Below are 221,370 nucleotides of genomic sequence, written 5' to 3'. Positions count from 1 at the left end.
CTGGAGGAGAAGGGCCTGATCGTCAAGCGCGGCACCTTGGTCGATGCCACGTTCCTGCAGGCTCGTGGCCGTCCGCCCAAGCAGCCGAAAAAGGGCCACCAAGGTCCGGTCAAGCCGTCGGCCGACAAGGATGCGCGTTGGGGCAAGAAGGGCAAGAAGAGCACCTTCGGCTACAAGATGCACATCGGCGTCGACCAGGAGCACACCTTGATCCGGCGTGTCGAGGCGAGCGACGCCTCGGTCACCGACACCGAGCCGGCCGACCAGTTGATCTGCGGCGACGAGAAGGCGGCCTATGGCGATCAAGCCTATTACACCCACGCCCGCCATGCCCGGCTCGCCGCCGCCAACATTAAGGACCGGCTGATGCGGCGGCCCAACAAGCATCACCCCGAGTTGCCGCCGCGCCACAAGCTGCGCAACCGGCTGATCGCCAAGGTGCGGGCGGCAGTGGAGCGGCCTTTCGCCGTGTTCAAGGAGCGTTACGGCATGCGACGCCTGCGCTTCTTCAACCTCGCCACCAACCGCACGCAGTGCATACTGGCCGCCTGCGCTTACAATCTGCGCACCATGATTGGCGTCCTCTATCCACCCGATGAGAGGCGGACATGAGGGAGGAGTGCGTCCACAATCCGGCAGGATGGCTGCCTAAACCGACAAAGGCCCCGCAAGGGCCGCGGAAAACCGCTCTGCCGGCCTTCAAAAAGGCCCTCACTGACCACCGAAATCCACTTCGCTCCCCGTGCAAAGCCCTCACAAGGGGAGAAGGGATCACTTGCTTTCCAGCCTCGCCGCCTTCTCCAGCGCCGCCAGCTGCGCCTCATCCAGCGTCAGGAACCCCATAATGTGCTGCACCACTTCGGCGCGCGCGTTGCTCAGCGCGCTGTGCAGTTCGAAGCCATTCGGTGTCCTGGTCCGGGCCATCCATTCGCCATAGGACGGGCGGCGGTAATAGCCCGTCGTCGCCGCGAGATCGGCCAGCACCATCTCGCCGTCTTGCCCGGAGAAAACCCTGAGATAGGCCTTGGTCAGCGCATCACGCGCTTTCGCCGGACCGCCGGCCTGCCCGGAATGGGCGAAGCGTTTGCGGCTCATGCGCCGGCACCCGGCGCAGCCGGGCCGCCCGACGTGTCAGGCTGACCACCCTGCAGCATGCCTTGCAAGCCATCGAGCAGGCCGCTGTCGCGCGCCTGAATCGCCGCCGGCACCCCATCCTTGGCCACTTTGCCGGCAGTGGTGATCGCCGCCATACCAGCCTGGGCTTGTTGAGCCTTGGCTCTGGCGTCGCGGATACCGGCGACCTCGTCCTGGCGGCGAAAGATGCGTTGCGGGCTGCGGCCGGCGCCCTGCACGATCTTCAGCGCCTCGTCGCCGTCGATATTGTCCATGACGCCGGGATCGAACTGCGCCATCTGCATGGCCGTGGTGACGACCTGAATGGTGTCGCGGGCTTCTGCCGAGCGGCGCAGCACGTCGAGCGGGCCGGTGAAGGTCGGCCGCACCGCCTTGCCGGCCAGGCTCGCCGGCGGCAGGAAGCGGCTGTCTTCCTCATACAGTCCTTTGTCTTCCAGGATGCCCAACTCGCGGTCGAGATTGCTGGCGAATCCAGCCTGGATGATCGAGCCGGACGGTCCGAGCAGCGCGCCCTTTTCTTCCTGCCTGATCAAGGCTTCGGTGGCCGTCATCTGCGGGTTCTGCACCAGCGTCTGGAACAGGTTGACGAACATCATGTCGCGGATCTCCTCGGCCCGGCTTTCCGCGTAATTGAACGCATAGGTCGGGTTCTGGCCGGTGGCGATCGGCGCGATCAGCGGCCGTCCCTGGTCGTCGATCAGGCCGGGATAATTCTCGCCGGGATTGAGCACCGGCACATAGTCGAGCCGCGCCTTGGAAGCGGTCGCCGGATCGGTGATCTGCTGCAGCGCCCTGAGGCCCGAGCGGCGCACGGCGTTTTCCTCGCGCACCGTGGTCAGCGCCTCGATGGTCGGAGAGATGCCATAGGGGTCGCCCTCGTAGCGGCGCCAGTTGAAGCAGGACACCGGGAAGGAGCGGAAACCGCTTTCCCTGACGATGACCTCCTCGTCCTCGATGACGTGATAGGAAGCGAAGGCCGTGTCGAGATACTGGTAGGAGCCGCCGAGCCGGTACATCTTGCGCTCGTCGCGCGGCTGGATGCACTGGATCAGCGAAATCTTCGTTTCGCATTTGGCCGGGTCGTCGACCAGCATCTTGATCCGCGCCGGCAGCTTCTCATAGCCGAGCAGCTGCGCCGCCTGCCGCGCGGTGCGCTCGTAGCGACGGTGGAATGTGTCGACCTGGCCCCAGCGGTTGCGCGAGAGAAAGCCCTCGACCACCGGGATCGAGGCATAGCGGATCAGCGTGCCGCCAAAACCCTCCTCGGCATAGAGATAGGCCGGGCCGTAGCGCACGACATTGCGCAGGCAGGCCTGCGTCGCCGGCACGAAATTCGAATTGGCGGAATAGCGCAGAGAGAACAGGAAATCGCGAAGCGCTTCCGCCCATTCCTTTTCCTCGTCGCTCTCCTCGTCATTCATGGCGGCGGTCGACAGCCCGTGCCATTTTTCCGACTGCGGAATGATCAGGCTTTCCAGCCCGGCGGCCAGCCGGTTGGCGGCCGAGTTGATCGTGTTGGCGTAGACACGGGCACCGCGCCGCTCCTGCCGTTCGGCCTGTGGGCCCGCGCCGGACCGCCGGCGGCCGCTCCAGATGTCGGGGGCATCGGGATCGCAGAATTCCGACACCGCCTCCCAGACAGCCTCATACTGGCTGCGCTCGCTCTCCAGTTCGGCCTGTCGCGACAGGATATCGTGGGCACGGGAATCGCTCGTCATGGCAATCTTTCTTCGGTGATCTCAGCTTATTTTAGCGCGGTCGAATTTTGTCCGCTTTTGCGATGTTCAAGGGAGGCGCGGCGGGCCTTTAAGGAGGTCGATGTGACAATGACGGAGAGCCTACCCGGTGCCCTGACGAGGCGAAGCAAGCAGGTTGCAAAGCGGCTGATCGGCTACGATTCCCGCAACTGGCTGCGCATCAGGCAGATCGAGGCGTTCACCGCGTTTCTTGAGGCGGACGGCCGCAAATCATCTGACGTGATCGAGGTCTCGCCCGGCTGGAACCGCTACTGGAAGACGATGTGCTCCAATTATACGTCGGTCGATTTCCCCGACTTCGACATCTGCAAGGACCGCACCGACCGGCAATATTCCGTCGTCATTGCCGACCAGGTGCTGGAGCATGTGCAACGCCCGCTCGCCGCGGCACAGAATATCCATGCCATGACCAGACCGGGCGGCTGGGCGATGGTAGCGACACCGTTCCTGTTCAGAGTGCATGCCAGGCCGCACGACTACAACCGCTGGACCCCCGCCGGCCTGAAGCAGGTGATGGTCGAAGGCGGTTTCGCCGAAGCCGACATAGAAGTGTTCGGCTGGGGCAACAAAGCTTGCGCCAAAGCCCATATCGGCGGCCCAGTGCGCGCCTACGGCCTATGGCGCGATTTGAGCAACGACGAGGAATACCCGCTGATGGTCTGGGCGTTCGCGAAAAAGGCGTAATCTCCCCCCTTGAGGGGGAGATGGCCGGCAGGCCAGAGGGGGTCGGCACGACCAGACGCGGCTTCCTCTCTTGCGGCAGTGGAGGTTGGCGCTTTACGCGCGACGACCCCCTCTGTCGCCTTCGGCGACATCTCCCCCTCAAGGGGGGAGATTATCCTCGCCGCTTCACCAGCCGCGCCAGACGCCGCCAATACCACCAGGGCCAGTCGCCCCGGCTCCTGAACACCCGTTTCATCGCGCCCATTTCACACCCCCAGAAGCACGCGGCGCTGGCCGGTGAGATCACCGGGCGACAGATCGGTCTTGACAGTGCTCAGCGTTCCCTGGCGCTGCTCGAGCTCAGCCCGGAGCGCTGCCTCGCGCGCCTGCACGTCCTTGTCGGCAATGGTCGGTGTTGGTGGCAGCGGCTTCAGCGCCGGCGGCTTTTGAAAAAGGCACATCGTTCCAGCTTTCTCTTGTCCAGTCATAGAGGATGAAGGTTTCGCCGTTGCGGCCGTAGCCCGGCAGACGACAACGTTCAGTGGCGCCCAGCCCGGCAAGCCAGCGCAGCGCCAATTCATTGGCAGCCAGTGCCCGCGCCTCGACCCGCCAGGCGCCGCGCGCAGCGACCTGCGGCCCGAGCACGGCGTGAAAGAACTCAGTAATCCCAGGCACGCAGCGCCTCATGCGGCGCGTGCCCCAGCTCCAGGCGATCCATAAGCCGCCGCGCTGCTCGGCAGCGCCAAAGCCGGCTTCCGGATTGCCACCGAGCTCGGCGACATAAGCAAAACCCTGCAGTGCGGTGAGCGCCAGCAGCGCCGGCGACCAATGGTCGAGCTGGCAGTCGATCTCGGCCCGGTCCTCGGGGCGCAGATTGGCGGCGATGTAGGAGAGATCGCGCAAGGTTGCGGGGATGATACGGAGCGTCATGCGTATCCTTCGTCATCCCGGTGCGAGGGCGAAATTTCCGAAGCTCGTGCACTGTGCCGTGCCAATGCTGTCCAAGCTTTGGGCCGTCAAGCTTATATATCCAGACAAGATTACTCTCATCCGAAACCTTGGGATTTGCATAATTCAGATATCACCGACCACAGACGGCGCACCGCCTTTACTTAAAGGCGTTGAAAATCAGAATGGGCTGTCATGCATCAGAATGGCAACTACGAATAAAAAATAAATAGTAAAAAATCCGGGAACGCTAAGTGCTGCAGCTCCAAAAAGGACAAAAGCGCGCTGAAGCGGCGTCAATGATTTGGACCTGACGCCTTTTACTGCCAAGTATATCGCCAACACAAGGCTCACAAATCCCCAAAAAAAAATTGCCATCTACTGTCTCCTGCGGAATCGGGAACACACAGCTTAACCCCACCAAAAAAACCAAATCTCTTTATAGAAAGCAAAATCCCAAATAACTATATATCCTGGAACGCTGATAATTGCCGCAACAAAAATAACAGAAACACGCCGATTGGAATCGATACTTTCTGATATAACACCAAACACTGCCAATATTATTGCCAATACAAATGAGACAGACCCGAAAATATAAAATTCCATCGGTTATCCCCTAAAAAATTATCACAATATATGACGATGGGTGCTGAGCTTATCCAGATCGTTACCAATTGCCAAATGACATCCTACTTCCAAATTGCGCCTGTCCAACGGCTGATTGTGCGTCATCGTAAGCCCTTTGCGCATCATCGCGAGCCGAAATCTCTATGGCGCTCGGTATATGGAGCGCCATCTCTCCAGCAATTTTACCTTGGAAAAGTTTCATTGCGCGCGAAGCATATGTTGACGCCTCGTTGCGCTCTTCGTCGGTCTTTAAGGCCGGATCTTTCATGTAATCCTCATTGTCGAGGTATGTTTTCAAAGACGCTACAAGTTTCCTATCGGCCGCGATTACATCGCCCGGCGTTTTCGCGTCGCGATAGTCCCCGTCATGTTGCTTATAGAATCCGTCCTGAATATCAAAAGGTGGTAGGTCAAAACCACCACCCCGAGTACCGCCAGTCCAGCCAGGCCCGCCGTAAATGCCATAGGTAGGAATCTTCCTGTTGAACCAATCGGACCAGCTTAGGGCCTGGTCGCCATCCTGATCATGGCTTATCGGGTGGTCGGATTCCCAATGCTGTTCCGAGTGGCCATCTCCCAAGGGAGTATTGGCGAGGTCGAGCAGACCCATGGGATCAACCACTGCCGCCCGAAGCGACCTATCGGCCGTATTGTCGGCAACCTTGGATACGCTGGTTCGAAGCAAATGATCGAGCACTGCCCGGCGTTGCTCACGAGGCGTCGCGATGAGCACATTGCGCAAAACCGCGTCCTGGTCCTGTGGAGGTCGATTCTGATCTCGGAGCGTGTCGACAACCCGTTCCGCCACGGAATTCGGCAGCGGTTGTATGGTCTTAAAGCCCATCTGCTGCTGGGCTGCGATGGAGCCGACGATTGCCACTTGATAGTCTTCCAGCTTCGACAGATTGTTCCAGGCAGCATCGAGCTTCGCGAAAGCCCTGCGAACATATCCGCCCGGATCGCCTTGCCTTGCTTTGAACGTCAGATCGGCGGCCGCGGCGATGGCGTCGTGTCGCGCTTTGCCCTCCTCCGGCGTTGCGCTGGCCGCCTTAGTGTTGGCGTCGTTGACCATAGCGTCTATTGCGTTGTTGGGCACATCACGCATGTCGTGGAATTGACGGCTGACATTGACCGCCCGGTTGAATAGCTGAAAGCGCCTGTCGCCTTCCGTCGCGCCATGAACATTGACGAACTGCTCGGGAGTGGGAAGCAGACCGTCATAGGCTCCGGTATCCTTGATGGCTTCAGGTGCATTCTGTTCGGCAAGACTGATATTGGCGCGTGTATCTACCTGTCGTGCCGCATCGACGGCGAGGGCCAGCCGGACCAAGGCCGGCCGGTCTTCGGGCGCAATGTCGTCTTGAAACGCCTGCGCTGTTCGCTCTTCCGGGGTTAGCTGTCCGACGCCGTCGCCCTTCGAGCCCGATGGGCTTGCAGTGTCTTGCCTCGGCTCGCCACCAACCGCGGCGGTATCGTCCTTGGTCCTATCGCCGGCTTGTGTCGCACCGAGCATTTCGGCGGCGCGTTTCGGGTCCAGGCCGATCGTCGCCAGCATCAACGCCTTGGCCGTGTTGCTCCGCCAGGCAACTTCCGCCGCTTGCCTGGCAAGCGGGTTGCCGATCTTGGCGATCAGGTCGAGGCCGTGCTGTCGGATCGCCTCGAAGTTCGCGGTATCGTTAGGGTCGCTCCGTGCGATGGAGTTGGTGGAGATATTCTCGACCTTGGTCCACTGGTCCTGCTCGTACTCGTCGCGGCGCGCCTGCTGCCGCGCCGCCATGCGCTCGGAACCCATCGCGCGGATTGTCTCCTTTTGCCTGGCGAAATTGGCACGTTGGCTTTCGGGTATTTTCGGCAGGGCATCGTCGAACAGCGTGTCGAACAGGCCGGGCTTCACCACTTGGCTGCTGCGCGGATCGACTTGGCCGTACATGGCGTCATGCAGGCCGGCACCATCGGGCGCTGCATTGCCCGCCACATCGGCCTCGGCTTGGGCGATCTGGTCCATCATCTTGCGGCGGGCAATTTCGGCGTCGAACGCCTCCTGCTGCTCTTTGCGCTGTTGAAAGCGCTCGGAGACGGCCGAAAGCTCGCCGCCCAGGTCTTGCATGGCGCCGCCGATTGGCGATCCCTGCGGATATCGCACCACGTTGCCGGTATCGAGCCGGCGCTGCGCCAGTTGGAGAGGTATGGTCGCCATCTAATTGTTTCCTGCCCAACTGGCTCTGAACAAAAGGGGGTCGCTCTGCGGGAGATCACGGCATGGCTGATCGCATTGCATGCCGGCCGCCGCATTCGCGGGCTTTGTCGGATCGACGATTATTGGAGAGACGGCGGAGTTGCCGGCGTTGCGGATCCCCGCCGCCAGAAGCCCCGTGAATTCCGTCGAAACAATGCAGCGTCGTCCGCCCCGCCTCACAGGTTTCGGAGTTTTGCGGCATCATGGATATCGGTGCGGCCAGCACCGGGGAGACAGGCGGAACCCCATGCCGTCGGCGACCAGGAGCCCAGCGCGATATGGCGGACGAACCATCAGCCGTCGACGCTCCAGACAAACGCACCCCCGGTCGAAGTCGGGTGGGTCTAGAGTGGGGCTGCACGCCAATCTAGATGAAAGTTATTTCAAACTTTACACATTAATTAAACCGCTAGTTAATCAGCACATTCACGATCACGTATGCTAACGGCCCCCCTGCTTTGGGGGACTTGTTGACGTGTTAGAAGAGGATGTGTTGGAGAAGATCACCGATAATCTTCCAGCGGGTCGGAAATCTTACCGCTTTTCCGCAACGTCCTGAACTCCGCCGGGTCGACCACCGCTTCCCTCAGCATCATCACGCCGTAGCGGGTCGCCGCCATCAAATCGTCGCGTAGCTTCACCACTTGCCCGTCCTTGCGGTGATAGAGCCGAAACTCCTCGAACCAGGGCAAAAGCGTCGAGAACACCTTGAAGCGGCCGGATTGCATGCGGTCGAGCATTTCCATCAGCCCGGCTTCGACCGAGACGGAGCCGTCGGCGAACTGCGCATGGCTGGAAAGCATGTTCAGCCCGTGCGCGGCATATTGTTTGGCCAGCGCAACGCCCGCCCCTTCCAGCGTCTCGCGGCGGCCGTCGCGCGGCCAGGCCCAAGGCAGCCATTCGCCCCAGGGTTTGAGCGTCAGCGCCTGCATGGCGGGCGTCTGCTGCGACGCGCGGCAGGCTTTCGAGACATAGACGACATCGGCCTCCGTATCCCAGGCGAGCTCGACAGCGGCCGAGGGATGGTCCCAGCCGAAATCCAGCGCGCCGAGCCGCGGCCAATAACGCGGCAGCCGGAACGGCTCGCAGACGATCAGTTCTTCCGCCACCGGAAAGATACGGCCGGAGCCCAGCACCGGAATGCCCTTGGCCCGCGCCTCGCGCTCATGAGCTGGATAGGCTGATATGATCTCGGCGCGTTGCTGCGGCGTGTAATGCTCGGCATCGTCGATGGTCATGAAGGTGACGTGGCGGGTCATTTGTGCGGCTTTCCGGCTTGAATCGTTTTGGCAGTCGTCGGACGTATGGTGTTGTTTGGGCGAGATCTTTTTCGCGCTGGCGGGACAGCGCCCCCCTCTGTCCTGCCGGACATCTCCCCCACTTGGGGGGAGATCGGATGTCACCCTGGTTTTCGCCAATCTCCAACGGTTGCAGGCAAGCGGGACGCGGAAACTGCCAATCTCCCCCCTCGTGGGGGAGATGTCCGGCAGGACAGAGGGGGGCGCGAAGGAACGCAACGGATGAGAGGAAGCGAATGCTTCCTTCCTGAACTCGCCTCACCCTCTCCCCATCCCCTCCACTTCCTCCGCCGACAAGAACAACAGCACCACATCCGACATGCCGAGCAGCGGCGTGAAGGTGACGATGGTGATGCCGCCCGTCGCGTTGGTGCGGGTCAGCCCTTCGGAATAGATGTCGAGCGGCGGCTCCTCGTCGAACCAAACGCCGTGCAGCGTTTCGCCCTGCCACTTCTCGCGGCCCTTCTCAAAACTCTTGAACGACAGCACCGATTCATCGGCCTGGACATCGCCGCCGCCACCATGGCGGACCACGACGCTGTCGAGCCCATGCGGCACGCCGCGCCCCATAATGGTGCTGACAATGGCATCGGCCGGGATCATGCCGGTGCCCCACGCGGCCGGCTGCTGCGGCGGGCCGATCAGGATGCGTTGCGGGTTGTCGCGCGTGCCCTCGGCGGTGACGCCGGCCGCCCACAGCCGCACCGGCGTGTCGAAAACCTTGCCTTGCCACCACTCGGGATAACGGCCGGTGAGGTGCATCGCCCATTCGGCGCCGCCGGCCCTTGTCTTGCCGAGCTGGTTGCCGGCCATGAACAGCCGCTCGCGGCTGGTCGCGCCCGCTGCATGGAACTCGGCCTGTTTTGGATAGGGCCGGTACGCGGCAAGATGATTAGCGCGGCGTCTGCGGTCCAATTCCCTGAGCAGGCTCAGATACTCGGTCTTTGCCGTCGAGGCCCGGCTTTGCGAGACCAGGCTTGGCGAGGACAGGCTTTGCAAGGCCCGGTTTTGCAAGGCCCGGTTTTGCGAGAAATGGCCGGAGGACAGCTTCGAGGCCGCGGATGCGCTGCCTGATTTCGTCATCGCTCAATGCTTCCAGACTGTTGATGTTGAGATGCAGATCCTTGGGCAGAACCGAGAGCACGATCTTCAGATACTGGTCGGGCTTTTCGGTGCGAACCTCGGCGATGACGCCGGCGCCATGCGCCCGGAAATCGGCGCGGATGGCTTCCAGAAAACCATCGGCCAGCGTCTTTTTCGTCCGCTTCGGCCGGCCGGAGGACCTGGGTTCCGTCACGCCAGGCGGTTCGTCGTCGAAAGTATCCTCGGCCATGCCCTACCCCGCAGCCCCGGCGAGCGCCACGATCTCGGGCTTCGCCGTTTTCTTGACTGCCGGCGTGGGTCGCTTGCGGGATTTCGCCCGCTTGCCGGCGCGCTTTGCCTTTGGTTTCCGCGGCCGGCTTGCCGCTTCGGGCTTTGCCACAGCCGTGCTGCCGGACTTTGCCTTGCCGGTCGCTGACACGGCTTTGAGCGCCGCCCTGACGACACTCACGGCATTGTCGCCGACGCCCGCCAAGGGAAAGCCAAAGCCACCAGCCGCATCGACGGGACCGCCCCGGACCATGCCGATCCGCACGCCGGCCGGAACGTGCTCGACCCGGCCGTGGCGCACAGGTGCGGCGCCCTCGAACTGGCCAATGGCGCTAACGACCTCGCGGCCGTCATCGTCGGCGATGATGGTGGCGTAACGGTTGGACATGGGGTGTGAACCTGACAGACGTGGTGTGCGTTGCGGGAGGATCGAGACACTTTGACAAAGGCCAGTAAGCGACACCGACGATCACACGCGTTGCGTTCCTTCGCGCCCCCCTCTGTCCTGCCGGACATCTCCCCCACTTGGGGGGAGATTGGCGGTTCGAGCGCGGTCCCTGTTCCCGCGATGCTGGAGATTGGCGAAAGCCGAGCTGACATCCAATCTCCCTCCTTGTGGGGGAGATGTCCGGCAGGACAGAGGGGGGGTGCTGTCCCGCCGACATTTGATATCGGCAACAGGCAGCGAACGTTCGAAAGGGACTTAAAACAAAAAACCCGCCTCGGCGGGCGGGTCGTTGGCGCAAATCAGCACCATGCCCAAATCAATAGCATAACTGCCGTCACGAAGTCAATGGTGGAGCGCTCGATTCGAGGAAAAAATTCCTCGATCGAGCGACTCTCGCGCACGAATGCCTGCGAAGCGCCCGATCCCGGTACCGCCATGCCGGATCGGAACCGGCATTCGTGCGTTTGGACTCTAGCCAATGGGAGCAACAGCCATGAATGTCGCCAATCTGCAACTCGAAGGCCTGCTGATGGCCGTCGCATCGATCAATCAGGTCCTTGTCCGCAAGGGCGTGCTCTCGGTCGAGGAGATAGACATCGCCTTGCGCAGGGCCGAAGCCAGCGAGACCAGCGAGGAGCGGTCTGAAGGCATGTCGGCATCGAGCCGCGATGCCGTCAACTTCCCGATCCGGCTGCTGGAATTGGCCAATCAGTGTCAGCCGGAGACGGACATGCCGTCGTTCTCGAAACTGGCGCGCATGGTCGGCCAGATGAAGGAACCCTACAACGACCAGATGTGACGCCCTCCCCACATCAAAGATGGCAGGTCGACCGAAGGTTCGCGATCAGCTCGCAGACCTAAGCTTCAGTGCCAGCACGCGGCCCGGCCCATGGACGGCAGCAAACAGCAGCCCGGCCAGGAAGGTGAAATGGTCGACGAAGAAGCCGAACTCGGCTTGGTTGCCGGCCCAGTGCGATGGCCCGTGGAAGGCAAAGCCGAGGAACAGCACGTAGGCGCCCGCGACAAGTGCGGCCCAGGAGAAGAAGGCTCCGGTCAGGAAGCACAGAACGAGGACGACTTCGAGCAGGGCCGCGCACCAGGCCAGAAACAGCGGGAACGGAAATCCGGCAGCGGCGATGTAGCCCGCGGTGCCGCCCATGTCGGTGAATTTGAAAATCACCGCCATGAGGAAGACGGCCGCGAAGATCAGCCGGCCAACGAGGATTGCCGCGGTTTGCCACGGTGATTGAACGGGTGATTGGGCGGCCTCCAACGACATGATGTCCTCCGGGGTTGCGACGGGTTTCGCCCCAAGGACGGACGGAGTGCGACGATCCCGACATCAGGATTCAAATAGCTTTGCAGGGGAGAGAGGCAAGCGGGTCGCATTGCAGGACTGGGTTCTATGCCATGCCGTGACTTTGGGCATCGCCGCGTTCCTTCGCGCCACGAGTGGGGAGATTGGCAGCTTCAGCGCCGTGCTCGCCCCCCGAGGTTGGCGATTGGTGAATGCCGTGGTGACAGCCAATCTCCCCCAAGTTGGGGGAGATGCCCGGCAGGGCAGAGGGGGGCGCTGTCCAGCCGACATCAAAAGGTTTCTGCACCTGCCCCTACTCGGCCGCGTGGTGGCTGATCGAGTCCCGCACAGTCCCATACTGGCTGCCCCAGCGGTCGGTCATGTCGCAGCGTATGTCCCACAGCTCCGGGAAGAAGCGGTGGCGGGCGCCGGCCTCAAGCAGTTCGACCGGCCGGCCCTTCAGCGATTTCGCGCCCATCCCGATCGAGCGGTGGATGAGGTAGAGATGGTTGGCGCGGAATTTCTGGAACAGCTCATCGAATTCGATCAGCGCCTCGGCGACGACATAGCTGTCGCCGTGATCGTATCTCGCATCGTAGACATCCTCGACCGACAGCCCGCGACCATCGAGATAGGACGCCTTGAAGGCTCGCCACAAGTCCGGCGGCATGCGCAGCAGGAGCTTGAAGCCCGGTGATTCCTGGCCGCTGCCATTGCCGAGCTGCAGCCGAATCTCTTGGTATTCCTTGGGCGACATGGTTTCGAGCAGGTCGAGCTGCGCCGTCATCATGCGCATCAGCCGATGCACGCGCCCCATCAGCGTGACGATGCGATGCGTGTTCTGCTGCTCGAGGAAGTCGACGACGTCGACCAGCGTGTAGGTGATGAGCTTCATCCACAGCTCCTCGACCTGGTGCACGATCTGGAACTGCAGCTCGTCGGCATTGACCATCTCGGCCAGCGGCTTCTGGCAGGCGAGAAGCTTGTCGCACCTGAGGTAGACGCCGTAATCGCGCATTTCAGGCGCTTCGATGCGGGCATAATAGTCCGGCTTGTGCATGGCAGTTGCTCCTTTGCCCGGCCCATAGGGTCTCAGGGCATCTGTTCGGTCCGAGCTTGAAGGATAAGCGCTTTTGGCTTGAACATTGTTCCTTTTTGTTATCCAAATGCAGGAAATGAAGGACGAACGTCCGTTAATGAAGAGATTTTGGAGAACGATATATGCTGGATGCCCTCGATCGGAAGATCGTCGCGGCGCTGGAACGCGACGCGCGAATCTCCTTCGCGGCGCTCGCAGACGAGGTCGGCTTAAGCAAGACGCCGTGCTGGAAGCGGGTCAAGGCGCTGGAGGACGCCGGCATCATCCGCGGTTACTCGACGCGGATCGATCCGGCCAAGCTCGGCTTCGGCATCGAAGCCTTCATCCAGGTGTCGATCGATTTCGAGCTTTCCGAAGCCTTCGAGGCCGCAGTCCAGGCACATCCGCTGATCCGGCGCTGCCACGCTACGACAGGCGAAGCCGACTATCTCCTGCAGATCGTGACGGTCGACATGATGGCGCTGGACAGGATGCTGCGCGTCGAGCTCAGCCGCCTGCCCGGCGTGCGGCGGACGATCACCTCGATGGCCATGCGCGAAATCAAGGGTGGCATTTCTTTCGCCAATGCCGTTGGGCATACGCAGAAGCGATAGACGCTCGACAGCGCGGAGGCCGCCTGCCCTAATGAAATCCTTCCAGCACTCCTTTTTCGGAGCTCTGTCGGATGGCAGCGCTTCGGTCACGGCCTCGTCATCAGCTCCCGCCCCAGCCGTTTCGGTTGCTCGGCGCGCAGCACCACATTTGTCGTCACCGCGCCATAGCGGCCGATAGCATCGACGATGCTTTCAAGGTCGGGCGGCGACGGGACGACGACTTTCAGGAGAAAGCAATCCTCGCCGGTCACCCGCAGCACTTCGATCACCTCAGGCAATTGCGCGAATTTCTTCAGGCAGGCCTGGATGTGCTCATGCGTGGTGCGCAGGCGGATGACGGCCATGGTGCCGAGCCCCAGCGCCGCCGGATCGATCACCGCTTTGTAGCCGGCGACGATGCCGCGCTCCTCCAGCCGCTTGACCCGTTCCGAGGTGGCAGGCTGGGACAGGCCGACGCGCCGGCCGAGCTCCGAAATGCCGATCCGGCCGTCCTCCTGCAGGGCTTCGATGATCGCCACATCGGTGGGATCAAGTTTTGGACGATAAATGCCGTTCTGCATGGAAACCTTCAATCCATCGGAATTCGCCGCTGTTTTCCGATGATCTCTCATTCCACCGGCCAGGGAAAGACCTAGAATCCGGGCGAGCATCCAGGAGAAACAAGGATTCCCATGACTGACTTCATCATCGTGCCGGGCATTGGCGGATCGGGCGAGGCCCATTGGCAGACCCGCTGGCAGCGGGTGAACCCGGCCATGCGGCGGTTCACGCCGGCGAGCTGGGACCTGCCCGATTTCGACGACTGGGTCGCTGCCTTGGAAACTGCGGTGTCCGAGGCCAAGACACCGCCCGTGCTCGTGGCTCACAGCCTCGGCTGCCTGCTGGTCGCGCACTGGCAGCACATCTCGGGCCGCGACGTCAGCGGTGCATTCCTGGTCGCGGTTCCAGATCCGGCGGCGTCAGCCTTTCCCTCTGTCGCGCACCGCTTTGCCGGCAGCCCGCAGCAGCGGCTTCGCTTTCCCTCGCTGGTCGTTGCCAGCACCAACGATCCCTATGGCTCGCTGGACTCTGTCAGGGCCAAAGCCGGCCAATGGGGCAGCGAGCTGCATGTCGCCGGACCGTTCGGCCACATCAATGGCGACAGTGGCCTCGGCGAATGGCCAACAGGAATGGAACTGCTACGGGCCTTCGTGGAACAGACGGAACGAGGCGGCCAAGGCTTGCTTCGCTAAGGCGAGCGATCCGGCGGACTACCTCTTAAGACCGCAGCCGGCCTAGAGCGGTTCATCGTTTCACGGAAACGCCGAACCGCTCTATCTCTTTGTTTTTGCGCAATTCCGGACGGAAAACCGCTTCACACTTTTCCTGGAATTGCTCTAGGTGCGCAAGGCCCGGGCTGGCAGACGCGTATGAACGATGATTCGCGCAAGGCGACGATGCTGAAGCGCTCTGTCCGCTGAGTGCGGCGGGGCGCCCCGCTCTCCGCTGTTCGGCGTCAGCTTTCCGCTTCGGGCAGTCCTCGTAGCCATGATCGCGCCCGCCGCAATAGGCGCAGCATTTTGCGGGGATATCGGGGCGAAACATCGTCGTCATGCATTGAAATGCACGTGGCGCCCGTCTGGTTGCGTCGCACCGTTACTTTTCGCTTACATTAGGGATTTGGGCGCCGAATCCGAGGCTTTAAGGCGTGTAGCCCAGCGCGGCCAGGACCGACAGCCCTGCGACCAGGCCAATTGCAATAACAATGCCGAAATGCCGTTCCAGGAATCTGGGCGGCCCCTGCCAGTCGTATCGCATATCTGAAACTCCGCCGGGTAATCTGGGGCAGAGTGTTCAGGCGTCAAGGCCGGCGGTCCTGACAGGCGATAGACTTGACACCCGGTAGACTTGATAGGCGGTAGACAGGCAGCTGCCATTGTTCATATCGTTGTTCATATCGGAACGCGGGACGGCACTCATGCCCGAGCATCCTTCATCAGCGGGAGAAAGCCATTCCCAGCCCGCTGCGGCACCTGACCCTCGTCTGGCCTTTGTTTATGCGGAGGCGGTGCGTGGGCTCCAACACCAGCAGAACGTGGTGGAGAGCCTCAATACGCGCGCTGGCAATCTGATCTTTGCAACCGCGTTCGTGAGTTCTCTCCTCGGCGGCAGAGCTCTCTTGGATGGGCTCGGGCCGTGGGACTGGCTGGCGCTGGCGCTGCTTTTTCTGATCGGGCTGCTGGTCGTCATCATGTTGTGGCCCTACTACGCCTATACGTTCCGCTTCGATCCAGAGCAGTTGCTCCAGGACTTTGTCGATCAAAACCCTTCCGGATCTATGGATGTGATGCACCGCGCGCTTGCGCTCCGCATTAAAACCGACATGGCCAACAATTGGCGGATCATTCAACGCCTGCGCATGTCGCTACAGCTTGCTCTGTTTCTATTGTTGCTGGAACTTTTGGCATGGCTGTTCGCGATAACCCGCGTCTAGGCTCAGGGCCATTAATCCAGCAAGGTTAAGACTGCCTTGAGACTATACACGCGATAAACTCTCGCGCTAAAGCTGAGCTTCGATGGCCGCCTTGTCTATGACTGACCATACTTGTACGATCTTTTCGTCGCGAAGTTCATAGATCACGTTCTCGGCGAAGGAAACTCTCCTCCCACCTACAGGGAGACCAAGGAACGTTCCTTTCGGCGTGCAGTCGAAACCTAGTCGGCTCGCTATATAAGGCGGATCGGAAATCAGCATCTGGACATTGAAATAAAGGTCCGGAATTTCATCAAAGTCTCTCTCCAGCATTTCGCGATAACCTGACAAGCCGAGCCGCCGGCCGTTGTGGATCACCTCATCATCGACGAACTGTCCCAGCTTCGGCCAGTCCTGCTTATTCAGGCAGGCAATGTAGTCTCGGTAGACGTCGCGGAGGTCGGTTTTAATCACGGCGATTGCTCCTATCTCTACAAGGCCCTGCTGAAAAGGCAGTGTCTCACATGCTCAAGCAGATGACTGCATGAAGCGGCTTCATGCGCGGATGAGAAAGTGCTAGACAGCGTCCACTTCCTCTATTCCCGCTTCGTCTAATGGTAGGACAGCGCCCTTTGAAGGCGTGAATCGTGGTTCGAGCCCATGAGCGGGAACCAGCATCGGACCGCCCGTGCCGGGCAGCCGATCAGTCTTGATCCGATCAGATCGCTGCAACGCGCCAACAATGCCAGGACGAGGCCGGCGTGCCGTCCTTTTCCCAACGGACAAGGATGGTCGGTCGGACCAAGGAGCCCTATAAAGACCACATGTGACGGAGGACGACATGGCCGACGACAAATCCAAGACCAAGCAGGATCGCAAGCTGGCTTCCAGCGAGCAGCCTTACGAAGTCGCCGCCTTTGCCAAGAAATACGGCATACCGCCGAGCGAGGCCGCGACGATCATCAAACGGTACGGGCCTTCGAGGAAGAAGCTCGATGCGCATATGGCGAGCCGCAATGCCTGATCTGCACCCGGCGGCGTCGGCCTGGATCATCACCGCGGCTTGACCATGCCGCCTGTTTCCGGCCTGCCGGCGCTATCGACCGGATTCAACGCCAGGTTTCAATAACTCGTTTACTTTGACGCGATACCACCCAACGGTGAATCGTTGGGAGGTCGGATGTCGGACCGTGCATTGCGCTTTGAATGTGTCATGGAGCCAAACGGCCGATGGATGGTGTGGGACGCCAGGCGCGATCTTCCGGCCCAGTTTTCGGCGCTTGCGCTGATCGGCCTGCGTCACGATGAGGCCGCTTCGCTTTGCCGCCTCTTGAACGAGACAGCCTCCGAGACAGACGCCATCTATGCCCGGCAGAGCCGCGCGTCCTGATGGTTGCACCGCACAGCGCTGAGACGGCTGGCGCTCCGAACTGAATCCATCGATCTGTAGAAGCAGGTGGCCCTTGCCGAAGTCATCGGCTCGGCTTCGCGGGCCTCGGAAATCTTGAACAGGAAGCGCTTGCTGACGATGGATATGGTGCACCAAATCCACAAGAATTGGCACATTCCAGCGGAAGTGCTTATCCAGCCTTACCACCTTTCAGATGATGAGAAGGCCGAACAGCGCCGGGCCCGAGCGGCTGCAGGATAAACCTCCCTCCCCGTGGAACGCTGCCTTTGGCTACGGATGGCGTATTGGCACGGCAGGCGGATCTCGCCCACTTGCCCGCTCGCCATTTGCCCGGGATTTTGCCTTGACAAACAAAGGTGCTATATTAGCTGACTAATCGATTCACAGTCGGCGAACCGGCATGGCCAAGAAGAAGTCAAAACTGGAACCGTCCAGCATTTCCGCGGTCTCTTCGGCGGAAGCCTATGAGGCGACCTATTTTGCCAGGAGATGCGGCCTGACGCGGGATGAAGCGCTGAAGATCATGCGCGAGGCTCAAGGCTGGGTGAGCACGACGATGCCATCCACCGCCAAGCGGAAGAATTAGTCCCACGAGGCGGTGCAGTAGGCGGCAAGGCATCGGCCAGGAAGGCAGCCGCTCCTCAAGCGCCACGATGAACACGCCCAGCATTGACGAGAACGAATTGGCTGCGTCCTTGAACGCTGCCGGACAGCTAAACCTGTTCCGGCAACCTGAACGGCCTATCAGCCTAGCTAGGCTTGCCGTCCCACCGGCAAAGCCGCTTGCGCGCTCGCCCGTGCCACGATCGCTTGCAGCGGCTCCGGCCGGTGCAGCAGAAATCCCTGGCCGAAGGCAACGCCCATATCCCTGAGGATGTCGAGCGCGTCCTGCTCTTCGATCTTCTCCGCCACCACGGAGCAGCCGAGGCTTTTGGCGATGCCCGATATGGCCGAGACGATTTCGCGGTCGAAGCGGCTCTCCGCAATATGCTCGATGAAGGACCCGTCGATCTTGATCGCATCGACGGGAAAGCGCCGGAGATATTCGAACGAGCTCATGCCCGCCCCGAAATCGTCGAGGCTGACGCGGCAGCGCCGCTCGCGCGCCTTGCGGACGAACTGTTCGGCAGCAGTGAAATTGGTGACCGCGGCGGTCTCCGTGATCTCGAAGCCGATGCCGGAATGCGGCGCCCCGGTCTCATCGATGACGGCGTCGACGAAATCCCAAAGCTGCGGGTCGCTCAGCGTCTGCGCTGACAGGTTGAAGCCGAGCGTCAGCGCCCCTGACTTCAGCGCCGGACCATGAAGCGAGAGCGCCGTCCTGATGATCCAGCGGTCGAGCCGCGAGGCGATGCCGAACCGCTCCGCCGCCGGGATGAACTCGTCCGGTGGAATCAGCCGCCCGTTGCGCCCGGCGAGCCGCGCAAGGACCTCGACATGGCGGTTCTCATCCCAGGGTTTTCCGAGCCGATGGATTTCCTGGCCGAACAGTTTCAGCCTTCCGTCCTCCATGGCATCGACGGTGTCGGCCGCCAGCCGTGCCGCATTGAGGCCGCCGGAACCGGATGTTGTCTCAGGGGAGAACACCGCGAAGCGATTGCGCCCGGCAGCTTTGGCCGCATAGCAGGCGTCGTCGGCGCAGGCGAGCGCGTCGGCCACCGCGGTATTCGCATCGGCGACAAAGGCGATGCCGATGCTGGCCGCGAGCTTGCGCGACGTCGCCGTCGAGCCGAGATCGGCGTCGCGAATCGCCGCGAGAACGGCGCCGGCGATACGCTCGGCTTGGGCTGCGTCGCAATCAGGCACCAGCAGCGCGAACTCGTCGCCGCCGAGGCGCGCGGCATGCACCGACGGCGGCAGGCAGCCCAGAATGCCCTCGGCGACGCTCTTCAGCGCGAGGTCGCCGGCGGCGTGGCCGGCGAAGTCGTTCAAGGCCTTGAAGTAGTCGAGATCGACGTAGAAGACCGCGAGCGGGCGCGCCGTTGCGATATGCTGGGCCAGCAGCCGGTCGAATGCGGCGCGGTTCAAAAGGCCGGTCAGCGCGTCGTGATCGGCCGCGTGGGCAAGCTCCTGCTCGCGTTGCTTGGCCTCGGTGATGTCGCGCACCGTGCCCAGGATCTGACCCGACGATTGAGCGTCGGCGATGAACCGTATCAGCGATTCGATATGTCGGACCTCGCCGTCCCGCTTGATGATGCGGTATTGCACGGCAACGACCTTCTGGGTTTGCAGCGGCACCTTATGCGCCCGCTCGGCGTAGTCCCTGTCGTCCGGATGCAGATAGCTGTGCCAGAGGTCGCTCGACACCTCGTCGGTGTCGGCGACAAGCCCGAAAATTTCCCTAGTGCGCTCGTCCCAGTAGCTTTTGCGTGCGGCGAGGTCGTGATGCCAGATGCCGGTGCCGCTGGCGGCCAATGCCAGGCGAAAGCGCACATTCACCTGCTCGAGCTCTGCTTCCGCTTGCTTCTGCTTGGTGATGTCGGTCTGGACGCCCATCAGCCGGACCGGCCGGCCCCCGGCATCGCGCTCGACCACCCCGCCACGATCGAGAACCCATACCCAGTGACCGGATTTGTGCTTCAGCCTGAGCTCGGTCTCGATGGAATCGGTCAGGCCGGCAATGTGGCGCTCGCCGCTGGCCACCGCCCGCTCGCGATCGTCGGGATGCGTCAGCTGCAGCCATAGATCGCTTGTCTTGGCAAGCTCACCCTCGCCATAGCCGAGCATCTGCGACCACATTGCCGAATAGAAACAGTCGCCGCTCGCGAGATCCCAGTCCCAGACGCCAAGATGCGCGCGTTCGAGCGCCAGCTCCCAGAACTCTCCGTTGCGTTTCTTCTTGTCGGCCATGCCCTGGACTTTGCCCGCTCCGTCGCGGCCATTCTGCGGCGAAATCAGAGAAGAAACCGTTACTGTGCAAAGAGCGGGCGAAGGGGCCCATCGGAGACATCACGGCTGGCAGTTTCTTTGGCCCCGCCGGTCGATGCAACGAGGGATGCGGAGGCCATCCGGCCCATCGCCTACATGATACCCGCGAACTGCCGCGTTTCGACCTGCGGCAGACCTGATCCCGCCTGGATCAGGCCTTGTTGGATCACGCCTTGGCCTTGAAGCGCGCCGCCTCTTCCGAGCCGCTTGTGGCGTCGCCCGCGCTATAGGAATGCGCGCCGGCACCGGCCAGCTTGCCGCCATCGACGATCAGGTAGTCCTCGCGGATCGGCCGGCCTTCGAACCAGCACTCCAGGATTTCGCGCGTGCCCGCGGCATAGCGCGCCTGGGCCGAGAGCGACGATCCCGAAATATGCGGCGTCATGCCGTGATGCGGCATCGATCGCCACGGATGGTCCTTGGGGGCCGGCTGCGGGAACCAGACATCGCCGGCATAGCCCGCGAGCTGGCCGCTCTCCAGCGCACGGGCGACGGCGTCGCGATTGCAGATCTTGCCGCGCGCGGTATTCACCAGATAGGCGCCGCGTTTCATCCTGGCGATCATCGCCTCATCAAACAGGTTCTCCGTCTCCGGATGCAGGGGGGCATTGATCGTCACCACGTCGCAGATGCCGACCATGGCTGCGGCGTCCGGGTGGAAGGTGACGCCAAGGTCCTTCTCGACCGCCTCGGGCAGGCGGTGGCGGTCGGTGTAGTGCAGCTTGACGTCGAACGGCCGCAGCCGACGCAGCACCGCGCTGCCGATCCGGCCGGCGCCGACGGTTCCGATCTGCATCCCCTCGACATCGTAGGAGCGCGCCACACAGTCGGCGATATTCCAGCCGCCCTTGATGACCCACTGGTAGGACGGGATATAGTTTCGCACCAGCGCCAGGATCATCATCACCACATGCTCGGACACGCTGATCGAGTTGCAGTAGGTCACCTCGGCGACGGTGATGCCGCGGTCCATCGCGGCCTGCAGATCGACATGGTCGGATCCGATGCCGGCGGTGATCGCAAGCTTGAGTTGGTTTGCCTTGGCTATTCGTTCCTTGGTCAGATAGGCCGGCCAGAACGGCTGCGAGATGACGATTTCGGCATCACCGAGCTCGCGTTCGAACACGCTGTCGGAACCGTCCTTGTCCGAGGTCACGACCAGGCTGTGCCCGGCGCTTTCGAGAAATGGCCTCAGGCCGAGCTCGCCCGACACGCTGCCGAGCAGGACGCCCGGTTCGAAGTCGATGGCCTTCGGCGTGGGAAGCGTCTGGCCGCCGGGATAGCGGTCGAGCTTCGGCAGCCCATCCCGCGCATAGTTTGACGGATAACCGTCGACGGGATCGTCATAGAGGACGCAAACGACCTTTGCCATTTTGATCTCCCTTCGTCCGACAACGAGGAAGACGCTCGATTGTTAAGGCTGCCCGCCAAAAACCAGCGGGCGGCCACTCTGGTTTGTCGGAGGCCAGCAACTCCTGGCGCTTCCTCGGAAAGTTGCGCGCTATTGCGAACTAGATGGAGGAGCCTGACGTGGTTTCAAGGCCAGCGGCAGGCAACAGTGCCGCGTTCATCGTCGGACTTGAGCGTACACCCGATGACGATCCGCAGCGACGGCCACGACGCCGGCCACAAACCCTCATTTCTTCCCTTGTGGGTAGATCGTTTCGCCGCGCTTCAGCATCTCGACAAACGCCGCGATCTTCTTCTTGCGCCCGGCTTCGGTCTTCATGTTGTGGATGCGGAAAGCAAGCGCGAAACGGTTCTGCGCGCTGAGCGTCGCCAGCATCGCCTTGGCCTTGGGCTCGGCGTCGATTGCCGCGTGCAGATCGTCGGGAATCTGCATGTCTTTGCCGCTTCCATAGGCGCGCGCCCAGCGGCCGTCGGCCTTCGCCGCCTCGACCTGTTTCAGCCCATGCTCGGTCATCCGCCCCTCCTCGACCAGTCGGGCGACGTTGTCGACGTTGATCTGGCTCCAGGTGCTCTTCCTGCCGCGCGGCGTGTAGCGCTGCAAATAGCTCTTGTCGTCGAGCCCCTTGCGCACGGCGTCGATCCAGCCCCAGCACAGCACGACATCGATGGCCTGCTTGGGCGTGATCGAAGGCAGACCCGAACCGACCTTGTGAATCTTGATCCAGACTTCGGTTTCCGTGTCGTGGTGCTTGCCGAGCCATGTGTAAAAGCTTTCGGCATCGCTGAATTCGCGCACCTTGGCGGGATCGACCTTGACCGGCGCCATCAGAGGGCTTGCCTTTTTGCATGAGTAACGCCGAACGCTCGCCGATCGGATGTCCATGCCCCATTCATTCTCAAACCTCCGGTGCCATCATCTCGTTTGGATGAAGCAGCAGCGGGGAAGCGTCAACAGAAGGCTGAGGCTGCTTTTGTGCAAGTCGCGTTCCCTCCCACCCCCTCTGTCCTGCCGGACATCTCCCCCGCAAGGGGGTGTTTGGACCGGGGACATCGCGAACAGGTGTGCGAGGACATCGCGAACAGTTTGGCGCGCTTTGCGCTGGGGGGTTCGAGATGCCATTCGAGGACACGAGCGTGCTGAAACGGAAGCTGGAGTTTGTGCGGCTGGCTGCGGCGGAAGGAGCGAATATGAGCGCGTTGTGCCGACGCTTCGGGATCGGCCGGACATGCGCTTACAAGTTGCTCGCGCGTTGGCGGGCTATTGGCGAGGCCGGGCTTTTGGAGCGTTCGCGCCGGCCGCAGTCGAGCCCGACGCGCAGCGCACACGAGATCGAGGCGGCAGCGCTTTCGGTGCGCACGACGCATCCGGCCTGGGGCGGGCGCAAGATCGCCCGGGTGCTGGCGCGCCAGGGGCTGGGCAATCCGGCCGCCTCGACGGTGACTGGCATCCTGCGCCGCAACGGCGTCGAGTTGGGTGCGCTGGGTGGCGGCGCCAAAGCGTTCATCCGCTTCGAGCACGCCGCTCCCAACGACCTGTGGCAGATGGACTTCAAGGGCCATGTGCCGTTGCGCGCCGGGCGGCTGCACCCGTTGACCGTGCTCGACGATCATTCGCGCTTCTCGCTGGTGCTGGAAGCTTGCCCCGACCAAACCACCGAAACTGTCAAAACCCGCCTGATCGCCGCCTTCCGGCGCTACGGCCTGCCGTGGCGCATCGCCACCGACAACGGCCCGCCCTGGGGCGACGGCGGCCGCAACAACTTCACCATGCTCGGCGTCTGGCTGATCGAGAACGGCATAACGATCGGCCATTCCAGACCCTGCCACCCACAGACGCTGGGCAAGGAGGAGCGCTTCCACCGCACGCTCAAGGCCGAGGCGCTGCAGGGGCCGCCCTTCGACAGCCTGCAGGCGGCACAGCGCGCCTTCGATGCCTGGCGTCACATCTACAACGCCGAGCGGCCGCACCAGGCCATTGCGGACGCTGTGCCGCTCGACCGCTATCGGGCTTCGGCGCGCGACTTCGCCGATGCCGTCCAGCCATTCGAATACGCGCCCGGCGACCAGGTCCGCAGAATCCAGCAGAAGGGCACAACTTCGCTGTTCGGACACGCCGTCAAGATCTGCAAGGCGTTTGCCGGCAAGGCCGTCGCCTTCCGCCCTACCGAAACCGACGGCGTCTTCGACGCCTACTTCCGTCATCAGAAAATCCAAACCATCGACCTCAACGCAAGCCAACGATAAGATGGGAAACTGTTCGCGATGTCCTCGCACACTTGTTCGCGATGTCCCCGGTCCAAACAGGGGGGAGATCGGCAGCTTTGATCCTACCACACACCCTGCAACGTCGGAGATTGGCGAAAGCTGTAACGACATCCAATCTCCCCCTTGCGGGGGAGATGTCCGGCAGGACAGAGGGGGGCTGTCCCTCGGCCGTCGACACTATCCAACAACACCTCCTTTGCGCTTGGCGGGTCAGGCCGCCCCTAATCCCCGGGAATCGTGAACACCTCGTCGGCGCGGCCGTAGCCGCCATCGGCGACCTCCTCGATCAGCACCATCGTGTAGGGGCGCACGCCTTCGCCGAACATCTCGACGAAAAGGGCTGTGGTCTTGTGGACGAGGTCCTCCTTCTGCCCGGCGGACAGAGCGCGCTCCGGCACCTTGAAGTTTGCAAACGGCATGATGTCAATTCCCTGTGGTTGTTGCGGAAAAAATCAGACTGTGCCGCCATTGGCGCGCAGCACCTGGCCGTTGACCCAGCCGCCGTCCGGACCGGCGAGGAACGACACGACGCCGGCGATGTCGGCGGGCTGGCCGAGCCGACCGAGCGGGATCATCTTGGTGATCGTCTCGACCAGCGCCTCGGACTTGCCGTCGAGGAACAGCTCGGTCGCCACCGGCCCCGGCGCCACGACATTGACGGTGATGCCGCGCGTCCCAAGCTCCTTAGCCAGCACATGCGTCATCGCCTCGACGCCGGCCTTGGTCGCGGCATAGACGCCGTAGCTCGGCTGGTAGAGCCCGACGACGCTGGACGAGAAGCTGATGATGCGGCCGCCGTCGCGAAGCCGCCTGGCGCCTTCGCGCATGCCGCGAAACACGCCGCCGAGGTTCACCGCGATCTGCCGGTCGAAATCCGCGTCGTCCATCCCAGCGAGCGGCGTAAGTTTCATGATCCCGGCATTGTTGACCAGCACGTCGAGCCCGCCGAAGGCCTGCTCGCCAGCGTCGAACAAACGCGCCACGCCCTTGGGATCGCCGACATCGGCCTGGACGGCGATTGCCACGCCGCCCGCCGCCTCGATCTCGCGCACCACGCTGTCGGCGGCTTCAGCGCCTCTGGCGTAATTGACGACGACCGAAAAGCCGTCGAGCGCCAGCCGCCTGGCGATTTCGGCACCGATTCCCTTCGAGGCGCCGGTCACCAGCGCCGCTCTTCCATTTTGTGTAGCCATGTCAGATCTCCAATTCTTGTGGACTGAAGGTAGGTGATAAATTTGCCGGGATAATTGCTCGGGTCTTGCCAACACCATTCGGATGTGGCGAACAATAGCGATGGACAGTCTCGACCGGATGCGCCTTCTATCTCGTGTGATCGAGCGCGGCAGCTTCACCGCGGCGGCGGCCGATCTCTCGATGTCGCGATCGACCGCCACCGAGGCGATCAAGGAGCTGGAGGCGCGGCTAGGCGTCAGGCTTCTCGAGCGCACCACACGCCACGTCGCCCCTACCCTCGACGGCCAGGCCTATTACCAGCGCTGCCTCGCCATCCTGGCCGATATTGAGGATGCCGAGGCCGGCTTCCAGGCGGCGCAGCCGCAAGGGTTGCTCAGGATCGACGTGCACGGCTTCATGGCCCGTCATTTCATCCTGCCGCGGCTCGCCGAATTCCTCGATCGTTATCCCCGGATCGACCTGCATATCGGCGACGGCGACCGGCTGGTCGACCTGGTGCGCGAAGGCGTCGATTGCGTGCTGCGCTCCGGCGAACAGGCCGACAGCGGCATGATCGTGCGGAGAGTGGCGACGCTGCGCGAAGTCACCTGCGCCAGTCCGGTCTACCTGGAGAGGCACGGCGTGCCGGCCACACCCGACGATCTCGGAGGCCATGCGATGGTCGGCTTCCGCTCGTCGCGGACCGGCGAGGTGATGCCGCTCGAATTCACCGTCGCGGGCGAGCTGCGCACCGTCACGCTTCCGAGCCGGGTGACGGTCAACGGCTCCGACACGATGGCGGAACTCGCCCGCCTCGGCTTCGGCCTCGTGCAAGCGCCGCACTACCGCTTCGCGCAGGATTTCGCGCGCGGCACGCTGGTCGAGGTGCTGCCGGACTATCCGCCGTCGCCGACGCCGCTGTCGGCGCTCTACCCGCAAAACCGCCAGCTCGCGCCGCGCGTGCGGGTGTTCATCGACTGGGTGATCGGGATTTTTGGCGAGGATGGGAAATCGGGCCAGGCGTGATCGTGCCGGGGCCGCCGGCTACTTTTGCGCAGGGGCCGCGTTCCTTCGCGCCCCTCCTCTGTCCTGCCGGACATCTCCCCCACTTGGAGATTGGCAGCCTCACCGTCCCGCCCGCCTTCCAGCGCTGGTGATTGGCGAAAGCCGAAGTGACAGCCAATCTCCCTCCTTGTGGGGGAGATGTCCGGCAGGACAGAGGGGGCGCTGTCCCGCCGACGTCGCTGACGCCCGTCTCCCCACGCATCACGCGTCCCTCGGCGCCCATGGCGGTTCTTCCCATCGTGATGTAGTAATCTTGTGTCCAGAACCGGCCATGGCCCGGCTCTGGAAACGGCGGGCTTCAATTGGGGGATATGTTGCCATGCGAGCGATGCTGTTCGGCCTGATGCTGTTGCTGCCGACCATGGCCCTGGCGGAACCGATCGAAACCCAGAAGATCATCACCGCGCTGACCGGCGACTGGAACGGCGACGGCGCCGTCGATCTGGTGATGATCGTCGAGACCAAGCCCGGCGACCCGATGGACATGTATTTCTTCCTTAGGGACCGCGAGGCCAATTTTCTCAAACCTGCCGGCATCGTGCGTGAGCAGATCTACGGAGAGTGGAACGGTTACGACCGGCCGGGCTACGGGGCTTCCGACACCGAGCCGGAGCTGTCCACGCTGCCCAACGGCTCGATCAACCTATACCTGCCGGCAATGCCGGTCGGCAGCAAACGGACCAACACGACGCTGACGCTCGCTTACCGCAATGACGCCTTCATCGTCGCCGGCTTTGCCTATGACTATCACGATTATCTTGAGGACAATGTCGCAAGCGACTGCGACTACAACGTTTTGACCGGCAAGGGCAAAAGCAGCAAGATGCAGCCCGATGGCACCACAAAGCAGAAGACCGTGGCGGTGGAAGGCAAGGTCATTGCCTTTTCGGAGTGGAGCCCCGGAATAGGCTTCAGCGCCTGCGGCGAGTGAGGCACGCCGCACCATCGGATTTTCCGATAGCACTATCGTTTTCTTCCGTTTCCGCTTCGAGCCCAGACCTGCGACTTCCCTGACCAAGTGATCGTCTGTGGAAGCGAAGGATGGCGGATATGGCAAACAGGAAAGTTCTGGTCGTCGGCGGCAGTTCGGGGATGGGTCTGGCGCTGGCAAGGCAGAGTCTCGAGGCTGGCGCCGAGGTTGTCATTGCCGGGCGCAACGAGGACAGGCTGAAGCGCGCCCGCGAGCAACTGGGCAACCCCGCCGCGCTGGACACGGTCGCGGTCGACATCACCCGGGAGGATCAGGTCGCCGCTTTGTTCAGGCGGATCGGCCGGCTCGACCATATCGTCAGCACAGCAGCCGATATCGAAGGCGCCTATGAGCTGTTGCCTGCGCTCGAGCTGAAGGCGGCGCAGAGGGTGGTGGAAAGCAAATTCTATGGGCCGCTGCTGCTGGCCAAACATGGCGCGCCGATGCTTTCGGCCACGGGCTCGATCACCTTCACATCAGGCATCGCGGCCTATCGGCCGGCGGCGCGGGGCTCGGTCGTCGCCGCGGTCAATGCGGCGCTGGAGGGGCTCGTGCGGGCGCTCGCCATCGAGCTGGCGCCCATCCGCGTCAACGCGGTCTCGCCGGGCTGGGTCGACACGCCGATCTGGACCTTCGTTGCCGGTGACAAGAAGGACGACACGCTGAACGCGATGGCAGAAAGGCTGCCGGTTGGACGGGTCGGACAACCCGACGACATCGCCGACGCTATTTGCTTCTTGATGGGCAACGCTTTCACGACAGGGACGACACTGCATGTCGAGGGCGGGCATCGGCTGGTATAGCCGGCGCGAAATTGTCGCCCGCGGCCGCCAGCAGCAGTTTCAAGGCTGGCGGCTGCACCCGCCTGCGGCGCCAGATCATGGCAATCGACGCCGTGCGGACCGGGCCCGGCCAGGGCATTTCGATGACCTCGCCACGATCGAGCGCCGCGACCACGGCCAGGCGCGGCACCAGACCAAGGCCGGCCCCAGCCGCCACCAGGCGCGCGATCGTGCCGATGCTGCCGACTTCGGCGGCAAGCCTCGGCGATGCAAGGCCTGCCTCGGCAAAAGCCTTGTCGAACAGGTGCCGATAGATGCATCCAGCTTCGGTGACGACGAAGCTCATTTTGCCGAGCGCCGTCAGATCGCCTCTCATCGCTGCCCCCTCAGGAGGAACGACAAGGATCAATGGTTCCGCCGATAGCGTCCGTCTGGCGAGGCGTTCGTCGACCTTCTCGAAACCGTCCCTGTCGAAGCAGAAGGCGACGTCGATCTCGCCATCTTCCAGCTTGCGCACGAGATCACCGCTGCCCGCGACCTTCAGCCGAAGATCGACGTCGGGATGGGCGGCCTGGAAATCCGGGAGCCATTGCGCCAGCTTCGCCGAGGCGATCGTCTCCAGCGCGCCGATCGTCACCGATCCGGCGGCGTGTCCGGCGGTCACGTCCACGGCCGCCCGTGCCTGTTCGATCAGCATCAGAATGTCCACGGCATAGGATTTCAGCGTGACGCCCGCCGGCGTCAGTTGCAGGCCCTGCTTCGACCGCGTGAACAGGGCCGTGCCAAGCTCGGCTTCAAGCGTCTGGATCTGATCGCTCACGCTCGATTGCGCGAGGCGGATCTCCTCCGCGGCGCGCGTGATGTTTCGGCACCGCGCAACCGCGAGGAACGTCTTGAGCAGTCTTGGATGCATCAGTGACCCGTATTGACTGCTTCACTGCAGCTGCGGTTTTTTGAGAAAGCTGTTGCGGTCGGCCGACTTGACGCGCAGCCAGGTTTCGCGGCCGTCGCGCACCACCCGCAACGGGATCTCGGCGCCTGCCGGATTCTGCCATAGCTTGCGGTAGAAATCGGCGAGCCCATCGACTTCGCCGTCGCGCACATCCGAGATGATGTCGCCCTGGCGCAGGCCGGCTTCGGCGGCCGGGCTGCCTTCGGCGACGCTCATCACCACGACCTCGCCATTGCTTTCGGCGGAGAAGGCGCCAAGCCAGGGGCGCGGTGGCTTGGCAACTTGGCCGCGTGTCAGGAGATCGTCGAGGATGGGCGGCAGAAGGTCGATCGGCACCACCATGTTGATATCGGCGATCTCGCCGGCGCGGCTCATTTGCAGCCGCAGCGAACCGATGCCGAGCAGTCTGCCGTCCTGCCCGATGAGTGCCGCACCTCCCCATGACGGATGGGCGGGCGCGGTGAAGATCGCCTCGTCCAGGAGGTACTCCCAATAGCCGGCGAATTCCTGCTTGGTGACGATGTGCGCGCTGACCGACTGGCCGATGCCGTCGGCCAGCACGACGGGATCGCCGGCCATCGCCTTGGCCGCATCGCCGAAAGCCACCGCGGGCAGGCCGAGCGGGGCCAGCGCCTGCACCAAGCCGAAGCCCGATTCCTGGTCGTAGGCGAGCGCGTGCGCGGGAACCACGCGCCCGTTATGATCGGTCAGCCAGACTTCTTCCGCCTCGGTGATGAGATAGCCGATGGTGAGCACCAGACCGTCGTCGCGAATGACCACGCCGCTGCCCTCCCGGCTCGTGCCCAGCGCATTCGCGGTGAAGGCGTCGTCGGGGATCGAGGCGCGCACCGCCACGATGGACCGCAAAATCGTATCGATGGTCATGCTCTCAATCCCGGCAATATTCATGGCGGCCGCCAAAGGCCCGATATCCTCTATAGGTATGGCGCACGTGACGAGGCGCAAGGGCATCCGTGATCCCTTCTCCCGCAGCTGCGGGAGAAGGAGGACGTGCGGCATCGACGATAGTTCAACACAAGTTGAACTATCCGCAGCCCGCACTATCTGTACCCTGCGTTGAGCTGAACCCTGTCCTATCCAACCTCCCGCTTCTACCGCGCTAGTGATCTTCCCAAGCCCTCCCAACAAAGGCCTCCCGAGATGAACCAATACACACCGCCGAAAGTATGGACCTGGAACAAGGAAAATGGCGGCGCCTTCGCCAGCATCAACCGGCCGATCGCCGGCCCGACGCATGACAAGGAGCTGCCGGTCGGCAAGCATCCGCTGCAGCTCTATTCGCTGGCGACACCGAATGGCGTCAAGGTGACGATCATGCTGGAGGAGCTCCTGGCGCTCGGCCACAAAAGCGCCGAATATGACGCCTGGCTGATCAGGATTAACGACGGCGACCAGTTCGGCAGCGGCTTCGTCGAGGTCAATCCCAACTCAAAAATCCCGGCGCTGATGGACCGCAGCGGGCCAAAGCCGATCCGCGTCTTCGAATCCGGCTCGATCCTGGTGCATCTGGCCGAAAAATTCGGCGAATTCCTGCCGACCGAGCAGCCGGCGCGCGCCGAAACCCTGTCATGGCTGTTCTGGCAGATGGGCTCGGCGCCCTATCTCGGCGGCGGCTTCGGCCATTTCTACGCCTATGCGCCGGAAAAGATCGAATATGCCATCGACCGCTTCGCCATGGAGACCAAGCGCCAGATGGACGTGCTCGACCGGCGCCTCGCTGAAAGCGAATATCTCGGCGGCGATGACTACACGATTGCCGATATAGCCGTGTGGCCCTGGTATGGCGGGCTGGCCAAGGGCCGCATGTACAATGACGCCGGCGAGTTCCTGTCGGTCGCGGAATACAGACACGTGCAGCGCTGGGCCAACGCGATCGACGCGCGGCCGGCTGTGCAGCGCGGCCGCATGGTCAACCGCGCCTTCGGCGAGCCGGCGATGCAGCTGCACGAGCGCCACGACGCCAGCGATTTCGACACCAACACGCAGGACAAGCTGGCGGCGGAGTGAGCAGAGCGACGGAGCTGAGCGGATGACGCGCCGATCTCCCCGGGGGAGATCGGCAGCTTCAACCCGCCACGTCTCGACGGCGGATCAGGATTGCACAAGCCGCAGGCAGGCTTCCGCGCTGCCCAATCCCAGGCATATGTATTCGGAAATATATACTGATTGACTAAAGTAACGGAACGTCCAATGCACATTCCCAGAACCGAACAAGTCCGCTTTCAAAAGGCTTAGACCATAATGTCTATTTCGGGAACATCATGATCTAAGCATATAGATATTCAGCCGGATTGGCGTCGAATCTCGACACGTCGTAAAACCGGATACCGTCTCGATGGTCCAGCACTCACGGGTCGCGGATCACCTGTGTGTCTTTCGCCCGGTTCTATAGATCAGCCGGACGACGAACACAAAATATCCAACCTGCAAAACGATCAGGGTCAGGACTGTCCAGCCCAGCGCCTTCCAGATTGAACCGGTTGCCAAAAAAGTCGAGAGCGCCACGACGAGTGACGCAGTGGTCATCCCCACCAGGAACTGTGGAAAATTCATTGCTTTTCAAGGCCGTCCCGGGCTTGCAACAGCCGCGACGACCCCCCTTGCCCATTTACCCCAGACCAACGTTTTCACCCTTTCAATGGTTGCGCAAGTGGCAAATGGAACAGAAGTGTGCACATATTTAACGCAATCTTTGGTTGAGGCTCTACCTTGGCTATCGCTGGTCCATTCAAAAAGAGACGACCTGTAACGGGAGGACATGATGGAAATTTGTTGCGCGCCGGACACTCCGGGCGCAACGTAGGCCCTACGGACTGACATAAAATAAGAATATCAGTCCATGGGAGGGATGGGGAACATGGCGCTCAAGGTAATCGGCGCGGGATTCGGACGCACGGGCACATGGTCGACCTTTGCCGCGCTGAACAGGCTCGGCTTTCCCTGCTATCACATGCAGGAAGTGATCCTCAACAAGGCCAACAAGGGCCACCTCGCCTTCTGGCGCAAGGTGGCGAACAGCAAGCCCGGCACGCCGCACGACTGGGACCGAGCGTTTGCCAACTACACGGCGACGGTCGACAATCCCGGCTGCTGCGTGTGGCGGGAATTGTTGGCCGCCTATCCCGATGCCAAGGTGCTGCTGACGCTTCACCCGCGCGGCGCCGAAGGCTGGTACGACAGTACGATCGATACGATCTACTTCACCGAAAATCTCTGGCAGTTCAAGATTTTGGAGTGGCTGACGCCGTTCGGCCGGAAATTCGGCGACATGTCGCGCAAGCTGATCTGGGGTCGCGTGCTGGCCGGCGTGATGAACGACCGCGAGCGGGCAATCGCGCGCTACAACGCCTACACCGAGGAGGTGAAGGCCGCAGTGCCGCCGGAAAAACTTCTGGTGTTCACGGTGACCGAAGGCTGGGGGCCGCTGTGCCGCTTTCTCGGCGTGGCGGAACCGCAGGAGCCGTTCCCGAACCTCAATGACCGCGAAAGCGTCAAGAAGGTGATCCGCGACGTCATCAAGGGATCGTATATGATGCTCGGTCTGTCGATCGCGGGGATGGTGGCGGTGCTGGCTGGGCTTTGGTGGTGGCTGGGATAGACAGGCAGCAACCGTGCTGTCCGATCACCGGCCAATCGGCCCTATTCGGGCGAAGGCACCGGCGGCTTGTTCGTCATGGTGGCGCCGAAGGCAGCGGCTATGACGGCGGCTACCCCCAGGCATTGCAGTCCGGTCAGGATCTCGTGCAGGAACAGGAACCCCGCCAGCGCGCCCAGCGCCGGCTCCAGGCAGGTCAGCGTGCCGTAGAGCCTGGCGGGCATCCTGGTCAGCGCCACCATCTCCAGCCAGAACGGCAGGGCGCTGGAAAACAGCCCGACCAGCAGGGCGCCGGCCAGGATCGACGGCGCGACCAGCGCCGGCCCCGCCTCGGCCACGCCGAACGGCAGCGCAAGCACCGCGGCGATTGCCAGGCCGTAAGCCGTGGTCTGGCCGCCAAGTTCCGCGCCCGCCTTCTGCGCGAACACGATGTAGAGTGCCCAGAAGCCGCCGGCCGCCAGCGCCAGCATCACGCCGGTCGGATCGAGCGCCTGGCGCGAATGGACGAGGGGCGACAGCAGCACGATGCCGGCGACGGCAAGCGCCACCCAGGCGAAGTCGCTGCCGCGCCGCGACGATAGCGTCGCGACCAGAAGCGGGCCGGTAAATTCGAGCGCCACCGCGATGCCGAGCGGGATCGTCTTGAGCGCCGCATAGAACAAAAGATTGAGCGCGGCGAGCGTCACCCCATAGGCGATCAGCCACGGCCAGACGGCTTTGGACGGCCGCACCCGCCAGGGCCGCAGCACCGCTGCCAACATCAGCGCGCCGACGACCAGCCGCAGCGCCGTCGTGCCCTGCGCGCCGACCAGCGGAAACAGGCCCTTGGCGAATGCCGCGCCGATCTGAATCGACACCATGGCGCCGAGCAGCGCGGCGATGGGCAGGGGTGCAGAAACAGGTTTGATAACCGGCATCGACGTCACGGTGGTTGGTCCTCCCCTGCCGCCGGGCTATGCGCGACGGCATGCGGCGGAGATAGGACCAATGGGCTTGCCTGTCGTGAGGCAGCGAGGGGTGGTTGGGTGGGGCAAGCAAAGACTCTGATAGACGCTGCCGGGACAGCGCCCCCCTCTGTCCTACCGGACATCTCCCCCTCAAGGGGGGAGATTGCGCGCTCAGCCGCTTTCGCCAATCTCAAGCGTTGCAGAGGTGAGCGGAGCGCTGAGGCTGCTGATCTCCCCCTTGAGGGGGAGATGTCCGGCAGGACAGAGGGGGGTACTGTCCCGCCGGCGTCAAAAATTACTACAGGCGCAACACTGCCGCTCAGGCCGACATCGCCAATGGCCTTGCGCTCTTGTTGGGAATCTGGATGTCGATATCCAGCGTCGACATCGTCTCGCCGCGCTCCATCGAGACCTGCAGATAATCCTGGTCGATCTGCACATGCCTGGCGATGACGGCCATGATCTCCTCGCGCAAGATGGAGACGAGATCGGGCTGGCTGCGGCTGCGGCGCTCATAGGCGAGCAGCACCTGCAGCCGCTCGCGCGCCACCGGCGCGCTGCCGCGCCGCTTGAAAAGGTCCAACAGGTTCATGCTGCCCTCCTTCCAAAAAGTCGGTCGAGAAAGCCCTTGCGCTCGAACGGCACGACGACCGGCAGCTCCTCGCCTTCGAGCCGTTTGGCCGCCTCGATATAGGCGCGGGCGGCGGAATTGGTGGGATCGCTGAGCGTCACCGGCGAACCGAGGTTGGAGGCCCTGAGCACGTCCTGGCTCTCGGGAATGATGCCCAGCAGCGGCGTCGACAGGATCTCCAGAACGTCGTCGATCGAGAGCATTTCGCCGCGCGCCGCGCGGGCGGCATCATACCGCGTCACCAGCACATGCTTGGCGATCTGCTCGCCCCGCTCGGCCTTGACGGTTCTGGCATCGAGCAGGCCGATGATGCGATCGGAATCGCGCACCGAGCTGACTTCCGGGTTGGTGACGATGACCGCCTCGTCGGCAAAGCGCATGGCAAGCTGCGCGCCGCGCTCGATGCCGGCCGGGCTGTCGCAGAAGACATAGTCGAACACCGAGCGCAGCTTGTCGATCACCTCGCCCACGCCCTCCTCGGTCAGCGCATCCTTGTCGCGCGTCTGCGAGGCCGGCAGCAGGAACAGCGTCTCGACCCGCTTGTCGCGGATCAGCGCCTGCGAGAGCTTGGCCGTTCCCTGGATGACGTTGACCAGGTCGAACACCACCCGCCGCTCGGCGCCCATGATCAGGTCGAGATTCCTCAAGCCGACGTCGAAGTCGACCAGGGCCACCTTCTTGCCGGTTCTCGCGACCGCGGCACCAAGGGCGGCCGTCGAGGTCGTCTTGCCGACGCCCCCTTTGCCTGAGGTGACCACCACTACCTTGCCCATATATGCCTCCATTATTGTTGTTGGGATCGTCAGTTGAACGGCGCGATGCGCAGCGTGTCTTTTTCGAGAAAGGCCTGGACCGCTTTGCCGCGCAAGGACGGCTCCATCTCCTCGGCGGTGCAATACCAGCCGTCGACCGACAGCAGCTCGGCCTCGTTTTTGCGGCAGAAGATGCGCGCCGCCGAATGGCCGAGCACACCGGCCGACGCGCGCCCGCGCAGCGTGCCGTAGACATGGATGGAACCGGCGGCGACGATCTCCGAACCGGAGGCGACGGAGCCCAGCACGATGACATCGCCATGCGCATGAAAGACCGACTGGCCCGAGCGGATCGGCGTCTTGACCATAAGCGTGGCCGGCGCTTCCGGCTGCCTGTCTTCTGGCTGCTTGCCCTGTTCCGGCCTGCCTTCTTCCGCCCTGCCAATCTCTTCCGGCCTGCCCTTGCTGTCGGCCTGCATGAGCAGCCCGGCGGTGGCCTCCTTGGCGCCGATCAGCACTGGCGGCAGATTGGACTCGAGTGCGGTGTTGCCGTCGAGCTCGATGGCATAGATGCGGATGCCGCGCAGGCCAAGCTCAGCAACCAGCGCTTCGATCTGTCTGACCTCGGGCTTCAACGTGTTGAGATTAAGCACCACCGGCCGGCCGACAAAATAGCCCGGCGAGTTGCCGATCCAGCGATCAAGGCTCTCCAGCCACTCCGAAAGCGGCGCCTCCGGCGTCAGCGTGAAGGCGACGAACGAGCGGGCGCGAAAGCGAATGGATTTGGTCTCGACGGGGGCGGCGAAGGTCACGGACAGCGATTCCTTACTGATAGGTAAACGCTAGCCAGCCATGGTTAACGAAAGGTTAACGGAGGGGGTGTTTGCGGCATCTGGAAAGCTGTTACTGACAGACTTGGCGGTGTCAGCAGCCTTGCGGACAGCGCTGGAAATTGCCTGCCCTTCCTCGACACCTTGCTGGCTAAGTGTCCTTAGCTGCCTCCTCGATCAGTTCCGCTAGCAAGCTAGAGAACCGCTCGTCAGTCCTATCCCCTATGTTTCCCACTTCTCTCGCCACGATCCCGGGCGAAGAGACTGACACTTCCCCACTCAGATGAACGTCTACCGTGAACGTCCTTCTGACTACCTCCTCCCCCTCAATTCCCCGCTTCCTGTAGACTTGGAACCGAATAGACGGTGTTGACGCTTTGGCTTGGCGGCCTGGCGCGGTGTCAATGTCGACGGTCACCTCGCCCGTCACGTCGGCTTGGGCCGCCTGCAACGACGCAACCACGACGTCGTTTAGCCAGGCCCTGGCTTGTGCGCCGAAGTCCACCCCCTCGGCCTTCTCATTGCCGACCTTCCCCTCTTGCTCACGGCGGGCTTCCTTCCCGCGATCAAGGGCTTCTTTGAACTTTGACATCATGGTTTGCCTCCGATTGTGAGCGCATGAGACCGGCCGTCACATCCGCCATGCTCCTCTAATGGGTAAACGCGCGGAATCGGCGTGCGTTGCGTGAGCGGAGCCCGTGGTTCGCCGCTGCGCACGGTAGTCTTCTTCCGGCGCGGTCGATCGCCGGTGTGGCGGCGGTGATCGCGGCGCTGTCGTGGTGGCTGGGATAGCGTGTCAGCAGCCGAGCGACAGCGCTGGAAATTGCCTGCCCTTTCCCACAAGATGCCTGGACATCCCTGAGGGTTCGACATGTGCAACCTCTACAACATCACCACCAGCCAGGAGGCGATCCGCCAGTGGACCCGCGCCCTGCGCGACATTCTTGGCAATCTCGAACCCTCCATCGACATCTACCCCAACCAGCCCGGCCCGGTGGTGCGCAACGCGCCGGACGGGACGCGCGAGCTGGCCAACCTGCTGTGGGGCATGCCGACGCCGATTGAGCGGGTGAAGGGCAAGGCCGACTACGGCACCACCAACATCCGCAACCCGCAATACGGCCACTGGCAGCAATATCTCGGCGTCGAGAACCGCTGCGTGGTGCCGCTCACCAGCTTCGCCGAACCGAGCCCGACGCCGGGCGACAAGGACCCGGATACCGGTATCCAGAGGAACTACTGGTTCGCGCTGAGCGAGGAGCGGCCGCTGTTTTTCTTCGCCGGCCTGTGGACGCACTGGCAAGGCGTGCGCAAGGTCAAGGACGGCCCCGGCGACTTCGAGCTCTACGGTTTTCTGACCACCAAGCCAAACGCCCTGATCGCGCCGATCCACGAGAAGGCGATGCCCGTCATCCTGACAACGCAGGAGGAAACCGAGACCTGGCTGACCGCGCCGTGGTCGGAGGCCAGGCACCTGCAGCGCACGGCACCCGACGACGCGCTGGTGATCGTCGAGAAGCCGGCGACGCAGATCAAGTTTGCGCCGCAGGCGCCGCCGCCACCGGCGCAGGGCTCGCTGTTCTAAAGTTTGAACTTCTGCAGCACCCAGATGTAGCCCTTCGGCGGATGGTCCTGGTCGATGAACTGGGTCTTCACCGTCGTGTCCGTTCGGCTGCATCGTTTGCACTTGAACCGGATGGCTTCCAGTGGCTTGTTCCAACCCACTACCTGCGCGACATCATTCGCCCGGAAGCGCCCGACATGGTAGCAGTGGCCGCATTCCACGATGAGCAGCATGTTGGCCTTCGCGGCACGCCCAACGCTGTCCATCGGCCCGGCCATGGCTCATTTCCGGGTCAAATAATCCTCGGGAAGCGGGAGCAGGCCAAGATTCGGCATCCGGAAATCGGGCTCCTTCTCCGCTACGCTGGCCATCACCTCATGCAATTTTTCGACAAGCCCGCAAAGCTGCCAATACAGCTCGCCATGCGCCTTCAGATTCAATTGCGACGAAAGCACCGTCTTGCGCAGGCTCAGCGCGTCCCTGATGATCGCCTCCGCATCCCTCGCCGACAGCCTGTCAAACCGGCTTTTTCGTCTGCCCATCGCGGCTCTCCCAATTTGTGAGCAACCGCCCCACCTACTGACAAATAGGAAGGCATTCCTCGCAGAGTCAATTCGCTCTTGACATTTTTGTTCCCGTTTTGTTCAATTTGAACAGAAACTAGTGGAGGCATCGCCATGGACCACATCGTGACGCTGGACAGCCGCCAGGAAGCTGCCCTTCAAACCATAGCCGACAAGTTCATTGCCCAGCACAAGGGCGATGCGGTGAAGGCGCTCAAGGAATGATTGTGCTTAATGGGCACTTGCAGGAGCGGCTGGACGCGGTGGAGGGAGCGCGCCGGGCGACGCGTTAAGCGCTCAGAGATGACGGTAGCAGGGCGCGTGTTCAATCGTGCCGTTCGAAGGTCGGCTTAGCGCCATGTTCAGACATTCGCGGTGCTTCTCCAGAGCGGACGTTAGCTCATCGGTAGGAGTCGACCTGCGGACCATGCCTGATGGTAGGTGCAAGGGAACGGCGTGACCCCCATGCGATGAAGCGGCGGTAGGCCGCCGCTCCGAATTTGAGCGGCCCGTCCGGCAACGCTATAATTGACCGGCAGGGGACGTTATCGATGACGCAAATCAGAGCCATGACTGAGCAGGACGTGCCGTCGGTATCGCGGCTCATTGGAGAGTCTTGGCGCAGGACGTACTCGCCAAATCATGGGTGCCGAGACCGCGGCCCGGATTTCGGATGAAGATCACACGCTGCAGCGGATTGCGGCGGAACTGACAGACACCAACAAAATGTCGTTCGTGGCAGAACGGCCAGACGGCTCGATTGCCGGCTACGCGATGGCTAAGATGAATGAAGCCGGCGACGTCATGCCGCCCATTCCGGCATCCCCAGCATCGCACTCGAAGTGCTCGAGGGAAACGACCGGGCAATGGCCTTTTACCGCAAACATGGTTCGAAGTGGTCGATCGCAGGACCGCGTCGCACGGTACAGAAGGCCATGCATCGTTGATTATGCGCAAACTGCTATCGCGCGCCTAGTCGGAACTCGCGCATCGAACAGTACATCACGTCTTCCGTCCCCAGCGCACCGGCGGCCTCCCCGTTCGCAATCCAAATAGACGTCATTCAGCTGTTTGACTGGCATGTCAGCGTGAGCGAACGCGAGGTCCTGAGCGTCAGAAGCCGACAATGAAGCCGGACTGATTGCGATCAGCACGGTGCCGAGCGTCCTTGGGGTCGCAGGTGTAGTGCCGTTCGAAGGTCCCGTCCGCGCGCCGCTGCTTGTCGAAGCCGCGATGTAAGGCTCGATCGCGCGTGGACCAGCCAAAGGGGATCTCGGCCGAGGCGTAGCCACTGCCGGCGGCCAACCGTTTCGGGATCGAGGCCGAAGCGATCCTAGTGCGCTCGATCGTCGTGCCGGCCGCGCCTGCCTCCGCATGCGCGGCTTCGCAAAGCGCATATGATTTCGTCACGTGAGATGCGGATGTCGCCAAGAACGTCATCGGGTAAACGGCTCAACTGGTCCGTTGCCGACAAGAGAGCTTTTCGCTCGGCGCGGAGGCGTAACCACCTGCGAAATGGACCAATGGCGGCAGCATGAATTATAACCATGATCAGATCGTCCCTTCATTGATCTGAATTGACCGGTACGGAACGGCGCGAACGGCACTCCGGGCGAGAGCGTCAGCCGTCCGCGAGGCAAGTTAGGCGTAGTGGTCGATGGATTGGTTTTGCCGCGGCGTGCCCATACGGCGCGCGGTGGCTGGCCCCGGGCCACGCATGTAATAAAGCTCCGGGCGGTAGCGCGGCGCGACGAATTTGCGAAACCCCGCAGCAAATTTTGTGACGGGAGCCAAGAATTTCATGACTGTTCCCTTTCCCTTCGCCGGCTTGCACACGAGCCGGCGGGCCTGACGTTGCAACAAGGATATGACAGTCGAACCAGGCTCGGCTGTGGGAATTCCCACACCGGGAAAACATTGGCGAAATCCGCTCCCAGTTTGCATCCCGGAAAGCGGGGCCTGCGGCCATCAAATTTCCTTGGATAGGGAGTAAGGTGAAGTACACTTGATTGAACAAGAGACCGTTGTGACAGGCTCTCTGGCCTTCATCTCAAGACTTTGCGATGCCGACCTCGCCGCGCTGACCAAACGGTGGCACGAGCGCAGCTATCGACACAACGAGCTAATCATTTCCCACGGCGACACTGGTCGCGATGTCTTCTTCCTGCTCGAAGGACGGGCTCGCGTGACACTGGTTTCAGCGGACGGCAGGGAGATAGCGTATCGCGATGTCGAACCGGGTGACATTTTCGGGGAGCTCGGAGGCATTGACGGGATTGCACGCTCTGCCAGCGTAGTCGCACTGGAGGCAACCCGCGCTGCACGGCTGTCCGGCACAGCATTCCGGGATATCGTGATGACCCACCCGACTTTTGCCTGGGTGCTGCTTGAGCATCTGTCTGCCCAGCTCCGGCGCATGACCGAGCGGGTATTCGAATACAGCACTCTGGTCGTGCGAAAACGGCTGATCGTCGAGCTCCTGCATCGGGCGGAGAAAGCCGCACTCGTGGACGGCGAGGTGTCCATAAGCCCGGCACCGACGCATTCCGAGCTGGCGGCGACGATGAGCACGCACAGGGAAGCGGTCTCGCGCGAAATGAGCGACCTCGCCAAGAGAGGCCTGATCGAAAAGCGCGGCAGCAGGTTATTGCTGCATGACGTCTCGGCACTACGGGCGCTGGTCGACAAGAAGGAATAGCGAAGGCTGTCGCTGCGGCGGGGGGGCACCGCACGTTTCATACTCCTCGGCCGCAAGTGATTACGGCATGCGGAAGGCTGCAACGCGGAATCGTGCCTGGGTCCTGCGTTCAAGAGTCCGCTTCGCCAAGGAGCCTAAAGGTCCGTTTCTGACAATCCGAGCCTCGAAGCTGCCGAGCTTGACCGCCATGCCTAATGTCACTTGTCCTGCCAGAAATCGAGCGGCATTTCGTACATAAGCTCGCGCATGAGGCGCGATACTTCCCGCTCCGTCCGGCGGTCCGACACGGTCTGGTCCTCCATTGCCATGTGCCTGCCTGCCACGCCGACGATCGCCCTCGCCTTTTTTCGAGCCTGCGCGATGACGACGTTCTCGATGTCATCGGGTGGCTCGAAGGCATAGACGAAGCGGCAGCCCATGGCTTCGGCGGTGGCCTGCATGGACTTCAGCGTGATGCCGCCATTGAGCTCGGCCCGTTCCGCCTGCGCGATGCGGGCGCGCGTCACCCCCATCCGCCGCGCAAGCTGCGCGCCAGACATGCCGAGCGCCTTGCGCACCGTACGGATCCAACCTTCCGGGGGTATATGAATATTGCCGCCCTGGGCGAGATTCACCGTCGCCTGGTACTGCTCCCGAACAGCCTGTTTAACGCTCATTGCAAACTCGTATATTGACGCAATAATCAAATCGTCAAGGTATATATATACAGAGAGGCCTGATCTGTCAATACTTATATTGACACTGCTCAGAGCCGAGGAACCCAGGCTTTCAAGAATCCCGAACAATCTCCGTATATGCCCGACCATCAAACCCCGAAAGCGCCAGCTCTCCCCCTCCTGCATCTCGACATGGGACGGACCGGAGCGGCACCTTCCCTCCGCCTTCCGGAAGGTCCAGCACGTGTTTGAAGACGCGCGAGGCGCCGCTCAGCTCACACTCGCACTGCCTGCGCGGGCCGCCGGAATAGGCTGGTAGGAATTGTCTTCCGGCCGATAGGAGCGGTAGCGGCTGAAGCAATATTGCACGTGGTCGGGCGGAAGCCGGCGGCGCCGGCTTCCTGCGACGGAACGTAGCCATCCATTGGCAACGTGTCGCTCGCCTCGACATAGCTGGCGCCATCGTCGGGAGGCTGTGCGGCGCGGTCGGCGCAGCGCCCGCATCGAGATAGGGCGAGATGCAGGGGCGCTGCTCTCCGCTGCAGGATGTATAGTGGTCGTCCCTTGCCTGTGGGAGCGGTAATGGCTTCGCGACGGCTTGTTGCGGGCTGGATTCAGGTTCCGCCAGGCATGCCGCGCAACTGCTTGGCGGGCACCGGCCACCAACGCCGCCTCAATGCCTCTTGAAATACTGCACCTCGCGTTCGTGCTTCTCGGCGGCCTCGCGGGTATCGAAGGTGCCGAGATTGCGGCGCTTGCCGGTCTTTTCGTCCTTCTTGCGCGAATAGAGGCGGTATTTTCCGTCTTTGAGTTTTCTGATCATCCTGTCACTCCCCGAGCTGCTGCTTCCCCTTGAGGTTGCGCGCGGCTTGCTCGATCGCCGCCCGGTCGTTGCCCAGGCTGTCGATCAGCTCCTGCGCCTGTTCGCCCGATATGCCGGTGCGTATCGCGAGGGCCTCCACCGTCAACACGTCGGAGCTCGCGACCTCGCGGGTTTCCGGCAGGGCATCGCCTGCCGTCAGCGGCAGGGCTGCCTCCCTGTCGATCTCGGCCTCGGCCCGGTGCCAGTGCCGCTCGGGATCGCCATGGATCCGGCCTTCACGTTCCCAGATCTGGTATGCGCGCTCACGAATCTTGTCTTCCCGGTCGTCGCCCATGTTGATTCCTCCTTTGGGTATCGGATGAACGCCGCGCCAACCCGAACGATCCAAGAAATCTGCGTGATCGTTGGGTGGAGTCGCAGAATGCGCCATGCACTGCGGCCGCCAGCCCGCCCTGCCTACTCGCACTGCCTGCGCGGGCCGCCGGAATAGGGCTGATAGCTGTTGTCTTCCGGCCGATAGGAGCGGTAGCGGCTGAAGCAATATTGCACGTGGTCGGGCGGAAGCCAGGCGGCGCCGGCTTCCTGCGACGGAACGTAGCCGTCCATTGGCAACGTGTCGCTCGCCTCGACATAGCTGGCGCCATCGTCGGGAGGCTGTGCGGTGCGGTCGGCAGCGCCCGCATCGAGATAGGGCGAGATGCAGGGGCGCTGCTCTCCGCTGTAGGACGTGTAGTGGTCGTCGCTTGGCCTGTAGGAGCGGTAGCGGCTTGCGCACCATTCTGCATGGCCGGCAGGCACCGCCTGCTGCTCGTCCGCTGGCGGCTGGAGAGAGCCGGTGACGGTGGAGTCGAGCGCCGAAGCTGCGGTGTCGGCGGGTTTCGAGGTGCGATCAACCGGGATCTCGCGGGCGGGCCGGGCGGGAAGGCGCTCAAGGCGCTGCGAGGCAGGGGCTACCTTCCGCGGCTCCCTCGGCCACAGTTCGGCGACACTCGAGGTCGGGGCGACCTGGCGCACCGGCTCGGCGATAAGAAGCCAGACAGCGAAGGCCAATCCGCTGGCGAAAACCGCCAGCGTCAGCATGAAGCCGCCAAGTACCGCCGATAGAGCTTTCACCCTGCGCTCCTCCCGTCATCTCTAAAATGCGAGGCATTGGATCCGGTTCCAACGAGGCGCGCCGGCAGGAGCTTTCGCGCTCAAGGGAAGGCCCCTCTCCGTCTCGGTTTCGCCGAGCCACCTCTCCCCGCTTTACGGGGCGAGGAACCCAAGCTTTCAAAGATCGCCGACAATCTCCATGTACGCCCTCACCTCCCCATCCTGCCCGCGAATCCGCCAGCTCTCACCGTCCTGCGCCTCGACATAGGACGGGCCAAGCGGCACCTTGCCTCCGCCATCCGGCAGGTCCAGCACATAGACGGGGTTGCAGATGCCCGACAGGCGCGCGCGCAAGGCGCTGGCCAGCGCCTGGCCCTCGGCGATCGTCGTGCGCCGATGCGCCATGCCGCGCGCGAGATCGCCGTGGTGCAGGTAATAGGGCTTGACGCCGAGGCGGTACATCAGCTCCCGGCACAGCTCCTCCAGCACCTCGACCGTGTCATTGACGCCTTTCAGCAGAACGCTCTGGTTGAGCAGCACGAAGCCAGCCTGCCGCAACGTGCGGCAGGCCTGCTCGGCGGCATCAGTGATTTCACGCGCGTGGTTGAAATGGGTGACGACCGTGACCATCAGCCGGCCCTGCAGAGAGCGAACCAGCCCTGGTGTGACACGCGAGGGCAGAGCGACGGGCACGCGCGTGTGGATGCGTAAGAGCCGCACATGCGGAACCGCCTCGATGCGGGCGTGAATTTCGGCCAGCGCCTTGTCCGGCAGCGACAGCGGGTCGCCGCCGGTCAGGATCACCTCGCGGATTTCGGGATGGGCCTCGATATAGGCGAAGGCCGGCTCCATCGCCTCGCGCGAAAAACCCCGGCCGATCGAGGTCAGCGACTCCTTACGAAAACAGAACCGGCAATAGACCGCGCATTGATAGGTCGGAAACAAGAGAACCCGGTCGGCATGGCGATGCGTCAATCGCGGCACCGGACTGAAGGCATGATCGGCGATCGGATCGTCGAGCTCGCCTTCCTGCTCTGCCAATTCGTTGGCCGAAGGAATGACCTGCGCCCGGATGGGATCGGCGGGATCGTTCCAGTCGATCAGATCGAGATAGGTTTTTGGGATGCGAACCTTGTGGCGCGTGGCCGCGGCTTGGGCCGCCGCGCGCTCGGCTGGCGACAGTGGCAGCGAATCCAGATCGCGCACATGCCGCACGCCCGCGCGAACATCGTCCTGCCACGCGGCGTCGTCATCGGCCGGCATGCCGGCTGCATCGACAACCATGCTGGCGTCGGCGAGATGTGAGGTCATCGAGGGGCTCCTTGAATTCGGGGCTGGATACAGCATTGGAGCCGAGGCTTGAAGGGAATAAGCGGCGTTGCGATGGCACGGACGAAAAGGCCGCTCTCAGCTTCGGCGCCGCGACCCTGCTGCACCCTGCCCCATCAGCGCCCGCGTGATGTCCCAACGCGCCCGTCCGGCTTCATGATGATCTCGCGATGCGGATAGGGGATGTCTATGCCGTTTTCCCTAAAGGTGTCCCACAGCGCCAGCAGCACCCTGCCGCGCACGTTGGTGAGGCCTTGCTGCGGATCGTGGATCCAGAAGCGCAGGACGAAATTGAGCGAGGAGTCGCCGAAGTCCGTGAGCCAGCAGACCGGCCGCCGGCCCGCTTCGACCCGGCCGACGCTCGTGGCGGCCGCTATCGCCAGTTCACTGACCTTATGCGGGTCGGCATCGTAAGAGACCCCGAAATTGACGTCGAGCCGCACAAGGTTATCGCTGAACGACCAGTTGATGACCCTTTGGGTGATGAAGTCTTCGTTCGGGATCAGGTATTCGCGGCCGTCGCGCGTCACCACCGAGACAAATCGCGCCCGCAATTCGCGTACCCAGCCGAAGGTGCCTTCGAGCGAAATGGTGTCGCCCGGTTTGATCGACTTGTCGAGAAGGATGATCATGCCGGAGACGAAATTTGAAACGACCTTTTGCAGCCCGAAAGCCAGGCCGACGCCGACGGCGCCGGAGAATATCGTCAGAGCCGTCAGGTCGAGACCGACGGAAGACAGGGCGATGGCACCCGCGACCAGCACAAGGCCGACCTTTGCGACCTTGCCGACGAGGACGCGGATCGAGGGTGTCAGCTCTTCGGAGATCCGGACGCGCTCATCGATATATTTGCCGACGACCACCGAAAGCCAAACCGTGGCGATCAGCAGCAGCGCCGCTTTCAGCACCATGAGCGCCGAAAGGCGAACCGCGCCCAAAGGTATTGCGAGGCTGTCCAGGAAAGCCGCGGTGTCGTCATCGATGCCCAGGATGACGAGGGCCGCATAGATCCAGGTGAGCCAGGCGAGAGCCCGCGCGACAAAGCGGTTGCGGATGATGCGCGACAGCACCGACGCGAACAGCCACGCGAGGGATAGCGAGAGCGCGATAGTGATGAAATGGCTCCGGCTTGGCCAGGTGACGGCGCGCATGAGAAAGAGCGCGGCAAGCAGGAAGACCGTGAACAGGATCCAGTCGGTGCGCCGCAACAGGGCAACCACGACCCTCAACAGTCCGGGATGGCCCTTTATCTGGCGTGCCCGGTTCTCCACGAGCGGTTCGATGCGCTGCGCCGCAAGCTTCGCGACGAGGAAGAGCACGACGATGATTGCGGCCTGATAGAAAAACCACGGCGTGACGGCGTAGTCGAACCATCGGCTGGCCCAGGCCAGCGATTCATCGATGGCGTTGCGAAAATCCATTCCCACACGACCGTTATGGACTGGCGAACAGCAACTCGCCATCCACAATGTCGCCGGCCTCCTGAATGGTCAAGCCGACCACCAAGACGCCTTCCAGGCCTCCGCTCTGCGCATCAGCCCTGCAAGTCCGGCGGCTCCTGCCAAAGCGTTCGGGACAGTCAGGTATAGCCGCTGCCATAGGTGTGGATGTCTCGGGCGTCAGTTCGGCACCCGGTTCGAGCGCACGGCCGATCAGAAACAACCGCTGGAAATCGCTAACTCATAACATTAGCTTGCGCTCACATTAGCTTGAGCGTATGTATCTAAATTGGCCGGTGATCTACCCCCCAACCGGTTAGGCTCGGCGCCAGTCCCCCCCTCAGGCCAACGACGCCGGGCCGCTCCGGGCTTGGTCCGGGAAGCCCTGCTTTAAGTGCCCCCCACTGTTCCTGTCGCGGCAGTTGAGAAAGTCGACCGATCGTCGGCCTTTTCGATATCGATCAAGGGGCCTCGCCCACCGGCGGTGAACACATCGACGATGTCCCCTCAGGTGTCGGCCTTCCCGTCGCCAGCCATGGTCGCTAATCTCGGCTCAGGGAAAGGCTGGAGAAGAGGAATGGCGAACGACTTGTCGCCAAGGCTTTTGGCGATCGTCGATGCGCTGCCTTTGCGGCAGGGCATGCGGGTGCTCGAGATCGGCTGCGGACCGGGTGCTGCGGCGCGCGAGATCGCACGCCGGATTGGCGACGGCCACGTGCTGGCGATCGACCGCTCGGCCAAGGCCATCGCGCAGGCCAGGGCCGCCTCGCGCGCCGAGATTGCAGCGGGCCGGCTGAGCCTTCGTCAGGTCGCTATCGAGGACTTCAACCTAGAGGCGGACGAGAAGCCCTTCGACATTGCCGTTGCGGTGCGCGTCGGCGCACTGGACGGGCGTCATCCCAAGGCAGGAAAAATCGCCCTGCAACGGCTTGAGGCCGCGTTGACGGCGCAAGGCCGGCTGTTCATCGACGGCGGCGATCCGCTGCGCGAAATTGTGATACGCGGCTGAGCAGCCGGTGGCTTTCTCTCCGGAATCGAGGGTTTGAGTGACGGTGAGCGGCAGCGTCGGGCCTGCGCCTCAGCTCCTCAGCCCCGGCGCTTCCTGCCCGGTGCGCTCGACATATTCCGTATAGCCGCCGCCATAGGTTTGAATGCCCTCGGGCGTCAGTTCCAGCACCCGGTTCGACAGCGCTGCCAGGAAATGCCGGTCGTGCGAGACGAACAGCATGGTGCCCTCATACTGCGAGAGCGCCGTGATCAGCATTTCTTTGGTGGCGATGTCGAGGTGGTTGGTCGGCTCGTCCAGCACCAGAAGGTTGGGCGGGTCGAACAGCATCAAGGCCATCACCAGCCGCGCCTTCTCGCCACCCGACAGCACCCGGCATTTCTTCTCGATCTCGTCACCGGAAAAGCCGAAGCAGCCGGCAAGCGCCCTGAGCGGCGCCTGGCCGGCCTGCGGAAACGCGTCCTCCAGCGTCTGGAACACGGTGCGTTCGCCCTCCAGCACTTCCATGGCGTGCTGGGCGAAATAGCCCATCTTGACGCTGGGCCCGCGCGCCACCGTGCCATTGTCCGGCTCGGAAGCACCGGCCACCAGCTTCAAGAGCGTCGACTTGCCGGCGCCGTTGATGCCCATCACGCACCAGCGCTCGCGGCGGCGCACCTGGAAATCCAGCCCCTCATAGATCGAGCGACTGCCATAGCTTTTGTGGATGTTCTTCAACGTCACCACGTCCTCGCCGCAGCGCGGCGCCGGCTGGAAATCGAACGACACCTTCTGGCGGCGCTTGGGCAGCTCGACGCGGTCGATCTTCTCCAGCTTCTTCACCCGGCTCTGCACCTGGGCGGCATGCGAAGCGCGCGCCTTGAAACGCTCGATGAAGGCGATCTCCTTGGCCAGCATCGCCTGCTGGCGCTCGAACTGCGCCTGCTGCTGCCGGTCGGCGATCGCCCGCTGCTGCTGGTAGAATTCATAGTTGCCGGAGTAAGCGGTCAGCGAGCCGCCATCGATCTCCACCACCTTGTTGACGATGCGGTTCATGAACTCGCGGTCGTGCGAAGTCATCAGCAGCGCGCCGTCGTAACCTTTCAGGAACTGCTCCAGCCAGATCAGGCTTTCCAGGTCGAGATGATTGCTCGGCTCGTCGAGCAGCATGGCGTCGGGCCGCATCAGCAGAATCCTGGCCAGCGCCACGCGCATTTTCCAGCCGCCGGAAAGCTTTCCGACGTCGCCGTCCATCATCTCCTGGCTGAAGCCGAGGCCGTCGAGCACCTCGCGGGCGCGGCCATCCAGCGCATAGCCGTCGAGCTCCTCGAACCGCGCCTGCAGGTCGCCATAGCGGGCGATGATGGCGTCCATTTCACCTGATCGCTCCGGGTCGCCCATGGCGGCTTCGAGCTCGCGCATCTCGGCTGCCACTTCGCTCACCGGCCCGGCGCCGTCCATCACTTCGGCGACAGCGCTACGGCCTTCCATGTCGCCGACATCCTGGCTGAAATAGCCAATAGTGACACCGCGATCGACCGAGACTTGGCCCTCGTCGGGCTGCTCCTCACCGTTGATCATGCGAAACAGCGTCGTCTTGCCGGCGCCGTTGGGGCCGACCAGCCCGACCTTCTCGCCCTTCTGCAGGGAGGCAGAGGCTTCAATGAAGACGATCTGCCGGCCGTTCTGCTTGCTGATGCTTTCCAGTCGAATCATACTTTTCACGCGTGCCCAAGGGATTTTCCCTGGCCCAATACGCGATAGGCCGCGCCTGCGGAAGCCCGCAAATCAATGGGAATACGTCGCCAGATAGATGCCGGCCAGATAGATGCCGGAACGATCCGCTGAGCGTTCAGATCGAGTTCGAACTGAATTAGCGGAACCTTGGATATCGCCGGCAGTTTAGAAAGATAGGCTCAAACACCGAAAGGAGGATGAGATGAAGACGCTAACCGCTATTTTGCTCGCCACCTCTATGATCGGCCTGACCGCCGGCACGGCAAGCGCCACTTGCCATGAGACGACCGCATCGATCGAAGCTCAATCAGGCATCGCAAAAGACGCAACGCGTGCGCCCCTCGAAACCGACGCGAATACCGGCAACAGGGTCGAGGGCGGCCCGGCCAGCAAGGACGCCAACACCATGCCGCTTGCCAACCAGGAAGGCGGTGGGGATAAAAACCTTGCCACTTCGCAGCAGGATGTCGAAGCGCAGCAGGAGGGCGAAAAGACGGCAGCGGCCAAAGCCGACCCCTGCAAGCCGGATTGACGCGGATTGAAAGACTGGCCGCAGACGCTGCGCTGGATGCCGTGGCACCAGCCGAAGCGCGATGTTACCCAATCCCTCCCGTCTCCGCATAGGCGCCGGCGACGCGTCCGTCCTCAAGACGCACGACGGCGGTGACGATTGAGCCGTACGAGCCGCGCCAGACGCTGTGGATCGCCTGGTGCGTGGCAGCCGGTACGACCGCACGCCCGGTGAAGCGCGCGCCGGTCCGCTGCATGGCCACAGGCTCGCCGTTGACATGAATTTTCACGCTGGTCTCGGCTCCGGCCTCGCCATGCACATCAAGCGTGATTGTTATCTCGTCCTGGCCACCCGCATGCCGCGCCTCGGCGGCAAGCGTGACGGTCACCGGCACATCCTTGGTCGTGATGTCGCCATGCCGGGCGGCAAAGACATCGTCGGCCAATTCCGGCGTGCGCGGCGGCCGGGTGCGGCGCTGGCCAGCGTGCTCGAAGTCGCCAGCCAGCCGAAGCAGTTTCGTATCCTCATAAGCCTTGCCGGCGAAGGTGAGGCCGACCGGCATGCCGATATCGGCCATCGTGCCCATCGGCACGGTGACGGTCGGAATACCCAGGTGGCGCGGCACAAGATTGCCGTTGGCGACCCAGGTGCCGTTGCGCCACGCAAGTGCCGCGGACGCCTCGTTGACATCCGCGTCGGCCGGCCCGACATCGGCGACGGCGGGAAACACCACCGCATCGAGCCCTTGCGCGTCGAGCCAGTCCTCGAAATCGATCCGCCGCGTCGCCTCCAGGCCCTTCAAGCCGGCCTCCAGCTCGGGAATGGCCTCGAACGGTGTGACGCCGCGCATGGCTCGCTCGGCATATTCCGCCAGATCGAAACTGTCGTCATAGCGGTCCGGCAGCGTGCCCGGCGGCTGAGGAAAGATTTTTGCGCCGTCGACCGAGGCGAGATCGGGGATGGCAGGGTCCGCATTGGCGCGCAGGAAATCGTCCCAAGCCGAAATGCATAGGTCCCATATCTCGCGCTCGGCGAATTCTTCCTGAACCAGCCCACGATCGACCATGTTTTTTGTGCCCGGCCGGTCGCGCTCGTAGTTGGAGACGACGGGAAAATCGACCTCGACCACATCCGCGCCGAGCCGTCGCAAATCCGCTGCCGCCTGCTCCCACAGCTTGAGCACCGACGCGCGGGTCTGGATCGGAACGTCAACCTCCGTGTCGCGGCCGATATACATGCGAGGAACGCCGAGCCGCATGCCTTGCAGCGCCCCCTCCGGCTCGAGTCCGGCGTAGCGCGGCGGCCGCACGGCCGAGCTCCTCGGCAATGCCACCCAGGGCTGCGCACGCCAGAAATCGCCCCTGGTGTTCGGGTCGTCGGCGACGATCACGTCGAGCAGTTCGAGCATATCGGCAACGCTGCGCGTATGCGGCACCACCACGTCCATCGTCGGCACCAGCGGCCAGTTGCCACGCACGGAAATGACGCCACGCGACGGCGTGTAGGCGACCAGCGCGTTGTTCGACGCCGGCGCCCGGCCGGAGGACCATGTCTCCTCGCCCAGCCCGAAGGCGGCGAAGCTGGCGGCGGTCGCGGTGCCGGAGCCGTTCGACGATCCAGAGGCGAAGGCGGCGGTCAGCCAGTCGGCATTGTAGGGGCTTTCCGCCCGGCCATAGACGCCGCGCTGCATGCCGCCATTGGCCATCGGCGGCATGTTGGTCAGCCCGATCAGCACCGCGCCGCCGGCCCTCAGTCTTCCGATGGTAAAGGCGTCCTCGTTGGCGGTGAGGTGCTCGAAAGCGGGCGAGCCGGCGGCCACCGACAAGCCCGCCACCTTATAGCTGTCCTTGGCGGTGTAGGGGATGCCGTCCAGCGGCCCGAGCGTCGCGCCGTCCCGGCGGCGCCGGTCGGACGCGTCCGCCTCTTCGAACATCTTTGGATTGAGCACGGGAACGGCGTTGAGGGTGATGCCATGCCGGTCGTAGTGCGCAATTCTGCGCAGGCAGGCGCCGACCAGCTCGACGCTGGTGACGGTGCCGGCCTCCAGCGCCCGCCGCAACTGTTCGATCGACGCCTCGACGAAGTGGAGATTCGTCATGTTCGGTCCCTACACCCTGGGCGACGATGGGGCCTTGGGCCGATTTTGTACAGGTCGCGTTTGCCCTCGAAACTAATCTGCGCGGAGGAGCTTACGGCGATCACTCCGGCGCGCCCGGAAACAGCGCTACCGCGTCACCGCCGCCTGCCGGCCAGTCCCGGATGGTGCGGTCGTAGCCGCCGGTCAGCACCGTGCCGTCGGCGGCGAATGCCACCGCGTAGACTGGGCCGGACCGGCTGTCGAACAGGGCGGTCTCGTTGCCGGTTTCCACGTCCCACAGCCGTGCCGTGCCGTCGAGCGAACCGGAGAGCAGCCGCTTGCCGTCGGTCGACAGCGCCAGCGCATAGACCGTACCCGAATGACCATCGAGGCGGCGGACTTCGCGACCGACGTCGAGATCCCAAAGCTTCATCGTATAGTCGCCGCTGCCGGTGATCAGATGGCGCCCGTCGGCCATGAACACCACGCCATAGGGGCCGCGCTCATGCCCGTGCCAGCTGCGCAGCTGCTTGCCGGTGCCGATGTCCCATAGCTTCAGCGTGCCCTCGATGCTGCCGCTGATCGCGCGTGTGCCGTCCGGCGAGACGGCGATCCCGCTGATCGACCAGTCGTGCCCCGGCATCACATACAGCACCGAGCCTTTCTCGATATCCCAGACGATGACCCTGCCGATGTCGTGCCCGCTGACCGCACGTTTGCCGTCGGGACTGATCGCGAGCTTGTTAACGCCACCGTTCTGGCCTGACGAGAATACGTGCAGCACAGCGCCATCGGAGAGCTGGCGCAGCACGATCTCGCCATCGTCGCCGGCCGTCAGCGCCCGCGCCCCATCGGGCAGGAAAAGCGCTGTCCGCGCCATGTCCTTGTGGACGCCGAGGGTGCGGATCAGGCGCTTGCCCTCGATATCCCAGAGCTTGATCGTGCGGTCGGTGCTGGCGCTCAGGATCGAGTGCCCGTCAGGCGCAACTGCCAGCCAGACGACGGGCTCGCGGTGGCCATCCGCCTGCGTCGGCTGCGGCGGCGGAGCCTGGGGCAGCGGCGCAACAGTCTGCGGTGGCGGGGCTGGAGCAGCCTCCGGCGGTGAGGCGGGTGGGGCAAGCGCGATCTCGGATGGCGAGGCAGGAGCCGGCGGCTGTACCGGTTCCGCGCTGGCGACGTCTTCGCCCTTCGGCGTGCTCGGCGCGGGTTGCTCGGCGGTCAGGCTTTTGCCGGCGTCCTGTGGCTGTCGCAACCAGGGGCCGAGTTGGTCGGCCACCAAAGCGAGTACGGCAAGGAACGGAATGACGACGAAGATCTTCCGCAGGCGTGATCGTCCGGCGGGTTGCGTTTCGGCACCCCTGCCGAACAGCGGCACCTTCGGATCTTGCGTCGATCGGCCCGGCAACAGGCCGGCCCAGAACAGCAGGGCTGCAAGGGCTGAGCAAACGCCCGCCGCCCCGACCAAAGCCAGGCGCACGGACGCGAAGCCTTCGCCGGCGCCCTCGCCGCCCAGCGCGAAATACACACGTGTGAAACAGAGCAAGCCGATCGCCAGCAGCAGCACCGCAAGCAGCCTGTCGACAAACCTGTTCATCGGGCTCCCCTCGGGCCGCTATCCGCTTCGCCCGCAATGATGCCGGTCAGCGCCGGGCTTGTCGATGTCCTTCTGATAGTAGCCAATCTCCCCCACAGGGAGATTGGCTCTCCCCCCTCACCGCAACTCCACCCACACCGGCGCGTGGTCGCTGGCGCCGGTCTCGCCGCGCACGTCGCGGTCGATCTCTGCCCCGGTCAGCCGACGCGCCAGCTTCTTCGACAGCAGGATGTGGTCGAGGCGCATGCCGGCATTGCGCGGCCAGCGGTTGCGGCGGTAATCCCAGAATGTGTAGAGCGTGTCGCTGGGGTGCTTCTTGCGCAACGCATCTAACCAGCCCTGGTCGAGCAGCGCCGCGAACGCGGCGCGGCTTTCCGGCTGCACCAGCGCGTTGTCGTCATAGGAGCGGGTCGGGTAGATGTCGCGCGGCTCGGGCACGACATTGTAGTCGCCGGCCAGCACCACCGGCAGCCCGGTGTCGAACAATTCCGCGGCATGCGCGTTCAGGCGCTCGTGCCAGGCGAGCTTGTACTGGAATTTCGGACCGGGCTGCGGGTTGCCGTTTGGCGCATAGAGGCAGGCGATGACGATGCCGTTGACCGCCGCCTCGATGTAGCGGGCCTGGTGGTCCGCCTCGTCGCCGGGCAGCGCCTCGCGGGTCAGCACCGGCTCTGAACCCCGCGCGAGTATGGCGACGCCGTTCCAGGTCGGCTGCCCCACCCACACCGCGCCATAGCCGGCATCCGCGAGCGCGGTGCGCGGAAACTGCGTCTGCCTCGCCTTGAGCTCCTGCAGGCAGACGATGTCCGGTTCGGCGACAGCCAGCCAGGCCAGCAGGTTTTGCAGCCGGCTGTTGATGTTGTTGATGTTGAACGTGGCGATCTTCATCAGCCTGCTTCAGCGCACGATGCGCTCGGTCCACGCCTTCACCGCATCGGCCACGGTCCTCAGATGATCGGCAGTGGAGAAGCCGGAGATGCTCTTGCGCGGCTTGAGATCGTGGTCGCCGTCTTCCAGCCACAGCATCTCGATGCGGTCGGAAAGATCGTAGGTCGCGACCTCGTCCGGCGTTCCGAACTCGTCGCGTGTGCCTTGGCAGATTAGTGTTGGCGTCTTCAGCCCTGCGAGATGTTTTGTCCGCAACTGCGTCGGCTTGGCCGGCGGATGGAAAGGGTAGCCCAGGCAGAGCAGCCCGGCGATCTTGCCTTCGGCGAACGTTTCGTCGGCGATCATCGAGGCGACGCGTCCGCCCATCGACTTGCCGCCGATGATGAGCGGCCCCTTCACGCCCTTCGCCCTGAGGTCGGCGATCGCCTTGATGTATTCGGGATTCACCGTCTCGGCGCGCGGCGGCGGCTTGCGGTGGCCGTAGCGGCGGGCGGCCATGTAGTGGAATTCAAAGCGCGCGACGCGGAAGCCGGCTGCGGCAAGTGCTTTGGCTGTCGCAGCCATCGAAGCCGAATCCATCGGCGCCCCGGCACCGTGCGCGAGCAGGATGGTGAGGGGGGCGGTTTCGGGGCCGTCGAAGAGGAAGGTGGTCATTGGAACTCCAACGTTGACGACCCCTTCTCCCCTTGTGGGAGAAGGTGGCCGAGCGAAGCTCGGTCGGATGAGGGGTGTTGGACGGAATACCAACGTCTCATTTCTACCAGCACCCCTCATCCGTCTCGGCGCCAATGCGCCGATCCACCTTCTCCCACAACAAGAGGAGAAGGGAGCGCCATCGCCTCACCCCGCCGACTTCTGCGCCAGCTGCAAATCGACGAACTGTATCCCCTTGGCCGCCATGCGTGCCCATTCGGAGCTGGCGTCGAGCTCGAGATAGCGCGACCAGTTCCGCCGTGCCTCGGCAAGGTTGCCGGCGTCGAACTCCAGCCGGGCAAGATTAAACACCGCATCGGCATAATTGGCATCGAGCGCGATCGCCTTTTGCAGATGCCGGCGCGCGGAGGCCTCGCGGCTTTGGTCGCTCATCAGCCCGGCCAAATTGAACCATGCCTCGACAAAACCGGGATCACATTTGATGGCGCGGGCATAGTCATGCGCCGCCTCGGCTGCGCGTCCAACGGCGCGCAGGCAGTTGGCGCGGTTGAAGGCGGCAATCGCATCGCTCGGGTCGATGGCTAGGCAGCGCTGGTAGAGTGCCGCCGCCTGCTCGTGGTGTTCAGCCTCTTCCGCGGCTTCGGCGTCGGCGAACAATTCTTCCAGCGTGTCGTCATCCGGCGACCCCAGATCGAACAGCAGCTGGCCGTCCAGTTCACTCTGGCCGCCCTCGAGATAGATCGCGTCTGCGCGCCCATGCTGCGAGCCGACATTGAGTGACTTGGCGGTGAGCGAGGCGACCGGGCCGGAGCGGTGCACGGAGCGCGCGATCGCCCCCCACGAAGCGCCGCCAGCAACCAGCCCGGCATATTTGCGTGCGAGGATCAGGTCGCGAAACGAATAGGGTTCGCCATCATGCTCGAAGGCGTCGAAAAGGGACAACAGGTCAAGGTCGGATGCGGCCAGCCGTGACTGGTCGAGAAGCGACTGCCGCGACAGGGCCGAGGCCTCCGGCGCCTTCATCAGCCCGAGCAGGCGCAAAAAGCCGTTCTCGCTGATCAGCTTACGGCCGGTCGCGCGCTCGGCCGCGACGCGGCGCTCGATCTCGGCATCCCCGGCCTTGGCGAGATAAATGCGTCCGAACACCACATGGCTGGTGCGCCTGTTGACGCCGCGTCGCAACTGGCCCTGCTGGCGCGCGACCTCACGCGCGGCCAGCCGAAGCGGAAACGCCGCCAGCGCGCCGACGACGCCGAAGATGCCGCCGGCGGGGACCGTCACGCCTTGCTCTTGCCGACGGCCTTCAGCAGATTGGCCTTCAGCGGATTTTCCTTGGCAGCACCGCCTGCTGCCGCCTTCTTGGCCGCGGGCTTCGCCGCCTCATCGGCCTTGCTCTTCGACTTGGCGGGCGGCTTGGCCGATTGCGACAGGCTCGCCTTCAGCGCATCCATCAGATTGATGACATTGCCCCGTTCGGGCGCAGCCGCGATGATCGGCTTGTGGCCCTTGAGCTTCTCGCGGATCATCGCCATCAGCGCGATCTCGTAGCGGTCCTCGTAATTCTTCGGATCGAAGGTGGTTTCCTTCTGCTTGATCAGCGCTTCGGCCAACTGCAGCATTTCCGGGTCTGGCTTGCCGGCCGGGATGTTGCCGAAATATTCAGCCGTGCCGCGCACTTCGTTGGGATTCCTGAGCGTGCAGACGAACATGCCGTTCTCGCGCGCGCCGATCGTCACCACGCGTTCACGGCTCGATAGCACCAGCCGCGCGATCGCCAGCTTGCCGGATTGGCGCATCGCTTCGCGAAGCACGGCGAAGGTTTCCTCGGCCATCGCGCCATCGGGTGCCAGATAATAGGGCGCGTCCTGATAGATCACGTCGACTTCGCCCTCGTCGACAAAGGCCTCGATGTTCATCGTATGATTGGATTCGATGCGCACCGCGTCGAGGTCGGTATCATCGATGATGATGTACTGCTTGTCCTCGTACTCGTAGCCCTTGACGAGGTCCGAGCGCTCGACCAGCCCGAGCTCGGGATCGACCGGCTTCATGTTGATGCGGTTGTGGGTCTTCTTGTGCAACTGGTTGAAGCTGATGCGCTCGCTCGCGCTCGTCGCCGGATAGAGCCGGACCGGACAGCTGACGAGGCTGAGCTTGAGGTAACCTTTCCAACTTGCCCTGGGCGCCATGAGTTTCTCCTACGCGGCCGTGCACTGTCGAACTTTTGCAGCGCTTCGTCCAAAGGACGAACGGCGCTGCGCAAAACCTACATCCCACCTACAATACCGGCAAATCCCTAGCGAAATCTTCCATGTCGGCCCAGGGATCGCCGGAGCTGGCCAGAAGGCCCGGCAGCGAAGAATAATTCAAATCTTCCGGAGCGTCGATGGATTCCAGATCGGACCAGCTCACCGGCGTCGAGGCCGGCAGGTTTGTGCGGGCGCGCAGCGAGTAAGGTGCCGCCGAGGTGTGGCCGCGCGCATTGCGGTGGTAGTCTATGAAGATGCGCCGCTTGCGGTTGTCCTTGCCCATGGTGGTGGTGAACGTGTCGGGCGCGGAGGCGGCCACCGCCGAAGAAATGGCGCTGGTCGCCTGGTGTAGCTTCTTCCAGTTCTGTTTCTGCGTCACCGGCACTGATATGTGGATGCCCTTGCCGCCCGAGGTTTTGGCGAACGGCACCAGCCCCATCGCCTCCAGCTCGCCCTTGATATGCACTGCCGCCTCGACCACCTCGCGCCAGGCGATGCCCTCGCCGGGGTCGAGGTCGAAAACGATCAGGTCGGGCTTGTCGAGCCGCGTGCGGTGGGTGCCCCAGGTATGGAACTCGACGACGCCGAACTGCGCCAGCGCCAGATAGCCCTTGGCGCCCTCGACCGACAGATAGGACTTGGTCTCGCCCTCGGAATTGGTCGCCTCGAATGTGACGACCGAAGGCGGCATGCCGGTGAAGGCATGGCGCTGGAAGAAACAGTCCTGCGGCTTGCCGGTCGGGCAGCGCACCAGCGACACCGGGCGGCCGAGAATATGCGGCAGCATGAAGTCGCCGACCAGCGCGTAGTAGACGGCAATATCGAGCTTGGTCGGTCCGGTCTTGCCGAACAGCCGCCGCGTCGGGTTGGTCACCCAGATCGTGGCGAGGTCGGCCTCAGCGATCAGCCGCTTGCGCTTGGCCGAAACCGGCGTCGACAGGCCGACATCCCTGAGCCCGCGGAACACGCCGTGGCGCAGCGCATTGTCTGCTGTGCGGTTGGCATAGTGGATGCGGGCCGAGAGCAGCGGCCGCACCCAGTTCATCTCGCGCATGATCTCGCGCGGAACCCCTTCGGGCGCCGACGCGCCGGCGCGCAGCGGCTCCAGCCGGGCCAGCAATTCGCCTGCTGTCGCGGCATCGAAGCCGGTGCCGACCTTGCCGCGATAATGCAATTCGCCGTCCTCGAATTCGGCCATGCCTAGCGCCGCCAGCCCCTCGGCCGCGTCGGAGGTGGTGTAGCCGGCGATGACGAAGTCGTCGGACTTGAGCGCCTTGGTCTTGGTCCAGGTCTTGGTGCGGCCGCTCTGGTAGGTTGCCGTGGCGCGTTTCGAGACGACGCCTTCCAGCCCCAGTTCGGAGGCCTGGTCATAGAGCCCCTGCCCGTCGCCTTCGACATGATCGCTGAACTGGATGGCGGAGTTGGCACCGAGGCCGGACAGCAACTGCGACAGCAACGCCTTGCGCCGGCCGAGCGGCGCTTTTCTCAGGTCCCAGCCGTCGAGATACAACAGGTCGAAGGCATAGAAGTGCAGCTTGTTGCCGGCGCCTTCGGCCAGCGCGTCCTGCAAAAGGGCAAAGCGGCTGATGCCCTTGGCGTCGAGCACGACGATCTCACCGTCGATAACAGCCTCGCGACAGGGCAGCCTGGCGAAGGCATGCGGCAGGTCGCCATAGCGCTTGGTCCAATCGATGCCGGCGCGGGTGATCAGCCGCACCTCACCCTTGGCCAGATGCGCCATGGTGCGGTAGCCGTCGAACTTGATCTCGTGCAGCCAGACTTCGCGCGTTTTTTCCGCGGGGTGTTCACTGCCCGGAGGCTTCGGAACCTGCGTCGCCAGCTGTGGCTCGATGCGGGCGGGCGCCGGCGCCTTGACGGCGCCCGGCAAAGCGCCGGGCTTCAGCACGACCGGTTTCACAGGCCTTGCGGCAGGCTTCGGCGTTGCCACCAGCTCCTCGATGCGCCGTCCCGATTTGACGCTTTCCGGCCGGGCTTCCAGTATGTCGAGCTTGGCGTCGGCGGCGAGATCGCGCTCCTTGAACAGCAGCCAGTTCTTTTTGCCCTCATCCTCGCCGGGCTTCGGTTTCAGCCGCGCCAGCATCCAACCGCCATTCAGTTTCTCGCCGGCCAGTCGGAACTTGAAGGAACCGGTGCGCAAACTCTTTTCGACGTCGTCCATCGGCGCCCAGGTGCCGGTGTCCCAGACGATCATCGGCCCGCCGCCATATTCGCCCTCGGGAATGACGCCTTCGAAGTCGATATATTCGAGCGGATGGTCCTCGGTCTCGACCGCGAGCCTTTTGTCGGCTGGGTTGAGCGACGGGCCGCGAGGCACCGCCCAGCTCTTCAGCACATCGCCGACCTGCAGGCGCAGGTCGTAGTGGTCGGCGGTGGCGTGATGCTTGTGGACGACGAAGCGATTGCCTTCTCCGGCAACCAGCCCGCCGACGGGTTCCGGCGTCTTGCTGAATTCGCGCTTGGCGCGATAGGCCTTGAGTTTTGGGGTCATGTCCGCATGCCAGGCGGGATGCGTCGGCTGCGCAAAAACAAGGACTTGACGCACATCGCTTGAATCATTTTGTCAGCATGCGGCGGGCCGATGTCGTGCCTCACCCAGCTCAATCGTCGGCGGCCGGCGTCAATTCGAGCTCGGCCGGCGACAGACCCTGCTGGAGCTGGCTCAGCCGGAATTCGTCGACCCAGTAGGCCTCGCCGTCGACGAGGACACGCGCTTTGTAGGCGCCGGCGGAGAAGCTCTGTGCGGTGATATAGACCTTGTGACGGTCGAGCGCCTTGCGCACCGCGGCGCGCTTGGATTTCTGGCTGGTGACGGAACTGGCCATAACTCGCTCACACACACTGCCGCAGGAAAAACACGGCTGGTATAAGGATGGCCGAGACCGGCTGTCGTGTCAATTTGGGATGATCAGGCCACCTTTTTCACTCAGCCAGCCCGGGAGAGTCAGCTTTCGAAGCCGCCGCCGCCGCATGACATTGGGCAAGCTGCGCCGGGGCGATGAGCGCTCCCGGAACTACTCACATCCACTATCCGATACCGCCCACCAATTCCTCCGCCCTGGCGATGGCGGCCGCCTGGTGCGGCTGCAGGAGCTGGCCCGCATAGGCTTCGAAGACCGGCAGGAACGGGTCGTCTATTTCAGTCCTGATGCCCGATAATTGCTCCATCACCGCCAGCCCGCAATAGGGCACGTAGGCGGCCGAATAACCGCCTTCATGTGACATCATCAGCCGCCCGCCGCAGAGATCGTCCGCCGCCTGCATCAGCAGCCGCGTCATCTCGCGGTAGCTGCCGCTATGCAGCATCATGCGCCCCAGCGGATCGGCCGCCGATGCATCGAAGCCCGATGGCACGACGATCAAGTCAGGCTTGTAACGAGTGAGCGCCGGCAGCACGATGCGTTCGAATACCGACATGTAGGCGCCGTGACCACATCCGGCCGGCAGCGGCACGTTGATATTGTAACCTTCGCCCCTGCCGCCGCCGCGTTCATTGTGGAACCCGCTGTCGGGCGGATAGAGCCCGTCCTGGTGGATCGAGATCGTCAGCACCGACGGGTCCGCATAGAACGCCGACTGGGTGCCGTTGCCGTGATGGACGTCCCAGTCGACGGTGGCGACCCGCTCGAAGCCATGTTTGGCCCGGTTCTTCAGGATCGCGACCGGGATATTGCCGAACAAGCAAAAGCCCAGGCCTTGCGCGCGTTCGGCATGATGACCGGGCGGCCGCACCAGCGCGTAGCCATTGTCGACAACGCCGCTCAGCACCGCATCCATCACTGCCGCCGTGCCGCCGGCCGCCAGGCAGGCGATCTCATAGCTGCCGTGGCCAAAAGGGGTAAGATAGCTCGCATCGCCGCCGCGTTCGTCGCTGAGCGTCTTGATGCGGCGGATGTAGTCGCGATCGTGAAACAGGGCGAGATCGTCCTCGCTTACCGCGACCGAGGCGATCTTCGACAGTTTTTCGGTGAGGCCCGAAACCTCCATCAGGTTGCGGAACCGGCGTTTGGTCGCGGCATTCTCGGCATGCTCGCCCGGCTCGATGGTCAGGCTCGGCTGAAAGAACAGCGCGGCATTGCCGGTCTCGTGCCAGAGATAGAGTTCATGGAAGTTCCAACCCGTCGCCATGTTGTTTCTTATCCTCCTAGGATCATCGATGCGGCGCGTTCGGCGATCATGATCGTCGGCGCGTTGGTGTTGCCGGAAACCATCTTTGGAAAGACTGAAGCGTCGGCGATGCAAAGCCCGTCCAGCCCATGCACCTTCATCGACGCGGGATCGACGACGGCCATGGCGTCGGTGCCCATCCGGCAGGTGCTGGTCGGGTGGTAGAGCGTCGTGCAGTGACCGCGAATGTACTCTGCGATCTCGGCATCGCTTTCGCATTCGGCGCTTGGCGTGATTTCCCCGACCAGCATTTCTTTGAGTGGCGACTGCGCCGCGATCCGGCGGCTGATGCGAATGCCCTCTACCAGCGTGGCGATATCCGAGCCGTCCTCGTCGCTGGCGAAGTAACGCGGGTCGATCGCCGGATATTCGATGGGATTGGCCGAGCGCAGGCGGATCTCGCCGCGGCTGTCAGGCCGCTGCAGCGTGGTGTGCAGCGTGATGCCGGGCTTCGACGACAGGAACCGCACATAGTCGCGATGCGGGCTGATGGCGCCATAAAGCTGCAGGTCCGGTTCGACATCCGGTCGGCTCCTGACGAAGCCGCCGGCCGCCACCCAGGGTGAGGAGCGCGGGCCGCTGCGCGATGTCTGCCACTCCGCAAAATCGCGCTGCAGCGTCTCGTCGGTCCAGGCGCCGACGCCGATCTTGTCCTTGGTGTAGAAGGTGATCGGAATGTTGATATGGTCCTGCAGATCCTTGCCGACGCCCGGCAGATCGTGGACGGGATCGACGCCGACGCTCCTGAGTTCGTCGGCCGGGCCGATGCCGGAAAGCAGCATCAGCTGGCAGCTGCCGATCGAGCCCGACGACAGCACCACCTCGCTGTCGGCAAAAGCAGTCTCCGGCACGCCGTTGACCAGATAGCGGATGCCTTTGGCCCGGCCCTTCTCGACGATCAGGCCCGTCGCCAGCACCCCGGTTTTCACCGTGAGGTTGGGACGTTGCCGCGCCGGGCGCAGATAGGCTTTGCCTGTGCCCCAGCGTTCGCCGTCCTTGATGGTGAACTGGAAGAGGCCGACGCCTTCCTGCTCGACGCCGTTGAAATCGCGATTGTGCTGGTAGCCGGCGGCCTTGCAGGCCTCGATCCAGGCGAGCTCGTTGGGATCGACATGCCCGACATTGCCGATATGCAGCGGCCCGTTGGCGCCATGCAGCGGATCATTGCCAAGCTCGGCATTGCTTTCGCTGGCCTTGAACACCGGCAGCACGTCTTCCCAGGCCCAGCCGGGGCAGCCCATGGCGGCCCAGCCATCATAGTCGGACGGCAGGCCGCGAATATAGATCATCGCGTTCAGCGCGCCGGAACCGCCGATCATCTTGCCGCGCGGCCAGAACACCCGCCTGCCGCGGCAGCCGACCTGCGGCTCGGTGTAATAGCCCCAATCGACGGCGGTGTTGAACATGGTCGGCCAGTCCGACGGCACGTCCGAGGCGAGCGGCGCTTCGCGTCCCGCCTCCAGCAACAGCACCTTGCGGCCAGGATCGGCGCTGAGCCGGTTTGCCAGCACGCAGCCGGCCGAGCCGGCACCCACTATGATCGTGTCGAACATCGTCGGTCTCTCATTTTCCGGCCGCAGCCGGGCTTTGCACAATGTTGCTCACTACTGGCTTGCTGTTCGTTGGGCCGCTGCGCTTGCGCGCCAGCCAGCGGACAAGATCGCCAAAGCGGCCGACCAGCCCCTTCGGCATCAGCACCACCGACAGGGCGATGATCAGGCCGAGGCCGAGCGTGCGGAACTCGCCGCTCTCGCGCATCAGCTCGTCGGCCAGGACCAGCACCACGGTGCCGACAAGCGGTCCCCAGAACGTGCCGACACCGCCGACCACGACGATGGCGATGATGAACATCAGCTGCGACATCGACAGCACACCGGGGCCGATCGCCTGGAAATGCGCGGCATAGAAGCCGCCGGCCAGCCCGGTGAAGAAAGCGGAAATCCCAAAGACCAGAAGCTGCGCCTGGAAGCGGTTGACGCCGCGCGCCACCGCATAGCCGGGATTGTCCTTCAGCGCCCGGAAGGCGAGGCCGATCGGGCTTTTGACGATTGCGTAGGTGAAGACCATGGTGATGCCGAACAGCACCGCAATGATCGCGTAGTTACCGACCAGCCACTGCGCTCTTAGCAATGCCCTGGTGCCAAGATCGCCGAACCGGGCAAAGCCGACGGCGCCGCCGGTGAACTGGCGGCAGACCGAGCCAACCATGACGAAGCACTCGGTGTCGGTGACGATCAGCAGATACATCGTCTGGGCAATCGCTAGGGTCAGCAGCGCCACATAGACGCCAGTCAGCCGCAGGCAGGCCAGGCCAACGACGAGCGAGAACAGCACGGCGCCGAGCGCGCCGGGCACAAGCGCTGCCCACACATTCCAGCCGAAATAGAAGCAGAACATCGCCGTCGCGTAGCCGCCGAAGGCGAAGATCGCCATTTGGGCCAGCGAGAAGATGCCGGAGAAGCCGAACAAAAGGTTCCACTGCGATGCGATCGTTGCATAAAACAGCGCCAGCACGATCTGGCCGAGAATGTAGCGGCTGTCGATCATGAAGGGCAGCGCAACCGCCGCAGCGATCAGCACCAGGCTGATGGCAAGATCGGTCCTGGCTGAGCGGGACATGCGCGACATGGATCTGGTGTCTGTCATGGTGCCCTCACATGCGCCGGATTTCGGCGCGGCCGAAGAGGCCGGACGGTCGCCAGATCAGCACGGCAATGACCACGAACAGCAGCGACGGAAAGCCCCAGCGGGCGCCAAGCGCGTACTGGACGAAGGATTCGAGCAGCGCCAGGCCAAGCGCGGCGGCGACGGCGCCCGGCAGATTGCCGAGGCCGGCGACGACGCACATGATGAAGGCTTTCAGCATCGGATCGTTGCCGAGCGGCGGTGACAATTGCGTCATCGACGAGACCATCACGCCGCAGATGCCGGCGAGCGCGCCGGACAGCATCAGCACCTGCAGATAGACGCGGTTGACGGCGACGCCCATGAGCTGGGCCGCATCGCGGTTCTGCGCCGTCGCCCGGATTGCACGACCCATCCGCGTCCGGCCGAGCGCCAGCGAGACCACCACCATCATGACGACGACGACCGCGATGATCAAAAGGTTCTGCCAGGGCAGCGTCAGCGGCCCGAGGCGAAAGGCGCCGGAGATCGAGACCGGCTGCTTCAGCGGCTGTCCGCCGTAGGTCAGCAGGATCGCATTCTCCAGCGCAATGCCGATGCCGACCGTGGCGATCATGACGTTGGCTTCGAACGTCGACTTGTCGTTCTTCAACAGATTGCGCACGATCGCAAAATAAAGGATCGCACCGGCCGCGGCGCCCACGAGAATGGCGCCGGCAAAGCCAATCGCGATCGGCAGGCCGAGCGAGGTGATCACCGTAAAGGCGACATAGCCGCCAAGCGTGAGCATCGCCGCATGGGCCATGTTGAGCATGCCCATCGAGCCCCAAACCAGCGACAGTCCGACCGTCGCCAGCGCATAGAGCGCGCCGGAGGTGAAGCCGGCGACGAGAATGGCCATGAGAACGTCGGTCATGGCGTCAGCCTCCAAGATAGGTTGCGAGGAGTTCGTCGCGCGCCATCAGTTCGGCCGGCTTGCCCGACCAGACGATAGCGCCGTCGTCGAGCAGGTGCAGGCGGTCGGCGAGGTCCTCGACCCGCGCCGGGTTCTCCTCGACGAGGAGGATCGTCCGGCCGGCTTTGCTCAGTTCGGCAATGACGCCGTAAACCTGGTCGATGATCAGCGGCGCCAGCCCGAGCGACGGCTCGTCGATCAGCAGGATGCGCCCGCCCATCATCAGGCCGCGGCCGATGCCGGCCATGCGCCGTTCGCCGCCGGACAGGCTCGAGGCGACCTGGTCGCGGCGGTCGGCGAGCTTCGGCAAAAGCGTGTAGACCTCGTCCAGCCGGCGCTTGATCTCGGCCTTGTCGGGCGCCAGATAGGCGCCCATCAGCAGGTTTTCGAGCACGCTCATCTGCGCAAACAGCATGTCGCCCTGCGGCACGTGGGCGACGCCCAGCATCGCCGTTTCGTGTGGCTTTCCGGACAGGCGCTGGCCGTCGATGCTGATCTGCCCGCCGCGTAGCGGCACGAGGCCGGAGATCGTCTTGAGAAGCGTCGATTTGCCATGGCCGTTCGGGCCGACGACGGTGACGAATTCTCCGGCACGGACGGTCAGCGAAATGCCCTTGAGCACCTCAAGGCCGTCATAGCCGGAGACGATGGCGTCGAGCTGCAGGACGGGCGGTTTGGCGGCTGCGCTCGTCATTGCGCCCCCTCGACCGGGCTCGTTGCGGCCTGGTCGTCGAAGAATTTCTTCAGCCGCTTCTGCGTGCCTTGTCCCAGATAGGTTTCGACGACGGTCTGGTCCTCGGCCACCTTGTCCGGCCTGCCCTCGAAGATCACCTTGCCGTGGTGCATGATGATGACGCGGCTGGACAGCGCCAGGAGAAAGCGCATGACATGCTCGATCAGCACGATAGTCAGTCCCTGATCGCGCAATTTCAGCACCATCGCCATGATCTGGTCGATCTCGGCGACGTTGAGCCCGCCGACCGGCTCGTCGAGGAACAGCATCTTCGGCTTGGTGGCGATGGCACCGGCGATCATCAGGAGCTTGCGGTCGAGCACCGGCAGCCGCGCCACGGTCTCTTCAGCCTTGCCCGCAAGTCCGACGAAATCCAGCGCCTCCATTGTTGCCTGCCGGACATCCTCGCCGAGGCGGAAGCCGGCCAGCCTGCGCCGCTGGCGGCCGAAATAGGCGGCGATCTCGATGTTTTCGCGAACCGTCAAGCTATCGAAGGCGGCATTGAGCTGGAAGGTCCGGGCCATGCCGAGCTGGCAGATGCGGTCGGCTCCCAAAGTTGAAATGTCGGCGTCGCCGAAATGCACGCGGCCGGCGCTGGCCGGCGTGATCCCGGTCACGACATCAAAAAAAGTCGTCTTGCCGGCGCCGTTCGGCCCGCCAATGCCGACGATCTCGCCCGGATTGACCACCATCGACACGCCGTCGACGGCGGCCAGCGAGCCAAACCGTTTGACGACGCCGTCACAAACCAGCATCGGGCCCGCGGCCTCAGTCATCTCGTTTGCCTGGCACTGTTGTTTACCTGATGGCAACCGGTCGGGCGCCATGGCCCGCCGGTTTCGTTCGTTTCATTTCTACGTTCCGGTTCATTTGATCCATGGCGGCAGGATGAAGCTGTCCGTTGCATAGAGCACCGGCGCGATCAGTTTCGGATCGGTCTTGTAATCCTGATGCTGCAGGAACTGGTGCGGCATGCCGAGCGACGGATCCGCCACCTGCGTCGGGTAGCAGAACGCCGACTGACCCGCCGGATCGGCCCGGTAGGTGCCGTTGACCCCGCGATAGACCAAGCGTTTCATGGCATTGGCCACCTTGGTGGTCTGCTCCTTGTTGAACGGCTCGCCCGGACCGCCGGCGATTGCCGCCGCAAGCGCCCACATCCATAGGCCGTCATAGGTCTGCGATCCGGTGATGTAAGCCGAGTTCGGACCAAATTTCGCCCGGTAACTCTCGCGGAACGATTTGGAGAAATCGTCCGGCAGGCAGCCGATCACCGTCGAATAGACGACGCCGTTGACCGCTTCGCCGCCGATCTCGCGGAACGCGGGCAGCGACGGCCCGTACTGCATATAGATCAGACTGTTGATCGGCTCGGCGAGGAACTGGACCATGAACTGCGCCAGGTCCTGCGGCAGGAAATGCGTGACCAGGATCGCCGCCGGCGGATCCTGCCGGAGCTTCGCCAGTGTCGGACCCCACTGGTTGGTCGGGAACGGAACCGTCTCGAACAGGCTAACCTCGAATCCATATTCGGCGGCCTTGTCGCGGATCGCATTGGCGATGACGATCGAATATTCATTGGCCGACGGGATGATGGCGATCTTCTTGTTCGGCGCCTTCCATTTGCCGTCCGCGGCTAGCGTCTTGAGAAAATTCAGGCAGCCGGGACCATACCAGAATTCCGGCGGATCGCCCTGGAAGGAACTGTAGTAGCGGGCCGGGTCGGTCTTGAACTTCTCATTGTGCGAAATCAGCGTGTTGTAGTGCATCATGATGACGTCATTGTCGGCGGCGACGTCCATCTCGATCATGTTGGTGCCGAGATTGTAGCCGTTGATGATGACCGGGGCCGTGAAACGATCGATCAGGCGCTGCATCGACTGGCTGACCAGGTCGGCGCCCATTTCCTTGGTGTCTTCGATGTGGATTTCGACAGGCCGGCCGAGAATGCCGCCCGCCGCATTGATCTCCTCGGCGGCGAGGTCGAGGCCGTTCTTGAACTCGATGCCGTCGGCGGCGGCGATGCCGGACATCGGCAGGGCCGAGCCGACCGGAATGGGCGTGGCGTCCTGGGCGATCGCCGCATTGTTCATGTCGGCAAGAAGAGCAGCGCCAGCTCCCGCGCCGACTACCCCTTGCAGCATTGCACGTCTGTTGATCATGGCAAAATTCCCCTTTTTTGTCGTCGGTTACGGTCTGTTCTTTATGCGAAATAGGTCAGGCGAAATCCTTCAGGCGAAACGCTTGCGTCAGCGGCCGAAAGGCGGCTTCCAGGTCGGCCGCTGCCGAAAGCACGCGGGCATCGTCGCCGCGCGCGCTGATGATCTGGAAGCCGACCGGCAGGCCCGCCGCCGTCATGCCGCAAGGGATGACGCAGGCCGGTTGCTGGCTGAGATTGATTGGATAGCTGAACGCCGCCCATTCCGTCCAGCGCGACAGGCCGCTGCCTGAGGGAACTTCAAGCCCGACATCGAAGGCCGGAACCGATGTCCCCGGCGAGACGATGAAGTCATAGGTGTCGAGCAGCCGATCCATGGCGGCGCCGAATTCGCCGCGCTGTAACTGTGCGGCGACCAGTGCCTTGGCGTCGAACGCCGCCCCGGCCCGGGCAATCTCGAGGAAGCCCGGATCGATCCCTGCCCGTTCGTTCTCAGGGATCAGCGCCAGACGCGCAGCGGCACCGGTGAACCAATGGGACTGGAATAGATCGAGCAGATCGCCGCCGGGGAGATCAATGGGTTCGACCGTCGCGCCAAACGCGCTGAAATACGTCAGCGCGTGGGACACGGCGGCGGCGATCTCTTCATCCAGCACGCCGGATGGCGGCTTCGACCAGTAGCCGACCCGGGCCCCTTGCAGTGTCGCCTCGATGCGGCCAAGCGGTGCCAGCGTTCCCCCGCCTTGCTGCCAGTCGCTGAGATCGCGACCGGACATCGCCAGCGCCATGACCGAAAGATCCTGCGCGGTCCGCGCCATCGGCCCGATATGGGCGACGGTTCCGAACGCGCTCGACGGATAGGCCGGCACGCGGCCGAAGGTCGGCTTCAGTCCGGCGATGCCGGTGAAGGAGGCCGGGATACGGATCGATCCGCCGCCATCGGTGCCGAGGTGGAAGACGCCGGCTCCGGTGGCGGCCGCCACCGCCGCGCCGCCGGAAGAACCGCCGGGCGTCTTTTCGGCATTCCAGGGATTGCGCGTGATGCCGCAAAGCCCGCTGTCGGTGATCGCCTTCCAGCCGAATTCGGGCGTCGTCGTCTGTCCAATGAAGACAGCGCCCGCTCGGCGCAGCAGGGCAACGGCGGGCGCATCCCTGTCGCAAGGCGCAGCCGGCGTGGTCCTGCTGCCATAGCGCACGCTCCAGCCCTCGACCCAGACGATGTCCTTGAGCGTCGTCGGTATGCCGTCGGCCGCCGACAGCGGCTCGCCTGCCCGCCAGCGTTTTTCGGAGGCGCTGGCGGCCTCGATCGCAGCCTTGTGATCGATCATGGTGAAGGCGTTGAAAAGCGGATTGATCGCTTCGGCGCGGGCAAGCGCCGCCATCGTCACCTCGACGGGCGATAGCGATCCGGCGCGATAGGCAACGTTAAGCTCCGCGGCGCTCAGGCGGCACAGATCATCGGCGTCGGCAATGGGAGATATCCCATTCGGCATGCAGTTCGAACCCCTCGTTCCATGGCCACTCTTTCGGCAGCCTTGTCAGCAGAGGCAGTCTGGCGGGTTTCTTCATTTCCACAAAATGTATTATTGCGAGTAACATGCGCTATTAAATGCAACAATTGGATTTTCTATGAACCTGACAATCCGGCAATTGCGCTATGTCTGCGAGGTCGCCCGTCTCGGCAGCGTGCTGGCGGCCTCCAAGTCGCTCTACATCTCGCAATCCTCCATCCTGGCGGCGATCACCTTGGCCGAGGCCGAGATGGGGGCGCGTATTTTCGACAGGCGGCCGGCGCGCGGCGTCTCCATCACGCCGGCCGGCCAACGCTTCGTCGCAGCAGCCCGCGTCATGCTGGCGGCGGAAACGGAGTTCAACCGCTCGATCGGCGATCTCAGCGGCCGCGTGCCGAAAGTCCTGCGCATCGGCTGTTTCGAGCCGTTCGGCGCGCTATTCATGCCGGAAATGCTGCGCGGCTATCTCGATAGCGTCGGCGATGTCGAGATCGACCTGGTCGAGGCCGACCAGGTCCAGCTTCAGGAACGGCTTGTCGCCGGCCAGATCGACCTGGCCATTCTCTACGACATCGGGCCGATCGGCATCGACAGCGTCACCCGCATCTGCAAGGTACCGGCGCACGCCGTGCTCAATGCCGATGATCCCCTCGCCGCGCGCGACGGCATCTGGCTGGCGGAACTGGCGGAGCGGCCGCTGGTCTTGCTCGATCTGCCGCACACCGCAACCTATCTCCTGACCTTGTTCGACGTGCTGGCCAAACGACCGGAGGTGCGCTTTCGCACGCGCTCCTATGAAACGGTCCGCTCGGCGGTCGCCTCGGGCTTCGGCATGGCCATCCTCAACATGCGGCCGATCGGCCGGGCCACCGCCGATGGCGACGAGATCGTTCGAAAACCGATCTTCGACGAATTGCCGCCACCGACGCTGATCGTCGCCGACATGTACGGTTCGGCAAAGCCGCTCTTCGTGCGGGTCTTCATCGAGATATTCCACCGCTTCTTCGACACGGTCGGCCCGTCCGGCTTTTCGGTGACGACGCCGGAGCGCGAGCCTTTGCTGCTGGTTGCCAGGAAAGGCTGACGGCGATCCTCTTCGGCTCACGCGATCGTGCGATTTAGCCCTCAGCCGGGCGACTGTGGAAACTAAGCGAACGCTCTATATCGTCCTGACGCACACGAACCCTGACGCTTTTCCGGAGATCTCTTCCATGACCTTGAGCACACGCAAGCTGGGCAGCCAGGGGCTGCAGGTATCGGTGATCGGCCTCGGCTGCATGGGCATGAGCCAGTCCTACGGCCCGGCCGACGAGGCGGAATCGATCGCCACACTGCATCGCGCCATCGAGCTCGGCTGCACCTTCCTCGATACGGCGGAAGTCTATGGCCCGCACACCAATGAGGCATTGCTCGGCCGCGCCCTGAAGGGCCGGCGCGACGAGGTGACGATCGCCACCAAATTCGGCTTCCGTATCGAAAACGGCAAGCAAATCGGCACCGACCGCAACAGCCGGCCCGAGCATATCCGAGAGGCGGTGGAAGGCTCGCTCAGCCGGCTCGCCACCGACCATATCGACCTGCTCTACCAGCACCGCGTCGACCCGGCGGTGCCAATCGAGGATGTGGCGGGTGCTGTTGGCAAACTGATCGCTGAAGGCAAGGTGCGTTACTTCGGCCTGTCGGAAGCGGGTGCGGCCAACATCCGCCGCGCACATGCCGTGCATCCGGTGTCGGCGGTGCAGAGCGAATATTCGCTGTGGGAACGCAATCTGGAGCCGGAGATCATCCCGCTGCTCAGTGAACTCGGCATCGGCCTGGTGCCGTTCGCGCCGCTTGGCCGCGGCTTTCTCACCAGCGACGTCAAGCGCGCCGAGGATTACCCGGAAGGCGATTACCGCCGCGGCGACCCGCGCTACCAGGGCGCCAACTACGACGCCAACGTTCAGGCAGCCGGGATTGTCCGCGATATCGCGGCGGCCAAGGGCGTCAAGCCGGGCCAGATCGCGCTGGCCTGGCTGCTGCACAAGGGAACTGACCTCGGGCTGGACATCGTGCCGATCCCCGGCACCAAGCGCCGAAAGTACCTCGAGGAGAACGTCGCCGCCGCACCGATCAAGCTCGACGCCGCCGCAATGCAGGCGCTCGACGACGCGCTGGCGCCGGGCAAGGTCTCGGGCGAGCGCTACAACGAACGCGTCATGGTGACGATCGACCGGTAGGGGTCTACGGCAGCTTCGCCAGTCCGGCAGCGTGGCGGATGGCAAGCAACGCGTCCCGGTTGGTCACGGGATAGCCTGCGATGAAGCGTTCGACCGAAAAGCCTGGAAATTCGGCTCTCAAGCGAGCTGCGGCGCGCGCTGTCTCGCCGGCCTCACCCATGGTCGCATACGAAAGCGCCAGGAACATCAGCACGTCCGGCGACTCCGGCGAACTCCTGCGGAGCGCCGCGATGGCTTCGTCGTGCCTGCCGGCGACGAACAGGATGCGACCTTGCATGCCGAAATACCAGGGCGGGGCCAGTGGATTGAGGCGCATCGCACGCTCGATGAGCGGGATCGCCTCGGCCGGATCGCCGACGACAAGCGCCTTGCTGCCGGCCAGCAGCGGCAGTATGCCGGCATGGTTGGAGCCGTATTCGAGAGCGCGCCGGTGCGCGCGCTCCGCTCCTTCGAGATCGCCAAGGCATGCCCTGACATTGCCAAGGCATGCGTGAGCGCAGCTGTCCGTCGGGTCGAGGCGCAAGGCGTTTTCGGCCGCCGTCCGCCAGTTTTCGATCGACGTCAGCACGTCGTCGCCAAAGCCGTTGCAGGCCTCGACCGAGTAGGCATAGGCGAGTTCGGCCCAGCAGTTGGCGAAAGTAGGGTCAAGCTCCAGCGCGCGTGAAAACAGGCGGATCGCCTCGGCATTGCCGGCGCGGCTGAACGTGGTGTGCTGTTCGAGAGCAAGCAGATAACAGTCATAGGCCCGCAAGCTGGCCGGCGGCTTGCGGCGAACCGCATTGCGGCCGACGGTGGCAAGCGTTCCGTAACTGCCGGCGAACACATTGATGATGCTTTCGGTCAGGCTGTCCTGCAGCGCGAAAATGCCCTCGACAGGGCGGTCGTAGCGCTCCCTCCACAGGCTGACGCCGCTACGGGCATCGGCAAGCTCTATCGTCAAGCGAATCCTCTGGTCGTCCGCACGCAACTGGCCCGATACGATATAGGTGACGCCGAGCGCCTTGCCGTCCGCCGCGAAATCGGCCGGCTTGCTGCCCAGCGATTTCATCGTGTGGAAGGCGATGACAGGCAAGCCCGCGTACCGTGCCAGGTCGACGGTGATGTCCGACGACAGACCGTCGGCAAAGCGGCGCCAACGCTCTTCCGAACTCAGGCATTCGATTGGAAATATGGCGAGCATCGGCGGAGCGTCCGACGGGGGCGAAAGCCCGTCCGGCCGAGCGCCGGAAGCGCCGGCAAAATGCGCCGCGAGCCCGATCTTGGTACGCACGCCAAGTTTTTCGTAGATGGCCGCAAGGTGGGTGCGAACAGTGGTCGGGGCAATGAAAAGTGCATTGCCGATTTCGCGATAGGTCATGCCGGTTGCGAATTTCTCCGCGACCGCGCGCTCGCGGCCCGACAAAGCGTCGAGCGTCTGCGCTTTCGAAGCGTCATTGACCGTCATGATGGAAACCGCCCCAGGACAGAATACTACAAATGCAGGAGGTCGAATACTGCATCTGAATGAAAGGGCAGGTTCCGAGATCGGCGATCTGATCGCTGAACGGCGTGGATGCGGCGCATTGTTCCGTTTCGAAATGGATGTCCTGGGGCAGGATCGCTGATCAATAAGGGTCAAAGTTGCATAAATGCGGCCCGGAACTTGGGTCGCGAGGTGGTCTAAGTAATCCCAGATCGATACGAGCCGAGCCTCCATCGGTCGCGGTGATTTCTGGTTGGAGCCCGCCATGGCCGCAAGTTGACCCGGAACCGGACCTTATGCGGCAAATGTCATTCTCGATGAGTCACTTCCACGGCAGTCCTGCGGCGCTGAGGCGTGACAACAGTTTATTCCTGAACTCCGGACCGCGCGCCTGCTGCAATTGATCGACATGCTTGCCGGTCAACGTGGGCGTCTCGCGCGAGACGAACGACACGTCTTTCCGCGCAGACTTGAGATCGCCTATCCCGACGTATGATGCAGCCCGCAGGAGCCGTGCCCAGTGGTATTCAGGCAGGACCATCAGAAATCGATCAAACGAGGCAGTTGCGGCGTCATAGTTCCCCGCGGCGTATTCGGCATCGCCCCTGAACAGAAAGATCGGATGATAATCCGGACTGAGAAGGTTGGCCCGCGCGAAAGCTGCCTGTGCACCTTCGAGATCTCCGGCGTAAGTCAGCCCGATTCCCAGCCAGGTACGGCACTCTGCATCGTTCGGATTGAGTGCGATGGCCCGCCGCAGGCAGCCAAGGCCTGTCTGCAAGTTTCCGAGATAAGTCTCGGCCAATCCGAGAGCACTGTGCAGACATGCTTCCCGGTCATCGTAACGAAGTCCGGCCCGCGCCTCATCACCAGCCCGGCGAAAGGCCTGGATGGGTTCACTGGACCATCCGTTGAAGCAGGAGTGGAAATCGACCCAGGCAAGGGTCTCTCTTATCAAGGCATGGTCTGGCTCGCCAGCGAGGAGCCTTTCACAGAGGCGCCGCGCTACGCCCATGCCTTTCGCCGTCGGCCGTTCGACGTGGTAAAATGCCTTCAGATAGAGCTTGTGGCGCTGAACTGCTTCCTCGAGGGCGGACGGGCCTGCCGCGTGCTTCATTAACACCTGGAACAGGTTTCCGCTGATCACGCCTGTCAATTCGTCATGCGATGACGGCTGGGCGAGATCGTATCTTGCGCTCCAGACCTCGACTTCCTCCTGGGCGTCCACGAGATGCGCGAAGGCGTGCGTGGCCTTGTCCTGGCGATGGACCGCGACTTCCAGGACATAGTTGGCTCCCGTGGTCCTGCCGATTTCCTTGACAGTGAGATGCCGCTTCGCGAGCGCGAACATTGTGGCCGCTGCGACGATTCCGATCTGGGAGAAGCGGCCGAGCTCTGCGGTCAACGCGCGCGTCAATGCATCCGCGCCGGTCTTTGTTTTGCCGAACTGACCCTTAACCGGCATCACCGCCAGCCGCGGTTTTCCGCTTTGATGGCCGATCTCGACGTGCTGGTCCGAGCCGTTGCTAGCGCCGGAAGCGCCGGCAAAATGCGCCGCGAGCCCGATCTTGGTGCGCACCCCAAGTTTTTCGTAGATGGCCGCAAGGTGGGTGCGAACAGTGGTTGGGGCAATGAAAAGTGCATTGCCGATTTCGCGATAGGTCATGCCGGCTGCGAATTTTTCCGCGACCGCGCGCTCGCGGCCCGACAAAGCATCGAGCGTCTGCGCTTTCGAAGCGTCATTGACCGTCATGATGGAAACCGCCCCAGGACAGAATACTACAAATGCAGGAGGTCGAATACTGCATCTGCCCGATCCCGCTGCAGGCGCACAAATTGCACGATCGCTTCCAGCAACAAGCTGCAATCAGGGGAGGTTTCCATGCGTCCTGTTTCCATAGTGCTGGCATGCACGATCTTGAGTCTTTCCGCCGCCCAGTCGCCGTCGTTCGCAAGAGGATGCAGGCAGGCGCTGGAATCGGATGTGAAAATCGCGAGCATGCGCCTCTATGCCGACATCCTGGCCAATGCCGCCCGCAACGGCTGGGACTACACGCCTGAATCGATCGTCAGCGGCTCAAAGCGGCATTTCGAGGAAATGAAGCTCCAGTTGAACGACGCCGGCTATGAGATCGTCCCCGTCGGCGTCCGCCTGTATTGCAAACGGTTGGACAAGCTGGCCGCCCGCTAGCAACCAGCGATCCGCCCTTTGCGGCGCAAGCTTCGGCAATGTTGAGCAGAAGACCGTGCCGGATCATCACGATCCGCTCAGCGCCGTGGGCTGTCAACGAGCGTCCATGAACCTTCCCGATGCTGCCGCCGGACAGCCCAGGCGACACCTCAGGCAAAACGCGTCGGGCGGGCAGCAAACCATCCCACCACCCACTGGACGTCGTAACTCATGAGGGGGATTTGATGAGGCTCGAAGACGACCATGCGCCACTCCGCCTGGACCATGCGCTGTACCATTTGGACGGCACGCCAGCCTGCCGGCGCAACGCCTCGGCGCTGGCCGATGTCCTGTCCTTCGAACCGTCGATACTCGACGAAAAACCGTTACCGAAGCTGCGGCCGAAAAGCGCTATCCTCGATTGGTATCGGACGGTGCGGGCTCTGCCGCGGCTTACCGCGGCAATCCGCTCACGCATGGCCGGTCCCGGCGGATATTACAATCTCGGCAATGCGCTCGGGCTGGTGACGGGTGTCACGGTCCAGATCGTCGCCGTGCCGCGGGGTTCCGGCCTGAGTGGCTCTGCCGCGCTCCTCGATTATTTCGCCGGCAGCATCGCCGCCATGGCACTGACACTGGCCACGCTGGTCTTCTTCTACAGCGGCGAAATCTACTGCCGCGCCTGGGCTGGAAAGCCGAGCCCCGACGCGTCCCTGAACCGCCTTGGCGACGTGCTGTCGGGGGTCGGGGCGATCGGGCTTGGCATCGCCCTGTTCCTGTTCGGTGAGCCTGTGCTTGCGGCGACCTCGGGCCTGCTGCATGCACTCGGCAAGTTTGGCAGCGCTTTCGCTGCCGGCAGGCCGTTGCCCGGCTGGCAAGCCACCTGGCCCGACCCGTTCCGCAGCGCCGTTCTGGCCAGCCGCCTGCCGGCGATGGTAGCGGCAGCGGCGGGGATCGGCGGTGCCTTGCCGCCGGTGTGGTCGGGCGCTTCCTCGACGCTCGTTGCTGCGCCGCTGACATTGCTCGTCTGCTACCTGCTATGGGCAAAGGCCGACCTGCTGCTGCTCCAGGACGGGCGAGCCGAGCGCGCGCTGGCTTCGCACGCCGGGAACCGCCGAGACGCAGTGTGACGCTCGCATCGGCTTTCCATCAACCGACCTGCGATCCGCCCTTTGCGGCGCAAGCTTTGTCGAGACATTGATATGTCGAGGGCGCAGGCCAACTGTCTGCTTCTGCTTGCTGCTGCCTTTTGGGGCTTCGGCAATGTTGCGCAGAAGACTGTGCTGGATCATCTCGATCCGCTCAGCGCCGTGGGCATGCGCTGCCTGATCGCGGGGCTCATGGTCGCGCCGCTGACGATGCTCGAATGGGGAAGGAAATTCGGGCCTGGCTATTGGATGAGCCTCACCAAAGTCAGCGTTCTGTTTTCGATTTCCATCATCGTCCAGCAGATCTCCTATCTCGACACCTCGGTTACCAATGCCAGCTTCCTGGTGAGCACGGCAACGGTGATGACACCGCTCGCGGCCTGGTTCCTGATTGGCGAGCGTCCGAATGCTGTCGGCGGGCTTGCGGCTGCCATGACATTGGTCGGTGTCCTGCTGCTGTCCGGAGGCTTGACCGCCAGCTTCAGCCAGGGCGATCTCGCTGCGATACTTTCGGCCGCGTGCTACGCGCTTTGGATGGTGGAGCTTGGCCGCCACATGCAGACCCACGGCGCGCCGGTCGCGACGGCTGCCGCGCAATTCCTGGGCGCCGCCGTGATCACTCTGCCGTTCGGCGCTCTTCAGGGTAATTTGTCGCTGGCCGCCGTCAGCGATGCAGGTCCGGAACTCGCCGTGCTCGGCATCTTCTCGACCGGTGCCGCCTTCGGCATCCAGACGATCGCTCAACGCTTCACGTCGGCCAGCCATGCCGCCGTGATCGTCAGCGCGGAGAGCGTATTTGGAGCGATTGGTGCGGCAATATTTCTGGGCGAGCGGCTGTCGCCGGTCGGAGCAGTCGGCGCTGCGGTCGTATTTGCATCAATCACCTTGCTGTCGCTGACGACCGACAAATCCGAAATCAGTAGGCCGGCGGTCGCAGATTGAGAGATTATCGGGGCAATACGGAGTCGCGGACTCCTCGGCAAGGCCTCAACCTAGCCTTGCCAGCTTTGCGGCGTCGCGTATGGCTTGCACGGCATGCGGGTTTGTCACGGGATAGGCTGCGATGAAGCGTTCGACCGAAAAGTCCGGGAATTCAGCTTTCAAGCGGGCTGCAATCCTGGCCGCCTCGCCGGTCTCGCTCACGGCTGCATGCGCCAGCGCCAAAAACATCAGCACGTTCGGAGAGTCCGGCGAACCTCTGCGGAGCGCCGCGACAGCTTCCCGATGCCTGCCGGCGGCAAACAGGATGCGGCCTTGCATGCCGAAATACCAGCGCGGGGCCAGCGGATTGAGGTGCATGGCGCGCTCGATGAGCGGGATCGCCTCGGCCGGATCGCCGGCGACAAGGGCCTTGCTGCCGGCCAGCAGCGCCAGCGTGTCGGCATGGTTGGAGCCGTATTCGAAGCCACGCTGATACGCGCGCTCTGCCCCCTCGAGGTCGCCAAGGCATCCCCTGAGATCGCCAAGGCAGGTGTGGGCGGTGCTGTCCGTCGGGTCGAGCCGCAAGGCGTTTTCGACCGCCGTCCGCCAGTTCTCGATCGAGCCCGGCACATCGTCGCCAAAGCCGTTGCAGGCCTCGATGGAATAGGCATAAGCAAGCTCGGTCCAGGCCCTCACCAGAGTGGGGTCAAGTTCCAGCGCCCGTGAAAACAGGCGGATTGCCTCGGCATTGCCGGCGCGGCTGAACGTGTTGTGCTGTTCGACGCCAAGCAGATAAAGGTCATAGGCGCGCAGGCTGGCGGGCGGCTTGCGGCGGACCGCATTGCGGCCCACCGTGGCGATCGCCCCAAAACAGCCAGCAAGGACATTGATGACGCCTTCCGTCAGGCTGTCCTGCAGCTTGAAAACGTCCTCGACCGGACGGTCGTAGCGCTCGCTCCAAAGGCTGACGCCGTTCTCCGCATCGGCAAGCTCTATCGTCAACCGAACCCGCCGCTCTTCGGCGCGCAACTGGCCCGACACGATATAGGTGGCGCCCAGCGCCTTGCCGTCCGCCGCGAAGTCGGCCGGCTTGCTGCCCAGCGATTTCATCGTGTGGAAAGCGATGACGGGCAAATCCGCGTATCGCGCCAGGTCGATGGTGATGTCCGACGACAGACCGTCGGCAAAGCGCTTCCAGCGCTCTTCGGAATTCAGACATTCGATCGGGAATATGGCGAGCACCGGCGAGGCGTCGGACAAGGACGGAGCCGGCTGCGCGCTGGTGGCGCCGGCAAAATACGATGCGAGAGCGACTTTGTTGCGGACGCCAAGTTTTTCATAGATCGAGGCGAGATGGGTGCGGACGGTCGAGGGGGCGATGAACAGCGCCTCGCCGATCTCGCGATAGGTCAGGCCGGCGGCAAACTTCTCCGCGACCGCGCGCTCGCGGTCGGATAGAGCCGGCGAAGACGTCGCGATGCGGTTCATGGCAAATTTCCTGCCACCGGACGGAGAGACGGGTTCAACTGCTGCCGACGCAGGATACTACAAATGGAGAACCCTAAACACCGCATCTGGCCGATTGTGATGTCGCGCTTCGAAGCCGAAAGCTTCTCGCACGCCGCTCCGACCAGCCGCTGCGCTCCATTCGATTTCAGCACAATATCAGCATCCGTTCAGGACGCGGAGGCCATGTCGCGGCGATGCTCTCTCGGGAGACAAACCCGATGAGCGGCCATGACAATCGCCCTGACAGAAGACCTCCTCGCCAGGATCGATCGCAAGATCGAAGACGCCGGCTCGGCGCCCGGACTGCGCAATCTGGAGGATCGTGACTATGCCGACATTCGCACGCAGCTGCTTGCGGGACGCCCGCGTGACGTTTGGGTGTTCGCCTATGGCTCGCTGCTGTGGAACCCATGCTTCGAATTCGTCGAGGAGCGACCGGCGACCGTGCATGGCTGGCATCGGCGATTTTCGCTGTGGCTGACCCGCTGGCGCGGCACGCGCGAGCGGCCCGGGCTGATGCTTGCGCTCGACCGTGGCGGCAGCTGCCGCGGTGTCGTCTACCGTCTCCCCGACCTTGATATCGACGCGGCAATCGACCGGCTGCTGCGCCGTGAGATGAGCGCCAACCCGCCGACCAACATTCCGCGCTGGATCTCGGTTCGAGGCGCGGCTGGGAATTTTCGGGCCATCGCCTTCGTCGCCGACCGGAATGGCCCCGCCTATGCCGCAGGCCTTAACGAGCAGACCACGGTGGAAATCCTGTCGCTCGCCGCCGGCCACATCGGAAGCTGCGCCGACTATCTGCGCCGCACCGTCGTTCAGCTCGAAGCCCGCAACATCCGCGACGCCACGCTATGGCGGCTGCAGGGCAAGGTCGCCGCCTACCTCGGATCACTGCAATCCGGCACGCCCTTGCCGGCACCAACCCTGGAGATCGAACATGCATGCGAAGGTTGAGGAACCATTCCTCCCGTCGGCTCTGGCACGGGAAGCGGTGCACCGGATCCTGTCGACGGGCAACGTTGAATTCTGTGGCGGCGAAACGGCTCAGATGCTGCACTATCTCGACCTGCTGACGCCGAGTGAGACAGCCATGATCCCTGCCAAAACGATTCCTGCAGAAACGAGGCCGCGCCTGTGGCAGCGCCTTTCCGGCATCTTTCGGGCTTGACCTTTACAGGCTTATGCGGCTCCGATGATCGCTGCGCAATCAGGCGCAGCGGTGGTGCAGGAGCTTGGCACACCAGGTCGGCAGCTCGGTTCTCGATCTCGACCGCGGCACATTGCGGCGTGACGGCGAGATCGTGCCGGTGCGGCCAAAGACCTTCGACCTGCTGGCCTTCCTGGTGCGCAATCCCGGCCGAGTGCTGAGCAAGGACGAACTGTTACAGGCGGTCTGGCCCAGCACCATCGTGACAGAAGATTCGCTCACGCAATGCATTCGCGATGTGCGCAAATGCATAGGCGACGAGACGCAGTCGCTGGTTCGCACCGTGCCCCGGCGCGGCTACATGTTCCAGGCTGCCGACGACGGTCTGTCCGCTTCGCTGCCGCCGGCCACGGCTGCGGTTCAGATTGAACGCGCGCCCGAGCCGATGGTCGCCATCCTGCCGTTTCGCGTCAACCTGGACGATGCGACGGCAAAGCCGCTCTTCGACGGCGCGGTCGAGGAGATCATCAACGCGCTTTCCTACTTCAAGACCATCGCGGTGCTGGCACGCCATTCGGCCTTCGCGCTTGCCGAACATTCCGACCAGGACATCTGGGCGACCGCCGAGCGCCTCGGCGCCGACTATGTTGCGGAAGGCAGCGTCGAGAGCGCCGACGGCGGCTACAGCACGCACGTCGTCCTGTCCGAGACAGCGTCCGGCCGGCGCATATGGGCGCAGACGTTTTCGTTCAGGACCAGCGATATCTTCGTCTTTCAAAGGATGGTGGCGCAACGGATTGCGACCGCGCTGGTCGCTAATATCGAGAGCGCTGCCATGCGGCGCACATCCCCGGCGCCCGCCGCCAACGTCGAAGCCTATGTCCACATCCTGCGCGGCATGGCGCTTCTGCGCAGCTATGGCGAGGGCGTCAACCAGCAGGCCCGCGAACATTTGCTGAAGGCGCTCGAACGCGATCCGGATTCGGGGCTCGCTCACGCCTATCTCGCCTTAGCGGACATGATCATAGGCGGCTATGGCGGCGCGCCTCGCGCCTTGCTTGATCAGGCGCGGGACCGTGCCCTGCACGCCACGGCACTCAGCCCGGACGAGGCACGTTGCCACCGCATCCTGGCCTTGATCCTTATCTACCTGGCCGAATTCGACGCCGCCGCACGCCATTTCGCGCGCGCATTGGATCTTAATCCCTACGACGCCGACACGTTGGCCCAGACGGGCTTTTTCGAGGTCATACGCGGTCATGGCGAGACCGGCCTGATGCTGCTGGACCAGGCGATCCAACTCAATCCGATGCATCCCGCCTGGTATCATTACGACCGGGGTGAGGCCCTGCTTGTCCTTGGTCGCTACCCGGAAGCGGCGGCGTCTTTTTCCTGCCTTCCGCGAAAGAGTGCCTGGCAATGGGCGCGGCTGGCTGCCTGTCACGCGCTTGACGGCAATATCGACAAGGCAAGGGCCTGCACCAGGGAAGGCCGCCGCCTAAATCCCGGCCTGACCGAACAGGCAATCATGGCGGACCTTCACATGATGCGCTCGGAAGATCGGGAGCGGATACGGTCCGGTCTCGAGTTGGCTGGATGGGATGACGCGCAAATGCCGACAACATCATGAGCAGCACCGGCGGCGCTGGGCACATGACGCGGCCCCGAGTCGAATCCGCCCGTTCTTGCGCAAACCTCCGGCCTTGGCTAGCATCCGCCCGCAGGCACCGAGCGGAGGAGAACGTCGCGGTGGACCGGCTGGAGCGCCGTTGCGTCCCCTTGGGCGCTCAAAGACACTCCATTTCTAGATCGACGCATGAACCTGCCGGAGACCCATTCCGGTTTTCGGGGTCGTGCGCTCATGGTGGAGGAGACTAAATTGATGAACAGACGTGAATTCCTACTGTCGTCCGTGGCGATGAGCACATTGGCGCTGGCCGCTCCGCAACCGGCATTCGCCCAGGACAAACTGACCATTCTTGGTTCGGTGCCGAGCCTCGGCTTTCCGTTCTTCGTTCACATGCTGAACCAGATCAAGGCGGAGGCGCAGGCGCAAGGCGTCAACCTGACCGAGAGCGACGGCCAGAATTCGGCACCCAAGCAGACCGCCGATATCGAGGCGGCGCTTGTGCAGAAGGTCGACGCTATCGTCATCTCGCCGCTCGACGTCAACGCGCTGGCGCCGGCCATCGAGCAAGCCGTCCAGGCCGGCATTCCCGTCGTCACCATCGACCGCCGCGTCGACGGCGTCGAAGGCATCCTCGCCCATGTCGGCGCCGACAACGTCAAGGGCGGCGAGGCTGAGGCGCAGGCCATGGTGGCGGCGTTCCCGAACGGCGCCAAAATCTTCCATCTGCAGGGCCAGCCAGGTGCTGGGCCCGCGATCGACCGCAACAAGGGCGTGCACAATGTTCTCGATCCGCTGAAGGACAAATACCAGATCATCTTCGAGCAGACCGCGAACTTCGCCCGCGCCGAGGCGCTGTCCGTCACCGAAGCCGGCCTTGCCGCCAACGGCAAGCCCGACGCGATCATCTGCGCCAACGACGACATGGCGCTTGGCGCGGTTGAAGCCTGTGCGGCGCGCAACTTCACCGACGTCAAGATCTACGGCTTCGATGCGCTCCCCGAAGCGCTGGTCGCCGTGCGCGACGGCAAGCTGGCCGGCACGGTCGAACAGTTCCCCGGCGAGCAGTCGCGCACCGCGGTGCAGATCGCCGTCGCCTATGCCAAGGACAAGACCGAGCCCAAGGAAAAGCTCGTGCTGCTGACGCCGATCGTCATCGGCAAGGACAATCTCGATAAGGCTGAAAGGCTTGGCGAGACGAAGTAGGAGCACAAAAGGGGCGCACAGCAGCAAAAGTAGCGTTCTGTCGCGCCCCCCTCTGCCCTGCCGGGCATCTCCCCCACTTGGGGGAGATCGGCAGCTTCGCCGATAGCGCCTTTTTTGCAACGCAGGAGATTGGCGAAAGCCAAGGCGACATCCAATCTCCCCCCTCGTGGGGGAGATGTCCGGCAGGACAGAGGGGGGCGCTGTCCCGCCAGCCTGCGTGGGAATCGGAATTCAAGGAGGATCGCTTGTCTCCAGCAGAAGCCGCAGCGCCGTCGCTATCCCCGGCCCTCCTCGCCGTCGAGGGCGTGACCAAGCGCTTTGCCGGCGTGACCGCGCTCAGCGATGTCTCGCTCGAAGTTCGGCCCGGCGAAATCCTCGGCCTGCTCGGCGAGAACGGCGCCGGCAAGTCGACGCTGCTCAAGATCCTGTCCGGCGTGATGCCGCCCACCAGCGGCCGCATCGTCTTCGACGGCGTCGAATTCGCTCCGCACAATCCGCAGGACGCCAAGCGCCTCGGCATCGTCACCATCTACCAGGAACTGAGCCTGATCCCGACGCTGACGGTGGCGGAGAACATCTTCATCGGGCGCGCGCCGCTCGGGCCGCTCGGCCTGGTGAGCTGGCGGAAGATGGAGGAAGCCTCCCGCGGCATCATCGCCCGCGTCGGTCTGGATCTCGACCCGGCGACGCCGGTGTCGGCACTGTCGGTGGCCGAGCAGCAGCTGGTCGAGATCGCCCGGGCGCTGTCGCTGAAGAGCCGCCTCATCATCATGGACGAGCCGACCTCGGCGCTGACCGAAACCGAAGTGCAGAAACTGATGTCGATCATGGGCCGGCTGCGCAAGGACGGCGTCGCCATCATGTTCGTCACCCACCGGCTGGAAGAGGCCTCTGCCATCTGCGATCGCATGACAGTGCTGCGCGACGGCAGGTTGGCCGGCCATCTCGATCGCGAGGGCGGGCCAATCAAGCTGCCGAAAATCATCGAGAAGATGGTCGGCCGCGCCGCATCCGAGCTTTATGCCAGGCCGACACTGCGCGACGTCGCCGGCGACGTCAGGCTCTCGGTGCGCGGACTGCGCACCGTGCGCGATCCGCAGGCGCCGCACGCGATCGTGCTCGAAGGCGTCGACCTCGATCTCAAGGCGGGCGAGATCCTCGGTGTCGCCGGCCTCGTCGGCTCCGGCCGCACCGAGCTTGCCCGCGCCATCTTCGGCGCCGACCGCATTGCCGCCGGCACCATCACGCTCGACGGCAAGCCGATCGCGCCAGCATCGCCCGCCGACGCCATCGCGCTCGGCATCGGCCTGGTGCCGGAAGACCGCAAGCATCAGGCGATCTTTGCCGCGCTTGGCATCCTGACCAATTTTTCGATCGCGGCACTCGGCCGCTACTCCAACGCCGCCGGCTTCATGACCGAGCGCCGCGAGCGCGAAGCGCTGGCAAGCTACAGGAAGACCCTGTCGATCCGCATGGCCTCGCCCGAGCAGCCCATCGAGGGGCTGTCCGGCGGCAATCAGCAGAAGGTCATCCTTGCCCGCTGGCTGGCGCGCGACCCCAAGGTGCTGATTGTGGACGAACCAACGCGCGGCGTCGATGTCGGCGCCAAGGCCGAGGTACATCAAATCCTGGTGCAGCTCGCCGCGCGCGGAATCGCCATCATGATGATCTCCTCCGAATTGCCCGAAGTGTTGGCGGTATCGGACAGGATCGTTACCATGCGGCGCGGACGCATCACCGGCGAGATGCCCGGCATCGAGGCGACAGAGGAAAAACTGATGGAACTGATGGCGCTCGATCAAAAGCAGGAAGCGACGCAATGACCAGCACGACCGAACAGAGCCAGCGCGGCGGCATCAATGTCGCGCGCCTGCTGATGAGCTTCGGCCCGCTGATGTTCCTGGCGCTGCTGATCGTCGTCTTCACCGTGCTGAAGCCGAGCTTCATCGACCCCATCAACATCTTCAACATCATGCGGCAGATCTCGATCACCGGGCTGATCGCGCTCGGCATGACCTTCGTCATCCTCACCGCCGGCATCGACCTGTCGGTCGGCTCGCTGCTGGCCTTCTGCGGCATGGTCGCGGCGGTGGTGGCCAAGGGCGGCACCGCCAACACGCTGTCGCTGTCGACGTCTGGCACCCAAGGTTTTGGCTGGTTCGCCGCACTTCTGGCCGCCGTCGTCGTCGGTGCGCTGGCCGGCGGCGTCCAAGGCTTTGCCATCACCAGGCTGAAGGTGCCGCCTTTCGTCGTCACGCTCGGCGGCCTCACCGTGTTTCGCGGCCTGACGCTGACGATCTCCAATGGCGGCCCGATCTCCGGCTTCGATGCTTCGATGCGCTGGTTCGGCACCGGCCTGATCGGCCCGGTCCCGGTGCCCGCGATCATCTTCGCGGTGGCGGCGATCCTCTGCCACATCGTGCTGCGCTACACGCGCTACGGCCGCGCCGTCTACGCCGTCGGCGGCAATGCTGAGGCAGCAAGGCTGTCAGGCTTGCGCGTCGACCGCATCCTGATCTCCGTCTACGTCATCGTCGGCTTCTTCGCCGGCCTTGCCGCCTTCGTGCTGTCGGCGAGGCTCAATTCCTCGGAAGCCGTCGCCGGCATCGGCTACGAGCTGACAGTGATCTCAGCGGTCGTCATCGGCGGCACCTCGCTGTTCGGCGGCATCGGCTCGGTCGGCGGCACGGTGGTGGGCGCGGCGCTGATCGGCGTGCTGCAGAACGGGCTGCAGTTCAACAACGTCTCGTCCTACACCCAAAGCATCGTCATCGGCCTTATCCTCATCCTCGCGGTAGCCTTCGACCGCTGGCTGAAATCGCGAGTGAGGCGGTGATCCGAGGAGCGAAGGCTGCGATGCAATAAACTGCCGGGGAGGTAGCGATGACCCAGATCAGAACCATGACCGAAGAGGACGTGCCGTCGGTATCGCAGCTCCTTGGCGAGTCCTGGCGCCGCACCTATTCGCCGATCATCGGCGCCGAGACCACGGCACGCATCTCGGACGGCCGTCACGCGCCGCAAAAGATCGCGGCGGAACTGGCCGACGACAACAAGATGTCGTTCGTCGCGGAACGGCCGGACGGCTCGATTGCCGGCTACGCGATGGCCGAAATGGACGAAACCGGCGACGTCATGCTCGACCGGCTCCACATCGACAAGAGCGAGTTCGGCACGGGGCTGGCCGCCGATATGCTGCATGCCGTCCTTGCCGCCCATTCGGGCATCCCCAGCATCGCCCTCGAAGTGATCGAAGGGAATGACCGGGCGATCGCATTCTACCGCAAGCACGGGTTCGAAGTGGTCGAGCGCAGGCCTGCGTCGCACGGCGTGGAAGGCCATGCGTCATTCATCATGCGCAGGCTGCTGCCACGGGCTTAGCACAGGTTTCCCCGCGCTCGCGATTTTTCGTCCGTCAAGCGGGTGCGTTCACACGCGGCGAACGCGTCGCCCAATCGGCAATCGTCCCACCCGCGACCGGTGAACTCGTCTGCGGCGCGAGGAGATTGTTGCGGCGGGCAACCGCCACGAATGTCGCCCGCGCCGTCTCGGCGTCGATCTCGCCGTCCATCGCGGCCCGGCAAGCCTTGGCGGCGATGTCATGCGCGGCCGTCCGGCTCGCCGCCGGCCAGTCGGCAAGCAGCGCATAGGCTTCAGCGCCGCTTTCTATCTTCGACGGCGTGCCTAGGCCGGTAAGGATGGTGACCGGCTTTTCAAAAGAAGAACGATCCATGACACTCTCCTTTCGGAGTTCAACTGTTTCCATTCCGGGTTCAAGAATCTGGCCGGGTTCAAGAATCTGGCCGGTTCCGCGCGAATTTCGGACGCAGCTGACATCAGGATAGAAGACGTGGCGCCGGCGAGCCGGCGAGCCGGCACGGCCGGCGTGCTCGGCCGTGGTAGCGACCGATGCGCCTTGACCAGCGCCTCCAGCCAGGCCACCACGCCGAGAGGCGGATGCTCGCGCCCGCAGAGCCAGTTCCTTGCTCTGGAGACCGCATAGCCCGCCTCTTCGGCGAAATCGGTTTCCGACCATCTCAGCAGGCGCAGGCACTCACGCATCCGCGCCGCAATCATCTCCTCTGCCCCCTTTGCCGGCTCCCAATCGCTGAGCCGACAGGAACATCAGCGTAAAGGCCGCCTTGCGGCGATCCCAACCGGCCGACTCGACTGCGTCAAGCAATCCGTCGACAAGCGGCGCCAGCGCCGTCTTGCACTCCGTTTCATAGTTGAAATCGGTCCTGGGAAGGGTCGGCGCGGCGATCTTTCCAAAACTGTTCATCATGTCCATGGCAACACCTGCATATGGTCCGGGCACGACCGTGCGCGCCTTCGCATCGGCGGGCACGGTCGTTTGTCCTCAGAGGCCTGGCGTCAGTAATCCATGCCGGCACCGGCAGGCATCGCCGGCGTGGCCCCTTCCTTCTTCGGCTTCTCGGCCACCATCGCCTCGGTGGTGACGAGTAGGCCGGCGACAGAGGCGGCGCCCTGCAGCGCAGTGCGCACGACCTTGGCCGGATCGATGACGCCCTGTGCGTAGAGGTCGCCGAACTCGTTGGTCTGCGCGTTCCAGCCATAGCCGAAGTCGGTCGTCTCGCGCAGCTTGCCGACGATGATCGAACCTTCCGCACCGGCGTTCTCGGCGATCTGGCGCACCGGCGCTTCGATGGCGCGACGCACGATGTCGACACCGGTCTTCTGGTCGGGATTGTCGACGGCGACGTTGTCGAGCGCCTTCGCCGCCCTGAGCAGCGCCACGCCGCCGCCGGGCAGGATGCCTTCCTCGACCGCCGCGCGTGTGGCGTGCATGGCATCGTCGACGCGATCCTTGCGCTCCCTGACCTCGATCTCTGTCGAGCCGCCGACGCGGATGACGGCGACACCGCCGGCGAGCTTGGCCAGCCGCTCCTGCAGCTTCTCGCGGTCGTAGTCGGAGGTGGTTTCCTCGATCTGCGCCTTGATCTGGCTGATGCGCGCCTGGATTTCATCCTTGCGGCCGGCACCGTCGACGATGGTGGTGTTCTCCTTCTCGATCAGCACCTTCTTGGCGCGGCCAAGCATCTCCAGCGTGACGTTCTCAAGCTTGATGCCGAGGTCTTCCGAGATCGCCGTGCCGCCGGTCAGGATGGCGATGTCTTCCAGCATGGCCTTGCGGCGGTCACCGAAGCCCGGCGCCTTGACGGCTGCAACCTTCAGGCCGCCGCGCAACTTGTTGACGACCAGCGTCGCCAGCGCCTCGCCCTCGACGTCCTCGGCGATGATCAGCAGCGGCTTGCCGGATTGCACGGCGGCCTCGAGCACGGGAAGCATGGCCTGCAGGTTGGAGAGCTTCTTCTCGTGGATCAGCACATAGGGTTCTTCAAGTTCGACCCGCATCTTGTCCTGGTTGGTGATGAAATAGGGCGAGAGGTAGCCACGGTCGAACTGCATGCCTTCGACCACTTCCAACTCGGTCTCAGCGGTCTTGGCCTCCTCGACAGTGATGACGCCCTCATTGCCGACCCTTTCCATCGCCTCTGCGAGGAAACGGCCGATCTCGGCATCGCCATTGGCAGAGATGGCGCCGACCTGGGCGATTTCGTCGTTCCTGGTCACCTTGCGGGCATTGGATTTCAGGTCGGCGACGACGGCGTCGACCGCCTTGTCGATGCCGCGCTTCAGGTCCATCGGGTTCATGCCGGCAGCGACCGCCTTGGCCCCTTCCCTGACAATGGCCTGAGCAAGAATCGTCGCGGTCGTGGTGCCATCGCCGGCGGTGTCGCTGGTCTTCGAGGCGACCTCGCGCACCATCTGCGCGCCCATGTTCTCGAACTTGTCCTCAAGCTCGATCTCTTTCGCCACCGTCACGCCGTCCTTGGTGATGCGCGGGGCGCCGAACGACTTGTCGAAGACAACGTTGCGGCCCTTGGGACCGAGCGTCACCTTCACCGCATTGGCGAGAATATCGACGCCGCGCAACATCTTCTCGCGGGCTTCGGTATGGAATTTCACATCCTTGGCAGCCATTGGATAACTCCTTCAAATAGGCAGCTTTTCGTTGACTGATTGCTTGTTGCGGCCCCGCTCAGGCGGCCTTCTTCACTTCGCCGGTCAATTCGATCACCCCCAACACGTCGCTCTCCTTCATGATGAGCAGGTCTTCGCCATTGAGCTTGATCTCGGTGCCGGACCACTTGCCGAACAGGATGCGATCGCCGACCTTGACGTCCAGCGGCTGCAACTGGCCGCTATCGTCACGCGCCCCGGGACCGGCGGCAATCACTTCGCCTTCCTGCGGCTTTTCCTTGGCGGTGTCGGGAATGATGATGCCGCCCGCGGTCTTCTCGTCGACCGCGATGCGGCGGACCAGGATACGGTCATGCAATGGACGGAACGCCATGTCGTTCTCCTCATAGGACAAACAGATTTTCTTGGACCTCCCTTCGCAGCCGGCCGGTACAACGGCCGATGCGACGGTGCGCGACCCTTGCTCAGGCATCGCGCATATCGAATTAGTCTGCCGATCCAGGCTTTCAAGAGGACGCCGAAAAAATTTTAGCACTCGCCATGGTCGAGTGCCAACACACTGTAATTGTGGCGCTATTCCAGAATTTGAACTGACGGATGCGGCTTGAAATCGCGGCGCAGCCTTTCCGACATCCTCGTCGGTCCCGGCACGCCTGCCGGCGGCCGCAACCGATGAGTAAGCGGAGGCGTTTTTCCATGCGGAGGACGGTAACGAGTTCTGGCTCCAGATGCAGGGTTTTGGCCCGATAACGGCAGAGATCCATTATCGTCTTCCCGACTATCAGGACCTGCTGCAGCTCTTAATCTGGCAGGAATACGACATCACGCCGGATTTCCCGACGCTGAAGCATTTCCTCGACTATTGGGAACGTGAGATCGAAGGCCCGCTGCATTCCGTGCGCGTCGCCCATCACCGTCTGATCCAGCCCTCCGAGTGGCGAGCGGTGGGCGGCGTCATCACCCTGCAATGACACAGCAAGAGGCGGCGCCTTCATGAAAGTCGCCGCTTTTGCAACACAGCGCGTCGACGCTGCCGGTGGCCTCGCACATCGTCCCACGTCGCGACCGACGCCTACGGGCCTGTAGAGCGGCCGGCGACAAGGTCAACCTGAGCCGTCCCTTGGCCAACTACTCGGACACCAAGATCATGAGCCGCTAGGGAGATCAGAACTTGTAGGCCGCTCCGATGCGGAAATCGTGTGTGTGGATATCGACGGAAAGGTCCTCGTCTACCGGTTGGGAAACGAAATCCTTCTTGTCGAATTCCGTGTAGCGGTACTCGCCACGCAGGAGCCAGTTGTCGGTCAGCGCATATTCGCCGCCCGCGCCCAAGGTCCACCCGACAAGGTTGTCGTCGGCAGAGCCGTAGGGAGCGCCCGCGGCGAATTCCTCGAAACCGAAGCGACCAAAGGCGACGCCGCCCGTCACATAGGGCAGGAAGCGGTCAATGGCATAACCCAGGCGCATCCGAACCGAGCCGGTCCAGTCGATCTCGGTCGTGCTCGAGAAAATGTCGTCGCCCGGCGCTACATCCGAACCTCCGACATCGCCCCAGGCGATGTCGGCTTCGGCACCCAACACGATACCGTTGGTGAATTGATAATTGTAGCCGACGTAGACCCCGCCGATGAACCCGTCGAGGTCATGGCGGTAGTTGTAGGCGGGGTTGATATAGATATAGTCGGCGCGGCCTTCGAAGACATAGCCGACCTGGCCGCCGACATAGAGCCCTGACCAGCTGTAGGCCGACTCGGCGACACGGACCTCCTCGACGACCGCGTCGGCAGCGAAAGCGGTCGACGCGAGGAACGATAGCGATAGACCGAGAAACAGCTTCTTCATTGGTGGCTTCCCCCTCATTGATGTGTGCTGTCGTTAACACAACCTGACGGCCGGCACTGTGGCATAAGCGCAACGGATAGTAGTATACGCCCAACAGAGGGGCGCGCATGAGTTCGATCGCAGGATACTTGGCACATGGAGCCGAAGAAAGGCTCTGAAGTGGCCGTGGAACGGCCGGAGATCAGCAACTGCGAGGGTGAAGAGAACGCACCCATCGCGACCATCCGTCGAGCCATCAATGAGTGAACCACCCATGGCGTGGGATCGAGCGATCTCGATCCTCGGCATCAACAGAACCCGCGACAACGATCTAGGCCCATGGTGAAAGCCCTGGGCCTTCTTCCTTGGAGCAACCCCCAAAAGGACTGTGACCCGGCGCAGCCGCCCGGACGTCCTCCTGCGCTGGAAGGAATGTTGCGCCGAATGCAAGCGAAGGAGAGACCTGAAATGACGTTCCCGAGCTACATAAACCGGCCGGGCAGAAGATCGTCGGAGCCCTGACGTTCAGGTAGTTGACTTCAGGTAGTTGACGTTCAGGTAGTTGACGTTCAGGTGGATTTACGTCCCGTGACAAGCAGTCCGGCCGTGCGAGCCGCCTTGACGAAGGCCGTGCGAGCCTCGCGGGCGGTGCGCCAACCGTCGAGCGCGTCGCGGCAGGCGCGATAGGCTGCGCGCCAGCTCCGGCCCCGCGCCCGGTCCGGCCACTGCTGCATGCATTCGATGGCTTCCCAACTGCTGGCGACCTTGCGCTCTCCGACGGATTGGAGCTTGAGTGTGATCGGCTCGGAAAACGGGACGTCCTTCATCACTTTCTCCTTCTTTCTGTTTTTAGAGCAAGTAGCATCCTCGAATAAGCAGGAAGGCGGCCCGATCGGCGCCGGTGAACGAGATGGTTCGTCTGCCTGCGCGCTTCAAGACCTCCCTGCCCAAACCCCTATCCCCTGCCCGACGCAACGGCCGGTTATAAGTCGTCGTCCGGCGGCTCGAGAAGCCCGATCAGCGTCGCCACCCTTGCCGACGGCAGAGGGCGGCCCTCGTTCACCAGCGCCTCATCGGCGCCGACCCAGGCAAAGGCCTCGCGCAACTCCTCGATCGTCGCGCCGGTCGAGGCGATGTCGGCGATGACGGCGTCGTCCACCGGGCCCAGCACCGATATGATGTCGTCGCGTTTCATGGTCATGATATCCTCCATGCGGCGTGCCGGCGCGACCCACAAATGAAGGTTGAAACCGGCATTGCCAGCCACAATCTGGCAACAAAAAATCTGGCAGCGGGACAGAATCTGGGTCTTGATTTCGGGCTGACAATAACCAAATCAAAATTGCCGGTTGCTGAATGGGGCCGGCAGAACCCAGGGAGCGCCAGCTCTTTGGCGTTTCCTCGTACTATATTGCTCTATGGAGGATGTAGCTATGAGAACCGCATCCGATTTTTCCCCGCTCTATCGGTCGAGCATCGGTTTCGACCGCATCTTCGACCTTCTGGAAAACGCGCCTCAGACTGACAGCTGGCCGCCTTATGACATCGAGCGAAGCGACGAAAACAGCTATCGCGTGACGATCGCGGTCGCCGGCTTTTCCGAAGACGATCTCGACATCAGCCACGAGCCCAACCTTCTGATCGTCTCTGGCGAGCGCAAGGAACAGGACAAGGTTGAATATCTGCATCGCGGCCTGCCGGTGCGACCGTTCACACGGCGCTTCGAGCTTGCCGATCACATGACGGTCACCGGCGCCTCGCTCAACAACGGCCTGCTGACGATCGACCTCGTGCGCGAAGTGCCCGAGGAGATGAAGCCGCGTCGCATCACGATCACTAGGGAAGACGGCGCGCCGAAGGCCGGGCAGGTTGAGAAGCCGAAGCAGGCCGCCTGAGCGAGGGTGAACTCTGGCGCCGCCTGGCACAACCAGTCGAGAAAGGAGAACACCAATGGCTATTCGTGATCTCATTCCCTGGGGCCGGGAGAATAGTCCGGTTCCCAGCTTCTATCGTGACGATGACCGGGATCCGTTCATGGCGTTGCATCGCGAGATGAACCGCATGATCGACGACGCATTCCGCGGTTTCGAAACGCGCATGCCCTCGTTCAGCGGATTTTCGTCGGCGCGCGCCAACTGGCCGAGCGTTGAGATCTCCGACGGCGAGAAGGAGGTCCGCGTGACCGCCGAAATCCCCGGCATGGACGAGAAGGACATCGAGGTGCTGCTCGACGACGGCGTGCTGACGCTGCGCGGCGAGAAGCGCTCCGAGACCGAGGACAAGGACAGGCACTTCTCCGAGCGGTTCTACGGCCGCTTCGAGCGCCGCATCCCGCTCGGCTACGAGGTCGAGGAGGACAAGGTGAATGCTGCCTTCCATAACGGCGTGCTCAGCGTGACGCTGCCCAAGACCCAGCGCGCGCAGACGAAGGCCAGGCGCATCGCCATCAGCGGCAGTGCCGTCAGTCCCGGCAAGAGCAAGCACTGACAACATCGGCAGCCGGACGCGCACGCGCCCGGCTGCGCTCAGTCGGTGCATACGCCACTCGACTCCCGCGCTTGCAATCCAGCCGTCCGCCGATGGGCGGATACATTGGAAGAACAAGCCCTACCGCATCAACTTCCTGCAGCAGGCTTTGCCTTGGCATTCTTCAGCGCGGTCAACAGGTAGTCCTGCATCGTTGCCTGAAGATTTGTCGTGGCGGTGCGCACTGCCGCCATCGCGTCCTTCACCGCCGCTTCGTCGAAGGGCGAAGCCTGCTGCGCCGTCGCCAGATTGGCCCGCGCCATGCGCAGCTCATGTAGTGCCGCCGAGGTGCGCGGACGGTTTGCGCGGCGGATGCTGCGGAACTCCTTCCTCACCTCGGGCGAGTAGGCGCCAGCGATCTCCGTGATCAGCCCACCCGCCACCGCTCCTTGCCGCATGCCATGGGCCGCATAGCCGAGCAGGAAGAAGTTGCCGGCAAGCGAAAGGCCGAGCAGCACCAGCGTCGCCGTCCATACCAGGGAACGCCTCGTCAAAGCGAATCCTCCCCTGCTGCCGGATCGGCGGCTATGCCAGACTCGCCATCGCCAGACAGGCCATTGTCAGACAGCCGCGCGCCGGAAGCCAGCGCCAGAAGCTCCGAATCCTGCAAGTCATCCTGCAGCCGCGCCAGCTGGTAGCCCGCCAGCGTCGCGGCCACCAGAAAGGCGGCGGCGCAAGCCACTAGCCCCGCCGGTGCAAGGAGGAACCCCGGCAGGAACGATAACCGCGCCTGGCCGGCATCGATACGCGCCAACACCTTGCGCGCCAGCGCCTGTTCGTCGCTGTCCATCAGCGCCGCTTCGAGCACGAGGCGATCGAGCTCCGGATCGTCTTGCGGCGATCGGTCCGTGTCACCCGCGACAAAGGCCAGTGCTTCCTGCCGGAAGGGAGCCGGCCAGACGTCGAAATCGTCGCCGAAGCGATGCTTGTTTCGTTCGAACTCGTCCCGTGTCATGAGGACTTCCTTTCGCGGCCGTCGGCCGCCATTGCCAAGTGGCCCCGCAGATGATCCCTCAAATGGTCCCTTAGCGCCCGCCGCCCGCGGACAAGCAATTGCTCGGCCGAGCCGGCGCTGCCGCCCATCACCTCTGCGATGGCCGCAATGTCGAGATCGCCGACAGCGCGCAGCAGCACGGCCATGCGCTGCCGCTCCGGCAGGCGCGACAGGCCGTCGCGGACGATCGCAAGCTCCTGCCGCGCGGCGGTCGTTGCTTCGGCATCCGGCTCTGGTGAGGCCACCTCGTCCCTGACATCGTCGAGCCCGATGAAAGTCCGCAGCGCCCGGCGCCGGCGCTGGTCGATGCAGCGATTGGCGGTGATCCTGTACAGCCAGGTCGAGGCACGCCCCCTGGCGGGATCGAACCGGGCGGCCTGTTTCCAGACGGTCACGAACACCTCCTGCACCACATCCTCGGCTTCGCCGGCATTGCCGAGATAGCGCGCCGCAAACACCTGCAAGCCGCGGCCATGGCGGGCGATGAGCTCAGACAGCGCGCCCTGGTTGCCCGCCGCCACCCGTGCCAACAGCTTGTCGTCCTCACGGGGCTCCTCATGCTGCACGGCGGCGGGCACCAACTGGCGAGGCTCCTGAACGTCAACGGCGCCAGCGCCGGAACCCGAACACCGTGTTGCCGTCCGGACCGGTGAAGCTGCCGGCCGAGCGGCCACGGAACGGCCCACGCGCCGACACCCGCTTGCCGGAGAAGGACTGCCCGTCCGGCCCGGTGCCAGAGTAGCTTCTGGCGCAGCGGTCAACAACGCCCGCCACGCATTTGGAGCTCGACGCGTAGGTGCCGCCATTGGGGCCGGTGCGCGTCGTCGAGCCGGTGTAGACGCCGCCCTCCCTGCTGACGCTGCGGCTGACCTCGCCGCCATGCGCCGTCGGCCGTTGCCATTCCTCGGCGGCGGCCGGCACGGCAGCTGCCGCGACAACCATCGCGGTAAGGCACAACAGGTGAATCTTCGCTGAAGAAAGCATTTCTTACTCCTTGATTCTCTTGGAAAAAGACTGTGGCTTAATTGAACAAGGAACGTGTCGGGATTGTTCAGCCGGCGCGATCGGCGAAGAGCTTGCGAACGGCAGCGATCTCGTCCGCCGACAGCGTGCCGTCGCCATTGCGGTCGGCGAGGTCGAACAGCGGCATGCGGTTGCGGAACTCGACCTCCGAGACCTTGCCGTCGCCATTCGTGTCCATGCGCCGCCAGCGGTTGCCGAGCCTAGCTTGCGCAGCGTCGGCGCGGTCGATGATGGCGTCGCGGGCGCCTTCGATCTCCTTCTCGCCGATGACGCCGTCGCCGTTGCGATCGAGCTTCGTGAACATGCGCTCGCGCGCCGCAAGCATCTCATCCCTGGAAATCGCGCCGTCGCCATTGGTGTCGAGCCGTTGCAGGATGCGCTTTCCCGGCGTGTCGTTTCCCTGGCCGTGCGCTGCGGAAAGCGGCACGAGCCCCATAAGCAGGGCCGCAATGAGTGCTGAACGTTGCATTGTGATGGTCCTTTCGCTGTCATTGGTCGCGCCGTCGTGGGTTTTGGCGGCGACTGCTGACCGATACGCAGGAAGGACCCTGCCCCTACGCTCGCCGGCGAAAAATTCTCGCCAAGCAGCCGGCCCGCGCCGACAGACGATCAAGCAATATCATGCGGGCAGTGATGGCGATCTAGTCAAGCAAACTCACTATTTGCAGGACCAGGACCAACAGCACAAAGCCAAGGACGGATGCAAAGATAGCGATCCAAAAAACGGAGCGTTGCTTTCTGCTCACGGCTTTCCCCCAACGCACATCCCCTGCCCACCATACGAACGTTTGTCTCATAAAGTTTGCTTGAGGCCGGCGGAGGGAGCAAACGTGACTGCTTCAGGCAAAAAGAATCTCCTGCCAGGGTGCTCGTTCGCGAGGGCGGTTACATCATTCATCCGGCCGATGCGGAACATTAGCAATTTCTAATAGTTGTATTTGAGCAGTGGAGCCTTCGGGCTCCCACTGCAGATCGGGCTGCAACCTGATCGGCCCGCGCTCTCCGCCAGAGGCGCGGGCTTTCATTTGTTCGGCCGATGCGCCAGACCACACGCTGGCCGCACATTGGAAGTCTGCGGGAGCATTAGTAGCAGAGGTCGCTACCGTGGCGTTCCTGGCGCCCAGGCAACGGAGCCCGTCGTCCGACAGGGCGGCGGGCTTTCGTTTCAATTGTCGAACTTTATCGGCTTGTCGGAGCTGAGCGAACAGCCTCGCCATCCGCTCGCATCCGATACGATGCAGAAACGCTAGCCCACATGAGCAATCCTGGCATGACGCTGCTGGAGCAAGTCTACAGAACAGGAGCCAATTCCAGCATCACGAAAGCGGTGACACCCAGCACGACAAGGGCATAGGCCGCATAAAGAACAAGCAGCAACACTTCAAAATCGCGGAACAAGGCTGTGGTAGCCTTGATCTGTTGCGGCTCTCTTTTCTCGATGAGGTCGGCTTCGGGGTGCCCCGCTCTGACGACGACATAGCCAATCCTGTCGTTCTCGGCTGCCTGCAATATCCGTTCCGCGATATCGAGAGCGATCACCGGATCATCGGCCAGCTGATTGCCCGCTATCCGGTATTCAGTAACAGTCTGGATTTCATGCTCTCTCATGCACGCTTAACCGCGTCATTTAAATTAGGTTCCACTAAAATACCGATGTCTGCGACCGAGCCGGTCGTCACAGAACCGGGCGTCAACAATCCTAGGCCGCGAACCCCTGCCCCGCGTCCTCCAATTAAATGGCTCCCCATGGGCTGTTACGCATCTGCCGCGTGCCCGACAAGGCACCGCAAAAGAGTTCCCCGGCGATGTCGAAGTCACCGGGGCCAGGCGGGAGGCGCGCGCCCCCTTCTCAGCGCCCTTGCTTCAGATCGCCTCGCGCTCCCGTTCCGGCGTAGCGACCAGCAAGGCCGCGGCGGCATTGGCGGCGGCGATGGCGGCCTCGACCTGATGCCCGCGGGCAAGGCCTGCCGCGAACGCGCCAACGAACTCGTCGCCGGCTCCATGGGTGCTGACGACCTCCACCGGGATGGCGGGCAGCGCGAACGCCTGACCGTCACGGTCGCAATAGGCAACGCCCTCCCCGCCGGCCGTGACGATCGCGGCCGGGCAGAAATCGATCAGCATGCGTGCCGCCTCGGCAGCACCCTCGAGCGCATCGACGACCGGAACGCCGGCCAGAAATTCCGCCTCGATGGCGTTGACGATCACGACATCAACCAACGCGACCAATTCGTCCGACAGTTTCCGGGCGGGTGCGGCATTGAGCACGACGCGGCCGCCATGCGCCTTCACCGCCCGCGCTGCGGCGATGTTGGCGGGTTCCGGGACCTCGTTCTGCAGCAGCAGCACCGCAGTTTGCGCAACCATTTCGGTCGCGGCCGCGATGTCCTTCTCCCCCAAGGTGAGATTACTGCCTGAGACGATCACCGCGCCATAGTCGCCGCCGTCGTCGAAGATCGCCACGCTCATGCCCGAGCCGGCGCCAGGCGCGACCCGCACGAAGCGGCTGTCGACGCGGCAGCGGCCGAGATTGTCGAGAAGCGCGCGGCCGAAATCGTCATCGCCAACTGCGCCAATCATCGCTGCGCGCGCGCCGGCCCGCACCACTGAGACTGCCTGGTTGCCGCCCTTGCCGCCGCATTTCGGCCGCCAGGCATGGCCGGTCACGGTTTCGCCCTTGCGCGGGCGGTCAGGGGCTTCGACCATGATGTCGTAATGCAGGCTGCCGAACACGGTCACCAGCGGTCTCGGCGGCGTCATGTTCCCCTGTCCCGCCGCTTCGACGTCACCGCCGACATGGTACGCCCGAGATTGCGCTCCGCCGCCTGGTAATCGCGCTGGGCCACCGCCACGAACAGCGCGTCGAGAATGTTGAGCTGTGCGATGCGCGCCGCCGCGTTCTCGCCCATTAGCGGCGAGCCTTGCGCGGTCGAGCACAGCACGATGTCGGCGACATCAGCCAGCGGCGAGTTGTCGTAGTTGGTGATCGCCAGCGTCCGCGCGCCGCTCTTGCGGGCGAGCTGGATGGCATCGATGACAGCGCTGGTGTTGCCGGAATGCGAGAAGCCGACGGCGATGTCGTCGGCGCCGAGCAGCGAGGCCGACATCAGCATCATGTGCGAATCGTCGTAGACGGACGCGCGGATGCCGATGCGCAGGAATTTATGCGAGACGTCGCGCGCGATCTGCGCCGAGCCGCCGACGCCGTAGAAATCCCGGTTCTTGGCGCGATAGAGAAGATCGGCGGCGCGGTCGAAATCGTCCATGTCGAGGATGGCCAGCGTCTCCTCCAGTGCCTGGATGGAGGTGCGGAACACTTTTTGGACGATCTCGGCCGAGCTGTCGTCGACCGACAGCTCCTGGTGCATTTCGGCGGTCGGCAGACGACTGTATTCGTAGACGGCGGTGCGGAAGTCGCGATAGCCGGAAAAGCCCAGCTTCTTGGCGATCTTGACGACCATCGCCTCCGACACGCCGGCTTCTTCGGCGATCTGCTTGAGCGGAATGGTCTCGTCGAAGCCGCGCCTCCCGAAGACGGTTTCCACCACCTTGGCCTCGAGCGGCGTCAGATGCGGCATCATCATGCGGATCCGCGGTCCTACTGCTTTCAGATCCAGGCTGGTCAAGGTCATCCACGTCCCCTCGTCACGCGATCGATAAGCATCGCGGCGAGGATTATAAGGCCAGTTGCCAGCAGCTGATAGAAGGACTGGACATTCATCAATGTCAGGCCGTTGCGCATGGTGCCGAGGATGACGGCGCCCAGGATGGTGCCGACCACGCTGCCCTTGCCGCCCATCAGCGAGGCGCCGCCGATGGCCGCCGCGGCAATCGCATCGAGCTCCCAGAGGTTGCCAAGAATGGGCTCGGCAGCACCCAGCCGGCCGATCAGGATCTGCGCAGCAAGGGCGGCAAGCAGGCCCGAGATCATATACGCGGCGATCTTGGTGCGGGCGATCGGCACGCCGGCTATGTAGGCGGCCTCCTCATTGCCGCCGACGGCGAGCAGATATTCGCCGAACGGCGTCTTCTTGAGGATGATCCAGGCGATCAGCGCGACCACGGCCACGATGATGACCGCCAATGGCAGCCCGAACAGCGAGCCGTTGAAGATGGCGCGGAAGCCGGCAGGCAGGCCGAGCACCGGATTGCCGCCGGTATAGATCAGCGCCAGCGCCCGGTAGGTGCTCAGCGTTCCCAGCGTGACGATGAAAGGCTGCAGCCCGACATAAGCGACCAGCACGCCGTTGAGCAGGCCGCAGACGAGGCCGATGGCGAAACCGGCGGCGATGGCCAGCGGAAACGGCACGCCGGCGACCAGCATCGAGGCAGAGATGACGGCCGAAAGGGCTGCCGTCGGCCCGACGGACAGATCGATGCCGCCCGAGATGATCACCAGCGTCATGCCCAGCGCCAGGCAGGCGTTGATGCTCGATTGCTGCAGGATGTTGATCAGGTTGCGCTCGGCAAAGAAGCCCGGGACCAGCGCACCGAAGACGGCGACGATCACCACCAGGCCGATCAGCGTGCCGGCGTCGCGCACGGAAAACCGGTGCAGGAAATCCGCCCGTGGGCGCGCTGCTGTGTGTTCGGTTATATCAGTCATCCGCTGGTCCTGTCCGTTATGCACCGGCCCAATGGCCTTGCGCCGTGCCGGCCTGAATCTCCGATTGGGGTATGGCGTGCGCCGCGATCGCCTGTTCGCTAAGGCTTGCGCGGTCCAGTTCGGCAGCGACCGTGCCCTCGCGCATGACCAGCACGCGGTCGGCGAGCCGGATCACCTCGGGAAGCTCGGACGACACGACGATTACCGAATGGCCTTCGGCGGCGAGCTCCTCGATCAAGTGGTAGATCTCCGCCTTGGCACCGACATCGATGCCGCGCGTCGGCTCGTCGAACAAAAGGATGCGCGTTCCCGCCGCCAGCCAGCGGCCGATGATCGCCTTCTGCTGGTTACCGCCACTGAACAGCCGGATCGGCCGGTCGAGCAGGAACGGCCTGAGATTGACCCGCTTCATCTTCTCGGCCGCGACCCGTTTCAGCCTGGTGTGATCGATGACGCCGCGCGGCGCGAACACGCCCATCGATGCCAGCGCCATATTGCTGGAGATCGAGCGCAGCGGCACGATGCCTTCGCGTTTGCGCTCCTCCGGCACCAGGCCGATACCGGCGGCGATGGCATCGCGCGGACTGGAAAGTTTTACGGCCTTGCCGTCGATCTCGACCGCGCCTGATGAGGCGCGGTCGGCGCCGGCCAGCAGCCGCAGCAGTTCGGTGCGGCCCGAGCCGACCAGGCCGGCAATGCCCAGCACCTCGCCGCGATGCAGGTCGAACGAGACGTCATGGACCTTGGTCGGCGAGGCGAGGCCACGAACGCGCAGCCTGACCTCGCTGGAGGTGTGCGACCGGTGCTGTTCCTGGGCAAGCTCGCGGCCGACCATCATTGAAACGACGGCCTTTTCCGACACCTGCGCAAGATCGACGGACCCGACCACGACGCCGTCGCGCATGATGGTGGCGCGCTGGCAGATGCCGAACACCTCGTCCAATTTGTGCGAGACATAGACGACCGCGACACCGTCGCGGGCCAGGCCGGCAATGACTTCGGCCAGGCGCTCGAATTCTTTCGGCGTCAGGCTCGATGTCGGCTCGTCCATCGCCACGATGCGCGCACGATCGAGCAGCGCCCGGGCGATCTCGACGATCTGCCGCTGCGCGACCTTCAGGCTGCCGAGCGGCGCTGCCGGATCGATCGTTGGGTCGATGGCCGCAAGGGCTTCCGCAGCGCGGCGTTCCTGCTCGCGCCGTGCGACGAAGATGCCGCCGCGCGTCAGCGGATGGCCGAGGAACATGTTCTGGGCGACGCTGAGGTGCGGCACCTGCTGCAATTCCTGATGGATCATGGCGACGCCCGCGGCGCGTGCGGCGACCGGATTGTTCAGCGTCACCGGCTTGCCGTCGATCAGCACGCTTCCCGCCGTCGGCCTGTAGACACCCGACAAGATGCGCAGCAGCGTCGACTTGCCGGCGCCGTTTTCACCGAGCAGGCCATGGATTTCGCCGCCGCCGACCGAAAAGGACACACCGCTCAGCGCCCGCACGGCCGGAAACGTCTTGGAAATGCCCTCGAATTGCAGCCGGGGTGACATGGGTTCTATTCTCCGGGCAAGGGTGCCAGCCGTGAGCGAGATGCTCTTGCCGGCACCTGCCCTTGTGCCCTTAGTTGCCCGCTGCCGCGTCCTCGAGCAGCGCCTTGCGCACGGCGTCGCCGGCGCCGGAGTAACGGTCGGCATTGTCCTTGGTGATCAGCGCTTGCGGCGTGGCGACGACGCGCGGCAGCTTTTGCCCGGCCACCAGTCGCAGCGCCGATTCCAGCGCCACCTCGCCAGTCAGAACCGGGAAGCTGTCGACGGTGCCGGTCAGCTCGCCGGCGCGGATCGAGGCGTAGGCGTCGGAGATGCCGTCGGTGCCGAAGACGGCGACCTTGTCTTGCAGGCTGGCGGCCTTGACCGCCTCGACGATGCCCAGTGCCATACCGTCATTGTTGGCATAGAAGCCGATCAGGTCGGGATGCTGCTGCAGGATGTTGGTGGCCGCGTCGTAGGAGGTCTGGCGATCCCAGTTGCCGGGGACGCTGGCAACGACCTGGAACTTGCCGGCCTCGGTGATCGTGGTTTTGAAGCCGTCGGTGCGCTGGACGGCCGCATAGACGCCGGCCTGGCCTTCCACGATGGCGACCTTGCCGCCGTCCGGCCGGTTCTTGATGAACCATTTGGCGACGCGCACGCCATTGTCGCGCTGGACATTGCCGACATAGTGCTCGGCCTGCGGGATGACCGCGTCATTGACGTTGACCACTGGCACGTTGGCGGCCTTGGCCTGTTCCATGATCGGCTGCAGATTGGAGTCGGTCTGCGGCGAGACGAGCAGCACGTTGTAGCCCTGTGTGACCAGGCCTTCGGCGATGGTGAGCTGGCCGAGCTGGTCGCCCTCGCTCTGCGCCGCCTGGTAGACGACCGGAACAGCGACGCGGTCGCCGAACGACTTGTAGCCCTCACCCAGCGAGCGCCAGTATTCGTTGGTCAGCGTCTTGGAGACGGCGCCGGCCTTGGTGCCGTCGGGCAGCTTGGGGAACGCACCGAACTTGGCCTCGAGCTGCGACCAGTCGATGCGATCCTTCTCGGTGTCGGAATTGAGCGGCGCGAGGTCCGCGGAAAAAGCCGAGCCGATGGACAGCGCCACCAGTGCAGCGGTGGCGGTGGCAAGCAGAAATTTCATGGTCTTTCCTCCCTTGTTGAAAAACGGTCTATGCCGCCGGAGCCTCAGCTGTCCGGTCCGAGCATGGCTTCCTGGATGATGGCCTGCGACGCGACCGCGTCCTGACGGTCGACGGCGGTGGACAGGCGGTTGTCCTTTTCCAGCCGATCGACGACGCGCAGCATGCGCTTGACGGTGGTGATGTTGACTTCGCATTCGTGGACCGGATCGAGCCCGGTCATGTCGGGGAACGTGTCGAAGTAGATGGCGCCGGCATAGCCGTCGCGGCGGATCTGCCTGAGCAGCTCGATCGTCTGCAGCGTGTGCACCGCGCCGACCATCAGGCCGTCGTCGCGCTTGGCGTAGCCATCGTTGAGATGCACCCCGAGCAGCTTGCTATGGCGCGCCACGAGTGCTGCGGCAAAGGCCGGCTGCTCGTCAGCATAGAGCACATGAGCGAAATCGAGCGTCACGCCGAGATTGGGCAGGCCGATCTCGCGGATCGCCAGCAATGTCGTCGCCGCGTCGGGCATCAGGCTGTAGGAGCGCGGCTCGTTGGGCTTGTATTCGAGGCTGATCTGGCAATCGGGATCATGCGCCGCAACTTCACGGATTCCATCGATTTCGTGTTGCCACAGCGTCGTGTAATCGGCCTGGAAAGCATAATCGAAGCCATCCTGCCCTAGCCACAGCGTCATCAGACTGGCGCCCGCTTCGCGCGCTGCGTCAATGCCGGCCTTGGTCAGGTCGATGGCTTCGCGGCGAACCGCGGGATCAGGATTGGTGAAGGCACCGAGCTTGAAGGCCGGGTTGGAATAATAACGCATGGCGAAACCATTGATCGAAAGCCCGAGATCGCCGAGCTTTCGCGCCACTTCTGCAGGTTTTTCGCCGACATGGTCGGGAAAATTCAAGTCGAGGTCGGTCAGCCCCGCAACCTTCGCCGCACGCGCCGCCATCTGCAGCATGGACGGCTTGCCGACAAGATCCGGCCATTCGGCCTGTGGCCGCGAGGCAAAGGAATTCAGGCGCGTGGCGAAACGATTGGTTATCATGGATGACCCTTCGATTGACATAACTTCACATATTTTAGGATATTTGTAAAGTTATATTCGAGAAATGAGCCATCCGCTGCGACCAAGCGGCGGACGCTGTTTCGATCCGGCATGATAGCGGCCGCAGACGAGCTCGGCCTCGAAGTGGTTGCCGCGCCGGAACCTTAGGGCTTAGCTCTCAAATGATCTGTCCGGCGCTACCAATCGTAACCATGTACAACCGCTCGCAGCCCTTGCGTCTTGGGCGCCAATTGATCATCGTCGTTGGCACTATGTTGTGGCCGGGGGGTTCCGCACATGCCGACGCTCTATGCGCTGAAACCGGCCTTCCAGGCCAAGCTGCGGCCGATCGCCGACCGGCTGGCCGTGGCCGGCGTCACCGCCAACCAGATCACGCTGCTGGCCGCCGCCCTGTCGGTCGCCACCGGCATTCTGGTCGCGGCCCTTGCCGGCCATCGCGCGGTCTTCCTGCTGATGCCGGTTGTGCTGTTCGCGCGCATGGCGTTGAACGCCATCGACGGCATGCTGGCGCGTGAGCATGGTCAGGCCTCGAAGCTTGGCATGTACCTCAACGAGCTCTGCGACGTCGTTTCGGACCTCGCGCTGATCCTGGCCTTTGCCGTCATCTTCCCAGCCTGGGGCGTCGTCGCTTTCGCCATCGCGGCGATCGTCGTGGAGTTCACCGGCGTGCTCGGCATAGCGGCGGGAACGGGGCGCAACTATGCCGGGCCGTTCGGCAAGAGCGACCGAGCGCTGGCGCTCGGCATCATCGCCTTCCTCATCGCCTGTGGCCTGTGGATCGCGGCGATCGCGCCGTTTGTGTTTCCGGCAATGGCTACACTCTCGCTGGTGACCGCCATCAACCGGATACGCAGCGGCCTTAACGGGAGCGACGATTGAAATTCCGGTCGCGTCCGCCAGGGGGAAAACATGCTTCACGAACAGACGATTGCCGCCGCCGCGGCTTTGGCAAGCCTCAAGCGGGTCGCGCAGGAGCGCGTCTTCGGGAGCCATGACGGCACCGAGATCTTCTACCGCTACTGGCCGGCTGTCGGGCAACCCGCCAAGGGCGCGGTTCTGCTGTTTCACCGCGGCCACGAGCATGGCGGCCGCATGGCGCATCTGGTCGACGAACTCGACATGCCCGACCATGCCTTCTACGCCTGGGACGCGCGCGGCAATGGCCGCTCGGCCGGCGAGCGCGGCTACGCGCCGTCCTTTGCCGCGTTGGTGCGCGACATCGATTGTTTCGTGCGTGAGATCGGCAGCGACGGTTTTGGCCAGCGTGACATCGCGCTGATCGCGCAATCCTTCGGCGCCGTGCTCGCCGCCGCCTGGGTGCATGATTATGCGCCGCAGATTCGCGCTTTGGTGCTGGCCTCGCCGGCCTTTTCGGTCAAGCTCTACGTGCCTTTCGCCAAGCAAGGCATCGCGCTGTGGCAAAAGATCAAGGGGCGCTTCTTCGTCAATTCCTACGTCAAGGCCAAGTTCCTGACGCATGATGCCGAGCGCATTGCCTCCTTCGAGGCCGATCAGCTGATCACGCGGCCGATCGCTTCCAACATCCTGGTCGAGCTCTACGACCATGCTGCGCGCGTCGTCTCGGATGCCCGCGCCATCACTGTGCCGACGCAATTGCTGATCTCGGGCAGCGACTGGGTGGTGCGGCACGCGCCGCAGCACGAATTCTTCGTCAATCTTGCCAGCCCGGCGAAGGAACGGCATGTGCTGCCCGGCTTCTTCCACGACACGCTGGGCGAACGCGACCGCAGCCAAGCGCTCGACCTGATCAAGCCGTTCCTCGAAAGACAGTTCGCGACGCCAGCGAAGTCGGTCGACCTGGCCACGGCCGACCGCGCCGGCTACACGCGCGACGAAGCCGACCGGCTCGCCTCGCCGCTGCCGCTGCTGTCGCCCAAGGGCCTCTATTGGGCAATGAGCCGTGCCTCGATCCGCATGGGCGCCTGGCTGTCATCAGGCCTGCAGACAGGCATTGCCACCGGCTTCGATTCCGGTTCGACGCTCGACTATGTCTACGAGAACGAGGCGCGGGGCAGCAGCCCGCTCGGCCGCATGATCGACCGCACCTTTCTCGACGCCATCGGCTGGCGCGGCATCCGGCAGCGCAAGCTCAATCTGGAAGAGCTGATCGGCAGCGCCACCGAGACGCTGCAGGCCGCGGGCCGCCCGGTCCATATCGTCGATATCGCCGCCGGCCACGGCCGCTACGTGCTCGACGCCGTCGCCAAATGCGCTGTGCCGCCGGCCAGCGTGCGGCTACAGGATTTCTCCGACCTCAACGTTTCGCGCGGCTGCAAGCTGATCGCCGAGCGGCACCTGCCGACCAGCGTCTCGTTTCATCAGGCCGACGCCTTCGACCCCAAAATGCTTGCCGGGCTGAAGCCAGCACCGGACCTCGCCATCGTCTCCGGACTCTACGAGTTGTTTTCCGACAACGCCATGATCGCCCGCTCGCTGGACGGGCTGGCCAAGGCGATGCAGCCCGGCAGCCTGCTTGTCTACACCAATCAGCCCTGGCATCCGCAGCTCGAAATGATCGCGCGCAGCCTCACTTCGCATCGCGGCGGCCGGGCCTGGGTGATGCGGCGGCGCACGCAAGGCGAGATGGACCAGTTGGTGACGGCCGCCGGCTTCGAAAAACTCGACCAGCGCATCGACCAGTGGGGCATCTTTACCGTTTCCGTCGCGCGGCGCGTCTGAGCATGGTCATGCCTATCCTTGGCGCTGACCCTGCCCTTTCTGCTCCTGCGCGCGAGCCGTACGCCGGGATCGTGCTGCGGGCGGCATTGTGGCTGGCGTTTCTGGCGCCGTTCTTCTACGCCACCTACGGTTTCGCCAACTGGCTGGCGTCGCAGCGCAACGATGTCGGCAGCATCGTCTTCGCCTGGGAGCGCGCCGTCCCGTTCATCGCCTGGACGATCGTGCCCTACTGGTCGATCAACCTGTTCTACGGCCTGTCGCTGCTGTTGAACGATACCAAGAGCGGCGTCGACCGTCTCGCCGGCCGCTATCTCACCGCCCAGATCTTCGCCGTCGCCTGCTTCATCGTCTTCCCGCTGACCGCGACCTTCATGCGGCCGCAAACATCCGGCCTGCCGGGCTTCATGTTCGCGGTGCTCGGCGGCTTCGACAAGCCGTTCAACCAGGCGCCGTCGCTGCACATCGCGCTGCTGGTCATCATCTGGGATCACTGGCATTATCGGCTCAAAGGCACGACCAGCATCGTCTGGCATGCCTGGTGTCTGCTGATCGGCGCCTCGGTGCTGACGACATGGCAGCACCATGTCATCGATATCCCGACAGGCGCGCTGCTTGGCTTTTTCGCCCTGTGGCTGTTCCCGCGCGAGGGCGAATTGCCGTTCGCCGGCTTCCACCTGGCCGCCGATGCCAAGGCCAGGCGGTTGGCTCGGTTCTATGCGCTTGGCGCAGCGCTTGCGCTGGCCGGCGCCGTTGCCGGCGCCTTCGTCTCGGCGCTGTGGCTCATCCTTTTGTGGCCCGCGCTGGCGCTGGCCATCGTCGCCTTCGCCTATGTCGGGGCCGGCGCCAAGGTGTTTCAGAAAGCGGCCAATGGCCGCGTCTCGCTGGCCAGCCGTATTTTGCTGCTGCCCTACCGGCTTGGCGCCAGGATCAATGTATTGATATGGACGCGCAAGCTGCCGGCGCAGATAGCGGTCGCCGACGGCGTCTACCTCGGCCGCTTTCCGACAGCTGCCGAGGCCGATACTTTCGGCGCGGTGATCGACCTTGCCGGCGAGCTGGAAAGGCCGCGCGGCGTCACCTGCCGTTGGACAGGTATCGCCATGCTCGATCTTTTGCCGCCGTCGCCGGAGGCGCGAGCGCAAGCGGTGGCGGCGATCGAAGCGGCTCGCAGCCACGGCACCGTGTTGGTCTGCTGCGCGCTCGGCTTCCAGCGCAGCGCCGGCGTCGTCGCCGAATGGCTGGTTGCCACCGGCCGCTCGCCAACGGCGGCGCAGGCGCACAAGCGGCTCGCGGCATCGGGCCGGCCGGTGCATCTTCGGCTCGCGGCGGACGAGCCGGCATGAAAAGCGACGCCTATCAGGACAGGGCCGAGGCGTTCGCAGCCGGGCTGATGGTGCAGGCGGCGTGGCCGCTTCTGCTGCTGGCGGCCGCCTTGATGGCCGCGCCGATCATTGGCGCGGTGGCCGGGCCGCAGGCAACGCCCATATCGGCCGCGGCCTGGCTGATCGCGGCAGCGAGCGCGGCGGCCACCCTCGCCTACTCTGCTTTGCTTGTCTTCGACGCGCTGCTGTTCCGGCTGATGGCCAGCCACGCCAGCGAGGCCGCGGCCGGAGCCGCGGTCGACGAGGTGCTGGCGCGCATGCGGCTGAAACCTCCCTCTGCCGGCGGCCGCTCGCTCGACCGGCGCATGGCGGGCACGCACCGCCTGCTGGCCAGGCAGCGCATCGCGATCGGCCTGTTCGGGGCGACGTCCCTCGTCGCGGCCTTTGTCTGAGCCAGCCGATGAGCAAGCTCGGCACTCGCACCTTCACCCTGCTGCAGACCGTGACCTCGGTCGGCCTGTCGGCGCTGGCCTGGGCGGTGACCGGCGTGCGGCCGATCTGGAACGGCAGCCAGCCGTCTGACCGGCAGCGCATCTACTTCGCCAACCATGCCAGCCACGGCGACTTCATCCTGCTGTCGGCCTGCCTCAGCGAGAAGGAGCGCGCCCGCACCCATGCGGTCGCTGCCGCCGACTATTGGGGAAAATCGCGGCTGCGCCGGTTCATCGCGCAGGACATGCTGTCCTCCGTGCTCATTCACCGGCAGTGGACCGATGAGGCGCAGAATCCGATTTCGATCATGCTGTCGGTGCTCGACGAGGGCCATTCCCTGATTGTCTTTCCCGAAGGCACGCGCAACATGACCGACCAGCCGCTGCTGCCGTTCCGTTCCGGCCTCTATAATCTGTCGATGGCGCGGCCCGACGTCGAGCTCATCCCGTGCTGGATCGAGAACATGTCGCGGGTGCTGCCCAAGGGTCAGTTCGTGCCCGTGCCGCTGCTTTGCCGCGTCGTCTTCGGCGCGCCGATCGCGATTGCGCCTGGCGAGGAACGCCGCGCCTTCCTCGACCGCGCCCGCGAGACGCTGCTTGCGCTGAACCCCCGCCCGCCAGCGCATGATGCGGAAAAGTGGAATCCGGTTTTCCGAAAAACATCATGCGACCTCTAAGAGACGACCAGACAACATGCCAATGCGCGAAATCCTCATTCTGATTGTCGGACTCACTGCGGTGCTGATAACGGCGAACCTGGTCGCCGGCATTCTGTCGTGGCGCGCGCCGAAGCCGCTGCCCTCGACCCTGATCAACCTCAACCAGCGCATCAATGCTTGGTGGGTGATGGTCCTGGCGATCACCGTCGCCTTCTTCTTCGGTCGCCACGGCATGACCATCCTGTTCGCGCTGATCTCGTTTGCGGCGCTGCGCGAATTCGTGACTTTGACGCACACCCGCCGCAGCGACCACTGGGTGCTGCTCGGCATGTTCGGCATCATCATCCCGTTCCAGTATTGGCTGGTGTGGACCGCCTGGTACGGCCTCTTCACCATATTCATCCCGGTCTACTGCTTTCTGCTTATGCCGGCGATCACCGCGCTCCACGGCGATACCGAGCGATTTCTCGAGCGCGTCTCGGCGCAGCAATGGGCCGTCATGATCTCGGTCTACTGCGTCAGCCACGTGCCGGCGCTGCTGACGCTCGAGGTGCCCGGCTTCGAAGGTCGCAATTTGCTGCTGATCGCTTTTCTGATCATCACCGTGCAAGGCAGCGACGTGCTGCAATACATCTTCGGCAAGCTGTTCGGCAGGCACCTGATGTCGCCGAAAGTGTCGCCGTCCAAGACCTGGGAGGGCCTGGTCGGTGGGCTGGTGGCATCGAGCCTGCTCGGCGCGCTGCTGTCGTTCCTGACGCCGTTCTCGCCGCTCCAGGCAGCGGGTGTCGCCTTCATCGCCTGCCTGATGGGATTTCTCGGCGGACTGGTCGCCTCCGCCATCAAGCGCGATCAGGGGGTGAAGGACTGGGGCCATCTGATCGAGGGCCATGGGGGCATGATGGACCGCGCCGACAGCCTGGTCTTCGCCGCCCCGGTTTTCTTCCACACCGTGCGCTATTTCTGGACGTGACAGCGAACTACAGCCTTATTTTGCAGCCGCAAGCGGCGCTTTCTTAGCGGCCGGCGGCCGACGGCGAATGCGGCGCCTGGCAGCGGCCTTCAGCGCGACGGGCGGATCGCTCGACAACGCGCCCAGTACGGCATCGACCATGCCATGGGCCACAAAATCAGCATTGATGTCATTGGCCAATTTGGCGGCTGTCTCCTTGTTGTCGCCGTCGGTCGCCGACCAGAACACGATGCCTACCCGTAGCGCCCTTTTGACACGTTTCAGCCGACGAACCAGGAAACGGGCGTGCTTGACCGAATCGCGGTTCAGAAAGCCGACCACCACGGTATCGACAGCGTCGAGCTCGAGCCGGCGAATGCTCGCCGGATCCATATCGGCAAAGCTAACTTTCGATATCGTTGCGCCCTGGACTTCGAGCACCTGCGCGAGCATGGCGGCGGCGGCATCGTCGAGTTCGCCGCGACCGCCGGCACACAACACCGCCATGTCCGTGCCATCAGGCAACTCGATGTCGCCCTCACCTTCCCCCAGAGCCTCCTTGTCCTTGCGCGAGCCGGTTTCCTCAGCGGCGGCTGGGTCTTCCTCCTCTGCTTCTTCCTGTGCGCTGTCGTCGAGGTTCGCCACCAGCGTCTGCGCACTGGCCGCCACCTGCCGTCTTTGCTCATCGCCCATGACGCCCCGCACGCGATCCTGTTCGCCGAGCAGAAGTGCGGGAATGGCGACCTTGTCATAGAATTCGAACAGATATTTTTCCTCCAGGATCTCCTCGGCGTGATCTGTGGCTTCCTCTGGATCACCGGCCAACAGCCGTTGGTAGAGCCGAGCATGCGGTTCGAGTACGGGCTCGTTGCCGAACAGGACGTCGAGGAATTCGAACTGCGGCACGTGCCTGCCGAGCACGACGAGACAGACAGTGAGCGGCGTCGACAGAACCAGGCCCAGCGGCCCCCAGAGCCAGGTCCAGAAGATAGCCGCAACGATGATGGCCAATGGTGAAAGCCCGGTTCGTGAACCGTAGAGCCACGGTTCGACCACGTTGCCGGTTATCATTTCCATGGCCACGAACAGCCCGGCGGTCCACAGCACGAGCGACCAGCCGGGAGCCACGGCAAGCGCCAGGAACAAAGGCAGCAGCGCACCGATGATCGGGCCGATATACGGAACAAAGCGCAGCGCCAGCGCCAGCAATCCCCACAGCAGTGCATTGGGTATGCCCAAAACCCAAAGCCCTACTGTAATCGGTATGGCATAAAGGATATTCACGACCAATTGCATGAGAAGATACCGGCCGACCCGCTTGCCGGCATCCTGGAGCGCCTCGGTGGTTCGATGAAGGTCGCCATAGCCGACGAGGCGTATGAAACGGTCGCGCAGGTCCTCGCGCTCGAGCAGCATGAAAATGACGACGACGATGATCAGACCGGCCGATGCCAGCGGGCTGATCAGCGGGCCGATCAGGTTCTGGAGAACCTGGAGCGGTCTTTCACGCGCGATGATCTCGACAGGCACCGGCTCGCGCCGTGGCTGATCCGCGGCGGGCTGTGAGGTTTCTTGCCTGTCGAGTTCTTCGCCGACGCGTTCGATCACCCTGCTCAGCCTGGCGACGATACCGCCGCTGACGCCGGTCTCCTTCAGGGAGCGGATCTTGGTCACGATATTTGACTGGTAGAGCGGAATGTTCTGCGCCAGTTCACCGACCTGCGTGGCGACAATGAACGAGAACAGCGCAAGGACCGTGAAAGCGCCCATCACACTGGCGATGACCGCAGGAAGACGCGGAATGCCAACTCGTTTGAGTGCGGAAACCATGGGTGCAAGCGCAAAGGTAAGCAGCAGAGCGATTGCGATCGGCAGGAAAATCTCGCGCCCGAAATACAGGGCCGCGACCGCCGCCACGACAGTCGCGACGGTGGGCAACGACATGCGCGGAAGGACCCTGGAAGTGGAAACAATGCCCACCAGCCCGGGGTCCGACGGGTGCATGCCGTTTCGACGATTGGCCGCCACTTGATGCCTCCACCCTGCCAATCACCATGATCAGGCATATTGAGCCGGCGCGCAACTTCGCTTCCTTCGCACCGGGGCCACGGCGCGAGCAGCAAGGGGCGCGCTTCGCCAACCGCTGCTCACTCCACAAGGGCAGAGGCAGGCCGGCACCTCAACTGATTCATTTGGCGACATCGGCCCGGCAACAGTGTACTGGCCCTCAAGAGGGGGCAAAAACCCCAGATCGGCCGCAAGCCTTGTTTCATCCCATCGCCAATATCGAAGATGTGCAGACGCTGGCGCAGGCCATCGTCAACACGATCGCCGAGCCCTTCCTCGTCCTTGACGAGAAGTTTCGCGTGCTGTCGGCGAGCCGCTCCTTCTACCAGACCTTCAAGGTCGACCCCGAGCAGACGCGCGGCTCGCTGCTCTATGCGCTCGGCGACGGCCAGTGGGACATTCCGGCACTGCGCCTGCTCCTGGAGACGATCATCCCCGAGAAGACCGCCATGGACGGCTTTGAGGTCGAGCATGATTTCCCGAATATCGGCCCGCGAACAATGCTGCTCAACGCCCGAAAGGTCCTCTACGACCACAGTTCAGCCGTGACCATCCTGCTCGCCTTCAACGACATCACGGCCCGCCGTGCCATCGAGAGGGAAAAGGAAGAGCTTCTCGGCCGCACCGAAGACCTGCTGCGGCAAAAGGACGTGCTGCTGCGCGAAATGGAGCACCGGGTCGCCAACAGCCTGCAGATCATCGCCAGCATCCTTTTGTTGAAGGCCCGCTCCGTCACATCAGAGGAAACTCGTCAGCATTTGAAGGATGCCCATCAGCGGGTTCTGTCGGTCGCCGAAGTGCAGCGCCATCTTCACACCACGACCGGCGTCGAAGAGATCGACGTCGTGTCCTATCTGTCGAAGCTGTGCGAGAGCCTGGCCGTCTCGATGGTTGGTGAAGACCAGCCGATCGCCGTCAACGTCACGGCACAAGGCGGCAGGATAGACTCGCAGAAGGCGGTGAGCCTCGGCCTGATCGTCACCGAGCTCGTTCTCAACGCGATCAAATATGCCTTCCCGATGGAGAAGGCCAAGGCGCTGATCCAGGTGACCTACGAGACCGAGGGCAGCGACTGGAAGCTGACTGTCTCGGACAACGGCACCGGCAAACTCACCAGCGAGGCGCCGAGCGCGGGTCTCGGAACAGCCATCGTCGAGGCGCTGGTCAAGCAGTTGGAGGCCAAGGTGGAGGTCATCAGCGACACCAAGGGCACCAGCGTGTCTGTGACCAGGGCGACGTTCACCTCGCGCATACCACGGGCAGCGTAGCCTGATCCATCCTAGGGAACCGCAGCGCTTCCAGGGGGATCATGGTTTCGATGCACGCTGTGGCGAATTAGGTGATTCCAAGTGGAACCAATCCTTCGCTGCTGTGTTGACAGACACATCGAACGCCCCGAGCGTTCGGTCGTTAAAGAGCCCGCCTCCCGACCCCCTCCGGAACGCGGGTTTTTTTGCGCCTTCCACCGGTAACGGATACGTCATTTGACATAGAGCCTGGGCGCTACCCGACCATAAGACCTACCGGAACGCCTGCCGTCCGGAAATTGTCTCGATCTTGATCTGATAGAACAGATGGCTGCCCGCAGTGGCCAGCGTGGCGCCCAGATTGAGCGAGCCGGGCTCCCACCAGTTGGCGTGCTTCTGCAGCAGCGACCAGGCAAATTCGCGCTCATGGTCCAACACGGGAGCCAACTGGTCGATGGCCGGAGCGGTACGGTCCAGGGCGGGCACCTTCGGCAGGTCCTCGAAGACGCCGTCGACGACGACGCTCTTCCAGCCGTGGACGCTGCCGACATCGTCGACCTGCAGGCAGACGTGAGGGTTGCCCCGCATCCACTCGACCTTCTTGCCGGGCAGCGAGAAGCTGAAAATGAAATCGTCGCCGAAGGCAAAATGGATCGGCACCACATAAGGCCGGTTGTCCCTGACGCAGGCCAGGCGGCCAAGCCTGGCCGATCTCAACAGGGCAATGCATTCTAGCCGCGTCATCTCCCTGATATTCATTGCGATTCTTTCCGTAGGTGTTCGCGTCTGCTGCCGGTCAGGCAAGCTGGTCGATACGCCGGATGGCCTGGACCGCCTCTGCTTCGGCGACGCCGATCAGCGCATCGATGGCTTGGATCGCCTCGATGTGACCACGGGCTGCCACCGTCCTGCGCAGGGCGTGCAGATCGTTTCGAATGTCGCAGAGCGTGGTTCGGACCGTGAGGGGCATGGGCTGCCTTCCTCGACACAACCGCTGAACATGGCGATAGGTTCCGCCTTTCGGTTGTGGCATCGCGCCTGCACTGGTGCGGCCTCCGCCAGCTTCATCTGGGCGACCTGACAACCAGGAAGAAATGATCATGAACGCCAAGTTGCTTTGCGTGGGTGCAATGGGCGCGAAGATGGCCCGTCACGGTCATGACGACACCGGCGGCGCGTTGCTATGGTCAGGCCTGGCCCGAATGGTTCAACCAATGACGGTCGAACACGTCGAGGATGGCGCGGAATTCGGCCGGCGGGATCTGGCTGGCGCTACCGTCGCTGTCTCCGGCGAGGAATTGCGCCAGCTGCCGGTCGACCGCTTCCGGCTGCTCGACGGTCACGCCTAGCGATGCCAAATCCCTAGCGATCGACCCGTCGGGCGGCAGATATCCGCCCCATGCCTCGGGCGCCGGGTCGCGCAAGCGGACGATCAGGATTCTGGTCAAGGATGGCTGCGGCTCCGGGCTGATGATTGTGGTGCCGACCATATAGCCGCCAAGCACGCTTCCCGGCCGCGACTGTGGGAACAGGCAGAGGAAGAAATGGGCATCGCCGCCGGTTTCCTTCAGAAACGCATAAAGGCCGCGTTTTGCCGGGCTCACCGGACCGCCGACCAGCAGTTGTCCGGTCGGCAACACCTCTCGATAGGCGGCAGTCAGGCCGCGCGCGCCCGGCCCAGTCTCAATCGACAGGCTGCCCCTGATCAACTGGCCGCGATAATAGGGCGACAAAGCATGCGAATAGCACGCATAGGTTCCGGCAAGGGCCAATCCGAGGCTTCGCTCCTCATGCCCAGACGATGCCTCGAACTGCGCGCCGACGCGGCGTTCCAGTTCGGCCCTCTCGATGCCGTGGCGGGCGCAGATCGCCGCGGTGAAGCCTGGCAGGTCGCTCTCGGCGATCCAGGCGCCTGGCTGCTCCAGCTTGAGAACCTTCGACCAATCGTCGTAGACGCTGAGCTGGCGTGGCTGGGCGCGGCCCTGCAGCCATTTGTCGGCGCGGCCGAGATCGAACGCCGTGTTCGGGTTGACGTTCCGGAACGCCGCCGCAAGGTCCTTGCGGCTGATGGTTCCCAGCAGGGCCACAGTCAGCCGTAACTTCTGCGCGATATGCTGTGCCATCCCACCTGCCCCTTTATGCCACCGCAAGGCTTAACATGTGCCAGCACTTGCTCCCACCGCATTCATCGCGGGCCGGGCCTCTCCTAAAGTCGATATTCCAGGAAATCCGCAGAAATCCATGCCGTTCCACGCACCTGCCCTTTTCGCCCCGGCAGGCGGCGCTAAGGTCGCGGAGGGCAAGGGCAAAACCGTATAGAACTCACGCTAATGTAGGCTTGAATACCAACACCCTTCCTCAGTCATTTGAACGACGGCGAAGCCGAGTTCTCGCAACCAGCGCAAGATGCCGCCTCAACAAGGAAGGAATAATTCGATGTCCTGGACTGCATCTCCCAAAATCTCCTTCACCGCGATTGCGGCTGGATCCACAGCACTGCTGCTGCTGACCTTCGGGCCGGACAGACCGTCGCGAGCCGCTGCCGGCTCGCGCGCGGCAGCGACTTATGGCAAGCAGGCTAAGCCGGCCATCGAGCCGACGCGCATCGAAGTCGACGGCGGCGCGCACGTGATACGCTTTTACATCGACGGCAAGCAGGTCGCCCTGCTCGACTCGACCGGCTTCAAGGATTGATCTCACACCGGCGCTTGGCCGCGACATCGGCGGCCAAGCGCGACTGGATGTCCGCGTTCGGCCGCGCCGCTCCGGGCTTCGGCGCCTGATGCGGCTGCGAGCCTAACACGCGCCGGCACCTGCTCCGTTTTCCGCGGCCCGCACTTTTCCACACGCCTATATTCCAGGAATTCCGCAGAATTCCACGCCCTTCCACACAGCGGCGGTGTTCGAGCCGGCGGCTGGGGTTAACCTTACGTTAATCATAGAGGGACCCATCATGAAACTTGCCCTATCTGCACTGCTCGCCGTGCTCGCATTGTCGCAAACCGTGGAGGCTAAGACGAAAGTCGTTGTCACCGATGCGAAAGCAGCCACAGCCGAGAAAAGCCGGCCGGTGCTCGACAATAAGGCCACCGGTGGGATTACCGCGTCGTCCGGTGCGATGGCGGCGCCGGCCGGCAAGGATGTGTCCAGTCCGTATCCGCCGGCGATCTATTTCAATTTCTAGAGTCTCATGCATCCCTAATGGATGGGACTCTATCTTTTTATTCGACCGTGCCACTTGCGGCGCCCGACAGGCCCCGGGGATCAACAGACCCCGGGATCGACAGGCTTGGCGGCGGCGTGTCGGGCCATGACAGGATTGCCAGGCACGCCTCCTGCCTCAGCCGATCCTGACGACGAAATGCTTCGTGACCGGCTCGATGATCTTCCACGTTCCCTTGAAATCGGCCTCGACCACGAAGGCATCGCCGGGACCGACTTCGACGGGCGCGCCGCCATCGGGGGTGATGACGATGCGGCCTGATATCATGTGCACGAATTCATAGTCGCTGTAGGTCGCGTGGTAGGTGCCGGGGGTAGCCTGCCATGTTCCCGACATGACCTTGCCGTCCTCGGTAGTGTGCTGGACGGCAGTCTTCATGGTCGGGTTGCCGTCGACAACGATCCAGCCCGCGAGATCGCCCGCCTCCGCATTTTCGACCGCGCCGAATTTGAGGATGGTCTTCTCTGTCATGGTCGGGCTCCGTTTGACCTGTGCCGGCATTGGCTGTCGGTCAATAGCCGAAGCACCTGATATGGGCAACGTGGGTGCCCGGCATGCTTGACCTGGCCGCCATCCGCCGGATAGTCCGTGGACCGGCCCCATGAAAGAACCGACATGACAGACGCGATCGTAAAAGACAGCAACGGCGCCCAGCTGAACGAGGGCGATTCCGTGACCCTGATCAAGGATTTGAAGGTCAAGGGCACGTCGGAAACGATCAAGCGCGGCACGCTGGTGAAGAACATTCGCCTCACCGGCAATCCGGGCGAGATCGAGTGCAATACCAAGCAGGTGAAGGGCCTGGTGCTGAAAACCGAGTTCCTGAAGAAGGCGTGATCGGCTGAGAACGCCGCCTGCCCCATGATCTGCGCGGGCTCCTCGACCTTGCAAGCGGAAGCCTCTGGAAATCGGCGCTTCTGAACCGCGCAGGCAGATGGCGGACACGGCATCGCTGCGGTGCGAAATGACGACGCCATGGCCGCGCAGGGCCGCTCCTTGAAGGCCGTCGAAAGCGCAATATATCAATGACTAAGCGTGCGTTGCACGCGACGTGGTGCTTTGGTCAAACTTCATCTGTGGAGGTTGTCATGGCAAACAATGTGATGGAAGGAAAGAAGGCCCAGGACTGGATCAACCTGATCCTTGCGGTCTGCCTGTTCGTCTCACCCTGGGTACTCGGCTTCGCTGCTGAAACCAATCCTGCGTGGAACGCCTGGATCGCCGGCGTTGTGCTCGGTGCTTTGGCTATCACGGCGCTTTCGGTATTCGCCGAGTGGGAAGAGTGGGTAAATCTTGTTGTCGGGCTCTGGCTGATCGTTTCGCCCTGGCTGCTCGGCTTCATGGCGAACGCCAACGCGATGGCGACCCATATTGTCCTCGGCGTGCTGGTGGTTGCGGCATCGGCCTGGGCGGTCTGGGACTCGCGTCATCATCCGCCGGCGCATGCGTGATCGGTGACGACCAAGGGGAGGAGCCCGCCGCTCGCGCGCCGGGCTCCTCTAAAGCCTGAGATCGGTACGCAGGCCCGCTAGCCGGGCTAGTTATTCTACTTGTGCTCAAAAATCGGCCGCCGCGGCGGATGCAGACGGCGGCGCTGATGCGCGCGCCGACGAGCACGCCGCGAACCTCCACTTATGTTGCACTGCGTTAGATTTGTTGCATTGCAATATCCGCGCATCGCGTCGAGTCTTCGCAACGGGTGGGCTTTTCAACGACCTACGCGAGGTATCGCCGTGTCAGCATCGTTTCGGCCTGATATCGAAGGGCTGCGTGCGCTGGCGGTGTCAGGCGTCGTCGCGTTCCATTTCGGTCTGTCGGACCTGCCGGGCGGCTTCACCGGCGTCGACATCTTCTTCGTCATCTCCGGCTATCTGATCACCGGCCAATTGCTGCGGGAAATCGCCGAGGACGGCCGGCTGAACCTGTGGCGCTTCTACGCAAGGCGCGCCCGGCGCCTGCTGCCGGCCTCGCTGTTCGTCATCCTCGTCACGCTGGTCGCAGGTTACTTCATCCTGTCGCCGGACGAACAGGCACTCTATTCGAAAGGCGCCATGTTCGCCTCGGCCTATGCGATCAATTTCTGGCTGATCCGCTGGGCGTTCGACTATTTCGCCCCCGATGCGGCGAACAACCCCTTCATCCACTTCTGGTCGCTCTCGGTCGAGGAGCAGTTCTATCTCGTATGGCCGGGGCTGCTTCTGCTGGCCGCATGGCTGCGCCCGGGCAAGCGCGCGGCGATCCTGGTGATCGGCGTCGCCGGCGTGGTGTCGTTCGCCGTCTGCGCCTGGCTCACCACCGTGGCGCAGCCCTGGGCCTTCTATTTCTCGCCGCTCAGGGCCTGGGAATTTGCCGCCGGCGGCCTGGCGACGATGGCGCCGGCAAAATTCTGGCGGGAGCGCCCACAACTGGGCGCAGCATTGGCATGGTTTGGCCTGGCCCTGATCGCCGGTGCCTATCTGACCTTCAGCGAGCAGGACACCCCCTTCCCCGGCGTCGCGGCGGTGGTGCCAGTGGCCGGCGCCGTGCTCCTGCTGCTCAGCGGTTCCGGCAATGTCCAAAGCGGACCCAGCGCCGTGCTGGCGCTGCCGCCGTTGCAATGGGTGGGGAAACTTTCCTACTCGCTCTATCTCTGGCACTGGCCGGTCATCGTCTATGCGACGATGATGGTTCCCGATCTTTCCTGGCCCGGGCGGCTTGCCTGCGCAGCATTGACGCTGGCGCTCTCGATCTTCACCTATAATTTCATCGAGAACCCGATCCGCCGCAACGGCTGGCTGATGGCGAATGCGGCGCGCGCGCTTGTCCCCGCCGCAATGCTGACCGGTGCCAGCGTGGTGGCGACCTATGCCAATGCGCGCCTTGCCGTGCACGATCTCGACCCCTCACAACGCATCATTGCCGAAACTGCCGCACAGCCTTCCACTGCGCGCGCCAAGGTGGGCTGCATTCTCGACTACGAGACCGTCACGCCGAAGGCCTGCGAGTTCGGTGCCAAGAATGCCGAGCACTCGATCGCGCTGTTCGGCGATTCGCACGCCGACCACTGGTCGACGCCGCTGATCGAGGCGGCGAAGAAGAACAACTACAAAGTCGTCACCTGGCTCAAATCCGCCTGCCGGGCCTCGCGGCTGACGGTCTGGAGCTCGAAGCTGAAGCGCGACTACACCGAGTGCGATCAATGGCGCGAGCAATCGATCAAGGAGATCATCGCCCTGCGCCCGAGCCTGGTGGTGATCTCGGAGATATCGCTGACCAGCTCGCGCAAACTGTCGCCCGACGCGAAGGTGCCCGACACCCAGGATCAGGACTGGCAGGCCGGTCTGCGCTCAACGCTGGAGGCCTTCAGCCAAGCCGGGCTGAAGGTCGCCTTCATCCGCGATGTGCCGTTCAACGGCATGTTCGTCGACACCTGCGTGGCCCGCGCGCTGTGGCGCGGACAGGCGCCGTCGGTATGTGACGCACCGCGAAGCGACGCCGCCAACGATGCCGTGGCCGCGGTGGAGCGCGATATCGTGCGCGCCATTCCCAACGCGACCTATATCGATATGACCGACCGGTTCTGCGACGCCAAGACCTGCCATGTCTTCATCGACGGCAAGCTGGCCTACCGCGACCGCCACCACATGGCGACGCCCTTCGCGCAAACGCTGGAGCCACCGGTCGAGCGCGCGCTGTTCTCGAAGGTGGCGGCGGAGAAATAAGGGCGGCGCAAGACGCGCCTTTCACCCCTCGTCTCAGTGCAGGCCAAACTCACGCAGCAGTTCTTCGCGATAGCGCACGAACCGGCTTTCGCTGCGATCGCGGGGGCGCGGCAGCTCAACCTCGACCAGCCGTGCCGTGCCGCCTTTCTCCCTGGGCAGGATCAGCACCCTGTCCGCAAGATAGATCGCTTCCTCCAGATCATGAGTGACCATGACCATGGTGACGTTCTCCTCGCTCCAGATGCGCGCCAGCTCCTCTTGCATGCCGATCTTGGTCATGGCGTCGAGCGCGCCTAGCGGCTCGTCGAGCAGCAGGATTTCAGGCTGCACGGTCAAGGCCCGGGCGATGCCGACGCGCTGCGCCATGCCGCCCGAAAGCTGCCGGGGATAGGCATCGCTGAATTCGGCCAGGCCGACGAGCGCGGTATAGAAGCGGGCCTTGTCCTCGGCCTCCGCCTTGGGCACGCCCCGCACTTCGAGGCCAAAGGCGACGTTGCCGAGCACTGTCAGCCAGGGCAGCAGGCGCGGTTCCTGGAAGATGACCGCGCGCTCGGCGCCGACGCCATGGACCGGCTTGCCGTCGATCGCGACCCCGCCGCTGTCTGCTGCCTCCAGCCCGGCAAGAATGCGCAGCAGCGTGGTCTTGCCCGATCCGCTGGCGCCGACGATGACGAGACATTCACCGGAGCGGATATCGAGGTTGAGCGCCCTCAGCACGGCAAGAGGGCGCCCACTGAGGGTGAAGGATTTGGAAAGGTCGCGTATGGTGACCTCGCCGCCGCTTTTGCTGGCCATGGCGCCCGTCTCCCGGTCAGTTGGTTTTCGTTTCGCCGCGCCGGTAGAGGATGTCAGAGGCTTTCAGCTTGCCCTTGGGCAGGCGGCCGTCGCGCTCGAGAACGCTGACCCAGAAGTCGATGTCGCGGTCGTCAGCCTTCGCTCCTTCGCGCAGGCCGAAGCCGGTCCAGTAGCGCGCCAGCGCGCCATTTTCGCCGCGTTTGTCCAGGATGTCCGCAAGCACCTTGCGCGCCTCGTCCGGGTTCTGGCGCGACCAGTCGGCGGCGCGCGCCGACTGCTCGACGAAATTGCGCGCCCCCTCCGGATGCGCCGTGATGAAGTCGCGCCGCAGGACGATGAAGCCGCCGGCCAGTTCGCCCAGCACATCGGTGTCGTTGAACACGCCGCGCACGCCGCCATTGTCGACAAGGGCGCCGGCAAACGTCGCCTGCCAATAGCCGAGTGCCGCGATATCGACTTGGCGCGACCGCAACGTCTGTTCAAGCTGCGGCCCGGGCACCACGACGAGGTTGGCGGCATCCGGCTGCAGGCCGACGCCGTGCAGCGCCTCGCGCACCGTGTAGTCGAGATGGGCGCCGAGCGTGTTGACCGCAATGGTCTTGCCGGCGATGTCGGCAATCGATTTGATCGGACTGTCTTCCAGCACGTAGAAGACGCTGCGCACTTGGCTGTTGATGCCGTTGCTTGGATAGGCGGCGACGAAGTCGTTGCCGCCGGAGATCGAATTGATCACCGCAGCGGTCGCGGCCGAGCCGAGATCGACGCTGCCGGAGGCGAGCGCGAACAGCGATTCCGGGCCGCCGCCGGAGTAGCCGACATTCTCCAGCTTGACGCCGAAATCGTTGAAATAGCCGAGCTCGTCCGCCAGCTCATGCGGCGAGATGCTGCCGCGGCTGGCGAGATAGCGCAACGTGACCGGCGCGGCTTGTGCAGCGGCAAAGCGAGGCAGGCCGGCGGCGATGATGCCGGCGGCAAAGGGAGCGCCGGCAAGCAGGGAACGGCGAGTGATTGGCATGGTCCGGTCTTTCTTGTTGGAGAGGTTGGCCTGTTGGAGAGGATGGCCTGTTGGAGAGATGGTGAGAGCTGGTCAGTCGATGGGATCGCTCCAGCGGCAGAGCCGCCGCTGCAGGCTGACCAGGGCCTGGTTGGCGATCAGGCCGAGGCCGGCGAGGATGACGATCGCCGCAAACATCAGCGGGATCTGGAAGTTGTACTGCGCGTTCATCACCTGGAAGCCGATGCCCTTGTTGGCGCCGATCATTTCGGAGGCGATCAGCAACAAGAGCGCCGTGGTCGCACTCAGCCTTAAGCCCACGAAGATCGACGGGACGGCCCCTGGAAGCACGACACGGCGAAACACGGTGAGCCGCGCGGCGCCGTAGACCCGGGCCATCTCGAGCAGTTTCGGATCGACTTGCTTGACGCCGCTGATGGTGTTGAGCAGCAGCGGAAACAGCGTCGCCCAGAAGATGACGAAGACCTTTGATGCCTCCCCCAGCCCAAGCAGCAGGATGAACACCGGGTAGAGCGCCAGCGCCGAGGTCTGCCGGAAAACCTGCAGGATCGGATCAAGCGCGGTTTCGACGGTGCGCACCTGGCCCATGAACAGACCGAGCGGGATAGCGACCGCCACGGCCGCCGCGAAGGCGAGGCCGGCGCGCTGCAGGCTGATGGCGATGTCGCCAAGCAAGGTGCCGCCGGCCAGACCGTTCCACAATGCGGTGACGATCGTGTCGATCGGCGGCAGCACAGCGGCGTTGACCCATCCCGCGCGGCTCGAGACCTGCCAGATCGCAAGGAAGGCGATCAGGATGCCGTAGCGGGACAGGAAGCGGACGACAGTCCGATTGGCCAGGCGAGGGAAATCGGCGCCAAGGCTGGTTCTGTCGGCATGTGCAGGGATCGTGACCCGCTGCTCGATGTGTTGCAAACTCATCGTCTTGCCCTTCGCTTTAAGAGAATCTATTCGGCGGCCAGCACCTTCGAGCGGGCTGCGGTCCAAGGGTTTTCCGGTCGCCTGAGGCCGAGATTCTCGCGCAGCGTCCTGCCTTCATAGGCGGTGCGGAACAGGCCGCGGCGCTGCAGCTCGGGGATCACCAGGTCGACAAAGTCGTCGAGCGCGCCAGGCAACCAGGGCGGCAGGATGTTGAAGCCGTCGGCGGCCTCGTTGCCGAACCATTCCTCCAGCTGATCGGCGACCTGCACCGCGCTGCCGATGACGGTGTAGTGGCCGCGGGCCGTTGCCACCCATTGGTAGAGCTGGCGGATGGTGAAGTTGTGCTCGTCGGCGATCTGGCGGATCAGCGCCTGGCGACTCTTCATGCCTTCGGTTTCCTTGCTCGGCGGCAGCGGTCCGTCGAGCGGATAACCGGTGATGTCGAGCGTCTGGCCGGCCAGCCCGTTGAGCAGGGCGACGCCATCCTCGGGCAGGATCAGCTCGTTCAGCTGCTGGTACTTGGCGCGGGCTTCCGCTTCGGTGCGGCCGACGAAGGGCGCCACGCCCGGCATGATCAGCACCTGTCCGGGATCGCGGCCGGCAGCCTTCACACGAGCCTTGATGTCACGATAGAATTCTTGCGCCGAGGCCAGGTTCTGATGGGCGGTGAAGATGACCTCAGCCGATTGGGCGGCGAGCTTGCGGCCGTCCTCCGACTGCCCGGCCTGCACCACCACCGGGTGCCCTTGCACCGGGCGCGGCACATTGAGCGGGCCTTTGACGCTGAAATGCTGGCCCTTGTGGTCGATGTCGTGAAGCTTGTCCTTGTCGTAGAAGCGGCCCGACTTCTTGTCGCGGATGAAGGCGTCGTCTTCCCAGCTGTCCCACAGCGCCTTGACCGTCTCGACATGCTCATGCGCGCGGGCATAGCGTTCGGCGTGGTTCGGCTGGACGTCGCGGTTGAAATTGCGCGCGGTGTCGTCACCCGCCGAGGTCACGACGTTCCAGCCGGCCCGGCCATTCGACAGAAGATCGAGCGAGGCGAATTTGCGGGCGAGCGTATACGGCTCCTCATAGGTGGTGGAGGCGGTGGCGATGAAGCCCAGATGGGTGGTGAGCGGCGCCAATGCGGCAAACAGCGTCACCGGCTCGAACCCGGCGATCTTGGCATTGCCGCCTTCGCGGGCGCCGAGGCCAACGGTCAGATTGTCGGCGAGGAAATAGGCGTCGAACAGGCCGCGTTCGGCGGTCAGCGCGAGCTGCCTGTGGAACTCGAAATTCGTCGCGCCGTCGGCCGGCGCCTCAGGATGGCGCCAGGCTGCGATATGCTGTCCGCCACCGGGCAGGAAGGCACCAAGCTTGATCTGTCTGGACTTGCTGGGTCTGGTCATTGCGGGTTCCTTCTGTGCTGTGCGGAAAGGGAATCGGCTGACCGGTGTTCAGGCGGCAAGACCGACGCTGCGTGGCGTTCCGGCCACCCGGCATGCTTCGGCGACCGCTTGCCTGACGCGAGAATGGATGGCTTCGGAGACCAGCACGCCGTCGGCGAAGTCCTTGTCGGAGGCGTAGATCGCGGTCGGCAGGGTCAGTGCCTCGAAGAAACCGAACAGCGGCCGCAGCTGATGCTCGACAACCAGCGAATGACGATCGCCGCCGCCAGTTGCAGCGAGGATGACCGGTTTTCCCCTCAGGGACGACGGGTCGAGCAGGTCGAAGAAATGCTTGAAAAGCCCGGTGTAGCTGCCTTTGAAAGTCGGCGAGCCAACCACCAGGACATCGGCACCCAGCAATCGCTCGACGATGCTCCTGGCCAGCGGATCCAGATCGCCGATGCGCCTTGCCAGCGGGAAGGATTGGCCGAGATCCTCGATGTCGAAAACGGTCGAGGCTGCACCGGTGCTGCTCGACACCTCCGCGACGATGTGGCTGATGAATGCCTTGGTCTTCGACGGACGGGTCAGGTTGCCCGACAGCCCCACCACCAGTTTCTTCGACATTTCGGTCTCCTCGCAAAACGGCTTGTGTGTAGTAACTCTACTGAGTTTATCGAATTAAATGAGCGAGAAGATTTCAAAACGAGCCCGCCAAGCGGATTGAGTTTGCGGCACATCGCCGTTGATTGGTTCATTCGACGCGCAATGCGGACGCCGAGGTTTAGGGCAAGGGCGCCTTGACCGCATTCCGGCCACGCGTTGATGATCAAGCGCACCAAAGGCATCGCCCCGGGGGATTCGCATGAAAACAGCTGTTCTGAGGTCTCTGCTCCTGGCCTGTTTGTTGGCATCGCCGGCGCAGGCGGGATGGAAGCCGATTGAGATGGTCGAGACCTACGCCGTTTCAGGGCAGACCGGTCCCCAGCTCCATGCCTCGATGGGCGAGCGGGGGCCGATGATCGGCAAAGGCAACGTCCGTGCCATGGCCTACACCAATTTCAAGCTGACCTGGGTCAGGGATTATCAGCGACAAGGCAATGCCTGCGTGCTGGTATCGGCGCGGCCGAAGCTCATCATAACCTACACCTTGCCCAAAACGTCCGGGCCGGTGCCGGCTGCCGTGCAGAAGAGTTGGGACGTTTTTGCCGCTGGCCTCGCCGCCCACGAAAAGGTGCATGGCGACATCATCGTCGACATGGTCCGCAAGATCGAGACGGCCACCATCGGCCTGTCCGTCCCCGACGATCCCGGTTGCAAAAAGATCAGGACCGAAATGACCAGGCGGCTTGCCGAACTCTCCCAGGCGCAGCGGCAGGCAAGCCGCGATTTCGACCGAGTAGAATTCGCCCCGCGCGGCAATCTACAGCAGCTCATCGTGAATTTGCTGATGGGGCGGTAGGGGAGGATGGAGCGAAGCACCCCCTCTGCCCTGCCGGGCATCTCCCCCTCAAGGGGGGAGATCGGCTGACCGCAACGCCGCACCTCGTCCTTCAACATCCGCGATTGAGGCCGGAGCGATGCGAAGGCGTAATCTCCCCCTTGAGGGGGAGATGCCCGGCAGGGCAGAGGGGGGTCGGCGGCGATGAGCCACTATCCTGTGCCGCCAATCAACCGCCGCAATGCGCGCAAGATGCGTAAAGTCATGACGGATGCCGAACTGAAACTCTGGAACGAGATCAGAGCGCATCGCCTCATGGGACTGGCGTTTCGGCGCCAAATGCCCATCGCTGGCTACATCGTCGATTTTGCTTGCCCGGACAGAAAGCTGATCGTCGAACTAGATGGTTCCCAGCATGCCCAGGCCGAGGCCTCGGCGTCGGATGCCGCGAGAACGGCAAAGCTTGAAGCGCTGGGCTGGACCATCCTGCGCTTCTGGAACGACGACGTCATTCGTGACCTCGATAATGTCTGCCAGCACATAGTCATCGAGGCCGGCGCGGACAGGCGCTGACTCTCACTCCACCACCGGCGTCCACATCACATCCTCGACCCGCAGCGCCCCAGTTGCCAGCATCACCAGCCGGTCGAAGCCGAGCGCGGAGCCACTTGCCTGCGGCATGATATCAAGTGCCGCGAGGAAATCCTCGTCGATCGGATAGCGTTCGCCATAGACACGCTGCTTCTCGTCCATCTCTAGGATGAAGCGCCGGCGCTGCTCGGCGGCGTCGGTAAGCTCGCCGAACGCGTTGGCCAGCTCGACGCCGCAGCAATAGAGCTCGAAGCGCTCGGCGGTCCTCGCATCATCCGCGCTCGGCCGGGCGAGTGCCGCCTCCGAAATCGGATAGCCGTAAAGGATGGTGGCGCGCCCCTGCCCCAGCGTCGGCTCGATCTTTTCCACCATCACCCGGCTGAACAGATCGGCCCAATTGTCGTCGGACGCGGTGCGCAAGCCCGCCTGGACCAGAGCCGCGTGCAGCGCTTCGCGATCGGTGCTGCCGTCGGCGGCGACCGTGGCTAGCAGGTCGATGCCGGCATGGCGCGAAAAAGCCTCGGCGACGCTTAACCGTTCCGGCTCGGCGAACGGATCGGCCTCGCGGCCGCGAAAGGAGAAGCGTTTTGCGCCGGCGCGCTCGGCGGCCAGCGCGACAAGCCCGGCACAATCCTCCATCAGGCTCTCATAGGTCTCATCAACCCGGTACCATTCGAGCATGGTGAAGGACGGATGGTGTAGCGGGCCGCGCTCGCGGTTGCGATAGACGGCACTCAGGCTGAAGATGCGCTTCTCGCCGGCGGCGAGCAGCTTCTTGCAGGCGAATTCCGGCGATGTGTGCAAATAGAGCGGCTGGCGCTGCCCGTTCGGGCCGATCGCCTCGGTGGCGAAGGCCGACAGATGCGCCTCGTTGCCTGGCGAGACCTGCAGCGCCGCTGTCTCGACCTCGATGAAATCGCGACGGGCAAACCAGTCGCGCAGGGCAGCAGTGATGGCATTGCGCAGGAGCAGCCGCGGCCGGCGGTCGGTGTGGACATCGGGCGTCCACCAGGGCGAGGCGGCAGTCATGACAGGCGGATTTGCATCGAGGACTGGCGATTGCAGCCAAGATGCGCTAGTCCGCACCGGACGGCTCCCGCAGCCGATTTGCGCCGGTCGGCGCTTCCAGGCCAGTCAACGCTCTTAGGAATAAAGCCCGTGAAGGTCATCGCCAGTTCCCTACGCAAAGGCAATGTCGTCGAAAAGGACGGCAAGCTCTATGTGATCCTCTTTGCTGAAAACATCCATCCCGGCAAGGGCACGCCGGTGACCCAGCTCGACATGCGCCGCATCTCCGATGGGGTGAAAGTCTCGGAGCGCTACCGCACCACCGAGCAGGTCGAGCGCGCCTATGTCGAGGAGCGCGAGCACACCTTCCTCTATCGCGACGGGGAAGGCTTCCACTTCATGAACCCGGAAAGCTACGACCAGGTCGCGGTGTCGGAAAGCGTGGTTGGCGAGATGGCCCCCTATCTCACGGAAGGCATGGCGGTGCAGGTCTCGCAGTATAATGGCATCGCCATCTCGCTGGTGCTGCCGCAGCGCGCCACCTTCGAGGTGGTCGAGACCGAGCCGGTGACCAAGGGCCAGACGGCGTCCTCGTCCTACAAGCCGGCAACGCTCTCCAACGGCGTGCGCACGCTGGTGCCGCCGCACATCAGCGCCGGCACCCGCGTGGTGGTGATGACGGCGGATGGCGCGTATGTGGAGCGCGCCAAGGATTAGGGGCGGCGGGTCGCCGATGTTGGAGACCGAAACACCACGCGCTTCGTCATCCCAGGGCGGAGCAGGAGCGAAGCGACGTCGCGCAGACCCTGGGATCCATTCCGTGACGTTTGAGCGCAGCGGCGGTGCGGAAAGCGGGATAGCTTCCGCCAACCCAAGGGGTCGCCACCCCCCGGCGATCAGTGCATCGCCCCGGCAAACGCCTCTCGGTGGTGAGCCAAAAATGCCGGGTGTGGCCACAGCTTTCGATCCGACGGCAGATGCAAACCTTGATGCTCCGGGCGGAAGAGATTCCTTAGCTCACTAGGCACCCGGTTATGGGCGACCAGAAGTCGATGGTTTTCATCTATCGAGATGAGGTGCCGGTCGAAGAGCCAGTGCACGGTGGCGGACAGCGCGATGCCGTTCTGCACAACGTCGGGACCGCCGGCCGCAACCGGTTTGATGTGGGCCGCCTGAACTTCGGCCCTGCCGCCGCCATTGATGATGCGGAGGCCGGTGACGGCGCATTTGTCCTCATAGGCTCGGCAGACTTCTAGCCGGAAGGTCGCGTCGCGGATTTTTCGGTTCAGCAATATCTGCTCGACCTGACGATCAACCGTCTGGGCAAAGCCAGGCTGTGTCGGCAACGACAGTTGGAAAGGCAGCATGTCGAGATCGAGTTTTCTGGCGTTGGCGGGGTCTAGGGTTTCGCTGAGGCCAGCCAGCACAATATCGTTGAAGTCCTCCGTCAGAATCGGGCGCATGGACTTGCCCTGGACCGCCCGGCCGACGAGGCTGGGATTTAGCACCTCGCGCAATAGCGCCTCCGCATAACGGCCGTCCCTGATGAAAGGCACGGGTGTCGGAAATTCGAGATAATCCGTCACATTGGCATAGTAATGACCAGCCCGATCGGAGTCCGGCTCGACACCGGTTACGCGCGCCGCAGCGGTATAGGCGCGTCGGCCGCCATTGCGTTGTGGCTCACGAAAGAGCACCCAGTCACCTGCCGCGTTTCGTGCTGCGTCCAGGTAGTTGCTGCGGGAGGGAAAATGATAGCGGCGGGTGATGTCATCCTTGTAGCCAGACGCCGGCTTGACATCAAAAACGGCTTTCACAATTCCATCCCATCGTCACGACATCGTCGTCTACAGTGCAAGCGCACCTTGTAAATTCTCGTCAACCCGAAGAACCCCAAGCAACTGCCAAGTCTGCGGCCGCTTTGCTAAGTTCCCGACGGCGAACAACATTCCGCGTTTCGGGTAGTCGTCATTGAACCTGTGATCCATCCAGTCGAGCGTTTCCTGCACGGTTCGTCCGCGCTTTCGCTCGTTGTAATACATAGCGTGAGCCTCCCAATCTCCATTTGTGTATTCGTGGGGCGCATGTGCGTCCTTGAACCTGAATTTAAATTCATAGGGTGTGGGCTCTAACGCAGCGAGGTCGTCGTCCAGAAGCGACCCTTGCGAGGCCGCCAGTTTGTAAGAATCGCGCTCTTCCTTCAAATCAGAGGAGGATTTCAGCTTGTAAGAAAAACGCGGTTCGATAGGTCGGATCAACGCGAGCGAATCCCCACGCTCCTCAGCAGCCTTCACGGATGGCAAGACCAGTGGATTCAGGAATGCAGCCCGCTTGCTTGGAGCCAATCGCTTGCCGATGACGATAGAGTCTTCGAAGACCCGACAACTTTCCCTACGATTGTCCCGCGGCGGTCTGATGTACTTGAAGTCGATGAAATCCCAGCGTTTGAAGCTATTCTCTTCCTTGAGGTGCCTGAAACGCACCGGGTAGAGGCGTTTCCACTGGCCCTCGGGCGTGATGCCCGCACAACAAACGGTTTCTCCGTGCTTCGCGCTACGTTGCGGCAGCGCTTTCACGAGGATGATAACTTGGCAGCTTTGAGGCGTTGCGGACATAGCGCTCCGGATCGTCGCCGTAGAGATCGAACACCTCGAACTCCATCGACTCAATCATCTCCTCCGCAACGATAGACCTGTGACAGGTCTCCGGATCGCGCTCGAAGCACAGTAGGCATGTCGGCTTTTCCCCCGCCGCAGCTACCAGCTCCTTGAGGGACAACTGAGCGTTGTCGGAATCAAGGTGAGCAGAATAGATAGCACGGAATTGCTCGAAAAGTCCCGCTCGTGCCGCATCTCTTCCAGGTTTTGGGTCGCCAAGGTCTATGAAATGCAAGTATTCGATACCTTCAGACTCTAAGCGAGCCGCCAATGATTTTTTGGAGAATCCTTTCTTGCGGGAAAGTGCGACGGCACGGACGTCGGCTACCCGCTTAACGCCGACGGTTTTCAGCGTTGCGACGAAACGGTCTATGTCTGTTCCCTCATATCCGATCGTGTAGACAACACTCATGTTATTCTCCGGCATTTCGCCTGTGGATACTCGCATGCGGAGCTTACGTCGACCTGAGACGATGCCGCACCGAATCAATGTTTGTTTCAAGTCCAGTAAACGAAGGATTACCACCCCACCCGCCTCCCAGCATCATCCCGTAATGCACCGCCAGCAGATCCAGCCCGACCTTCAGCAGTTTCACCAAACATCCCGCGCCTCGCCCGTCTGCTCAGCTAGGCTCTTCACCGTTTCGCCATGGCAGCACACCTTGTGCACCACGCTCGCCACCTCCCAATGTGCCAGCGCCCTGGTGGCGGCGTGAGCGCGGCCGGCTGAGAGGATGCGGTCGCCGGCGTCTCCACCCTTGCGGCCGCCGTCGACGCCCTCCGGACAGCGCCATCGACCTGGCGCCGTCCTTCTGCGAGACGCGGAAATCCTCGCGTTAGCGGTTCCCGATCCGTCGCGCGGCCATAGCGCACTTGCGAAATGCCCTCTCTTGAGCGATGCTCCTCCCCTTAGCAGGGGCTTGAGGAATGACATTTAAGGCAGTCGCGCGGATCGATACGGTGGTGTCGATTGCCGGCTCACCGAATCCAGGCGGTAAACCGGGATGGCTCTCAAGAAACTGCGGATTTGGCTGGGACTGAAAGATGATCCCGCAGCGATCCCGCGCCACGCTAAAATCGGACGCGAAACCTATGGTGTCCACGGCAGGACATTCCTCAATTGCACGGCGGAATCGCCAGTCGAGATAGGCGCATTTTGCTCTATCGGGCCAGGGACACTCTTTCTGTGCCAGACCGATCACCGAACGGATACGGCTTCAACTTTTCCTTTTCAGTCGCGGATTTTCCGGCAGAAAGAAAACCTGGAGTACCTAGTTTCGAAAGGCCCGATCCTCGTCGGCAATGATGTCTGGATCGGAGCCCGCGCGATCATCCTTTCAGGCGTGACCATCGGCGACGGAGCCGTTATTGCCGCCGGCAGCGTCGTGACCAGGGACGTTGCGCCATATACGCTTGTCGGCGGCAATCCAGCCAAGGTGATCAAGCGCCGGTTCTCCGACGAGACGATTGCTGCACTGCTTGAAATCCAGTGGTGGAACTGGCCCATGGCGCAGCTAAAAAAGGAGCGCGCCGCCTTCGACCTGTCCGCCGAGGTTTTCGCCAAGCACTATGCGGCCCACCAAAATTCAAGGCGGGTGTAAACTTGACTGCGAAGGCTCGACGCTCGGCCGAAGCCAGAGGTTGTGCGGGTGCTGCGTATGGTTTGGAGCGCTAGGTAGATTTCGCAACAGCTGGGCTGATCTGCCTTCAAATGCCTTCGTAGAGGGGACGAACCTGTTTGGGTGCGGCAAGCCTCTTCACGGCGCTGCGGCCGCCTACCGAACCAGGCAATGCGCATCCGATATGACGAGGTCGCGGCAGGCTAGGTGCCTGGCGGAATAGCCGGAATTCACAGCTACCAAATACCGGCATTCAGCCAAGGATGAGACCCGCCACCAGAACCGTAAGGATAAGCGACACCGGAACAGCAAGCAGGCAGCACGCCTCTAAAGTGTTGATTTGCCAAGAGTTCATCGGGCGCTTTCCCATGTTGGTTTCCTATCTAAACGGGCAGACCGGCACGGCAGTTCCATGGAAAATGTCAGGGCGTCATTCGCGCCGCTATCGTGCTGATTGGCGCGAAGCCGCATTCCGAGTTATCCAGCGGGCACGCGCCAGATGCGTAGCCCAAGCCCGGAATGCCCTCTCTGGCTCCTGGTTTGGATCAATATGCAGAACGGTGTGGGCGACCTCACGCCAATCGGCTCCGTCCGCCGAAGCATCGAGCAACCGGATATAGGTAAGCATATGGTCCTCGTCATAGCCGGTCAGCACCGAAGACGTCGGCGCGACGTCTGCGAAATGAGGGTCTAGCAGCGGCTTTAACATTGCGATCTACCAGCAATGGCGCACCGTAACAGGCCATGGGGAAGCCTGCGCCCTTCAATTGGAGGACGCGGGCCGATCGAGGTTCGCTGCGTCGCCGCCCTCCGCACTCCGCGCCCTCTCGGGCGGCGAAGTTCAGGCCGCTCCCCGGTGATCAACGGCGCCTTGGTCGACCGACGCGGGCATCACGCCAGTTGCCTACTACCCACGCGGCCTCCGCATCAGCATCATCCCGTAATGCACCGCCAGCAAATCCAGCCCGACCTTGAGCAGCTTCGCCACAACATCCCGCGGCTCGGCGTTCTGTTGGGCCAGGCTCTTCACCGTTTCGCCATGGCAGCAGACTTTTTGCACCACGCCCGAAACCTCCCAATGCGAAAGCGCCCTGGTGGCGTCGGCATAGGCGCGGCCGGCGGACAGGATGCGGTCGGCAACGCCGCCGCCGATGCGCCCGCCATCGACGCGCTCGGTCAGCGCCGTCGGCTTGACGCCGTCCTGTGCCGAGACGCGAAAATCCTCGCGGTAGCGCATGCCCGCCTCGCGCTGCTGGCGCGACAGCGAGGTGATGCCGGTCAGCGGATCGACATTGCGCACGCGCACAATGCCGCCGGGCGGGCCGTCGTTGGAAACCTCATAGACACGCCTCGCCTCCAGCGTGCCGACTGCGAGCCGTTTGCGGCCGAAGGCGTCGTCCTTCAGCGCGAAATCATGGCCGACCTCCTTGCGAATGCGCACCTGCTCGGCCTCGCCCTTGGCTAGTTTGGGCGGCTTGGGTTTGGCCTTCTGGGCGGTCTTCCTGCTCATCGGTGGCTCCTCGTTTCATTTGCTGTCTTCGCAGAACCTGGGTTCCTCTCCTCACCTCGTAGGGCGAGGAAACCCAAAGCCGCCGTCCGTTCGGCGATCAGTTCACGCCGCATCCGCCAGAACCGTGCGGCGGTGGTCGCAGAAGCGCGCCGCGTGATAGGCGCAGTAGCTTTTCAGCGGCCGCGTGCGCAGGCCGCAGCACAGCATGTCCAGTCCCGGCCGGCTGCCGGGCGCGTCGTTCTCGGGGTCTTCCTCCAGCGTCAGATCGATCGGCGCGCGGCAGCGGTTGAACAGGCAGTCGATGAAGCGCATGGCCGCGACCTGCGGCTGGCGCCCTACGGCAGTGGGGTGCGGCGCCGGCACCTTGACGGCCTCGCTATCGGGCCCGTGGATCTCGTGCACGAACTGGCGCTGCGGCAGCCAGACCGGCGGCGCCAGCCTGGCCGGCGTCACATGCCTCGCAGGCCCGCTCTGCTTTACCAACTGCGCTTGCACGGGCAGCTCTGCTTGCCCAGGCAGCTTTGCTTGCCCAGGCGATCTGGCCGGCTCTGCGGATTTGTCCGGCCTGACAAGCTTTGCCGGGTTTTTTCTAGGCCGGCCGCCGGACCTGCCCTGGGGATTGGCAAAGCCGATGGCGCGCAAGTCGGCGTTGCGGTGGACGACGCCGATGATCGCGTTGCGCGACGCCGGGCCGCCGCGCAGCGCGCTCAGCCGGTCGGCGATCCTGGCGGCGGACAATCCGTCCTTCAGCCAGCGGGCGATGCTTTGCAATTCTGTGTCGGTATAGGCGGGCATGGTGTTGATCCATCGAAAGGTTGCGTAGATGCCGAAGCTGCGTCCCTCTCCCGTTCACGGGGAGAAGAAAGGTCACCTCCGGCGGCCGAGCTTCGCCTCGGCCGCCTCGCGGGTGGCAGCGGAAACCGCCCTGCCCGTCTGCCGGTCGAAGACGATGACCGTGCCGTCCTCGGTGCGGATGCACGAAACGCCGGCATGGCTCGCGCCGAAATTCGTGGCCGGAGCCGTGAGGGAAACGGCTCCGGCCGTTCCGGTCGCCGCCGGTGACGGCAGGGCGACCGGATCCGAGGCGCGAGCCTCGGGCTTCGTCCCGGCCGGGGAGGAGGACAGCCGGGGCGGATGGGAAAGCGAGATGAGGCATGGCTTGCGCATGGGTCGTATATAAGCATAACTCAAAAAATTATGCAAGCCATTCTTTCATGGACGAAATCGATTCTTATGTTTCAGATGGCGCCATGGCGAAAACCTCATTGTCGATCAAAGTCGGGGCGGCGATCCGCAAGGCGCGCAAGCAGCGTGGCCTGGTGATGCGCCACATTGCCGAGCACAACGACACCGACGTCGCCGCCGTCGGCAATTGGGAAACCGGCCGCAACCTGCCCAAGACCGAGAACCTCTTGAAGACCGCCGCCTTCCTGCGCGTCGACCCAGTGGCGCTCGGCAAGGGCGAGGTCGTCTTCCTCGACGACGCCGACAATGTCTCCGACGCAGAGATCGTCACCGACGCCGCTCCCCTGCCCGCCGGCCCGATGGACATCGAGCTTCTGGGCGCTGCGGTCGGCGGCGACGACGGCGACTTCACCTTCAACGGCGAGGTCGCCGGCTATGTCCAGCGCCCGCCCGGCATCGCCCATTTGCGCAAAGTGTTCGCGCTGCATGTGCTCTCCGACTCGATGGTGCCGCGCTACGAGCCCGGCGAGATGCTCTATTGCGGCGGCCGCGACGCCGTGCCCGGCGACCATGTGGTGATCGAGATGTTCCCCGAGGAGAACGAGCGCAACGGCAAGGCCTTCATCAAGAAGCTGGTCAAGCGCACCGCCGCCGAGCTGGTCGTCGAGCAGTACAATCCGCCGAAGACGCTGACCTTCAACCGCTACGCGATCAAGGCCGTCTTTCGCGTCATCCCGCTCAAGGAGCTGCTGGGGTATTAGGGCGGCGGGGCGCGCTCCCTTCTCCCCCTGTGGGAGAAGGTGGATCGGCGCGCCACTCAAGCCCGCCTGGATCTCTCCAGCGGAACCTCGCGATCGCTGAGCATCCGCGCCTCGGCGCGGCGCTGCTGCTGCTCGTCGATGAATGCCGCCTGGATCGAGACCGCCGCACCCGGCAGGCCATCGGCGCGGCAGGCCGAGCAAATGAGGCGCCCCGAAAGGGACGCCAGCGGCGTCTGCCCGGTTATCCCGAAGCGCTTCAGCTCAGCCGGCTTCCACCATCTGCTGCGGCCGCAATCGATACACTCGACCGCAATCGAGACGACCTCGGCGATCGTCGCTTCCTTGCCCGGCAATGCCATCGCCCCTAGTGCCTCCGTTCCTGTTTTGTTCACAACAGTATGGGTTTTTCCCGAAGAGTCGAGTCGGTTCCGCTCGAACCCACGCAAAAGTTTAACTTGTGCCAGTTTTTGAGTTATGCTTATATCGCTCGTGCCGACGGATAATAGCGCCGCGGACGACACGGATGGGCAGCAGGTCCGGGCATCCGTCGCGGCCGCCGCCAGCTGAGGAAACCAGGATGGACGCCCTCTCCGCTCAATTCGCCCGCGATTGCGGCTATACCGGCGACAGCCCGGCCATGCTGGCGGCCTTGGCGGCCATCCGCCTCGACGGCATAGGCAAGGCCCGCCTAGGCCATGACCAGCGCAAGGCGACGGTCGACCGGCTGAAGCACGGCGAGGCACTGTTCCTGGCGGCGATCCGGCCGGCGCAGTCGGCCGAGGAGGCGCTCGAGGATGCCGCCCGTTTCATTGCTTGTTATCGCAACATGCCGCGCTGGCGCCAGGAAAGACGCGGCGCCGATCTCGCCCGCGCCAGGCAGCAGCGGCTCCTGGCACGCTTCTTCCGCCGTTTTGGCCACCGCCTCTGGGCACAGCAGGCGGCGTAAGCCGGATGTCGCCGAGGCCGTCCGCCACCAATGGCTGGACCGCTCTTGCCGTCGTCAAGCCCGCGCCGTATGTCACCCCCCGATGAGCGAGATTGAGTTCCGTCGCGCGCAAGCGCCCGACCTGCCGGCGATTGTCGCATTGCTTGCCGACGATGCGCTCGGCGCGGGCCGGGAAGACCCATCGACGCCGCTCGCGCCGTCCTATGCAGATGCCTTCAGGGCAATCGATGCCGATCCCAACCAGCTGCTGGCGGTGGTTGTCGAAGCCGGGCAAGTCGTCGGAACGCTGCAGCTCAGCTTCATTCCGGGCATTTCGAGGAAAGGCCCCTGGCGTGGCCAGATCGAAGGCGTTCGCGTCGCCCGGCACCGGCGGTCCGGCGGCATCGGCAAGCTGATGATCGAATGGGCGGTCGAAATGTGCCGTTCGCGCAATTGCAGCTTCGTCCAGCTCACGACGGACAAGAGCCGACGGAAGGCGCACGCTTTCTACGAGCGCCTCGGCTTCACCGCCAGCCATCTCGGCTACAAGATGGCGCTGTAGGGCGCTGCACCCGTTATCGGGGCAATCGCTTCAGCAAAAGCTAGCGCTCGGCCCGCCAATTGTCGAAGTTTGCCCTGCCCTGCCTGCTGGGCACCTCAAAGATTCCGGAGTAGGCGCCGTCGGCGAAGCTGCCGATCTCCCCCCTTGCGGGGGAGATTGGATGTCGCTTCGGCTTTCGCCAACCACCAACGCTGGAACGCAGGCAGACAAGCGGCAGCGCAAACCTGAAGCGATTGCCCTCCGCGCTCCTTGACAACCCGCCCCATTTGTTCTCTTTATGTTCCACACGAAACGACCTCAAGACAATGCGGCGTTCGAACCGCTGCGGGCGAACGGGCCGGATGGAAGCCAACGTCCTCCACGCGGATCTCGACGCCTTCTATGCCTCGGTCGAGCAGTTGCTCGATCCGGCCCTGCGCGGCAAGCCGATCGCCGTCGGCGGCGGCGTCGTGCTGGCCGCCTCCTACGAGGCCAAGGCTTTCGGCGTGCGTGGCGGCATGCCGGGGCGGCGCGCGCGTGAGCTCTGCCCCGGGCTGATTTTCGTCGGCGGCCATTTCAAGGACTACCAGCGGCTGGGCGATGCGGCTATTCAAGTGCTCGGCGATTTCACGCCTGTGGTCGAGCGCATTTCCATCGACGAGGCCTTTGCCGATGTCACCGGCTGCACCCATCTGTTCGGCCCGCCGGCCGAGATCGCCGGCACGATCCGCCGCCGCGTGCGCGCCGAGCTCGGCCTGCCGATCTCGGTCGGCGTGGCGCGCACCAAGCATCTGGCCAAGATCGCCTCGCAAGTGGCCAAGCCCGACGGGCTGGTGGTGGTCGATCCTCACCACGAGCTGGAGTTCCTGCACGATCTGCCGGTCGAGCTGATGTGGGGCGTCGGGCCGGTGACCAGGGAGCGGCTGGCCGGCATCGGCGTCAACACCATCGGCGAGCTGGCGAAGACGCCCGGCTGGTCGCTGGAGCGCCTGCTCGGCCCGGCAGCGGGCGAAAAGCTCAACGCGCTGGCTTGGAACCGCGATCCGCGCAAGCTCGAGACGCAGCGCCGGGCGCGATCGGCCGGCGCGCAATCGGCGCTCGGCAGGAAACCGGCCGAGGCAAAAATCTTCGTGCCCACGCTGCTGCATCTGGCCGACAGGGTCGCCACCAGGCTGCGGGCGAAATCGCGGCCCGGCCGCACGGTGACGGTCCGTGTCCGCTTTGCCGATCTGCGCTCGGTGACGCGCTCGATCACGCTCGACCAGCCGATTTTGGCAACCGCCATGCTGGCCGAGATCGCCGAGGCGCTGGTGCGCAAGGTGCTTGTCGATCATCCGCACGAAAAGACCATCTCGCTGCTGGCGATCGCCGTCTCGCATCTTGAGAAGCAATCGGCCCTGCAGCTGGAACTGCCACTCGGCCTCGACGACGACCGCCGCCGCCCCGGCACCAGAAGGGGTGCCGCGCGCTGGACCGCCGACCGCGCCATCGACAAAATCCGCGACCGCTTCGGCTGGGAAGCGGTCGGCTATGCCTCGGTCGCGCTCGGCCCGCAGCGGTCGGTTCCCGACGCGTTTCGCGAGCTGGCCGAAAAGGAATTGTGAGCCGGCTTGGCCGGGCGGTGCGATGCGCATTGCATCAGAAGCGATCGGGTTTCCTGCAAATGCGACATCCGAGGCGCTGGTCGTCAGACCAAAAGCGTTGCGCTGCCCCAGGCGATCAGGGCGATGCCGGCCACCCGGCCGACCCACTGGCCGGCAGGAAACACCTTTTCGACCAGCACCAGAATGGCGAGTGCGGCAACCCACACCAGGTTCATTACGCCACCCACGAACAACAACGCCATCAGCATCCAGCAGCATCCGACACAGAACGCCCCGTGCAGGGCGCCCAAACGCAGCGCGCCAAGTGCGTGGGGACGCCAGTGTCGGGAAAGGAACGCCGTCGGCGTCCGGCAATGCGACAGGCAGGCGTTCTTGAGCGGCGAGAGCTGATACAGGCCCGCGGCGATCAGGACGATGCCCGAAAGCCAGCGGCTCTGCGAACTCATCATCGCTGCTGAAACGAATGCCTCACGTTCGAGCAGCCAATGCAACGCGGCTGCCGCGACGGAGAACCCCAGCCAGACCAGGAGGTAGCCTGCCATGAATACGCCGGTGGGCGCGAGCTTGTCCTGGATCTGACCCTGTGCGAGCGCATGGCGATGCACGCGCGCATAGAGCAGGATAGTCGGCGCCGCACTCGGGGACATCATGGCGACCATCATGACCCACCACATCGCAATCATCAGCGTCCAGATCGCGGCCCCCCAGACCCGCGGTTCCGTCGCCATGGCCATCCCACTCATGTCCATGCCGGACATGTCCATGCCAGACATGTCCGAGGGCATATCGGAGATCACTTCGGCGGTTTGCTGGTGGGGGAAAAGTGCGAGCCTCGTCATCTCCCACGCATTCATGCCGAGCCCTGCACCGGCGACGATATAAAGCCAGGCCAGCAGGCACAGCGCCACCACTCCCGCAATCGTGATGACGCGGTCGCGCCTAAGCAGGCGTTCCAGTGGCGACGCGCCGTCCATGCGGGCGCGTCAGGCTCGCACCACCCCGTGATTGTTGAGATGCAGCCGCGCGAACTGGCCGTAACTGTCCTTCGTGCTCACCTGAACCGGTCCGCTGGTTGTGCTCGAGGCACTGCCGATCTCGGCGACCGCATATTCGAAGCCGTTCGGCAACACGATCTGAGCCCGCGAGTCCGCGCCCGTCACCTTGTTGCGGATCGGTTCGCCGACCGTATCGATATAGTCCTTGACGAAGATGCGGCCCCTGCGGCCGTCGATATCGAGTTCAAGATCGATCTTCGTGAAAACCGGCTCATTCATTTTTGTCACGGTTGAGGCGTAGACGGCGAACATCGTCGCGAACGGGTCGGTGTCCTGGCCGGTCATGATGCGCAGCAGCGCGTTACGCTGCCGGTCGGTTGCGCTCTCGTCGACGAAAGCGATGGCTTCGCCATTGCCTTCGTGGATGGCGCCAGGCCATTTGAAGATCGCAGCGATCCGGAGGCCGTCGAGAGCGGTCTCGCCATGATGGCCTTCATCGATCTGGATGCCCGCCACCGCATGGCAATGGCCCTTATCGGGCAGCGCATTGAATTGACAGTTGCAGCCATATTCGCAGGTGCAATTGACGAGTTCACGTCCCTTGATTTCCCAAGACGTCATGCTGTCCTCCCTCATCTCGAAATATTAGACCATCATCATACACCTGCGCCGGCCGCGCCGCCATCCTGTCGCGCCAAGAGTGATCGCGACAAGAGACGGCAGCCCAACGCGGTTTCTCGCCGAAACTGGGTGAACATCCGTCCTGGAGATGGCGCGGCCGGTATCGGAACGGCAGAAATCGGGTCGGAACGGCCTTTCCGACCGCACCCGCGAAGGTCCGGAAATGACCCGGAAGCGGGCGTTCGGTTGCGATCCGAGCAGCAACGATTTTGGCAGGAAATCGGTCTCGAATGCTGCAATCATCATCATGTCCCGTCCAGGTTGTGGACACGTCCTTCTCAAAGGCGCACCCTTAGCGTGCGAAACGCGAGCTAGTGTTTCGTCCAATGCTTCACATGCTTGACTTGCGTCGGTGATTGTCTGACCTGTCCGGATACTTCCGGGTGGGCAGACCTCACATTGTGTCGCCTATCCGTGATCAGGCTACGGCCTAAGGCACGTTGCAGCCCGTTCCGGATCAACTGGGAGGTAAACAACATGCCTGATTTTCAGCGCAGAGAACTTCTCGTTCAAGGAAGCGCGGCTCTTGCCGCAATTGCCGCTCTCTATACCTCGCGTCGGGCTTACGCTTTTCCAAAACGGCCGAGCGAGGAAGTTATTCCGTGGCTGGATCAGCCGACCGAAAATCCCGATCCGGTAGGTATCCAGAAGCAGCTTGTCTGGGAGGATTTGGATAGCTGGATAACTCCAAACGACAAGTTCTTCAGCATCTCGCATTTCAATCGACCAACGATCGACGAGAAGACATGGTCCATGGAGATCGGAGGCCTGGTCAAGAAGCCCTTGAAATTAACGCTCGCCGACATCAGGGCACGACCGCGGCAGGAGGTCGTTTTCACAGTGGAATGCTCGGGCAACCACGGGTTTCCCTTTTTCACCGGAGGCATCGGCAATGCCCGCTGGGCTGGGACGCCGCTCGCCCCGATCCTCGAGGAAGCCGGCGTTCTGGAGAAGGGCATCGAGGTCGTCTTTTTCGGTACTGACACAGGCGAGGTCGCGATACGCGACGTCAAGATGCAGCAGAACTTCGCTCGCAGCATGTCGCTCGCCGACGCGATGAACCCCGACAATCTCCTCTGCTATGAAATGAACGGAGCCGCCTTGCCGGCGCCCAACGGCTTCCCGGTGCGGCTCATTGCTCCAGGCTGGTACGGGATCGCCAACGTCAAGTGGCTGAAGCGCATCGAGGTCCGCGATACGCGGTTCATGAGCCTTCTGATGGCCCGTGACTATGTCACCATCCGGGAGGAAGACCACAACGGCGAGACCGTATGGGTCGAGACTTCGGTCGGGCGAGCGCTGATAAAGTCCGCGCCTGCGAAGGTCACCCGGAAAGACTCGGATTACTCCATCATTGGAGCAGCCTGGGGGGCGCCGATCGACCGGGTCGAAGTGCAAATCGATCAAGGGCCTTGGGCACCAGCGACCATTGACCATAGTGAGGAGGCCGAGCACGCCTGGAAGATCTGGTCCCTGGCTTGGGCAAATCCCGCCCCTGGAGAACACACGGTGACCTCGCGCGCGGTCAGCACCACGGGACAAATTCAACCGGCAATGGACGATCCCTTGATTGCCAAGAAACACACATATTGGGAAAGCAATGGCCAGGTGACGCGCCGCGTGCGTGTCGACTAATACCTTGCCGCCATGTGGCAATTGCGTTTGGATCTGCCTGATCCGAAAGCTTGCGGAGAGGGCTGGCGCGCCCCTTCGCAAGCTCGATCAAAAGGGCTGTGGTATGGCGGGCCCACCGCCGGTCGACTTTGACCACGGCTTCGATTCCCTTCTTCTTCGACACCAATTACGACGCGTTTCTGCTGCCGAGCTGCAGCGGCGAAAACCGGCGGCCAAATATCCGCCGCCGGCGAATACGTTGCCGGACGCCTGCCCGAAATCTGCGCGCACACCACCACGCCCTGGGACTGCGCGGGGCGCGGTGGCTGGCGAGGGAGTATTGAAGCCGATGCTCCACGTCGCCCCCTTGCCGGCCCACTTGATCGGATATCGCCATCGCGTTCGCCAGTCTCCAAGGCTGGATTAAAAAACGCTGCCGGTGGAGCTGCCAATCTCCCTCCTTGTGGGGGAGATGTCCGGCAGGACAAAAATTTCCGATTTTCGAACTGACCGAAAAGGAACCGGAACCGTGAGCCGGCTTGGCCGGGCGGTGCAATGCCGAAGCCCACTTTGCGCCAGAAGCGGACCTTGCCAGCGACGCCGGGAAGGTCAAGTCACGGCCCCAAAAGAGGCGCTGGCGAAGGAGCCATCCCTGCATTGGTCGACAAGGTGAGCGCTGTAGAAGGCGACGATCCGGGTGCGGGCGCGAAGCCGGCTACCCGGGCTTGTGACAAAGTCGATCGAGCACGTCGCGAAGCGCAGTCGCGGCTTCCTCTCGCTCCCCAGCAGACATCAACTCGGGTTCAGCTTCTAGTCTGAGATGCGGCAGCTCGGTTCGAACGGCGCTGCCGGCGGCGACCAGATTGGCCTTCAGATCGAGGACGCGATAGGTGGCGACGGGATAGGCGATGCCCCTGACCTGGACGTGTCCTAGTTCCACGCAGTCGATCGTGTCCTTCACCTGCGCAAACGTCTCATAGGAAATGAGCACGGCACCCGGTGGCGCCTCCTGCTCGAGGCGTGAGGCGAGATTCACGGCGCCGCCGATGATCGTGTAGTCCATCCGGTCTTCGCTGCCGAAGTTGCCGACGGTGCAGTAGTCGGTATGGATGCCGATGCGGCAGCGCAGCGGCGTTTCGATGCCGATGTCACGCCAGATTTCGGCAAGGTCGGTCATCCGCTTCTGCATGGCGAGGGCCATCTCGACGCAGGCGAGCGCGTCCTCCTTGACACCGCGAGTCTCCGGATCGCCGAAAAACATCAAGATCGCGTCACCGACATACTTATCGATCGTCGCGCCGTGATCCGAAGCAATTTTCGACATTTCCGTCAGATAGTGGTTGAGGAGCTGGGTGAGGTCCTCCGACTCCATCTTGTCGGTGGTCTCGGTAAAGCCGGCGATATCCGAGAAGCATATTGTCAGCTTCTTCCGCTGGCTGGCGATCCTGACATCCTGACGGCCGGTGAATATCGAGTTGTACACTTGCGGCGCCAGATACTTGGCCAGCTTGGCTGAGAGCGCCTCGAGCGCTGCGGATTTCTCGGCGAGGTTCTCCTCGCGTTTTTTCAGCTCCGTGATGTCCGAGTAGACGGCGACCGTGCCGCCGCCCGTGATGCGCCGCTCGCCTATCATGATCCATCGTCCATCGGCGCGCCGCTGCACCCAGGGCTCGCCAGGGTTGCGGTGCCGGGAGAGCCGCTCGGCGACCCATTCCTCGAACCGCCCCTCGGCATCCTTGATGTAGCCGCGCTCGGCGGATCGGCGGATGATCTGCTCGAACGTCGTGCCGGGCGCCAGTTCGATCGCAAGGTCGCTGTAGAGCAGCTCGCGATAGCGGCTGTTGCTGAGGACAAGCCGGTCCTCCCCGTCGTAGAGAGCGAACCCTTCGGAGATGCTCTCGATGGCATCGACGAGCCGCTGGCGCGCCTCGGCGACCTCGCGCAGGTTCTTTTCCTCGATCTCGACCGCGGTGTCCCGGAACAGCCTGAGCGCGTCGGCCATACGCCCGATTTCGTCGCGGCCGGCGGCAGGCAGCGGCGCACGAAGATTGCCGCCGGCGATCGCGAGCATGCCCTGGCTCACGCTTCCCAGACGGGCAAGGAGGCTGCGGTCGACATAGAGCCAGACAATCAGAACCGAGCTCAGGAGGCTGAGAAAGGCGGAGCCGAGGACAACTCCGGTGCCGTAGCGCTGGACGAGCGCGGCCTCGAGACCGGACGCTGTGATCTCGCTGTCTGCCGCTGAGACAAGGCGATCGACGGCAGCGGTGAGACTGCGCGACAGCTTGCTATTCTCGGCCAGAAGCTTTTCGCCATCGGCCAGGACAGCAAACTCGTCCTCCCGCGCCTTCGGGATGCTGTTCTCACCATCGACAAGCGCCTTCAACTCGTCCACCCGCTGCCGGAAGCGGACCCGCAGCCTCTCGTCGATCTCGGTAGAAATCGTGTCGAGAACGGCGAGCGACCGGCGCAGCGGGAACAGGATCAACGTCAGATCGCCCGGTGTCGGCGCGTCTGCCGTCTTGACCAGCGCGTCATTGACAGCCGAGATCTCCTGATGCGCCTTCTGCTGCGGGAGGTAGGCCGCAATCGCCTGGACCACGTCGGCCGCCGTCGCCGCGCCTGGATCCGCGGCGCGCGACGTGTCGGCCGTGACCGCCTGCCATTGCGGGAGCTTGGAGTTCAGAACAAGGATGCCGGGCGCCACAAGACGCTGACCTGCATTTGTGGTGGCGGACAAGCGGCGCAACAGGTCCTCCTTGCGCGCGACCACGCTGAGGCGGGCGGCGACAAGATCGTCGAGAGCGTCGAGATTGCGCCTGAGACCAAGCACTGCCGCCTCGATCTCGGCCACGGCCGCGACGTCGAGCGCCGCACCTTTGAGCGCAGCAAGCAGCTCCTCGAGGCGCGTCATCTCTGCCCCGATCGCAGCCGAGACCTCGTTGTGCCGAGCCTCGCTGGTCGAGGTAAGTATGGCGGGCGCAGTGGCGGCGACCCGCTCGGCCTGGCGCGACAGCTGGAGGGACGCCAGCGCCGACGGCACCCGATCCCTGGTGATGCTGTCGACGACCTCTCCCACCTGGAGGAAGGCGTAAAGAGCGGCCGCCGTGGCGAACACCGCGAAGGTGCTGATACCGAAAAAGGCCAGCAACAGGCGGCCACGTATGCCGAGGCGTTCAACCATCACAGCGACGCATTGATCTGAACGATCGCGCTAACTTGCCCTGCATCAGATGCCTCGACCAGCGCGCCGGCGATTGGCGGATTCTTATTCTGCCGGCACGTACGCTCCACTCCGCCAGACGTACCAAACCCAGCTCTGGGTCGTAAGATCGCCCTTGTCGTCAAAGTCGATACGGCCCAACACAGTCTCGAATTGATTGTTCCGCAGCGACGCAACCACGGCCTGGGGCTCCAGCGAGCCTGCCTTCTCGACCGCCCGCGCCCATACCTGGACGGCGCCATAGCTCAGCAGGGTATAGCCTTCGGGCTCGAAGTTCTCGGAGCGGAACTGCTCGACGACTAGCGCCGCTTCTGGATTTCGACGCGGGTCGGGGACAAAGGTGAAGAGCGTGCCCTCGGCCGCGGGGCCGGCGATGAGGCCGAACTCCTCGGTCGACATGGCATCGCCCGAGACGAGTTGAAGTGCGTATCCGCGATCATGTGCCGCGCGGAGCATGAGGGCGGCTGCGTCATAACGGCCGCCGAGGTACAACACCGCAATATCTGTTGCCTCGAGAGCAGCGATTTCAGACGAATAGTCGGTCTTCCCGGGGTCGTAGGCTTCATAGATCGCTTCGGTCACGCCCCGCTGGTTCAACTGCTTTCTTGTCTCATCGGCAAGACCCTTCCCATAGGTCGTACGGTCGTGAAGTATTGCGATCTTCTTGTCGGCCCAATGATCGGCCAGGTAGTTGCCGGCCACGGTGCCCTGCGCGTCGTCGCGGCCAATGACTCGAAACACATTGGCACGGCCCTGCTCGGTCAGCATCGGGTTGGTGGACGACGGCGAAATCTGCAAGATTCCCGCAGCCTCATAGACCTTCGATGCCGGGATCGACGACTCGGAGCACATGTGCCCGACGACGAACACGACGCCGTCAGCCACCAGCTTTTGGGCGGCCGCCATAGCTTGCTCGGGATCGCAGAAGTCGTCGACTGTGATGAGCCGCACCTGCTGCCCGAGTACGCCGCCCGCTTCATTGACTTCGGCCACGGCCATTTCGGCACCGCGCTCCATCTGCCCGCCGACCCAGGCGAGCTGCCCCGTGACCGGGCCCGCCGCCCCGATCAGGACCTCGGCCCCCGCGGGGAGGCTGAACGCGGCTGCAAGCGCGACGATAGCTACGGTGATGATGCGGTGGGTGGATGCACCCCCAAACCGCCGCTTACGCCAATCCGGTCGGCGCGACAGCCCTTTCCGCAGGCGCAGCGTCCTTGGGGGCCGCGATCCCGCCAGCGGCAGACGCAAGAGGCAGCCGCGCATACGGAGGCGCTCAAACATCGCGCCGATGCTTGATCCGAACGATCGTGCTAACCCGGTCTGCATCATTTGTTTCAGCGTGCGCCGGACCCTTACTCGACCGGCACGTACTCTCCACTCCGCCAGACGTACCATACCCAGCTTTGGGTCGTGAGATCGCCCTTGTCGTCAAAGTCGATACGGCCCAACACCGTGTCGAATTGATTGTTGTGCAGCGACGCAATCACGGCCTTCGGCTCCAGCGAGCCTGCCTTCTCGACCGCCTGCGCCCAGGTCTGGGCGGCGCCGTAGCTGTGCAGCGTCCAGGAATCGGGTTCGAAGTTCTCGGCGCGGAACCGCTCAACGACATCAGCCGCTTCCGGATTTCGACGCGGGTCGGGGACAAAGGTGAAGAGCGTGCCCTCGGCGGCAGGGCCGGCAATGAGCGCAAACGCCTCGGTCGCCGTATCGTCACCCGAGATCACCTGAACCGGGTAGCCCCGGTCGCGCGCCGCGCGGACCATGAGCGCGGCCTCGGTATGGTACCCGCCCACATAGAGCACCGCGATATCCGCCGCCTGCAGCGCGACGATCTCAGCGGAGTAGTCGTCTTTCCCGGGAACGTAGGCCTGGTAGATCGCTTCGGTCACGCCCCGCCTGTTCAATTGCTTCCGGGTCTCGTCGGCGAGGCCTTTCCCGTAGGTCGTGTTGTCGTGGAGGATCGCGATCTTCCTGTCGCCCCATTGATCAGCCAGGAAGTCGCCGGCCTCGAGGCCCTGCGCATCGTCGCGACTACAGACGCGGAAGACGGTGGCGCGGCCGTGCTCGGTCAGCATCGGGTTGGTCGAGGATGGCGATATCTGCACAACGCGCGCCGCCTCGTAGACCTTCGAGGCCGGGATCGAGGCTCCGGAGCAGTAGTGCCCGACCACAAATACCACGCCGTCGGCGACCAGCTTCTGGGCTGCCGCTACCGCCTGCTCGGGATCGCAGAAGTCGTCGACCGTGATGAGCCGCAACTGCTGGCCGAGCACCCCACCCGTCGCATTGATGTCGGCCACGGCCGCCTCGGCGCCGCGTTTCAATTGTGTACCGGTCCACTCGAGCTTTCCCGTCATCGGGCCGGCGACACCGATCAACACCTCCGCCCCCGCAGGGCAGATGAACAACGCCGCGAGCGCGGCGACAGCAATGGTGACCGCGTGGTGCATGACTGCACCCCCAAACTTTAGCTTACGCTAATCCAGCCGGCGCCGACAGTCCTTTCCGCAAGCGCGGATACCTCGGCTGGTTCTGCGGCGCATCCGGCTCTTTTCTGAACGAGCGACCAGGGACCAGGATCGCCATGTGGCCTTGTGCGGTACCTGATGACTGGCTGAAGCGCTGGATTGCTGAGCTCTCAACAAAATCGGTGACTGAGCGGTAGTTCCGGCCTCTCGCGACGAACCGAATTGCCCCGTTTGCAGACCTTCCGGTCTGACCTATGGAGGTCGCCAACGGGTCACAAGCAGAACAGCAGCCCCCTACGGCTCGTCCCTCTCATCGCGCAAATTAGACACAACGCGGCGGTTCTGCGACCTGCAGGCGGTGTCGGGGCAGTCGCGGACGAGCCTGTCCTTACCGTAGCCCTTGGCCCACATACGGTTGCGGTCTATGCCGCCGGCGGCGAGGTAGTCCATCACCGCATCGGCGCGCTGCTGCGACAGCGCCGTTTCACTTGCGCCGGGATCGTCGGCGAAACCCTGCAGCTTGAGCAGCCAGCGCGGATGCTTTGCTAACCAGGCGATCTGGGTGTCGAGGGTGGCCTTGGCGACAGAATCGAGCGCGGCCGAACCTTGCGTGAAATAGGTGCGGCGGCCGACATTGAGGATAAAATCCTCCTCGCTGCCCGGCTGCACGTTCTGGAAGCCGGCAACCTCGGTGTTGGTGATGTCGGGCGTGGAAGGGGCCAGCGTGTTGCTGGTCGAGCAGGATGCGGCCAGCACCAGCAGGCCGGCGGCGAGCAGCCGGCGCGTGTTTTCAATCATGCGGTTCATGAGGCGCCAATCATTCGACAGTGGTGGAAGCGGGCGCCTGGTCGGCGATGTGCGGCAGGACCTGCACCGCGGTGCCGATCGGGCAGCGCTGGTAAAGGTCGATGATGTCTTCCGGGAACATGCGGATGCAGCCGCTGGAAGCGTCGGTGCCGATGCTCCATGGCTCCAGCGTGCCATGCAGGCGGTAGCCGGTGTCGGCGCCGTTGCGGTGCAGATAGAGCGCGCGCGGCCCGAGCGGATTGTTGGACGCGCCGCCTGCGACCATGTGCGGTAGGTCCGGCTTGCGCTTACGCATTTCGGGGGGTGGGACCCATTGCGGCCACAGCGCGCGGCGGTCGATCGTCGCGCGGCCGTACCATTTGAAGCCGTCCTTGCCGACGCCGACGCCGTAGCGGATGGCGGTCTTGTTTTCCATGATGACGTAGAGGAAATGGTGGCGGGTATCGACCACGACGGTGCCGACCGGCTCGCTGCTGAAATACTTGACGATCTGGCGATGCCATCTCTTGTCGATCTTGGCGAAGTTGGTCTTGCGATAGACAAAATTGTTGTCGCTGGCGGTACCGGCGAAAAAGGATTTTGCCGCCGCGGCTTGAGCAATATTGCTGGTTGCACCCACCGCGACCAGCGCCAGGCCGCCGAGCACGACACCCCTGCGTGATAAAACCACCGGCAATATCCCCCCATGCCAAAAGCCTGGCGGACCATAGTTGAGAATTACTTCGCCTCAAAGTGGAAAATGCTGCGTTGCTTCAGTCTGCCGTGCCGGAAGCGGAACGTCCGCTTTCGGGATGATGGGGCTGGAAAGCCGACCTTTTCATCCAGGGTAGTGCCGACCGCATTGCGCCAGAAGCAGCGGGATGGGTCGGACGCGCGTCAGTGGCCCTGCGGCAGGAGAGCTGGGGCGTCGCGCGAGCCATAGTCTCAAGAGGCGTGATCTGTGGTATCATAGGCCGGTAAGACCGGAGGCGCCGGTCCTGCCTGCCTCTGGCCTGCGGCTTGCGAGTCGTGAATCTTTACTGAGGCTCAACATGGAGCGGAAGCTCGCTGCCATCCTTGCCATCGATGTTGTCGGGTACTCGGCGCTCATGGAGGCGGATGAAGCGGGCACCTTCGACCGGCTGAAACGTGGCCGCAAAGAGCTGTTCGAGCCGGAAATCGCGACGCGACACGGGCGAATCTTCAAGCTGATGGGAGACGGCCTGCTGGCGGAGTTCGGCAGCGTGGTGGATGCGGTCGAATGCGCGGTCACGCTTCAGCGCGGCATGGCGGAGCGTAACGCGAGCGTCGCCGAAGACCAGCGCTTCGAAGTCCGGATCGGAATCAACCTTGGAGAAGTGATCGTCGAAGGGGACGATCGCTATGGCGAGGGCGTGAACGTGGCGTCGCGTCTCCAACAACTCGCCGAGCCCGGTGGCATCTGCGTTTCGGAGAAGGTGTCCAAGGAGGTCAGGCAGAAGCTGGCGTTTGCGTTCGAGCCCATGGGCGAGCAGCGGGTGAAGAATATAGCCGAGCCGATATACTGCTATCGCGTGAACCTGCACGTTCCTAGAGCCGCTCCGGTCGGCCGACTGGCATCGCTCGAATTGCCCGACAAGCCCTCGATCGCGGTCTTGCCTTTCACCAACATGAGCAACGATCCGGAGCAGGAAACCTTTGTCGACGGCTTGACCGAAGACCTGATCACCGACCTGTCTCGCTCAGCCGGCCTCTTCGTCATCGCGCGCAACTCAACCTTTGCTTACAAGGGGCGGTCGGTCGATGTGCGTTTGACCGCGCGTGATCTTGGGGTGCGCTATGTGGTTGAAGGCAGCGCCCGGCGCGCCGCGGCGCGCGTGCGCATCAATGCGCAGCTGATCGACGCGATCGGCGGCGATCATATCTGGGCCGAGCGCTACGACAGCAGCCTCGAGGACATCTTTGCAGTGCAGGACGAGGTCACGGCCAAGATCGTCGAAGCCCTTGTCGGCCGATTGGCCGGACAGCCGGCGCGTAAACGGCCGACGAGTCTCGAAGCCTATGATCTTTGCGTGCGAGCCCGCGGCGTCAGTTTTCAGACCGGGTTAGGCGCGCGGGAAGCGCGCATGCTCCTGGAAAAGGCGATCGGACTCGATCCCGACTATGCCGAGGCACATAGCTTGCTGGCCCTCAATCTTTGGCTCGGCTGGCTGTTCTGGAACGAGCCGAAGCAAACCAACCAGCCTCGCGCGCTGGCGGAAGCGCAGCGGGCTGTGGCGCTCGACCCTAACGATGCGGGAAACCGCTGGGGGCTGGGCATCATACTTGGTCACGAACGGCGCTTCCCGGAATCGGATGCCGAGTTCGAGGCGACCTTCAAGCTCGATCCCAATCATGCCGATGCCTGGGCGATGCGCTCGGATCTCATCACCCTAAGGGGCGACGCGGTCAAGGGCATCGAATTCGTGACGCGGGCGTTGCGGCTCAATCCGCACCCTCCAGGGTGGTACTATTGGATGGCGGGCCAAGCCTATTATGCGCTCGGCGACTATCAATCTGCGGTCGATGCCTTACGCAAGCCGGAAACCTACCGCACCACGTCGCGGCGCATCCTAGCGGCAGCCCTCGCGCAGCTCGGGCGCTTTGACGAAGCCCGTCAAGAGGCGGAATTCTTCCTGCTGAGCGATCCCTATTTCAGCATCAGGCACTGGGCAACATCGCAGCCATTCGACGACGAAGAAGTGCTCCAGCGCTTCGTCGAAGGTTACCGCAAGGCTGGCCTTCCCGACTAAGGAGCGCATCGCTTTGGATCGCCGACTTGCTCTCGTCAGGACATACGCTCGCCTTTTGGCTGTGAGGGCAATGCCCGTGGGTTCCATCGATCAATGTCCGTTGATGGCGCGCGAGTACGACGTTGGTGATGGATCCTGCAATGTCCGCTTTCGAAAAGCCGGAAAAGCAGTTTTTGTGACCGACTTGGGGCGCAGAGCTGCCGTTCAGAATCTGAAATGTGAACATCGCCTTCGAGTCATGGCCTGCCGTTGGGCGGCCGCGAAGGAAAGAGTAGTGAAAGGTTCAGACGTTGTGATGAGGCGACCCGTCACAGGGTCGCCGTTGAGTTCCGCCCTGCACTCTTATGCGACTTTTCGAGCACAGACCGAGAACATCTGGCCGTTTTTCGGGTCCACCCGACCCTGAAGTCGCGCTGCCGAGCGTCCCGCATACGCGGACCTTGCCGCCAACCTCGGCCTGTCGGGGTGGCATCACCGTTGCCTTCGCGTGGACAACGTCGACGATGCGTTGCCGAGTTGAAACGCCGTATCGTGACATTTGTGCATGTGTTCCGGCGATCAGCAGCCGCATCGCGTTCTTCTCCGATCCTTGGGGCCATCTTCGAACGGATGCAGCCAACAATTGGTCAATCTCAAAAGGGTCCTTTCCGCCTATCGCACGGAGGGTAGACGCCCACACAGTTCGGAGGCACGAACAAATTTCGGCGTATGGACCTGTCTTCCGGAACCAAGAAAAACTATCGTTTAAATCAATTGAAGCTGACATTGTTTTTCGATCGGTCGATTCCTTATTCTTGATCCTCGGATGGCTGTCGATCATGGCGCAGCCTTCCCCGGGAGGTCAGGATGAGGCATGATTTCGAGACGCACCGCCGTCAGGCGATGAGCATTTTCCGCGCCTGGGGCATGCCTGCGGAGAAGGCGGAGAAATCGGCGGACGTGCTGGCCTGGGCCGATCTCCATGGCCTCGAAAGCCACGGCATCGCGCTGTTGGTCGAATACAACGAACGACGGCAGACGCGGCCGATCAACTTTCAGTCGAAGCCCGCAATCGTGCAGGAGACGGCGGTCAGCGCCCTGCTCGACGGGGACGGCGGCCTCGGCCACGATCCCGCCATACGAGCGATGGAAACCGCGATCGCCAAGGCAAGGGCAGCCGGCGTCGGCGTGGTGTCGGTCCGCAATTCCGGTCATTTCGGCGCGCTGGGCTACTTCACCACCAAGGCCACCGATCACGATCTGATTGGCATCGCCGCCACCAGCGTATTCGGCATTCGGGTTCCGCCGACCGGCGGCGCGGCGGCGCGCTTCGGCACCGACCCGTGGTCCTTCGCCGCCCCCGCCGAGCCCGGCCGGCCCTTCGTGCTCGACATGGCCACGACGACGGTGGCGTCCGGCAAGGTCCGGAACAAGATCGTCGAAGGCCAACTCATGCCGTCGGGCTGGGGCATGGACGGGAAGGGCGTGCCGACGCTCGACCCGAAAGCGGTGATGGAGGGAGGCTTCCTGTCGCCGCTGGGCGGCGCGGCGGAGAGCGCCGGCTACAAGGGTTACGGGCTGGCTGCGATGGTCAATATCCTCGCCTCGTGCCTGTCCGGCTCCACACTGATCACCGATCCCAACCATTCGAAACAGCCATGGGGCCTCGATGTCGGTCACTTCTTCATGGCCATCAACCCCGCCTTGTTCCGTCCGATTGCAGACTTCCGCGCCGACGTTGCCCGCTTCTGCGACGATCTGCGCGCAACACCCCCCGTGGACCCGGTAAAGCCTGTCCAGGTGGCGGGCGACCCTGAGCGCAGGGTCCGCGCCGAGCGCGAGAAGACCGGACTACCCATCGGGCCCGGCCTCCATCGACGCTTGTATCAAATTGCGCAGGAATCCGGCGCGGACTGGGTGCTTTCTCCCCTCGATTTTACTGTCGACAGTTTTCAGTTTACTGACGGCAAGGAAACGAGGGGCAAGGCATGACTTTTGCAGCAAGGCCGATCGAGCGAACCGCAAGTCTTGCCGTTCGCGTCTACGCCGAAATCGAACGAATGATCCTCGCGGGGGACATGCAGCCCGGCAGCAGAATCAAGGAGGCGGTGCTTGCCGAGCAGATGGCGGTAAGCCGTGCGCCGGTGCGCGAGGCGACGCGTGCGCTGGTCGAGGCGGGGCTTCTTGTGTTCGTCCCGGCGCGCGGTGTTTTCGTACGTGAAATGTCCCACCGCGAGATCGCCGAAAACTACGATGTGCGCTCATTGCTCACCGGATTGATGTGCGCTCAGGCCGCGGAACGGCGCACCGCCTCCGACGTGGCAAAGCTCAAGCGCCTGATCGCCGACATGGACATAGCGATCGCCGCCGGCAGGATCGCGCACTACTACGAGATCAATCTCGAGCTTCATCAACTGATCGGCCGCATAGCCGACCACTCCTGCGCGCATCGTGTCTACAACGACCTGATCCGGGAGACCCATTCCTTGCGGCGCTCTCTGTCATCGCCCGGCCAGACAAATCTGGAGCATCGCTCAATCGTCGAGGCGATCGAATGCGGTGACGCTGAGCTCGCTCGGCGCCGCGGGAGCGAGCACGTCCTTAACGGCAAGGCGCGCTGGGAAGCGTCCATCGAAACAACGGCGGCCGCCGCGGCCGCCATATGACCCATTTGTCCCAAGGAGACCTAACTTGAAAATTGCAAACATCACAGCCAGCCTGCATCGCCATGAGATCGATTTGCCTGGCATTGGCGAATCCATCGAATCTCGCATGTTCGTCTTTGTCGAGGTCGAGACCGACACGGGCCTCAAGGGGCTCGGCTGCACCGGCCAGTTCCTGCCTTGGTCGACCATGCCCTGCATCGAGGATCATATATTTCCGTTGATCAAGGGCATGGATGTCTTCCACACCGAGGCTATCCACTCCAAAGTATGGAAGCAGCTCAACAACCGCGCCTATACCGGTGTCATTTCCAACGCTCTCTCGGCGATCGACATCGCGCTGTGGGACCTCCAGGGCAAGATTGTCGGCAAGTCGGTCTCGGAGCTTCTGGGCGGCTATTCCCGCGAGGCCTACACCTATGCGACGTTTGGCTACCCGTTCTTCGACGAGCAGCAGATCGCCGACTACGCCAAGAAGTTTCTGGCCGACGGGCACACCATGCTGAAGATGGTCGTCGGCGGCGAGCCGACGCGTACCTGGAAGGACGACGTGCGTCGCGTCTATGCCGCACGCGAGGCAATCGGCCCCGACGTCGACCTCATGATCGACGCCAACTGCTACTTCAACCCGCATGACGCCTTCATGCTGGCGAAGGCTGTGGAAGACGCGAACCTGAAATGGTTCGAGGAACCGATCCAGCAGAACGACGCGCGTGCGCTTGCCGACCTGCGCAGCCGCGTCAAGATTCCAATCGCCGCCGGCCAGATGGAAGGCAACCGCTGGCGCTTCCGCGAACTCGTCGTCCACCACGCGGTGGACGTGCTGCAGCCGAACGTCCTCTACAATGGCGGCTACACCGAGGCGCTCAAAGTGGCGCACCTCGCCCAGGCCTTCAATCTGCCGATGGCCAATGGCGGCGGCTGGCCGATTTTCAACATGCACATTCTGGCGGGCGTGATGAATGGCGGCCCGGTCGAATTCCACTACGGCATGTGGATGACCGGAAAACATTTCTTCAACGGCACGCCCGACCCCGTGAACGGCAAGATGACAATCCCGGACGCGCCGGGCCTTGGCTTCACGCCGAATTACGAAGCGCTGAAGGATGCCCGAGTCAGGGATCCCAAAGGCAGCCAGTTCACCGGTCGTGATGCGCACGGCTACCTGCTGCGCGAAACCATCGAAAAGAAGAACGCCTGACAATCGCAGCCCCGGGACCGCCAAAAATGGTTCGACCGGTTCCGGTGCTGTTCCAAGTTCTAACTGGGAGGAAATGACTATGACCTACGGACTCTCGAACTTCGTCAACCACGGTCGCGCCGTCGGCCTCGGATTGCTCACAGCTGCGGCCATCGCGGTCAGCGCCGCTGCAGCGGAGTATCCGGACAAGGACATCAAAATGATAATCCCGTTCGGCGCCGGCGGCGGCAGCGATACGCTCGCCCGCACCATCGCCGGCGTGATCGAGGAGATGAAGCTGATCCCTGTGAAGATCCTGCCTGAGAACCGTACAGGCGGCTCGGGCGCGGTCGGCTACAGTGTAGTCGCCAAGGAAAAGGGTGATCCCTATCATCTGGCGACCGTCAGCGTCAGCTTTTTCACAACGCCACTCCTGGGTGGCTCGCCGGTGAGCTACAAGGACTTCACTCCACTCGCTGCGATCGCGCAGTCGCCATACATCATGGTTGTTCCTACCTCTAGCGAATACCAGAAGCTTGACGACCTGAAGAAGACGCCGCGCTTCACCACCGGTACGACGGGCGTCGTCTCCGACGCGGCACTGCTGGCCAAGATGACGTCCAACGCGCTCGGCATCCAGATTGACTCCGTGCCGTTCGACGGTGAGGGCGAGGTGATGGCGGCGCTGCTTGGCGGACATGTAAACGTCGGCTTTCTCAACCCATCCGAAGCGATGGCGCAGATGAAGGCCGGCAAGCTGCGGCCACTTGCGATCACGTCGGCCGAGCGCTCGCCGGCCTTCCCCGACATCCCGACCTTCAAGGAACTCGGCTATGGCGAGATTTTGCACACCCAGCTTCGCGGACTGGTCATGCCCGCGGACGTTCCACCGGAAGTCGTGACCTACTGGGAGGGCATCCTGCAAAAGGTTGCGACCAGCGAGCAGTGGAAGAAGCAGTATATCGACCGCTTCCACGACATCCCGGACTATGTCGACGCGAAAGGCTTCAAGGAAGTGCTCGAGCGCACCAACGCGCGCTACGAGACGATGATGAAGGAACTCGGCATCATCAAATAGTGACGTTGCTCGGAGCCACCCGAAATGGTGGCTCCCATCCGTCGCGAGGAGGAAAGCGATGAGCGTTCAACGGCTCGACCTACTGGTCGCCGCACTGCTGATAATCTTCGGTCTTTGGCTGATCTACACAGGCATCGGTTATGGCCTGATGCAGGGCACCACGCCCGGGGCCGGTCTCTTCCCCATCATCATTGGCTCGTCGATCGCACTGCTCAGCGCAATAAATCTATTCCGGGCGCTTGGCGGGATTGAGAAGCTTGGCCCGGGCATATCGGGCCGCGAGGCGGCAAAAGCCGGGGTCGTGATCGCGGCGCTGCTCATCGCTGTCTGGCTGACGCCGTATCTCGGCATGATGATCGCCACCATGCTGGCCATGGCAGCGATCGGCCTGGCTCTGCGGACCGAGCCGGGGCCGGTTTTCTTTGTCAAGCTTGCGGCGGTGTCGGTGATCACGCCGATCATCCTTCTGCTGCTGTTCCAAAATCTCCTGGGCGTGCCGACCCCCAGGGGACCGCTCGGCTTCTAGAGCAATTCCAGGAAAAGCGTGAAACGGTTTTCCGTCCGGAATTGCGTCAAAACAAAGAGATGTAGCGGTTCGGCGTTTCCGTGAAACGATGAACCGATCTAATGGCCACCCAAGAGAGGTACCGCGATGGAAACGCTTGCGCTGCTGTGGGACGGAATTCTCGCCGCCACCGATCCGGCGATCTTCGCCTGCACCATACTGGGCGCTGTGGTCGGCTTGCTGATCGGTGCGCTTCCTGGCCTCGGACCGACCGCCGGTGTTGCGATCATGCTGCCGGTGGCGGCAGGCTTCGGCGGCGTCGCGGCAATCGCGTGCCTCGGTGGTGTTTACTATGGCTCGATGTTCGGCGGCGCCATCACGTCGATCCTGCTCGGCATTCCCGGCGACGCGCCTTCCGTGATGACGGTCATCGATGGCTATCCGATGGCCCAGAAAGGCGAGGCCGGGCGGGCGCTGGGGACGAGCGTCTTCGCCTCCTTCGTCGGCGGCCTTCTCGGCATAGCCGGGCTGGTGGCTCTTTCGGTTCCGGTATCTCGCTATGCACTCGCCTTTGGCCCGACCGAGATGACGGCGATGATGTGTTTTGCGCTTTCGCTGCTCAGCGTGTTGGGCGGCCGCAACGCCTTCAAGGGTTTCGTCGCGTTGGCGCTGGGCTTGTGGCTGGGCATGGTGGGACTCGATCCCATTTCCGCCTTGCCGCGCTATACCGGCGGGTCGATGAACCTGTTCGATGGGCTCGACTTCTCCATCGTCGCTGTCGGCCTGTTCGGGCTTACCGCGATCTTCACCTCCCTGGAGGCGAATGTGGACAAGCCGGTTGCCAAATACACTTTCGCATCGCTGTTGCCGAGGATGAGCGATGCCGTTCAGACACGCTGGCAACTGCTGCAAGGGTCGGTGCTCGGCTTCTTCGTGGGCGTCCTCCCCGGCGTCGGCGCCTCGGCAGCGACCATGCTCTCTTACGCACTCGCCAAGCGCCTGTCGCCGACGCCCGAAAAATATGGCACCGGCATCGTCGAGGGCGTGGCAGCGCCGGAGGCGGCCAACAATTCAGCGTCCTACGGCGCGATGATTCCGCTGTTCACGCTTGGCATCCCGGGCTCGGCGACCACGGCGGTGATGATGGGCGGGTTGATCATGATCGGCCTGCAGCCGGGCCCGCTGCTGTTCACCGAGAATCCGCAGTTTGTCTGGTCGGTGTTTGGCTCTTTCGCCATCGGCAACCTTGCACTTGTGTTCTTGACGCTGTTGCTGACTCCGCTGCTGGCGGCGGCGCTTTTCGTTCCGACAGCCTATCTCTATCCAATCGTCATTGCGATCGTCGTCTACGGTGTCTTCGCCATCGACAATTCGACGTTCAATGTGATGCTGACCATCCTGGCAGGCGGTGCCGGAATCATCCTTGCCAGGCTCGACTATCCGGCCGTGCCGCTGATCCTCGGCCTGGTGCTAGGACCGCTGCTGGAGCGCAACATCCGCCGCACGCTGATCCAATCGCAGGGCGACTTGCTCGTCTTCATCGAGCGGCCCATTGCGCTGGGGCTGTTCATCGCCACGATTCTCGTGCTCTCGATCCCACTTTTCCTCAAGCTGACCGGGCGCAAGAAGATCGCCGCGGACGAGGCTGAGGTCTGACAGGACTGCGGTATATGACATTTCAATATTGCATCGTTGGCGGCGGCATCGTCGGGCTTGCCACCGCCTCCGATATCCTGGCTCGCGATCCGGCGGCTCGCATCCTGGTCATCGAAAAGGAGGCCGGTTTCGGCGAGCACCAGACCGGCCACAACAGCGGCGTCATCCATGCCGGCATCTACTACGCCCCCGGCTCCTTGAAGGCGAAGCTCTGCCGCGAGGGGGCGAAGGCGACGAAAGCCTTCGCGCGAGACAACAACATTCCGTTCGAGGTGTGCGGCAAGCTGCTTGTCGGCACCAGCCCGGTCGAGATGGAGCGCATGGAAGCGCTGAAGCATCGCGCTTTGGAGAATGGCATTGGCTTCGAGGAGGTAAGCGCGGTGCGTCTGCGTGAGATCGAGCCAAACATCGCTGGCCTGGGCGCGTTGCTCGTGCCGTCGACCGGCATTATCAACTATAAGCTGATCTGCGACGCTCTGGCCGAGGGTCTCAAGGCGAATGGTGCCAAGCTGATGACCGGCACCCGCGTCAAAGGCATCTCTGAAGACGACACTGGCGTGGTGGTGACCACCGATCGTGGCGAAACGATCCGCGCCGAGCAGCTTGTTGCCTGCGCCGGGCTGCAGTCGGATCGCCTGGCGAGGCTTGCAGGGCTCAATCCCACCCACCAGATCGTGCCGTTCCGTGGCGAATATTACACATTGCCCGACGCGAAATCGACGATCGTCAAGCACTTGATCTACCCGATCCCTGATCCGGATCTGCCGTTCCTCGGCATCCACCTGACGCGCATGATTGACGGACGGGTGACAGTCGGGCCCAACGCCGTGCTGGGCTTCCATCGCGAAGGCTACAAGAAGGGCAGCATCGACCTGGGCGATGTCACCCAGATGCTCACCTTCGGCGGCTTCTGGAAAATGGCCCGCAAGAACCTCACGTCAGGGATCGACGAGTTCCGCAACTCGATTTTCCGCCGCGGCTACCTGGAGCAGTGCCGTAAATACTGCCCTTCGCTCGAACTCCCGGACCTTGGCCAACCAGGCGCCGGCATCCGTGCGCAGGCGGTTCTGGCCGATGGCACGCTGGTGCACGATTTCCTCTTCCTCGACAGCCCGCGCCAGTTGCATGTCTGCAACGCGCCGTCGCCCGCGGCGACGTCCGCCATGCCCATCGCGAAGATGATCGTCGATCGGATCGAGGAGCGGTCACAATGATCCGGGCCCGATACAATCATTGCCCCACGCGTATCCCGCGGCAGGCGCTCGGCATGCATCGTCACAGCCTTGCGCGTGGGTCCTTTCGAGCCAACCGTTCCAGTAGGTAGTCGACTTCGGATCGACCGGCCGGCGTCAGCGACGAGCGCGGGCTGCGCTGCACGTCCGATGTTATGGCGCCGCGCCGCATCAGCACGTATTTGCGCACCGCCAGGCCAATCCCCTGTTGCTGCTCGAAACGGATCAACGGCAGGTGGGCATCGAAAAGGTCGTGCGCTGCGTCGCGCTGGCCTTCGCGGTGCAGCCGATCGAGTTCGACCAGCATGTCCGGAAAGGCATAGCCCGTCATCGCGCCATCCGAACCGCGTTCCGGCTCGAAGTCGAGGAACAGTCCGCCATTGGCCGTCAGGATCGAGAATTTCCGCAGGTCGCCCGCGGCTTGGAGCTTGCGGATCGCCGAGATTTTCTCAAGTCCCGGCCAGTCCTCTGCCTTCAGCATGACGCAGGACGGATGTTCCTTCATTATGCGCGAGATCATCGGCACCGACAGGACCACCGATAGCGTCAGCGGATAATCCTGCAGGGCCCAGGGTACGTCCGGACCGATTGCTTCCACGCAGTGATGGAAATAGGCGGCGATCTGCTCGTCGCTGCGCAGGTGCGAGGCCGGAGCCAGCATCACGCCGGCTGCGCCGGCATCCGTCACCTCGCGCGCCAGCCTGCGCATGGCGGCAAAGCTCGGATTGGACACTCCAACCACGACAGGCACACGCGAGCGCGCGATCACGCGCCTTGCGATTGTCAGCGATTCCTCGGGCTCCAGTTTCTGGGCTTCGCCCAGAATGCCGAGGATTGTCATGCCGGCGGCGCCGGCATCCTGGTAGAACTCCGTCAGCCGGTCGACGGAGTCGTAGTCGACCGACATGTCCGCATTGAACGGCGTCGCCGCGATCGGGTAGACGCCTTTGGCATCGACGCCGAAGGTCATGTCTTCTTCGCGAAAGCGGCATAGCGCGCCTTCGTCTCCTCGTTCATCGGGTAAAGACCGGGCAGCGGCACGCCGCGGTCGACCTCGGTCATGATCCACGCTTCCATCGTCTCCTGCTCCGGCGCTTCGGCCAGCACCTGCTCGAGAAATGCCGCGGGGATCAACACCGCGCCGTCATCGTCCACCACCACGATATCGTCGGGAAAGATCGCCACGCCGCCGCATGCGATCGGCTCCTGCCAGCCGACGAAGGTGAGACCGGCCACTGAAGGCGGCGCGGAAATGCCGTTGCACCATACGTTGAGGCCGGTACCGAGCACGCCCGCGGCGTCGCGCATCGCGCCGTCGGTGATCAATGCGGCGACATTGCGTTTGGCCATGCGCGCGCAGAGGATATCACCGAAAATACCGGCGTCGAGCACGCCCATTGCGTCAGCCACCGCCACGCAACCTTCGGGCATCGCCTCGATCGCCGCACGGGTCGAAATAGGCGAGGCCCAGCTTGCCGGGGTGGCGAGGTCTTCACGCGCCGGCACGAAGCGCAAAGTGAAGGCCGGCCCCACCACGCGCGGCTGGCCTGGACGGATAGGCTTGGTACCACGCATCCAAACGTTGCGCAGGCCCTTCTTCAGGAGGACCGTGGTGAGGGTCGCGGTGGAGACGCCCTGCAGGGTCTCTACGACTTTCGGGTCGAGGGTCATCGGGGTCTCCTTAGATGCTGGGGATCAAGCCGCCGTCGATGCGAATGACGGAGCCGGTGATATAGGATGCGCGCGGGCTTGCCAGGAAGGTGACCGCATCGCCATATTCCTGCGGCCGGCCATAGCGCCCGACCGGAATGGACGCGGTGCTTTGAGCGGCTACTTCCTCGACCGAGCGCCCTTCGCGCTTGGCTTTCTGTTCGTCGAGAAAGGTGATGCGTCCCGTGGCGATGCGCCCGGGCAGAACGATGTTGGCGGTGATGCCGTCGCGGCCGACTTCGGCCGCCAGCGTCTTGGACCACCCGACCAGTGCCATTCTGAGCGCGTTCGACATGCCGAGGTTTGGGATCGGCGTCACCACGCCCGACGAGGTCGAGGTGATGATGCGGCCCCATTTGCGCCGGCGCATGCCGGGCAGCACCGCATCGGTGACGGCGATCACCGAACGCACCATGCTGTCGAAGAACTTCGACCAGTCCTGCGAAGACTGACCGGCTGCCGGCGTCGGCGGCGGGCCGCCCGTATTGTTTACCACAATGTCGACCGAGCCGAAGGCCTTCTCGATCGAGGCCAGGCGTCCCTCGATCGACGACAGGTCGCCGATATCCCAGCCCATTGTCAGCGCCTCGTTGCCGGCGCCTTTGATAGCCGAGGTGGTGTTTTCCGCAGCCGCTTCGTCGATGTCGGCGACGACCACGCGCACGCCTTCGCCGGCCAGCGACCGCGCAATCGCCCCGCCCAACCCGCCGCCGGCTCCAAAGACGAGCGCGACCTTACCCTTCAGTTCGAGATCCACAGAAAACCCTCCAATTCAAGGCGGATTATCATTAACGGTGCACAGAAGAAAACATGGCTTGCCGTATAATTTGATGATAGTTTTTCTATCGATGGAATCACGCTTTCTCGAAACCTTCCTGCTCGTGGCCGAACTTGGTTCGCTGGCCGAGGCGGCCCGCCGCCTGGCAATCACGCCGGCCGCCGTGGCCCAACGCATGCAGGCGCTGGAGGACGAATTCGGCAAACGGCTGCTGGTACGCGCGGGCCGCGTGGTGCAGCCCACCGATGCCGGCCATGCGATTCTGGAACAAAGCCGCAGAATCCTCGGCGACATCCGCCACCTGAAAACGCTTGCACAGACCGATTCGCCATCAGGTGAGATGAGACTCGGCGCCGTGTCGACCGCGCTGACCGGCATCCTTGCGCCCGCCCTGCGGCACCTTGTCGACACGGTTCCTTCGGTCGAGGTCTTCGTTCTCCCCGGCACTTCCACTGATCTCTATCAGGCGCTCGGCGACGGAAGCATCGACGCGGCCATATTGGTGCGACCGCCCTTTCCGATCCCAAAATCGCTGCATTGGAGCGTGCTTCGGACCGAGCCTATGATCCTGCTTGCGCCGAGCGCCCTCGCCACTGGCGATCCGGAACAGTTGCTCGCAACGCTGCCTTTCATCCGGTATGACCGCAACAACTGGGGTGGCCGGCTGGCCGACGAGTGGCTGCGCCGCCAGAAGCTTCGGCCCCGGGAGTGGCTCGAGTTGGATTCGTTGGAAGCCATAGCCGTGATGGTCAGCAACGGTCTCGGTGTTTCCGTTCTGCCCGACTGGGCGCCGCCATGGCCGGAGGGGCTGTCGGTCGCGCGCCTGCCGCTGCCCGGCCCGCCGCTGGTGCGCGAGATCGGCATGTTGTGGCCGCGCAGCGCGCCTTCAGGACGGCTGGTGCGCGTCCTTCTAGACGCCTTCGAGGCAGTCTCGTCAGGCGGGAAGAGGGCCGACGATGCTTGATCAGCCTGGCTGCAACCATGACTCCATCCGCGCCGGCGTGGCCAAGGAGGATCTTGGGGTGCGACGCCAATGAGCGAACCGAAACCACCGCTGGACGCAAATGCGGCCGCTTTGGCGCGAGTCAACCTCAAGCTGCTGCAAACTTTTATGCTGGTCGCCGAAAACCGCAGCTTCAAGGAGGCCGCCGACCGGGCACGTCGTTCGCAGTCCGCCATCAGCATGCAGATAAAGCAGCTCGAGGACCAACTCGGCGCCAGGCTGTTCAACCGCACCACGCGTGACGTCAAGCTCACGCCTGAAGGAAGCAAATTGTTTGCCAGCACGCAGCGCGGCCTGCAAGAGGTCGGCATCGGCTTGCGCAACGTCCAGGAGGCACTGGCCATCCGGCGCGGCCAAGTCGCGCTGGCCTGCGCGCCCACCATCGCCTCGACCCATCTGCCGCGCATACTCGCCGAGTTCGAACGCGACTATCCGGGAATCAAGATGCTTTTGTCGGAACTTAAGTCCGCCGACCTTTACCGGGTGATACAGGCCGAGGCCGTCGATTTCGGCATAGGCCCGATCTGCGGCGATCCGGACCTCGATTTCGAGCCGCTGCTCGACGATCCGCTGCACGCGCTGATCCCCACGCGGATGTGTCCGCACAATCGTCGCACCATCACGCTGGCGGAACTGTCCAACCTGCCCTTGCTACACTACCACACCACCACGCTGATGGGTGCGATGTTCGAGCGCGAGGCTGCCGCCCGCGGCATCGCGCTGAACGTGCGGCACCGCTGCATCCAGGCGGAGACACTCGTCGCGATGGCCGAGGCCGGCATCGGTGCGGCAATCCTCACCCAGTCGATCGTCCGTTTCGCGAAGCCGAACCAGTCGCGCGTCTACCAGATCGTCGAGCCCGAGCTCATTCACCGCTACGGCATCGTGCGCAAGCGCGGCAAGGAACTTTCGCCGGCCGCCGAACGGCTCGCGCAATTGATCCGGATGTCGCTGCGCCAGGCCTGAAGGCCGGCGCCATCAAGGCGACTTCAGATTTTCGGAATAATCGATAGGATTTTTGAATTTTTTCTGAAGTTCGGCTTCCGCTAGACAGTGGCTTCCCGGCACGGAACGTCGGGAAAGGAGGGAAGTCGTGCTTCAGGATGTTTATGTCCAACAGGACAACAATGTCGTCGAGACCAGGAGCAAGATCGCTCGTATCCAAGCGCACAAGCTCGCCAACATTCCGATCACGCCGCCGCCCTATCGCGACAAGCCGAACAAGGAAGGCGCACTGCTTCTCCAGGTCGAGACCAACGACGGCCTCATCGGTTGGGCGACCAGCGGCTACACCCACCACGTCGCCATCGACCTGATCAACAAATACATCGCGCCGACGATCATCGGAGAGAGCCCGATGCGCACCGAACGCATTCCCCTGCTGTTCGATCGCGCCAGCTTCGAGCGGCCGCTCGGCAGGACGCTGATCTCGGCGCTGGCGATGATCGACATCGCGCTATGGGACATCAAGGGCAAGATGCTCGGCCAGCCGGTGCATCACCTGCTGGGCGGCGCGCGCGACAAGGTGCCGGTCTATGTCACGCATGGCGCGGCCTATGATAACGCCCCCGTTTATTCGCCGGAGGAACTCGCCGCGGAGGCGGCCCACCTCGTCAAACTCGGCAACAACCATCTCAAGAACACTGTCGGCCGCCAGCCCATTCCCGATCCCAAGGATGACTACATCCGCATGAAGGCGATGCGCGAGGCTGTCGGCCCGAATGTCAAGCTCGCGATGGACGGCAATCTGCGCATGAATCTGGCCCAGGCAGCGGAACTGTGCAAGCGATGCGAGGAACTCGACATCAGCTTCGTCGAGGAGCCGCTCTACTACAACGACCCGAGGCTGCTGCGCGAGCTGCGTTCGAAAACGACCATCCCGGTCGCTGCCGCAGAGAATGAGAAGTTCTCCGCGCGCGACCTGATCCTGGCCGACGCGGTCGACTACATTCAGCCCAACGTCAACAATGACGGCGGCTACTCGGCAGCCATCCGCACCGCCGCCCTTGCCAAGATGTTCCACATCCCGCTCTCGCACGGCAACGGCAATGGTCCGCACAACATCGCGTTGCATGCCGGAATTTCGAACGGCGGACTGGTCGAATACCATTTCCACAAGTGGATGGCCTACAACGCAATCTTCAAGAGCGTCCCACAACCCGAGGATGGCTATCTGCGTGTGTCGCAGGAGCCGGGGCTGGGGCTTGAGCCGAAGGATGGCCTGATCAAGGAGTTCGCGGTGCAAATGTAGCGCGGCCAGGCGTCGGCTTAGTAAGGTAGATTGGCCCAACGCGGCCGGCGAGCGAAGTTTGCTGCCTGTCCCGCCATCTGCCCTTCCCTGTCAATTACCATGGAATGGGAATCCCAGCCTTTCGCGCAAAACGGGCTCTGACTCATATGTGGGAACGTATAGGACCCCGCCCGATTGCAACAGGTTAGCTGAATCCGGTTGATGGTCACAACTGCTGACGTATATCCGGCTTCTTGATGCGGCTAGATGTTCAGCGCCGTGAGCCTCGATGGGTTTTTGCCCGCATCCATCTCAACGGCCCAGACATCGACATCGCCGAAGCCGTGCCGGGTCCACACAAGGTTCGGACGCAGCGGGGCGAGGAACGTCTCAATTTGGGCCGTAAGCTGACAGACAGGTTTGGAGGCTCGACTTAGTCGGAAGCGGACCTTCAGGCACTCTGCGTGCATCGACGCGATCTGACCCATTCCGGTCATTCCCAGAGCATTTCGGCGTCTCCAAGCGGACACTCAGCCAAGCCGGCGCTGATGACCTAAGCAGACATCTTGTCGAGAGAGCTTTCCGTTCAGAACTCTCGTGGATGGAAGGACCGGCGCGTTGCGTATGCCGAGTAACCCCGCCATCCGCTAGCTATAGCTAAAGCATGCTCGCGTCCGAAGCAGGACTAGAATAGGGTGAAAGGTAAAGCCGCTACGACCGACCAGGGAAGGTGCACGGCACGTATGGACCGACGGCTTACGGCAATACTTGCTGCCGACGTGGTTGGCTACAGCCGCCTCATGGGCGAGGACGAGGTAGGCACGCTCGAGGGACTCAAGAGCTGCCGTCGCGAACTGATCAACCCCGAGATCAAGAAGCACCACGGCCGCATGATCAAGCTCATGGGCGACGGCGCGCTCGTCGAGTTCGCCAGCGTCGTCGATGCCGTCCAGTGTGCTGCTGTAATCCAGCGCCGGATGGCCGACCGCAACAAGGGCACCGCCGAAGCCCGGCAAATCCGGTTTCGCATTGGTGTCAATCTCGGTGATATCATCGTTGAGGGTGACGATATCTACGGCGACGGGGTAAACATCGCAGCCCGTCTGCAGGCGATCGCAGAGCCCGGCGGAATTTGCATCTCCGGGACGGCGTTCGATCACGCGGTGCACAAAGTGGATGTCGGCTTTGCGGATATCGGAGGGCAGCGCCTCAAGAATATCGCCGATCCGGTTCGCGCCTATCGGGTTCTGCTCGATCCCGGAGACGCGGGGAAGATCTTAGCGGCGCCACGCCGGCCAGGTTCGCGCATCATGGTTTTGGCAGGAGTAGCAGCGCTGCTCATCGTCTTGCTTGCAGGCATTTTTGCATGGCAATGGCAAAAGCCCTCCGCGCTCGAAAAGCCATCCATTGCAGTACTGCCGTTTACGAACCTGAGCGGCGATCCTGGCCAGGACTATTTTGCCGACGGCATCACCGAAGATTTGATCACCGACCTTGCGAAGCTTTCCGGGCTCGATGTGATCGCCCGTAACTCCGTCTTTGCCTACAAAGGAAAACCCCTCGTTTTGGCAGATGTTGGGCGTGACCTTGGCGTGCAATTTGTCGTTGACGGCAGCGTGAGGCGGACCGGCGATCAAATCCGCCTCAACGCGCAGCTCATCGATATCGCCACTGGCAACAATCTATGGGCTAATCGGTTCGATCGCGGCATCGCGGACGTGTTTGCAGTCCAGGACGAGATGGGCCGGGAAATCGCCAAGGCGCTCGGCGTCCAAGCTTCGGCAGCCGAGAGCGAGCGAATGGCACGCCCGCCGACTTCCAATCTTGAAGCCTACGATAACTACCTGCGCGCTGAGCAGGCGGCTCGCTCCGGTGGAGGCTCAGGTCTGAGGAAAGCACTTGCGCTCTATGAAAAGGCGGAGGAAGTCGACACCGCTTTCGCTGAAGCCTTCGCGGCCGACGCACGCACGAGTGTCTATGTTTGGCGGGCTGGCTTCGATGACATCACCCAGAGCGCGCTTGCGAGAAAGAGAGCTTATGAAAAGGCAGGCAAGGCATTGGAACTCGATCCGGACCTTTCATCGCCCTATGCCCTTCTAGGCATCATGCAGGTCATCGATCGCCATTACGACGAAGCGATCGCCTCGGCGAAGCGGGCCGTTGCAATCGGCCCGGGAGACGCTGGGTCTCATATAGCCCTCGGATACGTGCAGTTGTTCGCTGGCAATCACGCCGAGGCGGCCAATGCCGTCGAGACGGCATTGAAGCTCGATCCCAATCTGCCCCCCATGGACCGGGAAATCGCTGGTCTCGTCTTTCTCCTTCATGGCGACACCGCGAAGGCCATCGAGACTCTCGAGCGTACCCGCGACGATGCCCCGGCGGATGGTGGTTTTCGGATTCTGCTCGCAGCGGCATACGCTCGCGCCGGCCGTTTGCAGGATGCAAAAGCGGCGATCGCCGAGGGCCTCCGCGTGACTTCGACGTCCGAATCCCCTGCTAGGCGGCGCTCCTTAGCTGCATGGCGACATTTTTATGCCAATTTGCGCAACGCTGAGGATTTAGCTCTGATCCTCGACGCCATGCGCCAAGCAGGCTTGCCCGAGTGGCCTTTCAACTTCACCGCCGACGAACAGAACCGGTTGAACGGCGCAGAGATCGCTTCTCTCGTCCTGGGCCATACACTGCAGGGTCAGCTCGAGCCCGATCGTCAACCTGCCATCATGCAGGTCGCACAGGATGGCACAGCGGGCTTCCGCACGATGACGCGAATGCTCACGCTAAGAGTCTACGTCGATCATGACGTCTTATGTGAGCAGAGCGAGAATTCGTTTGGACGCCCCGAGTGTGGTCCCGTTTACAAACGCAGCGATGTTCCCGGTGAGGAATATTCCTACGTCAATTCAGGTAAGGTGTTTCACTTCGTGACGGTGAATTGAGCTCGTGACTTTCAAGGGTTATTGATCGAGTCCCAATCCGGCTGATCAACCGCCAACTTCGCTTCGACGACCGGCCAATTAACATCGGCTGTCGGGATTTGATCGGTAGCATTGTCGGCGAAGGCGTCCGCGTTGCCTTGGTCATAGATCAAGTAGAGCTTTTCATCGATGATCTTGAATGCTTCCGGATCTATGTTGACCGTAACCGATCCGGAGCCCGCGACCTCGCCGGCACAGTAGCCACCGTACTGAGGAGCGTATTTGGCCGGCTCGCTCATGAACATTTCTTGGTGTTCCTTGCTGGCAAAATGCCACGGTGTACCAAGCCATTCATATGAGAACTCGTCTGAGCCCTTCACAGCCTTTCCTTCGGTGAAGTAGGCGACTGTGTCGTAGCCCATGAGCGCCACGCCGCCGAAATACCCGGTGTTCACCGAGTCGTCGGCGAAGGCAGATCCCGCGCCAGCAACCGCGGCAAGCGCAAATGCGGCCGCCGACACTGAATAGCGAACCAGTTTCGATGTGATCGCTGTGCTCATCTGCATTCTCCATTCAATCGTGGATGGCTTCGCATTTCGCTGCATTCGCTTCGCCGAGGACCTTCGTCTGACAGGTGGCCCCGTGGCGTTTGAAGAGTTTTATCATCTCCGCATTGCCCTTCCAGAACGCGCGGGTGATCGGCCAGTAGCCATGACCCTCAGGGTGTTTCACATCCGCGCCCTGCCCAATGAGAAATTCTGCGAGTTCGAGGTGGTTTTCCTCACCCGCGACGGTCAACGGCGTGACCCCTGACTTGTTGGCCGAGTCTTCAAGCACCGCCCCCTTCTCGAGCAAAAGCTTGGCAATCGGAAGGCTGCCCGAAAAAGCTGCCGCGTGGAGCGGCGTGAAGCCGCCCGAATTGCGCGCCATGACGTCGGCGCCCTTGCTCAGCAGGAATTCCGCAATGGGAAGCTGATCGTCGAGAGCAGCAGCGATGAGGAGCGTTGCCTGGTCGCGTGCCCGGCTGTCGACGTCGGCACCGCCTGCCAAGGCTTGCTCCACAGCACTCTTGTCGCCGGCAGCGATGGAGTCGAACAACGGCTCACCTGCGACTACTCTTGTAGCCGCCAAGACCAGCATAGTAAGTGCCAGCAGTCCACGCATCGTGTAGAATAGCATATTAGCTTCGAGTCATACAAGCTGCATTGGGCTCATCGGGGCAGATGCCGGCGGACAGCGCGGCCGGATGTCCGCTTTAAGCTCCACCAGGGAAGTCGCCTCCGGGTCACGGCGGAAGGTTCCACCCGCGACCGCAGGCTGTGTCAAATGCCACCTCGATAAATAGGGCAGCCGGTGGCGCAACCTTGGCCATGTCGCCTTCGCGCCATATCCCGCTATTCCAGCCCTCCCCTCACCCCTCCACCGGGCTGATCTCCGCATCGACCAGGCACCAAGTTGCGTAGCGGAAGTCGCGGATCTGGACGACCCGCTCGTCCCGCCATTCGACCAGCATGAAGCCGCGCACGGCGCCATCCGGCTCCTGCGGGTTGCGGATCAGGATTGCCGGCTTGCCGTCGACGAAGCCCAGCGAGAGCGCCCAGTCGGTCGCGCGGTCGTAATTGCCGAAATAAGTCGACGCTTCGGCCTTGCCGCGCAGGCGGAGGCGGTTGACGACTTCGAGCTGGATATCCTCGGCGATCAGCGCCCTGACCGCATCGAAGTCACGTGCGTTGAACAGATCGACATAGCGGCGCAGCCGCCGCTCGTCATCGGCGTCGAGCCTGGGCGCGGCGACCTGCTCCGGCTTGGCTGCAAGCAAGCGCAGCTGCGCCCGCCCGCGATGTAGCGCCGCCTTGGTCGCGGCGAGCGTTGCGCCGGTCACCTCGCAGGTCTCGTGCAGCGAGAGGCCAAGCACGTCGACCAGGATCACGGCGCCGCGCTGCGCCACCGAAAGCTGCATGAAGCTGCGCAGGCCGGTGGCAGTGGCGAGCCGTGCGTCGGCATTGCCGGAGGGATCCTCGATCGTGGTCATGTCGGTCTCGGCCATGCGCGATCTTTCCCGATGGCGCCGGCGCAAATGGTCCTGCGCGGCATTGTGGGCGATGCGAAACAGCCATTGCTCGGGCCGTTCGACCGTCATGCTGCCGTCGACCGCCTGCAGCGCCTTCACCAGCGTGTCCTGCACGATGTCCTCGCCGTCGATGACCGAGCCGGCCATGCGGGCGCAGTAGCGGTGCAGCCTCGGGCGAAGCTCGGAGAGCATCGCCTCCAGCGCCGGCCGGTCGAGTTTCCGTGGAATCGTGGCGTCCATTCTATCCGGCTTTGCCGCCCTCGAGGACATGATAGTTGCCGATGATTTTGGCAGGCGATCGCTTGACCGGGGTCGAACGCCGCTCCGCATGGTTTTGCGTGAACGCCTCGAAAGCCGCAAGCCCGGTCAGCGCGGATGTGTCATTTCCCTCGCCGACGACGTGGATGAACTCGCCGTCGTCCAGTTCGAGCACGAGATAGCGCACGCTCTGCGGCGCCGTCTCATCCAGCGCCTCGAATACCTTTGCCACCAGCGCGCGGTTCTCTTCCAGCCCGGTGTCTTTCACGCTGTAGCGAATGAATTTGTAGCCCATGGTTCGTCTCCTGAAATGGTTGACCTGAACAGAAGACGTTTTGCGTTCCCGAAAAGATTCTCAGCTCAGAATGAATCTTTTCGGCCGCCCGGATCGTCTTCCACCTGTGAACCGCTACACAGCACCATCAAGGAGAGGAGAAACGCATGCATATCCAGTTTGCAGAACTGCCGGTGTTCGACCAGGACCGCGCGAAGGTGTTCTACACCAGGCATCTCGCCTGCCAAGTCGCGGCCGACGAGAAGATGGGCCATGGCGCCTGGCGCTGGATCGAGCTGACATTTCCCGGCACTGTCACCAACCTGCATTTCGTGAGGCGCGCCGACGACACGCCAGGTGCGGAGCCGGTGCTGGTGCTGGTCGACGAGAATGTCGAGGCCACGATCGCCGCTTTGAAGGCGGGCGGCGTCGAGATCATCACGGAACCGCAAGAGGCGCCCTGGCAGCCAGGCCGCACGGTGGCGGAATTTCGCGACAGCGAGGGCAACCGCATGGTGGTCGCCAGCCAATAAGCGCGACCGGCCGGAGAGCGAGCCTCTGAATTCTGACGCGGCCATTTGGACGGCTGGAGAGGGTGGTGAGTGGACGATGGCCTGTCATTCTGCAGCAACCCGACCAGGGCGCTGTCCTTCGTGATACTCGCTCCACGCCTGTCGCAGGATTTGCACTGAAGACGTGAGGAAGATGCCTGCCATCAGCGCCGCCACCGCCAGATCGGGCCATGCCGTCGATGTGCCCCAGACACCCAATGCCGCTGCCATAACCACAACGTTTCCGATCGCATCATTGCGGGAGCAAAGCCAGACCGATCGCACATTCGCGTCGCCGTCCTTGTAGGGTCGGAGCAGGAGCACGGAACCAAGGTTTGCCGCTAGCGCAAGAAAGCCGATCACACCCATTACTTCAGCGCTCGGCAGTCCAAGGACAAGTGTCTGATAGACGGTGGAGCCAAAGACCCAGACAGCCATAACGGAAAGCGAGAGGCCCTTGAACAGGGCGGCCGTCGCTCGTGTGCGCAGGCTTGCCCCGATCACGGCGAGGCTCAACCCGTAGGTGATGGTATCGGCGAAAAAATCTAATGCATCCGCCTTCAACGCCTGCGAACCCGCAAGCTGACCGGCCACCATCTCCGTCAGGAACATCGCCCCATTGATGCCGATGACTGTCCAGAGCATGCGCTTGTAGCGCGGGTCCATACCGTCAAAGATTGGCACGCCCCCAGAGCAGCAAGCCTCTTCGACCTCGTTGCGAGCGGCCGTCGTGCTCACTGGAAAGACCAACGGCGTCGGGGCGCAGGAAGCGTTCGTTTCGTGATTGCAGCAATGATCAGCCATGCGGCGCCTCCTTTTGTGCAGGCACCGTAGTCCCTATAGTGACTAGAGGTTCAAGAGGCTTTTTCATGGATTTTTCGATTGGCGAACTCGCGCGGCGCACCGAAGTGAAGGTGCCGACCATACGCTACTATGAACAGATCGGCCTGTTGCCGCCGCCGCCTCGCACCGAAGGGCAGCAAAGGCGCTATGGCAAAAAGGCCACGGCGCGACTTGCGTTCATCAAGCATGCGCGTGAACTTGGCTTCGATATCGAGGCAATCCGTGCGCTTCTGTCGCTGCAGGACAATCCAGATCAATCTTGCAGTGTTGCCGACAGGATCGCAAAAGCACGCCTTGCTGAAGTCGAGGAACGCATTGCCAGCCTCAACGCTCTACGAACGGAATTGCAGCGGATGGTCAAGGAATGCGCCTCTGGCCGGGTGGCTGAATGCCGCGTCATCGAGACTTTGGCCGACAGTAGTCACGGGCATGGCCGCTTAGTTGAGACCTGATTGAGTAGTGCAGTCTGCAAAGGGTCGATTCCGGCCGGTGGAAGCCCCAGCCAGGGCGTCGAGGCGGCGTCAGATCGCGCGGATGATGCCACCGTCGACGCGAATGTTCTGGCCGGTGATGTATCCGGCCCCTTCGGAGGCGAGGAAGGCAATCGTCGCGGCGATTTCATCGCTGGTGCCATAACGCTGCATCGGCACGCTGTCGCGGCGCTCCTCGGTGGCGGGAAGACTGTCGATCCAGCCGGGAAGGACGTTGTTCATGCGAACGTTGTCGGCGGCGTATGTGTTGGCGAAGATCTTGGTGTAGGCGGCAAGCCCCGCCCGGAACACGGCCGAGGTCGGGAACATCGGGCTCGGTTCGACAATCCATGCCGTCGAGATGTTGATGATGGCGCCGGCTTTCTGCTTGACCATGTGCGGCGCGACGATGCGCGTCGGCCGGATGACGTTCATCAGATAGACGTCGAGGCCGGTGTGCCATTGGTCGTCGGTGATTTCGAGGATCGGCGCACGTGGCCCATGACCTCCGCTATTGACCAGGACATCGATGCGACCCCAGCGATCGAGCGCGAGATCCGCGAGACGTTGCAGATCGTCGTTCGACTGGTTGGAGCCGGTCACGCCAAGCCCGCCAAGCTCCGTGGCCAACGCCTCGCCCTTGCCGGATGAGGACAGGATGGCGACCTTGAAGCCATCCCCCGCCAGGCGCTTTGCAGCCGCAGCGCCCATGCCGCTGCCACCAGCAACGACAACAGCTACTTTTTCTACACTCATCGTATCTTCCTTCTCGGGCGACAGGAATCTGAACGCGATGTCTTCGAGGCTGAAGTAGTGATATAACCGGTTTTCCCGGCTGGTTCGAACCAGAAAGTCTGAAATCAACCTATAGAAAAACTCCTGGATGCCCGAAGCCTTCTATAGCTTGCCGGCGCTCAATGCGCTTCGCGCCTTCGAAGCGTCCGCGCGCCATCTCAACTTCCGCATCGCAGCCGAAGAGCTGAACGTGACGCAGGGTGCTGTGGCGCAGCATATCCGCGGGCTGGAGGCCGATCTGGGGGTAAAGCTGTTCGAGCGACTGCCGCGCGGCCTCGCGCTCACGAATGAGGGCCGCGCCTATGTGCCGAACATTCGCCGTGCCTTCGACCTGATCTCGGAGGCAACCCTGCTGCTGCGCCCCGAGCCGGCCCGGCTGACGATCAGCGTAACCCCGAGCTTTGCCACCAAGTGGCTGATCCCGAAACTGCCGGAGTTCGTGGCGCAAAACCCGCTTGTCGACCTGCGAATCCTGGCCAGCGAAAGCCTGTCGAGCTTCCAGGCCGACGGCGTCGACATCGCGGTCAGGCAAGGTCGCCCGCCCTTCGGCGCCGGCCTTCTCGTCGATCTCCTGTTTCCGCAACAGATCATCGCCGTGTGCTGCCCCTCCTTGCTGCCTGCTGGCGCGAGCGAAATCGCGCCAGCAGAAATCAAGGATCACGTCCTGCTCCACGATGCGCACAATCTGTGGCCGGAATTCATGGAAAAGGCCGTCGGCCTGAAGATGACGACGGAGCTAAGACGCATACGCTTCAATCAGACCGCCCTTGCGATAGAAGCGGCTGTCGCGGGCCAAGGCATCGCGCTTGCCAGCCGTTTTCTTGTCGCGGCCGATCTCGCCGCCGGCCGGCTGGTCCAGCCTCTCGGTGTGGAGATGCGCGGCACGCAGGATTTCTACGTCGTGGTTCCACGCAAGCAGCGACACCCCGAGCCGACGCAAGCCGTTCGGCAATGGCTGCTGAACGAGGGCGATGAGACACGGCTGTCGTCGTGAACACCAAGCCCCGATGTTCGAGAGACGCGCCTGACACGGCTCGCCCATGCCGAACCTCAGGTCTAAACGTCATGGCGCCGACAATCCTGCGTCGAACCGGCTGCGCGCCCGACATCGTGGCGCGGAGACATCACATGATCCGGAAAAGTTCCATCAAACAAGGAGATAGAGACCTATCTTGATCCTATTGTGCGGATCAAGCGCCTTGACACCTGAGCACGATCAGGAACCGGACATGATCTGCCAGACGGCAACGCCCGCAAGCGCTAGCCCGGCAACGCCTTCGAGGATTCGGGAAATGGTTTCGAGTGGCTTGCCGGCGAAGAAATCCACCAGACGTTTCCGAAACAGGATCGACAACACCGCGACGCAGGACAGCGTCAGCGCCACACCGACCATCATGGTGATCGCGAAGAGAATGCCGGCACCGGGAATGCCCCTGGACATCGCGAAGGTCATCACGAAAAGCGTCAGCGGGCACGGGATCAGACCTGCCATAACGCCGACCGCCTCGCCCTCATGCTTATGGTGACGGCCGTGGCTCAAAGCGCGCCAGAGCATCCAGACACCGATCAGGCCGAGCAGCCCACGACTGATATCCTCCAAAAGCGGAGCGCGGCCGACACTGCCCAAGGCGATGGAAACCAGTGGCAGCGAGAGGACCGCAATCAGAACGGCAATCATCACATGCGTGAACGACAGCGTGATCGATACGAGAAGGCCGCGCGGAACCTTTACATCCGAACCGGCAAGATATGTCGCCAGCACGGCCTTGCTATGACCCGGCGTCAGCGCATGGGCGGCGCCGAAGACGATGCCCATCGGTAGGAAAGACATGAACGCCAGCCAGTCGCCTCCCACCGAGAGCAGTTTGATCTGCTCGCCGACCGCCAGATAGATCGTTCGTTGGAACTCGATAAGGATTTGGAACATCAGCCGAGGGTAACAGAAACGAGCCGGTCGGAGCGACCGTTAGTGCCTGTGTTCGCTGTGACCATGCTCATGGGGATGATCCGCATCCGCTCTCGCCAATCTTATGTTGGCCGCCGCAAGCGCCGGCATGTGCTCGAACAGCTCGTCTTCCAGCGCCGTCGTGATCTTTCTCGCTTCGGAGACCGGCAGGCTTTCGTCGACGGCGATGGCAATGTCGGCGTGCAGCTTATGACCGATCCATCGCGCCCTGGCGTCGACGATGCGCACTCCCGGCACGTGCGCGGCAGCATGGTGGATTTCGCTGATGACATCAGGCTCTATGCCGTCGAGCATGCGGGTCAGCACCGAGCGGGCCGACTGCCAGACGATACCGAAGATCGCAAGTGTGATCAGCAGGCCGACGATCGGGTCGGCCAGCGGAAAACCGAGCCAGACGCCGAGCGCCCCGAACACCACGGCAAGGCTGGTCAGGCCGTCGGTGCGGGCATGATAGCCGTCGGCGATCAGCGCGGCGCTGTTGATTTCCCGGCCGACGCGGATGCGGAACACCGCAACGGCCTCATTGCCGAGAAAGCCGACAATGCCTGCCGCCGTCAGCCACCCAAGATGCGTCACCACGCGTGGATTTATCAAACGATCGATGGCCTGATAACCAGCGACGATGGCGCTGAACAGGATGATCCCGACGATGATGATCCCGGCCAGGTCCTCGACCCGGCCAAGGCCGTAGGGGAAGGTCGGCGACGGCTTGCGCCGGGCCAGTATGAACGCGATCCACAGCGGAATGGCGGTGGTGGCGTCGCCGATGTTGTGGATCGTGTCGGCCAGCAGCGCTACGCTGCCCGACAGCACCACCACGACCATCTGCATCGCCGCCGTGATTGCCAGGATGACGAACGACCATTTTATCGCCCAGATGCCCCGGTCCGTCGTCGTGATGGTCGCATCGATGACCCCGTGGGTGTGACCGTGCGAGCCGTGGCCGCCATGACCATGCGCCGCGTGATCGCGCGCCCCGAACCCAAACCAGTCGAGAATGCGCGCGCCGAGGCTGTTCACAGGTATTTGACTGCTCACAGGTATTTCGCCAGTTGCTTGAGTTCCGCCAGCGAGTTGCCGCCCGCTTCCGCGGTGCCCGTTTCCGCAGTATCGCTCAGGCAATGCTCGATATGATCGTGGATCAGTTCGCGCTTTGCGCTGCTGATGGCGCTTTCCACGGCATGAAGCTGCTGCGCCAGATCAACGCAAGGACGATGCGCCTCGAACATGGCCAGCACCGCCGCAAGGTGGCCTTGCGCGCGCTTCAGACGCTTCACGATATCGGGATGCGAACGGTGGATGCCTTCGGACATGCCTGCGTTCCTATCCTCCCCAGGGGGATACGGTCAATCTTTTTGCCGGTGAGGCTTCCCACTGATCGAAGAAAACCACCGGCCCGTCCAGCGACCTGCCACCCTCTTGCGGTTAGCCTGTCGGACCGGCCGGCCCGTATTATTTCGTGACCATGTCGCGCTGGAACCTTCCCTCGCACCACGCGTTCGGGGCGCTGTATTCGCCGTGCCTCATATTTAGGCAAACTTGGCGACGGGCGAATATCGGTGGGGAGGCAAGAGCATGGGTTGGGGAGGAGCATGTTGTCATGTCGAACCGAGAAATTGGAACGTCCCACACATTGGGGCTGCGCGTCGCTGATCTCAAAGCCAGGATGCAGAGCGCCCGGATTACCGAGCACGAGATGAAAACCTTTCAGAAGGTCGCCGCCGTCATGGGAGGAAGTGAAGGCTCCCTACGCCTCGATGCCGACGACCTGATTGCCGCGTCTTTCGTTGTCGAGATGCTGGACGACCCCAGGGCGAATTGACGATCGTGGCACCCCTGGCGATCAGCCAGGCACCACGTCAATCGCCAACCTCGAAAAAGAAGCGCCGTCGGCGAAGCATCTCCCCCTCGATTGGGGAGATGCCAAGTTTTGGCAAAGAGGGCAGGACAGAGGGGGCGCTGTCCCGCCAACCTTGCCATGATGTCCGGAGGCGCTCTTTCGCAACGAAGGCACGGCAGGCACTCATCGCCCCCAGCCGGGAAAGCGGTCTGGGCGCAGCCATTGCTGCGTCGGGTTGCCATCGCCGGAAAGCACCGCGTCCACCAGCCAGCGCGCCGTCGCCGGCGCGGCATGCATGCCGATCGAACCCATGCCGCCATGCACGAACAGGCCTTCGATGGCAGTCTTGCCGGCAACCGGCAGACCGTCGGAGAGCATCGGCCGGTTGCCGGGATAGACGTTGCTCACCCGCGGCGAGCCAAGACCGGGCAGCATGCGCAGCGTGCGGCTGGCGATCCGGCTCGCCATATCGGTGTTGCGAACCAAGTCGCGAAAAGCCGGCTGGACCGATGCGCCGAGCCGCGCATCGCCGCCACGCATCGGATTGAGGCAGATGGCCTCGACGGCCGGCTGGTCGTCCCGCTGTTCGGCGACGTCGGCAAGGCCGGCGAGGCTCATCCGCTTTCCCAGTTCCTCCTGGTCCGGCCATGTCAGTTCCTCGACGATCCACGGCAGCTCGAAGTCGAGCTTGCCCAACTGGATCAGCCAGCCGCGGCCGGCTGTGAACGGCAGGCTAGGCAGCGGCCCGTCGCCGACGGTTCGCCGCAGCAGGTCCGACATCCACAGCCCGTTGGCGATGAAGACGAGATCGGCTGATATGATCCCCTGATCCGTCAGCACGCCCTGGACCTTGCCGCCCTTCGAGAAAATCTGGGCGACGCGAAGCCCTGTCCGGATCGCGGCACCGGCCTCGCGGGCAGCGTGGGCGAAGGCATGCGTCGCCCCCATCGGCTCCAGCGTCCAGGCGCGGCCGACGCTATAGCCGCCCGCCACCTTGAAGCCGATGCGCGGATGGTCCCGCGCGAGCTCCGCGCCGGTGACCTTCTCCATGGCGACACCGGCGGCCCGGTAGCGATCGGCGACAGTGCCGGCCGCCTCGAAGCTGGCCTCGTCTTCCGAGATGAGCAGGTGACCTATCGCCGAGAACTCGAAGGGCACCGCTCCTTGAGAAAGCTCCTCATAGATCGCCGTGCAGGCGTCGAGCATCTCGACCACTTGCGTCTGCGGGCCGCTGAGCAAGGTGCCGGTGTTGCGTCCCGACGATTCGGCGGCAATCACGGCCTGTTCGAGAACGACCGTTTTGACGCCTCTGGACGCCAGCTCCCAGGCCAGCGTGCAACGGCGATGCCACCGCCGATGACGACGGCGTCGACCGGTCTGTTGTAGGACCCCGGTTGCTTGGCTGAGCGGCCCGATGCGAGCGACATGGAGTTTCCCCCCTGCGGATACATGGCATATCTGGATACTCGTATACGAGTATCCAGATATCCAGGCAAGCTGCTTTCTGTTAGGCAGGGTACAAGTGACAAGGAGAATCGAGTGAGCGGACTTGGCGAGGGATTGATGCAGAAACCGCTGACGGTGGCCGAGCAGGTGGCGAATGTGCTGCGCGAATCGATCGCCGACGGCAGTCTGGCGGCCGGCACGCCACTGCGTCAGGACGATCTTGCCGAGCGCTTCGGCTTCAGCCGCATGCCGGTTCGCGATGCGCTTCGCCAGCTCGAAGCCGAAGGCATCGTTTCGATCCATCCGACCAAGGGGGCGCATGTCGCCAGGATGGACGCTGCCGAGATCCGGGAGATCTTTGCGGTCCGCGCACTGCTCGAAAGCGAAGCGCTACGGCTCTCGGTGCCGAACCTCGGCAAGGAGAAGCTCGACGAGGCCGGCTATGTGCTCAACCAGATCGATGCCGAGCCGAATGTCGGCCGCTGGGGAACGCTGAACCGTGCCTTTCACCTCGCCCTTTACAGCGCCTGCGGCAACGCCCGTCTTCTTGGCCTCATCGAAGCCCACCACAATGCGGCCGATCGCTACGTTCGCGTTCTCCTGTCCAACCTCAACTATCGCAGCCGCTCGCAGGCGGAGCACCGCGACCTGTTGACCACCTGCCGCCACCGCGATGCCGAGGCGGCCGTCCGCGTCTTGCGAAAGCACCTCAGCGAAGGCATGGAAACGCTTGCCAAGGCTGGAGATGGGCTAGCGGGAAAGTCCTGACCTTGCCGGAACGACGTAAGCCGCCACAACCGAGTACCGGCCGGCCACGCCCCTCGCCTGGCGCCAGTCGTCCCCGAGCGAGCCCACCCGGCGTCAGCCTTTGCCGTGCGCTGTCGAAACTCGGCCTGTGCTCGCGCAAGCAGGCCGAGATCCTGGTCGCCGAAGGGCGCGTCCGGGTCGCCGGCAAGATCGTGCGCAACGGCTCGATGCGCGTCGATCCCGGCCGCGACCGCATCGAGGTCGACGGCAGCCGCGTCTTTGCCGAGCGCAAGGTCTATCTGATGATCAACAAGCCGCGCGGCCTGGTCGCCACCCGCGACGACCCGCAGGACCGCGGCACCGTCTATGACTGCCTGGCAGAACTCGACCTGCCCTTCGTGTCGCCGGTCGGCCGCCTCGACAAGGCCAGCGAAGGCCTGCTTTTGATGACCAACGACACGCGTTTCGCGCAGCGCCTGCTCGACCCCGCCTCGCACGTCGCCAAGATCTATCACGTGCAGATCGGCGCCCTGCCCGACGAGGCCATGCTGGCGCGGTTGCGTGCCGGCGCGACGGTCGATGGCGAGCTTTTGACGGCGCGGTCGATCGATGTTCTGCGCAGCGGCACCAGCACCGCCTGGCTGGAAATCACCCTTGACGAGGGCCGCAACCGCCATATCCGCCGGTTGCTCGGGGCGCATGACGTGGAGGTGCTTCGCCTCGTGCGGGTGGCGATCGGTCCATTGCAGCTCGGCGAGCTTGCCAAGGGCAAGGCACGCCACCTCACCGCCGAAGAGCTGGCGCTGTTTCAGGGCTGAGCGAAGACGCATCGCTCTCCCTTCTCCCCTTGTGAGGGCTTTGCACGGGGAGCGAAGTGGAGTTCGGTGGTCAGTGGGGGCCTTTTTGAAGGCCGGCAGAGCGGTTTTCCGCGGCCCTTGCGGGGCCTTTGTCGGTTTAGGCAGCCATCCTGCCGGATTGTGGACGCACTCCTCCCTCATGTCCGCCTCTCATCGGGTGGATAGAGGACGCCAATCATGGTGCGCAGATTGTAAGCGCAGGCGGCCAGTATGCACTGCGTGCGGTTGGTGGCGAGGTTGAAGAAGCGCAGGCGTCGCATGCCGTAACGCTCCTTGAACACGGCGAAAGGCCGCTCCACTGCCGCCCGCACCTTGGCGATCAGCCGGTTGCGCAGCTTGTGGCGCGGCGGCAACTCGGGGTGATGCTTGTTGGGCCGCCGCATCAGCCGGTCCTTAATGTTGGCGGCGGCGAGCCGGGCATGGCGGGCGTGGGTGTAATAGGCTTGATCGCCATAGGCCGCCTTCTCGTCGCCGCAGATCAACTGGTCGGCCGGCTCGGTGTCGGTGACCGAGGCGTCGCTCGCCTCGACACGCCGGATCAAGGTGTGCTCCTGGTCGACGCCGATGTGCATCTTGTAGCCGAAGGTGCTCTTCTTGCCCTTCTTGCCCCAACGCGCATCCTTGTCGGCCGACGGCTTGACCGGACCTTGGTGGCCCTTTTTCGGCTGCTTGGGCGGACGGCCACGAGCCTGCAGGAACGTGGCATCGACCAAGGTGCCGCGCTTGACGATCAGGCCCTTCTCCTCCAGCTGACGGTTGATCTCCTCAAAGACCTTGTCGATCAGTCGCTCACGCGTCAGCTCCTCGCGGAAGCGCCACAGTGTCGAATGGTCGGGCGTGCGGTCCGAAAGGCTGAAACCGGCAAAGCGGCGGAACGACAATCGGTCCCGGATCTGCGCCTCAAGCGCCGGATCGCTCAGCCCATGCCACATGCCCAGCAAAAGACAGCGCACCAGCGGTTCCGCCGGATAGCTGGTGTTGCCCGAGCCAGGACCGCTGCGCTGACCCAGCAATGTTCGGATCGGCGCCCAGTCCAGTTCCTTCGATACTAGGTCGAAAATCGTCTCATCCGACGCCGCCAGACCGTCCGCCAGACTCAACTGACCCAAAACACGATCCGCCATCCCGAATCTCCCTGCTCCAACCTTCACCACAGAATCACCGTTCGGCTTCTGTGCAAAGGTCTCCTTGTGGGAGAAGGTGGCCGAGCGAAGCTCGGTCGGATGAGGGGTGTTCCAGCTTGGCACCAACAGCGATCCTTCCAACACCCCTCTTCCGTCTTGGCGCTACGCGCCAATCCACCTTCTCCCACAAGGGGAGAAGGTAAAAGGCAGCCCCGCCCGGCCTTGACCCTCTACTCGGCCGGAACCGGGCTGAGGCCGGTGTCGCCCATCGACTGCGGCCTGGCCTCCTTGCGTGCCGAGGCACGGGCGAGCACGCTTTGCCGGTTGACGGATTTGCGCTCGGCATCGATGCGGTGGATCAGGATTTCCGCGCGCTCGATCGACCCGAGCAGGGCCAGGATCGTGCCACGCTCGGCGGCGCCCGCATTCGGTCCGAGCGCCAGCGTGCGGGCACGCAGTTCCTCGACTTCCGGCAGATTGACATGGCCGGCCGGCATCTGCGGGTTGGAGATGCCGTAAGTCGGCAAAATCTCCCGCAGCGAAACATCGAGCTTGCTCAATGCGACGTCGACGATGGCCTGCGCCGGGCTGCTGAACTTCTCGCGCCTAACGCGGCGCGCCACCTGATGCATCGATTCCGTCAGGGCGGCCGTGAAGTCGGCTTCCTCGATCAGGCTGGCGATCAGGTCGAGCTGGTCGTAGGGCAGATCCTCCTTCATCAGCTCGGCGGTGTAGGCACGGATATCGCGGCTGAGGATGTCGGTAGCGAGATAGTGCTCGCCCGGATCCGACGGCGCCTTCTTGGACGAGCGGGCGATGTCGAGGAACATGGCGCCGGCCTGGAGGTGACGGGCCGTCTCCTGCTGAACGGCGGGAACGGCCTTGGCAAAATCGCCGGCCAGCTTGCGGTCGAGGAATCTCGGCGTCGAGAAATCCTCCGCGTCATCGGCATCCGTGTGGCCGACACGCGACAGAACCCGCTCGAACACACCGATGAACGGGAACAGCAACAATGTATTGAAGATGTTGAAGAAGGTCGAATAGAGGCCGACCGCGACCGGCACCAGGGGAAAGGTCTCCTTGCCGTCGACGATCACCGGGATGGCGGGATCGCCGCCGAAGAACTGCATGGCCCATTCCAGGACCTGCATGGAGACGAAGAACAGCGGGATGGTGATGCACACGCCGATGATGTTGAACGAGATGTGCGCGTAAGCGGTCCGCTTGGCGTTCTTCGAAAGATTGAGCGAAGCCATCCACGAGGTGATCGTGGTGCCGAGATCGGCGCCGAGCGAGAAGGCGACGGCCGTCGTCCAGTCGAGAATGCCGGCGGCGCCAAGGCCCATCACAATGCCGATCGTCGCCGAGGACGAATGGATCATGGCGGTCACGCCGGCGGCGATGAACACGCATTTGAGAAGGTTGACATAGGAGTCGGCCGTCAGCGTTTGCAGCAGCGCCATGACTTCGGGCAGGTTGCGAAGCGGGCGCAGGCCGCCGGTCATCAGGTTGAGGCCATAGAAGATCAGCGCGAAGCCCATGCAGGCGAGCGCAATGTTCTTGACCTTTTCGCTTTTGGCGAAGCAGTAGACCAGCGAGAACACGCCGGCCAGGATCAATCCAAGCGGGCCGAGCGGCAGGGCGATGAGCCCGTTGCCGAGCGTGGTGCCGATATTGGCGCCCATGATCACGCTGATCGCCGGCCTCAAGGCGATGACGCCGGCATTGACCAGGCCGACGACCATGACGCTCATCGCCGTCGACGACTGGATGACGCCGGTGATCAGCGTTCCTGCCAGCACGCCCTTGATCGGCGTTCCGGCGGCCTTGGCGAGAAAGGCGCGCATCCGGTTGACCGAAAGCGCCTGGATGCCGTTTGCCATGAAGTCGAGGCCGAGCATGAAGATGCCCAACCCCCCGATCACCGGCACGAGGATGTCCTTGAAGATATCTATGTCCATGTCACGCAGTCCCCAACAAGCCGTTACCACGGCGCGATATGACGTTCAGTTCAGGTGCTGCGCGAGGCAGCCTGGCTCTTCAGCTCAGTTTCCGACGGGCGCTTGGCTCGCCCAGTATTGTTCGACCTGGTCGACGAGCGCCTTCGGCAGCGGCACATAGCCGAGCGCGGTGGCGTCGCCGGCGCCCTGCGCGAAGGCGAGCCGGAAAAGGTCGTGCACGCGGCGATAGCGATGTTCCGAACGGCCCGAGACCTGAACGACCGCGAACACAGCCGTGCTGATCGGATAGGCGGCATCTCCGTCTCGATCGGTCAGCGAAGCGAAGAAATCGGTCGTTTGCGCCCAGTCGATGGACGTCGCAGCAGCCTGCACGCCGTCGGGCTCCGGCTTGACGAACTTGCCGGATTTGTTCTCGATCAGCGCGTAGGAAAGGCTGGCGCGCTGCGCCTGGCCGGATTCGGCATAGGCGATCGCCCCCTTCGTGTCATGCACGGCTCGAATGAGGTTCTGCGTGCCTTCGGCATCGGCGCCGAGCGGCCACGAGATCAGTGTGTTGGCGCCGTATTTGCTCTTCCACTCGTCGCTGACCGCCGACAGATACTCCGTGAACACAAAAGTCGAGCCGGACCCATCCTTACGGTGAAGAACGCTGATCCTAAGATCGGGCAGCGTCAGATCCGGATTCGCCGCCTTGATCGCGGGATCGGACCATGACTGGATCTTGCCCAGATAGATGTCGGCCAGAAGCGGCCCCGTCAGGCGAAGGCTTCCCGGGCCAATGCCGTCGAGATTGACGACGACGGCGATGGCGCCCATCACGATCGGAAACTGCTGGCGGCCGGCTTTCCTGAGGTCGGCGGCGTTGATCGGCGCATCCGTCGCCGCAAAGTCCATGTCCGGCTGGTCGAGACGCAGGATGCCGGCGAGCGAGCCGACGATCTCATAGTCGACCTTCCAATCGGGCGAGATATAGTCGCCGCCATCTGCGCGGGCGCTCTCGTAGGCCGTTGCCCATTTGCCGATGATCGGGGCAGCCAGTGTCGATCCAGCGCCGCGAATAGGCTCAGCCTGCGCAGCGGCACCGATCATCAAGGCAACAGCCAGCGTGATGGCGCCACTTGATCCGGTTATTTTCGCCCATTTGCGCCGAAGTGACGCAAAGCTTGCTGGAAACATCATGGCGATCCCCGACTATACTGCGCAAATAAAAATCTACTTTTCAGTCTTGGCAGATATCAACAGTCGTCCGCCCGGCGAACACACACACCGGCCGAGAGACAACATTGCTCATCGTATGAACCTTGGTTAACAATTGGATGACAGAGATCTTGTGGGGCGAATCTTTTTTATTCGGATTTTCCGCGATCACTTGTCCCGCCCGTTCCTCGGACTCCTATGAAGAATTTGGGTCCGAAGGACTGGGCTCCAAGGTTGCGCCTCGCGCTCACCCTTCTCCCCTTGTGGGAGAAGGTGTCGCCGAAGGCGACGGATGAGGGGTGTTCCAGCTTGGCAACGACGGCGCTCCGTCCAACACTCCTCAACCGTCTTGGCGCTGCGCGCCAATCCACCTTCTCCCACAAGGGGAGAAGGGAGAAGGAAGTCTACGCAGCCCTCACTTCGCGTCGTGGAAGATGATGCCGACGGTATGGCGCATGCCGGAGCGAAGCCTACTGACGCCGTGCCTGAGATTGACGCGGTAGCTGCCTTTGCTGCCCTGGACCGGACGATTGTGCACCGCGAAGGCGACCGCATCGCCCTGGCGCAACGGCACCACCTCGGCCCGGCTCTGCATGCGCGGGCGCTGTTCGGTCAGCACGAACTCGCCGCCGGTGAAGTCCTTGCCGGGTTCGGACAGCAAGATCGCCACCTGCAGCGGGAAGGCAAGATCGCCGTAGAGATCCTGATGCAGGCAGTTGAAGTCACCGGGACCATATTGCAGCAGGGCGGCGTTGGCCGCGTCTGGCCCTGGTCGTGGCATTGCTTGAGGAACGCGGCATGCTCGTCCGGATAGCGCTGGGCGATGCTCATGCGCTGGTTCCAGTCGTTGGCGACCGCGGCGAGGCGCGGATAGAGCGCGGTGCGCAAGCCGCCGATCAGCTCGGGCAAGGGATAGCGGAAATAGCGGTACTCGCCCTTGCCGAAGCCGTGCCGCGCCATATGGACATGGCTGCGGAAATGGCTCTCGTCCGGGTAAAGCCCGGCGACCTCCCGGCATTCTTGCGGCGTCAGCAGCTTTTCCATCACCGCGCAGCCATAGCCGCTCATCTCCCCGGCCAACGCCTGCCAATCATATGCGGCGACGCGCGTCTCCGCCGATCGGACCGCTGCCCTCGAACCTATCGAATGAATGGTCATGGCTTTGCCTCCTCTGGCTTCGTCCTGCCCATCAGATGGGTGAAACAGCGCGAGCAAACCACCCGTTTCCTGCCAATGGGTTGCGCATAGTTCGGTGTGTCGCGTCTCACAATCTCAAGCACCGGTGGCGCCGTTTTCGGGCGCTGACCTGATCGCTCCGCTCCCCGAAGTAGCGAGGTAGAGGGCGGCGGCCAGCATGATCGTTGCCCCAAGCATGCCGACGAACGATGTCCGCTCGCCCAGGAAAAGTGCCGCGCCCAGGGCGCCGAACACGCTTTCGGCGCTGACGATTACCGCCGCGTGGCTGGCCGAGGTGAAACGCTGGGCAATCGTCTGGATGCCGAAGCAGACGGCTGTAGAGAATACGCCGAGCACAAGCAGTTGCGGCCAGGCATCGAACGCATTGGCAGGCGACAGATTGCCATGGAAGAAGCCGAGCGGCAGGCTGATCACCGCCGCGCCAAGGAACTGCGCCGCCATGGCGGTGAACGGGCGTCCATAGGTCTGCGCATGACGACCGAGCTCGACCATCCAGAGCGCGTAGCAGCCCGCCGACAGCATGATCGCCACATCGCCCTGGTTGAAGCTGGCGATGCCGCCGGACAGGAGCAGCGCGCCGACCAGCGTCAGGCCGGCGGCGAGGCCGACGGCCGCTGTCAGCCGCTCGCCGATCAGCAGCCACGCCGCGAAGGGCGTCATCACAGTCGCCGTGCTGACCAGAAAGCTGGCATTCGTCACCGACGTGCCGAGATAACCGATCTGCTGCAGGACGATCGCGATTGCAAACAGCACGCTGACCCTTGCCAAGCTCGCGCGATAGAGGCCGCCTGGCGGTCGCCGGGGTTCGGTGGCGATCAGCGGCAGCACCAGGATCCAGCCGATCAGGCAGCGCATGCCGACCGCGCTCAACGGGTCGAGATGGTCCAGAATGGTCTTCTGCGGAACATTGCCGAGACCCCACAGTGCCGCGGCGACGAACAGTAGAAGATTGGCGTGCAGCTTCGACATCGGTCTTCCCCTCGCTTTGGACGTCGAGGGAAGGCTGGCTGAACCCCGCTTACGGATCGCCTACGCGTTGGAAATCGGACGGGGCGTTGCCCTGGATCAGCTTCACCCGCCGCGAAGTGTCATGGATTTCGGCAAAATCGAGCCCATATCCTTGATATGGAGCTTTGAGCGTGAAACTCGCGCGTGTAGCCCTGATTGCCGCGGCTTTTGTAGCCGCTGTGTTCGTTTGTATTTCTTCCGCAACCGGAGAGGCGAACGGCCAGGAGAGGATTGCGCTGCGCGTCGAGATAGACGGCGCCATCGGTCCGGCGAGCGCCATGCAGCTCGAGGAAGCGCTGGCGGTAGCCGCGCAGCGGAACGCCGAGGTTCTCATCCTGCAGATGAACACGCCCGGCGGGTTGGTCACCAGCATGCGCGAGATCATCGCCGATATGCTCGCCTCGCCGGTTCCCGTCATCGGCTATGTCGCGCCCGCCGGCGGTCATGCGGCGAGCGCCGGAACCTACATCCTCTACGCAACCCATGTGGCGGCGATGGCGCCCGGCACCAATCTGGGTGCGGCAACGCCGATCGAGATGGGCGGACCGCTGCCATCCTTTCCCGGTGGCGACGACAAGAACAATGGCCCAGGAGCCGGCAAAGACCAGAAGAACCCGCCAGCGGGCGATGCGATGATCGCCAAGGCGACGAACGACGCGGTTGCGTTGATCCGCAGCCTGGCTGAACTGCGCGGGCGCAATGCCGAATGGGGTGAAAAGGCCGTGCGCGAGGCTGCCAGCCTGTCGGCCACCGCGGCGCTGCAGGAGCATGTCGTCGACTTCGTCGCCCGCGACACGACCGAGCTGCTTCAGCTGGCTGACGGCCGCACGGTGGAAATGGCCGGCAGGAAAGAGGTGCTGGCGACGAAAGGGCTGCCGGTTGAAACGCTGGAGCCCGGCTGGCTCATCCGGCTTCTCGCTGTCATCACCGACCCGAACATCGCCGTGATCCTGATGCTGATCGGCGTTTATGGCCTCGTCTTCGAGTTCACGAGCCCGGGCGCGGTCGCGCCCGGCGTGATTGGCACGATCTGCCTTCTGCTCGGACTCTATGCGCTCAATCTCCTGCCGATCAGCTATGCCGGCCTTGCCTTGATGCTGCTTGGCATCATCTTCCTCGTCGTCGAGGCCTTCAACCCCACAGTGGTGCTTGGGCTGGGAGGCGTGGCTGCCTTTCTGCTGGGCGCTGCCATGCTGCTCAGGATCGAGGGGCCCGGCTTCGAGATGTCGTGGGCCGTCATCGGCACCGCCGCCGCCCTGACGCTCGGCCTGGCGCTGTTGACCGGCAGCTATCTGTGGGCGGCCCGCAAGAACGCTCCGCGTGTTGGCGCACAGGCCATGCAAGGGCTGCCGGCCAAGGTCCTCGACTGGGAGGGCAGCGAGGGTCACGTGCTCGCCCGGGGCGAGCGCTGGCGGGCGATGGCCGACGAACCCTTTGCAGTCGGCGACAGCGTCGAGGTGGCTGATGTCAGGGGTCTGGTGCTGACGATACGGCGCCGCAATGTGCGAAGCGATGGAGCAAGGCAATGATCATCGGTTATGTGGCCTACCTGGTAGCAGCGCTCGTCGTGCTCATGTTCCTGTCCGCGGCCGTTCGCATCCTGAGGGAGTATCAGCGCGGCGTGGTCTTCACGCTCGGCCGCTTCACCGGAGTCAAAGGTCCCGGCCTGATTATCCTCATCCCCTTCGTGCAGCAGATGGTGCGGGTCGATTTGCGGGTGGTGGTTCAGGATGTTCCGCCGCAGGACGTGATCTCGCGCGACAACGTCTCGGTGAAGGTCAACGCTGTGCTGTATTTTCGTATCGTCGACGCCGAGCGGGCGGTGATCCAGGTCGAGGACTTCATGGCCGCGACCAACCAGTTGGCACAGACCACATTGCGCTCGGTGCTCGGCAAGCATGAGCTCGATGAAATGCTGGCCGAGCGTGACAAGCTCAACAGCGATATCCAGGAGATCCTCGATCAGCGGACCGATGCCTGGGGCATCAAGGTCTCTGATGTCGAGATCAAGCATGTTGACCTCAACGAGAACATGGTCCGCGCCATCGCCAAGCAGGCCGAGGCCGAACGGCTGCGGCGTGCCAAAGTGATCAATGCCGACGGCGAACAACAGGCGGCGGCAAAACTCGTCGAGGCCGGCAAGATGCTGTCCGAGGCACCGCAGGCCATGCAGCTGCGCTATTTCGAGGCGCTCCACGACATCGCCGGCGAGCGCTCGTCGACGGTCGTGTTTCCGGTGCCGATGGATCTGCTCGCTCATTTCATCAAGCAGCAAGGTGGAGGCGGAGGCGGCTGAGCGCGTAATCTCCCCCCTCGAGGGGGAGATGGCCGCGAAGCGGCCAGAGGGGGGTCGTCTCACATAGATCGCCAACCCCTTCCTCTACGAGAGACGGCGCTGACGCTCCACGCGCGGCGACCCCCTCTGTCGCCTTCGGCGACATCTCCCCCTCAAGGGGGGAGATTAGCACCCTCTCCGCCACGGCGGCTCCGGGGCGAATCGTTTGCCGATCCAGTCGGCGAAGGCGCGCGTCTTGGCCGCTTGCCCCTTGGCTGAAGGCATCACGATATAGACCGCGCCCTCGTCGGCGAGCGTCCAGTCCTCCAGAACAGGCACCAGCCGTCCGTCGGCGAGTTCGCGTCCGACCAGCCAATCCGTGCTCATCATCAGCCCGACGCCCTGCACGGCGGCTTCGACCAGCACCTCGGCATCATCGGTGACCAGCGGCCCGGAAACCTCGATACGGACGCGACGGCCCGTGCTGTCGGTCATCTCCCAGGCGGGAAAGGTCTGGAACCCGGTGAAACCCAAGCAAGCATGCTCGACAAGCGCCTGCGGCGTGGCCGGCGTGCCCGCGCGAGCAAGGTAGGACGGTGCGGCGCACAGCAGCCGGCGCCGCGTCGCCACCTTGCGTGCCACCAGGCGCGAATCCTCCAGCGCGCCGAGACGGACGGCGACATCGAAATTCTCGGCGACGAGGTCGACGAAACGGTTGGAGAACTCGGCCTCGATGCGAACGTCTGGAAATTCGGCGAGAAATTCTGGCAGCAGCGGGCCGATCCACATGCGCCCGAACGATCCGGGCAGCGCCAGCCGCAACACGCCGCGCGGCCCGCCGCCGGCATGCGCCGACGCAGCCGCCTCGGCTTCGTCGACCGCGGCCAGGATGGCGCGGACGCGGACGAGGAACTCGGCTCCGGCCTCGGTCAGCGATACGCTGCGCGTCGTCCGGTGCAGCAGCCGCACGCCGAGCCGCTCTTCCAGCGACGCGAGGCGCCGCGACAGGATCGTCGCATCGCGCCCCACCCGCGCCGCCGCTTTGGTGAAGGAGCGTGCCTCGGCGATCGCCGCGAAGGCTGCCATCTCGGCCAGTGCGGCCGGTTCATGGGATTGCTGCATCTGGCGCATAACTCAACTGCAAAATCCAAGGATTATGCAGAGATAGCGCAGCAGCTAGTTTCACTCAATCCCATCTATTGGCCCGTCGCCGATCAACCGGAGTGAGACCATGAAAGCCATCGAACTGACTGCACCCCGACTGGACGCCTTTCGCGCCGCCACCGTTGCCACACCTGAACCGCAGCGCGGCGAAGTGCTGATCCGCCTGCGCGCCGGGAGCCTCAATTTCGTCGATGTCGCGGTGGCGAGCGGCAATTATCCTGGTCCGAGCTTTCCGCTCATTCCGGTCGTCGACGGCGCCGGCGAGATCGTCGGCATCGGCGAGGGCGTGTCGAGGCTCGCCGTTAACGACCGCGTCATCGCCCATGCAAAGCCGCACTGGATCGGCGGCCGTCCGCGGCCCTACGAGACGACCGAGATGCGCGGCCTGACGCTACCCGGATCGCTCGCCGAATATGTCGCGCTGCCGGCCAATGCCGTCGTGCCGGTGCCGGCGCATTTGTCCTTCGAAGCGGCGGCGACGCTGCCGATCGCCGGCACCACCGCGTGGAATGCGATCCGCGCCGCCGATGTCGGGCCGGGATCGGTCGTCGTCCTGCTCGGCACCGGCGGTGTCTCGATCCTGACCCTACAGCTTGCCAAGGCCGCCGGCGCCACGGTCGTCATCACCTCGTCATCGGACGAGAAGCTGGAGCGCGCCAGGGCGCTCGGCGCCGATCACCTCATCAACTACCGCACGACGCCGGACTGGGACACGAGGGTGCTCGAACTGACCGACGGCGTCGGCGCCGACCTGATCGTCGAGACCGGCGGATCGGCCACCTTCGCCCGCTCGGTCAACGCCGCCGCGCCCGGCGGCACGGTGTTCACCATCGGCTTCGTCACCGGCGCCGAGACCACCGCAAACCTGCTGCCGATCATCGTCAAGGCACTCAGGGTGGTGGGCAACAATACCGGCTCGGTTTCCGACCTGCGCGACGCCGCCCGCGCCATCGCCGCTGCCCGTATCGAGCCGGTCATCGACACGGTGTACAGCCAGGACCAGGCAGCCGAAGCCTACGCACACATGGCGGCCGGCGGCCGGCATTTCGGCAAGCTTGCCTTCACACTGTCGTGGTGAGTCTGGACAGGGCGCCGTAGTTGAAGCTGCCAATCTCCCCACGACGGGGAGATCGACAACTTCACGGCCTCCGCTAAATCAGCTTCTCCAGCGTGATCGGCAGATCCCGCACCCGCTTGCCGGTGGCGTGGAACACCGCGTTGGCGATCGCCGGAGCAACGCCGACGATGCCCAGCTCGCCGACGCCCTTGCCGCCGAGCACCGAGGAATGCAGGTCAGGGATGCCGACCGAGATCACCTCAATGTCGGGAATATCGGCATTGGTGGCGATGAGATAGTCGGCCAGATTGTTGTTGACGACGCGGCCGTGGCGGCGGTCGACGATGCCTTCCTCCAGCAGCGCCTGGCCGATGCCCATGATGATGCCGCCCTTCCACTGGCTTTCGGCGAGCTTGGGATTGTAGAGCCGGCCCGAATCGAGCGCCGACACCACGCGCGACACGCGAACCGTGCCAAAGTCCTCGTCGACGCGCACCTCGATGAAATGCGCGCACCAGCTGTGGCGGGAATAATCGCCCTCGGTGTGCGACAGCGCCATCGTTATGGTCGTATTGTTCTTGTAGCGATCCTCCGCCGTCCAAGTGGCCGGCGTGGTGTCGCCCATCGCCTCGATCTGCTCGCGTCCGACGCTGCCGAGCAGCTCGGCGATCGAGACATCCGGACCGTCGCCGCGCGGTGACCTTATGCGGCCCTCACTGACGACCAGCGTGTTGGCCTGCAGCGCATGGAACGGCGAATTGGGATCGCTGATCGCCAGCCCGACCAGCTCATCGAGCGCGGCAGTCGCCGCCTTGTGCACCGCGCCCGTCATCACGCCGGCCAGCCGCGACCCGCCGGTGACGCCTGCTCGGGCATAGCGCGAGTCACCCAGCTTCACCACGACGTTCTCAGCCGGCACGCCCACCACTTCGGCGGCGGTCTGCGCCAGGATCGTATAGGTGCCCTGCCCCATGTCGATGCTCGAGCTTTCGACCTCGACCGAGCCGTCGGTGAGGATGCGCACCATCGCCTCGCCATAGGCGCGCCGCACCGGATAGGTGCCGGCGGCAACGCCCCAGCCGATCAGCTGATTGCCGTCGCGCATCGAGCGCGGCTCGCGTGGACGCTTCGACCAGCCGAAGGCTGCCGCGCCAACCGCGAAGGCCTCCCGCAACTGCCGCGTCGACCACGGCTTCTTCACCTCCGGATCCTGCTCGGCATAGTTCCTGAGCCGGATTTCCAGCGGATCGATGCCGACCTCATAGGCGAGCTCGTCGATCGCGCTTTCGATGCCGAAGGCGCTCGGGTTCTCGCCCGGCGCACGCAACGCACCCGGCACCACGGTGTTCACCCGCACGACATTCTGCCGCGATGAGAAATTCGGCGTCGCATACATGATCGAAGTGACCGAGCCGAGCGGCTCGACCCACATGCCGTCGACCGAAGTCTCGTTGACGCCGCGATGCACGATCGACTGGATCCGTCCCTCTGCGTCGGCACCGAGCGCCACCGTCTGGCGCGTTGCCGCCCGTCCGCCATAGGCGGTGAAGGTCTGCGGCCTGGTGACCGCGAGCTTCACCGGCCGTCCCAGCATTTTCGCGGCCATCGCCGCCACCGCGCCGTAGCCGTAGGCGAACGCCTTGGAGCCGAAGCCACCGCCGATATAGGGCGAGACCAGGCGCACATTCTCGAACGGCACGCCGAACCATTCGGCATAGGTCCGCGCCATGCCGTCGAGCCATTGGCTGGGCTCCCACACCGTCAGCCGGTCGCCTTGCCAATGCGCGATCAGGCCATGCGGCTCCATCGGCGCCTGGTATTCGCGCGGCGTGTTGTAGGCGGCGCAGATGCGCACCGGGGCGGCGGTGAAAGCCGCTTGTGCATCGCCCCATTCCTTGGTCATCGTGTCGACCGGAATGCCGTCGCCGGCCTTTGGATCGTCGAGATCAACGATGGCCGGCGTCTCGTCATAGCTGACCTTGACCAGCGCCGCGGCCGCGACCGCCTGCTCGAAACTCTCGGCAACCACCGCCGCGACATGCTGGCCGCTGAAGGTGATGTCGCGCGCCAGCGGGCAATAGGGAACATCCGGCGGCGGCGTGCCCAGCCAGTCCGTCGCGGTGTTGAGGCGCAACACATTGTCCGGCGTCAGCACCAGAAGCACGCCGGGTGCGCTTTCAGCGGCGGCGGTGTCGATCGACCGCACCTTGCCGGCCGCAATCGTGCTCTCGACGAGAACGGCGTGGCTGAGCCCTTCGAGCTGCTGCTCGACCGCGTATTTTGCGGCACCGGTGATCTTGGCCGGGCCATCGACGCGCGACAGCCGCCCGCCCACTGCCTCTGCAAAGATGGCGCCGTCCGATGCGTCGCCCCTCTTCGATTCACTTTGTCGGGTTCTGATCTCGTGAACGGTCATGCCGTTTCTCCAACTTTAAGGATGGCGCGGGCGACGACGCGCGGCGCCAGTTCGATCTTGTAATGGTTGGCGCCGTGGTCGACGGCGCCCTCGATGGCGAGCAGGCTGGCTTGCTTGACGATATCAGCCTCCAGCAACTTGCCTTTCAGCGCCTCTTCCACGGCGCGTGCCCGCCACGGCTTGGTGGCGACACCGCCAAGCGCCACACGCAGGTCACGGATCGTCCTTCCGTCAGCCTCGAACTCGATGCCGACGGCGGCACTTGCGGCGGCAAACTCATAAGATTGCCGGTCGCGGACTTTCAGATAGGTCGAACGTCCCGCAGCGGCGGAAGCAGGAATGCTGATCGCGGTGATCACCTCGCCTGGCTCGATCGCATGCTCTCTGTGGGGCGTAGCGCCCGGCAGGAGAAAAAAGTCGTCGGCCGCGACCTGGCGGTCGCCGAGATGGACTGTTGCGTCGAAGGCGACCAGCGCCGTCGCCAGATCGCCCGGATAGGTGGCGATGCAGGCCTCGCTGGTGCCGAGCACGGCATGGCCGCGGGTGACGCCGCCGATCGCCGAGCAGCCGCTGCCGGGCGTGCGCTTGTTGCAGGCGGGAAAGTTCGCCGGATCGCGGAAATACGGACAGCGCGTGCGCTGCATCAGATTGCCGCCGATCGTCGCCATATTGCGGAGCTGCGCCGAGGCCGCCTGCCACAGCGCTTCCGAGACGGCGGGGAACCGGCTTTTTATCTCGGCATGGTCGGCGACGCTGCTCATCCTGGCCAGCGCGCCGATGGTGACGCCCCGGTCATCGACCGTGATCGTATCCAGTCCCTTGAGATGGCTGATGTCGACCACGGTTTCGGGTTCGGTGACGCCGCATTTGGCGAGATCGATGAGGGTGGTGCCGCCGGCGAGCAGCATGGCGCCGGGCAGCGCCGCCGCCTGGCGTGCCGCATCGACGGAATTGGCGCGCAGATACGAAAAATCCCTCATGACGCGGTCTCCATGGATGACGCAACCTCCAGTGCCGCCTGGCGCACGGCGGCGACAATGTGCGGATAGGCGCCGCAGCGGCAGAGATTGCCGGCCATGTATTCGCGGATCTCGTCATCCGAGCCGGCATGGCCCTCGCGGATGCAGGCGACCGCCGACATGATCTGTCCCGGCGTGCAGTAGCCGCACTGGAAGGCGTCCTGTTCAAGGAAGGCGGCCTGGACCGCGTGCAGCGTGCCGTCGCCGTCAGCAAGCCCTTCGATTGATGTGACCGCCCTGCCCTGGGCCTGGGCGGCAAGCGTCAGGCAGGCCAGCACGCGCTGCCCGTCGATATGCACGGTGCAGGCGCCGCACTGGCCCTGGTCGCAGCCTTTTTTGGTGCCGGTCAGGCCGAGATGATCGCGCAAGGCGTCGAGCAGTGTGACGCGCGGCTCGACCTCCAGTTCATGGCGATGTCCGTTGATTTGAAGTTGGATAGGAATTCGGGTTTTGCTTGTCATGGGGCGTCTGGCTCCAGTTTGCTTGACGCGGAGGGGGTGATCTGGTGCCCGGCCGGCGAGCGGCAAGGTCACCAGGTGGCTAGGTCTGGCGGCTCCCCGGTGATTGGCGAAAGCGGCGGAGCGCATAATCTCCCCCCTTGAGGGGGAGATGGCCGCGAAGCGGCCAGAGGGGGTCGCCTCGCATAGAGCGCCAACCTCCATCTGCCGCAGGAGGCCGCGCCCGGTCGAACCGACCCCCTCTGTCGCCTTCGGCGACATCTCCCCCTCGAGGAGGGAGATCACGCTCTCGCCGGCTTGCAGGCTTTCAACACGTGACATACGCGTTCCCCTGATTATATGATAAAGGTGCTCCACTAAAACGGAGGCGCCTCCGTTTATTACGTGGGGGCTGAACCGGTCGGGTTCAAGCCCCGTATTCGAGAGTGGAGAAAAAATTGGCTTCGCAGCCGCCCGCAACCGCCAAAGACAAGCCCGACGTGACAGCGGCAAAACCGCTGCGCGCCGATGCGCAGCGCAACCGCGACGCGCTGGTCGAGGTCGCAGCGGTGGCCTTTGCCGCGCATGGCGTGGATGCCTCGCTGGAGGAGATCGCGCGCCAGGCCGGCGTCGGCATCGGCACGCTCTACCGGCATTTTCCAACGCGCGAGCATCTGGTCGAGGTGGTCTACCGGCGCGAAGTGGAAAGTCTGTGCGCGGCCGCAGACGAACTCGCCCTTCACCACCCGCCCGACGTCGCGCTCGAACAATGGATGCAGCGCTTCGTCGACTACATCGCCACCAAGCGCGGGCTGGCGACAAGCCTGCGCATCCTGCTCAACACCAATTCAACCCTGTTCTCGGACATGTCCGGCCGGGTGTCGCTCGCTTTGCGGCGGCTGATCGAAGCGGCGGTGGCCGATGGCTCGATCCGCAGCGACGTCGACGCCTCCGACGTGCTGCACGCGCTGGGCGGCATCTATTCGGCGCCCGATACCGAGGACTGGCGCGACCGCTCTCGCCGGCTGGTGTCGCTGCTGATGGATGGGCTGAGGTTTGGGGCGGGCAGGTCGGCGAAGGATAGCCGGTGAAGGCTGGGTCGCCGAAAGTGCGGCGCTGGGACGAAGTCCGCTTTGCGCCAGCAGCTGCCTCACCCAACGGTTATAAATAGTCGCGGACAAACATGCCGGCGCTGTGAAGAGCGCGCCAACCGGCACTCAACCCCGCATTCCAAACCGGCCAGGCGTGAATCATATGCGGCCAAATTTCGAGACGTGCTTTGACGTCAGCCACGCCAGCGGCTTCCGCGAGCCGAGTTGCGTCCGACAACAGCGTCTCGGCCGAACCGACTTGTATCAGCATTGGGGGAAATCCGCTCAGATCGGCGAACAACGGCGAGATCAGGGGATCGCTCCGACCAACGCCATAGGGAACATAGGCGGTTGCCAGTTCCTCCAAATACGCCCGGTGGATGATAGGGTCGATCGCGTCCTTAGTTGATAGTGTCGCGCCGGACATCGAAAGGTCCGTCCAGGGCGAAACCAGCCAAAGACATCGCGGCAGCCGCTCCCCTGCCGCGCGCAATATACTGACCAAGCACAGGGTGAGGTTGCCGCCCGCACTGTCTCCGCCGACCACGATGCGATCCGGCGCGATCCCTTGCCGGCTCATAAAGCGCCATGCGGTGAGTGCATCTTCATGTTGCGCAGGGAAAGGATGTTCCGGTGCGCGTCGATAGTCGATCGCGAGGGTGCGCATTCCCATTGCTCGACCTGCCTCGGTCACCATTCGACGATGACTTTTGAGAGAGCCTGAGCAGTAGCCACCACCGTGGAAAAAGAGCAGAACCTTATCCCTGTCACTCTCAGGCGCTAGGGACCACTCTCCCTCGAGGCCATCGAAAACCGCATCCTCGCATCGGATGTCGTCCGCAATCGGCCACACCGAACCAACCTCGTCGAGCCGTGCCCGGCGTTCGTCCCAGCTCACCGGTCGCGGCTTTGACATCAACAACCTGCGGACGGCGTTGATCTCCGTCAGATCGAGGTGTGCGTCCACATCGCTCATTTTGCTTCCCTAGCCTCATCAAGCATAGAAAACCGGCGGACGGCAGCAGCCACGCATCCAATAAAGCGCCAATGCCAGCGCTGGGAATTTTTCGTTACAATTGAATACATGGGACGACAGTTCGCCCGCAAACCCGCTCGTCGTCTTTTTAGCACTGACCCACCTTTTAGCACTGACCACCTCCCGCACATGGTCGAATATTTCCATCTGATATTTGGCCGCTTCGGGCACATAGCTGTCCTTCAAGATGAAACATGGTACTCGGGCGGCGCGCGAGAGGCTGGTGTTCGAAAGCGACGCCTAAGGGGCCTAATCGAAACGCCAGCCTGTCGCCTTGCGCGGACGGCCGATACGGTTCGCCGAAGGCATTATCGGGTCGAGGCTCGGATCGTCGATATTGCCGAAAAAGGGCAAGCCATACCGTACAGCCGGGGATGTGCAGGTGCTGCCCCTTGATCAATTTCATTCCAAGCTGCCCTTCACGCAGCCTGGATGGGCTCTACCTACATCTTGGTTCCAAATACTGGAGGACAGCACAATGAAGCACGTTCTCGCATTTGCATTCTTCATTGGCGCCGGATCGCTGTTTGCCACGGCAGCCTATGCCGAACCGCCGGACCATGCCCGCAACGATGACGCATCGCTCCATCCCGGTCATCAAGGGCACCTGTCGAGCGGCCGCGAATACCCAGGAAGACCTGCCACTGAGTTCCACGAGAGCCTAGAGGCGGAAGGAGAGCCGAGCTTTCCGACCGGTCCGGGTGGGTGGGCCGAGCAACAGAGCGACGGCGCCAACGTCCAGCGTAGCAGCACCGACGCAACGGCCGAGGGCAGGTAAACACAGGTCCTGACGGGTAAATCGGCAATGGCCGGTGCATGCACCGGCCATGATCCAGATCGCGGGAGAGCAGGAAGAAAATGACTGCGGCATGGATCGCAGGTCCATGAGGCCTAAACGATCGATGACCGGCTGACGGTCGTAGAGCCGCGCGCTTGCCGCGCCGCGATGGCATCCTCAAGCTCGCCTGAATGCGGCTGCTGCCCTTATTCGATGCCTCTTGGCGTTTCGGTCTAAGAGACTGAGATCCGCCTTCCAGCTGACTTCCCGCGCCGATTAATAGGTCAATCGGAAAGAGCGCCGAGCGCCATTGCCCGACGTTGGCAGTCAGCGTCGCGGGTGTCGCGATCCGCCGCGTCCACTCGCAAGACCTTCCTGCGGCAGTGCCAATGGCTTTCCCAGACTGCAAAGGTATAGTGCTCGAAACTGGCGGGGTGGTGTGATGTCGACCATACTTGTGACTGGGGCAACAGGTGGGATCGGGCAAGCAATCTGCGAACGCCTTGCGGCCAGTGGCACTCGGCTGATGCTAGCGGCCCGTAATCAGGTGCGACTTGAGTCGCTGGTTTCGAGCCTGCCTGCACCAGCCGACGGTTCGCATGAGGCCATACCGGTTGATATGGCATCCGATGCCGCATTGGTCGAGTTCGATCGACACCTCGCCACCTCCGCCCTGAAGCTTGATGGGGTGGTTCTTATGCCGCCCCAACCGCATTCGTCCGCTGACCCTATGCCCGAGCCAGAGGTCTGGCGAACACTGTTTCAGACAAGCTTCATTGGGCCGTTGTCCCTGTTGAAGTCGGCTATCGCTCGGATGGAACCGGCCCCTGAAGCAGGCCGTCGCTGCAAGGTAGTGATCATTTCCGGCATTTCTTCGGCTCAGGTTCTTAGCCACTATGCAACCGCCAACGTCATCCACACCGCTTGGCTTGGAGAAGCGAAGACGCTTGCCTTTGCGCTGGGCGAAAGAGGTATTCATGTGAACACTCTTTCACTCGGCGGCACGCTGTCGCCCTGGTATCGGGATGCGATTGGCAGGCGTGCGCTAGATGCCGGCGTGACCTTTGAACAAAGGATTGCGGTCGAGACCGACAATATCCCACTCAAAAAGTATGGGACGCCGTCTGAAGTTGCCGTCGTCGTCGAGGGCCTATTGTCGCCCCTCACTGATCACATGACAGGTTTGAACATTCTACACGATGGCGGCTTCACTCGGGCGTATTGAGGACGCCCTCAGCGCGATTGCGGGCTGACCTTCCATCTTGTCCGTGGTTGCCTGATCTGCCGTTTATTTGTCGTGCAACGTTCCCCTTTCACCGATTGCTGACGTTGAGCGCAACGGAGCTGAAGGTCGTTTTGGGGTCATTTTCCGGATGTTGACGCCCCTATGAACATGTAGGTGTTGAGGCCGAATGGTATTAGTCTGCGCGGTCTGGGCTTCAGGGACGCGGCAAAGGGATGGATTTCAACTCAGGCCAAGGCTATTTCCTCATCGGCGGCCTCATCCTGGTCGGAGCCGGGCTCCTGATCCTTTCGCTGATCGTGAATGTTCGTGTGGCGCACAATGTGCGCCACGACATACGCCATCGTGAAAAGCTGCTGGAATATTATCGCAACATCTTTTCCCAGCTCGGCGTCATCCTGATCGGCATTGGCGTTTCCCTGTTCATCTTCTTTTTTCAGCAGAATTATCAGGACCAGCGCAAACGCGAAACGGAACTCCAGCTGGTTCTCGCCAAACTGGCCGCGCGCATTGCTCGCGGCGCCGCCGTGGTCGAATACCTCGGCGAATTCGATGCGCTGCTGGACGATGGCGGGCCCTACGTCAGCCCGGAACTCGGTGGAACGAACACCGCGATCAGCGCACACCGGGCGGAACTCGGCAAGCAGGTCGCCAGTATCTTTTTGGTTGAGCGCGACGTTGAGGTTCAAGCGTTCGAGATCCTGAATTTGTCGCGCGATTTCGAAGCATCGTTCGTCGTCAACGAACTTGATCCCTCGCTGTGGTTCAACATCGTCCGGGATGAGAGCGAAATCAAATATGCCACCACGCAGCTCGCCCTCGACTACAAGGACCTGCAGGATGCGATCGGCGGAGACTCAATCGCGGTTGCGATCGCAAATCCTGGAAAGGAGGCAAAGATCAAGCAGGAGGTGCTCGACATCTTTTATGATGCCGACCTCTTGCGCCTGCGCAGCAGGAGACTTCTCGGCCGTGCGTGCTGGCTTTTCAGCGAGGGGCGGAACTTCGTCAACCTTGGACCGGTCAACGAGATCGAAGCCGATGCCAAGTCGCACCAGGAGTGGATCGACCGGTCGAAACCCTTCCTGACGCAGTTGAAATCGGGAAGCGGCGATTGCTTCAAATTGCTCCAGTTCAGCCCGACGTCTTGAGTTGAGACCAGCGGTCATTCTCCACCGAAAATCGATAACCATTGGAGCCCGAGAAAATGATCTCATCCGGATACTGCCGACTCATGGCCCGTTACAACACTTGGCAGAATACCTCTTTGGTAACTGCCGCTGATGGGCTCACGAATGTGGATCGCTGGAAGGATCGAGGTGCGTTCTTCCAATCAATCGCAGCTACGTTGAACCATCTTTATTGGGCTGATGCCCTGATTCTACAGCGAATAAAGGGGAACGAGCGCCCAGAGGAAACCATCAAGCACTCCCTCACAAGCCCATCGGATTGGGATGACTTCAAGACGCTCCGTTTGCAACGGAACGAGGAAATCGAAGAGTGGGCAGCACGATTGCTCGACGCGGACCTCAACGGGATGGTTGTTTGGTATCCTGGGGGAGGTTCAACGCGGATCGAGAAGCCAAAGGCTCTCTGTGTTGTTGAACTCTTCAACCATCAGACCCACCACCGGGGTCAGGTCCACGCGATGTTAACAGCAGCGGGTGCAGAACCAGAGCCAACTGACCTTTCGATGCTGGCATAGCTTGTCCGTTATGGGCTGATTGCGGGCGAGTGCTTTGTCGCGAAACTCCCGATTAAAACGACAGTTCTGCACCCGACTTCTGCGACAGATATGATCCATGACGACGGCCACCTGCAAGGTCAGCTTTCAGAGCCATCACTTCCTGACTGAACGGCCGAGATGGGGTCGAACTCGGTCGTTCAGATTGATTGGGTTTTGACTCTAATCTCCCACGCGCCGCAGTGTGCCGAGATGATTGTCGTCGAGAAACTCTATGGTCATGGCCGACGCCTTGCCGTCGGGGCCGATGACAAAGCTTACGCCGGCGGGCCTGTCCGGCGTCTCGGCGTCCGGGAAGCTCAGGAACAGGTCGCCGTCGAAATGCTTCAATGAATAGGACCGCGCGCCGGCTGGCCCGACCTTGAGCACAAGAGCGTCTCCCGCACTGGATACGACCGCATCGCCGATGAAGTCGTTGGAGTAACGGCCTGCATAGGCGCTGGCCGGGACGGCTGGCCTTGCCGGAGACGGTGGCGCGGCATAGGTGGCCTTGGCCCTCGCGACCGCCGGGCCGAACAGGCTCGCATAGGTGTCATCCCATGCCTTGACCCAATCCTTCTCGACCGTTCCGTCAAAGGCGAGATCGGCGAAGCTGTCGGACAGCCCTTCCGGCACGCCTGTCGAAAAGGCGTTGGCGACGATGACGATGCCAAGCTTCTCCTCCGGGAAGAGCGTCACCAGGGTGCGTGCGCCAACGCTGAAGGCGCCGGCATGACCCCAGCTCAGGCCATGCCGGCCGAATTCGACATTCCAGCCGAGGCCGTAGAAGGACGTGCCGCCTGAGACGGGGTTCTTGCCGCGCGCCATCAGGGGAACATGCGTCTGGTCCAGCGCGTCGGCTTTAATGAGGGTCTCACCGGCATAGACCCCATTGCCGAGCACGAGGCGCACCCATTGGGAGAGATCGCGTGCCGTGGAGCTGACGCCGCCTGCGGGCGCCTGCGCATCTGGGTCGCGCTTTACCTTCGCGGCCCAGACGCCGTCGATCTTGACGTGGAGCGCGGCGCGATTGGCGTGCTTGATGAAGTCCGCATGACGGGAGCTGGTCGAGGCCATTCCAAGCGGACGGTAGAGCTTCTCCTCGGCGATCTCCTCCCAAGGCTTGCCCGTCGGCTTCGCGGCAGCGACGGCACCCTCGGTCAGGCCGAAATTGCTGTAGGAGTAGCCGGCACGAAAGCTCGACGATGGCGAGACGAACCGCAGACGGCGCAGGATCTCCGCGCGGTCGTAGCCAATGTCCTCAAGGTCGTCTCCGGCGGTGCCGGGAAGTCCGCTGCGGTGGGCGAACAGGTCGCGGACCGTGAGCTCACTGGTCGGATAGGGCTCGGACAGCCGGAAGGCCGGATCGAGATCGGCGATCTTCGCATCCCAGGAAACGATTTCCCCGCTGACCAGCGCCGCCACTATCGTTGCGGAGACCGGCTTGGAGAGGGAGGCGATCTGGAACACCGTGTCGGCGTCGACGGCCTCCGGCTTGCCGGCCTCGCGATGCCCGAACCCCTTGAGGAAGACCACCTTGTCGCCGTGGACGACCCCGATGGCGAGACCAGGCACCCCACCATCCGCGACGACGCCTTCGGCAAGCGCCTCGAGCTTCGACAGGGCTGCCGCGATCCGGTCTGGCGTAATGGTGTCGGCCGACGCCGCATGCGGCGAAAGCACCATGACGGCGATGAAGGCCCACATCCCCCAACGGCGGAGAGTCCGATCCAGTCGCACGCTCCAGCTCCTCCCCTGCATTCACCGTTCATAGTACAGGCCCGCGCAGGAAAGGCCAACACTCAGGATGATGCAATGTGGCAAAGCTCCGCGATGGTCCGGATTGTGTCACGACCGGACCTTTGCCGGCGCGAAGCTCGCCCCGAGCCTTTGCGGTCGTTCAGTTTCAACGGCAGGTTTCGCTCCTGATAGACGGCCTGCGCCTCAGCGCTGCGAAAGTCTGCGAAGACCGGCTGAGTTAGCCAATTCCATAGACCAGGCTCACGCGCCCATCCGAAAGCTGCCCGACCTTCCGCAATTCGAGCCCACGACGATTTTGCGTCGTCGCAAACAGCGCCTTTCCTTCGCCGGCGAGCAGCGGATAGACGATCAGCCGGAGTTCATCCACCAGCCCGGCATCGATGAGGCTCGCGGTAATTCGGGCGCCGCCCATGAGATAGATGTCCTTGCCGGGCTGCTGCTTGAGGGCAGCGATGTCCTCGAAGGTCCGCACGAAGCGCGTCTTTGGCCAAAGCGCCGAAGTCATCGTGTTCGACAGCACATAATGCGGGGTCTGTTCGGCAAAGCGGGCCCATTCGAGCTCGGCCGGCATCGGCAATTTGCCGGTCATCGGCAGCGGCTTGTCCGGTTCATTCTGTATCGCGGTCCAATAGCGCTCATAGCCGGCATACATGGCGCTCCCGAGTAGACAGGCGTCGATTTGCGGCATCAGGCCGTATTCCTCCGACCATGCGTCGACCCAATCCGCGTATCCCTCGGGTCCCTCCATCTTGCCGTCGAGGGAAATCTTCATTCCGGTGATCAATTTGCGCATGACTTCCTCCATCGGGCTTGCAAAAAGCAAGCACGTTTCATCGTCGGTTCGTTGCTGGTGTGCGAGCTTCCAGGGGCGGATGCCGGTGGAGACTCGGCGGTGACTTCAGGGTGCCGACGCGATCGTGTCAGGTCGGCAGGCGGCGGTCGTATTCTTCGCGCAGGCGGCTCCAGCCATCCCAAAACGAGGTCGGCGTCTTGCCCGCGAGGCGGGCAGCCAGCATGTCGAGGTGCGTGTGCCAGCCGGCGGTGACGTTGAGCTGGGTTGCGCGTTCCGGCAGCCGGCGATGGATGACGGTGAGTAGCACATCATTGCCCTCCGGCTCCAGCAGGAAGGAAACTCCGCCGGTGTTTCCCCAGGTGATCGCGAGCTTGCGCGGCGCATCGAGTTCCGTAATGCGGCCCTCCATCCGATGCTCTTCGGGAAAACCTGCGGGGCGCTGGCCAGGCGGATCGGTCAGCTCGTCGTTACGCCAGACGAGTTCGAACGACGTGCCGGCCTTCATTTCCATCTGGCCCGCAGCCATCCACTGCCGGCGCAAGTCACTCTCGGTGAGATAAGCCCAGACGCGCTCGATAGGACCGGGCAAAAGGCGCTGAATGGTGAACGTGGCGGGCTCGGTCAGCTCGCCATAGGCTTCGATGCTTTTCATCTGGTTCACTGGTCGTCTCCTTCTTTTGAGTTGGGCGATTTCTTGGAATCATCCTGGGCTTTGCGTGCGTCCTCCTCGCGAAGGAGGCGTTCGAGAACGTCGAGGCGGTTGGTCCAGAAGCGCTCGTAGAAGCCAAGCCACTGATGGGCGCTGGCCAGCGGCCCGGGTTCGAGCCGGCAAACATGCGTCCGGCCCCTCACCTCTCGACGAATAAGCCCTGCATTCTCCAGCGCCTTGATGTGCTTGGAGGCGGCGGCGAGCGACATGGCGAAGGGTTGCGCCAACTGGCTCACCGTTCGCTCGCCGCCGGCGAGATCGCGAAGCATGTGCCGGCGGGTGGCGTCGCCAAGCGCGTGAAAGACCGAGTCCATCTGGGGCGCCTCTAATTCAACCATGTAGTTGAATATAGACGCGCGTCTTCAGATAGTCAACCGTTTGGTTGAATGATTTTGGAAGGAGACTCCACAGGCAGCCTGTAGCGGAAGCGGAGCGAAACCTTCACTTGCCTTCGAAGAAAGTATGAATCGAGGTTTCCAGCTTTTCGATAAGTTGAGGGTTATGGCAGCTTCCAGCCCAGATCAGGGCGTTCAGTCTCATATCCTTGTTGAGAAAGTTCATTTTCCGAGAATCAAGCAGGTATCCCGCGACGTCGTAGTGCCGTCCCTTGATAGCCTCGATAAGCGCGTTGTTTCTTCCGGTCTTATCACTCAGATTCACGTCGGCGCCATTCTCGACAAGCAGCTTAACGACATCCAGATGCCCGTTCTTTGCTGCTTCGATAAGGGCCGTCCTGCCGTAGTATTCGGCTCTTGCATTGATCTCTATTTCGGGATGTTTCACGAGAGCTAGAATGGATGCGTAGTGGCCCTTGGCCGAAGCGAGGCTCAAAGGCGTGCTCTTCCATGTGTTTCTGGAGTTCACATCGACAGCTGGGTGTTCGATCAACGCCTCGACCGCCGCGGTGCGGGCGTTGAGGGCTGCGAGATGAAGTGCTGACCAGCCGCCGCCGTCCGCCTCGTTGATATTGGCGCCGGCCGCCAACTCCGCTCGAACGGCCTCCGCATCGCCCCGTTCTGCCGCGAGCAGCAGATTCGACCAACCTCTCGCCCCTTCGGCTTCCAAGTTCTCGGTCAATGTAGTCGCCTCTCCGAATGCTCCCGCAGAATATCATTGTTCCGGTTCGGCCGACATCCATCGAATGACAGGCTTCCAGCGAAAAGCCTTCTCATTCGACAGCCCCATCGGATAAGGTGAGAAGCAAGATGCGAATTGGACGTCGGCGATTTCTGGTCCTGTCGCTCGGAGCGGCTGCCTTCGGCAAGGCACAAGCCTCCGAGCCACTTTGGGCAGCCCTGCGATCCGGAAAAGCTATCGCCTTGTTGCGCCATGCTGCCGCCCCGGGCTCCGGCGATCCCCCTGGCTTCAGGCTCGGTGATTGCAGCACACAGCGGAATCTGTCGGCAGAAGGTCGTGCGCAGTCCCGCGCGATCGGCGACCTGTTCCGTGCAAATGGCATCTCGTCGGCAGCCGTCTATTCGAGCCAGTGGTGTCGTTGCCTCGACACTGCTCGCCTGCTCGGTTTGGGCAAAGTTGTGCCTCTTGAGTTGCTCAATTCGTTCTTCGGCGACAGTGCGGCCGCAAAGGAGCACACCGCTGCCCTTTCGGCCTGGCTCCGCGGGCAGCGTTTCGGTGGACCAGCCGTTCTTGTCACGCATCAGGTCAACATCACCGGCTTGACCGGCGAGGTGCCGGATAGCGGCGAAATGATCATCGCCCGTATTCATGAAGCTGACCCCGTGCAGGTCATCGGGCATGTTGCCACGCCAGCTTGAGCATCATGGCGTTCGACCCCATCTCGTGCAGCGTCGCTTCAGTCGTGGAACAACGACGCGCGAGGAGAGATCAAAGGGAGTGATGGCATGGCTATCGATTTCAACCACACGATACTGTCGGCCCGCGACAGCGAGGCGTCGGCAAAATTCCTGGCGGAAATGCTCGGCCTTCCAGCCCCGAGGCGCTGGGGACCTTTCCAGATGGTCACGACCGAAAACGGTGCCAACCTCGACTACATGGATACAGCTGGCGAAATCACGCCGCAGCATTATGCGTTCCTGGTCAGCGAAGCCGAATTCGACGCGATATTCGGTAGGATTCGTGAACGGGCGCTCCCCTACTGGGCTGACCCTGGCCGGGCGCAGCTGGGCCAGATCAATCACCACGACGGCGGCCGCGGTGTTTATTTCGAGGACCCGAACGGTCACCTTCTCGAGATCATTACCCGTCAATACGGCAGCGGCGGATGGAACCCGTGATCGCTCGGTGACGTAGCCAGGCGGCGGACGCACTCAACTAGGTCATCATTTGATCGAACGGCCGATGCCGAACGCGCTCGTTTCGCGTGGGGCACCTTGTGTTCACTCCAAGCCTGCGAAATCCGCGACAACAGTAGTATCAGACCGATTGGTGCTCCAATATGGACAAGTAGAGTTGCCTTCGAACGTCCCGTGAGAAATGGCATCCAGGCAATGACAGGCCGCCGGAGGGCAGCCCGCCAGAGGGGGGAATAAATGCGTCGCATCGCTCGGACCTCGCTTGCCATCATCCTTTCGCTAGCCGTCGCAATCCTGACTGGCTGGGCCGGACTTGCCATGTGGTATCGCCTGCCCGTGGCTGAGCCTGGACGGACTATGGCCGGCGTCCTTTTCATCTTGTTCGGCCTCGCCACCGTCATTGCGCTCTTCAGCCGATTTCGCATCAGGGCGCTTGTCCTGTTTGTGGCTGCGCTTGCTGTGGTTCTGGTTTGGTGGAGCACCATCAGACCTTTCGATCATGCGGACTGGGCGCCCGATGTCGCCCGTCAGGTGACCGGCACCCGCGACGGGAATCTGTTGACGCTGACGGACGTGCGCGACTTCGAATGGCGTAGCGACACTGATTTCACCGAACGCTGGACAACGCGGACCTACGACCTCTCCAACGTTCAGACGGTCGACCTCTTCATGTCTTATTGGTCCGGGACCAAAATCGCCCATGTCATCATAAGCTTCGGCTTTGCAGGAGGTGACTACCTTGCCTGGTCGATTGAGGTGCGGCGCCGTGCAGGCGGCAAGTTTTCACCCATGGCAGACCTGTTCAAGAGCAATCCCCTGGTCATTATTGCGGCTGACGAGCGAGACGTCGTCGGCGTCAGGTCAAACGTTCGTGGAGAGGACGTCCAAATCTATCGGCTAAAAGTGTCACCGGACGCGGCCCGGGCGCTCTTGCTGGAATACGTCCTGGACGCAAATGCACTTTCCACGACGCCGGAGTTCTATAATTCCATCACGACGAACTGCACGACCACGATCGTCAAGATGATGCGAGCCGTCGGTGACGTGGTCCCGCTTGACTGGCGCCTGATCGTTAATGGCTATCTTCCCGAATATGCGTATGCACGGGGTGCGCTCGATAGCCGCTTGCCGATGTCGGCTTTGAGGGAGTTGGCCCACATTGACGGCCGTGCGCGGGAGTCAGGCCTTTCGCCAGATTTTTCAAGATTGATCCGGATTGGCGTGCCATCTCCCGTTCCAATTTATTGATCTCCAGGACCGTGTCACGGCGCACTTCTACTTTCTCCGCCTGTCGACTGGCCTTGGCGGGCACCGAGCCTAGATAAGCACTGCGCTGGGGCGAAAGGATGCAGAAGGACCTGAGCATGCCTGAACAGATTACCCTGAGTAAACCTGAACAGATCACATTGAACGATGGCTCAGCCATTCCCCAGATCGGCCTTGGCGTGTGGCAGGTCGATCCAGCCATCACGAGCCAGGTGGTGAGTTGGGGAATCGAGGCCGGCTACAGGTTGATCGACACCGCCGAAGGCTACCGGAACGAGGAAGGCGTCGGGCAGGCGATCCGCAAGGCTGGCGTGCCGAGAGGCGAGTTGTTCATCACCTCCAAGCTGCGCAATGGCGCGCATCAGCGTGACGCCGCCCTTCGGGCTTTCGACGAGACGATGAGCAAGCTCGGGATCGAAAAGATCGACCTGTTTCTGATCCACTGGCCAGTGCCCAGCCAGGATAAATATGTCGAGGCGTGGAAGACCCTGATCGAACTCAGGCAATCCGGCCGAATCAAGTTGATCGGCGTTTCGAATTTTAACCAGGACCATCTGGAGCGGATCATCGGCGAGACCGGGGTCACGCCCTCGGTCAACCAGATCGAGCTTCATCCCCGGTTTCAACAGCGCGGCATCAGAGATTTTCATAGCACGCACGACATCCGCATCGAAAGCTGGAGCCCGCTGGGCAGCGGCCGGCTATTGAGCGACCCGACCCTTGAAAAGCTCGCCGGAAAACATCGCAAGTCCGTGGCGCAGGTGATCATCAGATGGCACCTTCAGGAAGGGCTGATCGTCATTCCAAAGTCGGTCCACCAGAACCGGATCGCCGCCAATTTCGATGTCTTCGATTTCGAGCTGGACGCGGCAGACCTTGCGCTCATTCGAGGCATGGACTCATCAGACGGTCGCACCGGGCCGAACCCCACCACGGCTGCGTTCCTGTTCTGAGGGAGCCGACGGCGAAGCTGCCAATCTCCCCCCTCGTGGGGGAGATGCCAAGTTGGCAAAGAGGGCAGGACAGAGGGGGGCGCTGTCCCGCCGGCCCGTTGAAATTAGCCCTTCCCGCTCACCTCATATCCCCGATCCATCCAGCAGCGGGACATCTTCTTCGTCCCAGGGGCTCGGCAATGAACCCTTGCTCAGATTGGCTGTCGGCAGCGGCATCCAGCATTTCAGCTCGGGTTCGGCGTATTCAACCACGCGTCCTGGAGACGAGTCGGACGCGCGCCAGCCCTCGCTGCCGAACTGGTCGGCTCGAGACCAGTAAGCCAGGTCGACTTCCGCCGGCCCCTGTTCGGAGGGCCGAACCGTGACCAGGATTCGGCTGCCATCCCTTGGCGCGCTTGACATGTGACGCCACCGATCGGGCTCGTCCATCGTATCTCCTCCTGACGCCGGCATGACGACCTCGGCCGTCCAGACGAATAGTCGCTTCACGTGCAAAGCCGGTCAACCCGAACTTTGCGCAGGACAGGCTATAGTTGGCGGCCTGTCGGTCTGTCGCGACGTGGGCTCGCTGTCATCAGCGAACCTTGGCCTTGACCGCCCAGGCTCTCGTTTTCAGGGGAATCGACCCGTCCTCGCCGCGCGGCAGACTCTCACGGAGCCTCTCCATCAATTTCTGGCGAGCTGCGGGGGCGAGGCTCATGCAATAGCCGGGTGCGGGTCCCGCACCCAGGGTGAAGGGGTGCCAGTAGTCGTCAAAATCCTTGAATACGGCCGGCATTTCAAGCCGGGTGGAGTCGACGGAAACCAGACCGGCCTTCCTGGCGAGATCGGTCAATCCGTCTTGTGTGCAGAACGGAAAGCGCCTGTCCTCGGTAAGGTCGACAGCGCCGGGGTCGAGCGCCGCCGCAGCGGTCCAGAAGGCCCGCATGAATTCCACCCCGCCACCAGGATAATCCCAGACATAGAACCCAATCGTCGCGTCGCGGCGGGCCACCCGCCCCATCTCCGCGAGCGCCTTTTCCTTGTCGGGGATGAAGTTGAGAACAAGCGCCGACACGACCATGTCCTTGCTGCCGGATTCCATGGCCAGGGCCTGCGCATCGCCTGCGAGAAACTCGACGCGTTTGTCCGGCACGTTTGCCCGCGCCTTGGCGAGAAAACCCTCCGATGGATCTATGGACACCAAGCTCCTGGCGTTGCAGCGCGCCAGGATGGCTGCCGACAGCGCCCCGGTTCCGCAACCCACCTCCAGCCAATCCAGCCCCTCCGCTGGATCGAGCCAGTCCAGGAACAGTGGAGCGATCTGACGGCTCCATCGCCCCATATAGAGGTCGTAGCTATCCCCCGCCTGCCAGGCGTCGTGACGCGTTGCCTCAGCCATCGCCGTCTCCTCCCCGAGATAATTTCAGAGCATTGGTCGGCGGCAAGAATACGCCCGCCTCTCTCGCAGGAACAGAGGCACAAGAGTGCGGCCCGAACTCGAAATGTAGAGCAGATCGGACGCTGGACCTCTCCGATCCCGAGGGAAATCGCCTGCCGACGCAGGCGATCGGTCGGCTGGTTCCGTGCGGCTCTCTGGACCGCTCGCCGACTATCGCCGCGTTGCCGTTCTGGGAAATTCCACCACGTCTGCGGGCGGACGCTTGTACTGGGCCGCGACAATTGCATCGATCAAAATATCCAGAGCCGCACGAGCCATGCTGCTCGTCTCGTCATCGCCGCGCAAATAGTGGCAGGCTCGTTCAAGATGGAGGTGGGCGGCGGCAAAGTCGCTAGTCATGGATTCTCCTTTTGCCCGCCGTCCGACAAGGATGGCCATCTCGACTTACCCGAAGGCAAATATCCACAAGCGGATTTGAATCAAATTTGGCCGGTTAACCAGATCTTCAGCAACCCAAGGCGACCTTGCTGTGCGGACACGTGTTGAGCTCCGCCTCAGGCAACAGACCCGCTCCGGGGACCGGGGCGGGTTTTTGCTTGAATGTCGCCTGGGCAGAACTTGACATGGCGCGACGGCTGGAAGTCCGCCATTCGTCCAGGTTGGGCCAACCGGAGCAAGCATGCCTGACGTGGAAACCAGCCGCTACGCGCGCGCTCTCTTTCGCCCGACACCAGCAGATCGACGAGGGCGCGCACCCGGTCGGCCTAAAGCGCGCCGCATCAGCCGTGGTATCGATGCTACACATGCGTGCCAGGCTAGGGCAGCCGGGCCCGGCATGGCCCTAGCCTGGGTTACTGTTATAGCTACAGGTATATTAGTGATTTCTTGACAATCGCTTGGAGCTCTGCTTTCCTTGATTCATTGATAATTAAGTAAGTCGTGCGTTTTTTTGGGGACGGTGTTCGCATGTCAACCTTGGTTGTTGCGGACCCGCGGGGAGTCTATCTCGCCGGTCTGGAGTGGGTTCTGCGGAAGGCTGGCCACAGCGTTGTGGCAAACTGCCATCGCATAATTGACGTTGTCCCGCATGTGGAGCGCCATCGGCCTGATATTGTCGTCATAGGCGTGGACATCGCCAGTCAGCAGACGGCCAGTCTCTCCTCTCGACTGAGAACTATGAACAGCGCGCTGGGCATAATTTTCATCCTGCAACCAAACGGCGGGTTCGGCGTCAAGGACATACAGGAGCTCGACGCCGACGGCTTGCTGCTGGACGGCATCAGCCATAGCTATCTTGTCGAATGCGTAAATGTCGTGGCGGCCGGTCGAAAATGGGTCGACAACAACATCCTCCAGCATCTGTTGATGCCGATATCTCAGCATCATCCCGAGCCGAGGCTTACAGGACGTGAGGCCGAAGTCGCCAGCCTCGTCGTGCGCGGGTTCCGCAACAAGAACATCGCCGAGCAGCTGCACGTATCCGAGGGCACGGTGAAAATGCACTTGCACCACGTCTACGAAAAGCTCCACCTCAGCAGCAGGGCTGAATTGGCCTGGGCGACGTTTGACAAAGCTGCCGATCACCCGGGGACAGGTCACAAGAGCGGGCTTTGACCATCACCTTCGGCCAAGCGTCGAGGCCGCTGCGTCAACATGATATCGGCCACAGGCCGGAAACCCACAGCATATCGATCGCCCGTTACACCAACGCGGTCATCCGCAAGCGCCTGTCGGCGCTCGATAAATCGAAGGATGTATATCGTTCGATCAGGGTGCGGTTATTCACCACAATACTATCGAACCGAGAATGGACGCGTCCTCTCCATCGGCGACACAATAGGTTCGAGGGCTGCAATTCAGGACGCGACCGATGCACTCGGGTAGGTGCAATTCCGGCGTCTGGGGGTGGATCCCTTTTTCTTGAAGCGTTTTAACCAAGGAGAATCTCCATGGCAATCGACATCGTAGCTCAAGACATCATCATCGACGAGACCACCGGTCTTCAGGTCGAGGACGATGATGTTAACCCGTTGGATTCGCCGCACAGCACCGATCCCACGCTGCAATATCTCCTAGGTCTCGACGATGCGGGCGGGCTGACCTCACCGGAGGTCGCCTTCCAGACCGACTTCGTGGTCGCCTCGGCGAGTGCAGGGGAAACCATCACCTCGGTCGTTCTCTCCCAGAACCTCAATGGAACCCCGTTTTCCACCACCGTCGGCGTGAACAGCGACATTCAGACGGTCGATGGCAATTATGTCTGGCTGTTCCAAGACCCAACTCATGCAAACGTCGTGATCGGCGTCATCGGTACCTCTGACAGGACCGTCGCGCCCGACCCAACCGGTCCGCTCGCCTTCTCGCTTGGGCTGAACAGCACCAGCAACACCAATGCGAACCTGTACACGGTCCAGTATGTGCCGTTGTTCCATCCGGACGAGACCAACCCGGACGACCGCATCGATCTGACTGACAAGGTGTTCGCCTCTGTCACGGGGACCACCGTGGTCAATTTCGGCCAGCTTGGTGACGCCCCTCCTGGACACAACAATTGGTATATCCTCGACGCCGACGTAGCGAGCCCGCAGAAGATTCTTGTCACGGCTCACGACAATGGCGCGCAAGCTGAAGTCAACATCAGCACGCAAGGCTTGGGTGTCGCATCTCAAGACGTGCGCTTTGGCCGTGAGCTCCAGATCGACCTGATCAGCGGCGGCACCCAGAGCGCGGGTAAGGACTTTACCAACACGCCAACCGCGCCTGACTACGACGCCCACATCGAGAACGTCTCCGGCGCGGGTTTCTCGGTCTCGCAGTCGACGCCGACCAACACCGTGGCTGACATCGAGATCCACGCCTATAATAATGACGACAACGCGGAAGGCGCTAATCTCCCCGGTGATGACAACGATACGGAGATCAATATCACCGGAGTGACTTTCAAACTGAACGGCGTCGCAACAACAGCCGCGGCCCTGGGCATCACGGTTGATCTCAGCGGCACTGGACTGATCCTTCAGGATGTCGGCGAGGGCGTGACGGTCGACTTCACGACCGCAGGCGGGGCTGGCGGAACCTTTGACCGCTTCACCATCAAGAATATCGACACCGAGAAAGACTATTTCGATGTCAAGGAGGTGCACTTTTCTGGTGCTGTAGCCAACGCCCACAACGAACAGGTCGGCTCCTTCATCAACTTCGACGATGACGGGCCGACACTCTCGATCACGGCCGCGCCGACGGTTGGCGCCGCCGAGGTGGTCGAGGCGAGCGGGGTTGGCGGGCAGAGCCAGGCGACGATCACGCCGCCGACCTTCACGGCAAGCGGGGTCGACGGCTTCACAACCAATGTGACCTACGCCCTGGCCCTGGCGGGCGGGACGGCGACCGGGCTGCTGACGACGGCGGGCAACCATGCGATCACGCTAGTGGCCGACTCGGCCAGCCAGATCTCGGGCCAGTATGACAGCGACGGCAACAACACGCTCGATGCGACGGCGTTCACGGTGACGCTGTCTGGCACGACGGTGACGCTGACGTCGTTGGTTGCCCTTGAGCACTCGAACGCGCCGCAAGGCGCGGGCGAGGACAACTCGCTCGACCTCGGCACTCTGATCAACGTGGTGTCGACGGTGACGGTGACGGACGGCGACGACGACGTCGTGTCGTCGCAAAGCGCGAGCTCGGGGCTGTCGCTGACCTTCAACGACACCGATCCGACGCTCTCGATCACGGCCGCGCCGACGGTTGGCGCCGCCGAGGTGGTCGAGGCGAGCGGGGCTGGCGGGCAGAGGCAGGTGACGATCACGCCGCCGACCTTCACGGCGAGCGCGGTCGACGGCTTCACGACGAATGTGAGCTACGCACTGGCCCTGGCGGGCGGGCCGGCGACCGGGCTGCTGACGACGGAGGGCAACCATGCGATCACGCTGGTGGCCGACTCGGCCAGCCAGATCTCGGGCCAGTATGACAGCGACGGCAACAACACGCTCGATGCGACGGCGTTCACGGTGACGCTGTCTGGCACGACGGTGACGCTGACGTCGTTGGTTGCCCTTGAGCACTCGAACGCGCCGCAAGGCGCGGGCGAGGACAACTCGCTCGACCTCGGCACTCTGATCAACGTGGTGTCGACGGTGACGGTGACGGACGGCGACGACGACGTCGTGTCGTCGCAAAGCGCGAGTTCGGGGCTGTCGCTGACCTTCAACGACACCGATCCGACGATCACGGCACCGTTCGACGGTGACCAGACCGGTGCCCCCGGAACCCCCGAGACGCTGGCTAACACGCTCAACGCGTCGGCTACCGGAGCCTTCGGGTACGACATGACGGACAAGCACACGGCCGCAGAGTATGCGGCGGGTGTTAGCGACTTTGTCGATACCAACGGTGCTTTGGCGGGCACCCAGATCGCGCTGACCGGCACGGTCGACAACGCGCAGAACCCGAATATCACCCAAGCGGTCGCAACCCGCACGGCTGAGACCGATACATCTGCGTCGTTTGCCTTCTCGTTCCACTACGACAAGGACCCAATCACGGCTGGTGTGCAGGACGCTACGGCGGGCGGCACGCTTGTCTTCGACAAGGCTGCCGACACCTACACCGTCACCCTGACCGACGTGATCGACGGGTTCAGTTTCGACGTGCTTCACACCAGCGAGTTGGTGGCGAAAGCGCCCACCGGCAACACGGGACACCCGCTGATCGTCGCGGAGCAGCTGACGCCGAACGGCGATCCGGATCCGTTCTTCGTGCAGTTCACCGCAAACTCGACCACCCAGCAGATCGGCTTCGGGTTCAACTCGACCGGCGACGGAGCGACCGTTGGTGACACCACGTTCAACAACGGAGGTGCCACCCACGACATGATCACCAACGCCCACGAAGACTGGGTGTCTGCAACCCGGGCGACAAACGGGGTCGCCGGTGACACGATCCAGAAGGGTGAAGTGCTGACGTTGCGGTTCTTCCAGGAGAACATCCTGGGCGACGTTAACCCGAATGCTCCCGAGGGCGGCACCGAGAGGCTTGACCCGACCACATCTGCCAGTGGGGTCGTGATCAAGTTCGACGGCATCGGCAGCAGTGAGGACCTGGTCCTGATCCTCGATCTCAGGGACGCCAACGGCAATGAGATCACCAGGGCCGTCAACGTGCAGAACTCGGACCTGATCAAGGGCAACGCCAATGTGCCCTCCCCGTACAACACCGAGTTCACGCTCGATAACAACGATGCCCTCCTGATCTTGGAGAGCAACGACTACAATGATGGCACCGAGACGTTCCAGATCCAGGGCGTGCAGATCATGCAGAGCGCCAATGGGCTGGAGGGTACCGCCATCAACCTGAACGGGGCCATCGGATCGGGCGGTAACAGCAATGCCACCTCTGGTCTGACGGCATGGGACACGACCGATAACGACGTCCTGAAGATCGTGGACATCGGGTTTGTGCAGCAGACCAGCGGGACGATCAGCGCCGACCTCGTCTTCGCCTTCAACGTGGCGGACGCGGACGCGGACCAGACTTTGACGCAGCAGATACTTGTTGACGTCGCCTGACACTTGACCAAACGGGGGCAGCCAATGCTGCCCCCGTACTGCCACCCGCGATCTGTTGCACGAGATGTCATCCAAATGATGAAAACCAACCAACAGCCCCCTGCCCTGCAGGTGGTGATGAAAGAGGCCCGACGCGCCGTCAAGCCGCTTATCTGGTTCAGCGCCGGTATTAACATGCTGATGCTGACCGGGGCGCTGTACATGCTCCAGGTCTACCACCGCGTGTTGGGCAGCCACAGCACGGAGACACTGGTGGTGTTGACGTTGATGGCGGCGACGGCGCTGGCGACAATGGCGGCACTGGAAGTCGTGCGCCAGCGCCTGCTGGCCAAAGTCGGAACGTGGATGAACGCGCGGTTGGCGCCTGTTCTCCTGACCGCATCGGTAGAGTACGCGGCCGCCGCGCCCGGTCAGGTTACCTCCCGCCCGCTGCGTGACCTCGACCAGGTGCGGAATTTCTTCACCAGCCCGAGTATCTACCCGATCCTTGACGCGCCTTGGGCACCGATCTTCTTCGCCGCTATCTTCCTCATGCACCCTTGGTTGGGCTGGCTGGCGCTGTGTGGCGGGATTGTATTGTTCGCATTGGCGTTGCTGAACGAGTACACCACACGCAAGCCGCTGACGGAGGCCGGTAGCGCGCAGTCGCGGGCTTACACGCAGGCTGAGGCCGTGATCCGCAACGCCGAGGTCGTGCAGTCTATGGGCATGTTGAAGCCCCTGCTCGAAATTTGGAAGGTCCGCCAGGACGAGGCGAACGAGGGACATTCCCGCGCCAGCAGCCGGGGCGGCACCATCTCGGCCACCGCGCGCTCCTTCCGTCAGGCCCTCCAGATCGCCATCCTCGGCCTCGGCGCTTATCTTGTATTGCGGAACGAGGCTTCCGGCGGCATCATGATCGCCGCCTCCATCCTGATGGGCCGCGCGTTGGCCCCGGTCGAACAAGCGATCGGCACGTGGAAGGCGACGGTGGGGGCCCGCGACGCCTACAAACGTCTCGTCGCAGTCGCCGGACAGCACCCGGAGGCCACGCCGGCCTTGCCGTTGCCGCGCCCGAAAGGTAAGTTTGAGGCCGAGAACATCGCACTCGCCCGGCAGGGCGGCGGCGAGCCGATTCTGAAAGGAATCAGCTTCCAACTCAACCCGGGCGAAGTGATGGCGTTGATCGGCCCGAGCGCGGCCGGCAAGACGAGTCTGGCGCGAGTGTTGGCCGGCGCTTGGCGCCCATCCGCAGGCCGCGCGTTGCTCGACGGCATGGACGTCGCCCAATGGGCGGCGGAGGACCGGGGCCGTCACGTCGGCTACCTGCCGCAAGACATCGAGCTCTTCGCCGGTACCGTCTCCGAAAACATCTGCCGCTTCGCGACGCTCAACCCCGCGGTCTTCAAGCACGTGGTCAACGCCGCGCAGCTGGCGGGCGTCCACGAACTGATCAAGGGGCTGCCGAAGGGTTACGCCACCGAGATCGGCGAGGCGGGCGCGGTGTTGTCGGGCGGACAGCGCCAGCGCATCGGGCTGGCGCGGGCACTCTACGGCGACCCGGCGCTCCTTATCCTCGACGAACCCAACTCCAACCTCGACAAAGAGGGCGAAGACGCACTGGCCGCCGCCATCGGTATCGCCAAGGCCACGAAAACGACCATCATCTTGATCGCACACCGCCCGAACATCATGGAGAAGGTCGACAAGGTGTTGGTCCTCAACCGCGGCCAGCAAGACCTCTTCGGCCCGCGCGACTATGTCTTCAACGAACTCGCCAACCGCGCCGGCAAGGTGGCCCAGATGCCAAAGGCAGCCCAGCTGCCAACCCTCGAAGTGGTCAAGGAAGTCAAAAAAATTAAAGAGGTCAAAGAAGCATGAGCCGTTCCCCAGAATTGAACGTCGTGCCGTTACCCGTCCCGCCACCCTCCGTGCTGGAACCGGTACCCCTGCGTCTCACGGGCGTGACGTGCACCGGGTTCGCGATCATGTTCCTGTTCTTCGGCGTGGCGGGGGGTTGGGCGGCGCTGGCACCGTTGGACAGCGCCGCAGTGGCTCCGGGCATTATCAAGGTCGCCGGCGACCGCAAGCTCATCCAGCACCTCGAGGGCGGCATCATCGCGGAGTTGAACGCCGCCAACGGTGATATCGTCAAGGCGGGCAAGGTCCTCATCCGACTCGACAACACACAGGCAACGGCGCAGCTTGACCTGATCCAGAACCGGATAGCAACGCGTGAGGCGCTGGCCGCGCGTCTCAGGACTGAGCGTGACGGCAAGGCCGAGATCGAGTTTGATCCGGCGTTGCTCGCAGACCCCGCCACCGCCGTAAAGGACGCGGTGGCCGCACAGCGTGACGTGTTCGCGGCGAAGCACCGCAACTTGAAGGACGAGCGGGAAATTCTCAGCCAGCGCCGTCACCAGACCGAGGAAGAGATAACGGGACTAGAGGAACTTATCGTCACCGAGGACAAGCAGATCGAGGCGATCGAGGGTGAAACCAAAGACCTTGAAAGTCTGCTCAAGAAGGGGCTGACCACCCGCGAGAGGAACCTGTTGCTCAGACGACAACAGCGGGTGGTAGAGGGGGAGCGCGCTACCAACGTCGCGGCAATCGCTCGTGCCAGAAGCGCCATGGCCGAGATTGAGATGCAAATTTTGAACCTCAACACAGTGCGGCTGAACGAGGCCGTCGAGGAGTTGAGCAAGGTCGAGGCGGAGTTGTTTGACCTCAGACAGGAGGAGCGTTCCGCCAAGGACGTGCTTACCCGTACCAATGTCGTCGCCCCAGTTGACGGCATCGTCATGGACCTGAAGGTCCACACGGCGGGCGGTGTCGTGAAATCCGGTGAGACATTGATGACAGTCGTGCCGCTCGGACAACAACTCGTGGTCGAGGCTATGGTCAAACCAGAGGATGTCGAGACGATCGCGCCCGGACAGCCCGCGCGCGTCAGCTTCCCGGCCTTCGCCCGCTACAACCTGCCACCACTCGACGGCGTCGTGGAGATCGTGTCGGCTGACCGCATGGTGGAGGAGCGCAGCGGCGCACCGTATTTCGCCGCAACCGTGTTGATCGACAAGAGCGAACTCGCCAAGCTGGAGGGCCGTAAACTGCTGCCGGGCATGTCGAGCGAGGCGCTGATCCGGACAGGTGCTCGCACCGTGCTTTCTTACCTCGCCGAGCCGATCACGCAGAACTTCCGCCGAGCCATGCGGGAAAAATAGGCCGCCCAACGTCTTCTTCATCTGACCAGATAAAAAACCGGCCCCGCGCTCGTGCATGGCCTTGCAATTAAGTGCCTGAATTGGGCATTAAGTTATGAGGTGGATTCATGAATGGCGCGCAGCAACGTCAACGACCTTCTTGCCTTCCTGGCTGTGGCGAAGGAGCGAAGCTCCACCAGGGCGGCCGCGCAACTCGGCGTTTCGCAGTCTGCGCTCAGCCATACGATCCGAGGGCTTGAAGAACGGCTCGGGCTCCGGCTGCTGACCCGCACCACACGCAGCGTCTCTCCGACGGAAGCGGGCGAACGCCTGCTGCAAAATGTTGGTCCGCGGTTTGAAGAGATCGAGACGGAACTCGCCTCGCTGAGCGAGCTGCGCGACAAGCCCGCCGGCACCATCCGCATCACGGCTGGCGAATATGCGGCCGACACGGTCCTCTGGCCCGCTCTGGCCAGGCTGCTGCCGGACTATCCCGACATCAAGGTCGAGATCGTCGTCGACTACGGCCTCACCGACATCGTCGCGGAGCGCTACGACGCCGGCGTTCGTCTCGGCGAGCAGGTGGCAAAGGACATGATCGCCGTGCGCATCGGGCCCGATATGCGCATGGCGGTCGTCGGCGCGCCGTCCTATTTCGCCAGGCGCAAGCCACCAAAGACACCGCAGGATCTGATGGCGCACGACTGCATCAATCTGCGGCTGCCGACCTATGGCGGGCTCTACGCCTGGGAGTTCGAGAAAAACGGGCGCGAGCTCAAAGTGCGGGTGGAAGGGCAGTTTGTCTTCAACACCTCTGCGCTCAGGCTGAACGCGGTGCTGGCCGGGTTTGGGCTGGCGTACCTGCCCGAGGATCAGGCGCGGGCTCACATTGCGGAAGGGCGCCTTGTCCGTGTGCTCGCCGACTGGTGCCCGCCCTTCTCGGGCTGTCACCTCTACTATCCGAGCCGAAGGCAGAACTCGCCGGCCTTCGCCGTGCTCGTCGACGCGCTGCGCTTTCGCGACTGAAAGGAGAGGCCGCCGCTCGCGCGGTTGATACTAAACCGACGCGACGCCGATGCCCGCGTCAGGCCGCTTTACGCTGGGATTTCCATGTCTCGTGGTGCTTGCCCCACGCCGACATGACAGTCACCGCATCGTTCAGACTAAAGCCGAGCGGCGTGATCGAGTATTCCACGCGCGGCGGCACCTCGTCATAAGCGCGCCGGCTGATGAGCCCGTCGGCTTCCATCTGCCGCAATTGCTGCGTGAGCACCTTCTCGCTGACGCCAGGCAACAACCGGCGCAATTCTGCAAAGCGGTATGGCCGCAGGTGCAGTTCCCATAGCAGCGAGGTTTTCCACTTTCCGCCGATGGCCTGCAACGCGGCAGCAAAACCGCAGCTGTCTGGTTCCTTGCGCCTCATTTGGCAGCTCCTGTCATGATGGCGATAGCTTACCTCAAGGTGCGTACTTCTCAACGCAGCAAGAATTTATATCTTCGGATCGAGCGCGCCAAACATAAAACGGACCCTCGTCGAGAGGGCCATCAGTCTATCGGAGAAGCTATTATGACATCAAATGTCTGCGTGCTCGGCGCGGGCCGAATGGGCTCGTCCATTGCTCGAACGCTGCTCGATCGCGGCTACACAACGTGGGTCTGGAATCGGACCGCGGCAAAGTGCGAGCCATTGGCGGCCCTTGGCGCCAAGGTCGTCCCTTCCGTGGAGGCTGGCATCCAGGCGGCCGAAATCGTGATCATCAATGTTCTCGACTATGCCGCCAGCGATGCTTTGCTGAAGCGGGATGGCATCGCTTCGGCATTGGCCGGCAAAGCCGTTGTGCAACTCACGGCTGTCCAGTTGATAGATGGGTAACACTTTGAACCGGATACATGGGTTACAGTTTTCCCCCTGTGCTGTCGGCCGCAGCGCCAAGCGGTCTGGTTGGCGCGGCGCTGCGGCGGACAAGTTTCATGCGCCTGGTGTCGAGGATGCCGAGCGGATGGGCATGGAAGCTGAGCGCCCATTCACCATCCTCGGTCTCTGCGGCGGCGACCGCTTCGCCGGCCAGCGTCTTGGAAACGTAGATGAAGCCGCCATTCCACCTGATCTCGCCGTTGTGACGCACGCTGCGCACCGCCGCCTCGGCCGGATAGTCGGGCTCGGGCGGTGTCGCGGGCATGGCGCGCGGCGAGGCGCGGTAATGCTGCGCCGGGGTGTCCATGGCCAGCGCCTCATGCGGACGCTCCTCATTGTAGCTGCGCCGGAAGGCCTCGAAGGCCTGGCTCTGGGCCATTCTGTCGGCCTCCGGCGTCTTGGCCAGCGGCAGCATGGTCAGGTGGAAGCGCTCGTGGCGCCCGTTCTGCTGCGGCTTGCCGGGCGCGATCCGCTCCAGCGTGATGCCGAGCTTGATGAAGCGCACCGAAAGCGGCGTCAGCCCGGTGACGCCGGCCGATGCGAAAGGCGGGCCATTGTCGCTTCTGAGCCGATCTGGCAGACCATGCTCCTCAAACAGCCGCTCGAATACCGGCCAGGCCTCATCGTCCGCCGTCGAGCCCGTCGCTTCGAGCGCCAAAAGGTAGCGGCTCGACGCATCCATCACCGTCAACGGTTCGCAGCGCCACCCGTCACGGGTCCGGAACCAGCCCTTGTGATCGCCCGTCCATACCGCGTTCGGCTCCTCGGCTTGCGGCCATGGTCCGTTGCCACAGGCCCGCAGCCGTGCCCGCTTGCGGACGCTGACAAGCCCGTGCCGCGCAAGGATCGCACCAGCCGTCGAGGCCGACGGCCACAGCAGCTCGGGAGCGGTGCGCTTGAGCCGCGCCATGATCTTCTTCGGGCCCCACAGCGGGTGCGTCTCCTTGGCCGCAACGATCCGCTCCACCAGATCCAGGGCCGTCGCTCGGCCATGATTGAGCGGCGCCCGCGGCAGATCATGCAGGCCTTCCGGGCCGAGCGCGCGATAGCGACCAAGCCATTTGTAGCCGGTCTTGCGCGATACGCCGTAGGCCACACAAAGCTCGCTCATCGTCTCCTCACCCGCCAGGCACTCCACAACAAACCGAAGCCGCTCGTCCATGATGCCAGTCTCTTGCCAAACCATCGCCGGTCCTCCCGGCGGACAAGAAAACTGTCACCCATGCAATCGGTCCATTCTGTTACCTATCTATCCGGTTCGGACACCTCCGGCTCGCCGCGTCTGGCACGGGAAGAAGCGCGCTGGGTGGAGGCGCATGATGCCGGCTATCTGGACGGGGCGATCATGGCCACTCCGGATTTCATAGGCAAACCAGAGACCGCGCTGCTTTATTCGGGTTCCCGCGACGTTTACGAGAAGCACAAGCCGCTGCTTTTCGCGCTCGGCGGCGGCACGAGCTATGTCGGCGAGCTGCCTGGCCAGGCCTCTGCGCTCGATACCGCTCTGCTCACCCAGATGTGGGGCGGGCTCTTCGGGGCACTCCAGGGCATGGCCGTCGCCGAGGCCGAAGGTCTCGACCTGGAGACGTTCAGGAGCCATCTTTCCGCATTCAAGCCGGTCGTCGATGCCGCTCTGTTCGACGTGGTGGATAGAACAAATGCGCGCCGTTTTGCCGGCGACGACGCAACCCTCGCCTCATTGGGTGCCCACTACAGCGCCTTCCAGCACCTGCTTGAGGCATGCGAGGAGCGAGGTCTCGACGCGGCTATGCCGCGCGCCATGGATATGATCTTTCGACAGGCGCTTTCGCGCGGGCGCATGGAAGATGATTTCGCATCTCTCGCGCCCCTGTTTCGAAACGGTTCGCCGCGCATGAGCCGGGAGCCAGCGAATGCATAGCGGCAAGACGAGAAGAACCGCGACCTGCTCGTGCCGGGGCGTGGAACTCGTCCTCGTGGGAGAGCCGCGACGCGTCTATGCGTGCAGTTGCCTGGAGTGCCAGCGATGTACCGGAACGGCGTTCTCGTATCGGGCCATCTACGCCGACTCCGCCCTCGTCGACCAGAAAGGCGAGACCAGATCCTGGCGCAGAACCGGCTCGTCGGGACAATGGTTGGAGCAGACATTCTGCACCACGTGCGGGTCGGTCGT

General features: G+C 63.2%; 227 protein-coding genes, 1 tRNA gene and 4 pseudogenes (2 of these 232 cut by a window edge). 95 read left to right on the top strand and 137 right to left on the bottom strand.

What is annotated here, in order from left to right; all coding sequences use genetic code 11:
• On the top strand, positions 1-612 hold the 3' portion of the coding sequence (locus EJ075_RS22260; RefSeq protein ID WP_126103272.1) for an IS5 family transposase. Its footprint begins 375 nt before the window's first position; 612 of the gene's 987 nt are visible here — the last part of the coding sequence; its start codon lies beyond the left edge, outside the window; it ends in the stop codon at positions 610-612.
• Positions 613-771: 159 nt separating this feature from the next.
• Here EJ075_RS22260 and EJ075_RS22255 read toward each other — a convergent pair whose 3' ends face one another.
• Both EJ075_RS22255 and EJ075_RS22250 read right to left on the bottom strand, forming a co-directional pair.
• Complete coding sequence (locus EJ075_RS22255) at positions 772-1,095, bottom strand: hypothetical protein (RefSeq protein WP_126105759.1); 324 nt, start codon at positions 1,093-1,095, stop codon at positions 772-774.
• A complete protein-coding gene (locus tag EJ075_RS22250; RefSeq protein WP_126105758.1) occupies positions 1,092-2,852 on the bottom strand; it encodes a portal protein in 1,761 nt (586 codons plus the stop codon). Before EJ075_RS22250 ends, EJ075_RS22255 begins: the two co-directional genes overlap by 4 nt.
• Positions 2,853-2,960: 108 nt before the next feature.
• On the opposite strand from EJ075_RS22250, the gene EJ075_RS22245 reads away from it, so the two are divergent.
• Positions 2,961-3,575: a methyltransferase domain-containing protein gene (locus tag EJ075_RS22245; RefSeq protein ID WP_126105757.1), complete on the top strand. Its 615-nt coding sequence runs from the start codon at positions 2,961-2,963 to the stop codon at positions 3,573-3,575.
• A 339-nt stretch (positions 3,576-3,914) separates the two neighbouring features.
• On the opposite strand, the gene EJ075_RS22240 is transcribed toward EJ075_RS22245, so the two are convergent.
• The 8 genes and pseudogenes from EJ075_RS22240 to EJ075_RS22200 all read right to left on the bottom strand — a co-directional run bounded on the left by EJ075_RS22240 (position 3,915) and on the right by EJ075_RS22200 (position 10,425).
• Positions 3,915-4,484, bottom strand: coding sequence for a hypothetical protein (locus EJ075_RS22240; protein ID WP_126105756.1), 570 nt, complete (start codon positions 4,482-4,484; stop codon positions 3,915-3,917).
• A gap of 198 nt (positions 4,485-4,682) precedes the next feature.
• Complete coding sequence (locus EJ075_RS22235; protein ID WP_126105755.1) at positions 4,683-4,880, bottom strand: hypothetical protein; 198 nt, start codon at positions 4,878-4,880, stop codon at positions 4,683-4,685.
• Between the two features lie 33 nt (positions 4,881-4,913).
• Positions 4,914-5,111, bottom strand: a complete 198-nt coding sequence (locus tag EJ075_RS22230; RefSeq protein ID WP_126105754.1) for a hypothetical protein — start codon at positions 5,109-5,111, stop codon at positions 4,914-4,916.
• 61 nt (positions 5,112-5,172) lie between these two features.
• Positions 5,173-7,329 carry a hypothetical protein gene (locus EJ075_RS33795; RefSeq protein WP_245457986.1) on the bottom strand — a complete coding sequence of 719 codons (2,157 nt, stop codon included), beginning with the start codon at positions 7,327-7,329 and terminating at the stop codon, positions 5,173-5,175.
• Positions 7,330-7,871: 542 nt separating this feature from the next.
• Complete coding sequence (locus EJ075_RS22220) at positions 7,872-8,771, bottom strand: terminase family protein (protein ID WP_281032976.1); 900 nt, start codon at positions 8,769-8,771, stop codon at positions 7,872-7,874.
• Positions 8,772-8,960: 189 nt separating this feature from the next.
• Positions 8,961-9,641 (bottom strand): annotated as a pseudogene (locus EJ075_RS22210) (terminase family protein); the annotation flags it as partial.
• The gene (locus EJ075_RS33790; protein ID WP_245457984.1) at positions 9,559-9,999 is read right to left on the bottom strand and encodes a hypothetical protein; all 441 of its coding nucleotides are present in this window, start codon (positions 9,997-9,999) and stop codon (positions 9,559-9,561) included. The pseudogene EJ075_RS22210 and the gene EJ075_RS33790, both read right to left, overlap by 83 nt.
• Before the next feature lie 3 nt (positions 10,000-10,002).
• A complete protein-coding gene (locus EJ075_RS22200) occupies positions 10,003-10,425 on the bottom strand; it encodes a hypothetical protein (RefSeq protein ID WP_126105751.1) in 423 nt (140 codons plus the stop codon).
• Positions 10,426-10,978: 553 nt separating this feature from the next.
• On the opposite strand from EJ075_RS22200, the gene EJ075_RS22195 reads away from it, so the two are divergent.
• Positions 10,979-11,284 carry a hypothetical protein gene (locus EJ075_RS22195; protein ID WP_126107416.1) on the top strand — a complete coding sequence of 102 codons (306 nt, stop codon included), beginning with the start codon at positions 10,979-10,981 and terminating at the stop codon, positions 11,282-11,284.
• 45 nt (positions 11,285-11,329) lie between these two features.
• Here EJ075_RS22195 and EJ075_RS22190 read toward each other — a convergent pair whose 3' ends face one another.
• Both EJ075_RS22190 and EJ075_RS22185 read right to left on the bottom strand, forming a co-directional pair.
• Positions 11,330-11,764, bottom strand: coding sequence for a DoxX family protein (locus tag EJ075_RS22190; protein WP_126105750.1), 435 nt, complete (start codon positions 11,762-11,764; stop codon positions 11,330-11,332).
• Between the two features lie 331 nt (positions 11,765-12,095).
• A complete protein-coding gene (locus EJ075_RS22185) occupies positions 12,096-12,842 on the bottom strand; it encodes a tryptophan 2,3-dioxygenase family protein (RefSeq protein WP_126105749.1) in 747 nt (248 codons plus the stop codon).
• A 161-nt stretch (positions 12,843-13,003) separates the two neighbouring features.
• On the opposite strand from EJ075_RS22185, the gene EJ075_RS22180 reads away from it, so the two are divergent.
• The gene (locus EJ075_RS22180; RefSeq protein WP_095482700.1) at positions 13,004-13,474 is read left to right on the top strand and encodes an Lrp/AsnC family transcriptional regulator; all 471 of its coding nucleotides are present in this window, start codon (positions 13,004-13,006) and stop codon (positions 13,472-13,474) included.
• A gap of 86 nt (positions 13,475-13,560) precedes the next feature.
• On the opposite strand, the gene EJ075_RS22175 is transcribed toward EJ075_RS22180, so the two are convergent.
• Positions 13,561-14,034 (bottom strand): Lrp/AsnC family transcriptional regulator, encoded by a 474-nt coding sequence (locus EJ075_RS22175; protein ID WP_126105748.1) that lies wholly within the window; start codon positions 14,032-14,034, stop codon positions 13,561-13,563.
• A 111-nt stretch (positions 14,035-14,145) separates the two neighbouring features.
• Between EJ075_RS22175 and EJ075_RS22170 the strand changes: the two genes are divergently transcribed.
• Together EJ075_RS22170 and EJ075_RS22165 are read left to right on the top strand one after the other, a co-directional pair.
• A complete protein-coding gene (locus EJ075_RS22170; protein WP_126105747.1) occupies positions 14,146-14,706 on the top strand; it encodes an alpha/beta hydrolase in 561 nt (186 codons plus the stop codon).
• A 725-nt stretch (positions 14,707-15,431) separates the two neighbouring features.
• Entirely contained in the window at positions 15,432-15,947 is a 516-nt protein-coding gene (locus EJ075_RS22165) for a hypothetical protein (protein WP_095482702.1), read from the top strand.
• Positions 15,948-16,013: 66 nt separating this feature from the next.
• Here EJ075_RS22165 and EJ075_RS22160 read toward each other — a convergent pair whose 3' ends face one another.
• On the bottom strand, positions 16,014-16,400 hold the full coding sequence (locus EJ075_RS22160) for an ester cyclase (RefSeq protein ID WP_095482703.1): 387 nt from the start codon (positions 16,398-16,400) through the stop codon (positions 16,014-16,016).
• A gap of 126 nt (positions 16,401-16,526) precedes the next feature.
• Between EJ075_RS22160 and EJ075_RS22155 the strand changes: the two genes are divergently transcribed.
• The 4 genes from EJ075_RS22155 to EJ075_RS22135 all read left to right on the top strand — a co-directional run bounded on the left by EJ075_RS22155 (position 16,527) and on the right by EJ075_RS22135 (position 17,923).
• Positions 16,527-16,600, top strand: a tRNA-Gln gene (locus EJ075_RS22155).
• Positions 16,601-16,767: 167 nt separating this feature from the next.
• Entirely contained in the window at positions 16,768-16,950 is a 183-nt protein-coding gene (locus EJ075_RS22150; protein WP_095482704.1) for a DUF3606 domain-containing protein, read from the top strand.
• 156 nt (positions 16,951-17,106) lie between these two features.
• A complete protein-coding gene (locus EJ075_RS22145; RefSeq protein WP_126105746.1) occupies positions 17,107-17,316 on the top strand; it encodes a hypothetical protein in 210 nt (69 codons plus the stop codon).
• 421 nt (positions 17,317-17,737) lie between these two features.
• Entirely contained in the window at positions 17,738-17,923 is a 186-nt protein-coding gene (locus tag EJ075_RS22135; RefSeq protein ID WP_095482706.1) for a hypothetical protein, read from the top strand.
• 167 nt (positions 17,924-18,090) lie between these two features.
• On the opposite strand, the gene EJ075_RS22130 is transcribed toward EJ075_RS22135, so the two are convergent.
• The 3 genes from EJ075_RS22130 to EJ075_RS22120 all read right to left on the bottom strand — a co-directional run bounded on the left by EJ075_RS22130 (position 18,091) and on the right by EJ075_RS22120 (position 22,501).
• The gene (locus EJ075_RS22130) at positions 18,091-20,187 is read right to left on the bottom strand and encodes an EAL domain-containing protein (RefSeq protein ID WP_126105745.1); all 2,097 of its coding nucleotides are present in this window, start codon (positions 20,185-20,187) and stop codon (positions 18,091-18,093) included.
• Positions 20,188-20,431: 244 nt separating this feature from the next.
• Positions 20,432-21,637: an NAD-dependent formate dehydrogenase gene (locus tag EJ075_RS22125; protein WP_164547163.1), complete on the bottom strand. Its 1,206-nt coding sequence runs from the start codon at positions 21,635-21,637 to the stop codon at positions 20,432-20,434.
• A gap of 264 nt (positions 21,638-21,901) precedes the next feature.
• The gene (locus EJ075_RS22120; RefSeq protein ID WP_126105743.1) at positions 21,902-22,501 is read right to left on the bottom strand and encodes a YdeI/OmpD-associated family protein; all 600 of its coding nucleotides are present in this window, start codon (positions 22,499-22,501) and stop codon (positions 21,902-21,904) included.
• Between the two features lie 287 nt (positions 22,502-22,788).
• On the opposite strand from EJ075_RS22120, the gene EJ075_RS22115 reads away from it, so the two are divergent.
• Positions 22,789-23,919: an IS481 family transposase gene (locus EJ075_RS22115; RefSeq protein ID WP_126104210.1), complete on the top strand. Its 1,131-nt coding sequence runs from the start codon at positions 22,789-22,791 to the stop codon at positions 23,917-23,919.
• Positions 23,920-24,161: 242 nt separating this feature from the next.
• On the opposite strand, the gene EJ075_RS22105 is transcribed toward EJ075_RS22115, so the two are convergent.
• Both EJ075_RS22105 and EJ075_RS22100 read right to left on the bottom strand, forming a co-directional pair.
• Complete coding sequence (locus tag EJ075_RS22105; RefSeq protein ID WP_126105741.1) at positions 24,162-24,359, bottom strand: 4-oxalocrotonate tautomerase family protein; 198 nt, start codon at positions 24,357-24,359, stop codon at positions 24,162-24,164.
• 33 nt (positions 24,360-24,392) lie between these two features.
• The gene (locus EJ075_RS22100; protein ID WP_126105740.1) at positions 24,393-25,133 is read right to left on the bottom strand and encodes an SDR family oxidoreductase; all 741 of its coding nucleotides are present in this window, start codon (positions 25,131-25,133) and stop codon (positions 24,393-24,395) included.
• A gap of 100 nt (positions 25,134-25,233) precedes the next feature.
• Here EJ075_RS22100 and EJ075_RS22095 point away from each other — a divergent pair, with 100 nt between their 5' ends.
• From EJ075_RS22095 to EJ075_RS22080, 3 genes are all read left to right on the top strand, one after another.
• Entirely contained in the window at positions 25,234-26,139 is a 906-nt protein-coding gene (locus EJ075_RS22095) for a LysR family transcriptional regulator (RefSeq protein WP_126105739.1), read from the top strand.
• A 358-nt stretch (positions 26,140-26,497) separates the two neighbouring features.
• Positions 26,498-27,109: a hypothetical protein gene (locus EJ075_RS22085; RefSeq protein ID WP_126105738.1), complete on the top strand. Its 612-nt coding sequence runs from the start codon at positions 26,498-26,500 to the stop codon at positions 27,107-27,109.
• A 110-nt stretch (positions 27,110-27,219) separates the two neighbouring features.
• Positions 27,220-27,951, top strand: a complete 732-nt coding sequence (locus tag EJ075_RS22080; protein WP_126105737.1) for an SDR family oxidoreductase — start codon at positions 27,220-27,222, stop codon at positions 27,949-27,951.
• Here EJ075_RS22080 and EJ075_RS22075 read toward each other — a convergent pair.
• Positions 27,902-28,843 carry a LysR family transcriptional regulator gene (locus EJ075_RS22075; protein ID WP_126105736.1) on the bottom strand — a complete coding sequence of 314 codons (942 nt, stop codon included), beginning with the start codon at positions 28,841-28,843 and terminating at the stop codon, positions 27,902-27,904. The genes EJ075_RS22080 and EJ075_RS22075 overlap by 50 nt on opposite strands.
• 21 nt (positions 28,844-28,864) lie before the next feature.
• The gene (locus tag EJ075_RS22070; protein WP_126105735.1) at positions 28,865-29,767 is read right to left on the bottom strand and encodes a S1C family serine protease; all 903 of its coding nucleotides are present in this window, start codon (positions 29,765-29,767) and stop codon (positions 28,865-28,867) included.
• A 276-nt stretch (positions 29,768-30,043) separates the two neighbouring features.
• Here EJ075_RS22070 and yghU point away from each other — a divergent pair, with 276 nt between their 5' ends.
• Both yghU and EJ075_RS22055 read left to right on the top strand, forming a co-directional pair.
• Positions 30,044-30,910, top strand: coding sequence for a glutathione-dependent disulfide-bond oxidoreductase (gene yghU / locus EJ075_RS22065; protein WP_126105734.1), 867 nt, complete (start codon positions 30,044-30,046; stop codon positions 30,908-30,910).
• A gap of 850 nt (positions 30,911-31,760) precedes the next feature.
• A complete protein-coding gene (locus EJ075_RS22055) occupies positions 31,761-32,501 on the top strand; it encodes a sulfotransferase family protein (RefSeq protein ID WP_126105733.1) in 741 nt (246 codons plus the stop codon).
• Positions 32,502-32,542: 41 nt separating this feature from the next.
• On the opposite strand, the gene EJ075_RS22050 is transcribed toward EJ075_RS22055, so the two are convergent.
• The 5 genes from EJ075_RS22050 to EJ075_RS22025 all read right to left on the bottom strand — a co-directional run bounded on the left by EJ075_RS22050 (position 32,543) and on the right by EJ075_RS22025 (position 36,253).
• Entirely contained in the window at positions 32,543-33,424 is an 882-nt protein-coding gene (locus EJ075_RS22050) for a DMT family transporter (protein ID WP_126105732.1), read from the bottom strand.
• A gap of 340 nt (positions 33,425-33,764) precedes the next feature.
• Positions 33,765-34,037, bottom strand: a complete 273-nt coding sequence (gene minE, locus EJ075_RS22040) for a cell division topological specificity factor MinE (RefSeq protein ID WP_095482719.1) — start codon at positions 34,035-34,037, stop codon at positions 33,765-33,767.
• Positions 34,034-34,849, bottom strand: a complete 816-nt coding sequence (gene minD / locus EJ075_RS22035; protein WP_095482856.1) for a septum site-determining protein MinD — start codon at positions 34,847-34,849, stop codon at positions 34,034-34,036. Before minD ends, minE begins: the two co-directional genes overlap by 4 nt.
• A gap of 29 nt (positions 34,850-34,878) precedes the next feature.
• Positions 34,879-35,640, bottom strand: a complete 762-nt coding sequence (gene minC, locus EJ075_RS22030; protein ID WP_126105731.1) for a septum site-determining protein MinC — start codon at positions 35,638-35,640, stop codon at positions 34,879-34,881.
• A gap of 169 nt (positions 35,641-35,809) precedes the next feature.
• Positions 35,810-36,253, bottom strand: coding sequence for a hypothetical protein (locus EJ075_RS22025; RefSeq protein WP_126105730.1), 444 nt, complete (start codon positions 36,251-36,253; stop codon positions 35,810-35,812).
• Positions 36,254-36,529: 276 nt separating this feature from the next.
• Here EJ075_RS22025 and EJ075_RS22020 point away from each other — a divergent pair, with 276 nt between their 5' ends.
• Positions 36,530-37,243 (top strand): SOS response-associated peptidase, encoded by a 714-nt coding sequence (locus tag EJ075_RS22020; RefSeq protein ID WP_126105729.1) that lies wholly within the window; start codon positions 36,530-36,532, stop codon positions 37,241-37,243.
• Here the strand turns inward: EJ075_RS22020 and EJ075_RS22015 are convergent.
• From EJ075_RS22015 to EJ075_RS33230, 4 genes are all read right to left on the bottom strand, one after another.
• Complete coding sequence (locus EJ075_RS22015; protein WP_126105728.1) at positions 37,240-37,500, bottom strand: hypothetical protein; 261 nt, start codon at positions 37,498-37,500, stop codon at positions 37,240-37,242. The genes EJ075_RS22020 and EJ075_RS22015 overlap by 4 nt on opposite strands.
• A gap of 3 nt (positions 37,501-37,503) precedes the next feature.
• Positions 37,504-37,764 (bottom strand): hypothetical protein, encoded by a 261-nt coding sequence (locus EJ075_RS22010; protein ID WP_126105727.1) that lies wholly within the window; start codon positions 37,762-37,764, stop codon positions 37,504-37,506.
• A 1,134-nt stretch (positions 37,765-38,898) separates the two neighbouring features.
• Positions 38,899-39,195: a hypothetical protein gene (locus EJ075_RS21995; RefSeq protein ID WP_126105726.1), complete on the bottom strand. Its 297-nt coding sequence runs from the start codon at positions 39,193-39,195 to the stop codon at positions 38,899-38,901.
• Between the two features lie 231 nt (positions 39,196-39,426).
• Positions 39,427-39,588: a hypothetical protein gene (locus tag EJ075_RS33230; RefSeq protein ID WP_164547162.1), complete on the bottom strand. Its 162-nt coding sequence runs from the start codon at positions 39,586-39,588 to the stop codon at positions 39,427-39,429.
• A 223-nt stretch (positions 39,589-39,811) separates the two neighbouring features.
• Here EJ075_RS33230 and EJ075_RS21990 point away from each other — a divergent pair, with 223 nt between their 5' ends.
• Positions 39,812-40,483 (top strand): Crp/Fnr family transcriptional regulator, encoded by a 672-nt coding sequence (locus EJ075_RS21990; RefSeq protein ID WP_095482857.1) that lies wholly within the window; start codon positions 39,812-39,814, stop codon positions 40,481-40,483.
• A 197-nt stretch (positions 40,484-40,680) separates the two neighbouring features.
• Here the strand turns inward: EJ075_RS21990 and EJ075_RS21985 are convergent, their stop codons facing one another.
• The 7 genes and pseudogenes from EJ075_RS21985 to EJ075_RS21950 all read right to left on the bottom strand — a co-directional run bounded on the left by EJ075_RS21985 (position 40,681) and on the right by EJ075_RS21950 (position 45,804).
• Positions 40,681-41,139 carry a mobile mystery protein A gene (locus EJ075_RS21985; RefSeq protein ID WP_095482728.1) on the bottom strand — a complete coding sequence of 153 codons (459 nt, stop codon included), beginning with the start codon at positions 41,137-41,139 and terminating at the stop codon, positions 40,681-40,683.
• Positions 41,140-41,419: 280 nt separating this feature from the next.
• Positions 41,420-41,526 (bottom strand): annotated as a pseudogene (locus EJ075_RS21975) (BA14K family protein); the annotation flags it as partial.
• A 286-nt stretch (positions 41,527-41,812) separates the two neighbouring features.
• Entirely contained in the window at positions 41,813-41,962 is a 150-nt protein-coding gene (locus EJ075_RS21970; RefSeq protein ID WP_023677295.1) for a hypothetical protein, read from the bottom strand.
• A 4-nt stretch (positions 41,963-41,966) separates the two neighbouring features.
• Positions 41,967-42,296 (bottom strand): DUF2934 domain-containing protein, encoded by a 330-nt coding sequence (locus tag EJ075_RS21965; RefSeq protein ID WP_126105725.1) that lies wholly within the window; start codon positions 42,294-42,296, stop codon positions 41,967-41,969.
• Positions 42,297-42,418: 122 nt separating this feature from the next.
• Positions 42,419-43,075 (bottom strand): BA14K family protein, encoded by a 657-nt coding sequence (locus tag EJ075_RS21960; RefSeq protein ID WP_126105724.1) that lies wholly within the window; start codon positions 43,073-43,075, stop codon positions 42,419-42,421.
• Positions 43,076-43,231: 156 nt separating this feature from the next.
• Positions 43,232-44,338, bottom strand: coding sequence for a KamA family radical SAM protein (locus tag EJ075_RS21955; RefSeq protein ID WP_126107415.1), 1,107 nt, complete (start codon positions 44,336-44,338; stop codon positions 43,232-43,234).
• Positions 44,339-44,499: 161 nt separating this feature from the next.
• Entirely contained in the window at positions 44,500-45,804 is a 1,305-nt protein-coding gene (locus EJ075_RS21950) for a mechanosensitive ion channel domain-containing protein (protein ID WP_126105723.1), read from the bottom strand.
• A 595-nt stretch (positions 45,805-46,399) separates the two neighbouring features.
• Between EJ075_RS21950 and EJ075_RS21945 the strand changes: the two genes are divergently transcribed.
• Entirely contained in the window at positions 46,400-46,831 is a 432-nt protein-coding gene (locus EJ075_RS21945; RefSeq protein ID WP_126105722.1) for a methyltransferase domain-containing protein, read from the top strand.
• A 69-nt stretch (positions 46,832-46,900) separates the two neighbouring features.
• Here the strand turns inward: EJ075_RS21945 and EJ075_RS21940 are convergent, their stop codons facing one another.
• On the bottom strand, positions 46,901-48,523 hold the full coding sequence (locus EJ075_RS21940) for an ABC-F family ATP-binding cassette domain-containing protein (protein ID WP_126105721.1): 1,623 nt from the start codon (positions 48,521-48,523) through the stop codon (positions 46,901-46,903).
• Positions 48,524-48,746: 223 nt separating this feature from the next.
• Between EJ075_RS21940 and EJ075_RS21935 the strand changes: the two genes are divergently transcribed.
• Positions 48,747-49,076 carry a hypothetical protein gene (locus tag EJ075_RS21935; protein ID WP_126105720.1) on the top strand — a complete coding sequence of 110 codons (330 nt, stop codon included), beginning with the start codon at positions 48,747-48,749 and terminating at the stop codon, positions 49,074-49,076.
• Positions 49,077-49,140: 64 nt separating this feature from the next.
• On the opposite strand, the gene EJ075_RS21930 is transcribed toward EJ075_RS21935, so the two are convergent.
• The 16 genes from EJ075_RS21930 to EJ075_RS21855 all read right to left on the bottom strand — a co-directional run bounded on the left by EJ075_RS21930 (position 49,141) and on the right by EJ075_RS21855 (position 68,666).
• A complete protein-coding gene (locus EJ075_RS21930; protein ID WP_126105719.1) occupies positions 49,141-51,153 on the bottom strand; it encodes an amidase in 2,013 nt (670 codons plus the stop codon).
• 100 nt (positions 51,154-51,253) lie between these two features.
• On the bottom strand, positions 51,254-52,726 hold the full coding sequence (locus EJ075_RS21925) for a WD40 repeat domain-containing protein (protein WP_126105718.1): 1,473 nt from the start codon (positions 52,724-52,726) through the stop codon (positions 51,254-51,256).
• Between the two features lie 117 nt (positions 52,727-52,843).
• A complete protein-coding gene (locus tag EJ075_RS21920) occupies positions 52,844-53,614 on the bottom strand; it encodes an exodeoxyribonuclease III (RefSeq protein WP_126105717.1) in 771 nt (256 codons plus the stop codon).
• Between the two features lie 9 nt (positions 53,615-53,623).
• The gene (locus tag EJ075_RS21915; RefSeq protein ID WP_126105716.1) at positions 53,624-54,268 is read right to left on the bottom strand and encodes an alpha/beta fold hydrolase; all 645 of its coding nucleotides are present in this window, start codon (positions 54,266-54,268) and stop codon (positions 53,624-53,626) included.
• Between the two features lie 186 nt (positions 54,269-54,454).
• A complete protein-coding gene (locus EJ075_RS21910; RefSeq protein WP_126105715.1) occupies positions 54,455-55,549 on the bottom strand; it encodes a tetratricopeptide repeat protein in 1,095 nt (364 codons plus the stop codon).
• Complete coding sequence (locus EJ075_RS21905; protein ID WP_126105714.1) at positions 55,546-56,457, bottom strand: Ku protein; 912 nt, start codon at positions 56,455-56,457, stop codon at positions 55,546-55,548. Before EJ075_RS21905 ends, EJ075_RS21910 begins: the two co-directional genes overlap by 4 nt.
• Before the next feature lie 88 nt (positions 56,458-56,545).
• A complete protein-coding gene (gene ligD, locus EJ075_RS21900; protein WP_126105713.1) occupies positions 56,546-59,026 on the bottom strand; it encodes a DNA ligase D in 2,481 nt (826 codons plus the stop codon).
• Positions 59,027-59,135: 109 nt separating this feature from the next.
• Complete coding sequence (locus EJ075_RS21895) at positions 59,136-59,360, bottom strand: hypothetical protein (RefSeq protein ID WP_126105712.1); 225 nt, start codon at positions 59,358-59,360, stop codon at positions 59,136-59,138.
• A 202-nt stretch (positions 59,361-59,562) separates the two neighbouring features.
• Positions 59,563-60,663, bottom strand: coding sequence for a class II histone deacetylase (locus EJ075_RS21890; protein ID WP_126105711.1), 1,101 nt, complete (start codon positions 60,661-60,663; stop codon positions 59,563-59,565).
• An 8-nt stretch (positions 60,664-60,671) separates the two neighbouring features.
• Entirely contained in the window at positions 60,672-62,255 is a 1,584-nt protein-coding gene (locus tag EJ075_RS21885; RefSeq protein ID WP_126105710.1) for a GMC family oxidoreductase N-terminal domain-containing protein, read from the bottom strand.
• Between the two features lie 10 nt (positions 62,256-62,265).
• Positions 62,266-63,348 (bottom strand): branched-chain amino acid ABC transporter permease, encoded by a 1,083-nt coding sequence (locus EJ075_RS21880; RefSeq protein ID WP_126105709.1) that lies wholly within the window; start codon positions 63,346-63,348, stop codon positions 62,266-62,268.
• 7 nt (positions 63,349-63,355) lie between these two features.
• A complete protein-coding gene (locus tag EJ075_RS21875; RefSeq protein ID WP_126105708.1) occupies positions 63,356-64,243 on the bottom strand; it encodes a branched-chain amino acid ABC transporter permease in 888 nt (295 codons plus the stop codon).
• Positions 64,244-64,247: 4 nt separating this feature from the next.
• The gene (locus EJ075_RS21870) at positions 64,248-64,976 is read right to left on the bottom strand and encodes an ABC transporter ATP-binding protein (protein ID WP_095482747.1); all 729 of its coding nucleotides are present in this window, start codon (positions 64,974-64,976) and stop codon (positions 64,248-64,250) included.
• On the bottom strand, positions 64,973-65,791 hold the full coding sequence (locus EJ075_RS21865; protein WP_126105707.1) for an ABC transporter ATP-binding protein: 819 nt from the start codon (positions 65,789-65,791) through the stop codon (positions 64,973-64,975). The genes EJ075_RS21870 and EJ075_RS21865 overlap by 4 nt, the downstream gene beginning before the upstream one ends.
• Before the next feature lie 90 nt (positions 65,792-65,881).
• Entirely contained in the window at positions 65,882-67,177 is a 1,296-nt protein-coding gene (locus tag EJ075_RS21860) for an ABC transporter substrate-binding protein (protein WP_126105706.1), read from the bottom strand.
• Positions 67,178-67,232: 55 nt separating this feature from the next.
• Complete coding sequence (locus EJ075_RS21855; protein WP_126105705.1) at positions 67,233-68,666, bottom strand: amidase; 1,434 nt, start codon at positions 68,664-68,666, stop codon at positions 67,233-67,235.
• Positions 68,667-68,802: 136 nt separating this feature from the next.
• On the opposite strand from EJ075_RS21855, the gene EJ075_RS21850 reads away from it, so the two are divergent.
• Both EJ075_RS21850 and EJ075_RS21845 read left to right on the top strand, forming a co-directional pair.
• On the top strand, positions 68,803-69,768 hold the full coding sequence (locus EJ075_RS21850; protein ID WP_126105704.1) for a LysR family transcriptional regulator: 966 nt from the start codon (positions 68,803-68,805) through the stop codon (positions 69,766-69,768).
• A gap of 127 nt (positions 69,769-69,895) precedes the next feature.
• Positions 69,896-70,903 (top strand): aldo/keto reductase, encoded by a 1,008-nt coding sequence (locus EJ075_RS21845; protein ID WP_126105703.1) that lies wholly within the window; start codon positions 69,896-69,898, stop codon positions 70,901-70,903.
• A gap of 4 nt (positions 70,904-70,907) precedes the next feature.
• On the opposite strand, the gene EJ075_RS21840 is transcribed toward EJ075_RS21845, so the two are convergent.
• From EJ075_RS21840 to EJ075_RS21830, 3 genes are all read right to left on the bottom strand, one after another.
• Positions 70,908-72,347, bottom strand: coding sequence for a LuxR C-terminal-related transcriptional regulator (locus EJ075_RS21840; RefSeq protein WP_126105702.1), 1,440 nt, complete (start codon positions 72,345-72,347; stop codon positions 70,908-70,910).
• A 340-nt stretch (positions 72,348-72,687) separates the two neighbouring features.
• Positions 72,688-74,118, bottom strand: coding sequence for a LuxR C-terminal-related transcriptional regulator (locus EJ075_RS21835; RefSeq protein WP_126105701.1), 1,431 nt, complete (start codon positions 74,116-74,118; stop codon positions 72,688-72,690).
• Positions 74,119-74,144: 26 nt separating this feature from the next.
• On the bottom strand, positions 74,145-74,366 hold the full coding sequence (locus tag EJ075_RS21830) for a hypothetical protein (protein WP_126105700.1): 222 nt from the start codon (positions 74,364-74,366) through the stop codon (positions 74,145-74,147).
• Between EJ075_RS21830 and EJ075_RS21825 the strand changes: the two genes are divergently transcribed.
• The 3 genes from EJ075_RS21825 to EJ075_RS21815 all read left to right on the top strand — a co-directional run bounded on the left by EJ075_RS21825 (position 74,365) and on the right by EJ075_RS21815 (position 76,625).
• Positions 74,365-74,556 carry a hypothetical protein gene (locus EJ075_RS21825; RefSeq protein WP_126105699.1) on the top strand — a complete coding sequence of 64 codons (192 nt, stop codon included), beginning with the start codon at positions 74,365-74,367 and terminating at the stop codon, positions 74,554-74,556. The two genes, EJ075_RS21830 and EJ075_RS21825, sit on opposite strands and share 2 nt — an antisense overlap.
• A gap of 224 nt (positions 74,557-74,780) precedes the next feature.
• Complete coding sequence (locus tag EJ075_RS21820; RefSeq protein ID WP_245457983.1) at positions 74,781-75,665, top strand: hypothetical protein; 885 nt, start codon at positions 74,781-74,783, stop codon at positions 75,663-75,665.
• 72 nt (positions 75,666-75,737) lie between these two features.
• Positions 75,738-76,625, top strand: coding sequence for a DMT family transporter (locus EJ075_RS21815; RefSeq protein ID WP_126105698.1), 888 nt, complete (start codon positions 75,738-75,740; stop codon positions 76,623-76,625).
• A gap of 45 nt (positions 76,626-76,670) precedes the next feature.
• Here the strand turns inward: EJ075_RS21815 and EJ075_RS21810 are convergent, their stop codons facing one another.
• A complete protein-coding gene (locus EJ075_RS21810; RefSeq protein ID WP_126105697.1) occupies positions 76,671-78,092 on the bottom strand; it encodes a LuxR C-terminal-related transcriptional regulator in 1,422 nt (473 codons plus the stop codon).
• A 249-nt stretch (positions 78,093-78,341) separates the two neighbouring features.
• Between EJ075_RS21810 and EJ075_RS21805 the strand changes: the two genes are divergently transcribed.
• From EJ075_RS21805 to EJ075_RS21770, 7 genes are all read left to right on the top strand, one after another.
• Positions 78,342-79,070: a gamma-glutamylcyclotransferase gene (locus EJ075_RS21805; RefSeq protein WP_095482757.1), complete on the top strand. Its 729-nt coding sequence runs from the start codon at positions 78,342-78,344 to the stop codon at positions 79,068-79,070.
• Complete coding sequence (locus EJ075_RS21800) at positions 79,054-79,284, top strand: hypothetical protein (RefSeq protein WP_095482758.1); 231 nt, start codon at positions 79,054-79,056, stop codon at positions 79,282-79,284. The genes EJ075_RS21805 and EJ075_RS21800 overlap by 17 nt, the downstream gene beginning before the upstream one ends.
• Positions 79,285-79,348: 64 nt before the next feature.
• Entirely contained in the window at positions 79,349-80,893 is a 1,545-nt protein-coding gene (locus tag EJ075_RS21795; protein ID WP_164547161.1) for a winged helix-turn-helix domain-containing protein, read from the top strand.
• Between the two features lie 252 nt (positions 80,894-81,145).
• Positions 81,146-82,096, top strand: a complete 951-nt coding sequence (locus EJ075_RS21790; RefSeq protein WP_126105695.1) for a substrate-binding domain-containing protein — start codon at positions 81,146-81,148, stop codon at positions 82,094-82,096.
• A 245-nt stretch (positions 82,097-82,341) separates the two neighbouring features.
• Complete coding sequence (locus tag EJ075_RS21780) at positions 82,342-83,919, top strand: sugar ABC transporter ATP-binding protein (RefSeq protein ID WP_126105694.1); 1,578 nt, start codon at positions 82,342-82,344, stop codon at positions 83,917-83,919.
• Positions 83,916-84,932 carry an ABC transporter permease gene (locus EJ075_RS21775; RefSeq protein WP_126105693.1) on the top strand — a complete coding sequence of 339 codons (1,017 nt, stop codon included), beginning with the start codon at positions 83,916-83,918 and terminating at the stop codon, positions 84,930-84,932. The genes EJ075_RS21780 and EJ075_RS21775 overlap by 4 nt, the downstream gene beginning before the upstream one ends.
• A 47-nt stretch (positions 84,933-84,979) precedes the next feature.
• Positions 84,980-85,477, top strand: a complete 498-nt coding sequence (locus EJ075_RS21770) for an N-acetyltransferase (protein ID WP_126105692.1) — start codon at positions 84,980-84,982, stop codon at positions 85,475-85,477.
• 34 nt (positions 85,478-85,511) lie between these two features.
• On the opposite strand, the gene EJ075_RS21765 is transcribed toward EJ075_RS21770, so the two are convergent.
• The 4 genes from EJ075_RS21765 to EJ075_RS21750 form a co-directional block, all read right to left on the bottom strand.
• Positions 85,512-85,829, bottom strand: a complete 318-nt coding sequence (locus tag EJ075_RS21765) for a DUF982 domain-containing protein (protein ID WP_095482764.1) — start codon at positions 85,827-85,829, stop codon at positions 85,512-85,514.
• A gap of 321 nt (positions 85,830-86,150) precedes the next feature.
• On the bottom strand, positions 86,151-86,444 hold the full coding sequence (locus EJ075_RS21760; protein ID WP_126105691.1) for a hypothetical protein: 294 nt from the start codon (positions 86,442-86,444) through the stop codon (positions 86,151-86,153).
• Positions 86,445-86,470: 26 nt separating this feature from the next.
• On the bottom strand, positions 86,471-88,102 hold the full coding sequence (groL, locus tag EJ075_RS21755; RefSeq protein WP_095482766.1) for a chaperonin GroEL: 1,632 nt from the start codon (positions 88,100-88,102) through the stop codon (positions 86,471-86,473).
• Between the two features lie 58 nt (positions 88,103-88,160).
• Positions 88,161-88,475: a co-chaperone GroES gene (locus tag EJ075_RS21750; protein WP_126105690.1), complete on the bottom strand. Its 315-nt coding sequence runs from the start codon at positions 88,473-88,475 to the stop codon at positions 88,161-88,163.
• Between the two features lie 355 nt (positions 88,476-88,830).
• Between EJ075_RS21750 and EJ075_RS21745 the strand changes: the two genes are divergently transcribed.
• Positions 88,831-89,073, top strand: coding sequence for a protein usg (locus tag EJ075_RS21745; protein WP_126105689.1), 243 nt, complete (start codon positions 88,831-88,833; stop codon positions 89,071-89,073).
• A 193-nt stretch (positions 89,074-89,266) separates the two neighbouring features.
• On the opposite strand, the gene EJ075_RS21740 is transcribed toward EJ075_RS21745, so the two are convergent.
• The 3 genes from EJ075_RS21740 to EJ075_RS21730 form a co-directional block, all read right to left on the bottom strand.
• Positions 89,267-89,944 (bottom strand): outer membrane protein, encoded by a 678-nt coding sequence (locus EJ075_RS21740; RefSeq protein WP_158302496.1) that lies wholly within the window; start codon positions 89,942-89,944, stop codon positions 89,267-89,269.
• 548 nt (positions 89,945-90,492) lie between these two features.
• Complete coding sequence (locus EJ075_RS21735; RefSeq protein ID WP_095482768.1) at positions 90,493-90,750, bottom strand: DUF982 domain-containing protein; 258 nt, start codon at positions 90,748-90,750, stop codon at positions 90,493-90,495.
• Between the two features lie 155 nt (positions 90,751-90,905).
• A complete protein-coding gene (locus EJ075_RS21730; protein ID WP_095482860.1) occupies positions 90,906-91,118 on the bottom strand; it encodes a hypothetical protein in 213 nt (70 codons plus the stop codon).
• Between the two features lie 238 nt (positions 91,119-91,356).
• Here EJ075_RS21730 and EJ075_RS21725 point away from each other — a divergent pair, with 238 nt between their 5' ends.
• Positions 91,357-91,818, top strand: coding sequence for an Hsp20 family protein (locus EJ075_RS21725; protein ID WP_095482769.1), 462 nt, complete (start codon positions 91,357-91,359; stop codon positions 91,816-91,818).
• Between the two features lie 55 nt (positions 91,819-91,873).
• Positions 91,874-92,410: an Hsp20/alpha crystallin family protein gene (locus tag EJ075_RS21720; protein ID WP_095482770.1), complete on the top strand. Its 537-nt coding sequence runs from the start codon at positions 91,874-91,876 to the stop codon at positions 92,408-92,410.
• A 128-nt stretch (positions 92,411-92,538) separates the two neighbouring features.
• On the opposite strand, the gene EJ075_RS21715 is transcribed toward EJ075_RS21720, so the two are convergent.
• The 12 genes from EJ075_RS21715 to EJ075_RS21660 form a co-directional block, all read right to left on the bottom strand.
• Positions 92,539-92,943 (bottom strand): periplasmic heavy metal sensor, encoded by a 405-nt coding sequence (locus tag EJ075_RS21715; protein ID WP_245457982.1) that lies wholly within the window; start codon positions 92,941-92,943, stop codon positions 92,539-92,541.
• Entirely contained in the window at positions 92,940-93,404 is a 465-nt protein-coding gene (locus EJ075_RS21710; RefSeq protein WP_126105688.1) for a hypothetical protein, read from the bottom strand. The genes EJ075_RS21715 and EJ075_RS21710 overlap by 4 nt, the downstream gene beginning before the upstream one ends.
• Positions 93,401-94,021, bottom strand: coding sequence for a sigma-70 family RNA polymerase sigma factor (locus tag EJ075_RS21705; protein WP_126107413.1), 621 nt, complete (start codon positions 94,019-94,021; stop codon positions 93,401-93,403). The genes EJ075_RS21710 and EJ075_RS21705 overlap by 4 nt, the downstream gene beginning before the upstream one ends.
• 22 nt (positions 94,022-94,043) lie before the next feature.
• A complete protein-coding gene (locus tag EJ075_RS21700) occupies positions 94,044-94,427 on the bottom strand; it encodes a hypothetical protein (RefSeq protein WP_126105687.1) in 384 nt (127 codons plus the stop codon).
• Between the two features lie 67 nt (positions 94,428-94,494).
• Positions 94,495-94,935 (bottom strand): EF-hand domain-containing protein, encoded by a 441-nt coding sequence (locus EJ075_RS21695; protein ID WP_126105686.1) that lies wholly within the window; start codon positions 94,933-94,935, stop codon positions 94,495-94,497.
• An 821-nt stretch (positions 94,936-95,756) separates the two neighbouring features.
• Positions 95,757-96,074, bottom strand: a complete 318-nt coding sequence (locus tag EJ075_RS21690; protein ID WP_095482771.1) for a hypothetical protein — start codon at positions 96,072-96,074, stop codon at positions 95,757-95,759.
• Positions 96,075-96,329: 255 nt separating this feature from the next.
• Complete coding sequence (locus tag EJ075_RS21685) at positions 96,330-97,226, bottom strand: ribokinase (protein ID WP_126105685.1); 897 nt, start codon at positions 97,224-97,226, stop codon at positions 96,330-96,332.
• Positions 97,223-98,098, bottom strand: coding sequence for a MurR/RpiR family transcriptional regulator (locus EJ075_RS21680; protein ID WP_126105684.1), 876 nt, complete (start codon positions 98,096-98,098; stop codon positions 97,223-97,225). Before EJ075_RS21680 ends, EJ075_RS21685 begins: the two co-directional genes overlap by 4 nt.
• Positions 98,095-99,072, bottom strand: a complete 978-nt coding sequence (locus EJ075_RS21675) for an ABC transporter permease (RefSeq protein WP_164547160.1) — start codon at positions 99,070-99,072, stop codon at positions 98,095-98,097. Before EJ075_RS21675 ends, EJ075_RS21680 begins: the two co-directional genes overlap by 4 nt.
• Before the next feature lie 16 nt (positions 99,073-99,088).
• Positions 99,089-100,615, bottom strand: a complete 1,527-nt coding sequence (locus EJ075_RS21670) for a sugar ABC transporter ATP-binding protein (protein ID WP_126105683.1) — start codon at positions 100,613-100,615, stop codon at positions 99,089-99,091.
• 70 nt (positions 100,616-100,685) lie between these two features.
• Positions 100,686-101,744 (bottom strand): substrate-binding domain-containing protein, encoded by a 1,059-nt coding sequence (locus EJ075_RS21665; RefSeq protein ID WP_126105682.1) that lies wholly within the window; start codon positions 101,742-101,744, stop codon positions 100,686-100,688.
• Between the two features lie 44 nt (positions 101,745-101,788).
• Complete coding sequence (locus EJ075_RS21660; RefSeq protein ID WP_126105681.1) at positions 101,789-102,778, bottom strand: sugar phosphate isomerase/epimerase family protein; 990 nt, start codon at positions 102,776-102,778, stop codon at positions 101,789-101,791.
• Between the two features lie 297 nt (positions 102,779-103,075).
• On the opposite strand from EJ075_RS21660, the gene EJ075_RS21655 reads away from it, so the two are divergent.
• From EJ075_RS21655 to EJ075_RS21630, 6 genes are read left to right on the top strand one after another with little or no spacing between them, the layout of a single operon-like run.
• Positions 103,076-103,678, top strand: a complete 603-nt coding sequence (locus EJ075_RS21655; protein ID WP_095482777.1) for a CDP-alcohol phosphatidyltransferase family protein — start codon at positions 103,076-103,078, stop codon at positions 103,676-103,678.
• Between the two features lie 30 nt (positions 103,679-103,708).
• Positions 103,709-105,499 (top strand): bifunctional alpha/beta hydrolase/class I SAM-dependent methyltransferase, encoded by a 1,791-nt coding sequence (locus EJ075_RS21650; protein ID WP_126105680.1) that lies wholly within the window; start codon positions 103,709-103,711, stop codon positions 105,497-105,499.
• Positions 105,500-105,507: 8 nt separating this feature from the next.
• The gene (locus EJ075_RS21645) at positions 105,508-106,842 is read left to right on the top strand and encodes a phosphatase PAP2/dual specificity phosphatase family protein (RefSeq protein WP_126105679.1); all 1,335 of its coding nucleotides are present in this window, start codon (positions 105,508-105,510) and stop codon (positions 106,840-106,842) included.
• Complete coding sequence (locus tag EJ075_RS21640) at positions 106,839-107,273, top strand: hypothetical protein (protein WP_126105678.1); 435 nt, start codon at positions 106,839-106,841, stop codon at positions 107,271-107,273. The genes EJ075_RS21645 and EJ075_RS21640 overlap by 4 nt, the downstream gene beginning before the upstream one ends.
• A gap of 8 nt (positions 107,274-107,281) precedes the next feature.
• Entirely contained in the window at positions 107,282-107,989 is a 708-nt protein-coding gene (locus tag EJ075_RS21635) for a lysophospholipid acyltransferase family protein (RefSeq protein ID WP_126105677.1), read from the top strand.
• A 22-nt stretch (positions 107,990-108,011) separates the two neighbouring features.
• The gene (locus EJ075_RS21630; protein WP_126107411.1) at positions 108,012-108,941 is read left to right on the top strand and encodes a phosphatidate cytidylyltransferase; all 930 of its coding nucleotides are present in this window, start codon (positions 108,012-108,014) and stop codon (positions 108,939-108,941) included.
• A 15-nt stretch (positions 108,942-108,956) separates the two neighbouring features.
• Here the strand turns inward: EJ075_RS21630 and EJ075_RS21625 are convergent, their stop codons facing one another.
• Positions 108,957-110,948: an AI-2E family transporter gene (locus tag EJ075_RS21625; protein WP_164547159.1), complete on the bottom strand. Its 1,992-nt coding sequence runs from the start codon at positions 110,946-110,948 to the stop codon at positions 108,957-108,959.
• Between the two features lie 236 nt (positions 110,949-111,184).
• Between EJ075_RS21625 and EJ075_RS21620 the strand changes: the two genes are divergently transcribed.
• On the top strand, positions 111,185-112,255 hold the full coding sequence (locus EJ075_RS21620; protein WP_126105676.1) for a histidine kinase dimerization/phosphoacceptor domain -containing protein: 1,071 nt from the start codon (positions 111,185-111,187) through the stop codon (positions 112,253-112,255).
• 252 nt (positions 112,256-112,507) lie between these two features.
• On the opposite strand, the gene EJ075_RS21615 is transcribed toward EJ075_RS21620, so the two are convergent.
• The 3 genes from EJ075_RS21615 to EJ075_RS21610 all read right to left on the bottom strand — a co-directional run bounded on the left by EJ075_RS21615 (position 112,508) and on the right by EJ075_RS21610 (position 114,357).
• Entirely contained in the window at positions 112,508-112,993 is a 486-nt protein-coding gene (locus tag EJ075_RS21615) for a pyridoxamine 5'-phosphate oxidase family protein (RefSeq protein WP_126105675.1), read from the bottom strand.
• Between the two features lie 37 nt (positions 112,994-113,030).
• Entirely contained in the window at positions 113,031-113,204 is a 174-nt protein-coding gene (locus EJ075_RS33225; RefSeq protein ID WP_164547158.1) for a hypothetical protein, read from the bottom strand.
• A gap of 217 nt (positions 113,205-113,421) precedes the next feature.
• On the bottom strand, positions 113,422-114,357 hold the full coding sequence (locus EJ075_RS21610) for a hypothetical protein (RefSeq protein WP_126105674.1): 936 nt from the start codon (positions 114,355-114,357) through the stop codon (positions 113,422-113,424).
• Positions 114,358-114,670: 313 nt separating this feature from the next.
• Between EJ075_RS21610 and EJ075_RS21605 the strand changes: the two genes are divergently transcribed.
• The gene (locus EJ075_RS21605; RefSeq protein WP_126105673.1) at positions 114,671-114,928 is read left to right on the top strand and encodes a hypothetical protein; all 258 of its coding nucleotides are present in this window, start codon (positions 114,671-114,673) and stop codon (positions 114,926-114,928) included.
• Positions 114,929-115,187: 259 nt separating this feature from the next.
• Complete coding sequence (locus EJ075_RS21600) at positions 115,188-115,418, top strand: hypothetical protein (RefSeq protein WP_126105672.1); 231 nt, start codon at positions 115,188-115,190, stop codon at positions 115,416-115,418.
• A gap of 156 nt (positions 115,419-115,574) precedes the next feature.
• On the opposite strand, the gene EJ075_RS21595 is transcribed toward EJ075_RS21600, so the two are convergent.
• Positions 115,575-115,928, bottom strand: coding sequence for a cupin domain-containing protein (locus tag EJ075_RS21595; RefSeq protein WP_126105671.1), 354 nt, complete (start codon positions 115,926-115,928; stop codon positions 115,575-115,577).
• Between the two features lie 144 nt (positions 115,929-116,072).
• Between EJ075_RS21595 and EJ075_RS21590 the strand changes: the two genes are divergently transcribed.
• The 3 genes from EJ075_RS21590 to EJ075_RS21580 all read left to right on the top strand — a co-directional run bounded on the left by EJ075_RS21590 (position 116,073) and on the right by EJ075_RS21580 (position 119,158).
• On the top strand, positions 116,073-116,294 hold the full coding sequence (locus EJ075_RS21590; protein ID WP_095482787.1) for an alkylphosphonate utilization protein: 222 nt from the start codon (positions 116,073-116,075) through the stop codon (positions 116,292-116,294).
• Between the two features lie 251 nt (positions 116,295-116,545).
• Positions 116,546-116,908 carry an SPW repeat protein gene (locus tag EJ075_RS21585; RefSeq protein ID WP_095482788.1) on the top strand — a complete coding sequence of 121 codons (363 nt, stop codon included), beginning with the start codon at positions 116,546-116,548 and terminating at the stop codon, positions 116,906-116,908.
• 282 nt (positions 116,909-117,190) lie between these two features.
• The gene (locus EJ075_RS21580) at positions 117,191-119,158 is read left to right on the top strand and encodes an acyltransferase family protein (RefSeq protein WP_126105670.1); all 1,968 of its coding nucleotides are present in this window, start codon (positions 117,191-117,193) and stop codon (positions 119,156-119,158) included.
• Positions 119,159-119,191: 33 nt separating this feature from the next.
• Here EJ075_RS21580 and EJ075_RS21575 read toward each other — a convergent pair whose 3' ends face one another.
• The 5 genes from EJ075_RS21575 to msuE form a co-directional block, all read right to left on the bottom strand.
• Positions 119,192-119,953, bottom strand: a complete 762-nt coding sequence (locus EJ075_RS21575; RefSeq protein WP_126105669.1) for an ABC transporter ATP-binding protein — start codon at positions 119,951-119,953, stop codon at positions 119,192-119,194.
• Positions 119,954-119,969: 16 nt separating this feature from the next.
• Positions 119,970-120,968 carry an ABC transporter substrate-binding protein gene (locus tag EJ075_RS21570; protein ID WP_126105668.1) on the bottom strand — a complete coding sequence of 333 codons (999 nt, stop codon included), beginning with the start codon at positions 120,966-120,968 and terminating at the stop codon, positions 119,970-119,972.
• A 72-nt stretch (positions 120,969-121,040) separates the two neighbouring features.
• Complete coding sequence (locus EJ075_RS21565) at positions 121,041-121,889, bottom strand: ABC transporter permease (RefSeq protein ID WP_126105667.1); 849 nt, start codon at positions 121,887-121,889, stop codon at positions 121,041-121,043.
• A gap of 26 nt (positions 121,890-121,915) precedes the next feature.
• Positions 121,916-123,280 (bottom strand): LLM class flavin-dependent oxidoreductase, encoded by a 1,365-nt coding sequence (locus EJ075_RS21560; protein WP_126105666.1) that lies wholly within the window; start codon positions 123,278-123,280, stop codon positions 121,916-121,918.
• Positions 123,281-123,328: 48 nt separating this feature from the next.
• Positions 123,329-123,886, bottom strand: coding sequence for an FMN reductase (gene msuE / locus EJ075_RS21555; protein ID WP_126105665.1), 558 nt, complete (start codon positions 123,884-123,886; stop codon positions 123,329-123,331).
• Positions 123,887-124,205: 319 nt separating this feature from the next.
• On the opposite strand from msuE, the gene EJ075_RS21550 reads away from it, so the two are divergent.
• A complete protein-coding gene (locus EJ075_RS21550; RefSeq protein WP_245457981.1) occupies positions 124,206-124,721 on the top strand; it encodes a DUF922 domain-containing protein in 516 nt (171 codons plus the stop codon).
• A 183-nt stretch (positions 124,722-124,904) separates the two neighbouring features.
• The gene (locus tag EJ075_RS21545; protein WP_126105663.1) at positions 124,905-125,273 is read left to right on the top strand and encodes a DUF559 domain-containing protein; all 369 of its coding nucleotides are present in this window, start codon (positions 124,905-124,907) and stop codon (positions 125,271-125,273) included.
• Positions 125,274-125,276: 3 nt separating this feature from the next.
• Here the strand turns inward: EJ075_RS21545 and epmA are convergent, their stop codons facing one another.
• Positions 125,277-126,320 carry an EF-P lysine aminoacylase EpmA gene (epmA, locus tag EJ075_RS21540; RefSeq protein ID WP_126105662.1) on the bottom strand — a complete coding sequence of 348 codons (1,044 nt, stop codon included), beginning with the start codon at positions 126,318-126,320 and terminating at the stop codon, positions 125,277-125,279.
• A 129-nt stretch (positions 126,321-126,449) separates the two neighbouring features.
• Between epmA and efp the strand changes: the two genes are divergently transcribed.
• Entirely contained in the window at positions 126,450-127,016 is a 567-nt protein-coding gene (efp, locus tag EJ075_RS21535; protein WP_095482799.1) for an elongation factor P, read from the top strand.
• Between the two features lie 179 nt (positions 127,017-127,195).
• Here efp and EJ075_RS21530 read toward each other — a convergent pair whose 3' ends face one another.
• Genes EJ075_RS21530 through EJ075_RS21520 form a run of 3 tightly spaced genes read right to left on the bottom strand, consistent with a single transcriptional unit; the run spans position 127,196 to position 129,368 of the window.
• A complete protein-coding gene (locus tag EJ075_RS21530) occupies positions 127,196-128,116 on the bottom strand; it encodes an HNH endonuclease (protein ID WP_126105661.1) in 921 nt (306 codons plus the stop codon).
• Positions 128,117-128,146: 30 nt separating this feature from the next.
• The gene (locus EJ075_RS21525) at positions 128,147-128,875 is read right to left on the bottom strand and encodes a hypothetical protein (protein WP_245457980.1); all 729 of its coding nucleotides are present in this window, start codon (positions 128,873-128,875) and stop codon (positions 128,147-128,149) included.
• A complete protein-coding gene (locus EJ075_RS21520) occupies positions 128,853-129,368 on the bottom strand; it encodes a DUF488 domain-containing protein (RefSeq protein ID WP_126105660.1) in 516 nt (171 codons plus the stop codon). Before EJ075_RS21520 ends, EJ075_RS21525 begins: the two co-directional genes overlap by 23 nt.
• A gap of 592 nt (positions 129,369-129,960) precedes the next feature.
• On the opposite strand from EJ075_RS21520, the gene EJ075_RS34035 reads away from it, so the two are divergent.
• On the top strand, positions 129,961-130,557 hold the full coding sequence (locus EJ075_RS34035) for a CatB-related O-acetyltransferase (protein WP_126105659.1): 597 nt from the start codon (positions 129,961-129,963) through the stop codon (positions 130,555-130,557).
• A 460-nt stretch (positions 130,558-131,017) separates the two neighbouring features.
• On the opposite strand, the gene EJ075_RS33780 is transcribed toward EJ075_RS34035, so the two are convergent.
• The 3 genes from EJ075_RS33780 to EJ075_RS21495 form a co-directional block, all read right to left on the bottom strand.
• Positions 131,018-131,284 carry a DUF2285 domain-containing protein gene (locus EJ075_RS33780; RefSeq protein WP_126105658.1) on the bottom strand — a complete coding sequence of 89 codons (267 nt, stop codon included), beginning with the start codon at positions 131,282-131,284 and terminating at the stop codon, positions 131,018-131,020.
• 198 nt (positions 131,285-131,482) lie between these two features.
• Entirely contained in the window at positions 131,483-132,085 is a 603-nt protein-coding gene (locus EJ075_RS21500) for a DUF6456 domain-containing protein (RefSeq protein WP_126105657.1), read from the bottom strand.
• 102 nt (positions 132,086-132,187) lie between these two features.
• Positions 132,188-132,880, bottom strand: a complete 693-nt coding sequence (locus EJ075_RS21495; RefSeq protein ID WP_126105656.1) for a GcrA cell cycle regulator — start codon at positions 132,878-132,880, stop codon at positions 132,188-132,190.
• 28 nt (positions 132,881-132,908) lie between these two features.
• Here EJ075_RS21495 and EJ075_RS33220 point away from each other — a divergent pair, with 28 nt between their 5' ends.
• On the top strand, positions 132,909-133,265 hold the full coding sequence (locus tag EJ075_RS33220; protein ID WP_164547157.1) for a hypothetical protein: 357 nt from the start codon (positions 132,909-132,911) through the stop codon (positions 133,263-133,265).
• Positions 133,266-133,335: 70 nt separating this feature from the next.
• Positions 133,336-134,031: a helix-turn-helix transcriptional regulator gene (locus EJ075_RS21485; RefSeq protein WP_164547156.1), complete on the top strand. Its 696-nt coding sequence runs from the start codon at positions 133,336-133,338 to the stop codon at positions 134,029-134,031.
• A gap of 56 nt (positions 134,032-134,087) precedes the next feature.
• On the opposite strand, the gene EJ075_RS21480 is transcribed toward EJ075_RS21485, so the two are convergent.
• The gene (locus EJ075_RS21480; protein ID WP_095482805.1) at positions 134,088-134,390 is read right to left on the bottom strand and encodes a hypothetical protein; all 303 of its coding nucleotides are present in this window, start codon (positions 134,388-134,390) and stop codon (positions 134,088-134,090) included.
• Positions 134,391-134,608: 218 nt separating this feature from the next.
• Here EJ075_RS21480 and EJ075_RS21475 point away from each other — a divergent pair, with 218 nt between their 5' ends.
• From EJ075_RS21475 to dinB, 3 genes are all read left to right on the top strand, one after another.
• A complete protein-coding gene (locus EJ075_RS21475; RefSeq protein ID WP_126105655.1) occupies positions 134,609-134,977 on the top strand; it encodes a hypothetical protein in 369 nt (122 codons plus the stop codon).
• 82 nt (positions 134,978-135,059) lie between these two features.
• Positions 135,060-135,518, top strand: coding sequence for a GNAT family N-acetyltransferase (locus EJ075_RS21470; protein ID WP_126105654.1), 459 nt, complete (start codon positions 135,060-135,062; stop codon positions 135,516-135,518).
• 341 nt (positions 135,519-135,859) lie between these two features.
• Positions 135,860-137,101, top strand: a complete 1,242-nt coding sequence (gene dinB, locus EJ075_RS21465; RefSeq protein WP_126105653.1) for a DNA polymerase IV — start codon at positions 135,860-135,862, stop codon at positions 137,099-137,101.
• Between the two features lie 83 nt (positions 137,102-137,184).
• Here dinB and EJ075_RS21460 read toward each other — a convergent pair whose 3' ends face one another.
• Together EJ075_RS21460 and EJ075_RS21455 are read right to left on the bottom strand one after the other, a co-directional pair.
• Positions 137,185-138,075 carry a DUF2182 domain-containing protein gene (locus tag EJ075_RS21460; protein WP_126105652.1) on the bottom strand — a complete coding sequence of 297 codons (891 nt, stop codon included), beginning with the start codon at positions 138,073-138,075 and terminating at the stop codon, positions 137,185-137,187.
• Between the two features lie 9 nt (positions 138,076-138,084).
• The gene (locus tag EJ075_RS21455; RefSeq protein ID WP_126105651.1) at positions 138,085-138,717 is read right to left on the bottom strand and encodes a DUF1326 domain-containing protein; all 633 of its coding nucleotides are present in this window, start codon (positions 138,715-138,717) and stop codon (positions 138,085-138,087) included.
• Between the two features lie 537 nt (positions 138,718-139,254).
• Between EJ075_RS21455 and EJ075_RS21450 the strand changes: the two genes are divergently transcribed.
• Positions 139,255-140,412, top strand: a complete 1,158-nt coding sequence (locus EJ075_RS21450) for a sulfite oxidase (RefSeq protein WP_126105650.1) — start codon at positions 139,255-139,257, stop codon at positions 140,410-140,412.
• Positions 140,413-141,106: 694 nt separating this feature from the next.
• Here EJ075_RS21450 and EJ075_RS21445 read toward each other — a convergent pair.
• The 5 genes from EJ075_RS21445 to EJ075_RS21425 form a co-directional block, all read right to left on the bottom strand.
• Positions 141,107-143,575 carry an adenylate/guanylate cyclase domain-containing protein gene (locus EJ075_RS21445; protein WP_126105649.1) on the bottom strand — a complete coding sequence of 823 codons (2,469 nt, stop codon included), beginning with the start codon at positions 143,573-143,575 and terminating at the stop codon, positions 141,107-141,109.
• A gap of 84 nt (positions 143,576-143,659) precedes the next feature.
• The gene (locus EJ075_RS21440; protein ID WP_245457979.1) at positions 143,660-144,943 is read right to left on the bottom strand and encodes a branched-chain amino acid ABC transporter substrate-binding protein; all 1,284 of its coding nucleotides are present in this window, start codon (positions 144,941-144,943) and stop codon (positions 143,660-143,662) included.
• A 23-nt stretch (positions 144,944-144,966) separates the two neighbouring features.
• Entirely contained in the window at positions 144,967-146,064 is a 1,098-nt protein-coding gene (locus EJ075_RS21435) for a branched-chain amino acid ABC transporter substrate-binding protein (protein WP_095482817.1), read from the bottom strand.
• Between the two features lie 312 nt (positions 146,065-146,376).
• Positions 146,377-146,889: an OmpA family protein gene (locus tag EJ075_RS21430; RefSeq protein ID WP_027155108.1), complete on the bottom strand. Its 513-nt coding sequence runs from the start codon at positions 146,887-146,889 to the stop codon at positions 146,377-146,379.
• Positions 146,890-146,899: 10 nt separating this feature from the next.
• A complete protein-coding gene (locus tag EJ075_RS21425; protein WP_077380658.1) occupies positions 146,900-147,559 on the bottom strand; it encodes a L,D-transpeptidase in 660 nt (219 codons plus the stop codon).
• Positions 147,560-147,920: 361 nt separating this feature from the next.
• Here EJ075_RS21425 and EJ075_RS21420 point away from each other — a divergent pair, with 361 nt between their 5' ends.
• The 8 genes from EJ075_RS21420 (at position 147,921) to lhgO (ending at position 157,914) form a co-directional block, all read left to right on the top strand.
• Positions 147,921-149,639, top strand: a complete 1,719-nt coding sequence (locus EJ075_RS21420; RefSeq protein WP_126105648.1) for an adenylate/guanylate cyclase domain-containing protein — start codon at positions 147,921-147,923, stop codon at positions 149,637-149,639.
• A gap of 846 nt (positions 149,640-150,485) precedes the next feature.
• Positions 150,486-151,610, top strand: coding sequence for an Ldh family oxidoreductase (locus EJ075_RS21415; protein WP_126105647.1), 1,125 nt, complete (start codon positions 150,486-150,488; stop codon positions 151,608-151,610).
• Positions 151,607-152,284, top strand: a complete 678-nt coding sequence (locus tag EJ075_RS21410) for a GntR family transcriptional regulator (protein WP_126105646.1) — start codon at positions 151,607-151,609, stop codon at positions 152,282-152,284. The genes EJ075_RS21415 and EJ075_RS21410 overlap by 4 nt, the downstream gene beginning before the upstream one ends.
• 25 nt (positions 152,285-152,309) lie before the next feature.
• The gene (locus EJ075_RS21405) at positions 152,310-153,482 is read left to right on the top strand and encodes a mandelate racemase/muconate lactonizing enzyme family protein (RefSeq protein WP_126105645.1); all 1,173 of its coding nucleotides are present in this window, start codon (positions 152,310-152,312) and stop codon (positions 153,480-153,482) included.
• 79 nt (positions 153,483-153,561) lie between these two features.
• Positions 153,562-154,539 (top strand): tripartite tricarboxylate transporter substrate binding protein, encoded by a 978-nt coding sequence (locus EJ075_RS21400; RefSeq protein ID WP_126105644.1) that lies wholly within the window; start codon positions 153,562-153,564, stop codon positions 154,537-154,539.
• A gap of 58 nt (positions 154,540-154,597) precedes the next feature.
• Positions 154,598-155,065: a tripartite tricarboxylate transporter TctB family protein gene (locus tag EJ075_RS21395; RefSeq protein WP_126105643.1), complete on the top strand. Its 468-nt coding sequence runs from the start codon at positions 154,598-154,600 to the stop codon at positions 155,063-155,065.
• Between the two features lie 126 nt (positions 155,066-155,191).
• Entirely contained in the window at positions 155,192-156,700 is a 1,509-nt protein-coding gene (locus EJ075_RS21390; protein ID WP_126105642.1) for a tripartite tricarboxylate transporter permease, read from the top strand.
• Between the two features lie 14 nt (positions 156,701-156,714).
• Positions 156,715-157,914: an L-2-hydroxyglutarate oxidase gene (gene lhgO / locus EJ075_RS21385; protein WP_126105641.1), complete on the top strand. Its 1,200-nt coding sequence runs from the start codon at positions 156,715-156,717 to the stop codon at positions 157,912-157,914.
• 61 nt (positions 157,915-157,975) lie between these two features.
• Here lhgO and EJ075_RS21380 read toward each other — a convergent pair whose 3' ends face one another.
• From EJ075_RS21380 to EJ075_RS21370, 3 genes are read right to left on the bottom strand one after another with little or no spacing between them, the layout of a single operon-like run.
• Positions 157,976-158,902 carry a dihydrodipicolinate synthase family protein gene (locus EJ075_RS21380; RefSeq protein ID WP_126105640.1) on the bottom strand — a complete coding sequence of 309 codons (927 nt, stop codon included), beginning with the start codon at positions 158,900-158,902 and terminating at the stop codon, positions 157,976-157,978.
• Positions 158,899-159,603: a ribonuclease activity regulator RraA gene (locus EJ075_RS21375; RefSeq protein WP_126105639.1), complete on the bottom strand. Its 705-nt coding sequence runs from the start codon at positions 159,601-159,603 to the stop codon at positions 158,899-158,901. The genes EJ075_RS21380 and EJ075_RS21375 overlap by 4 nt, the downstream gene beginning before the upstream one ends.
• Before the next feature lie 10 nt (positions 159,604-159,613).
• Positions 159,614-160,399 (bottom strand): SDR family oxidoreductase, encoded by a 786-nt coding sequence (locus tag EJ075_RS21370; protein WP_126105638.1) that lies wholly within the window; start codon positions 160,397-160,399, stop codon positions 159,614-159,616.
• A 91-nt stretch (positions 160,400-160,490) separates the two neighbouring features.
• On the opposite strand from EJ075_RS21370, the gene EJ075_RS21365 reads away from it, so the two are divergent.
• The 3 genes from EJ075_RS21365 to EJ075_RS21355 all read left to right on the top strand — a co-directional run bounded on the left by EJ075_RS21365 (position 160,491) and on the right by EJ075_RS21355 (position 163,674).
• The gene (locus EJ075_RS21365) at positions 160,491-161,384 is read left to right on the top strand and encodes a LysR family transcriptional regulator (RefSeq protein ID WP_126105637.1); all 894 of its coding nucleotides are present in this window, start codon (positions 160,491-160,493) and stop codon (positions 161,382-161,384) included.
• A gap of 69 nt (positions 161,385-161,453) precedes the next feature.
• Entirely contained in the window at positions 161,454-162,389 is a 936-nt protein-coding gene (locus EJ075_RS21360; RefSeq protein ID WP_126105636.1) for a LysR family transcriptional regulator, read from the top strand.
• A 127-nt stretch (positions 162,390-162,516) separates the two neighbouring features.
• Positions 162,517-163,674, top strand: coding sequence for a mandelate racemase/muconate lactonizing enzyme family protein (locus tag EJ075_RS21355; protein ID WP_126105635.1), 1,158 nt, complete (start codon positions 162,517-162,519; stop codon positions 163,672-163,674).
• 242 nt (positions 163,675-163,916) lie between these two features.
• Here the strand turns inward: EJ075_RS21355 and EJ075_RS21350 are convergent, their stop codons facing one another.
• Positions 163,917-164,141, bottom strand: coding sequence for a hypothetical protein (locus EJ075_RS21350; protein WP_126105634.1), 225 nt, complete (start codon positions 164,139-164,141; stop codon positions 163,917-163,919).
• A gap of 255 nt (positions 164,142-164,396) precedes the next feature.
• Here EJ075_RS21350 and EJ075_RS21345 point away from each other — a divergent pair, with 255 nt between their 5' ends.
• A complete protein-coding gene (locus EJ075_RS21345; protein ID WP_126105633.1) occupies positions 164,397-166,592 on the top strand; it encodes an adenylate/guanylate cyclase domain-containing protein in 2,196 nt (731 codons plus the stop codon).
• Positions 166,593-166,603: 11 nt separating this feature from the next.
• Here the strand turns inward: EJ075_RS21345 and EJ075_RS21340 are convergent, their stop codons facing one another.
• From EJ075_RS21340 to EJ075_RS21325, 4 genes are all read right to left on the bottom strand, one after another.
• The gene (locus EJ075_RS21340; protein ID WP_281033430.1) at positions 166,604-167,137 is read right to left on the bottom strand and encodes a YHS domain-containing (seleno)protein; all 534 of its coding nucleotides are present in this window, start codon (positions 167,135-167,137) and stop codon (positions 166,604-166,606) included.
• Between the two features lie 7 nt (positions 167,138-167,144).
• Positions 167,145-167,735 carry an ankyrin repeat domain-containing protein gene (locus EJ075_RS21335; protein ID WP_126107406.1) on the bottom strand — a complete coding sequence of 197 codons (591 nt, stop codon included), beginning with the start codon at positions 167,733-167,735 and terminating at the stop codon, positions 167,145-167,147.
• Between the two features lie 247 nt (positions 167,736-167,982).
• Positions 167,983-168,882: a sigma-70 family RNA polymerase sigma factor gene (locus EJ075_RS21330; RefSeq protein ID WP_126105631.1), complete on the bottom strand. Its 900-nt coding sequence runs from the start codon at positions 168,880-168,882 to the stop codon at positions 167,983-167,985.
• A 1-nt stretch (position 168,883) separates the two neighbouring features.
• Complete coding sequence (locus EJ075_RS21325) at positions 168,884-169,195, bottom strand: hypothetical protein (RefSeq protein ID WP_126105630.1); 312 nt, start codon at positions 169,193-169,195, stop codon at positions 168,884-168,886.
• Between the two features lie 146 nt (positions 169,196-169,341).
• Here EJ075_RS21325 and EJ075_RS21320 point away from each other — a divergent pair, with 146 nt between their 5' ends.
• Positions 169,342-169,707: a VOC family protein gene (locus tag EJ075_RS21320; protein WP_126105629.1), complete on the top strand. Its 366-nt coding sequence runs from the start codon at positions 169,342-169,344 to the stop codon at positions 169,705-169,707.
• An 84-nt stretch (positions 169,708-169,791) separates the two neighbouring features.
• On the opposite strand, the gene EJ075_RS21315 is transcribed toward EJ075_RS21320, so the two are convergent.
• On the bottom strand, positions 169,792-170,529 hold the full coding sequence (locus tag EJ075_RS21315) for a cation transporter (protein WP_126105628.1): 738 nt from the start codon (positions 170,527-170,529) through the stop codon (positions 169,792-169,794).
• Between the two features lie 65 nt (positions 170,530-170,594).
• Here EJ075_RS21315 and EJ075_RS21310 point away from each other — a divergent pair, with 65 nt between their 5' ends.
• Positions 170,595-171,020, top strand: a complete 426-nt coding sequence (locus EJ075_RS21310; RefSeq protein WP_126105627.1) for a helix-turn-helix domain-containing protein — start codon at positions 170,595-170,597, stop codon at positions 171,018-171,020.
• A 69-nt stretch (positions 171,021-171,089) separates the two neighbouring features.
• On the opposite strand, the gene EJ075_RS21305 is transcribed toward EJ075_RS21310, so the two are convergent.
• Positions 171,090-171,794, bottom strand: a complete 705-nt coding sequence (locus EJ075_RS21305) for an SDR family oxidoreductase (protein WP_126105626.1) — start codon at positions 171,792-171,794, stop codon at positions 171,090-171,092.
• A 127-nt stretch (positions 171,795-171,921) separates the two neighbouring features.
• Between EJ075_RS21305 and gcvA the strand changes: the two genes are divergently transcribed.
• Complete coding sequence (gene gcvA, locus EJ075_RS21300) at positions 171,922-172,827, top strand: transcriptional regulator GcvA (RefSeq protein WP_126105625.1); 906 nt, start codon at positions 171,922-171,924, stop codon at positions 172,825-172,827.
• Positions 172,828-173,049: 222 nt separating this feature from the next.
• On the opposite strand, the gene EJ075_RS21295 is transcribed toward gcvA, so the two are convergent.
• The 3 genes and pseudogenes from EJ075_RS21295 to EJ075_RS21285 all read right to left on the bottom strand — a co-directional run bounded on the left by EJ075_RS21295 (position 173,050) and on the right by EJ075_RS21285 (position 175,112).
• Complete coding sequence (locus EJ075_RS21295; protein ID WP_126105624.1) at positions 173,050-173,760, bottom strand: sulfite exporter TauE/SafE family protein; 711 nt, start codon at positions 173,758-173,760, stop codon at positions 173,050-173,052.
• Between the two features lie 99 nt (positions 173,761-173,859).
• Positions 173,860-174,798 (bottom strand): annotated as a pseudogene (locus EJ075_RS21290) (cation diffusion facilitator family transporter); the annotation flags it as partial.
• A gap of 35 nt (positions 174,799-174,833) precedes the next feature.
• The gene (locus EJ075_RS21285) at positions 174,834-175,112 is read right to left on the bottom strand and encodes a metal-sensing transcriptional repressor (RefSeq protein WP_095482843.1); all 279 of its coding nucleotides are present in this window, start codon (positions 175,110-175,112) and stop codon (positions 174,834-174,836) included.
• Positions 175,113-175,399: 287 nt separating this feature from the next.
• On the opposite strand from EJ075_RS21285, the gene EJ075_RS21280 reads away from it, so the two are divergent.
• Positions 175,400-175,621 carry a hypothetical protein gene (locus tag EJ075_RS21280; RefSeq protein ID WP_095482866.1) on the top strand — a complete coding sequence of 74 codons (222 nt, stop codon included), beginning with the start codon at positions 175,400-175,402 and terminating at the stop codon, positions 175,619-175,621.
• A 201-nt stretch (positions 175,622-175,822) separates the two neighbouring features.
• Here the strand turns inward: EJ075_RS21280 and EJ075_RS21275 are convergent, their stop codons facing one another.
• Complete coding sequence (locus tag EJ075_RS21275) at positions 175,823-176,917, bottom strand: FAD-dependent oxidoreductase (RefSeq protein WP_245457978.1); 1,095 nt, start codon at positions 176,915-176,917, stop codon at positions 175,823-175,825.
• A gap of 261 nt (positions 176,918-177,178) precedes the next feature.
• On the opposite strand from EJ075_RS21275, the gene EJ075_RS21270 reads away from it, so the two are divergent.
• Both EJ075_RS21270 and EJ075_RS21265 read left to right on the top strand, forming a co-directional pair.
• A complete protein-coding gene (locus EJ075_RS21270) occupies positions 177,179-177,853 on the top strand; it encodes a GntR family transcriptional regulator (RefSeq protein WP_245457977.1) in 675 nt (224 codons plus the stop codon).
• 110 nt (positions 177,854-177,963) lie between these two features.
• Positions 177,964-178,650 (top strand): pseudouridine synthase, encoded by a 687-nt coding sequence (locus EJ075_RS21265; protein ID WP_245458218.1) that lies wholly within the window; start codon positions 177,964-177,966, stop codon positions 178,648-178,650.
• Positions 178,651-178,826: 176 nt separating this feature from the next.
• Here the strand turns inward: EJ075_RS21265 and EJ075_RS21260 are convergent, their stop codons facing one another.
• The 5 genes and pseudogenes from EJ075_RS21260 to EJ075_RS21240 form a co-directional block, all read right to left on the bottom strand.
• The gene (locus EJ075_RS21260) at positions 178,827-179,813 is read right to left on the bottom strand and encodes an IS5 family transposase (RefSeq protein ID WP_126103272.1); all 987 of its coding nucleotides are present in this window, start codon (positions 179,811-179,813) and stop codon (positions 178,827-178,829) included.
• A gap of 230 nt (positions 179,814-180,043) precedes the next feature.
• Entirely contained in the window at positions 180,044-181,774 is a 1,731-nt protein-coding gene (locus EJ075_RS21255; protein WP_126105622.1) for a Na/Pi symporter, read from the bottom strand.
• 84 nt (positions 181,775-181,858) lie between these two features.
• Positions 181,859-182,953 (bottom strand): phosphate ABC transporter substrate-binding protein PstS, encoded by a 1,095-nt coding sequence (gene pstS / locus EJ075_RS21250; protein WP_245457976.1) that lies wholly within the window; start codon positions 182,951-182,953, stop codon positions 181,859-181,861.
• A 433-nt stretch (positions 182,954-183,386) separates the two neighbouring features.
• Positions 183,387-184,129: pseudogene (locus EJ075_RS21245) on the bottom strand (2OG-Fe(II) oxygenase).
• Between the two features lie 114 nt (positions 184,130-184,243).
• A complete protein-coding gene (locus EJ075_RS21240) occupies positions 184,244-185,137 on the bottom strand; it encodes a DMT family transporter (RefSeq protein ID WP_126105621.1) in 894 nt (297 codons plus the stop codon).
• Between the two features lie 170 nt (positions 185,138-185,307).
• Here EJ075_RS21240 and EJ075_RS21235 point away from each other — a divergent pair, with 170 nt between their 5' ends.
• Both EJ075_RS21235 and EJ075_RS21230 read left to right on the top strand, forming a co-directional pair.
• On the top strand, positions 185,308-186,705 hold the full coding sequence (locus tag EJ075_RS21235; protein ID WP_126105620.1) for a nodulation protein NfeD: 1,398 nt from the start codon (positions 185,308-185,310) through the stop codon (positions 186,703-186,705).
• Positions 186,702-187,472: a slipin family protein gene (locus EJ075_RS21230; RefSeq protein ID WP_126105619.1), complete on the top strand. Its 771-nt coding sequence runs from the start codon at positions 186,702-186,704 to the stop codon at positions 187,470-187,472. Before EJ075_RS21235 ends, EJ075_RS21230 begins: the two co-directional genes overlap by 4 nt.
• A 165-nt stretch (positions 187,473-187,637) precedes the next feature.
• Here EJ075_RS21230 and EJ075_RS21225 read toward each other — a convergent pair whose 3' ends face one another.
• Positions 187,638-188,573, bottom strand: a complete 936-nt coding sequence (locus tag EJ075_RS21225; RefSeq protein WP_126105618.1) for a LysR family transcriptional regulator — start codon at positions 188,571-188,573, stop codon at positions 187,638-187,640.
• A 109-nt stretch (positions 188,574-188,682) separates the two neighbouring features.
• On the opposite strand from EJ075_RS21225, the gene EJ075_RS21220 reads away from it, so the two are divergent.
• Positions 188,683-189,693 carry an NAD(P)-dependent alcohol dehydrogenase gene (locus EJ075_RS21220; protein ID WP_126105617.1) on the top strand — a complete coding sequence of 337 codons (1,011 nt, stop codon included), beginning with the start codon at positions 188,683-188,685 and terminating at the stop codon, positions 189,691-189,693.
• Positions 189,694-189,766: 73 nt separating this feature from the next.
• Here EJ075_RS21220 and EJ075_RS21215 read toward each other — a convergent pair whose 3' ends face one another.
• From EJ075_RS21215 to EJ075_RS21205, 3 genes are read right to left on the bottom strand one after another with little or no spacing between them, the layout of a single operon-like run.
• A complete protein-coding gene (locus tag EJ075_RS21215; protein ID WP_126105616.1) occupies positions 189,767-192,088 on the bottom strand; it encodes a xanthine dehydrogenase family protein molybdopterin-binding subunit in 2,322 nt (773 codons plus the stop codon).
• Positions 192,085-193,068 (bottom strand): xanthine dehydrogenase family protein subunit M, encoded by a 984-nt coding sequence (locus tag EJ075_RS21210; RefSeq protein ID WP_126105615.1) that lies wholly within the window; start codon positions 193,066-193,068, stop codon positions 192,085-192,087. The genes EJ075_RS21215 and EJ075_RS21210 overlap by 4 nt, the downstream gene beginning before the upstream one ends.
• A complete protein-coding gene (locus tag EJ075_RS21205; RefSeq protein WP_095489343.1) occupies positions 193,065-193,568 on the bottom strand; it encodes a (2Fe-2S)-binding protein in 504 nt (167 codons plus the stop codon). Before EJ075_RS21205 ends, EJ075_RS21210 begins: the two co-directional genes overlap by 4 nt.
• A gap of 434 nt (positions 193,569-194,002) precedes the next feature.
• On the opposite strand from EJ075_RS21205, the gene EJ075_RS21200 reads away from it, so the two are divergent.
• Positions 194,003-194,635, top strand: coding sequence for a TetR/AcrR family transcriptional regulator (locus tag EJ075_RS21200; protein WP_126105614.1), 633 nt, complete (start codon positions 194,003-194,005; stop codon positions 194,633-194,635).
• A 70-nt stretch (positions 194,636-194,705) separates the two neighbouring features.
• On the opposite strand, the gene EJ075_RS21195 is transcribed toward EJ075_RS21200, so the two are convergent.
• Both EJ075_RS21195 and EJ075_RS21190 read right to left on the bottom strand, forming a co-directional pair.
• Positions 194,706-195,611 (bottom strand): alpha/beta hydrolase, encoded by a 906-nt coding sequence (locus tag EJ075_RS21195; RefSeq protein WP_126105613.1) that lies wholly within the window; start codon positions 195,609-195,611, stop codon positions 194,706-194,708.
• A gap of 18 nt (positions 195,612-195,629) precedes the next feature.
• Positions 195,630-195,857, bottom strand: a complete 228-nt coding sequence (locus EJ075_RS21190; protein WP_126105612.1) for a hypothetical protein — start codon at positions 195,855-195,857, stop codon at positions 195,630-195,632.
• A gap of 292 nt (positions 195,858-196,149) precedes the next feature.
• On the opposite strand from EJ075_RS21190, the gene EJ075_RS21185 reads away from it, so the two are divergent.
• The 4 genes from EJ075_RS21185 to EJ075_RS21170 all read left to right on the top strand — a co-directional run bounded on the left by EJ075_RS21185 (position 196,150) and on the right by EJ075_RS21170 (position 199,397).
• Entirely contained in the window at positions 196,150-196,449 is a 300-nt protein-coding gene (locus EJ075_RS21185; RefSeq protein WP_126105611.1) for a hypothetical protein, read from the top strand.
• A gap of 442 nt (positions 196,450-196,891) precedes the next feature.
• Complete coding sequence (locus EJ075_RS21180) at positions 196,892-197,674, top strand: SDR family oxidoreductase (RefSeq protein WP_126105610.1); 783 nt, start codon at positions 196,892-196,894, stop codon at positions 197,672-197,674.
• Positions 197,675-197,907: 233 nt separating this feature from the next.
• A complete protein-coding gene (locus tag EJ075_RS21175) occupies positions 197,908-198,843 on the top strand; it encodes a hypothetical protein (protein WP_126105609.1) in 936 nt (311 codons plus the stop codon).
• Positions 198,844-198,899: 56 nt separating this feature from the next.
• The gene (locus EJ075_RS21170; protein WP_126105608.1) at positions 198,900-199,397 is read left to right on the top strand and encodes a DinB family protein; all 498 of its coding nucleotides are present in this window, start codon (positions 198,900-198,902) and stop codon (positions 199,395-199,397) included.
• Positions 199,398-199,598: 201 nt separating this feature from the next.
• On the opposite strand, the gene EJ075_RS21165 is transcribed toward EJ075_RS21170, so the two are convergent.
• From EJ075_RS21165 to EJ075_RS21145, 5 genes are all read right to left on the bottom strand, one after another.
• The gene (locus tag EJ075_RS21165) at positions 199,599-201,155 is read right to left on the bottom strand and encodes a serine hydrolase (RefSeq protein WP_126105607.1); all 1,557 of its coding nucleotides are present in this window, start codon (positions 201,153-201,155) and stop codon (positions 199,599-199,601) included.
• Between the two features lie 238 nt (positions 201,156-201,393).
• The gene (locus tag EJ075_RS21160; protein ID WP_126105606.1) at positions 201,394-201,969 is read right to left on the bottom strand and encodes a dihydrofolate reductase family protein; all 576 of its coding nucleotides are present in this window, start codon (positions 201,967-201,969) and stop codon (positions 201,394-201,396) included.
• A gap of 127 nt (positions 201,970-202,096) precedes the next feature.
• Positions 202,097-202,621, bottom strand: coding sequence for an SRPBCC family protein (locus EJ075_RS21155; RefSeq protein ID WP_126107403.1), 525 nt, complete (start codon positions 202,619-202,621; stop codon positions 202,097-202,099).
• 5 nt (positions 202,622-202,626) lie between these two features.
• Positions 202,627-203,016: a metalloregulator ArsR/SmtB family transcription factor gene (locus EJ075_RS21150; RefSeq protein ID WP_126105605.1), complete on the bottom strand. Its 390-nt coding sequence runs from the start codon at positions 203,014-203,016 to the stop codon at positions 202,627-202,629.
• Positions 203,017-203,119: 103 nt separating this feature from the next.
• Complete coding sequence (locus tag EJ075_RS21145) at positions 203,120-203,755, bottom strand: ankyrin repeat domain-containing protein (RefSeq protein ID WP_126105604.1); 636 nt, start codon at positions 203,753-203,755, stop codon at positions 203,120-203,122.
• Between the two features lie 128 nt (positions 203,756-203,883).
• Here EJ075_RS21145 and EJ075_RS21140 point away from each other — a divergent pair, with 128 nt between their 5' ends.
• The 4 genes from EJ075_RS21140 (at position 203,884) to EJ075_RS21125 (ending at position 207,170) form a co-directional block, all read left to right on the top strand.
• The gene (locus EJ075_RS21140) at positions 203,884-204,453 is read left to right on the top strand and encodes a histidine phosphatase family protein (RefSeq protein ID WP_126105603.1); all 570 of its coding nucleotides are present in this window, start codon (positions 203,884-203,886) and stop codon (positions 204,451-204,453) included.
• Positions 204,454-204,540: 87 nt separating this feature from the next.
• Positions 204,541-204,933: a VOC family protein gene (locus tag EJ075_RS21135; protein ID WP_126105602.1), complete on the top strand. Its 393-nt coding sequence runs from the start codon at positions 204,541-204,543 to the stop codon at positions 204,931-204,933.
• Between the two features lie 255 nt (positions 204,934-205,188).
• On the top strand, positions 205,189-206,199 hold the full coding sequence (locus tag EJ075_RS21130) for a DUF4105 domain-containing protein (protein WP_126105601.1): 1,011 nt from the start codon (positions 205,189-205,191) through the stop codon (positions 206,197-206,199).
• Positions 206,200-206,315: 116 nt separating this feature from the next.
• Complete coding sequence (locus tag EJ075_RS21125) at positions 206,316-207,170, top strand: aldo/keto reductase (RefSeq protein ID WP_126105600.1); 855 nt, start codon at positions 206,316-206,318, stop codon at positions 207,168-207,170.
• A gap of 123 nt (positions 207,171-207,293) precedes the next feature.
• Here the strand turns inward: EJ075_RS21125 and EJ075_RS21120 are convergent, their stop codons facing one another.
• The 3 genes from EJ075_RS21120 to EJ075_RS21110 all read right to left on the bottom strand — a co-directional run bounded on the left by EJ075_RS21120 (position 207,294) and on the right by EJ075_RS21110 (position 208,950).
• Entirely contained in the window at positions 207,294-207,599 is a 306-nt protein-coding gene (locus EJ075_RS21120; protein WP_023799134.1) for a hypothetical protein, read from the bottom strand.
• 145 nt (positions 207,600-207,744) lie between these two features.
• Positions 207,745-208,551, bottom strand: coding sequence for a class I SAM-dependent methyltransferase (locus tag EJ075_RS21115; RefSeq protein ID WP_095489330.1), 807 nt, complete (start codon positions 208,549-208,551; stop codon positions 207,745-207,747).
• 210 nt (positions 208,552-208,761) lie between these two features.
• The gene (locus EJ075_RS21110) at positions 208,762-208,950 is read right to left on the bottom strand and encodes a hypothetical protein (RefSeq protein WP_095489350.1); all 189 of its coding nucleotides are present in this window, start codon (positions 208,948-208,950) and stop codon (positions 208,762-208,764) included.
• 567 nt (positions 208,951-209,517) lie between these two features.
• On the opposite strand from EJ075_RS21110, the gene EJ075_RS21105 reads away from it, so the two are divergent.
• From EJ075_RS21105 to EJ075_RS21085, 5 genes are all read left to right on the top strand, one after another.
• The gene (locus EJ075_RS21105) at positions 209,518-210,165 is read left to right on the top strand and encodes a response regulator transcription factor (RefSeq protein ID WP_126105599.1); all 648 of its coding nucleotides are present in this window, start codon (positions 209,518-209,520) and stop codon (positions 210,163-210,165) included.
• Between the two features lie 335 nt (positions 210,166-210,500).
• Positions 210,501-214,118 carry a DUF5801 repeats-in-toxin domain-containing protein gene (locus EJ075_RS21100; RefSeq protein ID WP_126105598.1) on the top strand — a complete coding sequence of 1,206 codons (3,618 nt, stop codon included), beginning with the start codon at positions 210,501-210,503 and terminating at the stop codon, positions 214,116-214,118.
• Positions 214,119-214,196: 78 nt separating this feature from the next.
• Positions 214,197-215,978, top strand: a complete 1,782-nt coding sequence (locus tag EJ075_RS21095; RefSeq protein WP_126107402.1) for a type I secretion system permease/ATPase — start codon at positions 214,197-214,199, stop codon at positions 215,976-215,978.
• On the top strand, positions 215,975-217,324 hold the full coding sequence (locus tag EJ075_RS21090) for an HlyD family type I secretion periplasmic adaptor subunit (RefSeq protein ID WP_126105597.1): 1,350 nt from the start codon (positions 215,975-215,977) through the stop codon (positions 217,322-217,324). Before EJ075_RS21095 ends, EJ075_RS21090 begins: the two co-directional genes overlap by 4 nt.
• Before the next feature lie 111 nt (positions 217,325-217,435).
• Complete coding sequence (locus EJ075_RS21085) at positions 217,436-218,329, top strand: LysR family transcriptional regulator (RefSeq protein WP_126105596.1); 894 nt, start codon at positions 217,436-217,438, stop codon at positions 218,327-218,329.
• 58 nt (positions 218,330-218,387) lie between these two features.
• Here EJ075_RS21085 and EJ075_RS21080 read toward each other — a convergent pair whose 3' ends face one another.
• Positions 218,388-218,726 carry a helix-turn-helix domain-containing protein gene (locus tag EJ075_RS21080; protein ID WP_065008584.1) on the bottom strand — a complete coding sequence of 113 codons (339 nt, stop codon included), beginning with the start codon at positions 218,724-218,726 and terminating at the stop codon, positions 218,388-218,390.
• Between the two features lie 15 nt (positions 218,727-218,741).
• Between EJ075_RS21080 and EJ075_RS21075 the strand changes: the two genes are divergently transcribed.
• Positions 218,742-219,176 carry an NAD(P)-binding domain-containing protein gene (locus tag EJ075_RS21075; RefSeq protein ID WP_245457975.1) on the top strand — a complete coding sequence of 145 codons (435 nt, stop codon included), beginning with the start codon at positions 218,742-218,744 and terminating at the stop codon, positions 219,174-219,176.
• A gap of 22 nt (positions 219,177-219,198) precedes the next feature.
• On the opposite strand, the gene EJ075_RS21070 is transcribed toward EJ075_RS21075, so the two are convergent.
• The gene (locus EJ075_RS21070; RefSeq protein ID WP_126103784.1) at positions 219,199-220,404 is read right to left on the bottom strand and encodes an integrase core domain-containing protein; all 1,206 of its coding nucleotides are present in this window, start codon (positions 220,402-220,404) and stop codon (positions 219,199-219,201) included.
• Between the two features lie 36 nt (positions 220,405-220,440).
• On the opposite strand from EJ075_RS21070, the gene EJ075_RS21065 reads away from it, so the two are divergent.
• On the top strand, positions 220,441-221,118 hold the full coding sequence (locus EJ075_RS21065; RefSeq protein ID WP_245457974.1) for an NAD(P)-dependent oxidoreductase: 678 nt from the start codon (positions 220,441-220,443) through the stop codon (positions 221,116-221,118).
• Positions 221,111-221,370, top strand: partial view of a GFA family protein gene (locus EJ075_RS21060; RefSeq protein WP_126105595.1) — the 5' portion only. The gene runs 154 nt beyond the window's last position; 260 of the gene's 414 nt are visible here — the first part of the coding sequence; it begins with the start codon at positions 221,111-221,113; its stop codon lies beyond the right edge, outside the window. Before EJ075_RS21065 ends, EJ075_RS21060 begins: the two co-directional genes overlap by 8 nt.

This window comes from Mesorhizobium sp. M6A.T.Cr.TU.016.01.1.1 (assembly GCF_003952585.1).
Taxonomy (GTDB): domain Bacteria; phylum Pseudomonadota; class Alphaproteobacteria; order Rhizobiales; family Rhizobiaceae; genus Mesorhizobium; species Mesorhizobium mediterraneum.
This window is presented reverse-complemented; position numbering and strand designations above follow the sequence as displayed.

Excerpts from the sequence above, each read along its gene's own strand:
- EJ075_RS22255 (WP_126105759.1), bottom strand. The coding sequence starts at position 1,095 with ATGAGCCGCAAACGCTTCGCCCATTCCGGGCAGGCCGGCGGTCCGGCG.
- EJ075_RS22250 (WP_126105758.1), bottom strand. The coding sequence starts at position 2,852 with ATGACGAGCGATTCCCGTGCCCACGATATCCTGTCGCGACAGGCCGAA.
- EJ075_RS22245 (WP_126105757.1), top strand. The coding sequence starts at position 2,961 with ATGACGGAGAGCCTACCCGGTGCCCTGACGAGGCGAAGCAAGCAGGTT.
- EJ075_RS22240 (WP_126105756.1), bottom strand. The coding sequence starts at position 4,484 with ATGACGCTCCGTATCATCCCCGCAACCTTGCGCGATCTCTCCTACATC.
- EJ075_RS22235 (WP_126105755.1), bottom strand. The coding sequence starts at position 4,880 with ATGGCAATTTTTTTTTGGGGATTTGTGAGCCTTGTGTTGGCGATATAC.
- EJ075_RS22230 (WP_126105754.1), bottom strand. The coding sequence starts at position 5,111 with ATGGAATTTTATATTTTCGGGTCTGTCTCATTTGTATTGGCAATAATA.
- EJ075_RS33795 (WP_245457986.1), bottom strand. The coding sequence starts at position 7,329 with ATGGCGACCATACCTCTCCAACTGGCGCAGCGCCGGCTCGATACCGGC.
- EJ075_RS33790 (WP_245457984.1), bottom strand. The coding sequence starts at position 9,999 with ATGGCCGAGGATACTTTCGACGACGAACCGCCTGGCGTGACGGAACCC.
- EJ075_RS22200 (WP_126105751.1), bottom strand. The coding sequence starts at position 10,425 with ATGTCCAACCGTTACGCCACCATCATCGCCGACGATGACGGCCGCGAG.
- EJ075_RS22195 (WP_126107416.1), top strand. The coding sequence starts at position 10,979 with ATGAATGTCGCCAATCTGCAACTCGAAGGCCTGCTGATGGCCGTCGCA.
- EJ075_RS22190 (WP_126105750.1), bottom strand. The coding sequence starts at position 11,764 with ATGTCGTTGGAGGCCGCCCAATCACCCGTTCAATCACCGTGGCAAACC.
- EJ075_RS22185 (WP_126105749.1), bottom strand. The coding sequence starts at position 12,842 with ATGCACAAGCCGGACTATTATGCCCGCATCGAAGCGCCTGAAATGCGC.
- EJ075_RS22180 (WP_095482700.1), top strand. The coding sequence starts at position 13,004 with ATGCTGGATGCCCTCGATCGGAAGATCGTCGCGGCGCTGGAACGCGAC.
- EJ075_RS22175 (WP_126105748.1), bottom strand. The coding sequence starts at position 14,034 with ATGCAGAACGGCATTTATCGTCCAAAACTTGATCCCACCGATGTGGCG.
- EJ075_RS22170 (WP_126105747.1), top strand. The coding sequence starts at position 14,146 with ATGACTGACTTCATCATCGTGCCGGGCATTGGCGGATCGGGCGAGGCC.
- EJ075_RS22165 (WP_095482702.1), top strand. The coding sequence starts at position 15,432 with ATGCCCGAGCATCCTTCATCAGCGGGAGAAAGCCATTCCCAGCCCGCT.
- EJ075_RS22150 (WP_095482704.1), top strand. The coding sequence starts at position 16,768 with ATGGCCGACGACAAATCCAAGACCAAGCAGGATCGCAAGCTGGCTTCC.
- EJ075_RS22145 (WP_126105746.1), top strand. The coding sequence starts at position 17,107 with ATGTCGGACCGTGCATTGCGCTTTGAATGTGTCATGGAGCCAAACGGC.
- EJ075_RS22135 (WP_095482706.1), top strand. The coding sequence starts at position 17,738 with ATGGCCAAGAAGAAGTCAAAACTGGAACCGTCCAGCATTTCCGCGGTC.
- EJ075_RS22130 (WP_126105745.1), bottom strand. The coding sequence starts at position 20,187 with ATGGCCGACAAGAAGAAACGCAACGGAGAGTTCTGGGAGCTGGCGCTC.
- EJ075_RS22125 (WP_164547163.1), bottom strand. The coding sequence starts at position 21,637 with ATGGCAAAGGTCGTTTGCGTCCTCTATGACGATCCCGTCGACGGTTAT.
- EJ075_RS22120 (WP_126105743.1), bottom strand. The coding sequence starts at position 22,501 with ATGGCGCCGGTCAAGGTCGATCCCGCCAAGGTGCGCGAATTCAGCGAT.
- EJ075_RS22115 (WP_126104210.1), top strand. The coding sequence starts at position 22,789 with ATGCCATTCGAGGACACGAGCGTGCTGAAACGGAAGCTGGAGTTTGTG.
- EJ075_RS22105 (WP_126105741.1), bottom strand. The coding sequence starts at position 24,359 with ATGCCGTTTGCAAACTTCAAGGTGCCGGAGCGCGCTCTGTCCGCCGGG.
- EJ075_RS22100 (WP_126105740.1), bottom strand. The coding sequence starts at position 25,133 with ATGGCTACACAAAATGGAAGAGCGGCGCTGGTGACCGGCGCCTCGAAG.
- EJ075_RS22095 (WP_126105739.1), top strand. The coding sequence starts at position 25,234 with ATGGACAGTCTCGACCGGATGCGCCTTCTATCTCGTGTGATCGAGCGC.
- EJ075_RS22085 (WP_126105738.1), top strand. The coding sequence starts at position 26,498 with ATGCGAGCGATGCTGTTCGGCCTGATGCTGTTGCTGCCGACCATGGCC.
- EJ075_RS22080 (WP_126105737.1), top strand. The coding sequence starts at position 27,220 with ATGGCGGATATGGCAAACAGGAAAGTTCTGGTCGTCGGCGGCAGTTCG.
- EJ075_RS22075 (WP_126105736.1), bottom strand. The coding sequence starts at position 28,843 with ATGCATCCAAGACTGCTCAAGACGTTCCTCGCGGTTGCGCGGTGCCGA.
- EJ075_RS22070 (WP_126105735.1), bottom strand. The coding sequence starts at position 29,767 with ATGACCATCGATACGATTTTGCGGTCCATCGTGGCGGTGCGCGCCTCG.
- yghU (WP_126105734.1), top strand. The coding sequence starts at position 30,044 with ATGAACCAATACACACCGCCGAAAGTATGGACCTGGAACAAGGAAAAT.
- EJ075_RS22055 (WP_126105733.1), top strand. The coding sequence starts at position 31,761 with ATGGCGCTCAAGGTAATCGGCGCGGGATTCGGACGCACGGGCACATGG.
- minE (WP_095482719.1), bottom strand. The coding sequence starts at position 34,037 with ATGAACCTGTTGGACCTTTTCAAGCGGCGCGGCAGCGCGCCGGTGGCG.
- minD (WP_095482856.1), bottom strand. The coding sequence starts at position 34,849 with ATGGGCAAGGTAGTGGTGGTCACCTCAGGCAAAGGGGGCGTCGGCAAG.
- EJ075_RS22025 (WP_126105730.1), bottom strand. The coding sequence starts at position 36,253 with ATGATGTCAAAGTTCAAAGAAGCCCTTGATCGCGGGAAGGAAGCCCGC.
- EJ075_RS22020 (WP_126105729.1), top strand. The coding sequence starts at position 36,530 with ATGTGCAACCTCTACAACATCACCACCAGCCAGGAGGCGATCCGCCAG.
- EJ075_RS22015 (WP_126105728.1), bottom strand. The coding sequence starts at position 37,500 with ATGGCCGGGCCGATGGACAGCGTTGGGCGTGCCGCGAAGGCCAACATG.
- EJ075_RS22010 (WP_126105727.1), bottom strand. The coding sequence starts at position 37,764 with ATGGGCAGACGAAAAAGCCGGTTTGACAGGCTGTCGGCGAGGGATGCG.
- EJ075_RS33230 (WP_164547162.1), bottom strand. The coding sequence starts at position 39,588 with ATGAAATTCTTGGCTCCCGTCACAAAATTTGCTGCGGGGTTTCGCAAA.
- EJ075_RS21985 (WP_095482728.1), bottom strand. The coding sequence starts at position 41,139 with ATGAGCGTTAAACAGGCTGTTCGGGAGCAGTACCAGGCGACGGTGAAT.
- EJ075_RS21970 (WP_023677295.1), bottom strand. The coding sequence starts at position 41,962 with ATGATCAGAAAACTCAAAGACGGAAAATACCGCCTCTATTCGCGCAAG.
- EJ075_RS21965 (WP_126105725.1), bottom strand. The coding sequence starts at position 42,296 with ATGGGCGACGACCGGGAAGACAAGATTCGTGAGCGCGCATACCAGATC.
- EJ075_RS21955 (WP_126107415.1), bottom strand. The coding sequence starts at position 44,338 with ATGGTTGTCGATGCAGCCGGCATGCCGGCCGATGACGACGCCGCGTGG.
- EJ075_RS21950 (WP_126105723.1), bottom strand. The coding sequence starts at position 45,804 with ATGGATTTTCGCAACGCCATCGATGAATCGCTGGCCTGGGCCAGCCGA.
- EJ075_RS21945 (WP_126105722.1), top strand. The coding sequence starts at position 46,400 with ATGGCGAACGACTTGTCGCCAAGGCTTTTGGCGATCGTCGATGCGCTG.
- EJ075_RS21940 (WP_126105721.1), bottom strand. The coding sequence starts at position 48,523 with ATGATTCGACTGGAAAGCATCAGCAAGCAGAACGGCCGGCAGATCGTC.
- EJ075_RS21935 (WP_126105720.1), top strand. The coding sequence starts at position 48,747 with ATGAAGACGCTAACCGCTATTTTGCTCGCCACCTCTATGATCGGCCTG.
- EJ075_RS21930 (WP_126105719.1), bottom strand. The coding sequence starts at position 51,153 with ATGACGAATCTCCACTTCGTCGAGGCGTCGATCGAACAGTTGCGGCGG.
- EJ075_RS21925 (WP_126105718.1), bottom strand. The coding sequence starts at position 52,726 with ATGAACAGGTTTGTCGACAGGCTGCTTGCGGTGCTGCTGCTGGCGATC.
- EJ075_RS21920 (WP_126105717.1), bottom strand. The coding sequence starts at position 53,614 with ATGAAGATCGCCACGTTCAACATCAACAACATCAACAGCCGGCTGCAA.
- EJ075_RS21915 (WP_126105716.1), bottom strand. The coding sequence starts at position 54,268 with ATGACCACCTTCCTCTTCGACGGCCCCGAAACCGCCCCCCTCACCATC.
- EJ075_RS21905 (WP_126105714.1), bottom strand. The coding sequence starts at position 56,457 with ATGGCGCCCAGGGCAAGTTGGAAAGGTTACCTCAAGCTCAGCCTCGTC.
- ligD (WP_126105713.1), bottom strand. The coding sequence starts at position 59,026 with ATGACCCCAAAACTCAAGGCCTATCGCGCCAAGCGCGAATTCAGCAAG.
- EJ075_RS21895 (WP_126105712.1), bottom strand. The coding sequence starts at position 59,360 with ATGGCCAGTTCCGTCACCAGCCAGAAATCCAAGCGCGCCGCGGTGCGC.
- EJ075_RS21890 (WP_126105711.1), bottom strand. The coding sequence starts at position 60,663 with ATGGCGACGGGTTGGAACTTCCATGAACTCTATCTCTGGCACGAGACC.
- EJ075_RS21885 (WP_126105710.1), bottom strand. The coding sequence starts at position 62,255 with ATGTTCGACACGATCATAGTGGGTGCCGGCTCGGCCGGCTGCGTGCTG.
- EJ075_RS21880 (WP_126105709.1), bottom strand. The coding sequence starts at position 63,348 with ATGACAGACACCAGATCCATGTCGCGCATGTCCCGCTCAGCCAGGACC.
- EJ075_RS21875 (WP_126105708.1), bottom strand. The coding sequence starts at position 64,243 with ATGACCGACGTTCTCATGGCCATTCTCGTCGCCGGCTTCACCTCCGGC.
- EJ075_RS21870 (WP_095482747.1), bottom strand. The coding sequence starts at position 64,976 with ATGACGAGCGCAGCCGCCAAACCGCCCGTCCTGCAGCTCGACGCCATC.
- EJ075_RS21865 (WP_126105707.1), bottom strand. The coding sequence starts at position 65,791 with ATGACTGAGGCCGCGGGCCCGATGCTGGTTTGTGACGGCGTCGTCAAA.
- EJ075_RS21860 (WP_126105706.1), bottom strand. The coding sequence starts at position 67,177 with ATGATCAACAGACGTGCAATGCTGCAAGGGGTAGTCGGCGCGGGAGCT.
- EJ075_RS21855 (WP_126105705.1), bottom strand. The coding sequence starts at position 68,666 with ATGCCGAATGGGATATCTCCCATTGCCGACGCCGATGATCTGTGCCGC.
- EJ075_RS21850 (WP_126105704.1), top strand. The coding sequence starts at position 68,803 with ATGAACCTGACAATCCGGCAATTGCGCTATGTCTGCGAGGTCGCCCGT.
- EJ075_RS21845 (WP_126105703.1), top strand. The coding sequence starts at position 69,896 with ATGACCTTGAGCACACGCAAGCTGGGCAGCCAGGGGCTGCAGGTATCG.
- EJ075_RS21840 (WP_126105702.1), bottom strand. The coding sequence starts at position 72,347 with ATGACGGTCAATGACGCTTCGAAAGCGCAGACGCTCGACGCTTTGTCG.
- EJ075_RS21835 (WP_126105701.1), bottom strand. The coding sequence starts at position 74,118 with ATGACGGTCAATGACGCTTCGAAAGCGCAGACGCTCGATGCTTTGTCG.
- EJ075_RS21825 (WP_126105699.1), top strand. The coding sequence starts at position 74,365 with ATGCGCCTCTATGCCGACATCCTGGCCAATGCCGCCCGCAACGGCTGG.
- EJ075_RS21830 (WP_126105700.1), bottom strand. The coding sequence starts at position 74,366 with ATGCTCGCGATTTTCACATCCGATTCCAGCGCCTGCCTGCATCCTCTT.
- EJ075_RS21820 (WP_245457983.1), top strand. The coding sequence starts at position 74,781 with ATGAGGCTCGAAGACGACCATGCGCCACTCCGCCTGGACCATGCGCTG.
- EJ075_RS21815 (WP_126105698.1), top strand. The coding sequence starts at position 75,738 with ATGTCGAGGGCGCAGGCCAACTGTCTGCTTCTGCTTGCTGCTGCCTTT.
- EJ075_RS21810 (WP_126105697.1), bottom strand. The coding sequence starts at position 78,092 with ATGAACCGCATCGCGACGTCTTCGCCGGCTCTATCCGACCGCGAGCGC.
- EJ075_RS21805 (WP_095482757.1), top strand. The coding sequence starts at position 78,342 with ATGACAATCGCCCTGACAGAAGACCTCCTCGCCAGGATCGATCGCAAG.
- EJ075_RS21800 (WP_095482758.1), top strand. The coding sequence starts at position 79,054 with ATGCATGCGAAGGTTGAGGAACCATTCCTCCCGTCGGCTCTGGCACGG.
- EJ075_RS21790 (WP_126105695.1), top strand. The coding sequence starts at position 81,146 with ATGAACAGACGTGAATTCCTACTGTCGTCCGTGGCGATGAGCACATTG.
- EJ075_RS21775 (WP_126105693.1), top strand. The coding sequence starts at position 83,916 with ATGACCAGCACGACCGAACAGAGCCAGCGCGGCGGCATCAATGTCGCG.
- EJ075_RS21770 (WP_126105692.1), top strand. The coding sequence starts at position 84,980 with ATGACCCAGATCAGAACCATGACCGAAGAGGACGTGCCGTCGGTATCG.
- EJ075_RS21765 (WP_095482764.1), bottom strand. The coding sequence starts at position 85,829 with ATGGATCGTTCTTCTTTTGAAAAGCCGGTCACCATCCTTACCGGCCTA.
- groL (WP_095482766.1), bottom strand. The coding sequence starts at position 88,102 with ATGGCTGCCAAGGATGTGAAATTCCATACCGAAGCCCGCGAGAAGATG.
- EJ075_RS21750 (WP_126105690.1), bottom strand. The coding sequence starts at position 88,475 with ATGGCGTTCCGTCCATTGCATGACCGTATCCTGGTCCGCCGCATCGCG.
- EJ075_RS21745 (WP_126105689.1), top strand. The coding sequence starts at position 88,831 with ATGCAGGGTTTTGGCCCGATAACGGCAGAGATCCATTATCGTCTTCCC.
- EJ075_RS21740 (WP_158302496.1), bottom strand. The coding sequence starts at position 89,944 with ATGAAGAAGCTGTTTCTCGGTCTATCGCTATCGTTCCTCGCGTCGACC.
- EJ075_RS21735 (WP_095482768.1), bottom strand. The coding sequence starts at position 90,750 with ATGAAGGACGTCCCGTTTTCCGAGCCGATCACACTCAAGCTCCAATCC.
- EJ075_RS21730 (WP_095482860.1), bottom strand. The coding sequence starts at position 91,118 with ATGAAACGCGACGACATCATATCGGTGCTGGGCCCGGTGGACGACGCC.
- EJ075_RS21725 (WP_095482769.1), top strand. The coding sequence starts at position 91,357 with ATGAGAACCGCATCCGATTTTTCCCCGCTCTATCGGTCGAGCATCGGT.
- EJ075_RS21720 (WP_095482770.1), top strand. The coding sequence starts at position 91,874 with ATGGCTATTCGTGATCTCATTCCCTGGGGCCGGGAGAATAGTCCGGTT.
- EJ075_RS21710 (WP_126105688.1), bottom strand. The coding sequence starts at position 93,404 with ATGACACGGGACGAGTTCGAACGAAACAAGCATCGCTTCGGCGACGAT.
- EJ075_RS21700 (WP_126105687.1), bottom strand. The coding sequence starts at position 94,427 with ATGCTTTCTTCAGCGAAGATTCACCTGTTGTGCCTTACCGCGATGGTT.
- EJ075_RS21695 (WP_126105686.1), bottom strand. The coding sequence starts at position 94,935 with ATGCAACGTTCAGCACTCATTGCGGCCCTGCTTATGGGGCTCGTGCCG.
- EJ075_RS21690 (WP_095482771.1), bottom strand. The coding sequence starts at position 96,074 with ATGAGAGAGCATGAAATCCAGACTGTTACTGAATACCGGATAGCGGGC.
- EJ075_RS21685 (WP_126105685.1), bottom strand. The coding sequence starts at position 97,226 with ATGACGCCGCCGAGACCGCTGGTGACCGTGTTCGGCAGCCTGCATTAC.
- EJ075_RS21680 (WP_126105684.1), bottom strand. The coding sequence starts at position 98,098 with ATGACCTTGACCAGCCTGGATCTGAAAGCAGTAGGACCGCGGATCCGC.
- EJ075_RS21675 (WP_164547160.1), bottom strand. The coding sequence starts at position 99,072 with ATGACTGATATAACCGAACACACAGCAGCGCGCCCACGGGCGGATTTC.
- EJ075_RS21670 (WP_126105683.1), bottom strand. The coding sequence starts at position 100,615 with ATGTCACCCCGGCTGCAATTCGAGGGCATTTCCAAGACGTTTCCGGCC.
- EJ075_RS21665 (WP_126105682.1), bottom strand. The coding sequence starts at position 101,744 with ATGAAATTTCTGCTTGCCACCGCCACCGCTGCACTGGTGGCGCTGTCC.
- EJ075_RS21660 (WP_126105681.1), bottom strand. The coding sequence starts at position 102,778 with ATGATAACCAATCGTTTCGCCACGCGCCTGAATTCCTTTGCCTCGCGG.
- EJ075_RS21655 (WP_095482777.1), top strand. The coding sequence starts at position 103,076 with ATGCCGACGCTCTATGCGCTGAAACCGGCCTTCCAGGCCAAGCTGCGG.
- EJ075_RS21650 (WP_126105680.1), top strand. The coding sequence starts at position 103,709 with ATGCTTCACGAACAGACGATTGCCGCCGCCGCGGCTTTGGCAAGCCTC.
- EJ075_RS21645 (WP_126105679.1), top strand. The coding sequence starts at position 105,508 with ATGCCTATCCTTGGCGCTGACCCTGCCCTTTCTGCTCCTGCGCGCGAG.
- EJ075_RS21640 (WP_126105678.1), top strand. The coding sequence starts at position 106,839 with ATGAAAAGCGACGCCTATCAGGACAGGGCCGAGGCGTTCGCAGCCGGG.
- EJ075_RS21635 (WP_126105677.1), top strand. The coding sequence starts at position 107,282 with ATGAGCAAGCTCGGCACTCGCACCTTCACCCTGCTGCAGACCGTGACC.
- EJ075_RS21630 (WP_126107411.1), top strand. The coding sequence starts at position 108,012 with ATGCGCGAAATCCTCATTCTGATTGTCGGACTCACTGCGGTGCTGATA.
- EJ075_RS21615 (WP_126105675.1), bottom strand. The coding sequence starts at position 112,993 with ATGAATATCAGGGAGATGACGCGGCTAGAATGCATTGCCCTGTTGAGA.
- EJ075_RS33225 (WP_164547158.1), bottom strand. The coding sequence starts at position 113,204 with ATGCCCCTCACGGTCCGAACCACGCTCTGCGACATTCGAAACGATCTG.
- EJ075_RS21610 (WP_126105674.1), bottom strand. The coding sequence starts at position 114,357 with ATGGCACAGCATATCGCGCAGAAGTTACGGCTGACTGTGGCCCTGCTG.
- EJ075_RS21605 (WP_126105673.1), top strand. The coding sequence starts at position 114,671 with ATGTCCTGGACTGCATCTCCCAAAATCTCCTTCACCGCGATTGCGGCT.
- EJ075_RS21600 (WP_126105672.1), top strand. The coding sequence starts at position 115,188 with ATGAAACTTGCCCTATCTGCACTGCTCGCCGTGCTCGCATTGTCGCAA.
- EJ075_RS21595 (WP_126105671.1), bottom strand. The coding sequence starts at position 115,928 with ATGACAGAGAAGACCATCCTCAAATTCGGCGCGGTCGAAAATGCGGAG.
- EJ075_RS21590 (WP_095482787.1), top strand. The coding sequence starts at position 116,073 with ATGACAGACGCGATCGTAAAAGACAGCAACGGCGCCCAGCTGAACGAG.
- EJ075_RS21585 (WP_095482788.1), top strand. The coding sequence starts at position 116,546 with ATGGCAAACAATGTGATGGAAGGAAAGAAGGCCCAGGACTGGATCAAC.
- EJ075_RS21575 (WP_126105669.1), bottom strand. The coding sequence starts at position 119,953 with ATGGCCAGCAAAAGCGGCGGCGAGGTCACCATACGCGACCTTTCCAAA.
- EJ075_RS21570 (WP_126105668.1), bottom strand. The coding sequence starts at position 120,968 with ATGCCAATCACTCGCCGTTCCCTGCTTGCCGGCGCTCCCTTTGCCGCC.
- EJ075_RS21565 (WP_126105667.1), bottom strand. The coding sequence starts at position 121,889 with ATGAGTTTGCAACACATCGAGCAGCGGGTCACGATCCCTGCACATGCC.
- EJ075_RS21560 (WP_126105666.1), bottom strand. The coding sequence starts at position 123,280 with ATGACCAGACCCAGCAAGTCCAGACAGATCAAGCTTGGTGCCTTCCTG.
- msuE (WP_126105665.1), bottom strand. The coding sequence starts at position 123,886 with ATGTCGAAGAAACTGGTGGTGGGGCTGTCGGGCAACCTGACCCGTCCG.
- EJ075_RS21550 (WP_245457981.1), top strand. The coding sequence starts at position 124,206 with ATGGTCGAGACCTACGCCGTTTCAGGGCAGACCGGTCCCCAGCTCCAT.
- EJ075_RS21545 (WP_126105663.1), top strand. The coding sequence starts at position 124,905 with ATGAGCCACTATCCTGTGCCGCCAATCAACCGCCGCAATGCGCGCAAG.
- epmA (WP_126105662.1), bottom strand. The coding sequence starts at position 126,320 with ATGACTGCCGCCTCGCCCTGGTGGACGCCCGATGTCCACACCGACCGC.
- EJ075_RS21520 (WP_126105660.1), bottom strand. The coding sequence starts at position 129,368 with ATGAGTGTTGTCTACACGATCGGATATGAGGGAACAGACATAGACCGT.
- EJ075_RS34035 (WP_126105659.1), top strand. The coding sequence starts at position 129,961 with ATGGCTCTCAAGAAACTGCGGATTTGGCTGGGACTGAAAGATGATCCC.
- EJ075_RS33780 (WP_126105658.1), bottom strand. The coding sequence starts at position 131,284 with ATGTTAAAGCCGCTGCTAGACCCTCATTTCGCAGACGTCGCGCCGACG.
- EJ075_RS21500 (WP_126105657.1), bottom strand. The coding sequence starts at position 132,085 with ATGAGCAGGAAGACCGCCCAGAAGGCCAAACCCAAGCCGCCCAAACTA.
- EJ075_RS21495 (WP_126105656.1), bottom strand. The coding sequence starts at position 132,880 with ATGCCCGCCTATACCGACACAGAATTGCAAAGCATCGCCCGCTGGCTG.
- EJ075_RS33220 (WP_164547157.1), top strand. The coding sequence starts at position 132,909 with ATGCCGAAGCTGCGTCCCTCTCCCGTTCACGGGGAGAAGAAAGGTCAC.
- EJ075_RS21485 (WP_164547156.1), top strand. The coding sequence starts at position 133,336 with ATGGCGAAAACCTCATTGTCGATCAAAGTCGGGGCGGCGATCCGCAAG.
- EJ075_RS21480 (WP_095482805.1), bottom strand. The coding sequence starts at position 134,390 with ATGGCATTGCCGGGCAAGGAAGCGACGATCGCCGAGGTCGTCTCGATT.
- EJ075_RS21475 (WP_126105655.1), top strand. The coding sequence starts at position 134,609 with ATGGACGCCCTCTCCGCTCAATTCGCCCGCGATTGCGGCTATACCGGC.
- EJ075_RS21470 (WP_126105654.1), top strand. The coding sequence starts at position 135,060 with ATGAGCGAGATTGAGTTCCGTCGCGCGCAAGCGCCCGACCTGCCGGCG.
- dinB (WP_126105653.1), top strand. The coding sequence starts at position 135,860 with ATGGAAGCCAACGTCCTCCACGCGGATCTCGACGCCTTCTATGCCTCG.
- EJ075_RS21460 (WP_126105652.1), bottom strand. The coding sequence starts at position 138,075 with ATGGACGGCGCGTCGCCACTGGAACGCCTGCTTAGGCGCGACCGCGTC.
- EJ075_RS21455 (WP_126105651.1), bottom strand. The coding sequence starts at position 138,717 with ATGACGTCTTGGGAAATCAAGGGACGTGAACTCGTCAATTGCACCTGC.
- EJ075_RS21450 (WP_126105650.1), top strand. The coding sequence starts at position 139,255 with ATGCCTGATTTTCAGCGCAGAGAACTTCTCGTTCAAGGAAGCGCGGCT.
- EJ075_RS21445 (WP_126105649.1), bottom strand. The coding sequence starts at position 143,575 with ATGGTTGAACGCCTCGGCATACGTGGCCGCCTGTTGCTGGCCTTTTTC.
- EJ075_RS21440 (WP_245457979.1), bottom strand. The coding sequence starts at position 144,943 with ATGATGCAGACCGGGTTAGCACGATCGTTCGGATCAAGCATCGGCGCG.
- EJ075_RS21435 (WP_095482817.1), bottom strand. The coding sequence starts at position 146,064 with ATGCACCACGCGGTCACCATTGCTGTCGCCGCGCTCGCGGCGTTGTTC.
- EJ075_RS21430 (WP_027155108.1), bottom strand. The coding sequence starts at position 146,889 with ATGAACCGCATGATTGAAAACACGCGCCGGCTGCTCGCCGCCGGCCTG.
- EJ075_RS21420 (WP_126105648.1), top strand. The coding sequence starts at position 147,921 with ATGGAGCGGAAGCTCGCTGCCATCCTTGCCATCGATGTTGTCGGGTAC.
- EJ075_RS21415 (WP_126105647.1), top strand. The coding sequence starts at position 150,486 with ATGAGGCATGATTTCGAGACGCACCGCCGTCAGGCGATGAGCATTTTC.
- EJ075_RS21410 (WP_126105646.1), top strand. The coding sequence starts at position 151,607 with ATGACTTTTGCAGCAAGGCCGATCGAGCGAACCGCAAGTCTTGCCGTT.
- EJ075_RS21400 (WP_126105644.1), top strand. The coding sequence starts at position 153,562 with ATGACCTACGGACTCTCGAACTTCGTCAACCACGGTCGCGCCGTCGGC.
- EJ075_RS21395 (WP_126105643.1), top strand. The coding sequence starts at position 154,598 with ATGAGCGTTCAACGGCTCGACCTACTGGTCGCCGCACTGCTGATAATC.
- EJ075_RS21390 (WP_126105642.1), top strand. The coding sequence starts at position 155,192 with ATGGAAACGCTTGCGCTGCTGTGGGACGGAATTCTCGCCGCCACCGAT.
- lhgO (WP_126105641.1), top strand. The coding sequence starts at position 156,715 with ATGACATTTCAATATTGCATCGTTGGCGGCGGCATCGTCGGGCTTGCC.
- EJ075_RS21380 (WP_126105640.1), bottom strand. The coding sequence starts at position 158,902 with ATGACCTTCGGCGTCGATGCCAAAGGCGTCTACCCGATCGCGGCGACG.
- EJ075_RS21375 (WP_126105639.1), bottom strand. The coding sequence starts at position 159,603 with ATGACCCTCGACCCGAAAGTCGTAGAGACCCTGCAGGGCGTCTCCACC.
- EJ075_RS21365 (WP_126105637.1), top strand. The coding sequence starts at position 160,491 with ATGGAATCACGCTTTCTCGAAACCTTCCTGCTCGTGGCCGAACTTGGT.
- EJ075_RS21360 (WP_126105636.1), top strand. The coding sequence starts at position 161,454 with ATGAGCGAACCGAAACCACCGCTGGACGCAAATGCGGCCGCTTTGGCG.
- EJ075_RS21350 (WP_126105634.1), bottom strand. The coding sequence starts at position 164,141 with ATGGGTCAGATCGCGTCGATGCACGCAGAGTGCCTGAAGGTCCGCTTC.
- EJ075_RS21345 (WP_126105633.1), top strand. The coding sequence starts at position 164,397 with ATGGACCGACGGCTTACGGCAATACTTGCTGCCGACGTGGTTGGCTAC.
- EJ075_RS21340 (WP_281033430.1), bottom strand. The coding sequence starts at position 167,137 with ATGCAGATGAGCACAGCGATCACATCGAAACTGGTTCGCTATTCAGTG.
- EJ075_RS21335 (WP_126107406.1), bottom strand. The coding sequence starts at position 167,735 with ATGCGTGGACTGCTGGCACTTACTATGCTGGTCTTGGCGGCTACAAGA.
- EJ075_RS21330 (WP_126105631.1), bottom strand. The coding sequence starts at position 168,882 with ATGGACGCCACGATTCCACGGAAACTCGACCGGCCGGCGCTGGAGGCG.
- EJ075_RS21325 (WP_126105630.1), bottom strand. The coding sequence starts at position 169,195 with ATGGGCTACAAATTCATTCGCTACAGCGTGAAAGACACCGGGCTGGAA.
- EJ075_RS21320 (WP_126105629.1), top strand. The coding sequence starts at position 169,342 with ATGCATATCCAGTTTGCAGAACTGCCGGTGTTCGACCAGGACCGCGCG.
- EJ075_RS21315 (WP_126105628.1), bottom strand. The coding sequence starts at position 170,529 with ATGGCTGATCATTGCTGCAATCACGAAACGAACGCTTCCTGCGCCCCG.
- EJ075_RS21310 (WP_126105627.1), top strand. The coding sequence starts at position 170,595 with ATGGATTTTTCGATTGGCGAACTCGCGCGGCGCACCGAAGTGAAGGTG.
- EJ075_RS21305 (WP_126105626.1), bottom strand. The coding sequence starts at position 171,794 with ATGAGTGTAGAAAAAGTAGCTGTTGTCGTTGCTGGTGGCAGCGGCATG.
- gcvA (WP_126105625.1), top strand. The coding sequence starts at position 171,922 with ATGCCCGAAGCCTTCTATAGCTTGCCGGCGCTCAATGCGCTTCGCGCC.
- EJ075_RS21295 (WP_126105624.1), bottom strand. The coding sequence starts at position 173,760 with ATGTTCCAAATCCTTATCGAGTTCCAACGAACGATCTATCTGGCGGTC.
- EJ075_RS21285 (WP_095482843.1), bottom strand. The coding sequence starts at position 175,112 with ATGTCCGAAGGCATCCACCGTTCGCATCCCGATATCGTGAAGCGTCTG.
- EJ075_RS21280 (WP_095482866.1), top strand. The coding sequence starts at position 175,400 with ATGTCGAACCGAGAAATTGGAACGTCCCACACATTGGGGCTGCGCGTC.
- EJ075_RS21260 (WP_126103272.1), bottom strand. The coding sequence starts at position 179,813 with ATGGCGGATCGTGTTTTGGGTCAGTTGAGTCTGGCGGACGGTCTGGCG.
- EJ075_RS21255 (WP_126105622.1), bottom strand. The coding sequence starts at position 181,774 with ATGGACATAGATATCTTCAAGGACATCCTCGTGCCGGTGATCGGGGGG.
- pstS (WP_245457976.1), bottom strand. The coding sequence starts at position 182,953 with ATGATGTTTCCAGCAAGCTTTGCGTCACTTCGGCGCAAATGGGCGAAA.
- EJ075_RS21240 (WP_126105621.1), bottom strand. The coding sequence starts at position 185,137 with ATGTCGAAGCTGCACGCCAATCTTCTACTGTTCGTCGCCGCGGCACTG.
- EJ075_RS21230 (WP_126105619.1), top strand. The coding sequence starts at position 186,702 with ATGATCATCGGTTATGTGGCCTACCTGGTAGCAGCGCTCGTCGTGCTC.
- EJ075_RS21225 (WP_126105618.1), bottom strand. The coding sequence starts at position 188,573 with ATGCAGCAATCCCATGAACCGGCCGCACTGGCCGAGATGGCAGCCTTC.
- EJ075_RS21220 (WP_126105617.1), top strand. The coding sequence starts at position 188,683 with ATGAAAGCCATCGAACTGACTGCACCCCGACTGGACGCCTTTCGCGCC.
- EJ075_RS21215 (WP_126105616.1), bottom strand. The coding sequence starts at position 192,088 with ATGACCGTTCACGAGATCAGAACCCGACAAAGTGAATCGAAGAGGGGC.
- EJ075_RS21210 (WP_126105615.1), bottom strand. The coding sequence starts at position 193,068 with ATGAGGGATTTTTCGTATCTGCGCGCCAATTCCGTCGATGCGGCACGC.
- EJ075_RS21205 (WP_095489343.1), bottom strand. The coding sequence starts at position 193,568 with ATGACAAGCAAAACCCGAATTCCTATCCAACTTCAAATCAACGGACAT.
- EJ075_RS21195 (WP_126105613.1), bottom strand. The coding sequence starts at position 195,611 with ATGAGCGATGTGGACGCACACCTCGATCTGACGGAGATCAACGCCGTC.
- EJ075_RS21185 (WP_126105611.1), top strand. The coding sequence starts at position 196,150 with ATGAAGCACGTTCTCGCATTTGCATTCTTCATTGGCGCCGGATCGCTG.
- EJ075_RS21180 (WP_126105610.1), top strand. The coding sequence starts at position 196,892 with ATGTCGACCATACTTGTGACTGGGGCAACAGGTGGGATCGGGCAAGCA.
- EJ075_RS21175 (WP_126105609.1), top strand. The coding sequence starts at position 197,908 with ATGGATTTCAACTCAGGCCAAGGCTATTTCCTCATCGGCGGCCTCATC.
- EJ075_RS21170 (WP_126105608.1), top strand. The coding sequence starts at position 198,900 with ATGATCTCATCCGGATACTGCCGACTCATGGCCCGTTACAACACTTGG.
- EJ075_RS21160 (WP_126105606.1), bottom strand. The coding sequence starts at position 201,969 with ATGCGCAAATTGATCACCGGAATGAAGATTTCCCTCGACGGCAAGATG.
- EJ075_RS21155 (WP_126107403.1), bottom strand. The coding sequence starts at position 202,621 with ATGAAAAGCATCGAAGCCTATGGCGAGCTGACCGAGCCCGCCACGTTC.
- EJ075_RS21150 (WP_126105605.1), bottom strand. The coding sequence starts at position 203,016 with ATGGTTGAATTAGAGGCGCCCCAGATGGACTCGGTCTTTCACGCGCTT.
- EJ075_RS21140 (WP_126105603.1), top strand. The coding sequence starts at position 203,884 with ATGCGAATTGGACGTCGGCGATTTCTGGTCCTGTCGCTCGGAGCGGCT.
- EJ075_RS21135 (WP_126105602.1), top strand. The coding sequence starts at position 204,541 with ATGGCTATCGATTTCAACCACACGATACTGTCGGCCCGCGACAGCGAG.
- EJ075_RS21130 (WP_126105601.1), top strand. The coding sequence starts at position 205,189 with ATGCGTCGCATCGCTCGGACCTCGCTTGCCATCATCCTTTCGCTAGCC.
- EJ075_RS21125 (WP_126105600.1), top strand. The coding sequence starts at position 206,316 with ATGCCTGAACAGATTACCCTGAGTAAACCTGAACAGATCACATTGAAC.
- EJ075_RS21120 (WP_023799134.1), bottom strand. The coding sequence starts at position 207,599 with ATGGACGAGCCCGATCGGTGGCGTCACATGTCAAGCGCGCCAAGGGAT.
- EJ075_RS21115 (WP_095489330.1), bottom strand. The coding sequence starts at position 208,551 with ATGGCTGAGGCAACGCGTCACGACGCCTGGCAGGCGGGGGATAGCTAC.
- EJ075_RS21110 (WP_095489350.1), bottom strand. The coding sequence starts at position 208,950 with ATGACTAGCGACTTTGCCGCCGCCCACCTCCATCTTGAACGAGCCTGC.
- EJ075_RS21105 (WP_126105599.1), top strand. The coding sequence starts at position 209,518 with ATGTCAACCTTGGTTGTTGCGGACCCGCGGGGAGTCTATCTCGCCGGT.
- EJ075_RS21100 (WP_126105598.1), top strand. The coding sequence starts at position 210,501 with ATGGCAATCGACATCGTAGCTCAAGACATCATCATCGACGAGACCACC.
- EJ075_RS21095 (WP_126107402.1), top strand. The coding sequence starts at position 214,197 with ATGAAAACCAACCAACAGCCCCCTGCCCTGCAGGTGGTGATGAAAGAG.
- EJ075_RS21090 (WP_126105597.1), top strand. The coding sequence starts at position 215,975 with ATGAGCCGTTCCCCAGAATTGAACGTCGTGCCGTTACCCGTCCCGCCA.
- EJ075_RS21085 (WP_126105596.1), top strand. The coding sequence starts at position 217,436 with ATGGCGCGCAGCAACGTCAACGACCTTCTTGCCTTCCTGGCTGTGGCG.
- EJ075_RS21080 (WP_065008584.1), bottom strand. The coding sequence starts at position 218,726 with ATGAGGCGCAAGGAACCAGACAGCTGCGGTTTTGCTGCCGCGTTGCAG.
- EJ075_RS21075 (WP_245457975.1), top strand. The coding sequence starts at position 218,742 with ATGATGGCGATAGCTTACCTCAAGGTGCGTACTTCTCAACGCAGCAAG.
- EJ075_RS21070 (WP_126103784.1), bottom strand. The coding sequence starts at position 220,404 with ATGGTTTGGCAAGAGACTGGCATCATGGACGAGCGGCTTCGGTTTGTT.
- EJ075_RS21065 (WP_245457974.1), top strand. The coding sequence starts at position 220,441 with ATGCAATCGGTCCATTCTGTTACCTATCTATCCGGTTCGGACACCTCC.